This window comes from Pseudomonas chlororaphis subsp. aurantiaca, from assembly GCF_013466605.1.
Lineage (GTDB): Bacteria > Pseudomonadota > Gammaproteobacteria > Pseudomonadales > Pseudomonadaceae > Aquipseudomonas > Aquipseudomonas chlororaphis_I.
The window spans coordinates 5124661-5352212 of sequence record NZ_CP059162.1; the positions used below are offsets into that span (position 1 = coordinate 5124661).

Below are 227552 nucleotides of genomic sequence, written 5' to 3' on the forward strand. Positions count from 1 at the left end.
CCAGGCCATCATTGCTAGTGGTCGGGGTCTTCTTCGAGGAGTTCGCAAGGATCTCCTTGAGCGTCAGGCCACTGGTGCTATCGGAAACACTCATCTGAGTCGCCTCTTATCACTGACCGAGGGTCAGGACCTTCTGCATCATGGTTTTGGCGGTGTTCATCATTTCCGCGTTGGTCTGGAACGAGCGGCTGGCGGAAATCATGTCGGCCATTTCTTCCACCACGTTGACGTTGGGGTAGTAGACATACCCCTTGGCGTCGGCGGCCGGATGGTTAGGCTCGTAACGCGCCTCGAGGTTGCTCTGGTCCTCGACCACACCCAGCACCTGAACGCCCTGACCGGCCGCGTCCTGATTCTGGAACAGCGACTGGCTGCCGCCGCTTTGCGCGCCCTGGAACATGGTGGCGAACACCGGGTGGCGCGCACGGTAGGTCTGGTCGATGCTCGAGGAGACTGTCTCGGCGTTGGCGATGTTACTGGCGACGGTGTTCAAGCGAGTGGTCTGGGCACTCATGCCACTACCGGCAATATTGAAAACACTGGCGAGGGACATGGATTACTCTCCGCGCAGGGCTGACACCAGCCCTTTGAATTTGCTGTTGAGCAGCGTGAAGCTGGCCTGGAAGTTCACCGAGTTCTCGGCGTAGTTCGACTGTTCCAGTTGGGCATCCACGGTGTTCTGGTCGATCGATGGCTGCATCGGCGTGCGATACAGCAGCGATTCGTCGCCGCTGCTCAGGCCTTCAGCTTCGATGTGCCGGCTGTTGGTCATGTTCAGGGCAAAGGTGCCGCTCTTGGCTTTCTCGTTCTGCTCGGCGAGCACGGCGGAGAAGTCCAGATCCCGAGCCTTGTAGTTCGGGGTGTCGGCGTTGGCGATGTTGTTGGCCAGCACCTCGGCACGCTTGGCGCGAAAGCCAAGGGCTTGTTCATGAATGCCGAGCGCTTTATCGAAGCTGATGCTCATGTTGGGAAACCTTCGACCAGATTTTTCGTAAGCAGGACATAGCAAGCTGCGTGCCAAGTACCAAAACCCCATAAATCAAGGCTTTGCGGGCAGCGGCAAAGCGGCAATGCCAGAAAAGCGGCAAGGCATTTCCGCGAAACGTCAGCAAAGCGGCAATGCCGCTATTGCCGCCCTGCGCCGCAAAAGGAATCGCGGGCATAAAAAAGAGGCCCGAAGGCCTCTCTTTTCATCAGCGACAATCTTACTTCGCCTGGTAAATGATCCCAGGGCTGCACTGGACCATCTGATAGTGGTCGGGCAATCCATTGAGCGCTTCGGATGCCCCGAGAAACAGGTAACCACCCGGTTTCAGGGTGCTGTGAATGCGCATCAGGATGTCCTTCTTCACCTCGGCGGAGAAGTAGATCAGCACATTGCGGCAGAACACGACGTCGAATTTGCCCAGGCTGGCATAGCTGTCCAGCAGGTTGAACGAGCGGAACTCGACGCGGCTCTTGATCGGCGCCTTGACCACCCAGCGCCCCGGCCCCTTGGGATCGAAATAGCGCTGCAGGCGGTCGGCCGACAAACCGCGACCGATCGCCAGGCTGTCGTACTCGCCAGTCTTGCAGTTGTTCAACATGGTCCCGGACAGGTCGGTGGCAACGATCTGCACCCCCATCTTCAGTTGCCCCATGTTGGCCTTCTCGAACTCGTCGATCGACATGGACAACGAATAGGGCTCCTGGCCCGAGGAACAGGCTGCCGACCAGATGCGCAAGCGCTGGTTGGGACTGGCCTTGATCGCCTCCGGCAGGACCTTGTTCTTCAATACCTCGAATGGATAGGTATCGCGAAACCACAGGGTCTCGTTGGTGGTCATGGCGTCGACCACCATCTCTCGCAAACCGCTGCGCGGCTGGCTCTGGATGCGCTGAACCAGCTCCCCGAGGGATTTGATGCCTTGCTGTTCCATCAGTTTGTTGAGACGGCTCGACACCAGATATTGCTTGTTCTCGCCCAGCAAGATCCCACAGGCTTTTTCCAGGAACACCCGGAACTGTTCGAAATCCAAATTACCCGTAGACAATGATGCCGCCTCTTAAATCGTGTGACCGCCAGGGATGGATATCCCTAGCTGTTATCTGCTGCTTTGATCCGGTCGACAACCCGGGATGCCAGGTCATCAGGACGAAACTTGGCAAGGAAGTCATCGGCACCGACCTTCTTCACCATCGCCTGATTGAATACACCTGACAACGAAGTATGCAGGATGATGTGCAGCTTTTGCATGCGTGGATCGTTGCGTATTTCGGCCGTGAGGGTGTAGCCGTCCATCTCCGGCATCTCGATGTCGGAGATCATCATCAGAAACTCTTCTTCAGGTTTCTTGCCCTCGTCGACCAGCTTGCGCAGGTAATCCAGCGCCTGTCGACCGTCATTAAGGGCCACCACCTCGACCCCCACGGTCTGCAGGCAACGCGTGACCTGCTTGCGCGCCACCGACGAGTCATCGACCGTCAGCACCCGCAGCGAAACAGCCTTGTGCTGAGTCTCGACATCCACCACGCCCACCGAAATGGTCTCGGGTGTCGGCGCGACCTCGGCCAGCACCTTCTCGACGTCGATGATTTCCACCAACTGATTGTCGACCCGCGTCACCGCCGTCAGGTAATGATCGCGCCCCGTCCCCTTGGGTGGCGGATGGATCTCCTCCCAGTTCATGTTGACGATGCGCTCGACCGACCGCACCAGAAACCCCTGGGTCTTGGTGTTGTATTCAGTGATGATGACAAAGGGGTTGCTCAGATCCTGCAACCCGCCTGAACCGGTGGCCATCGCCAGGTCCAGGATCGGAATGGTCGCCCCTCGAATATTCGCGACACCGCACACCACAGGACTGGATTTGGGCATCAACGTCAGTTTGGGGCATTGCAGCACCTCCCGAACCTTGAACACGTTGATCCCATAGAGCTGCTGCCCATCGAGACGGAACAACAGCAGCTCAAGACGATTCTGCCCTACCAGTTGCGTGCGCTGGTTAACCGAATCCATTACACCAGCCATGCCCAGACTCCCCAAAGCTTAAGTTCCGACGCGCGCTCATCGCTAAACGGCACGGCGCTTGCTTTTTAACTGTTATGAACGCCAAAACGACATTTTCCCGACGCCGGACATCAAACTACCGCAGATTGCTGTGTGGGCTGTCGGCTTTGTTTTTTTTAAACCCTGGCCATCCTGCCGTTGCTGACTCGGTAACCCTGCCTGATCTACTTATCGGCGTCACTCAGGGGTTTCTTGAATTCACCGTAGAAGACTATTTAGCCACCAGTCAAACCCCGGGGCGCTACGAGATTCAGGTCAATCAGCTCGACCCGCGGCTGCGCATGCCGCACTGCGACAAGGAATTGACAGCGACCCTGGAAAGCCCGGCGCAACCGCTGGGACGCGTGACCGTTCGTGTCCGCTGCGACGGCGTCTCGCCCTGGACCGTGTTCGTGCCCGCCCAGGTCAAGCTGTTCCGCGAAGTGGTGACCACCACCCGGCCACTCAAGCGCGCCGGCATCATCAGCCCCGAAGACGTGATGCTGCGCGAGCGCGATATCGGCCAGATCAACCAGGGTTATCTGACCTCGGTGGACCAGGCCATCGGGCAGAAGCTTGTCCGCCCCATGGTCGCCGACCAGCTCGTCACCCTGGTTCACCTGGAACAGGCGGAAGTGGTGCGCAAGGGCGATCAGGTGGTGATCTCCGCCCGCAGTGGCACGCTGAACGTGAAAATGCCGGGTGAAGCCTTGTCCAATGGCGGCATGAGCGAGCAGATACGGGTCAAGAACCTCAATTCACAACGGGTCATCAAAGCGCGGATCACCGCGCCGGGACAGGTGGAAGTCGCCATGTAGACGACTGGCGCTGTGCACTGTTGCCCCCTAAACTGTGGCCCATGCAGGGCAATAGCGGCGCGTGCGGGCTTATCGATATTTGAGCCTAAAGTTTTCCGGGGTATTGCCGAAAACAAGTCAAGCGTCCAAATACCCAGAGGTTTTTTTACCATGGTCATCGATTTCAGCCGTTTAAACAGCTCTCCCTCACTCACCGGTAGCACGCGCACCAGCGCCAGCAAGGAAACCGGCGACGCCGACAAGTCCGCGCCGCTGAACGCTCCGGCCGAACAGGCCAGCACCAGCGGGGAGTCGGTACACCTCAGCAATGAGGCTCAACAGTTGCAGAAGATCACTGACAAGCTGCGCGACCAGCCTGCCGTCGACAACGCCCGCGTGGCCGAGTTGAAGCAAGCGATTGCCGATGGCAGCTATAAAGTCGACAGCAACCGTGTAGCCAGCAAACTGCTCAATTTCGAATCCCAGCGCTAGCCAATAAGGCCTGCGCCAGTTTTTTGGACGCTTAAAACCCAAGGCCATACATGCACGACACTAATTTGCTGCAACTGATCACTGACGACTTTGTTCCAGCTCAACAATTGCTGGAATTGCTGCGCACCGAATCCCTCGCCCTGCACGGTCGCGACATGCCGCTGCTGGAAGAGATTCTTGCGCAGAAGCAAGCCCTGATCATTTTGCTCGAGCAGCATGGCCGCAAACGCAGCGAAATCCTTGCCAGCCTGAATCTTCCCGCCAGTCGCGCCGGCCTGGAACAACTGGCCATCCATTCTTCGGTTGGCGAGCAATTGTTAACCCAAAGCGACGTGCTGACCCAGATGCTTGCCGATTGCCAGGCGGCGAACGAACTCAACGGTCGCTCGATCCAGGTTCAACAGGCCACCACCGCCAATCAGTTGAAAATCCTCACCGGTGGCGAGCCTCCAGCCCTCTATGATGCCCGTGGCTCAACCGCCAAGCTTGCCAAGCCTCGCCCGCTTAGCCAGGCTTGACCCCAGAGATGAGCGCGCCCTATCAAGTCGCGGAACATGCTGGCAAAATGCTGGCTCTTGCATGTAGTCGTATTTTGTCTGGAGATTGATGAACCGTGTTCAATGCCGTAAACGCAGAAGATGCGCCGCAGCCACCCAAGGTGCTCACCACCCCCTTGGAAATCAACTCCACGCTGCGCTTGCTGCAAGACAGCCATGACCCGCTGATCATCACTTTCCACGAACGCAGCCAGCGCTTTCAAAGCTATCTGGTCGAGATCGATCGCGACAGCAACATGATCGCCCTGGACGAAATGATCCCCCGCGATGGCGAACGCTTCATGCTCGCCGGCGAGCCGTTTCGCGTCGAAGGTTTTCACGAGGGCGTGCGCATTGCCTGGGAAAGCAACGGCATCCCAACCATCGACGAGTCCAATGGCGGACGCTGCTACCGCGGCACCCTGCCGGACGAAGTGGTCTATCACCAGCGCCGCAATGCCTTTCGCGCGGCCCTGAAGCTGGCGCAACTGGTCAACATCGAGCTGGGTGGCGAAAAACTCAAGGCGCCGATCGCCGGCAAGCTGCTGGATATCTCCGCCACCGGCTGCAAGCTGCGCTTCGACGGTGACATCTCCAGCCGCCTGCAACTAGGCCAGGTCTACGAGCGTTTTATCGCCGCCCTGCCCTTCGGCAGCATGACCGCGCCAGTGGAACTGCGTTATCTGCACTACGAAGAGAAGATCGACACAACTTTCGCCGGCGTGCGCTTCCACAACATGAGCGGCCTGGTTCAACGCCAGGTCGAGCGCTTTGTCTATCAGTTGCAACGCGAAGCCCGACGCTTCGACAAAGACGACCTCTGAGATTCGCAGGCCGATAAAAAACGGGCAGCCCCTTGTGGCAACTGCCCGTTTTTTTTGTTTCTAGGGCCTGGCCCCACTGAACTGGTCCGGCCCCGGCTCATCCGGCTTCACCACTGGATCCTCAACCTCATCCGCGGCTTCTTCGCTCGCGACCGGGGACTCGGCCTCCGGCGTGCTGGTCTGCTGCATCTGATCCTGCACCACCTGCTCGTCGACCCGCGGATCGAGCGCGGCCACCAATGGCGAACTGGACATGCTGTCCGGCATCGCCACGTGATGCAGCGGCGCATCATCGACCTGATGCAGGTTGGTCACGGCTTTCGGCCGAATGCGCCAGACCAGTACCAGGGCAAAAAAACTGAAGAACGCATAGAGCATCTGGCTGCCGAACAACTTCATCAGCACCCCCGCCACCAACGGCCCGATACTGGCCCCGACGCCATAGGTCACCAGCAGCATCGCGGTCAATGAGACCCGTCGATCGCCTTCGACATGGTCGTTGGAAAACGCCACCGCCAGCGGATACAGGCAGAACTGCACCAGCGAACAGAGGAACCCCAAGGCGAACAGCACCTCCAGCGGCACCTGGGGCAGGATCGCCAACGGCAAGGCGACGACCGCCAGGAAGCAGGCAAAGCAGCGAATCAGCAGGGCCCGGTCATAACGGTCGGACAGCCACCCCAGCGGCCACTGCACCACCAGCCCGGCAAAAATGCAGCTGCCCATGAACAGGCCGACCTGCTCGGTACTCAAGCCCTGCTGGGATGCATACAACGGCGCCAGACCATAGAACGAACCGACTATCAGTCCCGACCCGAGCACCGTGCTCAGCGACTGCGGAACGCGCTTGATAAAGAAGCGCGGTTCCATGGGCGCCGGATGCAAAGGCGCCGGGTGAATACGCCGGGTCATGGCCACCGGCACCAGGCACAGGGCAAAACACAGGGCCACCAGCATCAGCAACTCAGGTCCGAGGGCCGGATGCATCACCAGAATCAACTGCCCCAGGACCAACCCCAGATACGAGGCGATCATGTAGCCGCTGAACACCAGCCCGCGCTGCTTGGCGTCGGCCTGCTCGTTGAGCCAGCTCTCGATGACCATGTACTGGCACATCATGCCCAGGCCGACGATCATCCGCAGCACCAGCCAGGCCGGCAACCAGTCCACCAGGCCGTGCCCCAGCACCGCCGCGCCGACGATCCCGGCACAAGTGGCGTAGGCCCGGATATGGCCGACCCGGGCAATCAGGCGATGGCCGATTTTGCCGCCCAGCACCAGGCCGAAATAGTTGGCCGCCATCAAGGCACCCACCCATAGCCCGTCGACATGATCGGCAGCCAGGCGCAACGCCAGGTAGGTACTGAGTAGGCCCGAGCCGATCAACATCATCAGCGAGGCGAAATATAGCGCTCGAAAGGATTTCCAGATTTGGCGCATCGGCGTTCCGAGCGGCTCCTTGAATTGAGTGCCGGGCCATCCGAACGATGGCCCGACTGCGACGGTTCGGTTAAGCCTGGGCCGCCAAGACGCGCCGCTCCCAGGGAGTTATTTCATCAAAGAAACTGGTCAACTCCATGGTCTTCGAAGCGACATAACCTTCGACGAACTCATTGCCGAACAATTCCTTGGCCAACTGGCTACGTTTCAGACGCTCGAGAGCGGCATGCAAGGTACAAGGCAAAGATAAACTGTCCGGCACGGCAAACTCACCCTGAATCGCCGGCGTCGGTTCCAGCTCGTTTTCGATGCCGTGCAAACCGGCCGCCAGGCTCGCGGCGATCGCCAGATACGGGTTGGCATCGGCGCCCGGCAAACGGTTCTCGACCCGCCGCGCCACCGGCGAGCTGGCCGGAATACGCAGACCCGCTGCCCGATTGTCATGGGACCAGCAGGCATTGTTCGGCGAAGCGTAAGGATGACACAGGCGCTGGTAGGAGTTGACGTTCGGGGCGAACAGCGCAGTGAAATCGGCCATGCCCGCCTGCAGCCCGCCAATGAAGTGGCGGAACATCGCGGTCGGCTCTCCGGCCTCGTCGCTGAACACGTTACGCCCGCTGGCCGACTCGACCAGGCTCTGGTGAATATGCATCGAACTGCCCGGCGTGTGCGCCAGTGGCTTGGCCATGCACACCACGGTCAGGCCATGCCTGAGTGCCACTTCCTTGAGCAAGTGCTTGAACAGGAAGGTCTGGTCGGCCAGCAACAGCGGATCGCCATGCAGCAGATTGATCTCGAACTGGCTGACGCCCATTTCATGCATGAAGGTATCGCGCGGCAGGCCCAAGGCCGCCATGCAGGCGTAGACCTCACTGAAGAACGGCCGCAAGCCGTTGTTGGAACTGACACTGAACGCCGAATGCCCGTCTTCGCGACGACCGTCCAGGCCAAGGGGTGGCTGGAAAGGCTGGGTCGGATCGGTATTGGGAGCAAACACGAAGAATTCCAGCTCGGTCGCCACCACTGGCGCCAGGCCGCGAGCGGCGTACCGCGCGATGACCTCCTTGAGCTGGCCGCGGGTGGAAAGGCGCGAGCTTTCGCCACTCAGTTCATCCGCATCGCAAATCGCCAGCGCACGCGGCTGCGAGCTCCAGGGCAGGCGGTGAATCTGTTGCGGGTCGGCATTGAGCGCCAGGTCGCCGTCGTCACTGCCGTAGAAACGCGCGGGGGGATAGCCGCCCATGATGCATTGCAGCAGCACCCCGCGGGCCATCTGCAGACGCCGCCCTTCGAGGAACCCCTCGGCGGTCATCACCTTGCCCCGTGGCACGCCGTTCAGGTCCGGAGTGACACATTCAATCTCGTCAATGCCCGTCAATCGCTGCGCGAGTGAACTGCGGCCATCGGTTGTCATGACTCAATCCTTGTTGTTGTACGAGCCGAGAACGGCGACCCGTACAAAATAGGCTCCGGCTGTTCGGAATATCAAGCAGCCTCGAACAAAAAGCCTTCGGGATCGGACACACCGCCGAAATGCGGCGAAGCCCCTACAAACCTGGCAACCGCTTCAAGGCCGATCTCAAGGCAGATAGAGACTGAACACACCACCACCCAGAGGCCCGCCATTACGGATCTCGGTACGCCCGCAGACACCATTGCGCTGATGCAGCGCGGCAATGCGCCCGGCGAAGTACAATCCCAGGCCGGTGCTGCCGCTGCTGTGATTGATGCCTTGCACGTAGTCGGCCTGGTTATCGATCATCTGCTGCGGATAACCCTCGCCATCGTCATTGATGGTCAGCACCGTCTGCCCGCCTTCATCGTGCACGCTGACCAGCAGCGCATGGCGCGCATAACGAATGGCGTTGTTGATGCAGTTGGCCAGCACCGAGGCGATCAGTTCCCGATCGAAAAAACCCAGGGGGGTCAAAGGATCGACTTCATAGGTCGCGGCAATGCCACGACTGGCGAACACATCCTGATGGCTGACCAATTGCGCTTCGATGAAGTCATCCAGTTCGTGGTAGCCCGGCTGCACCGGCAACTGATTGACCCCCAGCTTGTAGAGCCCCAGCAGTTGCACCAGCATGCCGTTGAGATGGGCGAACTCGAACTCCATCACGCCCTGCTCCGGCGTGCCCTGCTGCGCCAGTGGCAATCTTGCCAGCCACTGGGCATGGGCTTGCATGAGCAGGGTCAGGGAATTCTTCATGTCATGCACGGTAGAGGCGATCACCGTGGAAAAGTCGAGAGCCTGTTCGTGGGTATTCATTCGCCAAACGCCTTGCTTCGCAGCTTCTGATAGCGCGGATAACGCGCGTCGGTATCGGGCATCAGGCCGACCATTTTCAGGCAGGTCCGGCACTCTTCCAGCAGCGCCGTATCCTGGGTGATGTCGGTGCCGTGCAATAACGACTGCGCCATGTTCAGGGCAATACTGATGTTCTTCGGTTGCATGGCCAGGGCCCGGCGGAACAGGTCCCGGGCCTCGCCCAGGGCGCCAGCCTTGTAACTGCGCACACCCTGGCGGTTCATGTCCGCCGCGGCGTTGGCGGAGTTGAGGATCGCCGGGTCATCGGTGAGCTTGGCGATGCCTTCCATCACCTTCGGGTCGTCGCCGTAGATTTCCGCACAGTTTTTCAGCATCGATGCGCCGGCATCGGCCTGTCCCAGCATCTGCAGTTGCTTGGCCACCAGCAACGCTGCTTCCGGGCTCATGAACTGTTCCATCCCGTCCAGGCGCAACATCGCCTGCTCAGTGAGCTTTTCCGCCGTTTCAGCATCGTTGAGCAACAGGCTGGTGGCCTTCATCAGGCGGGCGCGAATCTGCAACCCCGGATCGCTGGGGTTTTCCTTGGCCACCGCACTCAGGGTGCTGTTGATTTCCAGGCGCGTGCGGGTATCCAGGCCCCTTTCACTGCCCTTGCTGATCAGCGCATGCGCCAGGCCAAGGTTGCTTTCCGGGTCCTTGAAACGCGATTGCGCACCTTGCGATACCGCCTGGCGATAGGCCCTGGAGGCGGTCTCGAAGTCTTCGTTGGTCATCGCCAGCTTGCCCAGCAGCGCTTGCCGGCGCACGGCCAGCGGCGACAGGCGCACGGCCTCCTCCAGCACACTCTGGGCACGCTTGGAGTCTCCTTCGGCAAGCAGCACTTCGGCCATGCCATCGTAGAGCGCCGGCATCATCGGAAAGGCTTTCAAGGCCTTTTCGTAGATGGCCTTGGCCTGGGTCACCTGGCCACGCTTGAACAGCAGACGCCCCAGGCCGACATAGGCCCACGGCAACGGGCGATCCGCCAGAATGCTTTCGTACAGCCGCTCCAGTGCTTCGTTCTGGTTCATGTCACGCAGGGCATCGGCCCGGTAGCGCAGGCACAACGGCGAATAGCGCGGATCCTGCTTGCACAGGGCGATGCAGGCATTGAGCACTTCGAGCGGCTTGCCGCGATCGAGCGCCTGCAGGATCGGTTTGAGCAACGACTTGCGCTGCTGCAGCCGCTCCAGCCGCTGAGCCAGGCTGGAGCGGTTGAAAGGTTTGGTCAGATAGGCGTCCGGCTCGTGCTCGAGGGCGCTGAGCACCATCGATTGGCTGGTCTCGGCGGTGACCATGAGAAACACGCTTTCATGGCTGATCAGCTTGTCGGTCATCAGGTCTTCGAGCACCTGTTGCCCATTCTTCTTGCCGTCGCCCAGGTGGTAATCCTGCAGGATGAAGTCATAGCGCTTTTGCGCGCACATGCGCAGCGCCTGCTCGCCTGTATCGGCAGTGTCCACGTCCTTGACGCCCAGCTCACGCAGCATGGACCGGACAGAACTGCGAAAATCCGAGAAATCATCGACGATCAAAAAGCTTTTTTGGTGGTACGCCAGCATCGAAGATTCCAGACCCGTAAAAAAGATGAAGCCCGCGGCAACAGCAGGACACGCTCAAGGTCGTCACCCTTGTTGCACCCGGACAACGATAATGGCCACAGGCCACCAATGCATTCTACATCAACCCGCAAGAGCGCCCGTCCGTTCTCACCGGGCACTCGGTCCATGGCCCCGCCATTTGACCTGCAACAACATCCATGAGGTTATCGGCCGATTCTGGCGTTCCCTTATAGATAGTTGCCAAAAGCCTTCGATATCCTTGCTCGCGCCACGCACCAGCCCCGGTTGCGGCAAACTCCATCGGGAATATCAGCCGGGCGGCATCAACTTTGGGCCAGCCACGCCGATACCTTGCAGACAGACAGCAACAGTCAAAACGAGCGCAACATGCAAACCTGTATCCAAAACCTCATCGACCAGGGCGCCCACATCTTTGGCGAGATCCTGGACGCTGATCGCACGCAGGCGCTGTACCGCGAGATGGTCGCCGCACGGGCCTTCGGGGCCGGGCTGTTCATGGACGAGGCTGAATACCTGGCCCAGGAAAACCACCTCAACGCCAACCCGAACAAGACCTTCAACTTCCTCAATGCCTTCGAGCCGCAGTTGCAGTTCATCGAGCAGGATCCGCGCCTCACCGCGGTGCTCGATGAAGTGCTCGGCGCCGACTATGAAGTGGTGATCAAGAAAGCGGTATGCGGCGTACCGGATTCGTGGCTGCCGGACTGGGTGCGGGAAAAGATCCGCGATGTGAATGTGGCGAACCTGGGGCCGTACATCAAAAAGCCCTTTCGCGACATCACCTACTTCCGCGGGATCGACTTTCATCAGGACATCATCGACTGGCCCCAGGGCCGGGTGGAACTCGACCCTTCGACCTTCCTGACCCTCTATGTGTACCTGCACGAGGTCACCGAAAACGACTCACCCCTGCACTTGATGCCCGGCACTCACCGTTTTGGCGCCACGTTGTTCCCTCATCAGCTGGCGCATCAGGACCAAGACCAATGGACCTACGCCGACGATCATGGGCAGCAGATGGCCTGTCAGGATTACCGATTGACCGGTGGGCCAGGTTACGTTGGGCTCTGGCATAACTGCACCTTGCACGGTACAAGGCCGGTAGCCAACGAGTCGGAACAGTTCCGCCTGTCGCTGCGCTACCTGCTGGGCAAGTCCCGAAGCAACACCGACAAGACCGCGATCGATACCATCAATGCTGTTATCCAGGGCGAGCTGCAACCGGTAACGACCCGACGCGACCTGAATGCCAAGGGCATTGCCCAGATCAAAGGCAACATCATCAATAACAATGGCTAGCGTCACCGCCTTTACCGAGCGGGCGAACCGCTCGGGTGACGATCTAGCTCAGGCTGCACCAGCAAGACGAGGTCAATGTGTCGACAGGGTTTGAACAGAAAGCGCGGGTGCTGATATTCGGTACCGGCGCCGGTGGGGTCAACTTCTACAAGTACAACCGCCGCCGCTACCGGGTGATCGGCTTCGTCGATAACAACCAGCAGAAGCAGGGCCAGCGCCTGTTCGGCAAGTTGATCCACGCCCCTCAGCAACTGGGCGCGCTGGTTTTCGACAAGATCATCATCGCCAGCGATTACTACCGCGAGATCTACCCACAGCTCACCGACAAACTGGCGATCGACGAGCAACGGATCGAAGTCTTCCATGGCGCGCAGATCAATTCGCAACTCCCATGGTTCCAGCGTATAGGCAAACGCCTGGAACAACTGGGCTATGAATGCATGTGCAAGCAACCGGGCCTGATCAGCGACCTGCTGTACCGGCTGTTTTTTCGACGCCAGGATACCCGGCGCCTGGCCTTGCGCTGGCTGGATGAAAGCGACGAGCACAAGGTCCATGTATTTCGCCCAAGCCAACCGGGCACCAGCCAGCCGCCACGGTTCATCCATCAATCGACACCGGCGATCACCCTGGAATTACCCGAGATAGCTCTCTACCACTTCCGCCAGGGGCAAGTCTGTTCAGTGTCCCGTTCGGTGATGCTGCCGGACGGACAACTGGTGCTGGAGCGAGTGCCCACTGCGAAATCCCTGCAGGCCGACTATAGTGCTGCGCACCTGCTCTACCACGGGCAGCGCCTGGCCCTGGTCAGGAGCGGCAAGCCTGTGGAGCTGGAAAAAGGCCTGCTGATCAGCGGCTGCAACGAGCAGAACTATTACCACTGGACGGTAGAAGTGTTATCGCAACTGCAATTCGTGGCCGAACTGCCGCCGCAATATGCGGACTATCCACTGCTGATCTCCAAGAGCAGCCAGAACATTCCCTCGATCAAGGCCCTGATCGAGGCGATCGGCGTTGACCGCCCGCTGGTGCTCCTGGAAAACATCACCAGTTACCAGGTGGCGGACCTGCTGCTGATCAGTGCCCCGAACAATATGATCCCGAACTTCAAAGGCGCGGCACAGAACAGTGCCAGCAGCGGCTTCGTCCGCCCGGAGTCGATCCATTTCCTGCGGGAAAAGGCGCTGCATCTGGCCCATGACATTCCCATCAGCGAACTCCCCAAACGAGTATTCCTGGCCCGCAAAGGCTTTCTCCGGCACTACAACCAGGCCGAGATCCTCAAGCTGCTGGAACCCTATGGGTTTACCTGCGTGTACATGGAAGAACAGGACATCAACCATCAGGTGGCGATCATGGCCAATGCCGAAGTCATAGTTGGCCCCACGGGTGCAGCCTGGACCAATCTGATTTTCGCCTCGAAAAACGCGCGCGCACTGTGCTGGATGGCCGAGGAATACGGGGAGCTGTCGTGCTTTTCCAACCTGGCGGCGATTGTCGGCGTCGAAATGGACTACATCGCTTACCGGGTAGGCTCGACCGACTCCAGGGAACTGTATTACCGAAATTATCGGGTCGACGCCAAGAGCGTTGAAAACTGGCTGCAACAGCATTTGTCGAAACGGCTCGAAGGGGAGACGCGATGAAGATTCACATTCTGCCGCTGCAGACCCACGGCGATGACCGCGGCTCGCTGATCGCCCTGGAAGAGGGGAAAAACATCCCCTTCCCGGTCAAGCGGGTGTACTACATGTTCAATACCGGTGAAGGGGTTCGCCGCGGCTATCACGCCCATAAGACCCTCAAGCAGGTGGCCATCGCCGTACGTGGCTCATGCCGTTTTCTGCTGGACGACGGCCGGGAAAAGATCGACATCACCCTGGACAATCCTTGCCAGGGCCTGCTGATCGAATCCTTTATCTGGCGTGAGATGTATGACTTCTCTCCAGACTGTGTGCTGATGGTTCTGGCCGATCAACTCTACGAAGAAGGCGACTATGTCCGAGACTATGCCCAGTTCATGGACATGGTCGGACAATGACTCACATGATGAATATCCCGTTTCTGGATTTGCAAGGCATCAATCACGAATATGCCGATCAGCTCAAAGCCGCTTGCAGCCGCGTGATCGACTCCGGCTGGTACCTGATGGGGCGCGAGCTTGAGCAATTCGAGTCTGCCTTCGCCGAATACTGTGGCAGCCGCCATGCCATCGGCGTCGCCAATGGCCTGGATGCCCTGACCCTGATCCTGCGTGCCTGGAAAGAGCAAGGCAAGCTTCAGGCCGGCGATGAAGTGATAGTGCAGAGCAACACTTTTATCGCCACCATCTCGGCCATTCTGGCAAACGATCTGGCGCCGATCCTGGTAGATGTCGACCCTGCCACCCACAACCTGGAAATCGAGGCCGTCGAACGGGCCATCTCGGACAAAACCCGAGTGATACTGCCAGTGCATCTTTATGGGCGGCTGTCGCCGATGCCACAGATCATGGCGCTGGCCCACAAGCATGGCCTGCTGGTGCTTGAAGATGCCGCCCAGGCCCATGGCGCCGAACTGGCCGGGCGCAAGGCCGGCAACTGGGGCGATGCCGCGGCTTTCAGCTTCTACCCCGGGAAGAACCTAGGTGCCCTGGGCGACGGCGGAGCCATCACCACCAACGACGCCGAGCTGGCAGCCCTGGTCCGGGCGTTGGGCAACTACGGCTCACGCATCAAGTACCAACACGATTATCAAGGGGTGAACAGCCGCCTCGATGAAATCCAGGCCGCGATGCTGGGGGTGAAGCTGGCACACCTGGACAGTGATACTGCCCGTCGACGCAGCATCGCCCGTTACTACGGCGAACACATCCGGCACCCGGGCATCACCCTGCCTTCGGTCACGACAGCAAGCGCCCATGTCTGGCACTTGTATGTCATTACCTGCCCATGGCGCGATCAGTTGAAGGCGTATCTGGCCGAACATGGCATCCAATGCCTGGTTCACTACCCGCTGGCGATTACCGAGCAGCGGGCCTACCGCGATCTGGCCAGGACCTCCAAGGCATCCCGGACACCGCTGCATGACTCGATCCTGTCATTGCCGATCTACCCGACATTGAGCCAGGAACAACAGCAACACATTGTCACCGCCATCAACCAGTTCACAGCCCGCTGATGCGCCTGTTGTGGGGTGCCTAGAAAGCGCCTCGCAACTGAGCGAACTGCTCGCTCGTCACATAGTCGACGAGTGCCCGACCGGAATGATCGACAGCCTCCAGCCTAGCGCCCTTGCGCAACAACAACGGAAAGGTTCTACGACAACGCCCGGCCAGGTAGGCGTCCTTGGCATACATCAAGGGCGTCGTGCCTTTGTTGTTGGTCCGCTCCGGGTCGGCCCCTTGCTGCAACAGCCAGTCAACCACCTCATAGGCGCCCGCATAACTGGCGACGATCAACGGCGTCCAGCCTTGCGGGTTGGCATCGTTGTAACCGGCAATATTGGCCTGCAGCGCCATCACCGCCTCCAGATCGCCCAGCTCACAAGCCTTGAGCATCTCCGGCAACCGATCAAAATTCAGTCGGATGTCGTAATCGATGGTGCAGAGCTCGACATAATCCCCGGTTGCGTCGACCAGGGTCCCGGCCTTGAATTGCGAGCGCCCAGGCAGAATCGTCGCCGAGACCACCGGCTTTCCTTCCCAGCGCAAAAACTGATATTCGCGAAAGGCGAACGCCCTGATCTGGTTGCGTAGCGCCCAGGCCGTCGACAGCGGATCGATTTGCACCCCCCCATAATCGATGGCGTCCTTTGAAAAGTAGCTGGATCCCACCGCACTCTGTGGCTGCGCTCTGACGTCATCATCGGCCAACTTGGCAAACCACTGCTCCAGCAACTGGCCGGCATGCTGATTAAAGGCGAAATACAGATCGCGGCAGGTCCACCAGGACGGGATCGGGAATACCTGTTGCGCGACGATGTCCCCGGTGTCGATACCCCTGTCGATGAAATGCAGGGTCACACCCGCCTCGGCCCTGGACTCCAGCAACGGCCAGACCGAAGTAAACATGCCCTTGTATTCCGGCAGCTTCGAGAAATGAATGTTGAACACGCGGCTGATGGAGAAGCGCTCAGGCACGACGATCCGGTCGAACTCCAGGGAAATGAACGCTACGGACGCTACTTCGTAAGCCGTCTCCAGACTGATCTCACGTACGCCATATTTCAGCGCCGCCGCCCGCAACGAACGCTGCCAACCGTCGACACCCGTGTCGTTACGGTTGCAGACCACGGCAATTTCGTCGGGCGAAAATTGTTGCAGAGCCTGTTCCAGGCCAAATACCGAAATATTGTTTTTTCCAGCAATGACAATCATGGATGACTCCACAGCATTGAGAACTGTGTGCACAAACGTAGCCGCTGCTGCGAAATAAGGACGAGAACCACGTTTGGCCTGAAAGCCCGGAAGTAGATGGTGTCCCAGGGCAGGTTCGAACTGCCAACCTTCCCCTTAGGAGGGGGATGCTCTATCCAATTGAGCTACTGGGACAAATTGACCACCGCGGGTACTGCTGCGGCGCAAAGGACGGCGTGCATGTTAACGGCCAGCCCTGATTTTGTCATGTTGTGAGTAGGGCTTTTTAACCGGTGGCCATCTCTGGCCATCAGGCAAGTTGCCAGAGCTGCCGTGCAAATTGCATCACTGCAAAAAGCCATCATTGCAAAATGCAATCAACCACCTTCTAAAGACACTATTAAATCATTGTTTTTAAAGGATTTATTAGAGGTTAGACTCTTGGCATGAGCGCTGCTTCATCCCTATGAAAGAACAGTGGAGATCAAGCCAATGAACAGCGCCCTTCTTCTATCGAATGCCATTGCCATCGCCGTACTGGTGGTCTTCCACTTTCAGCCTGATGGCAGCGCTGATCAGAGTACCCAATACAGGGCCCACTACGTGCAACACCAAGCCCCGCAATGGGCTGTGATGAGCAGCGCATCGGAGAATCCTGGCATGGCGCAGGTCGCCGATACCCCAGAAGCCGTTGTTCTACCTGCCAGCCCAAGACCCGAAAGCTGGGTATTTTGAATATGACCCTATCAGGAGCCTGTTAATGTCCCGACTTGCCAAAGGCCTTCTCATCCTGGCAGTGCTCAGTGCCACACTGGATTGCTTCACCACTGAAAATACCCTGGGTGATGTGCCCTTGATTGCTTGTGGCGTTTTTTCCGGCTTGTTCCTGCTAGCGCTGGCATTGGGACGCAAAATCAAGTTCGACCCTGTACTGCGCTGATCCCCTGATCTCTCAATAGCTTCAGAAAACGCTCAAGCGTCACGGACAGCTCGCTCGAGTTGTCCAGAAAAAACACGGATTCTCCCAGCCCTGGTCCGTCGTCAGCGGAAAAAAGAGCACTCCTCTTGAGCCTCGCCTCGATCTGCTCCGCACTTTCGCGACCGCGACTCATCAGTCTTTGCCGTAGCACGTCGATATCCACCGTCAACAGAATCGCCAAAAGCTGCGGATAACGCTGGCGAGCCTGATCCAGATAGGCCCTGGAGCCATTGATCAGGACATGGCGCCCACTGGCCAGCCATTCGTCGATCTGCACGGGAATTCCGTACGCCAGACCATTGGCCCGCCAGCACAAGGCAAAGGCGCCCTGCCGCTCCAGGCGCTCGAACTCGTCAGCGCTTACCCCATGGGCTTCTTCCCCCACGGACTCCGCGGAACGGGTGATCACCCGCCGCACCACATCGCAGCCGAGCTGCGCCAGAGGCCGGCGCGCAACCTCGATCAGGCTGTCCTTGCCTGACCCGGAAGGCCCCATCAAATAAATCAGTCTGCCTGGCATTCAAAGACTCCATGGCACTCGCAGCCTAGTAAATCGGCAATTTGCCACTATCCTGTACAAGGTAGGAAACAACGATCGGATCCGCATGCAGGTCCATCTGGCGACGCTCAAGCATGCCGGCTATCGGACACCAGGACGCGGGCAGATAGGCGGACAGGCAATCTTTTCAAACCAGTCCGCATTTCTGATAATTGGTGCTGGCATAACGCCTTTATCCAGTTCAATATTTGTCACAGAATTGACGCCAAGGATCTGGCTATTTTGAGGCATGATGCGGGCCTCTTAACAATTCAGGTTGAACATTTGGCAGCAACGCTTGTCCTAACTGACATCCCGCGGCCAATTCCGAGAACCGCTCCCCTGAACTAACCGGTTAAATATATGCGCCCATTGAAACAGGCAATTTATTCCAGCCGTACGGCTGACAAGTTCGTCGTACGTCTACCCGACGGGATGCGTGAACGCATTGCCGAGGTGGCACGCAATCATCACCGCAGCATGAACTCCGAAATCATCGCGCGCCTGGAACAGAGTCTTATTCAGGAAGGCGCCCTGGGTGAAGAGTTGAGCATGCGCCTGGACAGCCCAGAGCTCTCCTTGCATGAACGCGAACTGCTGCAACGTTTCCGTCAACTTTCCCACCGCCAGCAGAACGCCCTCGTTTCGCTGATCGCCCATGACGCCGAAATGGCCGCAGACGCTTCCTGATTCGACCTCGAAAGCTAGAGCCAGCCTTGTGCTGGCTTTTTTTTACCCGAAATTTACCGCTGAGCGCTAGAAAACACTGAAGCCTGGATCGCAAGGGGATGGAGAAAACGATACAGCCCCATTAGAGGGGCTGTATGCAGGATCAAAGCAGGAAGATGGTGGCCAGCCCAAGGAAGATAAAGAAGCCGCCACTGTCGGTCATGGCCGTGATCATGACGCTGGCTCCCATTGCCGGGTCGCGCCCCAGACGCGCCAGCGTCATCGGAATCAGAACCCCCATCAGCGCCGCCAGCAACAGGTTGAGTGTCATGGCCGCCGTCATCACCACACCCAACGACCAGCTGCCATAGAGCAGATAGGCCACCACGCCGATCACTCCGCCCCAGACCAGGCCGTTGATCAAGGCCACCGCCAGCTCCTTGCGCATCAGTCGTGAGGTATTGCCGGTACTGACCTGGTCCAGCGCCATGGCGCGAACAATCATGGTGATGGTCTGGTTACCCGAGTTGCCACCAATACCCGCCACAATCGGCATCAGGGCCGCCAAGGCCACCAGCTTTTCGATGGAGCCTTCAAACAGGCCGATCACTCGCGAAGCGACGAATGCAGTGATCAGGTTGATTGCCAGCCAGGCCCAGCGGTTGCGCAGGGAACGCCAGACCGAGGCAAAAATATCTTCCTCTTCCCGCAGACCGGCCATGTTGAGAACTTCGGTCTCGCTCTCCTCACGAATCAGGTCGACCATTTCGTCGATGGTCAGACGGCCGATCAATTTGCCGTTCTTGTCGACCACCGGCGCCGAGATCAAGTCGTAACGCTCGAATGCTTGCGCAGCGTCGTAGGCATCTTCATCCGGATGGAAACTTACCGGGTCGCTGGCCATGACTTCCGAAACCTGTTTCTCCGGATCATTCACCAGCAACCGCTTGATGGGCAGCACGCCCTTGAGTACACCGTCATAGTCGACGACGAACAGCTTGTCGGTATGGCCTGGCAACTCTTTGAGGCGACGCAGATAACGCAGAACCACTTCAAGGCTGACATCCTCACGGATGGTCACCATCTCGAAGTCCATCAACGCACCGACCTGCTCCTCGTCATACGACAAGGCGGAGCGAACGCGCTCACGCTGCTGGCCGTCCAATGCCTCCATCAGCTCATGGACAACGTCTCGCGGCAGCTCAGGAGCCAGATCAGCAAGTTCGTCGGCGTCCATCTCCTTGGCAGCAGCCAGGAGCTCATGATCGTCCATATCGGCGATCAGGGTTTCACGTACGGAATCGGATACTTCGAGCAGAATGTCGCCGTCGCGCTCGGCCTTGACCAGCTGCCAGACAGTCAGACGCTCTTCGAGCGGCAAGGCTTCAAGGATGTAGGCAACGTCGGCAGAGTGCAGATCGTCGAGTTTGCGCTGCAGCTCGACGAGGTTTTGCCGGTGGACCAGGTTCTCGACCCGATCCTGATGATGGCCTTCCTGACGATGAGTCAGGTCTTCGACCACCCGCTGGCGATGCAGCAGCTCAACGACTTGAGCGAGGCGATCCTGCAGGCTGTCTTGTGTTTTCTTTACTTCTACTTCGGTCATAGGCGAACTCCACTCCCAGCAGAGGAGCACGCCGGAAGGATCAATCAGTCAATTCATGATTGTAAAAACGGGATACTGAGTAACTACTGGGTAAGTCCATGGAGGTATTCCACAAGCCCCGGCGGGGCTGACGGGCGCAATCATACACCGCTTGACGGCTTTAAACGTTAAAAAATCATGGCAAGAACAAGCGCTTGCGGCGTAAAGCTGAAGAAGCGCTGAATCTATAAAGCTGCGACGCACCATCCGAAAAAGAAAACACACCCCAGACGAAAAAACTGCGCCCGGAACTCGCCCCCGCTATCAACTCACAATTGCCGGGAGCCTTCGAAAGGCCACATCAAAAAGACAGGAACACGCTGAATACGACGCCAGAATGATCGCGACGTTCAAAGAGAGGAATCAATAAAGAAGGGAGAAAACCCAAATGACAGAAAGCAAAAAGCCCGCAATGAATGCGGGCTTCTTGGTATATGGTGCACTCGACAGGATTCGAACCTGTGACCGCTCGGTTCGTAGCCGAGTACTCTATCCAGCTGAGCTACGAGTGCATTTTGTGTTTTTAGACCAGATCACAACTGGTTGAAGCCAAGTTATTCACATTACTGAAAACAACTCTTAAATGGTGCACTCGACAGGATTCGAACCTGTGACCGCTCGGTTCGTAGCCGAGTACTCTATCCAGCTGAGCTACGAGTGCATTTGTTGCCGCGCATTATAGACCGTTAAATCTTTTTGTAAAGCACTTTTTCTAGTAATTTCAACAACTTACAGAAGAAGCCAGATTACAACGAACTAAGTGAATAATGGCGGAGAACGGGGGATTCGAACCCCCGACACCCTTGTGAGGTGTACTCCCTTAGCAGGGGAGCGCCTTCGGCCACTCGGCCAGCTCTCCGCAACACGGGGCGTATATTAACCAGCTTTCTCCCCGTTTGCAAACAAAAAAAACGATAAAAATTAATGGCTTGGTTCTTCGTCCTTCTCTTTCTTTATCCGCAGGTAAATTTCCTCACGATGCACCGCTACCTCTTTAGGGGCGTTGACACCGATACGCACTTGATTTCCTTTGACGCCAAGCACTGTCACGGTGATTTCGCCATCACCAATAATCAGGCTTTCTGCGCACCGACGAGTCAGAATCAGCATACCTTTCTCCTCACGCATTTCATTTCAGGGACAACAGTCTGCAAAAAAAAGGGTATCGACCTACAACCAGGACGGCCGTAGCCCTACACGCCTAAGTATTGACTAGCGCGAGCAAAAGAACAGTTTTCTGTCACGCCGATCAAAAAAACGAAGGGCGCGGTAAACCGCGCCCTTCGGGCAACGCATCACTCGCCCTGTCGGGCCGGAGCGTCCAGTTCGAAAGCCGTGTGCAGAGCGCGCACAGCCAGTTCCAGGTACTTCTCTTCGATCACCACGGAAACCTTGATTTCCGAGGTCGAGATCATCTGGATGTTGATGCTTTCCTTGGCCAGGGCTTCGAACATGCGGCTGGCAACGCCCGCGTGGGAGCGCATGCCGACGCCAACGATCGAGACCTTGGCGATCTTGGTGTCACCCACCACTTCCCGGGCACCGATCTCACGGGCAGTGTTTTCCAGTACTTGCTGGGCCGCCAGGTAATCGTTGCGGTGCACGGTGAAGGTGAAGTCGGTGGTGTTATCGTGCGAAACATTCTGCACGATCATGTCGACTTCAATGTTCGCGGCGCTGATCGGGCCGAGAATCTTGAAGGCCACGCCGGGAGTGTCTGGCACGCCACGGATGGTCAGCTTGGCTTCATCGCGGTTAAAAGCGATGCCGGAAATGATCGGCTGTTCCATGGATTCCTCTTCATCAATAGTAATGAGGGTACCCGGACCCTCCTTGAAGCTGTGCAGTACGCGCAGCGGAACGTTGTACTTGCCGGCGAACTCGACCGCGCGGATCTGCAGCACCTTGGAGCCCAGGCTGGCCATTTCCAGCATTTCTTCGAAGGTGATCTTGTCCAGGCGCTGGGCCACGGACACCACGCGCGGATCGGTGGTGTAGACGCCGTCGACATCGGTATAGATCTGGCATTCGTCAGCCTTCAGGGCTGCCGCCAGTGCCACGCCGGTAGTGTCGGAACCGCCACGACCAAGGGTCGTGATGTTGCCGTGCTCGTCGACGCCCTGGAAACCTGCGACCACAACCACGCGACCGGCCTTCAGATCCCCGCGAATTTTCTGATCGTCGATCTGCAATATGCGCGCTTTATTGTGCGCGCTATCGGTCAGAATCCGCACCTGGTTGCCGGTATACGACACTGCGGGCACGCCGCGCTTGATCAGCGCCATGGCCAGCAGTGCGATCGTCACCTGCTCACCGGTGGAAACGATCACGTCCAGCTCGCGAGGAACCGGCTGACCGTCGCCGCTGATTTGCTTGGCAAGGTCGATCAGACGGTTGGTTTCGCCGCTCATGGCCGACAGCACAACCACCAGGTCGTCACCGGCTTCGCGGAATTTTTTCACCTTGTCGGCGACCTGCTCGATTCTTTCGACGGAACCGACCGAGGTGCCTCCAAATTTCTGTACGATCAAAGCCATTTCTAAGCCGCCTCAGCCCGTAAAGGGGCGCCCATTAATCAATCAAACTGCGCAGCTCCAAAGCCCGCCACTAGACGACGGGCTCGGCTTGGAACCTTAAATCCCCTGCTCGACGAACGGAACGGTCAAGGCCAGCGCGGCATCCAGCGCAGCGGCATCGACGCCACCGCCCTGCGCCATGTCCGGACGACCACCGCCCTTCCCGCCCACTGCCGCAGCGGCTTGCTTCATCAAATCACCGGCTTTGAGTTGGCCAGTCAGGTCCTTGGTTACGCCCGCAACCAGTACGACCTTTTCCTCATGGACACTGCCGAGCAGGATCACTGCGCGACCGAGTTTGTTTTTCAACTGATCGACCAGCGCTAACAGCGCCTTGCCGTCCTGACCGTCCAGGCGCGCCGCCAGCACTTTCGCCCCTTTGACATCCAGCGCCTGGGCCGACAGGTCGTCGCCAGCAGCACTGGCCGCCTTGGCCTGCAGTTGCTCGAGTTGTTTCTCCAGCAGGCGATTGCGCTCCAGCACGGCCGACAGCTTGTCGATCAGGTTGTCACGACTGCCCTTGACCAGGGTCGCCGCTTCCTTGAGTTGCTCTTCCGCAGCGTTCAGGTACGCCAGTGCCGCGGCACCGGTGACTGCTTCGATACGACGTACGCCCGAGGCCACGCCGCCTTCGCTGATGATTTTCAGCAGGCCGATATCGCCGGTACGGTTGGCGTGGATACCGCCACACAGTTCGACGGAGAAGTCGCCGCCCATGCTCAGTACACGCACGCTGTCGCCGTACTTCTCGCCGAACAGCGCCATGGCGCCCTTCTGCTTGGCGGTGTCGATATCGGTTTCTTCGGTTTCCACCGCAGTGTTCTTGCGAATCTCGGCGTTGACGATGTCTTCCAGGGCCTTGATCTGCTCAGGTTTGATCGCTTCGAAGTGGCTGAAGTCGAAACGCAGGCGCTGACTGTCGACCAGCGAGCCCTTCTGCTGCACATGCTCGCCCAGCACCTGGCGCAAAGCGGCGTGCAGCAAGTGGGTGGCCGAGTGGTTCTGCGAGGTGGCGTGACGCACTTCGGCATCGACCTGGGTTTGCACCGGAGCGCCAACGGTCAGGCTGCCGCTGGCCAATACGCCGTGATGCAGGAAAGCACCGCCGGTCTTGGTGGTATCGCGCACGTCGAAACGCGCGCTGCCCGCTTGCAGGTAACCGCAGTCGCCGATCTGGCCGCCCGATTCGGCGTAGAAAGGCGTCTGGTCGAGAACAACGACACCCTCTTCACCTTCGCTCAGCACGTCGACCGATTGCCCTTCCTTATAAAGAGCCACCACCTTGGCCGCACCGCTGGTGGCGTGATAACCGGTGAATTCGGTAGCCACATCGACCTTGACCAGGCTGTTGTAATCCATGCCGAAGGAACTGGCGGAACGGGCACGCACGCGCTGGGCTTCCATCTCGCGCTCGAAACCTTCCTCGTCGAGGGTCAGGCTGCGCTCACGGGCGATGTCGCCGGTCAGGTCCATCGGGAAACCGTAGGTGTCGTACAGTTTGAACACCACGTCGCCCGGCACCACGGTGCCTTTGAGTTCGGCCAAGTCCTGCTCGAGGATCTTCAGGCCCTGCTCCAGGGTCTTGGCGAACTGCTCCTCTTCGGCTTTCAGCACGCGCTCGATGTGCGCCTGCTGGGATTTCAGTTCCGGGAAGGCGTCGCCCATTTCGGCGACCAGCGCGGCCACGATCTGATAGAAGAAGCTGCCCTTGGCGCCCAGCTTGTTGCCGTGACGGCAAGCACGGCGAATGATGCGACGCAGGACATAACCGCGGCCTTCGTTGGAAGGCAGCACGCCGTCGGCGATCAGGAAGCCGCAGGAACGGATGTGGTCGGCCACGACTTTCAAAGACGCCTGGGCGTCGTTGGTGCAACCGATGGCCTTGGCCGCCGCGTTCAGCAGGCTCTGGAACAGGTCGATTTCATAGTTCGAGTGAACGTGCTGCAGTACCGCACTGATCCGCTCCAGGCCCATGCCGGTGTCCACCGACGGCGCTGGCAACGGATGCAACACGCCATCGGCGGTGCGGTTGAACTGCATGAATACGTTGTTCCAGATCTCGATGTAACGGTCGCCGTCCTCTTCCGGCGAGCCCGGTGGGCCGCCCCAGATATCGGCGCCGTGATCGTAGAAAATCTCGGTGCAAGGACCGCACGGGCCGGTATCGCCCATGGTCCAGAAGTTGTCGGAAGCGTATGGTGCGCCCTTGTTGTCGCCGATACGGACCATGCGCTCGGCCGGAACCCCGACTTCCTTGGTCCAGATGTCATAGGCCTCGTCATCGGTGGCATAGACGGTGACCCAGAGTTTTTCTTTCGGCAGGTTCAACCACTTGTCGGACGTCAGGAACGTCCAGGCGAAGGTGATGGCGTCACGTTTGAAATAATCGCCGAAGCTGAAGTTGCCCAGCATTTCAAAGAAAGTGTGGTGGCGGGCGGTGTAACCGACGTTTTCCAGGTCGTTGTGCTTGCCGCCGGCGCGTACGCATTTCTGGCTGCTTACGGCGCGGGTATAGGCGCGCTTTTCCTGGCCCAGGAAGCAGTCCTTGAACTGGTTCATCCCCGCGTTGGTGAACAGCAGGGTTGGGTCGTTGCCCGGAATCAAAGAGCTGGAGGCTACACGGGTGTGGCCTTGCTCTTCGAAGAAGCGAAGGAAGGCTTCACGGATTTCTGCGCTTTTCATTAGGTTCTTCCACGGAGACTGCGGCCAAAGGCCTGTGCGAAACGTCATCAGACGAAACGACGGCAAAGGGCCGCATTATATCGGCCCTGAGCTTGGGGTACAGCGTGTTTATACGATAGAGACGGTCAATTGGACGGCTAACACTGTCAGTTGCGGGAAAAATCGATAAAAGTCCCAACGACTTGCTCGATTTGTGCACGACTGACGTCCATATGGGTGACCATCCGCAGCCGTGACGCGGCGCTCAGCCTGATCCCACGCTCGCCGGCAAAGGCCTTGAGGGCCTCTGCCCTGTCGCCCATCGCCACATAGACCATATTGGTCTGCACCGGCTCGACGTCATAGCCCGCCTCACGCAGCCCCTCGGCCAGCAACCGGGCATTGGCATGGTCATCGGCCAGGCGCGCTACATGCTGATCGAGCGCATACAGGCCCGCCGCGGCCAGGATCCCGGCCTGGCGCATGCCACCCCCGACCATCTTGCGCAGGCGTCGGGCCTTGCCGACCAGCTCCGCCGAACCGCACAGTACCGAGCCCACCGGCGCGCCCAGGCCCTTGGACAGGCACACCGAGACAGAGTCGAAGTGCTGGGTAATCTCCCGCGCATCGACGCCCAGCTTGACCGCCGCGTTGTACAACCGTGCGCCGTCCAGGTGCAGGGCCAGGCCATGCTCACGGGTGAAAGCCCGGGCCTGTGCCAGATAGCTCAACGGCAGCACCTTGCCCTGCATGGTGTTTTCCAGCGCCAGCAAGCGGGTACGGGCAAAGTGGAAATCGTCCGGCTTGATCGCCGCGGCCACCTGGGCCAGGTCCAGCGAGCCGTCGGCCTGGACTTCCAGCGGCTGGGGCTGGATCGAGCCCAGCACCGCTGCCCCGCCACCCTCGTACTTATAGGTATGCGCCTGCTGGCCGACGATGTATTCGTCGCCACGCCCACAATGGGCCATCAAGCCCAGCAGGTTGCTCATGGTGCCAGTCGGCACGAACAGCGCCTCGGCGAACCCCAGGCGCTGCGCCAACTCGGCTTCCAGGCGGTTGACCGTCGGATCTTCGCCGTAGACATCATCGCCCGTGGCCGCTGTGGCCATTGCCTCCAGCATGCCCGCCGTGGGTTGGGTAACGGTGTCACTACGAAGATCGATAACGCTCATGAATCAGGCCTCGGCAAGGGGACGCGGACGTCGCTGCGGATAAGGAAAATCTTTCGAACTGAATTACTACGGGCACAACCGCGATTTATCAAGGCCCGCCCAGGAAAAGCCCATCGATGGAGATGAAAAACCGATGTTTATCATCCAAAAGCCGCAATGCGCCGCCGAAAAATATGTGTTACAAACTCACCGCCGCCGCAAAGCACGGTGGCAACGTTCTCAGGGCGGGGTGTAATTCCCCACCGGCGGTAATTGCGCGCAATGCGCATAGCCCGCGAGCGCTTGACGACAGGCACCGCTTCGGCGGCGAATGACGGCAAGGTCAGCAGACCCGGTGTGATCCCGGGGCCGACGGTCATAGTCCGGATGAAGAGAGAACGGGATTGGCGCCAGAGGGCCGTCCACAGACCTGCGCGCGACTGCTTGTGCGCCTGGCCGGTACGTACCCTTAAATCCCTTTCGATTCATAACGCCCTGTTTTTCACACAAACAGGAGTCAGAACAGATGCAACCCACCGCAATCGATAGCAAAAGCAAACAGCATCACGGCGAACGCGTGGCGTTTATCCAGGCCTGCTGGCACAAGGAAATCGTCGACCAGAGCCGCAAAGGTTTCGTCAGCGAAATGCTTGCCCAGGGTTATCAGGAAAGCGATATCGACTTCTTCGAAGTCGGCGGCGCCTTTGAAATTCCACTGCACGCCAAGCTGCTGGCCAAGTCCGGTCGTTATGCCGGCATCGTGGCCGCGGGCCTGGTGGTGGACGGCGGTATCTACCGCCACGAGTTCGTCGCCCAGTCGGTGATCAGCGGCCTGATGCAGGTCCAGCTGGAAACCGAAGTGCCGGTGTTCTCGGTGGTCTTGACCCCGCACCACTTCCACGCCGGCGAAGAACATCAGAAGTTCTTCTTCGAGCATTTCGTGCACAAAGGCCAGGAAGCGGCGAAGACCTGCGCCGACACCCTGCACAAGACTCGCGCCCTGCGTCGTCCTGAGCAGCGGGTAGCGGTGTAAGCGTCAGACGCTGAAAGCAAAATCGCGAGCCAGCTCGTTCCTACAGGGATCGAGCTCGCTCGCGATGCTTTTGTAACCGCGGCCGCAGGCTGCGATAAGGCCCGCAAGGCCTTCTAATCAACCTCAAAAGCGGCGCCCGCTACGCGGTCGATCGCAGTCTTCGGCAGCGGCTACAGGTTGCCGTGTCAGGCCAGGCCGTCAGCCGTGGTCGGCACGATCAGGATTCCGGCACGCAGGCCGTTCTTCACCTTGGGGTTGGGGAAGATGATCCGTGCCCCCTCCTCCTCGACTATCCAGCGGGTCTGGGCGATGTCGTCGGCCAGCAGGTAACCCACTTCCAGTTCAGAGAAGTTCTCGATATCCGCCGGCAGATGCAGGTGGAAGGTATCGCTGTGCTTGATGATTTCCCGTGCAACGCTGAACAGCTGCAAGCCATCCAGCTTCTCCTCCGCCATGGGCGGTTCGCAGCCTTCGATGATCTGCTTCAGGCGGGTTTCCAGACGCTCGACATTCACCCCCTGGTTCTGCCCGAACGGCCGGGCCTTGCCCAGCTCCAGAGTGAAAGACTCGGCGTCCAGCTTGTCGTAGGTATAGGAGCTGAACACGATGGACGGCTTGTTCTGCAACAAGACCGCCTCCATGCCCGCGGCCCGCAGGCGCGCCAGTTCCCGGCGCGAGTGCTGGCGACCTTCCTTCCACGGGTACAGGGCGAACTGCTCGATCTTCGAACCGCGGATCGCCGTGTGCAGGTCGTAGTGCAGGCGAGTACGGTCCGCCAGGCTGAAGAAACTCGCCGCCAGGCGCTCCAGCTCACAGGCGCGTAAAGCCTCGCTGCCACTGCTTTGTTCGTGACGGCCATTGAACAGCCGGTTGATGTCCTGCTCGATGAAGCGTTCGCCGTGGCGCATGGCCTCGGGGTTGCCGAACAGGAACAGAATGCGTGCGCACGGCTTGAGGTCGCCGCGAGCGATGTCGTGCAACAGGCGGTCGAGCAACTCGATCGGTGCCGTCTCGTTGCCGTGGATGCCGGCCGACAGCAGCAGGTCCATGCCATTGTCCCGCGCCTGGGGTGGCCGGACTTCCAGCGCACCTTCGCTCAGCCAGCGCATCCGCACGCCGTCGACAGTCAGTTGAGTCTTCTCCGCCGGTTCACGACCGGCGAGGGTCAGTTCAAGCAGTTTGCCGAGGGCGAGCATAGAACGTTATTCCTTAATGGTCGTGCTGGCAGTCAGGGCCGTGCACGTGATCGTCGTCACCGGCGTCGGCCGGTTCCATTTCCAGTTGCAGACTTACCAGATTAGTCGCCAATGGACGCAGCAGCAGGTTGGCATACTCTTCGTCGCCTTCCTCGACGTCCACGCCGATCAGCAGCTGGCCGCGGCCGTCCTGCTGGATCCACAATTCCTTGCCTTGCCACATCACGGCAACGCGAGTGCAGGAAGTTTCCAGTTGAGTACCGTCGGTGTCTTCAAGGATCAGCTGCAGGGTATCGCTCATTTATTACGCTCTCATCTGGAGGTAAAGCGGCGCGCCTGGATCAGCGGACTCAGGCGCGGGCTTTCAATTGATCTGGAATGGATAAACCGCGCCCAGTTTAAGGATTTGCGTCAGTTCATCCAGTGCCGTCCGGCACTCAAGCAGCAATTGCGGGTCCGCCAGATCGTTTTCGCTCAGGCGGTCGCGGTAGTGCTTGTCGACCCATTGGGTCAGCGTGTCGTACAACGGCGCGGTCATGATAACCCCTGGGTTGACCGCCGCCAGTTCGGTTTGATTGAGCGCGACCCGTAGCCGCAGGCACGCCGGGCCACCGCCGTTCTGCATGCTCTGCTTGAGGTCGAAGACTTTCACTTCGCGGATCAGGCCGCCGGAGCTGGTCAAGCCTTGCAGGTACTGCCAGACCCGCTCGTTGCCGCGGCACTCTTCCGGCACGATCAGCAGCATCGAGCCATCGGCGCGGGATAGCAGCTGACTGTTGAACAGGTAGGAGCGCACTGCGTCTTCCACCGTGACCTGCGAGCGCGGCACACAGATCGACTGGAAATTGCCGCCACGCTTGCCCAGCTTGGCATCCAGCTCGGCGAGCATCTTGTCGGTCTCGAGGAACGCGTCCTCGTGATAGAACAGCACTTCGCCGTTACCCACCGCGATCACGTCGTTATGGAATACGCCCTGGTCGATCACCGACGGGTTCTGCTGGGCATACACCACACCGTCGTCGCTCAGGCCGTGCAGACGGGCGACGGCCTGCGAGGCTTCCAGGGTCTGGCGCGCCGGGTACTTCTGCGGTGCCGGGTAGCGGGTGTCGAAGGCGCTGCGCCCGAAGACGAAGAACTCGACGCCGGCCTGGCCATAGTCGCGGCAGAAACGGGTGTGGTTGGCCGCGCCTTCATCGCCGAACTGCGCCACCGCCGGCAACGCCGCGTGATGGGCGAAGTGCTGCTGGTCGGCGAACATCGCCCCCAGTACCCGACTGGTGGTCGGGTGTTCGATGCTGCGGTGATATTTGCAGTTCAGGTTGGCGGCGGTGAAATGCACGCGCCCATCGCGGGTGTCGGCACTCGGACTGACCGTGGCGGCGTTGGCCACCCACATGCTCGACGCCGAGCAACTGGCGACCAGCAGCGGCATCGCATCCTTGGCGGCGCGCTCGATGACCTGCGCATCGCTGCCGGAAAAACCCAGCCGACGCAGGGCGGCCACGTCCGGGCGTTCCTGTGGCGCCAGCACGCCTTGCTGGAAACCCATTTCCATCAGCGCTTTCATTTTCGCCAGGCCCTGCAGCGCGGCTTCCTTGGGGTTGGAAGACTGCTGGCTGTTGCTCTGGGACGCGACGTTGCCGTAGGACAGGCCGCCGTAGTTATGGGTAGGCCCCACTAGACCGTCGAAATTGACTTCATAGGATTTCATCAGCGAGGCTCCACGAGAATCTGTTGTTATAGGCATCGGTATCAGTACATGTCTTGAGGCCGTCGGCGCCCGCTTCGCGGGCGATCGCAGCCTGCGGCAGCGGCTACAGGGTTACCACAACCACCGACGCCCCGCCGCTCTCTGTAGCCGCTTTGCAGGCTGCGAAGGTCGCAGGACCTTCCAGCAATCTGCAGCGCAACCCATCACACCAGGCGTACACCCGGCGTCAGCGCGCTCGGCAAGGTCAGGCTCGCGGTTTCCAGCGACGCCACCGGATACGCGCAGTAATCCGCGGCGTAATAGGCACTGGCGCGATGGTTGCCGGAAGCCCCGACACCGCCGAACGGCGCGCTGCTCGCGGCACCGGTCAGCTGTTTGTTCCAATTGACGATACCGGCCCGGCTTTCCAGCCAGAACTGCTGGTAACGCGCCTCGGAATCCGACAGCAGGCCCGCCGCCAGACCGTACTGGGTGTCATTGGCCTCGGCGATCGCCGCTTCGAAATCGGCGTAGCGAATCACTTGCAGCAAGGGGCCGAACAGTTCTTCGTCCGGGCGCTCGGCCACGGCGGTCACGTCGAGAATGCCCGGGGTCAGCAGTGCGGCCTGATCCTGTGGCTGGGTCATTTCCAGCAACGCCACGGCGCCATTGGCCAACAGGTTTTCCTGGGCCTGCATCAGCGCGCGGGCAGCGCCAAGGGAAATCACCGAGCCCATGAACGGTGCCGGCTGCTGGTCGAACGCACCGACCTCGATGGTCGAGCTGACCGCCACCAGGCGCTCCAGCAACTGGTCGCCCCAGGCACCTTGCGGCACCAGCAGGCGGCGCGCGCAGGTGCAACGCTGGCCGGCGGAAATGAAGGCCGACTGGATGATGGTGTAGACCGCCGCGTCCAGGTCCGCGACCTGATCCACCACCAGCGGGTTGTTACCGCCCATCTCCAGCGCGAGGATCTTGTCCGGACGGCCGGCGAACTGCTGGTGCAGGTGATTGCCGGTGCGGCTGGAACCGGTGAAGAACAGACCGTCGATACCCGGGTTGGCAGCCAGGGCGATGCCGGTTTCCCGCGCGCCTTGCAGCAGGTTCAGCACGCCCGCCGGCAGGCCGGCTTCGATCCAGCATTTGACCGTCAGCTCAGCGACTTTCGGGGTCAGTTCGCTGGGCTTGAACAGCACGCTGTTACCCGCCAGCAGGGCAGGAACAATATGACCGTTAGGCAGATGGCCAGGGAAGTTGTAAGGGCCGAACACCGCCACCACGCCGTGGGGTTTGTGCCGCAGTACCGCGGTGGCGTCACCCAGCGGGCCACTCTTCTCGCCGGTACGTTCACGGTAGCTCTGCACCGAGATCGCGATCTTGTTGACCATGCTGGTCACTTCGGTGGCGGCTTCCCACAGTGGTTTGCCGGTTTCCTCACCGATGCAACGGGCCAGTTCGTCGGCATGGCTTTTCAGGCTGGCGGCAAAGGCTTCCAGCACGGCGATCCGCTCGTCCAGCGAACGCCTGGCCCAGGCCGGGAATGCCTGGCGCGCGGCCTGCACCGCACTTTCAACCTGGGCGACGGTGGCGCCGTTGCCCGACCACAGCACCTGCTGGGTCACCGGATTCAACGACTCAAAGGCTTCGCCCTGGCCTGGCAGCCACTGGCCTGCGATGTACAGCGTGTTCATTATTTCGACTCCCGGGAAGCAGACAGCGCAACGGCACGGACCTGATCGCCCGCATTGAGTTGCAGGCGTTTGGCGGTCAGCGCATCAACCACCAGGGTGCCCGACGCGAAGCGCGCGGGAGCAGCGGTGATCCGGCAGTCCTCGCGCTTGCGGTTGTGAATCAGGAAAGGCGTGGCGTCGTCGCCCGGCGTGCCGATGGCCAGCACCAGCGCCTGGCTGTCGCGCACCGCGCGGATCTTGGCGGTCTCGCACTCCACCGCCGGGCCGGCGTCGAAGATATCGACGTAACCCTGGTAGCTGAAACCCTCGCTCTTGAGCATGGCCAGCGCCGGCTCGGTATCGGTGTGCACCTTGCCGATCACGTTGCGCGCGCCCTCGGAGAGGAAGCAGGTGTACAGCGGGAACTTCGGCATCAGCTCGGCGATGAACGCCTTGTTGCCCACGCCGGTCAGGTAGTCGGCCTGGCTGAACTCCATCTTGAAGAAGTGCCGGCCCAGGCTTTCCCAGAATGGCGAGCGCCCGGCTTCATCGGACATGCCGCGCATCTCGGCGATGATCTTGTTGCCGAACAGCTGCGGGAACTCGGCGATGAACAGCATGCGGGCCTTGGCCAGCATGCGGCCGTTGAGGCCGGTGCGGTAATCGGCGTGCAGGAACAGCGAGCACAGCTCGGAATTGCCGGTCAGGTCGTTGGCCAGGAACAGCGTCGGAATCTCGCGGTAGATGTTCAGTTCCTGGGAGGCGCTGACAGTCAGGCCGACCCGGAAGTTGTACCAGGGCTCGCGCAGGCCGACCGCACCGGCAATCGCGGAAATCCCCACCACGCGACCGTTGTCGTCCTCGAGCACGAACAGGTAATCCGCGTCGCCGCGCTCGGCTTCGCCACGGAAGGTCTTTTCCGCCCAGCCCACGCGGTGCTTCAGGCGTTCTTCGTTGGCCGGCAAGGTGGTAAGGCCGGTGCCGGTACTGCGGGCCAGGTCGATCAGAGCGGGTAAGTCGCTGCTGCGTACGGGACGAACGATCATGCTATCTCCTCAGACGGGCGCCGCTGACGGCCCCCGCGAAACTCGCTTAAGGCGTTAAACCGCCACCAGGCGCACGCTGGCACCTTCGCCGACACCCAGGGCTTCGGCCGCCTGCAGATCCAGGGTCACCGGCTTGCCCGGCGCGTAATCCAGCTCCAGCATCACCGCGCGGTAATCCTGCAACTGCGCGTTGGCGACCAGGTACTGGCGTCCGCCGCCCTTGGCGACCTCACCGATCTTCACCGGCACCACGCGGCTCTGGGCGATCGAACGGATCCCCGAGACCCGCGCGTGCAGGGTCGGGCCACCGTCGAAGATGTCGATGTAATGATCGGTCTCGAAGCCTTCGCGCATCAGGATGTCGAAGGTGATCTGCGCCCGCGGGTGCACCTGGCCCATGGCTTCCTGCGCGGCATCCGGCAGCAGCGGCACATAGATCGGGTAATGCGGCATCAGCTCGGCGAGGAAGGTACGGCTTTTCAGCCCGCACAGACGCTCGGCGGCGGCGTAGTTGAGGTCGAAGAAGTTGCGACCGATGGCGTCCCAGAACGGCGAGTCGCCGTTCTCGTCGCTATAGCCGACGATCTCGGTCACCACCGAATCGGCGAAACGCTCCGGGTGGCTGGCGACGAACAGCAGGCGACCGCGGGAATTGAGTTCCGACCACGGCGACCCCACCAGTTCCGGGACCACATAGAAGCTGGTCAGCAGGCTGTTGCCGGTCAGGTCGTGGCACTGGGAAAGCACGTGGATCTTGTTGTGGATCTTCAGCTCGCGGGAGGCGTGCACGAAGGTCTCGTTACGGAAGCTGTAGAACGGCTCGGAGTAACCGGCCGAAGCAACGATGGCCGAGCAACCGACCAGCTTGCCGGTTTCGGTGTCCTCGAGGACGAAGAAGTAGCTCTCCTCGCCATTGAAACTCACCTCCGCGGCGAACGAAGCCTCGCTTGCCGCGATCTTGTCGCTCAGGCGTTCCACGTCATCCGGCAAGGAAGTGACACCAATCGGGCTGTCCGCAGCCAGACGCTGTACCTCGCCCAGATCAGCCATTTGCGCGGGGCGCATCACCAGCATGGTGTCACTCCTTATTCGAAACAGGCCGGCCAGGAGGCCGACTCAGGGAAAAAAATGCCGGGACAGCCCGGCACCGAAAATGGGGCTCGACGCTGGCCCTGAAGACAAGCGCCGAGGCGTACCGCGGCCCGAATCAGGCCTGGGTCAGCTTGGCTACTGCGCGCTCGAAGCGCTGCAGGCCCTCTTCGATGTCCGCTTCCTCGACCACCAGGCTCGGGGCGAAACGCACCACGTCCGGACCGGCCTGGAGGATCATCAGGTTTTCTTTTTCAGCGGCGTTGAACACGTCCTTGGCCTTGCCTTTCCAGGCATCGCTGAGCACGCAACCGAGCAGCAGGCCCAGGCCACGCACTTCGGTGAACAGGCCGTACTTCTCGCCGATCTGCTGCAGACGGGTCTTGAAGCGATCGTGCTTGGCCTTCACGCCGTTCAACACTTCGGGCGTGTTGATCACGTCGATCACCGCACCCGCCACCGCGCATGCCAGCGGGTTGCCGCCGTAGGTGGTGCCGTGGGTACCGACCACCAGGTGCTTGGCCAGCGCTTCGGTGGTCAGCATCGCGGCGATCGGGAAACCGCCGCCCAGGCTCTTGGCGCTGGTCAGGATGTCCGGGGTCACGCCGTAGTGCATATAGGCGAACAGCTCGCCGCTGCGGCCCATGCCGGTCTGCACTTCGTCGAACACCAGCAGCGCGTTGTGCGCGTCGCACAGCTCGCGGGCGCCTTGCAGGTAAGCCTTCTCGGCTGGCAACACACCGCCTTCGCCCTGGATCGGCTCCAGTACCACCGCGCAGGTCTTGTCCGAAATCGCCGCTTTCAATGCCGCCAGATCGTTGTAGGGAACGTGGATGATACCGGTGATTTTAGGACCGAAGCCGTCGGAGTACTTCGACTGGCCGCCCACGTTCACGGTGAACAGGGTGCGACCGTGGAAGCTGTTGAGGGCCGCGATGATTTCGTATTTTTCCGCGCCAAAACGGTCGAACGCGACACGACGGGCCAGCTTGAAGGCGGCCTCGTTGGCTTCGGCGCCGGAGTTGCAGAAGAACGCGCGCTCGGCAAAGGTGGCGTCGACCAGCTTGTGGGCCAGGCGCAGGGCCGGCTCGTTGGTGAAGACGTTGGATACATGCCACAACTTGTTGGCTTGCTCGGTCAGAGCAGCGACCAGCGCCGGATGGGCGTGGCCCAGTACGTTGACCGCGATCCCGCCGGCAAAGTCGATCAGCTCTCGGCCCGACTGATCCCAGACTCGGGAACCCGCGCCACGCACAGGAATGAAAGCCGCAGGTGCATAGTTGGGAACCATGACCTGATCGAAATCGGCGCGTTGCACCGGAGCTTGCTCAACGGACATCGGAGTCTCCTGAAGAGGAACGCCTGCCTGAAACTGGCGAGCGATGGGGGGATTGTAAGGACAGTTTTCTGCCCAGCCTTGTCGCCAAGCGACAACTTCTTATAGCGCCAACCCCGGTTTTACGCGGGTTTACGGCAATGCGACAAATAGCGTCGCAAAGGCGCAGTTTAAACTGCTGGAAGCTTTAGCGGCAGGATTGTCCAACGATTTGCGCCACACATTAAGGCGCCATCGCGAGCAAGCTCGCCCTGCAAGGAAATGCATTCTTGCGCAGGAGCGAAGCGTGCTCGCGATAGCAATTTGACAGGCAAACGAAAGAGGCGGATCAACCGCGCTCGGAAGGCACCGAAGACAGTTCGAACGGGCTGCTGCTGCGACGCTGGTTGCGGTCTTCCCGCGGCGTGGCGCCGAAGAAGTTGCGGTAGGCGCTGGAGAAATGCGGCCCCGAGGAGAAACCGCAGGACAGACCGATCTGGATGATCGACTTGCTGGTCTGCATCAGCATCTGCCGCGCCTTGTTCAGGCGCAGTTCCAGGTAATACTGGCTTGGCACGCGATTGAGGTATTGCTTGAAGATCCGCTCCAACTGCCGACGCGAGACGCACACATGCTGGGCGATCTCGTCGGTGGTCAGCGGCTCCTCGATATTGGCCTCCATCAGCAGCACCGCCTGGGTCAGCTTCGGGTGACTGGAACCCAGGCGATTCTGCAACGGAATGCGCTGGCGCTCGCCACCTTCGCGGATACGCTCGACCACCAGTTCTTCCGAGACCGCGCCGGCCAATTCCGCGCCGTGATCACGGGCCAGCACCGCCAGCAACAGATCCAGTACCGACATCCCGCCGCAGGCTGTCAGGCGATCACGATCCCAGTCGAACAAATGGCTGGTGGCGATCACCTTAGGGAAGCGCTCGGCGAAATCGTCCTGCCAGCGCCAGTGCACCGCGGCCCGATAACCGTCGAGCAAACCCAGCTGCGCCAAGGGATACACACCGGCGGACAAACCACCGATCACACAGCCGGCGCGCACCAGTTGCTTGAGCGCGCTGCTCAGGGCCGGCGCCAGGGTGGCAGGCGGCTCATCGGCCAGCAGGAACAGTTTCTGGCAGCCTTCGAGCTTGCCCGACCAAGGTTCGCCCGGCAGCTGCCAGGCGCCGTCGGCCGGAGCCTCGGCCTGCAGGAAGGCCAGTTCGTAGACCACTTCCGGATGCACCCGCTGAGCGACACGCAAGGCCTCCTCGGCCAGCGCCAGCGTCAAGGCTTTAGTGCTGGGCCAAATCAGGAAACCAATTCGATGGGCAGTCATGGCGGGCAATCCGAAACGAAAACAGTGTTAGAGGCCAAAGGCGGCTGCAACCAAATTAGACCATCTGGCGCGCGGTGCGCAGCATGACCTAATTTGGTGCGTTACGGGAGTGATTTACTTCAGGCTGCCCGAGAGGAATTGTTGCAAACGTTCCGATTGCGGATTGACCAGCACTTCGCGCGGGTTGCCGCTTTCTTCCACCAGGCCCTTGTGCAGGAATATCAGCTGGTTCGAGACTTCACGGGCAAAGCCCATTTCGTGGGTCACCACCACCATGGTCCGGCCTTCCTGAGCCAGGGCCTGCATCACTTTCAGCACGTCGCCCACCAGCTCGGGGTCGAGTGCCGAAGTCGGTTCGTCAAACAGCATGACCTCTGGCTCCATCGCCAGCGCACGGGCAATCGCCACGCGCTGCTGCTCGCCACCGGACATATGGCCCGGGTAGGCATCCTTGCGATGCGCCACGCCGACCTTGGCCAGGTAGTGCTCGGCCTTTGCACGGGCTTCGGCCTTGGGGACGCCGAGCACATGCACCGGCGCTTCCATGATGTTTTCGATGGCGGTCATGTGCGACCACAGGTTGAAGTGCTGGAACACCATCGACAGGCGCGAGCGCATGCGTTGCAGCTGCTTGGGGTCGGCCGCCTTCAGGGCGCCATCCTTGTTCGCCACCAGCTTCAACTCTTCGTTGTTCAGCAGGATCTTGCCGGCGTGCGGCTGCTCCAGCAGGTTGATGCAGCGCAGGAAGGTGGATTTGCCGGAGCCACTGGAGCCGATGATGCTGATCACATCGCCAGCCGCCGCTTTCAGGGACACGCCCTTGAGCACTTCGTGACTGCCATAGCGTTTATGCAGGTCTTGGACTTCAAGTTTGTACATGCTGTCGGTTCTCACAAAAGCAGTCAGTCGTTGAGCAAGCGCCCGTGCCGCAGCGCTTCGCGCCCCGCCACCTTGGCCAGCCAGAAACCGGGTTGGGCGTAACGCAGCCGCTCAACGGCGAACAACACGCCGCTGGTGCCAGCACACAAGGTGCTGACCCGATCGGATAAGGGATCAATCACTTCAAAAATCGGCTCGCCCTTCTCCACCCAGCTACCGGCCGGACGCAGAAAACTCACCACGCCGGGATGCGGCGCAAACAACAATTCGGTGCCTTCGAAAGGCATGGCCTCGCACGCTTCATGCTGCGGCGCCGGCCACTCACCCGCAATCAGTCCCTGCCCGGCGAGGAACGCCAGGATGCCTTCGGCGTACGCCTCGGCTTGCGGGCGACCAGTGTCGGCCTGGCCGCCCAGCTCGAGGGTGGTCGCCAGGCAGGCCAGCGGGATCTGCGCCTGCGGGAACTGGCGCGACAGGCGCAGCCAGGGCAGCGAACAGGCTTCGTCGAACGAACTGCCGCCGGAATCCTCCGCCAGCAGGCCGACCCGCACATTAAGATGAGCCGCCAGGGAACGCCATTGCGGCCAATGCTGCGGCAAGGCGTACATATGCAGCGCCGCTTCCGCATCGCAGTGCAGGTCCAGCACCACGTCCGCGGTGCAGGCGTGGCTCAGGAGGATGCGCTGCATGCCTTGCAGCTGGCTCGCTGGCGCTGGCAGTTCGGCCAGCACATCGCTCATGGCCTGGCGAATCATCTGGATATTGGCGTGCGGGTCATCCCCCAGGCACCCATCCAGACGGGCCGCGACCGGCGCGCTCAGTTCGACGAAATCGCGGTTGAAGTTCTTGCCACTGCCGGCCTCGAACCGCCCTTGGTGGTTGCCTTGCAACAGCTGCCCCAAGCCCATCGGGTTGGCCACCGGCACCAGCTCGATCACACCGTTCAATGCACCCTGGGCCTCCAGCTCGGCCAGGCGCTTTTTCAGTTCCCAGGCGGTGCGCATTCCAGGCAGTTCGTCCGCATGCAGGCTGGCCTGGATATAGGCCTTGCGCTCGCCGCGACCGAAACGGAACACCGAGATCTGCCGCTCGCTGCCCAGGTGGCTCCACGGCAATACGTGGTCAATGCGCTCCATATCAGTGCTTCCGCGGCGCCAGGTAGCGCAGCCAGCGGCCTTCGGCCAGCTTGAACAGGCGCACCAGGATAAAGGTCAGGCACAGGTAGAACACGCCGGCGGTGATGTAGGCCTCGAACGGCAGGTAGTACTGCGCGTTGACCGTACGGGCCGCACCGGTGATGTCGATCAGGGTCACGATGGAGGCCAGGCTGGTGGTCTGCAGCATCATGATCACTTCGTTGCTGTACTGCGGCAGCGCCCGGCGCAGGGCCGACGGCAGCAGGATGCGGGCATACATCTTGTAGCGCGACATGCCCATGGCCTTGGCCGCCTCGATCTCGCCGTTCGGCGTGGCCTTGAGGCTGCCAGCGATGATTTCCGCGGTGTAGGCGCTGGTGTTGATGGCAAACGCCAGGCACGCACAGAAGGTCGCGCTGGACAGCCACGGCCAGAGGAAGCTCTTGCGCACCACATCGAACTGCGCCAGTCCGTAGTAGATCAGGAACAACTGCACCAGCATCGGCGTGCCGCGGATCACGTAGGTGTAGAGCCAGGCGCTGAGGTTGACGATCGGCTGCTTGGACACCCGCATCAGCCCCAGAGGCAGCGCCACCAGCAGACCGAAGAACAGCGACAGGGCCAAGAGTTTCAGGGTGGTCAGCAAGCCGCTGAAATACAGCGGCAAGGCCTCATAGATGACGTTGTAGTCGAAGATCATAGATCAGCCGCCCTTACGCCTACCGAGTAGCGCTTCTCAAGGTGACGCAATGCCAGCAACGAGACACTGGTGATCACCAGGTACATCGCCGCCACCGCGAGGAAGAAGGTGAAAGGCTCGCGGGTGGCGTCAGCCGCCTGCTTGGCCTTGAACATCATGTCTTGCAGGCCCACCACCGAAATCAGCGCGGTGGCCTTGGTCAGTACCAGCCAGTTATTGGTGAAGCCCGGAATCGCCAGGCGGATCATCTGTGGCACCAGCACCCGGAAGAACACCTGGAAGCTGTTCATGCCGTAGGCCATGCCTGCTTCCGCCTGCCCCTTGGGGATCGCCATGAAGGCACCGCGGAAGGTTTCCGACAGGTAGGCACCGAAGATGAAGCCCAGGGTGCCGATACCGGCGGCCAGCGGGTTCAGGTCGATGTAGTCGTCGTAACCCAGCATGGGCGCGACACGGTTGAGCAGGTCCTGGCCGCCGTAGAAGATCAGCAGGATCAGCACCAGGTCGGGAATCCCGCGGATCACCGTGGAATACAGGTCGCCCAGCCACGCCAGCCAGCGCACCGGCGAGAGGCGCAGCGCGACCCCGATCAGACCCAGAACGATGGCCAGGGCCATGGACGACAAGGCAAGCTGAAGCGTCAGCCAAGCGCCATCGAGGATGACAGCCCCGTAGCCTTTCAACATGATTCAGGTCCTCGAAAATTGGGATGAAAAAATGGCGCAAACTTCAGAGATTCTGCTGCTTGCGCCATCTCGGACTTGCTGACTCGACGATTTACTGGCCGTAAATGTCGAAGTCGAAGTACTTGTCCTGGATTTGCTTGTACTTGCCATTCTCGCGAATGGCAGCGATCGCACCGGTGATTTTGTCTTTCAGCGCATCGCCCTTGCGTACGGCGATACCCACGCCGTCGCCGAAGTATTTGGTATCGGTGAACGCCGGGCCGACGAACGCGAAGCCTTTGCCTGCGTCGGTTTTCAGGAAGCCGTCATTCAACAGGGTAGCGTCCGCCACGGTGCCATCGAGGCGACCGGCCGCGACGTCCAGGTAGATCTCGTTCTGCGAGCCGTATGGCTTGATCTCGGCACCCAGCGGAGCCAGCACTTCACGGGCGAAACGCTCGTGGATCGAACCGCGCTGCACGCCAATGTTCTTGCCCTTGAGCTCGGCCAGGCCGTCGCTGACCTGGGTACCTGCCTTCATGACCAGGCGCGCAGGGGTGTTGTAGTACTTGCCGGTGAAGTCCACGGACTTCTTGCGGTCGTCGGTGATCGACATGGACGACAGGATCGCATCGATCTTGCGCACCTTGAGTGCAGGGATCAGGCCGTCGAACTCCTGCTCGACCCACACACACTTGACCTTCATTTCTTCGCACAGGGCGTTGCCGATGTCGTAGTCGAAACCGACGATGCTGCCATCCGGAGCCTTGGAGGCGAATGGAGGGTAAGCCGCTTCGATACCAATTTTCAGAGGCTTTTCATCGGCGAATGTCGGCAGGGAAAGTACGGAGGACAGTGCCAGGGCGCCAAGAAGCACGAGTTTCTTCATCTTAGGACTCCATCGGTAAAGGGCGAAAACGGCAGAGTGAGCGACAGCCCAATATGCGAATGGGTGGAACCTGATAGCGGTGCTGCGTCCTTGAGGACCTGGCCATGAACCCCATGCGGGCTTCCGGCAGGCTACGACGAGCGAGTGATCGGCATTCTAACGACAGGCCCGAAGCCGATATTTCCTCAATGCGACAACAAATTACAGAAGCACTGAGAAACCAGGCCAAGCACATTGACAGCTCTTCAAGTTTATGCAAGAGCAAAAGACGATAAACCAATCTACGTTGCAAATTGCGGGCCTATTATTCGCAAAGCCTTCTATTCCGGCAAGCGCAGCGTTATGACTTATTTTTTGCAGGCCTCAAAAAGGCCCTGAAACGGGGCCTGGCGTTTCTCATTGCCCCGAATCCGGGCAGCGGGTTACACATTCCCTGCTGCCGGTAACATTCAGATACGCCTGATGGACATACCGATATTTATTTGATCGAAAAATCGCTCCCGTAGCTGCTGCCGCAGACTGCGATAAGGCCCGAAGAGCCTTTCAGGACCTTCAAGAGCGCGTCTCCTGCGGAGCCGATCGCAGCCTGCGGCAGCGGCTACAGGAGGCGGCAGTAACACCCATAAAAAAGCCCCGCCCGGCACAAGGCCGGGCGGGGCTTTCACTGAGACCGATGCGTCTTAGGCGACGTTCATGGTCTTGTGGGTATCGACCAGATGCTGCACCACGCCCGGGTCAGCCAGGGTGGAGATATCCCCCAGGCTGTCGTATTCCGCCGTGGCGATCTTGCGCAGGATACGGCGCATGATCTTCCCGGAACGGGTCTTCGGCAGCCCCGGCGCCCACTGGATGACATCTGGCGAGGCGATCGGACCGATCTCCTTGCGCACCCAGTTCTTCAGCTCCAATCGCAGCGCTTCACTCGGCTCTTCGCCACCGTTGAGGGTGACGTAGACATAGATGCCCTGCCCCTTGATGTCATGGGGCACGCCGACCACCGCTGCTTCGGCGACTTTCGGGTGCGCGACCATGGCGCTTTCGATTTCGGCAGTCCCCATGCGGTGGCCGGAGACGTTGAGCACATCGTCCACCCGTCCGGTGATCCACCAGTAGCCGTCCTCATCGCGACGGGCACCGTCACCGGTGAAATACATGCCACGGAAGGTCTTGAAGTAGGTATCGACGAAACGATCGTGGTCGCCATACAGGGTGCGCGCCTGGCCTGGCCACGAATCGAGGATCACCAGGTTGCCTTCGGCGGCGCCCTCGATAATGTTGCCCAGGTTGTCCACCAGCGCCGGCACCACACCAAAGAACGGACGAGCCGCCGAACCCGGCTTGAGGGCATGGGCGCCCGGCAGCGGGCTCATCAGGGTCGCGCCGGTCTCGGTCTGCCACCAGGTATCGACGATCGGGCAACGGGATTGACCGACGTTCTTGTAGTACCAGTCCCAGGCTTCCGGGTTGATCGGTTCACCCACCGAACCCAGCAGACGCAGGCTGCTGCCATCGGCGCCTTCGCAGGCGGCGCTACCCGAGGCCATCATGGCGCGGATCGCGGTCGGCGCGGTGTAGAGGATATTGACCTTGTGCTTGTCGACGATCTTCGCCACGCGGGTCACGTCCGGGTAGTTCGGCACGCCCTCGAACAGCACGGTGGTCGCGCCATTGGCCAGCGGGCCATAGACGATATAGGTATGGCCGGTGACCCAGCCGACGTCGGCGGTGCACCAGTAGATTTCCCCCGGACGGTAATCGAACACGCGCTCGTGGGTCAGGGCCGCGTACAGCAGGTAGCCGCCAGTGGTGTGCTGCACGCCTTTGGGCTTACCGGTGGAGCCGGAGGTATAAAGGATGAACAGCGCTTCCTCGGCACCCATTTCTTTTGGTGCGCAGACGGTACCGGCCACCTTCATCAAGTCTTCGTACCAGATGTCGCGATGCTGGTTCCACTTGATCTGGCCATTGGTGCGCTTGCACACGATGACCTTCTGGATGCTGCTGGTTTCCGGATTGGTCAGCGCGTCGTCGACATTGGCCTTGAGCGGAATCCTCTTGCCCGCGCGGATGCCTTCGTCGGCGGTGATCACCACCTTGGACTTGCAGTCGATGATACGGCCGGCCAGCGCTTCCGGCGAGAAGCCGCCGAATACCACCGAGTGAATCGCACCGATCCGGGTACAGGCCAGCATGGCGACCACGGCTTCGGGGATCATCGGCATATAGATAGTCACCACGTCGCCGCGGTGCACGTCCTGGCCACGCAGGGCGTTGGCGAACTTGCAGACTTGCTCGTGCAGTTCGCGGTAGGTGATGTTGCGGCTTTCGGAAGGATCGTCGCCTTCCCAGATGATAGCGATCTGATCGCCGCGCTCGGCCAGGTGGCGATCCAGGCAGTTGTAGGAAACGTTGAGGGTGCCGTCGGCAAACCATTTGATATCGACATGGTGATCGTCGAAGGAGGTCTGCTTCACCGTGGTGAAAGGCTTGATCCAGTCGAGGCGCTTGGCTTGTTCGCGCCAGAAGCCGTCCGGGTTGACGACCGACTGCTGGTACATGGCCTTGTAGGTCGCCTCGTCAGTCAGCGTGTTGGCCGCAACCTCGGGACGAACGGGATACAGAGAAGCCGCACTCATCTTTCTTACCTCGGTGACATAGTTGTTGTATGACCCCGTTGTAGCCGGGGCGGGCCTATAGAACCATTCGACGATGGTAGTAACAACCCCCGGCCAATCTCCCTGAAAAGTGCCTTGGCCCTTCTATTACGGTACTTGCAGCAGCTTCTGCGGCAAGTAGCAGACCGCTGCCAGGCCACTGGGGGTCGCTTTTGCCGGGATTGTTACAAAAACCGTCAATAGTGTTTATCAAAAGCACGCCTGTATAGCGCCTACCCAGGCGCCTAAAATCAACCTCGCCAACAAGGCAATCTGATTAACCAAGTTACAGCCCCCACGAAGGCAGTTAATCCAGACTTTCACTCAAGTTCCACACGCAGCCCCATAAAGGCTGCGTGACCCTACACGACCTTAGAAAGGTGAAATCAAAATGAAAGCTTTATTAGTTCTGGCCCTCAGCAGTCTTTGCGCTACAGCAATGGCCGACGAGATCCCGACTGATGTCGCCAGCCAGCAACCGCCAGTAGAGGAATACTCTTATTCGTCCGACCTGGACATCGCCAAAGTTATATCCATGAGCGAAGTTCCAGATGTATGCGAAGTTGTACCAGCGCGTATGGAATATGAAGATTCGAAAGGCCTGCGGCATATCCTGCAATACCGCGTCATGGGTAACGGCTGCTCTAACGGCTGATATTCAAGTTGCTCTTCAAGTTCCAACAAGTGCCGGCCGCAAGAGACCTTTCTTGCGGCAAAGATGGCCAGATGCACAATTGAAACCAGACGTGTCGCAAGCCATCGCCCAACGCAGTGCGACCACGGCCTTCGCACTCCCTTTTCTCACCTGTCGAGCCAGCTTGCGGGGAGCGTTTTTGTATCGCTCCGAGGGGCTTGATGGAGGTCCGCAAATGCTTTCTCGAGCGTCAGAAGCGACCTCGGATGGCAAGCCAGGACAGTAGTGTTTCAAAGGTCAAAAATTGACCATCCAACACAAGATGTAGTGGCAAAAGAGTTTTTTGCTTATTTTTTGAGCAGAAAAACCATTCAACAATTTTCAGCAGAAATTGAACACAATTCTGTCTACCAAAGCCCCCACCTTTCCCTGCAAGCCGCGTCCTACGGGGCTTGCAGAGCATCGCGCAAAATCTTCAGCGCCTCCGATCAACTCGAAGCGGCAAAAACACGCCAAACGGGGTGAAAAAAAATCTTCGCCGTCCAAAGCCTTATAAACCCTCGCTCCGCCGCGATAACGCCCCTCGCCGGCCGAATCGTGAGCCACTTCGTCGCACCACAGCGCCAAAAAAGTCCCTATAATGCGGCCTTAAAACGGGCCTGCAATATTCCCTTACAGGGATAAACAGCCAATCCGAAGCCAGCACAGAAATCGACCCGGTCCTCTGTGCCCATAACCGCCTCGGAACTCCCGTACATATTTTTGTTTATTGCCTGCGTTAGCTGCTGCAACAAACGATTTCTTAAGATCCAACGCGGCCAGTTCGGCCGTGTGAAAAGCCAACCATCAGTTTTCACACGGGCATCTGGCCCTCACGCAGGAGACGACACGTCATGCTGAGCTGGGACGAATTCGACAAAGAAGAAGGCGAAGTCGCCGTTAAAGGCGCCAACGCCGGCCACGCTGCCGAAGCTGCCATGGACAAACTCGACAGCGCCGGTGGTGCCGCCGCTCTCGAAGCCCGCGCCGTAACCGCCAACGATTCTGCTGCCGTTGCCCGTGCCAAGGCATCTCTGGACCAGCTCGACATCGCCGAAGGTCTGGCCGAGCTGGAAGGTGCTTCCGCTCGTGTCGCCGTCGATGAAAAGCGCATGATCAACTGCCGCGCCGACCTCAACCAGCTCGTGCCATTCAAATATGACTGGGCCTGGCAGAAGTACCTGGACGGTTGCGCGAACCACTGGATGCCGCAAGAAGTCAACATGACCGCCGACATCGCCCTCTGGAAAAACCCGGAAGGCCTGACCGACGACGAGCGCCGCATCGTGATGCGCAACCTGGGCTTCTTCTCCACCGCCGACTCCCTGGTTGCCAACAACCTGGTGCTGGCCGTGTACCGCCTGATCACCAACCCGGAATGCCGCCAGTACATCCTGCGCCAGGCGTTCGAAGAGGCGATCCACACCCACGCCTACCAGTACTGCATCGAATCGCTGGCCATGGATGAAGGCGAGATCTTCAACATGTACCACGAGATTCCATCGGTCGCGAAAAAAGCGGCCTGGGGCCTGAAGTACACCCGTTCGATCTCCGATCCGAAGTTCGAAACCGGCACCGTCGACACCGACAAAGAGCTGCTGCGCAACCTGATCGCCTACTACTGCGTTCTGGAAGGCATCTTCTTCTACTGCGGCTTCACCCAGATCCTGTCCATGGGCCGCCGCAATAAAATGACCGGTGTCGCCGAGCAGTTCCAGTACATCCTGCGCGACGAATCCATGCACCTGAACTTCGGTATCGACGTGATCAACCAGATCAAGATCGAAAACCCGCACCTGTGGGATGCGGAGATGAAGGAAGAAGCCACCCAGATGATCCTCCAGGGCACCCAACTGGAAATCGAATACGCTCGCGACACCATGCCGCGCGGCGTACTGGGCATGAACGCGGCGATGATGGAGGACTACCTCAAGTTCATCGCCAACCGCCGCCTGTCGCAGATCGGCCTGAAAGAAGAGTACCCAGGCACCACCAACCCGTTCCCATGGATGAGCGAAATCATGGACTTGAAGAAAGAGAAGAACTTCTTCGAGACTCGGGTTATCGAGTACCAGACTGGCGGCGCGCTGAGCTGGGATTGATTCCGAGCTCCTGCCCTGTGCTGATCTCGATCCGAATCGGCACAACGAAAGATAAAAAAGCCCTGACTTGCTCAGGGCTTTTTTATTGAGGGTTCGATTCCCCCGCTTCCAGGCCAATCATCCGACCCGGGGCGATATCTGCTCAATCGGCGGAAGCCAGGACTCCACGAATCTCCTGTTTCACCGCCTCGAAATCCGCCGCCGCGCTGGGATCGTCCAGCAGCCGGGCCGCCAACACCGCGGCGCTTATCTTTCCGCCCTCCAGGTCGCTGGGGAAATGCACACCGGCAATGACCCGGCTGTCGGCATTGATCTGTGCGCGACTGAACAGCTCGCTGCGTTTCTCCGGCAACGCCATGCTCAACAAGGTGGCATTGAGATAACCATTCATCGAGTGACCGCTGGGGTAGGAATCGCCCTCGGGTGGCGGCAGTACCGGCTTCACCAGTGCCGAGGCTTCGTAAGGACGCGGCCGACCATAGCTGTGCTTGGCCGGCATCAGGAACTGCACCAGGTCTTCCTGGGCCCGCCGGAAGAAGGCACGGGTCAGGGGCAGGCGCTCGATGCTGAAACCGGCGCCGAGGGATTCCCTGGCGAAGTGGAACACGCTGTCCTCCCATTCATCATCCTGCTGGACCTGGCTCACCTGCGCCCTGCTGCGCGCCGCCTGGGCCGCCAACACCGCTTTCAAATCACTGTGCTGCAGCGACGAATCGACGGCAGGTGGCGGTGGCAGGTAGTCGACCAGCTGGAACTGATTCGCCGGCAGATAAGGCAAGGCCGCCTGCTCCGCCAGGACGATCCCCGCGCCGGACAGGGCCAGAAAAAACAGCAATGAACGCGTCAGAATAGGCATATCAAGGCCCTCGTTATTGTGAGGAGAAAAGCCGTTTGGCTTGTTCCCACCGGACCTTCACTCATGAGGCCGGCGCCTTCTTATCGGCCATTTCCCTGGGGCTTACTTGTCCCTCCTTGCCAAGGGTATGACAGTCGCTGCCAGGACCAGATCTGAAAGCTAAGCTTTTGTTTTTACAAGCTTTAGCGCGTAAGACTCATCTCTGGATGATGAGAGTTTTGTTAATTAAAACTGTAGGAAATTTCGTAGACCCGCCCCCGCCAAAAACAATGAAATGCTCCCGCGATGACACGGAAGATTCAGGGAGGCTGTCTGTTTGATTGGCTCTGACGCTGGATCTTTTCTCGAGCACGCTCGTCCCTGAAAAAGGAGCGGCTGGAACAGGATCATGGCTTGTTCTGCTCAAGCGGGCGCCAATCGAAATGCTGCCGTTCGCCGACGCCATTGAAGTCGACGCGATAGGTGTGTTGCTTACCGCCGATATCGCAGACGCCGATCAGGTCGTGGTTATGCTGCTCGCGAGGCGGTGGCATCTGGATACGCACGGTGCCGTGGCAGTTTTCGTAGTTGCAGGGCGCGGTATTGCGATACAGCAGGTAATCGCCACTTTCATCACGCTCGACCCAACGCCCATCGATGAACCGTGCCTGGTCGGGTGGAATGCTGGCGGTGGCCATCTTGCGTTTGCCGTTGCACAGCATCACCCCACCCATGGCGACGGCCATGATGAGGTAGGCCAGGATCCGCGACTCCACATTGAAGTAGGAAAGGATGCCCAACGCGTCGGCCAGGATCGACATGACCGAAAGCACCAGCGCCGGCAGCGATAGAAAAAATGCCACCGCGCCTTTGATGACGCTGCCCCGGCTCACCCGTTCGACGCTCCTGGGGTCGATGACGAACTGAATGCTGGTGCGCTCGGGCGCCTGATTCTGGGCAATGTTGATGTGGTTGGTATCACCAATGGAGCCGATATTGATGCGGTTACCGTCAGACATGAACCTGAGCCCTTTCCGGTTATGGGTGGGTCGCGCTACCTACAAGATTATGCCGAGATAGGCGCCCATGCTTGAAAAGATCAGTGCACTCCCCTTCACCACCCGCTATTAATAGCTTTCTTCACTCAAGGACCCGAGCCCCATGAAATTCGACACCGCCTACTGCATCAGCCTCGACGACAAGCTGTCGATCTATGACGTGCGCGATCTGAATTTCGACGAGACCATGGCCTTCGACTCGGCCAAGGAACAGTTCCAGTGCCCCAATGACGCCTGTCGCGCTACCTTTGCCGCGGACAACCAGTTGGGCACCTTCAATGCCAAGAACGTCAATTACATCCGCACCCCGCACTTCAAGAACCTGCCCGGCACCCGGCATATCGAGGGCTGCCCGTATGGCATCAGCAGAACCCTGGCAGCCGGCTTGGAAGACGCGCAAGACGCGGATGATCGGGAGGAACATTTCCCGTCGGAATTGCTCCTGACCCGCCGCGAATATGTGCGCAAGCCCGCCACCCCGTCAGCGGATGTCGACACGCCAAGCACTGCAGCGCCCGCCCCCTCCTCCAGCCCGCGCACGCCTCACCCGGCCCAGGCCAGCACACCGGACAAGACCAGCGTCTTTGCCCATCCGGTGGAGTGTTTTGTGTCGAATATCGACGACAAGGAGCTGCTCAAGCGCATGCCGTTGAAGATTGGCGAGCACACGGCGTCCTATGCCTCGTTTTTCAAGAAGATCGAATACCTGCTGGACAACAAGGGGTTGATCTACTGGGGCAAGATCAAGGAAATCAAGGACTATACCCAGAGCTTTCGCATCGACTTCGAACAGAAGATCTGGTTCAAGCAGGCGGACGAGGCGAAAAAGAAGCCCTACTCGGTCAACGTCTACCTGAGCAAAAAGCTGATCGAGAACTACCGCAAGCGCAAAGCCTTCCTCGAAGAGATCAAGCACGCCATCGACAGCGAACAAGAGCTGTATTGCTTCTTTTATGGCGTGACCCCGGAACTGAAACAGGTGCCGAGCAAGAAACACCCCGAACAGACGTTCGGAGTATTCAGCGCCAACATCGAGAACCTCGACCACTTCATCATTCGTGAAGCACCGGGGTTGGCGACGGGTTAGCCCTTAGCTGACCAGCATGCCGAGCATCACCAGCACCAGCAGGCCGATATACACCCACGCATGCAACCGATCGGGAATGCGCCCGATCCACGGCGAAGCCAGGCGAATGCCCAGCAATGAACCGAGGGTCAACACGGCAAAGGCCAGCAGGTCGACATAGCCGATAAACCAGGGGCCCAGATCGAAACGGCTGAAGCCGGCCAGAGCCATATAGGTCAAGGTCCCGGCCAGGGCCACCGGCACGCTCAGCGGGTTGGCCATGGACGTGGCCTGGGTCATGCTCAGGCCGCAACGGCGCAGCAGGGGCACGGTCATCACACTGCCGCCGACACCCAGGAAGGTAGCGATGGCCCCGATGCCCAGGCCGCCGGTGGTTTCCAGTCGCCCCAGGCGGCGCGGCGCACGGGTGTCGACCCGCTCAAGAAAGCCACGACGCAGCAGGCAATCGGCAATGGTCAGCGCCAGGTAGGCGATAAAGGCGTAACGCATCACCTCACCACTGACCGCCATCGCCAGGACCGCTCCCGCTATCGCGCCCAGCCCGATATAGCCACCCAGCGGCCACAGGTAATGCCGAATCAGATTGCCGGCGCGACGGTGTTTGCCGGTGGCCATCAACGCATTGACAATCATCACGCAGGTCGAGGTGGCGACCGCTATATGCATGGCCGACTGGGCAACGGCATCGTCAGCACCATGGCTGCCCAGCAGCAGGCGATACAGCAGTGGCACCACCACAAAACCGCCACCAAAACCGAACAACACCGCGCTGATCCCGGTCATGCAGCCGAACAGCCCCAGCCATAGATAAAACATCGAAGATCCTCCGTTGGCAGAAGACCTCGACGATAGAGCGCCAGGGCTTGGCCGACTTTAGCAAGTCAGCCAATATTGTTTGTATTTACGCCAACCCGCGGACGCCTGACGCCATGCGTAACACTTCGATCGACCTGCTGGATCACACTCCACGCGCCGTGGTGGCGATCGGCACCGATTACCCCCACGGCCACCTGTTGCCGAGCCATAGCCATCGTCGTGCGCAGCTGTTGTATGGCGCCACCGGAGTGATGCAGGTCAGCACCACGAATGGCCGCTGGGTGGTGCCGCCACAGCGCGCGGTATGGATTGCGCCCCGGGTCGACCATGAGGTGCTGATGCTCGGGGTCAGCACCCGCAGTCTTTACATCGAACCGGAGGAGATGCCGGCCTTGGGCGATGAGTGCCAGGTGATCAGCGTGTCACCACTGATGCGTCAGTTGCTGATGGAGGCGGTGGATCTGCCGCTGGTGTATGACGAGGATGGACGCGACGGTGTGCTGATCAGCCTGCTGCTGCATGAACTGAACCGCACCACCCGCCTGCCCCTGCACATTCCCCTGCCCGAAACGCCACGCCTGCTCACGCTGTGCCAGGCCTTCCTGCAACAACCCAATGCCCACCAGTCCCCCGAGCAATGGGCGCAGCAGCTGCATATCAGCCTGCGCACCTTCAACCGCCTGTTCCGCGAGCAGACCGGCATGAGTTTCGTCCAGTGGCGCCAGCGCGCCTGCGTGGTCAGGGCCTTGACCCGACTGGCCGCGGGCGAGGCGGTGACGCGAATCGCCCTCGATTTCGGCTATGACAGCCCCGCCGCCTTTTCCACCATGTTCCGCCGGGTAGCGGGGCAACCACCCAGCGCCTACCTGGAAACCGGGGCATAGCGCCAGGACAAGCCTTGTCACAAAGACGTTGGGGCGATCGGCAAAATGAGTTTGATCCGGGCGCAAAACAACTGTACAAATAAACAGTACTTTATCAACTCATCTTCACCCGCTTCCGGAGAAAACCCATGGCCTCACTCGCGATGAAAGTCACCCTGGAACGTATCGCCCTCTTCCAGTTCACCCCAGAACACTGCATTCAAGCCCGAGCCATGCTGGGTTGGAACCAGGAACATCTGTCACAAGAGTCCGGCGTCTCGGTAGCCGCCATTCGCCGCTTCGAGGCGGGCGGCGATTTGCTCGACGTGACCCGGCTGGCACTGGCCTTTCGCCTGGAAGCAGAAGGCCTGGTGTTCTTCCCCGGCTTCGCCCCGGGGCGTGGCATGAACATCAAGGGCGCCACACCCAACCCGATGGAACGGCCCGACTACGCCATGATCGAGTGATCCAGGGCGCTCAGTACCTCTTCCTGTAATGCCTGCACCGAGCGGTGAGTGGCATCGAGGCGGATTACCGGGCAGCTCAGCCCGGTGATCCAGCTCTCATGTCGGCGCAGGCTGCGCGTACCTTGGCCCCCCGTGTCGTAGCCGGCCGCCCAGGCAAGAAAGGTCTGAGTAGCGAGATGGCGTGCACCGCCCTCATGGATCTGCTTGCCATAACGCTGAAACTCGCGCACCTGCAAACGCTGCAGGCGAATCTCGGGGTCCAGGCGGAGGAAAATGGCATGGGTGAAGGTCGGAATCATCGGGTCACCCCAGCCGCACAAGGAGCCGGACAACACCCAGCCGTCCAACCCGGCCACCTGCTGCTGTAACAGCTGGATGCGCTCGTCCCGTGGACGGCGCAAGCTGAAAGGCTGTTCGCTGGGGCGCCAGAAGAAGTTATCGGAGTCGAAATGCGCGATCCCCAAGCGCTGGGCCAGCGCCTGACCCAAGGTCGTGGTACCGGAACCGGACGCGCCAAACAGATGAAGCCGATAAGCCATCACAAGGTCCGTCGGGGCATTGGGGGAGTTTTCTAGATACTCCCCAGGCCCGGACACGGCAACCTGGCGATGGCCGGGCTCAGGGAGTAGCCGATGAAGGGTCTACAGATCGCTTGCCGTTACCTGCTCGGCCATGGGGTCGACCTCTATCCACCAGGCGTGCCCCCGTTGCGGGTGCGCCAGGTTGAAGGCATCGCCCATCTGCGGCGTGGCAATGGCGATGCTGCGCTCCCAGGCCAGCGAGAGGATGCGGTCGAACGGTTCATACCAGGCATGCATCGACAGGTCGAACGTGCCGTTGTGGATAGGTAACAACCAGCGGCCCTTGAGGTCGATGTGCGCCTGCAAGGTCTGCTCCGGCTGCATGTGCACACCCGGCCACTCGACGTTGTAGGCGCCAGTTTCCATCAGGGTCAGGTCGAAAGGGCCGTAACGTTCGCCGATCCGCTTGAAGCCGTCGAAGTAACCGCTGTCACCGCTGAAAAAGATCCGGATGTCGCCATCGATCATCACCCAGGACGCCCACAGCGTGTTGTTGCCGTCGAACAGGCCACGGCCGGAGAAATGCTGCGAAGGCGTGGCGATAAAACGAATGCCATCGACTTCCGTGCCTTCCCACCAGTCCAGCTGGCGCACCTTGTCGGCCGGCAAGCCCCACTTCACCAGGGTATCGCCCACGCCCAGGGGCGTGAGGAAATAGCGGGTCTTGTCCGCCAGCTTGAGCACGGTCTGGTGGTCCAGGTGATCGTAGTGGTCATGGGACAGGATCACCGCTTCGATTGGCGGCAATTCGGCCAGGCTGATAGGCGGCTGGTGGAAACGCTTGGGACCAGCCCACTGCACCGGCGATGCGCGTTCGGCGAATACCGGATCGGTGATCCAGAACTTGTCGTGCAGCTTCAATAACACCGTCGAATGCCCCAGGCGATAGACACTCTGGTTCGGCGCCGCCAGCAGCTGTTCGTGGGTCAATGGCTGGACCGGAATAGCCCCGATCGGACGGGTATCACGCGGTTTGTGGAACAACATGCGCCAGAAAATACTCAGCGTCTTGCCCAGCCCGGCACGCCGGACCGGCGCATGATTACGGAACGCACCTTGTTCCTGCAGGGACGTTTCGGGGCGTGAGGTGCTGTCTGCACGGGAAGAGAGAGTGGCCATGAATCAGTGACTCCAAGGAACCCGACAAGGCTCCGGTGATTCTCTGCGGAACGAGAAAGGCCAATGCACGCAAGCGTCAGCCGACCATCATTTTTTCTGTCAAAAACTACACTGCACAGTATAGTTTTTCTAGATTGCAACAAACCCGGGACTAAGTAAACTGCCCCGGACAACTGCCAACGACCGCCATCGAACCCAACTTATGACAGCTCCGAAGCGCCTGACCGACCTCAAACGCGAAGCCATCATCCAGGCGGCGATTACCGAATTCCACGCCAGCGGGTTCGATATCACCAGCATGGACAAGATCGCGGCAACGGCCAGAGTGTCCAAGCGCACGGTGTACAACCACTTCCCCAGCAAGGAGGAGTTGTTCACCGAGATCATGCATAAGTTATGGGCGAGCATCAGGGCGCAAGCGGACATTCTTTACCACCCCGGATTAACCCTGCGTGAACAGTTGCGGGAATTGCTGATGGCCAAGCTGCAACTGCTGGCCGATGAAAACTTCCTCAACCTGGCGCGGATTGCGATTGCCGCTACCCTGCACTCCCCCGAACGCGCCCAGTACATGGTGGCGCGCATGGGCGAGCGTGAAGAAAGCCTGATGGTGTGGATTCGCTCGGCCCGGGCGGATGGCCGGCTCAAGCCCCTGGACCCGGACTTCGCCGCCCAGCAGCTCCACGGCATGCTCAAGGCGTTTGCCTTCTGGCCGCAGATCACCATGAACCAGCCGCCCCTCAAGGAAGACGAACAGCGGCGCGTCGTCGAGTCCACGCTGGACATGTTCCTGGCCTGCTATCAAGCCTGACGCCCTTCCCCCGGTTGCTCCAACCAGCGGATCTGCCGGCTGCCTCGACTTGCACCAAGCGCTCTGCAATGGGCGTTTGCGTACGTTCGTTCCACTAAATGGCTTGCAAGGACACTGATTATTCTTCTTGGAATAAATGACAATGTTCGCCGCCTTGCCCAATGAAGGGTGACGGCCAATAAAAACACCACAAAGTGTTTCAAATCCGGGCTGGCATGGAAATTTATGGATAACCAACAAGGCAAAGGGCTGTCATTTGCCAAGCGTATTTACCTGCCAAGGCTGGTCGGCCTGGGGATCGGCAGCCTCAGCGTATTCGCCGGCTTGTACCCGGTGCCGCAACCGACCTGGGTTTGGCTGTTCCTGCTGTTCAACGGCTTTATCTGGCCGCACCTGGCGTACCTGATCTCGACCCGCGCGGCCTTCCCCTACCAGGCCGAACGCCACAACCTGCTGTGCGACTCGCTCTTCGGTGGTTTCTGGGCGGCGGCGATACAGTTCAATCCGCTGCCCACGGTGACCATTCTGGCGATGATGGCGATGAATAACGTCGCAGCCGGTGGCCTGCGCCTGTTCATCCATGGCTCCGTGGCACAACTGAGCGGTGTCGTGCTTTCGTGGTTGTTGCTCGGTCCTGCCTTCACCGGGCATGCCACCCAGATGCAGATATACGCCTGCCTGCCGATGCTGACTCTCTATCCGATGGCAGTAGGCATGGTCTGCTACCGGCTGGCAATCAAACTCTCCGAGCACAAACGCACCCTCAGCGCGCTGAGCCGCACCGACAGCCTGACCGGCCTGCTCAACCACGGCGCCTGGAAAGACCTGCTGCACCTCAAGTTCACCAAGTGCCAGCAACAACGCTGCCACGGCACCATTGCCTTGATCGACATCGATCACTTCAAACACATCAATGACAGCTACGGCCATATCCTCGGCGACGCCGTGCTGCATCAGTTGAGCCGGGACCTCAAGCTCAACCTGCGCCAGGACGACCTGGCCGGGCGCTATGGCGGCGATGAGTTCTGCGTGATCCTGCCGGAGACCTCGATCCACCAGGCCCGCGAAGTGTTGGAGCGGCTGCGGGAAGTCTTCGGCAACTATCGCCATCCGGGCGTGCCACAACTCAGGGTCAGCCTGAGTATCGGCCTGGCCGCCTGGCACCCGGGGTTGCGCGATGCCGCAATGTGGCTCATGGAGGCCGACAAAGCCCTGTATGCCGCGAAAAACACCGGGCGCAACAAAGTCGCCGCCGCCAGTCCGGTAAACGACACCCTTCTTGCCGTGCCGACCGGCCCTTGAAAAGTTATACAAAAATGTAAAAAACCAACATCTTGTACAACTTCCACGAACACCACTCCGAGCCAAGCCGGCATAATGCCGCCATGCGGTTATCCCAAAAAAGCCGAGCCAGCCATTCTCGGCCGTGCAACATAACTTCCCTAAATTAACCCGCAGGCCCAGCGTCTCACCTCAGACGTTGAGCAAGGGTACGCTCCGGACAGGGTCGTGCCCTTCCAAGGTTATCTGCCAGTCATGGAATGCTGGCATTGAGCAGACAAGGCCGAGGCCCCGGGGCTTTCGGCATGCAGGCGCAGACAACAGAGACTGACTCCAGGTTTTTCCCACTGAGCTACCAGCCATCATGCTATTCAACCGCCACAACAAAACCATCGACGCCTTGCACCACACCATCGCCCAGCAAGCCAGCCTGCTCGAGGCCATCGACCGTTCGATGGCGGTGATCGAGTTCGACCTGGAAGGCACAGTCCTGAGGGCCAACGACAACTTCCTCAAGACCATGGGCTATCGCGCAGAACAGGTCATCGGCCACCCCCATCGCCAGTTCTGCACCGCCGAGCTTGCCCGCGGCAATCAATACCGCGAGCTCTGGACCCGCCTGAAAAACGGCCAGTTCGAGTCGGGGACCTTCGAGCGCGTCAATGCCAAAGGCCAGCCGGTCTGGCTGGAGGCCAGCTACAACCCGATCAGGGATACCGATGGCAAGGTCTTCAAGGTAGTCAAGTACGCCCTCGACGTCACCGAGAAAATCCAGCAGGAAAGCGAGTCCAGGGGCAAGCTGCATGCCATCGACCGCGCCATGGCGGTGATCGAGTTCAACCTCGACGGCAGCGTCATCACGGCCAACCAGAACTTCCTCGATCGCCTCGGCTACAGCCTCAGCGAAATCAAGGGCAAGCATCACCGGATCTTCTGTAAACCCGAGCTGGCCAACAGCAGCGACTACCAGGACTTCTGGCGGCGCCTCAACCAGGGCGAGTTCTTCAGCGGGCAGTTCGAGCGCGTCGACAAACGTGGGCAATCGGTATGGCTGGAGGCCAACTACAACCCGGTGTACGACGCCGCCGGGCGCCTGTGCAAGGTGGTGAAGTTCGCCTCCGACGTGACGGCGATGGTGGAGAAACACGCCCAGGACGCCCAGAGCGCGACCCAGGCCTACCACATCTCGGTGGAAACCCGGCAAGTCGCCGAACAGGGCACCGCGGTGATCCAGCAGGCGGCCAGCGAGATGCGTCAGATCGCCGCCAACATCGAAGACTCCTCGACCCAAATCGCCAAGCTCGGCGAGCGTTCCGAGCAGATCACCGCCATCGTCAACACCATCCGTGCGATCGCCGAGCAGACCAACCTGCTGGCGCTCAATGCCGCGATCGAAGCCGCGCGCGCCGGCGACCAGGGCCGCGGCTTTGCCGTGGTCGCCGACGAAGTCCGGCAACTGGCCGCCCGCACCAGCGGCTCGACCGCAGAAATCTCGGGGATGATCGACATGATCCAGCACGAAACCCAGCAAGCCATCAAAAGCATGGACGGCACCCGGGACCGGGCAGCCAAAGGCGTGGACCTTGCGGATCAGGCCGGCACGGTGATCCTGCAGATTCGTGACGGTGCCAGCGAGGCGGTGCAAGCCGTGAGCATGTTCGCCAACGAGCGCGCTACGCTCTGAACCGGGGTTTATCAATCAACGGTGTCGACGCCAGGGAAGGCGTCGGGCAACCGACTATAGTGACCGGCAGTCCCATCGCCCCGAGCCCGCCATGAACCCGACCCCATCCGAAACAGCCTCAGCCGCCCCTGTCGATCACCTGCGCTTTCACCGCCCCCATGCCCATCTGGCCCCGACCTTCGGCACCGACCGCTTTGCCCTGAAGGCCGAAGCCTTCGCCCGCTTTTTCGGCACCCCGACCTTCCTCGGCGCGCAAACCCTGATCGTGCTGGTCTGGATCGGACTCAACCTGAGCGGTGTGACGCACTTCGACATCTACCCCTTCATCCTCCTCAACCTGGCCTTCAGCCTGCAATCGGCCTATGCCGCGCCGCTGATCCTGCTGGCCCAGACCCGCCAGGCCGCGCGCGACAAAGCCCAGACCGAAGCCGATGCCCAGCACCGCGAAGCCATCGCTATCGCCAACAGCGAACGTCAGGCGCAAGCCGCGCAACACACCGCGCAACTGCTCGAACTGCTGGAGCAGAACACCCGCCTGACCGAGATGACCAAACAGCTGACCGAACGCATCGAAAGCCTGACCTCGGAAATGCACCAGCACGTCCTGCACAAGGCCCCGCCCCAGGCATGACTCACTGCGGCGCACGCAGGCGCTGGCTCAATTCGTCGAACAGCGTCACCACCGCGCGCAGCGCCCGGCAGTCGGCCCGGGTCAGCAGCCAGAGCGCAGTGTCGCAGCCCGGCAGCGGATCACTCAGGGGTTGCAGGGCGGAGGTGTCATCGAGCAGGAAATCCGGCAGCACCGCCACGCCCAGTCCGGCCTTCACCAGTTCACTGACCGCCAGCATGCTGTTGCAGCGATAGCCTGGCACCACGCCGGGCAACGCCTGTCGGCGCCAGGCCACCGTGGCGTGGTCCGGAAGGAAATCGTCCGGGGCGATCCAGGTCAGCCCGGCCAGATCCGTCGCCCCGACCGACTGCCGATAGCTCGGGCTGGCACAGACCCGGTAGGACACCGCACGCAGCTGCCGGCCTACCAAGTGCTCGGGCGGTGTGCGCGTCAGGCGCAGGGCCAGGTCGGCGTCGCGCCGGCTGAGGTTGGCGAAATCATTCGAGGTGCTGAGCTCCAGGGCCAATGCCGGGTAACGCGGCATGAATTGCGCCAGCGCCGGCAACAGCAGGCCCTGCAACACCGAGTCGGTACAGGTCAGGCGCACTGTGCCGCTGACCACCGCGCCGCCCTGCTCTACCCCGACCTGCGCCGCATCCAGTGCCTGTTCCGCGCGTTCGGCCTGTTCGGCCAGGGTGCGGGCCAGGCCGGTGGGCAGGTAGCCGGCGCGGCTCTTGTCGAACAGCTGCTGGCCCAGCGCGGCTTCGAGGCGACGCACCGCACGGAACACCGTGGACACATCGACCTTCAACAACGCCGCCGCGCGGGCCAGGGAGCCACCGCGCACCAGGGCGAGGATCAGCGACAGATCGGGGTAGTCGAGCCGATAGTGCGTGGCTGCATTGATCACTTGGATAAACGCCAATATTGAGTGCGTGAGCGCCAATCTATAGTGACGTCCAGCAATCGACAAGCGCTGGCCATATCGGGAGCAGTCCATGCCGCACCTCGCTCATCCGCCCACCCTGCACATCGCACTGGTGGGCGACTACGACCCTCAGGTCATCGCGCACCAGGCCATTCCCCGGACGCTGGAAATGGCCGCCGAAGAAACAGGCCTCAAGGTGCACTATCGCTGGATGGCCACCGACAGCCTGACCCGCGACGAGCCGTTGCAAGCGTTCGACGGCATCTGGTGTGTGCCTGGCAGCCCCTACCGTTCGATGGACGGCGCCTTGCGGGCGATCCGTTTTGCCCGCGAACAACACCGCCCCTTCCTCGGCACCTGCGGCGGTTTTCAGCATGCGCTGCTGGAGTACGCGCGCAATGTGCTGGGATGGGCCGATGCCGAACACGGCGAAACCCATCCCGAGGCCGAGCGCGCCGTGCTCACGCCATTGACCTGCGCCTTGGTGGAAGCCACCGACAGCATTCATCTGAGCGCAGGCAGCCGCATCGCCGAAGCCTATGGCGAGCGACAGATCAGCGAGGGTTATCGCTGTCGCTACGGGATCAATCCGCAGTTCGCCGCGCAATTGCTCAACCACAACCTGCGCCCCAGCGGCTACGACTCGGCCGGCGACCTGCGGGCGGTGGAACTGCGCGACCACCGGTTCTTTGTCGCCACCCTGTTCCAGCCAGAACGGGCAGCGCTCAAAGGCGTCGTGCCGCCCCTGGTCAGCGCGCTGCTCGCCGCTTGCCTGGAGCATCGCGCATGATCGCCCGTACACCCGAGGCGCCCTATTACGCGGTGATTTTCAGCGCCCAGCGCCGCGAACCGGACCCGGCCTACGAGCAGGCCGCCGAACGCATGGTCGAACTGGCGCAACAACAGCCGGGATTTCTCGGCATGGAGTTCGCACGTAACGAGGATGGCTCCGGCATCACAGTCTCCTATTGGCGGGACCAGGCTTCGATCCTTGCCTGGAAGCAGCACGCCGAACACCGCATCGCCCGTGAACGCGGGCGCAGCGACTGGTACGTGACCTGTCATACCCGGGTGTGCAAGGTCGAACGCGCCTATCTGTTCGAACGCTGAGACCTCGCCCCCGCCAAGCCCAACGCCTGGACTATTGCGCCGCCGACACCCGATTGCGCACCGCCGAAATCTCCGGCAGGTCGGTGCGACGCATGTACACCCGCAAGGGTTCGCTGATGTTGATGCGCTCGTCGATGTTCTGCTCCAGCAGCAACTGGATCAGCTCGCGCTTGAGCACCATGACCTGGCCCTCGGCGGTGGCCCAGACGAATTCGCTGGCGGGGGTGATGGCGTCGTCGGCGACGTCCATGCCAAAGGAGTCTTCGCTGAAGCGCACGATGTGCTGGCCGCTCTTGCGGTTGAAACCGACAAAACCCTTGAGCTGGTCGGCGGCCTGGCAGATGAGTTCGGATGTGATGCGCATGGTAAACCTCACTGAGTGTCTCGCAGGACAGGTGATCGATGGTTTACACGCAGGGCAAGAGTGGACTTGTTCCAGGGCTTCCCTCTGACGGGGAAACTTCAGGGCGCAAGCGTACTGCAAAGCACTACACAAAAGCGCCGGAAAATTTGCCGCACATGCAGATTTATGTCGGTTTCGCGATAGCACAACGGCCATTCAATTGTTAAAAGGTAGTCCTTTGAAAACCGCTCTCCACGAAAGGATCTCGACCATGCCTGCCACCTTCACCAAAAGCGCCCTGATGCTGAGCCTGATGCTTGGCCTGGGCCAGGCACAGGCCGCCAGCCCAAGCCCCACCGCACTGGCTGTCAGCCAAGGCATTCCACACCCGACAGTGATCGCTCACCGGGGCGCGTCCTTCGATGCACCGGAGTCCACCGCCGCCGCCTATAAGCTGGCCCGCGACCTGGGTGCCGACTACCTGGAAATGGACCTGCAACGCAGCAAGGACGGCGTGCTGTTCGCCCTGCATGACAACAACCTGCAACGCACCACCGACGTCGCCAGCAAGTTCCCCGAGCGCAAGGACAGCCCGGCCAATGCCTTCACCATGGCCGAACTGAAAACCCTCGACGCCGGCAGCTGGTTCAACCAGGCCTATCCCGACCGCGCCCGTGCGAGCTACGTCGGCCTGAAGATCCTGACCCTCGACGAAATCATCGACATCGCCCAAAGCAACCCGCATCACAAGCCCGGCCTGTACATCGAGACCAAGGAGCCCCAGCAGTTCCCCGGCATCGAGCACGACCTCAAGGAAAAACTCCAGGACCGCGGCTGGCTCAGCCCGGCCGGCTCCAAGCTGGCGAAAAGCGAACTGGCGGTAGGCCAGGGCAAAGGCAAGGTGGTGCTGCAGACCTTCGAGAAGAGCAGCCTGGAACTGCTGCAGAAAGAAATGCCCAAGGTGCCGAAGATCCTCCTGCTGTGGATCGGTGAAGGCGGCATGCGGCCCAAGTCCGACGTGACCTTCGCCAACAGCGGCGAGAAGGACAAGGCGGCCTACTACGCCAAGCAGGAACCCAAGGACAAGGCCGAGTTCGAGCAGTGGGTCAGCTACGCCAAGGCCCAGGGCGCCATCGGCACCGGCCCGTCGGCAGCACTCACCAACGGCGGCGACCAGAGCTACTTCGACCTGGTGCAACCCTGGATGAACCAGTTCACCCACGACCAGGGCCTGCTGGTGCACGTCTACACCATCGACGAGCCGGTGGACTTCAAGAAGGTCCTGGACTCCGGTGTCGACGGCATCTTCACCAACCGCGCCTCGGAGTTGCTCAAGTACGCCAAGCGTCCGGCCAGCGGCAGCGTGAGCCAGTTGCTCGAGGCCAACGGCTACTGAGCCAGTCGCCGTGCGCACGCCCGAGTGGACAGGCCAGCTGTGGCTCGGGCGTGACTACGGACTGATCCAGGGCGAGCTGGGGCGCACCGCGCCCCACGCCCACTACGCCCATCAACTGATCCTCGCCTCCGCTGCACCGGTCACCGTCAGCCTCGACGACCAGCCTTGCACCGCCCGATATGTGTTCATTCCGGCCATGCAACGGCATGCCATCCTCGACGCGCCCGGGACCCTTTTCACCCTCTACGCCGAACCGCTGACGATTGACGCCCAGGCCCTGCAACACAGCCTGCTGGGTGTCGAGCTGACGCTGCCGGCGCTGGCCGAGGCGCTGCAGCGTTGCCCGCGCCGGACCTTGGACCGGCGGATCGAAAAGGCCCTGGCCGCCCTCGACCGACAATTGACCGGCAAGGTCTCGGCCAGCACCCTGGCGGCCCATGCGCACCTGTCCCTGAGCCAGCTCGAACGGCTGTTCAGCGGCCAGCTCGGGTTGCCGGTGCGGCGCCTGGTGCTGTGGCGGCGACTACGCCTGGCGATGGGCCTGGTGCTGGCGGGCCAGGCCATCACCGATGCTGCTCATGGCGCCGGCTTTGCCGATTCCGCGCACTTCTCCCGCACCCTGAAAACCCTGTTCGGCGTCACTGCGCGCCAGGCCCTGCAACACATTGAGCTGCGCCTGCTGGACTGACTCAACGCCGCAGCGGCAAGGGTACCGGCGGTTCCTCATGGACGGCTTGCCTGCTGAAGGGGGCGAGCAATTGTCGCCAATACGCCTGCGGATAATCCGGCTGGCTGCCGATGCCCAAGTCGCCTTGGCGTATCGGATAGGCCGAGGAGTAAAACGCCGTGCCCAGCAGCCAGTCCCAGACATTCAAGAACAGGCCGAAATTCACATTGCCGGCGGTGCCGTACTTCATGTGGTGAAAGCGGTGCATCGGCGCCCAGGCGAACACCCAGCCCAGGGGACCGGGGCGCATGTCGACATTGGAGTGCTGCAACAGCAGCTGGATGGCGATGGCAAACGCCAGCAGTTGCGCCACCGGCAAGGGGACTCCCAAAAACAGCAGCGGCAACAGCCCGGCGCTGGCTTCCAGCAGTTGATGCAGCGGGTGTTTCATCAAGCCGTTGAAGCCATACAAGCGCTGCACGCTGTGATGCACCGCGTGCAGGCGCCACAGCCAGAGCAGCCGGTGGCTGAAGTAATGCGCCAGGGTCAGGCCGCAGTCGGCGACGACAATCGCCAGCGCCAACTGCGCCCACAGCGACCAGCCGCGCGGCCACAGGCCATCGAACGCCAGCAGGCTCACCAGCCCCGGCAACAGCAGCAACCCCAGGGCGTTCAGGCTTTCATTGACCAGCGCGTGCAACACGTCGCGCAAGCGATCCTGCTGCGGGCGGTTCCAGTCCACCTCATAGGGCAACCACCACTCCGCCAGGAAGGACACCCCGAGCGCCCCGGCGAACACCAGTAACAACCAGCCCGGGGCCAACCCCGGCGTGCCGATCACCCACACGCCAGCGCCGATGAAGCCGGCAAAGAACGCCGGACCGTACAAACCTTTGATCATGGATTTCATCACTGCCTCTCCTGTTCGAGAGCACAGCTTGAAATACCCGAGGGCTACTGGAATTGAACAAACGGCGCAAAGCTTGCGGCGAATTAAGGGTGAATTAAGTTGTGCCGGCTAATCTGAACCCACTCAAAACGAATCACCCCAAGGAAAGACACTATGAAAACGTTGACTGCCCTGTTCGCCGCGACCGCCCTGACCCTGACCGCTGGCCTGGCCCAGGCCGACGTGCGCCCGGACCTGATCCCGGGCCTGCTCAAGGCCGGCACCATCATGGACCTGGAAAAACTCAACCAGACGGCACTGGCCGAACACCCAGGCACCACCGCCGCCAGCATCACCGACACCGAACTGGAACAGACCTCGGCCGGTGCCTACGTCTACCAAGTGGAACTGCGTGACGCCAAGGGCGTCGAGTGGGACGTCGATCTGGATGCCAAGACCGGCAAGGTCCTGAGCAACAAGCAAGACAAGTAATTCTTCAGGACAAAAAAGCCACGTGCCCAAAAGGCACGCGGCTTTTTTTGTTCACTGGCGCATCAGGCACTCAAGCGTGCCGTCACCTCGTTCAACTGCCCCGACAGTTCGTGCAGGTTCTGGCTGGCGCGCTCGGTGCGCTGCACGTTATCCAGGTTGGTGCTGGCGATCGAGGTGATCTCGGTCAGGTTGCGCGAAATGTCCTCGGCCACCGAGGTCTGCTCTTCCGCCGCCGTGGCGATCTGCCGGTTCATGTCGCGGATCGCCTCGACCGCCTCGGTGATCCGCTCCAGCATGGCGCCGGCCTGGGTCACCTGCTCGACGCTGGCATCGCTGCGCGCCTGGCCACTCTCGATCGCATGGGCAGCGTCCAGGGCGCCGGTCTGCACGCTCTGGATGATCTGGTTGATCTCGATGATCGACGCCGCGGTGCGCTGCGCCAGGCTGCGTACCTCGTCGGCGACCACGGCGAAACCACGCCCGGCCTCGCCGGCCCGCGCCGCCTCGATGGCGGCGTTGAGCGCCAGCAGGTTGGTCTGTTCGGCGATGCCGCGGATCACTTCCAGGACCTTGCCGATGCGCTCGCTGTCGGCTTCCAGGCGGCGGATCACCTCGGCGGTGTTGGCGATTTCGCCACGCATCAGGGTGATGGTGTGGATGGTGCCCTGCATCACCTGCTCGCCCTGCTGGGCCGACTGGTCGGCGTCATCGGCGGCCCGCGCCGCATCCGCCGCATGGCGCGCCACTTCCTGGGCGGTGGCGGACATTTCGTTCATCGCCGTGGCGACCTGGTCGGTGCGGTTGAACTGGTCGTTGGTGCCCTGGGACATTAGGGTGGCAATGGCATTCAACTCGCCGCTGGCACTGTCCAGGTCGGACCCGCTGCGCTGCAGGCGGCTGAAGGTTTCGGCGAGGAAATCACGCAAGGTATTGGCGGCCACCGCCAGCTTGCCCAACTCGTCCTGGCGGCTGCTGGCAACACGCTCGGCAATCCGCCCACGGCTGAGTTGCGCCACGTAGTCGATCAACTGGCGGATCGGTTCCACCAGGCTGCGGTTGACCAGCCACAGGCTCAGCAGGCCGATCAGCAAACCCGAGGCCAGCATCACCAGCAGGCCGATCCAGACCGTGCGCTGGGCGGCAGCGCTGATGTCCCGCGACTGCTCGCTGCCCTGCTTGCGCAACTCGCTCACCAGTTCGCTCATCTGCTCACTGGCGGCGCGGTCCACGCCCTTGACCGCGGCATCGCCGGCGGCCGGATCGGCACCGGCGGCGACAAAGGCATCGCGGCCTTTCTGGTACGCCGTGCCCAGCACCCGGTGCTCTTCACGCAAGCGCTCGATCCGGCCCTTGAGCGCCGCGTCTATGCCCGGCCCGGCCGCCAACTGGCCAAGAATGCCCTGCACATCGCGCTGGCGATCCTCGAACTGCTGCCAGTACTTGTTCAGCTCGGCGCTCTGCTTGCCACGCAGCAATACGTTTTTCCATTCCTGCACCTGGACCTTGAATTGCAGGTTGGCTTCATCGATCAACTGCGAGGTGCGCAACGGCCCCTCGATCAGCTCGCGATAACCTTGCACGCCATTGGACAGGAAGTGAAAACACGTCAGCGCGATCAACAGCATCGCCAGCAGGCTGCCGCTCAACAAAGCCAGGACTTGCGCCCTCAGGGATTTTTGCAAGGACATCGAATGAGATCTCTCAACAGGGATAGAGCACGCCCGAGGCGGGCATGGGTAGCGTGCAAACATCCCTGTCAGGCGAACCGGGGCAAGCCGGTCGCGCAGTCGTCGTATGCGTGATCGGCCTGGAAGAGGCTTTCTTGAGGGCCTCCGACAGCCGGTTATACGTGCTGAATGCTGCACTTCAAACCGTCACAAAATGGTCACGGGGCCTTGCGATGATCGGGCTCAAGTGAACCTGTAAAACCGCAGGTGCCTTCCCTCCTGCGAGACTCCATGAACCACAGCATCGACCATGCCCATCGCGATTCGGATCTGTTCGGCCTGCTCTACGGCTTTGCGTTTCGTCCCGGCGAGCGGGGTCGCGAACTGGATTCGGCCAAGGCCCTGCAAGCCCTGCAACGGCCGGACGATGGCGATGAATTTCTCTGGCTGCACCTGAACCTGGCGCATGCCGCCTGCGAACGCTGGATGCAGACCCACCTGGCCCTGCCGGAAGAATTCTTCGAGGCCTTGCACGAAGGCTCGCGCTCGACCCGCATCGAGCATGTGGACTCGGCCCTGCTGGCGGTGGTCAACGACGTAGTGTTCAACTTCGGCAGCATGGTCTCCTCGGACATCTCCACCCTGTGGGTCTGCGTGCACAGCCGGCTGATCGTCAGCGCGCGCCTGCAACCCTTGCATTCGGTGGACAAGCTGCGCTCCTCGGTCAAGGCCGGCGAACGTTTCCGCTCGCCCCTGGAACTGCTGGTGCACCTGCTGCGCGACCAGGGCGAAGTGCTGACCCAGATCGTGCGCAAGACCAGCCTCAACGTCGACCAGATCGAAGACCAGTTGCTGGCCGCGCGGATCTCCACCAACCGCGCCGAACTGGGAGCCATGCGCCGGGTGCTGGTGCGCCTGCAACGCCTGCTGGCGCTGGAGCCCGGTTCGCTGCTGCGGCTGCTCAACCGGCCGCCGTCATGGCTGCAGAAGGAGGACGTCAAGGAGCTGCGCAAGTCCACCGAGGAGTTCGCCCTGATCATCAACGACCTCACCGCCCTCGGCGAGCGGATCAAGCTGTTGCAGGAAGAGATCGCCGCCAATATCAACGAACAGACCAACCGCACCCTGTTCACCCTGACCGTGGTCACGGTGCTGGCGCTGCCGATCAACATCATCGCCGGCTTCTTCGGCATGAACGTCGGCGGCATCCCCTTCTCCGAGGACCCGCAAGGTTTCTGGATCCTCGTCGCGCTGGTCGCCACCTTCACCGTCATCGCCGGCCGCTGGGCGTTTCGCAAGCGCCAGGATATGTAGGCCCTATTCCCTGTAGCCGCTGCCGCAGGCTGCCCAAGGTCCGCAGGACCTCCGGCAATTTCAAGGCCGCCACGGCCGTGTTCCGAATGCAACCCAGACCGATCGCAGCCTGAGGCAGCGGCTACAGACGCCATCGCGGGCAAGTCGGATCGCCGCCCGCTCGTTCCTACAGAAAAGGGCGCTGCTTCTTGACCAGTGGTTAAAGGATTCACCCAAACACTGACCTGAGGCAGTCTCTCTGTAATATTTGGCAACGATCATGGGCGACACTCCTCCCTGCCACAGGATTGTCCGGCAATGGCCACCCCTTCACTGACCGCCGCCTCCCCTTCCCCCTCCCTCGAAGCCAGACCGCAGCTGGATAAAAAAGCCAGCCCCTTCACCCTCGTGGTGTTCTTCGCGATCCTCGCCATGGGCCTGTTGTTCACCGCCTACAGCCTGATGCACGACATGCACGAGCTGGGCACCACGGTCACCACCTGGACCCCGTTCCTGCTGCTTGGCATGGCGCTGCTGATCGCCCTGGGCTTCGAATTCGTCAACGGTTTCCACGACACCGCCAACGCCGTGGCCACGGTGATCTACACCCACTCGCTGCCGCCACATTTCGCGGTGGTCTGGTCGGGTTTCTTCAACTTCCTCGGCGTGCTGCTGTCCAGCGGCGCGGTGGCCTTCGGCATCATCGCCCTGCTGCCGGTGGAACTGATCCTGCAGGTCGGCTCGTCGGCCGGCTTCGCGATGATCTTCGCCCTGCTGATCGCCGCCATCCTGTGGAACCTCGGCACCTGGTGGCTGGGCCTGCCGGCCTCGTCGTCCCATACCCTGATCGGCTCGATCATCGGCGTCGGCGTGGCCAACGCCCTGATGCACGGCCGCGACGGCACCAGCGGCGTGGACTGGAGCCAGGCCACCAAGGTCGGCTACGCCCTGCTGTTCTCGCCGCTGATCGGCTTCGCCTTCGCCGCCCTGCTGCTCCTGGCCCTGCGCCTGTTCGTGAAGAACCGCGCGCTGTACAAGGCGCCCAAGGGCAACACCCCGCCGCCCTGGTGGATTCGCGGCATGCTGATCGTCACCTGCACCGGCGTGTCCTTCGCCCACGGTTCCAACGACGGCCAGAAAGGCATGGGCCTGATCATGCTGATCCTGGTCGGCACCCTGCCCATGGCCTACGCGCTGAACCGCACCATGCCGGCCGACCAGGCCCTGCAATTCGCCGCGGTGGCAGAAGTCACCCAACAGGCCCTGGTGAAAAGCGCCCCGCAACCGGCCCCCGCCGACCCGCGCGCGGTGCTTTCCGACTATGTGCGCAGCAAGGAAGCCACGCCGCAGCTGGTCCCGGCCCTGGCCGCCCTGACCGGTCATATCGGTGACGAAGTGAAGGGCTACGGCTCGCTGGCCAAGGTGCCGGCCGAAGCCATGGGCAACGTGCGCAACGACATGTACCTGAGCAGTGAAACCATCCGCCTGATGGACAAGAACAAGGTCGGCGACTTCGACGCCGACACCCAGGGCAAGCTGCAACTGTTCAAGCAGCAGATCGACAACGCCACACGCTTCATTCCGCTGTGGGTGAAGATCGCCGTGGCCATCGCCCTCGGCCTGGGCACCATGGTCGGCTGGAAACGCATCGTGGTCACTGTCGGCGAGAAAATCGGCAAGACCCACCTGACTTACGCCCAGGGCGCTTCGGCGGAAACCGTGGCGATGCTGACCATCGGCGCCGCCGATATGTTCGGCCTGCCGGTGTCCACCACCCACGTGCTGTCTTCAGGGGTGGCCGGGACCATGGTCGCCAACGGCGGCGGCCTGCAGATGCAGACCATCCGCAACCTGCTGATGGCCTGGGTGCTGACCCTGCCCGCGGCGATCCTGCTGTCCGGCAGCCTGTACTGGCTGTTCACCCAATTGTTCTGAGCCCTGCATTGTTCTGAATCCTGCCACGTACTCATGTAGCCGCTGCCGCAGGCTGCGATCCAGCCCGCAGGGCTGGCCAACGGGACAACGTGCAATATCAGGAAGATCGCGGAGTCAGGTTTTGGGGCCGCTGCGCGGCCCATCGCAGCCTGCGGCAGCGGCTACATGGACTGTGGCTGTCTGGGGCGGTCCTGCCGGGCCAGGCGCTCAACCCTAAGCGTCTGAACGCCACGGCGCGCAGGGAGATTCAGGAACAGCGGGTGGCCGGGTTCTGCGCCCAGCGCTTGGCGGTGCCGACGATGCGCTTGGCCAGCTCGTCGATGGCCCGCTGATGGGCCTGGACCAGGCTCGACAGATCGACGCTGGCCGGCTGGCTGATGCGGCTGCTGCAGATCAGGCTGCGCCGCTCGACGCCGTCACCACGCAGGCGCAGGTTCCACACCACGTCGATCAGTGCATAACGCCCCGGCACCGATTCGAAGCGGCGCACATCGGTCTGCAACGACAGGATCGGCTGCCCCGCCGACTTGGGCAGGCCTTCCAGGTTACGCGTGCCCAGTTGCTGCTCCATCTGGCTGGCCAGGGCATCGTGGAACTCATCCACCAGCGGCGCGCTCCAGCGCGCGGTTTCCAGGATCGCCAGGGTGCCGCCGTCCTGGCGCACCACCAGCTGTGGCTGGTCGACCTGCATCGGGATGCGCACCCCGGCCATCTCGAATTGCAGGGCCGGCGCCGCGACGCCAGCAGGCGCCGGCTCGGGCGCCGGCGGCATCAGGGTGTAGTAATGGGTCGGCGCCGAGCTGCAGGCCGCCAGGCCCAGGGACGCGATCAGCAACGCTAGAGTTTTTTTCATGGCTGGACTTCCGATTCAGGCTCACGAGAAGACGAGGTCGAGGATTTGTAGGCGTCCGGCTGGTTGTCCTTGAGCCGCCCACGGATCAGTGCTTCGGGATGACGACTGAGGAAGTCGGTGAGCACCCGTACCGAACGGGCGGTGCGCTGCACTTCGTCCATCGCCTGGCCCAGTTGCAGGCGCTGCGGCGAGTCCTCGGCGAAGCTGTCGTTGGCCGAGGTCAGGGTTCTCTTGGTCTGCTCCAGGGTGTCGCGCATCTCTGGCAATACCTTGCCGTTGACGTTCGCCAAGGTCTTCTGCATCTCGGTCAGGCTGCCGTTGAGGTTGTTGGCGATGGCATCAATCGGCAATTTGCTGATCTTCTCCACCACTCGCTGCAACTGTTCCTGCAGCTTGTCGAGCCCGCCTGGCACGGTGGGGATTTCCAGCGGCCGCGCGGTCGCATCGAAGGGCACCGGCTTGGCGTTGGGGATGAAGTCCATGGAGATATACAGCTGGCCGGTCAGCAGGTTGCCGCTGCGCGCCTGGGCCCGCAGGCCATGCTGGACGAAGGTACTGATCAGGTAGCCGGCGCGACTTTCGTCGGCACCGCTGAGCTTCTCCAGTTGCTGATGGACCTTGCCCAGCCGCGCCGGGTAGATCACCACGCCGACCAGAGTCGAGAAACTCTTTTTCTGCTCGTCGTAATCCAGGTCCATCGACACCACCCGGCCGATGTTCACCCCAAGGAATTCCACCGGCGCATTGAGCGCCAGCCCGCGCAGGGTCTGGTCGAAACGCATGCGCATGTAATACGGGTCGCCGTCGGGCGGCGCCAGCGCGGTGTCCTGGTCGGCGAACAACTGGTAGCTGGCGTTTTCCTCGGCCGGCTTGGCGTTGGGGCTGTACTTGGGTTCGACGAAGGCGATGCCGCCGGCGAGGATCGACGACATGGACTCGGTGTTGACCTTCAGGCCGTTGGCGCCCAGGGTCACGTCCACGCCGCTGGCGTTCCAGAAGCGCGAGTCGGTGGTGACGAACTGGTCGTTGGGCGCGTTGACAAAGATCCGCACATCCACGCCCTTGCCGTTATCCGACAGTTTGTAGGAAATCACCTGTCCCACTTCGATGCGCCGGTAATAGACCGGCGAACCGACGTCCAGCGAGCCCAGGTCATCGGTGCGCAGGGTAAAGCGCTTGCCCTTTTGCCCGTAAGTCACCGGTGGTGGCGTCTCCAGGCCGACGAAGCTTTTCTTGCGTTTCTCTTCCTGGCCGGCGTCGGCGCCGATAAAGGCCCCCGACAGCAGAGTGTCGACCCCGGACACGCCGCCGGCGCCAATGCGCGGGCGCACCACCCAGAACATCGAGTCGGCGGCGGTGAAGGACTCCGCCGACTGGTCCAGCTCGACCTTGGCGATCACCTTGCTGCGGTTCTTGCTCAGGGCGATGGAGGTGACCTTGCCGATCACCACGTTCTTGTATTTGACCTGGGTCTTGTTGGCCTCCAGGCCCTCGGCGGTCTGGAAGCTGATGGAGATCTCGGGGCCGGCCGACAGCGACTTGTGCACCAGCATCGACAGGCCGACCAGGGCCGCGACTATGGGCACGATCCACACCAGCGAAATATTGAACCGGCGCGTCCTGACCGCGGGGGTACCCGGCCTCGCTGGCGCGCTTGAAGCGTTGGAACCTGGATGATCAGACATCTTCAACCTCTACATCCCAGATAAGCCGGGGATCGAAACTCATGGCCGCGAACATCGTCAGGACCACGACCAAACCAAAGAACAGGATGCCCATGCGCGGCTCGATCGAGCTCAGGGCGTGGAATTGCACCAGCGCCGCCACCAGGGCGACCACCAGCACGTCGAGCATCGACCAGTAGCCGATCACCTCGATGAAACGGTACAGCTTGGCCCGCTCGCGCATCGCCCAGTGGCTGCGGCGCTGGCAGGTGATCAGCAGCATCCCCAGGACGAAGAACTTGATGCACGGCACCACCACGCTGGCGATGAAGATCAGCAGGGCAATATCCCAGGAGCCGTGCTGCCAGAACTCCAGCACGCCACTGAGAATGGTGTTTTCGCTGCCGCTGCCGAAGATCTGGGTATACATCACCGGCAGCACATTGGCCGGGATGTAGAAAATCAGGCTGGCCACCAGGAAGGCCCAGGTGCGGCTCAGGCTGTTGGGTTTGCGCGCGTGCACCACGGCCTCGCAGCGCGGGCAATAGTGAACGTCCTGCGGGCAGGTCTGGCCGCAGGTGTGGCACAGCATCAGGCCCAGGTCGCGGGCATAGGGAGGCTGGCTCATCAGTAGCGGCCCTCCAGGTCGTTCCAGAGGCGGCGGATGCCCTTGCCGGAGATCAGGATGATCAGCACCGTCAGCATCGCCAGCGACCACAACCCCAGCCCCGGGTGCACGTCGAGCATGCCGGCCAGCTTGACGATGGCCACCAGGATGCCCAGCAGGCACACCTCCAGCATGCTCCACGGCCGCAGGTGCTCCAGGGCACGCATGCAGGCCTTGAAGCCCGGCGCCGCGCGCCCGATATTGGCGAACCCCAGCACCCAGCAGAGCAAGGCGATCTGCAGGCCGGGCGCAAGGATGATGGCCAGGCCGGTGACGGCGGCGATCAGGCTGATGCGGCCCTGGGCCAGGGCTTCGACCGACTGCCAGAGGGTGGCTTCGTTGCTCAGGCCTTCGAGGCTGATGCCGATCACCGGGAAGGCATTGGCGAACACGAACAGCAGCGCCGCCGTGATCGACAGCGCCAGCAGTTGCTGCACGTTCAGGTGTTGGGCGCGCTCCAGCACCGCCCCGCAGCGCGAGCACTGGGAAGTCTGGCCTTTTGCAAGCGGCACGGATTCGTACAGCGAATCGCAATGCTCGCAGATGATCCAGTTGGGAGAGAGTGTCATGGTCTTCGAGTCAGGTGGGACAGCGGAGGGCGCTGATCCATGGCGCGTATTCTCTGCAAAAGTAGAGGATGGTGTCTAGTTTTACCTGAGGACTGCAAACGTTCTGGTGCGCCATAATGTATGCTCCTTGCCGCCTCTCAGACCATGAACGATTCAAAAATGCTCCCGGCCAAAAACCCGCGCTCGCCGAAACAGACTCGTGGCCATGAACGGGTCACGGCGATTCTCGACGCCTGCGCCCACCTGCTGGTCAGCCAGGGAGTGGCCAGCCTGACCATGCATGGCATCGCGCGCGAAGCCGGCACCTCCATCGGTTCGCTGTACCACTTCTTCAGCGACAAGCAGAGCGTGCTCGACGCCCTGGGCCAGCGCCATATCGACGCCATCGACCAGATCACCGCCAACCTCCTGGCCATCGATCCGGCCACCTGGGTCGAGTCGAGCAGCCAGGAGGTGATCGACCGGATGATCATGCCGATCATGGAATACCTCGAGACCCACCCCGACCTGCTGCAGATGATCAGCCCCACTTTCGCTCCCGGCCAGCTCCAGGCCCCGGACGTCCATGCGCGGATCCAGGAAACCTACGACCGCATGCTCGCCCTGCGCCTGCCCACCGCCAGCGCCACGGAACGCGACGCCTACGTGACGGCCATGCGCGGATTGCCCATCGGCCTGTTCCAGGTTGCTCTGGAGAATAGCCAGCTCAAGAGCATTTTGCTGTTGCAGGAAGTCCCCAGGGCGCTGAAGGCCTACCTCGAGGCCATCGAGCGGCACCACGCCGCCCGCTGACCCCTGCTGTTTTCAACTGGCGCGATCGAGCGGGCGGCGCAGCATCAACCACTCCCGCACCAGGTCGTAACCCCAGTGATAGACATAGGTGTACGGCAGGAAGAACAGCAGCACGCCGAGGTCGAGAATCAACGCCTGCATACGGAAATCGCCCTGTTCGTGTCGCGCAATCACCCCGTGGCGGCACTGAAAAATATCGACCAGACGCAACTGCAAAAACACCGCGAACTGCGCCTGGCGACCATCGTCAATCCCTACGACAGCCGGGCCAAGGGCCGGGTATGGTCGGCGCCGAGCTACCTGATGCTGCTGGAAATGGCCCAGGGCGGTTTTGGCTGGGCGCCCCTGCCCCGCTAGCTGGTGGAGCGTTTCGGCGCCAACAGCCTGGTGGAACTCGATGCCCTGTGATCGCGCCTGCATCCGCCTGGCCGGCGGGCAGCTGGTTGCTGGGGCGGATGCTGGAATAGTCGCGACGATCGGCCGGAACGGCTGCGGCGTATTCAAAATCGCCTAAGGCCTTCGGCCTTATCGCAGCCTGTGGCAGCGGCGACAGGGTTCGCCAGGATTCGACTCAGAGGGTTTTCAGTGCTTCGAGCCTGTTCTCGATAAAGCGCCGTTCCGGTTCCTGGCGGGTCAGTTCCAGGGCGCGCAGATAGGCCTGCCGCGCCGACTCCGCCCGCCCCAGCTGCCGGCAGAACTCGGCCCGCGCCGAATGGGCCAGGTGGTAATCCTGCAATTCGCCCCGGGCCAGGATCGCCTCGACCCGCTCCAGGCCGGCCAGCGGTCCGTCCCGCTGGGCGATGGCAGCCGCGCGATTCAGTTCGATCACCGGAGAGGGCATGGCGCGCAACAGCACGTCATACAGGCCGATAATCTGCTGCCAGTCGGTTTCCCCGGCCGTCGCCGCCTCGGCATGCACCGCGGCGATCGCCGCCTGCAGGCAGTACGGGCCGAAACGCCGGGTGCCCAGGGCGTGCTCCACCAGGGCGCAGCCCTCGGCGATCAGTTCGCGGTCCCACAACGAGCGGTCCTGTTCGTCCAGCAGCACCAGTTCCCCGGTGGCCGAGGTTCGCGCCGGACGCCGCGACTCATGCAGCAGCATCAAGGCCAGCAAGCCCATCACTTCCGGTTCCGGCAGCAGTTCCAGCAACAAGCGCCCGAGACGGACCGCCTCATGAGTCAGATCATCGCGGGTCAGCTCGGCGCCCATCGACGCCGAATAGCCTTCGTTGAACACCAGGTAAATCACCCGCAGCACGCTGTCCAGGCGCTCGGGCAGCTCGCCCAGGGACGGCACCTGATAAGGGATTCGCGCATCGCGAATCTTGGCCTTGGCGCGCACGATGCGCTGGGCGATGGTGGCCGGCGTCGAGAGAAAGGCGCGGGCGATTTCCTCGGTGGTCAGGTCGCAGATTTCCCGCAACGTCAGCGGCACCTGGGCATCCGCCGCCAGCGCCGGGTGGCAGCAGGTGAAGATCAGGCGCAGGCGGTCGTCTTCCAGGTCCTCCTCGCTCCAGTCAGCCTGCTCCAGCTCTTCGAGCTGGCTGACCAGCGCCGCCTGGGACGCGGCGAAGCGCGCCCGCCGACGCAAACCGTCGATGGCCTTGAAACGCCCGGCCGACACCAGCCAGGCCCGCGGGTTGTCCGGTACGCCGTCGCGCTGCCAGCGCTCGACCGCGACGAAGAACGCCTCGTGCAAGGCTTCTTCGGCAAGGTCGAAATCCCCCAGCAGGCGAATCAGGGTCGCCAGGATCCGCCGCGACTCGTTGCGGTAGACCGTCTCCACCAGCGCCTTGACGCTGTCTTGCGCGGCCGTCGGCATCAATCCGGCATGCCTCGGGTCACCAGGCTTTCCAGGCGATCCAGGCTCTGCCCCCAGCCCTCATGAAAACCCATGGCTTCATGGGCCTGCCGGTCCTCTTCGCTCCAGTGCATGGCGCGGGCGGTGTAGAGGGTCTTGCCGTCCAGGTCGTCGAAGGTCACCTCGGCGCTCATGAAGGCCTTGGCCGAAGGAATCCAGCCCGGCAGGAAGGCGTCGGTGAACACCAGCCGCCGCGGCGCGACTATCTCCAGGAACACGCCCATGGTCGGGTATTCGTTGCCATCCGGGGCACGCATCAGGGTGCGAAACTGGCCGCCGACCCACAGGTCCATTTCACACTCGGGGGTGGTCATGCCGTGGGGCCCCCACCATTGCACCAGCAACTGCGGTTCGGTCCAGGCGCGGAACAGCTTGCCGGGCGGCGCATCGATCAGGCGACTGATGGACAACTCATATTGGGCGGGCGCAGGGCCCAGGCTGCGGTCGGTCATTGCGAAACTCCTGCTTATGATTGTTTTTCCAGAGCTCGTTTTTCCAAGGTGGCGATCAGGGATTCAACTCGCGCACCGGGCGCACCTCGACGCTGCCGACCCGGGCCGCCGGGATGTTGCCGGCGACCTGGATGGCTTCGTTGAGGTCCTTGGCATCGATCAGGTAGAACCCGGCCAACTGCTCCTTGGTTTCGGCGAACGGGCCGTCGGTGATCGACAGCCGGCCGCCGCGCATGCGCACCGTGGTCGCGCTCTGCACCGACTCCAGGGCCTCGGCGGCAAGCATCCGGCCGCTGCCCTGCACCGACTCGGCGTAAGCCATGCACTCGGCGTCCTTCGGGCTCTCCGGCAGGCTGTGCAACAGCTGTTCGTCGCTGTAGACCAGGCATAGGTATTTCATGGGGCTCTCCTCGATCGAGCTGATCAACTATGGCTGCTGTTTCAGGCTTTGGCGAAAAACCCGACGATCAGGGTTGCAGGTCGAACAATGCGGTACCGCTCTGCATGTCGAACGGCGCCGACCAGTGCTCGTGGACCACTTTCCACTGGCCGCCCAGGCGCTGGTAACCCGCGGTCACGCGCATCCAGCAGGCCTTGGTCTCGCCCTTGTCGTCGGTGCCGCCGCAGTGGGCGAGCCAGTGGGCGAAGGCGATGTCGCTGGCGCCGACTATGTGCAGCTGCTCGAAGTCGAAGATGCCAGGGCCGGGGCAGACTTCCATGCAGGCCTTCCAGTGCGCACGGTAGGCTTCCTTGCCCTGGAATTGCAACGCGGTCACGGCGTCGAACGAGGTGATGTCGTCGGCGTAGTAGCTGACGATCCGATCGATGTCCTTGGCTATCACGGCCTGGCGCCAGGCATCGATCAGGCTGCGGATTTCGCTTTCGGTGGTTTGGGCGTTCATGGCAGTTCTCCTTGCGATTGAGTGACACGGGCTCAGGGTGGCCGCCCGAGGCGACCGTTAAATCCTGAAGACCCCCTTAGTCGTCTGGCCGCCCGGCAAATCGACAAGGCCAGGAAAAAAAACCGGGCCCCCGGGCAAAATCGCTAGAATCGCCACTCCCACAGCCCACCCTCAGTGCCCGGATATGGATAGCCCAGTGACCACCCGACTCGTGCCCTACGAACAGCTCGACGCCACGCAATTGCAGCAGCTCGACGCGCTCGAAGTGCACCCGCAGCAGAAGAATTATTCCGGTGATATCTACACCGCGCTGCATACCCTGCTCAAGGCGCCGGAGCCCGGGATCAAGGGCTTCGCCCTGCTCGCCGACGAAGTCCCGGTGGCGTTCCTGCTGCTCAAGCGCCCGCCGTTCCTGCCCCACTGGGCCGACCCCGACACCGCCACCCTGCATGCCTTGCAGGTCGATCACCGGGTCCAGGGCCAGGGCTACGGCCGCGCCTGCCTGCAAGCCCTGCCCGCCGCCGCGCGCCAGGCGTGGCCGGAGATCAAGGGGTTGATGCTGTCGGTGGACGCGGACAACGCAGCGGCGTTCAACCTCTACCTGAAGCAAGGCTGGGTCGACAGCGGCGAGGCCTACCGGGGCCGCATCGGCTACGAACGCCGCCTGGCCCTGATTTTCTGACGTTACCCAGGAGAAGCATGATGCTGACCACCCTCGAGCAACTGGAAGCGATCTACGGCCACCCCCTCGAACGGGCCGTGCGCAAGGAAATCCCCTTCCTCAACCCGGACTACCAGGCCATGGTGCGCGCCTCGCCGCTGGTGATCCTGAGCACCGTCGGCCCCGACGGCATGGATGGCTCGCCCCGCGGCGATGTCCCGGGTTTCGTGCGGATCGTCGACGAGCGCACCCTGGCCCTGCCCGACCGCCCGGGCAACAACCGCATCGACAGCCTGCGCAATATCGTCAGCGACCCGCGGGTGGCCCTGCTGTTCATCATCCCGGGCATCGGCGAGACCCTGCGGGTCAACGGCCGGGCGCGGATCTCGGCCGAGCCGGCGCTGCTGGAGAGCTTCGCGGTGAAGGGCAAGCCGGCGCGCACGGTGATCCTGGTGGACATCGAGGCGGCCTACTTCCACTGCTCCAAGGCCATCGTGCGTTCCGACCTGTGGAACCCCGAGCGCTATCTGGAACGCTCGGCCCTGCCCTCGGCCGGCGCGATCCTCAAGCGCCTCTGCGACGGCCAGTTCGACGCCGACCGCTACGACCGGGAAATGCCGGAACGGGTGCGCAACAGCCTGTATTGAATGCTTCTGCTGGAGCGAAGCTTGCTCGCGATGAAGGCTAACGCGGTACATCAGCCAGACCGCAGCGTCCCTATCGCGGGCAAGCCTCGCTCCTGCGCCGCGGCATTACAAAATGACAGGCAAAAAAAAGGGCTGCCTCGCCGCAGCCCTTCGATCTCACAACTCCAGCACCATCTCATGCCAGGCCATGCCGCCATGGTCCGACGCCGAGGCCTTGAGGTAGACGAAACCAAAACGCTCGTACAGCGGCACATGCCGCTCCTTGCACATCAGGTTGATGCTGGCCTTGCCCAGGCCGCGCATGCGCTCGATAAAAGCCTCCAGCAAACGCCGGGAAACACCCTGGCCCTGATAGTCCGGATGCACCACCACCGACATGATCACCACGTGAGGGCCGGCGGGGTCGTGGCCGATCAGTTCCTTGAAGGCCTCGTCGGCCATCTCGACCTCGAAGGCCGCGCCGGAATTGATAAAGCCGGCCACCACGCCCTCCACCTCGGCGACGATGAAACCCTCGGGCCAGGTGGCGATGCGGGTGGCGATCTTCTCCCGGGTGGCGGCTTCGTCGCCTTCGTAGGCCAGGGTTTCGATGGCGAAGCAACGGTCCAGGTCAGCGGCGGCGACCTGACGGGTCAACAGACTGGATAAGGTCATGGGGAACAGATCGGCATGGGAAATGCCGCTGATCATACAGTAATAAGGCTTGCATATCGAACGGCGGCAAGCCCGTAAAACCTGCATATAGTCGCTGTCATCCGCGCGCCGACCGGGTTATTTATCAGGGCTCAATCAATCCCATCCTGGTCAAGTACGGAAGTCGCCATGAGCAATGTTCAGATCGGTTTGCTGGTGCTGTTCGGCATCAGTGCGTTCGGTTTTGTCACCCTGTCCATCGACCTGTGGCGCGCCCGCCGGCCGGGCAAGGGCAAATGACCGGGCCCGTCGCAGGCCCGGCCCGCGACTCACTGCTCCTTGAGCGGCAGCCAGACTTCCAGCACGCCCTGGCCGGTGTCGGGGTTGAAATCGGCGCTGTAGCGTTCGAATTCCGGCGCATCAGCGGCTTCACGCCCGGACTGCGGCAGCCAGGTTTTCCAGATGTACTGGAAGGTCTGCGGCAGGCTCGCCAGCGGCCCCTTGTGCTCGAACACCGCATAGTGTTGTGGCGGCACCTCGGCCCAGCGGTACAGCTCGGGCAGGTCGTCGAGCTTGCTGATCTCGACCCCGGCGATGTATTCGAAGCCGCCCTGGCCGTCGGGGTTGCAACAGAGGCCGTAGGTCACCTCCCCCACCTGGCCGGGGACCTTGCCAAGGTGCGGGATAAAGCGCTCCCAGAGTTCAGGAATGCGCTGCGTCGTCTCGGGAGTGAAACGCCCGCCAAGACCGGCGATCAGCAGAAAGCGCCCTTTCTCGAAACGCGGCACCGGCCCGCTGACCTGTTTTTGCTCATCCATGATGCAACTCCTGCCTGAAAAATGGGTTCGGCAGGGAGTATAGAGGCCAAAGCCGAATCGCTGGGTCAGAGCGCAGGAAGCTCCGCGACCGCCGCGCCGACGATGAATTCCTGGTAACCGGACAGGATCACGTAGACCGCGAAATAGCAGAAGATCGCCGCAGATGCCAGGTAGGAATAGCGCAACAACTTGTCGCCCAGCAGCTTGCCGCCCTGGGTCGCGGCAAAGCACAGGCCCACGACCCAGGCCAGCCCGGCGCAGAAGAAACCGCTGAGGAACAGCCCGGAGCTGAGCAGGTCGCCGCCACCGGAACGGGCAATCAGGGTCCCGCCCACCGCGGCGAACCAGAGGATCGCGCTGGGGGACGACATGGCCAGGAAGATGCCGCGGAAAAACTCCTTGCGCGGCGAACCGTTGTCCACCTCGCCGGCCTCGGCCAGCACCGCGCTGTGGTGGATCGCCGAATAGATCATCTTCGCCGCGAAGTACACCAGCAGCGCCGACCCGCCGATCCACAACACCCAGCGCACCGCCTCGTACTGCAGCAGCACGGTCATGCCGGCCAGCGCCAGCACGGCGTAGACCAGGTCACCGACACAGGTGCCCAGGCCCAGGCAGAAACCCTGGAAGTAGCCACGCTGCATGGCCAGGGTAATCATCGCGATATTGGCCACGCCTATGTCCAGGCACAGCGAAAGGCTCAGCAGAAAGCCGCTGGTAAACTCCATCATTCATCCTGTTCGATGCGGTTGTTCGAGTGGGGGGTATTTAACGCGGGCGGGCCCGGCAAACACAATGCGCAGGCTGCGAATCCCGCCACGACGATGCGAATCCCTGTCCAGGCAGCGCCGCTGCCGGCGAAAAAAATAGTTGCCGCCCCCCTCTGGACAGCCTGGCACCACTGCCCTTATCGTCTGCCCCCAGGCCACCGCAGTGGCCGACGTCGCTCGGACGGTTCCGGGCGCTCACGTACTCCGAGGCAACAATGGCCGAACAAGGTTCGCCGCGCCGCTTTGCGCGCATAGATCGACTCCCCCCCTACGTATTCAATATCACTGCCGAGCTGAAGATGGCTGCGCGTCGGCGCGGCGAAGACATCATCGACTTGAGCATGGGTAACCCCGACGGTGCGACTCCGCCGCACATCGTCGAGAAACTGGTCACCGTCGCCCAGCGCGAAGACACCCACGGCTACTCCACCTCCAAGGGTATTCCGCGTCTGCGCCGGGCCATTTCGCGCTGGTACAAGGATCGCTACGAGGTCGATATCGACCCGGAAAGCGAAGCCATCGTCACCATCGGTTCCAAGGAAGGCCTGGCGCACCTGATGCTCGCCACCCTGGACCAGGGCGACACCGTGCTGGTGCCCAACCCGAGCTACCCGATCCATATCTACGGCGCAGTGATCGCCGGCGCCCAGGTGCGTTCGGTGCCGCTGGTGCCGGGCGTGGACTTCTTCGACGAACTGGAACGGGCCATCCGCGGCTCGATCCCGAAACCGAAGATGATGATCCTCGGCTTCCCGTCCAACCCTACCGCGCAGTGCGTCGAGCTGGACTTCTTCGAGCGGGTGATCGCCCTGGCCAAGCAGTACGACGTGCTGGTGATCCATGACCTGGCCTACGCCGACATCGTCTACGACGGCTGGAAAGCCCCGTCGATCATGCAGGTGCCGGGCGCCAAGGACATCGCGGTGGAGTTCTTCACCCTGTCCAAGAGCTACAACATGGCCGGTTGGCGCATCGGCTTCATGGTCGGCAACCCGGAACTGGTCAGCGCCCTGGCGCGGATCAAGAGCTACCACGACTACGGCACCTTCACCCCGTTGCAGGTGGCGGCCATCGCCGCGCTGGAAGGCGACCAGCAGTGCGTGAAAGACATCGCCGAGCAGTACCGCCAGCGCCGCAATGTGCTGGTCAAGGGCCTGCACGAGCTGGGCTGGATGGTCGAGAACCCCAAGGCTTCGATGTACGTCTGGGCGAAGATTCCCGAGGCCTACGCCCACCTGGGCTCGCTGGAGTTCGCCAAGAAGCTGCTGGCCGAGGCCAAGGTCTGCGTCTCGCCAGGCGTCGGTTTCGGCGAGTACGGCGACGACCATGTGCGTTTCGCCCTGATCGAAAACCAGGACCGCATCCGCCAGGCCGTGCGCGGTATCCGCGGCATGTTCCGCGCCGATGGGCTGGTGCAGAAAGGCTGATCCGCGTCGCCCTATAAACAGGCACAAAAAAACCGCAGCGATGCGGTTTTTTTGTGCCTGTCTGCCAACCCTGTAGCCGCTGCCGCAGGCTGCGATCGGCCGGCACGGCCGGTAGCGATCTTGCAATCGCTGAAGGCTCTTGGAGCCTTATCGCAGCCTTCGGCAGCGGCTACAGGGCTCGGGTCAGACCACCAGCGACAGCAGCAGGATAAAGATCAGGCCGACCACTGAGAGGATGGTTTCCATCGCGGTCCAGGTCTTGAAGGTTTCCGCCACGGTCATGTTGAAGTACTGCTTCACCAGCCAGAAACCGGCGTCGTTGACGTGGGACAGGATCAGCGAACCGGCACCGGTGGCCAGCACCAGCAGCTCCCGGTTCACCCCAGGAATCATGCCGACCACTGGCACCACGATGCCCGCGCCAGTGATGGTCGCCACGGTCGCCGAACCGGTGGCGATGCGAATCACCGCCGCTACCAGCCACGCCAGGAGGATCGGCGAGATCTGCGCGTTGACCGCCATGTGGCCGATCACGTCACCCACGCCGCTGGTCACCAGCATCTGCTTGAAGCCACCGCCGGCACCGATGATCAGGATGATCGCCGCGGTCGGCGCCAGGCTGGCGTCGAGCAGCTTGAGGATCTGCCGGGAGCCGATGCCCTGGCGCGAACCGAAGGTGTAGAGCGACAGCAGCAAGGCCAGCAACAGCGCGCTGATCGGGTGACCGATCATGTCCATCCAGATGCGGAAGAAATGCCCGTCCGGGAAGGCTACGTCGGCGAAGGTCTTGAGCAGCATCAGGAACACCGGCAGCAGCACGGTGAGCAGGGTCACGCTGAAGCTCGGCAGGTTGGCCGAGGTGTTCTCGCGCGCCAGCTGATCGACCAGTTCCTGGGACGGATGACCCGGGATGTGCTTGGCGATGAAGGTGCCGTAGATCGGACCGGCGATGATCGCGGTCGGCAGGGCAACGATCAGGCCGTAAAGAATGGTCTTGCCGATGTCGGCGCCGAACACGCCGATGGCCAGCAGCGGGCCCGGATGCGGCGGCACCAGGCCGTGCACCGCGGACAGGCCGGCCAGCAGCGGGATGCCGATCTTGATGATCGACACGCCGGTGCGCCGGGCGACGATGAACACCAGCGGGATCAGCAGCACGAAGCCGATCTCGAAGAACAGCGGGATGCCCACCAGGAAGGCGGCGAACATCATCGCCCACTGCACCCGCTCCTTGCCGAACGAGCGGATCAGGGTCTGGGCGATCTGATCCGCACCGCCGGATTCGGCCATCATTTTGCCGAGCATGGTGCCCAGCGCGAGGATGATCCCGACGAAACCGAGTACACCGCCGAAGCCGTCCTGGAACGCCTTGATGATCTTGTCCACCGGCATGCCCGAAGTCAGGCCGAGGAAACCCGCGGCGATGGTCAGGGCAATGAAGGGATGCAGCTTGAATCGGGTGATCAGCACGATCAGCCCGATAATGGTGACCACTGCGTCTACCAGCAGATAGGTCTCTTGGGACATGCCAAACATGGGGTTGCCTCCGGTTTGTTGTTTTTATTCAAGCGTTAAAAACGTGAGCCGAGTGGGATAGCGCTATCTAGGTGAACCGAAGCTTATCGGGATGAGTCCAGCCCGTGCTCCAGCCACCAGCCATGGGCCTGTTCGGCCAGCCGGTCAACGCTGTGGATGGTGGCGTCCAATGCCAGGGTCAGGGGTTCGCCCACGGGAGATTCGAGGGTGGCGAACTGACTGTCGATCAGGGTCGAAGGCATGAAATGCCCCGGACGGTGGGCCACGCGATCGGCGGCCACCTGTGGTGTCAATTGCAGGAAAACGAAGCCCAGGCCGGGCGTGGCGCTGCGCAGGCGGTCGCGGTACTTGCGCTTGAGCGCCGAGCAGGTCAGCACCGGACGCTGTCCGGCGGCCAGGGCACGACGCAACTCGTCGCACAGGCTGTCGAGCCAGCCGGCACGGTCGTCGTCGTTCAGGGGAATACCGGCACTCATCTTGGCGATATTGGCGGCAGGGTGGAACGTATCGCCTTCAATGGCCGTGGCGCCGCTGCGCTGGCACAGCGCTTCACTGACGCTGGACTTGCCGCAGCCGGCAACGCCCATGATGACCAGGGCGGTGATGGGTTGACTCATGAAACACCTCAGCGCGCAGACAGCGCTACCTTCGCTCTTCGAAACTCTAGGGCAAAAATAGTTTCTGCCGACGCCTTCTTGTCATTTTTGTGGGTTGCCGCGTATATAGGCCGCGAAACCAAAGAGTGCGGGTCAGGCCGACCGCGCTCACGCATTGCAGCTGTTTCGAGACAGCGCTACCTTAGTGACTTGAATTTTGTTTGGCAAGCCGTCTGATGACCTCCTCCAAGAACGATAAAAATACCCGCACCACGGGGCGCCCTACCCTCAACGAAGTCGCGCGCCTGGCCGGCGTCAGCCCGATCACCGCCTCGCGAGCGCTACGCGGCATCGACACAGTGGCCACCGAACTGGTGGAAAAGGTGCGCAAGGCCGCCAGCGAACTCAACTACGTGGTCAACCCCGCCGCGCGCGCCCTGGCCTCGGCCCAGAGCCATTCGGTGGTGGTGCTGGTGCCGTCGCTGTCCAACCTGCTGTTCATCGACACCCTGGAAGCCATTCATCAGGTCCTGCGGCCCAAGGGCTTCGAAGTGCTGATCGGCAACTTCCACTATTCCCCCGACGAAGAAGAAAACCTGCTGCGCAACTACATGGCCTACCAGCCACGAGGTTTGTTGCTGACCGGCTTCGACCGGACCGAAAATGCCCGACGGATGGTCGAAGCCAGCAACGTCCCCTGCGTCTACATGATGGACCTCAACCCCGAGGCCGGCCTGAACTGCGTGGGCTTCTCCCAGCACAACGCCGGGGAAACCGCCGCCGAGCACCTGATCTCCCGCGGCCGCAAGCGCCTGGCCTACATCGGCGCCCAGCTCGACCAGCGCACCCTGATGCGCGGTGAGGGTTTCCGCCGCGGCCTGGAAAAAGCCGGCCTCTACGACCCGCAACTGGAAGTCCTCACCCCGCGCCCCTCGTCGGTGGGCCTGGGCGGTGAACTCTTCCTGCAACTGATGCACAGCCACCCGGACGTCGACGCAATCTTCTTCGGCAACGACGACCTGGCTCACGGCGCCCTGCTGGAAGCCATGCGCTGCGGCATCAGGATCCCCGAGCAAGTGGCGGTGATGGGCTTCAACGACCTGCCCGCCTCGGCGCACATGGTGCCGCGCCTGAGCAGCATCAGCACCCCGCGCGAAGCCATCGGCCGCCGCGCCGCGGAACAGCTGCTGACCCTGATGGCCGGCAACAGCGTGGCCAAGCCGGTAGTGGATATGGGCTTCGAATTGAAGGTGCGCGAGAGCACCTGAGCCGCACGCGAAGCCCGTCCGGCGTTGTAGTCAGGCGCGCTTACGGCTTCATCTCCGCATGAACCGGCGAAGCCAGCGCCGGGTCCTGCCCCCCGAGCAACCGCACGAACGCCTGGGCAGCCTTTTGCAGGGGCTGGTTCTTCAGCCAGACCGCGTGCACCGGCAGCAGCAGGCCGTTGTCGATGTTCTTGAAGGTCAGGCGCTTGAGCCTTCCGGCCTTGAGCAAGGGGGCGATCACCGACTGCGGGAAGTTGCCCCAGCCGATGCCGGACTCGACCATGTCCAGGGCCATGGCCAGGCTGTCGGTGCGCCAGTAGGACTCGGCGATCAGCGGCCGAGTGTCGCGGATCGGCAGGTCGCGGCTGGCGACCACCACCTGACGGACATTGACCAGCTCTTCCAGATAGAGGGTGGCGTCCGGCGCCTCGGGTAACGGATGGCGCGCGGAAATGCAGGCGATCATCCGCTCGCTGCCGACGTACTGGAAATACTCCAGCACATTCAGGCTGAGCCCGGCGAAAGCCACGCCGACCGCGATCCGGCCACTGTGCAGCAGCTGCAACACATCGTCCTGGGGCGCGCTCAGCACTTCGATGTCGAGCAACGGATGGCGCTCGGCGATCAGCTTGATCGCCGCCAGCACCCGGGACTTGTCGATGTCCTCGACCACGCCGATGGACAGCCGGCTTTCCAGGCCCAGGGACAACTCCACCGCATGCACCTGCAGGTGCTTGAGCTGCTCGGCGATCAGCCGCGCGTGGGGCGCCAGGGCATTGGCCATGGCAGTGGGCACCGGCTCGCGATGGCTGCGATCGAACAAGGGATAGCCCAGCTCCGCCTCGAGGTTGGCGATGCCCATGCTCACCGCCGACGGCACCTTGCCCAGGGCCCGCGCCGCCGCGGAAAACGAACCGCGCTCGAGCACGGCGAGAAACAACTGGATGCTGTCGCTGGAGAAATTCATGGGGACGCCTGCCTAGGATGTCGATCTATCAGAAAACCTGAAAGCTTCTAACTTTTTCTGTCAGGCATATTGAAGCTATCTTGCGCCGCATTCGCCAGCCATTCCTGCAAAAGGAGCGGCCCGGGCCAACGAACGCGGAGGAAAAAGCATGCAAGGCATCAAGCGCAAACTGGTTTACGTGTCACTGTTCGAGGTGTTCGGCATGACTTTCTCGGCCCTGGGCCTGGCCTTGCTGTCCGGCACCTCGCCGAGCAGCACCGGCCCGCTGGCGGTGGTGATCACCAGCATCGCGGTGACCTGGAACTTCATCTACACCAGCCTGTTCGAGCGCTGGGAAAGCCGCCAGGTCTCGCGGACCCGCACGGTCAAGCGGCGGATCGCCCACGCCGTGGGTTTCCAGCTGACGCTGATCCTGTTCCTGATTCCGTTGATCGCCTGGTGGATGCACATCAGCCTGGTACAGGCCTTCCTGCTGGACCTGGCGCTGATCCTGTTCATCCCCTGCTACACCTTCGTCTTCAACTGGCTGTTCGATCGGGTCTTCGGCCTGCCGGCGTCGGCGCTGCCGGACCCGGCCTGAGCATCCCGGCGCAAATCGGTATCGCCTAAGGCGGGGCACACTGTTAGATTTCCAGGGCCCTTCACCCGCCAAGGAAAGCTCCCATGGGAACCCTGAGAATTCTCGGTAAAGCCTCGTCGATCAACGTCAGAAAAGTGCTGTGGACCTGCGAGGAATTGGGTCTGTCCTACGAACGCGAGGATTGGGGCAGCGGCTTCCAGTCGACCCACACGCCGGAGTTTCTCAAGCTCAACCCCAACGCCCAGGTGCCGGTGCTGATCGATGACGCCGGCGCGCTCTGGGAATCCAACAGCATCTGCCGTTACCTGACCAGCAAGGTCGCCGGGCAACGGCTGCTGCCCGGCGAGCCTCGGGCCCGGGCGCTGGTGGAGCAATGGATGGACTGGCAGGCCACGGAACTCAATCCCGCGTGGAGCTACGCCTTCGTCGCCCTGGTCCGGCAGAACCCGGACTTTCAGGACCCGCAGCGGATCACAGCCGGCCTTCGCGGCTGGAACGCCAAGATGGCCCTGCTCGAACAGCAACTGGCGAGCACCGGGGCCTATGTGCTCGGCGAGCAGTTCAGCCTGGCCGATATCGTCCTGGGGCTGTCGGTGCATCGCTGGATGATGACGCCCATGGAGCGCCCCGACTTCCCCGCCATCGCCGCCTACTATCAACGCCTCAGCGAGCGTCCGGCTTTCCTGCTGCATGGACGCAATGGCATTCCCTGAATCGCCTCTCGCTCCTACAGACGCTGGATGTCGCTTGGGTTGTTGCTGCGGCACAAACCGCCAAGATGTAACGAAATACGACAATAAATCAGCGTGCAACCCACCTTCCGGGCCAGCATTCACAATCATTGATTTCCGTTAGCCAGCTAAGATTCCTCTTCACCGAAACCTGGAATCCCGCCCATGTCGTCCCTCGCCCCCACTGTCGCTACCGACGGCCTCGACCCGCTCCGCGCCGCCGATATCTCCGCCCGCATCGATCGCCTGCCCGCCGTCGCCACGGTCTGGCGCCTGGTGGCGCTGTTGTCCATTGGCGGTTTCTTCGAGCTGTATGACCTGTTCCAGACTGCCTATATCAGCCCCGGCCTGATCCGCGACGGGATCTTCGCCACTGGCAGCCAGGGCGTGTTCGGTTTCTCCGACCAGGCGGCCTTTGCCTCGGCGACCTTTCTCGGCCTGTTCCTCGGCGCCAGCCTGCTGAGCCCGATCGCCGACCGCTTCGGGCGCCGGGCGATCTTCACCTTCGCCCTGATCTGGTACACCGTGGCCACGGTGCTGATGGGCGTGCAGACCTCGGCCCTGGGGATCATCGGCATGCGCTTTCTGGTGGGCATCGGCCTGGGCATCGAGTTGGTGACCATCGACGCCTACCTCTGCGAACTGGTGCCCAAGCACATGCGCAGCTCTGCCTTCGCCTTTGCCTTTTTCGTGCAGTTTCTCTCGGTGCCGGCGGTGGCGCTGATGTCCTGGTGGCTGGTGCCGCAAGACCCGTTCGGCATCGCCGGTTGGCGCTGGGTGGTGCTGGCCAGCGCGGTGTTCGCGCTGTTTATCTGGTGGCTGCGCTCCCGCCTGCCGGAGTCGCCGCGCTGGCTGGCCCAGCATGGGCGCTTCGCCGAGGCCGAGCGGATCATGGATGGCATCGAGGCACGCTGCGCCAAGGACCGCGGCAAGCCGCTGGACACTCCGCAGTCCGAAGCCCTCGGCGTCCAGGGTTCGGGTCGCTTCGCCGATATCTGGCAACCGCCCTATCGGCGCCGGGCGCTGATGCTGATCGTGTTCCATGTGTTCCAGGCCATCGGTTTCTTCGGTTTCGGCAACTGGCTGCCGGCGCTGCTCTCGGGCCAGGGCGTGAGCGTCACCCACAGCCTGATGTACGCCTTCATCATCACCCTCGCCTATCCGCTGGGGCCGCTGCTGTTCGTCAAGTTCGCCAACCGCTTCGAGAACAAGTGGCAGATCGTCGGCTCGGCCCTCGGCGCCATGACCTTCGGCACCCTGTTCGCCTGGCAGAGCACGGCCCTGGGTCTGATCGTCTGCGGGGTGATGATCACCTTCTGCAACGCCTGGCTGAGCTTCAGTTACCACTCCTATCAGAGCGAGCTGTTCCCCACCAATATCCGCGCCCGGGCGGTGGGTTTCTGCTATTCGTTCAGCCGCCTGTCGACGGTGTTCAGCAGCCTGCTGATCGGCTTTTTCCTCGATCATTTCGGCACCCCCGGGGTCCTGGCGTTCATTGTCGGCAGCATGCTGATCGTGATGTTCACCATCGGCCGTTTCGGCCCGCGCACCCGCAACCTGGCCCTGGAGAACATCGCCCCCCCTTGACCGGTCGCCGCTGGCCGCAAGCGGCAAGGCTTGTCCGCCGCGTGCCGCCAGCCTTGCCGGACAACCGGCGCAGAGCCCCGATGAAGAGCCCCGTCCCGGGGCCCTGCAGAGCGCTCCAGCACGGCGGCATGCAAATTGCTGCGCAGCCTGCGATAGCCCTTACATACAGGTACCCAATCATGTTGGTCAGTGCCCAGAAAACCTCGGCGATCCAGCCCACCCAGCGGTCTGACATGGACCCGAGCACCGCGGCCGCCAGCGCGCTGTACAGCGGCTTGATGCAGAACGTGCAGAACGCGGCAAGCTTCCAGGTATCCCAGGCCGTGCAGCAGGCCAGCAACACGGTCAGCGACAATGTCGCGGCGGCCTTCGCCAAGACCCGCGTGCTGCTCCAGGCCACGCCGCCGACCGCCAGCACCGCGCAGGCCAACAGTGCGACCCAGAGCTCGGCCATGGACGAGTTCAAGGACTACATGAGCAAGTCCCCCGAGCAGCGCATGCGCGAGCGCATCCTCGAAGAGATGGGCATTACCGAGGAAGACCTGAAAAACATGCCACCGGAGAAACAGCAGGCGGTGGCTCAGGAAATTGCCCAGCGGGTCCAGGACAAGCTGAAGCTGGCGCAAGTCGAGAAGGACACCAGCGGCGTCGATAAGCAAGTCACCGACAAATTCCTCGCGGCGCTTTAAAAGCGGCCAGTCGAAACAGGGTTCCCCACGGGAACCCTTTTTTGAGGGTCGGCTTGAGCGGCTGCGCTCAGTCCTGGGCCAGCATGTCGAGCAAGGCCCGCAGCGCCGGCGACGGCTCGCTGCCCTCGGCCAGCACCAGGGCAAAGGTGCGCTGGATCGGCACGTCCAACGGCAGTACGCACAGCCCGTGGCGTTGCTCCGGCAAGGTCATCTGCGGCACCAGGGTCACCCCCACCTGCTCGCGAACCAGGGTAAAGGCGCTGCTCCACTCCCGCACCTCGACCCGCACATCCGCCAGCTCCAGGCCGGCATCCGCCGCCAGGCTGCGGGCATTCACCGAACAGCCGCCGGTGGCCAGCACGAAGGGCTGGCCCACCAGTTCCTGCAAGGTCACGCCCTGCTCCTGAGCGCGACGCGCCAGGGCATGCCCCACCGGCAGCACCGCCACCCAGGCATCGCGCCCCAGCAGGCCAACGCTGCGCTCAGGCGCAGGATTGAGCAGCACCCCGACATCGATCAATCGCGCTTCGAGCAAGGCCTCGACCTCGTCGTCGCTGACCTCCAGCGCCACCACCTGGATGCCCGGATACAACTGCTTGAAGCGCCGCAGCAGCGGCGGCAGGAAAGTCGCCAGCACCATGGGGAAACTCGCCAGGCGAATGGTGCCGCGCTGGATGTCCCGACAGGCATCCGCGGTATCGCGGATGTTCTGCAACGCCGCGAGCATCAGCCGCGCCTGTTCCACCACCTGTTCGCCGACGGCGGTGGGCAGGGTCTGGCGGTTCTCCCGGGTGAACAGCTGCACGCCCAGGTTGGCTTCGAGCAGCGCCAGGGCCTGGCTGGCGCCGGACTGGGTCATGCCGACCCGCTCGGCGGCGCGGGTGATGTTGCCGGTATCCGCCACGGCCACCAGCATGCGCCAGTGCATCAGGTTCATCATGGCAGTAGCTGTCCTTATGGGAGTTTTCTGAAAGATTAATTTTACTGAAAACAGTGCGGACTACGACACTGATCTCCCCCTTTCAGGAGAGCCCTCGATGAACCTGTATTTCTCGCCCAACGCCTGCTCGCTGGCCCCGCATATCGTGCTGCGCGAACTGGCCCTGCCGTTCAACCTGGTGCGGGTCGACAACCGCAACAAGACCACGGCCGACGGCGCCGACTTCCTGGCGATCAATCCCAAGGGGTATGTGGCGGCGCTGGAACGGGACGACGGCCAGGTGCTGACCGAAGGGCCGGCGATCCTGCAGTACCTGGCCGACCTCAAGCCGCAAGCGGGCCTGGCGCCGGCCCACGGCAGCTGGCAACGGGTACGGCTGCAGGAGATGCTCAACTTCGTCTCCAGCGAGATCCATGGCGGCCTCGGCTGGCTGTTCAACCCTGAGTTTCCCGAAGCGACCCAGGCGCTGATCCGGCAAAAACTGTTCAAGCGCCTGGCGCTGCTGGACCGCACGCTGCAGCAGAGCTACCTGCTGGGTGAATCCTTCGGCGTCGCCGACGCCTACCTGTTCACCGTGCTGCGCTGGACCGCCGGCTTTGCCATCGACCTGGAACAGTGGCCGGCGCTGGCACGCTTCCAGGCCCGCGTCGCCCAGCGCGAAGCGGTGCAAGCGGCGCTGGCGGCCGAAGCGGCGTAAGGATCGAAGCAGAGATGCCGTAGCAACTCTGCCTTATCCCGTTCGCAGCAATCCCGATAGGATCGACTCAGGACAGGGGCTGGCCGGGGAGCGAACCTTCGGCGTCTTGCTGCTCTGTGCAACGAGAAGGGGAAAACTTGCAGATCGATGAGTTATTTACTTAGAAGCAAAAACAAGGAAGCCCGCGGGGCGGGCTTCGCAGAGGATCAATGACCGAAAATATTGTGCTCGGTCTTCTTGGCTTTCTTGTCCGCACGCTTTTCATCGGCGGTCCGGCTGGGTTTTTTCTTCGCCGTCTTCTTGGCATTCATACCTTTGGACATGATGCACACTCCATTCGCAGGGGATCGTTCATCAGGTATACACCTATCCCGAGCGCTCCGTACTTTTATAATCCACCGCCCCGGCCCACCTGCGAAATCCCATGCCCGACACCGAATACCTGCTGCTTGCCGACACCCTGCGACCACTGCTGAACAAGTTCTATCGCGCCCACAATTCGCCGATGCGAGCCGCCAGCGAAGGGCAATCCTGGGTGGCGAAACGGGGAGCGATCATTGCCGGGCTGAGCCTTACGCCCATAACCCAGGGCCACTGGCTGACCGGGCTGTTCGTCGACCCGGCCCATCGCGGCCAGGGCATTGCCGCGACGCTGGTCGAACGGGCACGCGCGCAGTTGCCTGGGCCGCTGTGGCTGTTCTGTCATCCGGAGCTGCAAGCCCTGTACGAACGCATGGGCTTTGCCACGGCCCCCGCCCTGCCCCAGGCCCTGGCGGATCGCCTGGAGCGTTATCGCAGGAGCAAGAGCCTGATCGCCATGGGCATGGATCCCTGCGCGAAGGATGCCGCCCCTGGAAGGTATCAAGCACAGCCGCTACCTGAGCACCGCTGATGGGGTGAAGCTGGCGGCAGAAGTACCTGGCGATCGGTGAGTTGGAGTGGGTGATGCTGCGCTTCGTCAAGCCGGCGAAATAACCGCGCGGATCGCAGCCTGCGGGCAGGCTGCGATCCTCATCCTTCAATCGTCGGCGTGGGGATCGAGGTCGGGGAACATCACCTCGGTAAAACCGAACTTGCTGAAGTCGCTGATCCGCGACGGGTACAGGCGGCCGATCAGGTGGTCGCATTCGTGCTGCACCACCCGCGCATGGAAACCCGAGGCGATCCGCACGATCGGCTCGCCCTTGGGGTCGACGCCTTCGTAGCGAATGTGCTGATAGCGCTCGACCGCGCCACGCAACCCCGGCACCGACAGGCAGCCTTCCCAGCCCTCTTCCAGCACCGGGCTCAAGGGTGTGATCAGCGGGTTGATCAGGATGGTCTGCGGCACGGCCTCGGCTTGCGGGTAACGCTCGCTGTGCTCGAAACCGAAGATCACCAGTTGCAGGTCGACGCCGATCTGCGGCGCGGCCAGGCCGACCCCGCCGACGCTTTCCATGGTCTGGAACATGTCGTCGATCAGTTGCCACAGCTCGGGGCTGTCGAACATCTCGGGCGGCACCGGTGGCGCGATGCGCAGCAGGCGCTCGTCGCCCATTTTGAGGATTTCACGGATCATGATCAGACTTCGTCAGTGGTCGGCTTGAGCGAGTGGTCCCGGCCCAGTCCCGATACGTGTTGTTTGGGTTCGTCGTGCTCGCCGGGAACCCTTTCTCCAGGGTTCTTGCCGTCGGACGACATGTGCTCGATCGCCGCATTCATCTCGGCCCCCAGCAACAGCACCGCCGAAGAAATATAGAAGTACAGCAGCAGGACGATGATCGCCCCGATACTGCCATACATGGCGTTGTAGTTGGCAAAGGTCTTCACGTAGAACGCGAAGCCCAACGAGGCGATGATCCATACCACCACCGCCAGCACCGAGCCCGGGGTGATGAAGCGGAACTCCTGCTTCACGTCGGGCATCACGTAGTAGATCAGCGCCACGGCGACCATCATCAGGATCACGATCACCGGCCAGCGCAGGATGGTCCAGACGGTGACGATGAAGTCTTCCAGGCCGACCTGCGCGGCGATCCAGCCCATCACCTGCGGCCCCAGCACCATCAAGGCCGCGGCCACCAGGAGCATGCCGGCGATGCCGATGGTGTAGAAAATCGACAGCGGAAAACGTTTCCACAACGGGCGCTTCTCGACCACGTCATAAGCGGCGTTCATCGCGCTCATCATCAGCCGCACGCCGGCCGAGGCGGTATACAGGGCAATCACGATACCCACCGACAGCAGGCCGCCCTTGGACTGCTGCAACTGGTCGATCACCGGGTTGACCTGCTCCAGCGCCTGGGGTGGCAACACCAGTTCCGATTGCAGGCGCAACCAGGAGAAGAAGTCCGGCAAGTGCAGGAAACCGATCAAGGCGATCAGGAACAGAATGAAGGGGAATAACGAAAACAGCATCTGATAGGCCAGTGCCGAGGCGTAGGTCGACATTTCATCGTCGATGAACTCAGTGATCGTGCGCACCAGCACACGATGCAAGGGCAGGCCTTTCAAATTCGGCAAGAACATAGCGTCTCCTTTCGCCGCAAGCATTCAGGGTAGGTGGCGACTCAGGGGCCGTTTTGTACAACAAACTAGCCTAGTTTGGCGATTTTGAACCGTTTCGTCTCATTTTGGTGCCATGGCCGATGTAAAAACGGCCATCCGCGGATGGCCGTCGTGGTGCAGTGCGAGCCGGCGGATCAGGCCTTGTCGATGGTCTTTTTCACCGCATCCTTGGCCTTGCCGAGGGCTTGCTGCGCTTCACCTTTCTTTTCCTGAATCTTGCCTTCGGTTTCCAACCGATCGTTATCAGTCGCTTTGCCGACACCTTGCTTGATATTGCCAACGGCCTCGTTGGCCAGGCCTTTTGCCTTGTCCGCTGTGCTGCCCATGGTATTTCTCCGTAGAACAATCGAGGGTTTGGAGGTCTTGCCATGGGTTGACCCGAGGCCGTCGCGCGGAGTTTCAATTATTTTCAGCGGGGCATTTCATCGCCTTATTTGCCCGCCGCACGCAGGTTGCGCTTTATGTTTGGCGACCAACCCACGAGAATGCGCAACGTATTCAGACGCTGCGCTGAAGATCCAATCCCGTAGGAATGTTATGAAACTCGATAAAAAGCTGGCCATCGCCCGCCGGAACCAGGAACTGGGCGGTGCGGTGCTGGGCGTCAACAACTGCCACTTTGCGGAATTGAGCCGCAGCCGGAATATCTGGTGGTTCGATCTGCCGGTCAGCCGCCTGGCCATCGGGCAGTACGAATGGGTCCACCTGCTGCTGTACACCCCGAGCACCGACCAGTTGCTGCACCTGAAGGTGCCGACTGTGTTCCTGCGGGAAAAGCTCGAAGGCCTGGTGGTCCGCAACGCCGGCAAGCGCAAGGCGGCCCTGAGCCTGGAGCTGAGCGCCGACAAGGACTCCTTCCTCAAGGACGTACGCCCCGCCGGCACCGGCGTGAACTTCGCGCAGTTCCAGCAGTGATCCACCTGTAGCCGCCGCCGCAGGCTGCGCAAGGTCCGCAGGACCTCCTGCGCCGGCAAGTACAGCGCCCTCTGCGAGGTCGATCGCAGCCTTCGGCAGCGGCTACACAAACACCCAACAAAAAGCCCCGCGGATGCGGGGCTTTTTGTTTGCCTGGCGTTTTACTTCTTCACGCCCAGCTTCTTCAGCTCTTCGTCGCGCAGTTCGCGACGCAGGATCTTGCCGACGTTGGTGGTCGGCAGCGCATCACGGAACTCGACGGCCTTGGGCACCTTGTAGCCGGTGACGTTGGCGCGCATGTGCTCCATCACCTGCTCCTTGGTCAGGGTCACGCCCGGCTTGGCGACGATGAAGATCTTGATCGACTCGCCCGACTTCTCGTCCGGCACGCCGATCGCCGCGCACTGCAACACGCCCGGCAATGTCGCCAGCACGTCCTCCAGCTCGTTCGGATACACGTTGAAGCCGGAGACCAGGATCATGTCTTTCTTGCGATCGACAATGCGGATATAGCCATCCGGCTGGATCAGCGCGATATCGCCGGTCTTCAGCCAGCCGTCGCTCATCACTTCATCGGTGGCGTCCTGGCGCTGCCAGTAACCCTTCATCACCTGCGGGCCCTTGACGCACAGCTCGCCGATTTCGCCCAGCGGCAGTTCGACACCGGCATCATCGACGATCCGGCACAGGGTCGACGGCACCGGGATGCCGATGGTGCCCATCTGGATATTCTGGCCCGGGTTGACGGTGGCCACCGGGCTGGTCTCGGTCATGCCGTAACCTTCGCAGATCGGGCAGCCGGTCACGTCCTTCCACCGCTCGGCCGCCGCCAGTTGCAGCGCCATGCCGCCGGACAGGGTGACTTTCAGCGCCGAGAAATCCAGCTTGCGGAAAGCTTCGTTGTTGCACAGGGCGACGAACAGGGTGTTGAGGCCGACGAAGCCGCTGAACTTCCACTTCGACAGCTCCTTGACCATCGCCGGCAGGTCGCGCGGGTTGCTGATCAGGATGTTGTGGTTGCCGCTCAGCATCATCGCCATGCAATGAAAGGTGAAGGCATAGATGTGGTACAGCGGCAGCGGGGTGATCAGGATCTCGCAACCCTCATTGAGGTTGGAGGCCATCAGCGCCCGGCACTGCAACATGTTCGCCACCAGGTTGCGGTGGGTCAGCATCGCGCCCTTGGCCACGCCGGTGGTGCCGCCGGTGTATTGCAGCACGGCCACATCACTGCTGGCCGGGTTGGCGTCCTTGACCGGCTGGCCGTGGCCCTGGCTCAGCACGTCGTTGAACTTGACGGCCTTGGGCAGGTGATAGGCCGGCACCATCTTCTTCACGTACTTGATGACGCTGTTGATCAGCAGGCGCTTGAGCGGTGGCAGCAGGTCCGCCACTTCGGTGACGATCACATGCTTGACGCTGGTTTTAGGCACTACGGCTTCGGCCAGGTGCGCCATGTTGGCCAGGCACACCAGGGCCTTGGCGCCGGAGTCGTTGAACTGGTGTTCCATTTCCCGCGCGGTGTACAGCGGGTTGGTGTTGACCACGATCAGGCCGGCGCGGATGGCACCGAATACTGCGACCGGGTACTGCAGGACGTTGGGCAGTTGCACGGCGATTCGATCGCCGGGTTGCAAATCGGTATGCTGTTGCAGGTATGCGGCAAAAGCACCGGACAGTTCGTACAGCTCACCGTAGGTGAGTGTCTTGCCGAGGTTGCTAAAGGCCGGTTTGTTGGCAAAACGTTGGCAGGACTGCTTCAACACCGCCTGAATATTCGGATACTCGTCTGGATTGATATCGGCAGCAATCCCAGCTGGGTACTTATCCTTCCAAAAGTCTTCGATCATGGAAGCCCACTCCTCAGCAACGCGAATTCGTCAGCGCATTTGATGCGATTATTATTTGTGTGTGTTTTTTATTGATGTCTATTGTTGGTGAGTCTGGCTGTCTACATAGGCCGAGAAGTCACAAAGCGCGCCGAGAGTAGCAGCTTTGCCAAAGGCCGCCTAGAGCCAAAATCGGCCTAAACAGTCACTTCTGTGACTCAAGAACATTTAATGGTCATTTTTAGAGTAAAAATTCTACACACCCATGCAAGGCTCTGGAACGGGCTTTTGCGCCCTTCAAAAGCATCGCGAGCAAGCCTCGCTCCTACAGAAACCCTGGGTTCCGGTAAAAGCGAGGCTTGCTCGCGATAGTCGCGCCCTGGCGCGGGACAGTTACATCCGGTGAAACATCAGGCGATGTCGCGCAACTCCCGACGCAAGATCTTGCCTACTGGCGTCATCGGCAACGACTCACGCAACACGATGTGTTTCGGTACCTTGTAACCGGTGAAGTTTTCCTTGCAGTAAGCCTTCAGCTCTTCGAGGCTGACCCCCGACTCGCGGGCCACCACGAACAGCTTCACCGCCTCCCCCGAACGCTCGTCCGGCACGCCGATCACCGCGCAGTTGGCGACTTTCGGATGGGCCATCACCACGTCCTCGATTTCGTTGGGGTACACGTTGAAACCCGAGACGATGATCATGTCCTTCTTGCGATCGACGATGCGCACGAAGCCATCCGGATCGATCACCGCGATATCGCCGGACTTGAACCAGCCCTCGGCATCCAGCACCTCCTCGGTGGCCTCCGGCTTCTGCCAGTAGCCCTTCATGATCTGTGGTCCCTTGATGCACAGCTCGCCGCGCTCGCCCAGCGGCTGCTCGACGCCCTGGTCATCGATGACCTTGAGGGTCGTGCCCGGCACCGGCAGTCCCACCGTGCCCAGGCGCGACTGATCGCCGTAAGGGTTGGTGCAGGCCACGGGCGAGGTTTCGGTCAGGCCGTAGCCTTCGGTGATGCGGCAACCGGTCAACTGCGCCCAGCGCTCGGCGGTGGCCTTGACCAGCGCCGTGCCCCCGGAGTTGGTGAGCTTGAGATTGGAGAAGTCGAGGGTCTTGAACTCGGGATGATCCATCAGCGCCATGAACAGCGTGTTCAGCCCCAGCAGCGCCGAGAAGCGCCACTTCTTCAACTCCTTGATGAAACCGCCGATGTCCCGCGGGTTGGTGATCAGCACGTTGTGGTTGCCGGTGACCATCATGCACATGCAGTTCGCGGTGAAGGCATAGATGTGGTACAGCGGCAGCGGCGCGATCATCACCTCCTGGCCTTCGCGCAGCAGCGGATGACCGTCCGGCCCCAGTTGCCCGAGGCAGGCACGGGCCTGCTGCATGTTGGCCACCAGGTTGCCGTGGGTCAGCATCGCGCCCTTGGCCAGCCCCGTGGTGCCGCCGGTGTATTGCAGCACGGCGACGTCGTCCAGGCGCGCGTTCAAAGGCTTGATCGGCTGGCCACGGCCCAGGCGCAGCGCACTCTTGAAGGAAACGGCCTGGGGCAAGCGATAGGCCGGCACCATCTTCTTGACCTTGTCGACCAGGGTATTGACCAGCCAGCCCTTGGCGGACGGCATCAGGTCGCCCATCTTCGCCTCGATCAGGAACTGGATGTCGGTATCGGGCAGCACTTCCTCGACCTTCTGCCCGAACAGGTTCATGTACACCAGGGCCCGCGCCCCGGAATCCTTGAACTGGTGGCGCATTTCCCGGGTGGTGTACAGCGGGTTGGTGTTGACCACGATCAACCCGGCGCGCAAGGCGCCGAACACCGCGATCGGGTAATGCAGGACGTTGGGCATCTGCACCGCGATACGATCGCCCGGCACCAGGTCGGTGCTGCTCTGCAGATAACCGGCAAAGGCCGCGCTGTAGCGCTCCAGCTCGGCGTAGGTCAGGGTCACGCCCATGTTGCTGAAGGCCGGGCGGTCGGCGAATTTCTTGCAGGAACGCTCAAACACCTCGATCACCGACTTATAGGCACCCAGGTCGATATCGACGGGCACTCCGGCCGGGCGTTTGTCATTCCAGAAATCAGGCTGCATTGTTCTTGTCCTCTTTAACCTGAGCTGTCCGGGCCGCTTCTCTGACGCTACGAAAGGCGGGGCTCTGCGGACGTTAGCAGCTATGGCGAATAGGGCAAATACGGGCGACGGCGTCATTGACAACGTGAATCTTGCCGCCATGGCGCGAGCAGATCGGACGGGGCCGCGACGATGAGCTATACAATGCAACGACCCCGTGCAAAGGAATCGCCATGATCCACCACTCTTTCTGGCTGACCGCGAGCGACCACAGCCAGCTCTACGTCAACCAGTGGCTCCCGGCGGCCCCGCTCAAGGCCGTGATCCTGCTGGCCCACGGCATGGCCGAGCACAGCGGGCGCTATGCCAGGCTGGCAGAGGCGCTGTGCAATGAAGGCTACGGCGTCTATGCGCTGGACCTGCGCGGCCACGGCAAGACCGCCGAGCACGGGGTACTCGGGCACTTCGCCGACGACGACGGCTGGTGCAAGGTGGTCGGCGACCTGGCCAGCCTCAACCAGCACATCGGCCAGCAGCACCCGGGAACCCCGATCGTGCTGCTGGGCCACAGCATGGGTAGCTACATTGCCCAGGCCTACCTGCTGCACCACAGCGCCAGCCTGGACGGTGCGATCCTCAGCGGCTCGAACTTCCAGCCGGTGGCGCTGTACCGCGCCGCCCGCCAGATCGCCCGCTTCGAACGCTGGCGCCAGGGCGCCCTGGGCCGCAGCGCACTGATCGAATGGCTGTCCTTCGGCTCGTTCAACAAAGCCTTCAAGCCCAACCGCACGCCCTTCGACTGGCTCAGCCGCGACCCCGACGAAGTCGACAAATACGCCCAGGACCCGCTCTGCGGCTTTCGCTGCAGCAACCAACTGTGGATCGACCTGCTGGGCGGCCTGCAGCAAATCAGCAAGGCCTCCAACCTGGCCCAGATCGATCCGGGCCTGCCATTGCTGATACTGGGCGGAGAATGTGATCCGGTGAGCAATGGCATACGTCTGAAGGATCTGGCCGGTGCTCTGCGCGAGGCCGGCAGCCAGTGCCTGCAGCTCAATATCTACCCGCAGGCGCGGCACGAATTGTTCAATGAAAGCAACCGCGACGAAGTGACGGCCGATGTACTGGCCTGGCTCGACCAGGCCCTGCAACATCGCCGACCGCCGAAGACTGAATGACCCTGTTTCCAATCAATACGCCAATCAACGCTCAGCACAGGACTTGAGAGAGATGACCCAGGTTACCAACACCCCGTACGAAGCCCTCGAAGTCGGCCAGACCGCCAGCTACAGCAAGCACGTGGAAGAGCGTGACATCCAGCTGTTCGCCGCCATGTCCGGCGACCACAACCCGGTGCACCTGGACGCCGAATTCGCCGCCGCCAGCATGTTCAAGGAGCGTATCGCCCACGGCATGTTCAGCGGTGCGCTGATCAGCGCCGCGGTGGCCTGCGAGCTGCCTGGGCCGGGTACCATCTATATCGGCCAGAAGATGAGCTTCCAGAAGCCGGTGAAGATCGGCGACACCCTGACCGTGCGTCTGGAAATCCTCGAAAAACTGCCGAAGTTCCGCGTGCGTATCGCCACCCGCGTGTTCAACCAGCGCGATGAGCTGGTGGTGGACGGCGAAGCCGAAATCCTCGCCCCGCGCAAACAACAGACCGTCACCCTGCCGACCTTGCCGGCTATCAATATCGGCTAAGCCGCCCCCCTAACCTGTAGCCGCTGGCGTAGCCTGCGGATCGTTTGGGCGGTACTCCGACGCAGCGATCGTAAAATCAGCCAATGCGTTTACCCGGGCAGATCCGGGACTCGGGGCTAGCGGTTGCTGCGTCCGAGTGCCGCTCAACCGATCGCTGTCTCGCAGGCTCGGCAGCGGCTACAGGCGGGATTAGCGACTCCCCTCCTCCACCTGCACGCTCGCCGTCATCCCGGCGCTCAGGTTGACGCCTTCGGGCACCTTGTCGAGCCTGATGCGCACTGGAATCCGCTGCGCCAGGCGCACCCAGTTGAACGTCGGCTCCACCTCGGCCAGCAGTTGCCCGTCCGGCGTTGCGTTGCGGTCGGTGATGCCGCGGCTGATGCTTTCCACATGCCCCTGCAAGGCTTCCCCAGCGCTCATCAGCCACACCTTGACCGGGTCGCCGACCTTGATCCGCGGCAATTTGGTTTCCTCGAAATAGGCCTGCACGTAGAAGGTCGAATCGTCGATCAGCGCCATCACCGATTGCCCGGCATTCACATAGTTGCCTTCGGCCAGGCGCAGGTTGGTGATGTGCCCGCTACGCGGCGCGCGGACCTGGCTGCGCGCCAGGTTGAGTTCGGCGACCTTGGCGTCGGCCTGGGCCTGGCGCAGCTCGCCACGGGCCACACCGGCATTGATCTGCGCGTTCTCCCGCAGCTCGGCACTGATGGCCTGCGGGCCGAGGCTGGCTCGGCGGCTGGCTTCGCGCTCCTTCAGGTTGAGTTGCTGCTGGCGGGTCTGCACCACCGCCTGGGCCTTCTCCAGCGCCGCCTCGAAGCGATCGCGGTCGATACTCAGCAACAAGTCGCCGGCCTTCACCGCCTGGTTGTCATGGGCCTTGAGCTCACGCACCCAGCCCGAGACGTCGGGGGCGACTATCACCACGTCGGCGCGAATCCGCGCGTCCCGGGTCCAGGGCGTGAGCATGTAGTACTGCCACAGGTGAAAGCCAGCAAACAGCGCCGCCGCCACCAGGCACAGGGTAAAAGCGATACGTACGGAAGCACGCATGAACAACTCCTTATAAAGGTCCGAGTACGACAGTGACCAACGTCAGGACACAGACGTACAAGGCCACATCGAACAGTGCTTCGTGCCAGATCCAGCGTCCCAGCGGCGTTGCGCGCAACAGCATGCGCAACGCCCCGGTCAACACCAGTGCCAGCACCACATAAATCAGAAACGGGCTGAGCAATACTCCGCCCAGCGACCACTCACGCAGCCCCATGGTTTTCCTCCTGCTGCCGGCACCAGGTGCGCCAGCTCTTCTGCAATTGCACCACCGCGCCCTGGGCCAGCTTCAACGCATCGCTGGGCGGTTGGCTGCCCAGGGATTCGAGCATGGCGGTGCTGGCGTCGGCCAGCGCATCGCCGCGACCGGCCCCCGGCCCGCGCTCCAGTACCTGCTCCAGATACTCGAAATAGCGTCGCTGCGAGGCATCCGCGGGCACCTGGGCCACCGCCAGGCTCAACCGCAGGTGCATCAGTTCGTCGCCGATATCCAGGCCCAGCAGGCCATCGTCCCAGCGGCTGCGCGCCTGCTCCGGCAATTCCGGGTAATGCCGCGCCAGTTGCAGCAGGCGATCGGCCATGCGCCCGCCGAACCAGCTTTCCGCGCCGCGCAGGTTGCGCCGGGTCAAGCGCACCAGATCCTGCAGGGTCGCCGCCAGCAGGCGCCGCCCGTGCCAGGCCGGGTTGCGCAGGATCAGCAGGTGAAACGCCAGCACCGCGGCGCCTACGCCGAGCACCATCGCCTGGGCGCTGTTGAAGAAGTTCGCGACGTCGAACGTCATCTGATTCTGAGGCGAAATCAGCACCACGAAGTGCAGGCAGAACGAGGTGGCCGTGGCGCCGATCTGGGGTTTGGCCATGCCTAGCGCGCCGAAAAACAGCGGTACGCCCATGGCCATCGCCAGCAGGGCAAAACTACTCCACTGCGGCAGCAGGATCTGCCCGACCACGAAGGCCACCGGAATCGCCAGGAAGATGCCGCGCATGAAACTCATGCCGATCTGCGCACCGTTTTCCCGACTGGCGAACAGGCCGCACACCACGCAGGTCAGCAGCATCGCCCCCGAGGCCGCCGGCCAGGCGGTGGCCAGCCAGAAACAGGCCACGGTGAGAAAGGCCAGGGCACTGCGCGCGCCAAACAGCAACGCCAGCGACAGATCGCGATGGGGGCTCAGGGTCGCCGGCTGCTCGACCGACGCCTTGCCCTCCTCCACCGCCTGCAGCGCCGCGCCGGCGGCCAGGGCGGTATCCAGCAGCAGGGTGAAACGGGCCAGGCAATAGCTTTGCGCCGAACTGATGGCCGAGCCATGGGAAGCGTCCAGCAACTGCGGCCGCAACGCCTGCAAGGTCGGCTTGTCCATGGCCGCCAGGGCCTGCTGCACCTGGTCCATCCATGGTGCCAGTTGGTCCGCTTCGGCCTGGTCCAATTGTTTCCATTGCCGGCGCACCGAACGGGAAATCCGCAGCAACATCAGCAGCTTCTGGCTCAGGCCGCTGATCGCCCGTGCCCGCTGCCGACCCGACGGACCTTCGAACCAGGCATGTTCGCGCTGCGAGTCCACGGCGACGATGCGCCCGAGGATTTCCAGCAACCCCTTGCGCGCCAGGGCATCGCCGGCCAGGGTCGCCCGCGCCGCCTGCATGCCGCTTTGCCAGGCGCTACGCGCCTGGGCGGTCAACTGCCGCTCGACCCGCATCGGCCAGAGCAAGGCACTGCTGGCGGTGGCGCAGATAATGCCCAGGGAAATTTCCGTACAACGCGCCACGGCCTGATCGAATATCGACAACGGGTGAGAGATCGCCGGCAAGGCAATGATCGCCACGGTGTAGCCGGCCAGCACGAACGAATAGGACCAGGCGCTGCGCAGCAAGGTCGAACTGGCGGTGCACAGCCCCAGCCACAGCGCCAGGGCCAGCAGGAACAGCCAGGGCGTCTGGGCGAACAGCCCCATGAACAGCACCGACATGCAGGTGCCCACCAACGTCCCCACCAACCGTGCCATGCCTTTTTGCAGGACCATCCCGGACAGCGGCTGGGCGACGATGATCGCCGTCATCAGGGCCCAGGAAGGCTGCTGCAACCCCCAGCGCATGGCCAGCCACAACGCCAGGCCGGCGCCGAGCACGGTCTTGATCGCGAACTGCACGGCCGGGAGATTGGGGGCAAACAGCGCCTGCAAAGTGATACGCACGGAAAGAACCCTGGGAAGGACAAAACAACGATAGATGCACTGAAACGAGAAATGACGCTCGCAAATTATTAGCTAGCTAACTATCAGTCGTCCAGTATTAATTTTCAGGCACAAAAAAAACGCCAGACAGGCTGGCGTTTTTGACAGGTTTGACCCGTTATGAACGGGCGCGGGCCTGGTTGCGCAAGGCTTTGACCTGATCGTGGTTGCGCTGTACGCCATGGTACTGGCGCTCCACCAGGTCACGGATGCCGACCAGATTGTGTTTGCTGATTTTCTCCAGCGCGTTTTTGTAGGCTTTCAGCGCATGGTCTTCACCGCGCTCGGCCTCGTTGAGCACCGCTTCTTCATCCTTGCCGGTCAGCAGCGACTTGAGGTCGACCCAACGGCGGTGCAGGTCACCGCTGACGCTGGTGGAGGTTTCCGGATCGCCGCCCAACGAACGCACGCTGGCCTGCAATTCGGCCGCGGCGGTGGCGCAATCGGCGGAGCGCTTGACGAACAGCGCTTTCAGCTCAGGATGCTTGATGTCTTCTGCGCAGGTCTTGAACCCCTCCTGACCGTCCTTACTGGTTTCGATCAGGTCGTTGAGGATCGAAATCGCTTCTTTGTTGATGTCAGTCATTTTCTATTCCTTCCAGGTTGAGGGAGTTGTGATAGGTGTTGCACCCTGCGTGCCAGTCCTGGAATGAAAATTTTTCCATTATTTTCAAAAAGTTAACTTTTTTACCGCTTTCTGTATCCGCGTTATTTGCATGATCTGTCATTTGGCCTGCATGCAGAATGCCTGTATTTTCCAAGGTGTTCGTCACCTCAACAGACAACCGCCATGAATCCCGAAAAACTTGAACTTCTGGTCACCCGCGAAATGCCCTACGGCAAGTACAAGGGCCGCATCCTCGCCGACCTGCCCGGTCCCTACCTGAACTGGTTCGCCCGCGAAGGTTTCCCCCACGGCGAGCTGGGCGGCCTGTTGGCATTGATGCAGGAAATCGATCACAACGGCCTTTCCGATCTACTGGACCCACTGCGCGCCAAACACGGCAAACCCAAACCCCGTCATTAAGAAGCCCGCCATGCCAAGCAATGCCCAACTCGCCCGCGACGAAGACTATTGGCTGGCCATTGCCCAGCGCTATGACGTCGAACCCGGGCCGATCAACCTGGAAAACGGCTATTTCGGGCGCATGAGCCGCGCCGTGGTCGAGGAATACCAGCGCCAGATCGACTTCGTGAACCGCAGCAACTCGGTGCATGTGCGCCAGCATTTCGAACAGATCGGCAATCTGCAGATTCGACAGCAATTGGCCGAACTGCTCGGCGTCGACCGCCAGGCCATCGCCCTCACCCGCAGCGCTTCGGAGGCGCTGCAATCGCTGATCCGCAACTACAACCGCCTGCAGCCGGGCGACCAGGTGCTGTTCAGCGACCTGGAATACGACAGCGTCAAGGGCGCCATGCGCTGGCTGGCGCGTCATCGGGGGGTCGAGGTCATCGAGATCGAGCACGCCCACCCGGCGAGCTTCGACAGCCTGCTGGCCAGCTATCGCGAAGCCTTCGAGCGCTACCCACGGCTGAAGCTGATGGCCCTGACGCATGTCACGCATCGCAGCGGGCTGGTGCTGCCGGTCCAGGCCATTGCCCTGGATGCCCGCGAACGGGGAATCGACGTCATCCTCGACGGCGCCCACGCCCTGGCCCAGGTCGATTTCGAGCTCAGCGAACTCGACGTGGCGTTCGCCGGCTATAACCTGCAGAAATGGATGGGCGCGCCGCTGAGCCTGGGTTTTGTCTATATCGACCCGCAACGCCTGGCCGATATCGACCCGGACATGGGCGAGCAACGTTATGCCCTGGACGATATCCGCTCACGGGCGCCCTATGGCACGCCGAACATTCCGGCCTGGCTGACCTTGCCCCAGGTGTTCGAGGAGCACCGCAGCATGGGCGGTTCGGCCCTCAAGGGCGCGCGCCTGAATTACCTGCGCGACCTGTGGGTGAGCCAGGTGCGCGACCTGCCCGGCATTGAAGTCATGACCCCGGACGATCCACGGCTGTATTGCGGCATCACCTCGTTTCGCTTCACCCGCCAACCGGACCAGCAGGCGATGGCCGAACGGCTGCTCAAGGAATACAACCTGTTCACCGTGGCGCGCAGCGGTTCGCGTTGCGGGCCCTGTATCCGCGTGACTCCGGGCTTTACCACGCCAAGCGGGGATATCCAGTTGCTGGTCGAGGCATTGACTGAACTGGCGGCCCAGTAACCTGTAGCGGCCATTCAGATCGCGTTGCCCGCCCCGGCGTCATCGCGCGCAAGCTGCGCTCCTACAGAAGAGCGCGCGTCGCCAGGCAGCTTTTCTCCAGGCAAAAAAAAACGGTGCACCGACCAAGCGCACCGTAAAGCCGTAGAACACACCAACGAATCTTTGAAAAAAGCAGGAAACCTGTCAGTCCAGCAGCGCCAGGGCCTCGGCCGTGCACTCCTGGATCCGCGCCCAGTCGCCGTTCTTGATCCACTCGGGATCGAGCATCCAGCTACCGCCGACGCACATCACGTTCTTCAATGCCATGTAGCTCTTGATATTGGCCGGGCCGACACCGCCGGTCGGGCAGAATTTCACCTCGCCGAACGGGCCACCCAGGGCCTTGATCGCGGCCACGCCGCCACTGACTTCCGCCGGGAACAGCTTGAAGCGGCGATAGCCCAGGCTGTAACCCTCCATGATCCCGGAGGCATTGCTGATCCCCGGCAACAGCGGGATCGGGCTGGCGACGCTGGCTTCCAGCAGGTCGCGGGTAATGCCCGGGGTGACGATGAACTGCGAACCGGCGGCTTCGGCGGCGGCCAGCATCTGCCGATCGAGCACGGTACCGGCGCCGGTCACCAGCTCCGGACGCTGCTCGCGCAGGATCTGGATGGCCTTGAGGCCGAACTGCGAACGCAGGGTCACTTCCAGCGCGGTCAGGCCACCGGCGGCCAGGGCGTCGGCCAGCGGCAGCACGTCCTGTTCGCGGGCGATGGTGATCACCGGCAGAATCCGCGCCTTGGCGCAGAGGCTGTCGATCAGGGCAACTTTGTCCGCCATGGAAACGGTCGGTTGTGGGTTTGTCATAGCGGCTGATCCTTGGCTCATGGGCACCAGTAAATCTCTAACGGAGGTTGCAGGAAGGCACGAATCGGCATCGCGGCGACATCGTCACCGGCCAGTGCGGCACTCAGGGTGGTCAACTTGGATTGACCGGAAATCGACAACACGCTGTAGGTGGCCGAAGCCAGCAAGGCGCGGCTCATGCTCAGGCGCTGATGCGGCACGCTCGGCGCCAGCATCGGCCAGCAGCGCCGCTGACCGTCGGCCCGCAGGGCTTCGGTCAGGTTCGGGCTGTTAGGGAACAGCGAGGCGGTATGACCGTCGTCGCCCATGCCCAGGATCAGCACGTCGATGGCCGACAACTCGGCCAGCAGACGATCGGCCTGCACCGCGGCCTGTTCGAGGTTCGCCGCGGCGTTGTACAGGCTGAGGAACTTCGCCTTGGCCGCCGGCCCTTGCAGCAGATAGCGCTTGAGCAGGCCGGCGTTGCTGTCGGCATGCTCCACCGGTACCCAGCGCTCGTCCGCCAGGGTGATCAGGACCTTGGACCAGTCCAGGTGCTGCTTGGCCAGGTGCTGGAAAAACGCCACCGGGCTGCGCCCGCCGGACACCACCAGGGTGGCTTCGCCGCGAACCTGGATCGCCTGGCTCAGTTGCCCGGCCACCTTCAGCGCCAGGCCTTCGGCCAACAGCGCCGGGCTATGGAACTCGTGGGCGTGTACGCCCGCGGGCAGTTTCAATTTAGATATCGCCATACCATGACCTCCCGTCCCGCGTGATCAGTGCGATGGAGCTCATCGGCCCCCACGACCCGGCCGCATACGGCTTGGGCGCATCGCCGGATTTCTTCCACCCGGCGATCAGTTGGTCACACCACTTCCACGCGGCTTCGATTTCATCTTTGCGGACAAACAGGTTCTGATTGCCACGCATCACTTCCAGCAACAACCGCTCGTAGGCATCGGGGATCCGCGCGCTGCGATAGGTGTCGGAAAAATTCAACTGCAACGGGCCGCTGCGCAGTTGCATGCCCTTGTCCAGGCCTTGTTCCTTGGTCATCACCCGCAGGGAGATACCTTCGTCCGGCTGCAGGCGGATGATCAGCTTGTTGCTGATCTGCAGGCGTTGCTCGGGGGCGAAGATGTAGTGCGACGGCTCCTTGAAGTGGATGACGATCTGCGACAGCTTCTGCGGCATGCGCTTGCCGGTACGCAGGTAGAACGGCACCCCGGCCCAACGCCAGTTGCGGATGTCGGCCCGCAGGGCGACGAAGGTTTCGGTGTCGCTCTGGGTGTTGGAATTCTCTTCCTCCAGGTACCCCGGCACGGCCTTGCCTTCGCTGTGCCCGGCGATGTACTGGCCACGCACCACTTGGGTGGTCAGGCCTTCCGGGCTGATCGGCGCCAGGGCCTTGAGCACCTTGACCTTCTCGTCACGGATGCTGTCGGCCGAGAGGTCGGCGGGCGGGTCCATGGCAATCAGGCAGAGCAGTTGCAGCAGGTGGTTCTGGATCATGTCCCGCAGTTGGCCGGCCTTGTCGAAGTAACCCCAGCGGCCTTCGATACCGACCTTCTCGGCCACGGTGATTTCCACGTGGGAGATGTAGTTCTGGTTCCACTGGGTCTCGAACAGGCTGTTGGCGAAACGCAGGGCGATCAGGTTCTGCACCGTCTCCTTGCCCAGGTAGTGGTCGATGCGATAGATGCGGTTCTCCGGGAAGAACTGCGCCACTGCGTCGTTGACCTTGCGCGACGATTCCAGGTCCGAGCCGATGGGCTTTTCCAGCACCACGCGGGTGTTTTCGGCCAGGCCGGCCTTCGACAGGTTCTCGCAGATCGCCCCGTACACCGCCGCCGGCGTGGCGAAATAGGCGATCAGGCGTTGCTCGCGCCCGGCCAGTTCGGCCAGGGCCAGGTAATCCTCGGCCTTGAGGAAGTCCACGTGCAGGTAGGTCAGGCGCGCCAGGAAGCGCTCCAGCACTGCCGCATCGATCTCCTTGGCACCTACATACTTGCGCAATTGCGCTTCAATGAAAGACAGGTGCTGCTGGTCGCTGCCCGGCTCGCGGGCCAGGGCCAGAATGCGCGTGTCGTCATGCAGCAGGCCGGCGCCATCGAGCTGGTACAGGGCAGGAAACAATTTGCGAAGCGCCAGATCGCCCAGCGCGCCGAACAAGGCGAAGGTGCACGGTTCAACCGTTATCGAAGGCATGATGTTTGTTCTTTTATCAAGTTAAGCTACAAATACCTTTTTTCAAGGCATCACTCAAGGGAAAATGTAGTAATAACCACAACATTTTAGCAAAATACAGATTCGAAGTGGTGGTCCGTCGGAGCCATCAGTAGGATAGGCCACCGCCAAAGACCGGTTAAGACCGGCTTCCTTTGCATTGCCGAACCAGGAAAACCCTAATGGACCGCGTGCGAAATCTTCTGGAACAGATCCAGAATCGCCTTGAAGAATTGAACAAGGCGGAACGTAAAGTCGCCGAAGTCATCCTGCTCAACCCGCAGCAGGCGACCCGTTTCAGTATTGCCGCCCTCGCCCAGGCCGCTTCGGTCAGCGAGCCGACGGTCAACCGTTTCTGCCGCTCGTTCGGCGTCAGCGGCTACCCCGAACTCAAGCTGCAACTGGCCCAGAGCCTAGCCAGCGGCGCAGCCTACGTCAGCCGCGCGGTGGAAGCCGACGACAACCCCGAAGCCTACACCCAGAAAATCTTCGGCAGCGCCATCGCCTCCCTGGACAGCGCCTGCCAGGCCCTGGACCCGAACCTGATCAGTCGCGCCGTCGACCTGTTGATCCAGGCCCGGCAGATCCACTTCTTCGGCCTCGGCGCCTCGGCCCCGGTGGCCCTCGATGCCCAGCACAAGTTCTTCCGCTTCAACCTGGCGGTGACCGCCCACGCCGATGTGCTGATGCAGCGGATGATCGCCTCGGTGGCGCACACTGGCGAGCTGTTCGTGATCATCTCCTACACCGGGCGCACCCGCGAGCTGGTGGAAGTGGCGCGCATCGCCCGGGAAAACGGCGCCTCGGTACTCGGCCTGACCGCCGCCGGCTCGCCATTGGCCAAGGCCAGCACCCTGAGCCTGAACATCCCGCTGCCGGAAGACACCGACATCTACATGCCGATGACTTCGCGGATCATCCAGCTCACCGTGCTCGATGTCCTCGCCACCGGCATGACCCTGCGCCGCGGCGTGGACTTCCAGCCGCACCTGCGCAAGATCAAGGAAAGCCTCAACGCCAGCCGTTATCCGGTGGGCGACGAGTACAACTGAGTCTCGCCAGACCGCTCCTACAGGAACGCATTGGACTGTAGGAGCGAGGCTTGCCCGCGATGACGGCATCAGCCATACCGCCAATCCGCAACTAAGCCCCCGCCCGCGCCTGCAAACTCAGATGCGCCCGCTCCCCTGGCACAAGGCACAGGCTGTCGGTGCCCCCCGCCGCCGCCTCGACGCAGACGAACCCGGACACCTCGTTCCAGCTCACCCCCAGCAGCGGCCGGCTGCCCGGATGCCAGACCACGGTGTCGGCGCTGTCGCCGGTGTCGATGCGCAATTCGCGCTGCCAGGCGTGGTCCTTGAGCTGCAATTCGCCCTCGTGGTGGAACACCCGCTGGCAGCCGCCATCGACCCGCAGCTCGCCTGTTTGCCGGCACGCCTGGCGGCTCAACTGGTCGTAACCCTCGGCGCCGTCGAGCCCAGACAGCGCTACCTCACCGACATCGCCAATACGCCAGTAGGCGTGCAAAGCCTGGCTCAGCTGGCACGGCAGGCTGTCCTGGTGCTCGGTGCTCAGGCGCAGGTCCATGTTTTCGCCCAGGTGTGCGTGCAGGTCGACCTGCCAGTCGCACAGCTGCAACTGCCAGTGCAGGTATACGCCCTCGTCATCGCTGCGGCTGTCGAGCAGCTTCCAGTCGATCAGCCGGGCCCAGCCATGGGACGGCCAGGCGTTTTCGCTCGGGTGACGGCCATACCAGGGCCAGCACACCGGTACCCCGCCACGGATTGCCCCGACCTGCGGCCACTTCGCCGCGCACCACAGCCAGGGCTTCTGCCCGGTCGGCTGGAAATGCAGGAGCTGCGCACCCTGGCGACTGAACACCGCCTGGCACAGCGGATGGTCGATCACCAGCACGTCGCGCATCTGATAGCGCTCCCACGCGAAAGTCGGGCGCTCGCGCAAGGATTTGAAAAAGCGTTGTAGCGGATGCTCATGCATGGGCCACGGTCCTGAAGATCATTGCTGTACCGATATTCATCATTGATGCGCAAAGCCCTGTAGCCGCTGCCGCAGGGAGCGGGTTCGTCCCCAAAAAAAAGCGGATAGCCTGGGCCATCCGCAAAAATGCGCACATAGAGGAGGAGCTTATCGCAACAGCGTTAGAACACCGACTGAATTTTCAGGCCGGCCACCAGGGCGTTGTCGACTTCATCCACACCGCCTGGATGGGTGATGTACTGCAGGTTGGGACGCACGGTCAGCCAGTTGGTGACATGGAAGCCGTAGTTGATTTCGTAGTTGTACTCGGTCTCGCGGATCGGCGAGAACAGCGGATCGTCGTAGTTGCTGACGCCGTTGGTGTCATTGAGCAACTGGGCGTTTTTCTTCACGTCGTCGTTGACATGGATACGGGCGAAACCGATGCCGACGTCATCCTTGGGACGTGCGTCGAACGGGCCCTTGTACACGAACATCAGCGACTGGTAGTTGTCGATGAAGTTGGTGTCCTTGTCGTGGAACGTGGCGTTGGCCGCGATGTTCAGACCGCGGGTCGCATCGCCGTTGTGGGTGGTGAGTTGCTGCTGCCCGACGAACCAGTAGCCGTGCTTGCTGCTGTGCACGCGATAGCTGTCACCGGTGACCGCGGCGTCCTGGCCATTGACGTCCTCGCGCACATCGCTGGCATCGGCCGTGCTCTTGTAGTAACCGACGCGGTACTCGCCCGGCAGGTTGTTGACCTTCGGCGACCAGACCAGCTCGACCGGCAGCACGGTGCCCTTGGTACCGCTGCCGCTGAGCTTGAAGCCGTTGCCGTGTTCCAGTTGCGACGGGTTCTGGTTGTACGCGCCGATCTGCGCATACAGCTCAGGCGTGATGTGGTACTTCACCCGCAGTGCCGCCTGGCTGACCGGCCAGTTGTACCAGATGTTGGTCGCCCAGTTGCCCACCTGGGAGCCGCAGAACGCCAGGTTCTGGAAGTCGCAGGGGAAGGTGTTGAAGTCTTCGCCTTCGCCGAAGTAACCGGCCTTGACGTCGAGCTTGCCGTCGAGGAACTGGTGCTGGATCCACAATTGGGTCAGACGCACCATGTGGCCACGACCGTAGACTTCCTGAGAGGAGCTCAAGGTGCCGGCACGCGGGTCGCCGATCCGGTCGTTGGAGATGTTCTGGCCGTTACGGTTGGTCAGCTGGATCTTCGCCTGGGTGTTATCCCAGCCCCAGAGCTTTTCCAGGTCCAGCGCCACGCCCAGGCCGAACTGGTCGCTGTAGCGTCCGGTCTTGTCATCGTTGTAGCCGCCATGCAGGTTGGCGCCCATTTCGCCAACGTAATCAGCCTTGATGTCGATCCCTTTCTCGAGCAGCTTGGTCCGCTCGCCACCCCAGTCACCGGTCATCCATTTCGAATCGGCGCTGAACGCTTCGTCAGCGTGCGCACTACCGGCCAGGGTCATTGCCGCAATCGCTGACAACTGGCAGATCAAGCGTGCATTGGTGCTCTTCTTTTTCATCCCTACATCCTCGTCTTTATTGTTATTAACTGTTTTTCTCTAACGCGGTTTACACCTGATGCGACGGATGACAGGCCATCCGCCGCGCATTCGGTACGTCCTTGCTTCAATAACGCCGGCTTCAACGCCCCTTGAACTGCGCCACGTTGCTGGCATGGGCTTCGGTCTGCGCAGGGGCCGCAACACCCAGGCGCTCGCCACTCTTGGCATCGAACAACAGAACCTTGGCCGGATCGAATTGCAGGGTCAGGGTTTCGCCGACCTGCGGCGCCACATCCGGCGCCAGCCGGCAGCAGACCTTGGTGCCGTTGAGGTTGACGAACACCAGGGTGTCGGGCCCGGTCGGCTCGGTGACCTGGACCTCGGCGCGCAGGGTCGGCAGGCCGTTGCCCTCGCCGTTCGCCAGGCCGATCTGCTCCGGGCGGATGCCGAGGATCACTTCCCGGTCTTCCAGGCCGGCGTCCTGCATGCCCAGGGGCAGCTCGCAACGGGCCTGGCCGCTGTCCAGCAGGGCCAGCAGGCGGCCGTCCTTGCGTTGCAGTCGCAGGGGGATGAAGTTCATCGGCGGCGAGCCGATGAAGCTGGCCACGAACAGGTTGGCCGGGTCGTTGTAGATCTGTTTCGGGGTGCCGAACTGCTGGATGATGCCGTCCTTCATCACCGCCACCTTGTCGCCCAGGGTCATGGCTTCGATCTGGTCGTGGGTGACGTAGACCGTGGTGGTTTTCAGGCGCTGGTGCATCAGTTTCATTTCGGTGCGCATCTCGACCCGCAGTTTGGCGTCGAGGTTGGACAGCGGTTCGTCGAACAGGTAGATCTTCGGCCGCCGCGCCAGGGCCCGGCCCATGGCCACGCGCTGTTGCTGGCCGCCGGACAGCTGGCCGGGCTTGCGGCTGAGCAGGTGTTCGATCTGCAGCAGCTTGGCCACCCGCGCCACTTCTTCGTCGATCTCGGCGGCCGGCATCTTGCGGATCTTCAGACCGAAGGCGATGTTGTCGCGCACGCTCATGGTCGGGTACAGCGCGTAGGACTGGAACACCATGGCGATGTCACGGTCTTTCGGGCTCATGCCGCTGATGTCGGCGTCGTCCACCAGGATCGCCCCGCCGCTGATGTTTTCCAGGCCGGCGATGCAGTTCATCAGGGTGGATTTACCGCAGCCCGACGGCCCCACGAGAATCAGGAACTCACCGTCATCGATCTTCAGTTCGATGTTCTTCAGGGTGTCCGGCAGGCCAGTACCGTAGGTTTTGTTGACATTGCGTAATTCGAGAGTTGCCATCTTTTACCCCTTGACCGCGCCGGACGTCAGCCCACGCAGGAAATACTTGCCAGCGAATATGTAGACCAGCAGTGTCGGCAGCCCGGCGATCATCGCCGCCGCCATATCAACGTTGTATTCCTTGGTCCCGGTGCTGGTGTTGACCAGGTTGTTCAAGGCCACGGTGATCGGTTGCGCATCGCCGCTGGCGAACACCACGCCGAACAGGAAATCGTTCCAGATCTGGGTGAACTGCCAGATCAGGCAGACCATGATGATCGGCACCGACATCGGCAGCAGGATCTTGCCGAAGATGGTGAAGAAGCCCGCACCGTCCAGGCGCGCGGCCTTGACCAGGGCGTCCGGGATGCTCACGTAGTAGTTGCGAAAGAACAGCGTGGTGAACGCCAGCCCGTAGACCACATGCACCAGCACCAGGCCGCTGGTGGTGTTGGCCAGGCCGAACTTGCCGAGGGTGAAGGACGCCGGCAGCAGCACGGTCTGGAACGGCAGGAAGCAACCGAACAGCAGCAGGCCGAAGAACAGCTGAGAACCGCGGAAGCGCCACATCGACAGCACGTAGCCGTTCATGGCGCCGACGAAGGTCGAGATGATCACCGCCGGCACGGTGATCTTCACCGAGTTCCAGAAGTAGCCGCCCACGGTGTCCCAGGCCTTGATCCAGCCGATGCCGTCGATGACGGCCGGCCAGCTCAGCAGGTTGCCGGTGCGGATGTCTTCCGGGGTCTTGAAGCTGGTCAGCAGCATCACCACCAGCGGCACCAGGTACACCGCCGCTGCCAGCAGCAGGGTGGCGTAGATGGCGATGCGGCTGAAGTTCAGCGCAGGTTTTCCGAGCTGGTTAGTCATGGCGTTTGCCTCGCAGTTCGGAGTACAGGTACGGCACCAGGATGGTCAGCACGGCGCCCAGCATCAGCATGGCGCTGGCCGAACCTATGCCCATCTGGCCACGGCTGAAGGTGAAGGAATACATGAACATCGCCGGCAGGTCGGAGGAGTAGCCAGGACCACCGGCAGTCATCGCCGCCACCAGGTCGAAGCTCTTGATCGCGATGTGCGCGAGGATCATGAAGGCGCTGAAGAACACCGGGCGCAGGCTCGGCAGGACGATCTTCAGGTAGATGGTCGGCAGGCTCGCGCCATCGACCTGGGCGGCGCGGATGATCGACTGGTCGACGCCGCGCAAGCCGGCGAGGAACATCGCCATGACAAAGCCGGAGGCCTGCCACACGGCGGCAATCACCAGGCAGTACACCACGCGGTCCTGATCCACCAGCCAGTCCAGGCGGAAGCCTTCCCAGCCCCAGTCACGCAGCATCTTGTCCAGGCCCAGGCCAGGGTTGAGCAGCCATTTCCAGGCGGTGCCGGTGACGATCATCGACAGCGCCATCGGGTACAGGTAGACGGTGCGGATAAAGCCTTCCCTGCGGATGCGCTGGTCCAGCAGCACCGCCAGGAACACGCCCAGTACCAGGCTGATGCCGATGAACATGCCGCCGAACAGCGCCAGGTTTTTGCTCGCCACCCACCAGCGGTCGTTATCCATCAGGCGCATGTATTGCTGCAGGCCGACCCACTTGTAGCTCGGCATGAAGCTGGAATTGGTGAAGGACAGAATGAACGTCCAGATGATGTAACCGTAAAAACCGACCAGGACGATCAGCATGCTTGGCGCCAGGACCAACTTGGGGAGCCAGCGCTGCAGCGCGTCGAACGGTGAGGCTTTGCTGAAAACCGCCACAGAGCTCATCGGGATAATCCAGTTTGAAGGAGTGAGTATCGGTAGGAGCGAGGCTTGCCCGCGAATGCGGACTGACATTCAGAATCCATGTCGACGGATGCACCGCTTTCGCGGACAAGCCTCGTACCTACAGGGGAGAACGCTCTCGGGAACGACCGCAGGCAAGCCTGCGGCCTGGACCTTACTGGGCGGCCTTGACGGCCGATGCCAGCTGCGCACTGGCCTTGGCCGGGTCCGCGTCCTTGTCGTTCATGAAGTTGGTCACCACATCGAAGATCGCGCCCTGCACGGCCAGGGAAGTGGCCATGTTGTGCGCCATGCTCGGTTGCAGGCCGCCGGTCTTGTCGTCAGCCAGGAAGTCCTTGGCCGACGCCTGGGCGCAGGAGTCGAAGCCTTGCGCGGCCATGTCGTTGAGCATGTCGGTGCGCACCGGGATCGAACCCTTGTTGATGCTGAAGACCTTCTGGAAGTCCTTGCCCAGGGCGACCTTGGCCAGGTCCTGCTGCGCGGCGATATCGCCCTTGCGATCGGCCTTGAGCTTGAACACCGCCAGGGAGTCGATGTTGTAGGTGAAGGCCTTGTCGGTGCCCGGGAAGGCCACGCACTGGTAGTCCTTGCCGGCGACTTTCTTCGCCGCGGTCCACTCGCTCTTGGCCCAGTCGCCCATCATCTGCATGCCAGCCTTGCCGTTGATGACGTCGGCGGCGGCGATGTTCCAGTCACGCCCGGCGCGGTTCTGATCCATGTAGCTGGTGACTTTCTTCAGCTCGGTGAAGGCCTTGACCATCTCCGGGCCGGCGAGGGCCTTCTGGTCCAGGTCGACCAGGGCTTTCTTGTAGCCATCGGCGCCCATGACCGAGAGCACCACGTCTTCGAACACGGTGCTGTCCTGCCATGGCTGGCCGCCGTGGGCCAGGGCGATGAAGCCGGCGGCCTTGAGCTTGTCGCCGGCGGCATAGAATTCTTCGAGGGTGGTCGGGGCCTTGTCGATCCCGGCTTTCTTGAAGACTTCCGGGTTGATCCACAACCAGTTGACGCGGTGGATGTTCACCGGCACGGCGACATAGTCACCTTCGTACTTCACGGTGTCGGAGACTTTCTTGGAGAGCAGGCCATCCCAGTTTTCCGACTTGGCCACGTCTTTCAGGGCGTCGGTGCTGAGCAGGCCGGTGCTGCCCCACTCCTGGATGTCCGGGCCCTTGATCTGGGCAACGCCCGGCGGGTTGCCGGAAACGGCGCGGCTCTTCAGCACGGTCATGGCCGTGGCACCGCCACCGCCGGCGACTGCGCCGTCTTTCCAGGTGAAACCGTCTTTTTCGACCTGGGCCTTGAGCACATCGACCGCCGCCTTTTCACCGCCGGACGTCCACCAGTGGACGACTTCCACGGAACCTTTGGCGTCGGCGGCAACGGAAACGAGAGGGAATGCACTGAGGGGAAACAACGAGGCAACGGAAATGACAGCAGCTAGACGAGAAATCGCATTCATCTGAGGTGTACCTTTCTTGTTGTTATGCATGCAAGTCTGGTGCTTGCGCTGCATAGGATTCTAAACAGGGGGTTAGCCCGCGCAGGTAACGAAGGGATGCGCGAATGTCACCACATGGTTACACAACGCCTAGTCTAGACACTTCGGCCAGCGCCGATGCCATGCTCGGCGCCAGGGGCAGGCGCGGAATCAGCACCGCCTGCCAGGCGTGATACAGGTCCGGCTTACCGGCCCAGATCTCGGCGCTGGGCCTGTTGTTGCTGTCCAGTTCGTGGTGCCAGCTGCCGTGCAGCGGGTCGATGAAGTGCTCGGCAGTGAACTCCCAGAAGCGCCGATACCAGGTTTCGTACTGCGCCTCGCCGGTGCGTTGCAGCAAGGCACCGGCCGCCGCCGCGGCTTCGGCGTGGGTCCAGTGCAGGCGCTGGCGCACCACGGGGCGCTGGTGCCAGTCCAGGGTGTAGACGATGCCCAGTGCGCCATCGACGTCCCAGGCATCACGGCAGGCGTTTTCGAACAGCTTCTGGGCATCCAGCAGCAGCCAGCCGGGGCTGAGCATGCCGGCCTGGCAGCGCGCGGCTTCGAGGTGCAGCAGCAGACGGGCCCACTCGAAAGCATGCCCGGGGGTGGTGCCATAGGGGCGGAAACCGTCGGCCGGGTGTTCCTGGTTGTAATCCGGCAGCGGCTGCCAGTGGCGGTCGAAATGCTCGATGACCCGGTAATCGCCAGCGGCGGCATGCTGATGGATGACCCGCTCGACAATGTGCAGGGCGCGATTGAGCCAGCGCGGGTCCTGGGTGACATCGGCCAGGGCGAGGAACGCCTCGGTGGCGTGCATGTTGCTGTTGGCGCCGCGATAGGCCTCCTCGCGGCTCCAGTCGCGGTTGAAGGACTCGCGCATCGCGCCCTCCTCCTCGCTCCAGAAATGCGTTTCGATGACCCGGATCGCCTCTGCCAGCAAGGCCTCGGCGCCGGGGCGCGCGGCCACCACCGCGGAGCTCGCCGCCAGGGCGACGAAGGCATGCAGGTACGCGGCCTTGCCGCTGTTGCCGTCGCTATGTCCGGGAGCGGCGAACCAGCCGCCGTATTCGTCATCGCGCAACGCGCCGTTGAGCGCGGCAATGCCGTGGTCCACCAGCGCGGCGTAGCCGGGAATGCCCTGGATATGGGCCATGGCGAAACTGTGGGTCATGCGTGCGGTGTTCATGGTACCGGTCCGGGCGTCGCTCGGCAGGCGCCCGCGTTCGTCCAGGTCGCCGAAGCCGTCGGGCAGCTGTGCCGCGCGGGCGAACCCCAGCAGGCGCTGGCCTTCGGCGGCCAGCCATTGATGATGGGCAGGAGCGTTCAGCCAGCTGCTGAACGTCAGGGGGATACTGTTCATGGCGGACCTGTTGTTGTTTTTATCAGGGCCTTGAGTCTAAACAACGGGTTCGCGCGGGCAGGTAACGAAGGTCACAGGAAATGTCACCAAACAGTGACAAAACTCCCCGTAGCCGCTGCCGCAGGCTGCGCTCGAGACCGCAGGGCTCGCAAAACTGGCGCCTCGGTCATACAGCCAAGCGCGGCATGAAACTTTACGACCGCTACGCGGCCGATCGCAGGCTTCGCCAGCGGCTACAGGGGCATCAATCCATGGAACGCGGCAGGTACAGGGTCACGCGCAAACCGCCTTCGCGCAGGTTCTGCAGGCTCACCTCGCCGCCATGGCTGTGGGCGATGTTGCGCGCGATGCCCAGGCCCAGGCCGTAGCCCTGCTGCTGGCCGGACAGGCGGAAGTGCGGCTCGAACACCTGCTCCAGGCGCTGCTCCGGCACGCCCGGGCCTTCGTCGTCGACATGCAGGATGAACGCGTTGGCGTCGTCGTCGATGTGCAGATGGGCGTTCTGCCCGTACTTCAGCGCGTTGTCGATCAGGTTGCCCATGCAGCGCTTGAGCGCCAGGGGTTTGCCCGGATAAGGCGCCAGCGCCCGCCCCTGCTGGGTCACGCGGCCGTTGCCGTTGGGTGCCAGGTAAGGCTCCACCAGGCAGTCGAGCACCTGGTTGAGGTCCACCGGCTCGATGTTCTCGTGGATGTCGGTGTCCTTGACGCATTGCAGCGCGCCCTTGACCAGCAGCTCCAGCTCATCCAGGTCGCGGCCGAACTTGCTTTGCAGCTGCTCGTCCTCCAGCAGTTCGACCCGCAGCCGCAACCGGGTGATGGGCGTGCGCAGGTCGTGGGAAATCGCACTGAACAGCTGGCTGCGCTCGGTCAGGTAACGGCTGATGCGCTCGCGCATGGCATTGAAGGCCCGGCCGACCTCCACCACTTCGCTGCCGCCGCCCTCGGCCACCGGCTGCACATCGGCGCCCAGGGACATGTCCCGCGCGGCCCGCGCCAGGCGCTTGAGTGGCCGGCTCTGCCAATGCACCAGCAGGCCGATGAACAGCAACAGGAAACTGCTGGTGAGCACGATGAACCACACCTGCTGCGCCGGCAGCCCCTGTTCTTCGAGACTGGTGTAGGGCTCGGGCAACAACGAGGCGATGTACAGCCACTCGCCCGGCGCCATCTGGATCTGGGTGACCAGCACCGGCGGGTTCACCGGCTCCAGGGTCAGGGCGTAGTGGGCCCAGGAACGCGGCAATTCATCGAGTTTCAAGCCGCCGTTGAAAATCCGCAGGTCCTCGGGGCTGACGAAGGTCACCGAGATATAGGCGTCGTTGCCCAGGGACTGGCGCAGCACTTCGTCCACCGCCTTGAGCACCGCCTGCTTGCGTGGCGTGATGGGCAGCACTTCCATGCCCAGCGGCTTGTCGTTGAGGGTCACGACAAAACGGGTGCCGCCCATGCTGCGCAACTGGTCGAGCACCAGCGGCCGGTACGCCACCGGCAGCGAACGGAAGTAGCTGACGCTGGCGGTCATCGAATGGGCCAGGCTGCGGGCGCTGGTGACCAGGCCTTCGAGCTGGGTGGCGCGCAGCTGTGACACCCAGATCACGCTGGACAAGGTTTGCGCGAACAACACCGCCAGCAGTGTCAGCAGCAACATCCGGCCCAACAGCGAACGCGGCACCGGCACCCGCGCCAGCAGCTTGCGCGGCCACTCAGTGAGCATTGCCGGCAACCACATTGGCTGCCAATTGATAACCGCTGCCGCGCACGGTGCGGATCAGCCGCGGCGGCTTCTCGGTGTCGCGCAGGCGTTGGCGCAGGCGGCTGACCGCCATGTCGACGATACGATCCAGGGGCATCAGTTCGCGCCCGCGGGTGGCATTGCCGATGGTGTCGCGGTCGAGGATTTCCTGGGGGTGATCGAGGAACAGCTTGAGCAGGGCGAAGTCGGCGCCAGAGAGGATCACTTCCTCGCCGTCATTGTGGAACAGGCGGTGGCTGACCATGTCCAGGCGCCACTCGTCGAAGCACAGCACCTCGCCGCCGGCGCGTTCCTGGCCGAACTGCGCGCGGCGCAACAGGGCCTTGATCCGCGCCTGCAATTCGCGGGGGCTGAAGGGTTTGCCCAGGTAGTCGTCGGCACCGAGTTCCAGGCCGATGACCCGATCGGCTTCGTCGGAGCTGGCGGTAAGCATGATGATCGGCACCTGGCCGACCCGCGGGTGCTGGCGGATCCAACGGCACAGGCTGAAGCCGTCTTCGTCCGGCAGCATCACATCCAGAATCACCAGGTCGCTCGGCGCCTCGTTCAGCGCCTGGCGAAAACCGGCGCCGTTGGGCGTGCTGCGGACCTGGAAGCCGGCGCGACTGAGGTAGGTCTCCAGCAGCTCGCGGATTTCCTGATCGTCATCAACCAACAAGATCGACTTACTGACTGAACTCACGCGGGCCGTCCTTTGTTGTTATGAATGGGGCCGAATTATGCCTTACCGATCAACAAAACGTAGATACCAAGGCTCTGTAGCCACTGCCGAGCCCGCAAGGCCTTCAGCGATCGCTGATCCCCGCGCCCGCTTCGCGGTCGATCGCAGCCTCGCAGGCTCGGCAGCGGCTACAGAGGTAGAACTGGATCAGGCAAACGCCTGTTCCAGCGCCACCCCGGCGCCGGTCAGGCCCGAGTACGGCGCCGTCACCAGCCATACCGGAATGCCCTTGAAGTAATCGCTCATGCAGCCCTTGTCGGCAAAACAACGGGCGAAACCGCTTTCGACGAAAAAGTCGGCGAACCGCGGGATCACCCCGCCGACGATGTACACGCCACCGCGCGCACCGGTGGTCAGCACGTTGTTGCCCGCCACCCGGCCCAGCCAGCAGCAGAACTGCTCGAGCACTTCCAGGGCGATGGGGTCGCCGGCCAGGCCCGCCGCGGTGATGGCTTCCGGGGTGTCGAGCACCGGCTCATGCCCGTCCATCGCGCAGATCGCCCGATAGACCCGGGGCAAGCCGCCGCCGCTGAGCGCGGTCTCGGCGCTGACATGACCGATCTCACTGTAGAGGTGCTGCCACAACTGGGTTTCCCGCAGGCTGCTCAACGGCAGGTCGACATGCCCGCCCTCGCCCGGCAAGGCGGCCCAGCGGCCTTCGCCCAGGTCCAGCAGCGTGCCGACGCCCAGGCCGGTGCCCGGTCCGATCACCACCGCCGGGCGCAGCGGCTCGGCGGTGCCTTCGCAGACCACGCGGAACTCGCCCGGTTGCAGGCGGGTCATGCCCAGGGCCATGGCCGAGAAGTCATTGACCAGCAGCAGCTCATCGACCTGCAAGGTCTGGCAGAAAGCCTTGCGGCTCAGGCGCCAGTGGTTGTTGGTAAAACGAAATTCGTCGCCGCCGACCGGGCCGGCCACCGACAGGCACACCGCGCCGATCGAACCCGGCGCCAGGCCGAGGTCGCCCAGGTATACACCGATGGCTTCTTCCGGGCTGGCGTGGTCCGCCGTCGCCAGCACCTGGATCGACTCCAGGCGCTGGTCTTTCCACAACGCAAAACGCGCATTGGTTCCACCAATGTCACCGACCAGCGCTAGCTTCACTTAAGGTTCTCCAGGGCAGAGGTAAAGGCGCTGGCGCCCTGCTCCGCCGAGCTGAAGGCCATGCGCATGAAACCGAACAATTCGCGGCCGCTGCCGACGTTGTTACCCAGCAGGCCCTTGGCCGGCTCACGGGCGGCGAACTCGTCGGCGTCTACCTTAAGCTCCAGCGTGCCCTTTACGCCATCCACGCGAATGATGTCGCCGTCGCGCACCCGCGCCAGCGCACCGCCGACCTGGGCTTCCGGGCTGACGTGGATCGCCGCCGGGATCTTGCCCGAGGCCCCGGACATGCGCCCGTCGGTGACCAGCGCGACCTTGAAGCCACGGTCCTGCAACACGCCGAGGAACGGCGTCATCTTGTGCAGTTCCGGCATGCCGTTGGAGCGCGGGCCCTGGAAGCGCATCACCGCCACGAAGTCTTTTTCCAGCTCACCGGCCTTGAACGCATCGGCCAGGTCCTGCTGGTCCTGGAACACCACCGCCGGCGCTTCGACGATCTGGTGCTGCAGCGCCACGGCGGAGACTTTCATCACCCCGCGACCGAGGTTGCCTTCCATCACCCGCAAGCCGCCTTCCGGCGAGAACGCGCGGGCCACCGGGCGCAGGATGTTTTCGTCGAGGCTTTCGATCGGGCCGTCGCGCCATACCAGCTTGCCGTTGTCCAGGAACGGCTCCTGGGTGTAGCGGCTCAGGCCACGGCCGGCCACGGTGTTGACGTCTTCGTGGAGCAGGCCGGCCTCCAGCAGCTCGCGAATCAGGAACGCCATGCCGCCCGCCGCCTGGAAGTGGTTGATGTCGGCCTTGCCGTTCGGATAGACGTGGGACAGGGTCGGCACCACCTCGGACAGGTCGGCCATGTCCTGCCAGGTCAGCTGGATGCCCGCGGCCTGGGCAATCGCCGGCATGTGCAGGGTGTGGTTGGTCGAACCGCCGGTGGCGTGCAGGGCAACGATGGAGTTGACCAGCGAACGCTCGTCGACGATCTCGCCGATCGGCGTGAAGTTGCCGCTCTGCTTGGTCAAGCGGGTGACCTGCTGCGCCGCCTCATGGGTCAGGGCGTCGCGCAATGGCGTGTAGGGGTTGACGAAGGACGCGCCCGGCAAGTGCAGGCCCATGACTTCCATCAGCAACTGGTTGGTGTTGGCGGTGCCGTAGAAGGTGCAGGTACCAGGGCTGTGGTAGGACTTCATCTCCGATTCCAGCAACTCTTCGCGGGTCGCCTTGCCTTCGGCGTAACGCTGGCGCACGTCGGCCTTTTCCTTGTTGGAAATGCCCGACGGCATCGGCCCGCCCGGGACGAAGATGGTCGGCAGGTGGCCGAAGCGCAACGCGCCCATCATCAAGCCCGGGACGATCTTGTCGCAGATGCCGAGCATCAGCGCGGCGTCGAACATGTTGTGGGACAAGGCCACCGCGGTGGACAGCGCGATCACTTCGCGGCTCGGCAGGCTCAGCTCCATGCCGGCCTCGCCCTGGGTCACGCCATCGCACATGGCGGGGGTGCCGCCGGCGAACTGGCCGACCGAGCCCATCTCGCGCAGGGCCTTCTTGATCTGTTCGGGAAAGTGCTCGTACGGCTGGTGCGCCGAGAGCATGTCGTTATATGACGAAACAATCGCCACGTTGGCGGCATTCATCATGCGCAGGCTGTGCTTGTCTTCCGAGCCGCAGCCGGCAACGCCGTGGGCGAAGTTCGCACACTGCAGCTTGCCCCGTTGCGGGCCATCGCTGGCGGCGCCGCGGATCAGGGCGAGGTAAGCCTCGCGAGTGGCGCGACTGCGGGCGACAAGCCGTTCGGTGACCTCAAGAACGCGGGGATGCATGTGTAGAACTCCAGGCTAACGGATGTGGCGACCTGTTTGTCTATGCTGGTCAAAACGCCCGCGGCAAAGGGGATGGCAGAGGGTTTCTTGACCATTTGGACCAGTTGATTCAGGTCACTCGTTGTAGATAAAACAAAATATTGCCACCAAAAAGGCTTGTTTTCTATTTTTTTGCGAATAATCTTGTAATTCCAACAACAAAACTACGGCAGGCGCTTTTCTAATGACTCTACGAATCGCAATCAATGGTTTTGGCCGCATCGGCCGCAACGTCCTGCGCGCACTTTATACCCAAGGCTATCGCCAGGATCTGCAGATCGTCGCCATCAACGATCTGGGTGATAGTTCGATCAATGCCCACCTGCTCAAATACGATACCGTCCACGGCACCTTCGATGCCGACGTGCAGCACGATCAGGAAAGCCTGACCGTCAACGGCGACCGGATCGCCGTCAGCGCCATCCGCAATCCGGCCGAACTGCCCTGGGCCGCCGAGAAGATCGACGTGGTATTCGAATGCACCGGTCTGTTCACCGACCGTGCCAAGGCCGCCGCCCATATCAGCGCCGGCGCCCGCAAAGTGATCATTTCCGCCCCGGCCAAAGGCGCCGACGCCACCGTGGTGTATGGCGTGAACCACGACATTCTGCGCCAGTCGCACCAGATCATTTCCAACGCTTCGTGCACCACCAACTGCCTGGCGCCGGTGGCCCAGGTGCTGAACCGCGAGCTGGGCATCGAAAGCGGGCTGATGACCACCATCCACGCCTACACCAACGACCAGAACCTGACCGACGTCTACCACAGCGATCCGTACCGCGCCCGTTCGGCCACCCAGAACATGATCCCGAGCAAGACCGGCGCGGCCGAAGCCGTGGGCCTGGTGCTGCCGGAACTGGCGGGCAAGCTGACCGGCATGGCGGTGCGGGTGCCGGTGATCAACGTATCGCTGGTTGACCTGACCGTGCAGCTCAAGCGCAACACCACCGCCGAGGAGGTCAACGCCCTGCTCAAGAGCGCCAGCCAGCACTCGAAGATCCTGGGCTACAACAGCCTGCCGTTGGTCTCCAGCGACTTCAACCACAACCCGCTGTCGTCGATCTTCGACGCCAATCACACCAAGGTCAGCGGCGGCAAGCTGCTCAAGGTACTGGCCTGGTACGACAACGAGTGGGGCTTCTCCAACCGCATGCTGGATAACTGCCTGGCCCTGTGCAGCGCCGAGTAAGCCCACGGCCTGCGACGCGGGAGCTGCCGCAGGCTGCGATCTTTTGATCTTCACATTCGAGGTTCAAGCGCGCAAAGATCGCAGCCTCGGCAGCTCCTGCAGATTTCCTCCCTCCAGGAGCCGCCACCGATGATCGGTATCAGCTTCACCCAGGCCAGCATGGCGGCGCGCAAGCGCATCGCCCTGGTGGCCCACGACCATTGCAAGAGTTTCCTCCTGGACTGGGCCGAGCGGCAGAAAGACAAGCTCGCCGAGCATGATCTGCTGGCCACCGGCACCACCGGCCAGTTGCTGCACCAGCGCCTGGGCCTGCCGGTGGAAAGCATGATCAGCGGCCCCCTGGGCGGCGACCAGCAGCTCGGCGCGCGAATCGCCGAGCAGCGGGTGGACATGCTGGTGTTCTTCTGGGACCCCTTCGAACCTCAGCCCCACGATCCGGACATCAAGGCCCTGCTACGGGTCGCGGCGGTCTGGAACATTCCCGTGGCCTGCAACGAATGCAGCGCCGACTACCTGCTCAGCAGCCCGCTGATGGAGCAGGCGCACCGCTACCGGATTCCGGACTACCCGGCGTACCTCTCAGGGCGTCGATGATTCACTCAGGACTTGACCGTCGACGCAGATGATAAGCATTATCATCTGCTGAAAAATCAGCCAGGTCCTGTTGTGAGCCAATCCCGCTTCAATCACGTCTTTCTCACCCAGCGCGTTTCGCTGCTGCGCACGCTGGATCGGATGGTCAACAACCCCAGCACCGCCGAGGACCTGTTGCAGGAAACCTACCTGCGCGTGACCCGGGCCCTGAGTGAACGGGCCATCGACCACCTCGAACCCTTCGTCTTCCAGACCGCCCGCAACCTGGCGCTCGACCACCTGCGCGCGCGCCGCATCCAGGCCCGTACCCTGCTCGAAGACGTGCCGCTGGACGTGGTCGAAAGCGTGGCCGCGCCCCTGAGCAGCGCCGAGGATGCCGCCCATGCCGAACAATTGCTGGAACGCCTGAACATGAGCCTTGCCCAACTCAGCCGGCGCCAACAGCAGATCTTCATCCTCAGCCGCCTGCACGGCCACAGCTACCTGGAGATCGCCCAGAAGCTCGAGGTCTCCCAGAGCACCGTGCAAAAGGAACTGAAGCTGATCATGGCCATCTGCATCGGCGTCGCCGAGCGCTTGAACGGTCATTGAGGCCCAGCCGGACGGGCGCCAGCCGCAGCCCTTTGCTACCCTTGACCGCCCTGCGCTCTCCATCTAAAAAACAGCCGTGCACAGACACAGCCGAGGAACACCCGTGACGGACATCCACCGCACCCAGCCAACCGCCCAGGACGAGGAAACATCCACCCCCTGCGCCGCGGATCAGGCCATGGACCAGGCCCTGGACTGGCTGATCCTGCTGGAGAACCCGAGCCCTGAGCAGACCCGGCAATTCCACCACTGGCTGAACGCCTCGCCCCTGCACAGCGCAGCCTTCGACAAGGCCCAGGCGATCTGGAACGGTCCGCAAGTGGTGCGCTGCGCGCAAAACCTGGACAGGCAAAAACCCAAGGTCAGCACGCTGTCGCGCTTGCGTCCGCACTGGCGGCCCTTGGCGGTCGCGGCGGTGCTGATCCTCGGCCTGTTCAGCTTCAGCAACCTGCCACTGCGGCTGCAGGCCGACCACCTGACCGTGGTCGGCGAGCGCCAGCGCCTGCAACTGGAGGACGGCTCGAAAGTCCTGCTCAACACCAATTCGGCCTTCTCCAGCACCATCGACGAGCGCCAGCGCGTGGCTCGCCTGTACCAGGGCGAAGCCTTCTTCGAGATCCCCGCCAGCCGCGGCCAGCCGCTGGAACTCGACGCCGGCCCGGTACGCGCCAGCGTGCGCGACACCGCCTTCGCCGTGCGTTACCTGGACGGCGTGGCCCAGGTGCGGGTACAGCGTGGCGATGTCGACCTGCGCGCTACCCACGACGATGCCCGGGTGCGCCTGTCGGCCGGCGAAAGCATCCGCATCGGCCCCAACGGTTTCGACCGCCCGGCCAAGCTCGACCTCGACAAGGACCTGGCCTGGGTCCAGGGCCGGCTGGTGTTCGAGAACTGCCCGCTGAACCAGGTGCTGGCCGAGTTGCGCCGGTATTACCCGGGCTGGATCGTCAACAACAACGAGCGCCTGGCCGATGTCGCGGTCACCGGTAACTACCGCCTCGACCAGCCGCTGGACGTGGTGCGCTCCCTGGCTCACATCACCTCGGCGCGCCTGCAGGAGTTTCCTGCGCTAGTAATTCTCAACTAGAACGCATTTATTTTTACGCGATCGCTGTCGGTCGTTCGTCTCGTTATAGCCAATGCAATTGATTCGCATTAAATATGCCGAATCAGCACCTATAAAGATTCGTGCGACACGGAGCGCTATCGATGTCCTCTCGCCTCAACAGCCGGTCCTCTTCATCTTCCCGCCAGGCCCGCCTGCAGAACTGCACGCTGTCCCTGCTGACCGCCGCCATCCTGCTGGCCGGGGCCACGCCGGTCATGGCCGCCACTGCCACCCAGCCGACACGCAACATGGGCGACTACAGCTTCGCCATCGACCAGCAGCCGCTGGTGTCGGCGCTGAACGCCTTTAGCGCCGTCACCGGCTGGCAGGTCGGCCTGCCGGCGGAACTGGGCGAAGGCATCGCTTCCCCGGGCGTACGCGGCTCGCTGCCGCCGGAAAAAGCCCTGGACCGCCTGCTGATGGGCACCAACCTGAGCTACCGCAAGCTGGGCGCCAACAACATCGTCCTGGAGAAGCGCGCCAGCGGCGGCGCCCTGAACCTGCAACAGGTGACCATCAGCGCCACGCGCCAGGAGCAGGACGTCAACAGCGTGCCCAGCACCGTGACCGTGCATGACCGCCAGGACCTGGACCGCAACAACGTCAACACCATCAAGCAACTGGTGCGCTACGAGCCGGGCGTTTCGGTCGGCGGTGCCGGCCAGCGTGGTGGCATCAGCGGCTACAACATCCGCGGCATCGACGGCGACCGCATCCTGACCCAGGTCGACGGTGTGGAGATTCCCAACGGTTTCTTCAACGGCCCCTATGCCAAGACCCAGCGCAACTACGTCGATCCGGAGATCGTCAAGCGCGTGGAGATCCTCCGCGGCCCGGCCTCGGTGTTGTACGGCAGCAACGCCATCGGCGGCGCGGTCAGCTACTTCACCCTCGACCCGGACGACATCATCAGGCCAGGCAAAGACGTCGGCGCCCGCCTGAAGACCGGCTACAGCTCGGCCGACGACAGCTGGCTGAAGTCCGCCACGATGGCCGGGCGCAGCGGTCAGTTCGACGGCCTGCTGCACTTCAGCCAGCGCGACGGCCACGAAACCGACTCCTATGGCAGCAACAACGGCACCGGCCTGGCGCGTACCGCCGCCAACCCGGAAGACGTGCGCACCACCAACGTGCTGGCCAAGGCCGGCTGGAACTATGCCGACGACGCACGCCTGGGCCTGACCTACGAGAAGTACAAGGACGACCGCGACACCAACCAGAAAAGCGCCGTGGGCGGCCCGTTCAACGCCGGCCAGCCGCTGGGCATGTACCGCTCGCGCACCGGTAACGACACCATCACCCGCGAACGCTTCGGCCTGGACAACCGCTTCGCCCTCGATAGCCTGCTGGCCGACCACGTGAAGTGGAACCTGAACTACCAGATCGCCAAGACCGACCAGAGCACCCTGGAAAACTACTTCCCATTCACCCGCAACGTCATGCGCAGCCGTGAAACCCTCTATGAAGAGAAGCAGTGGGTCTTCGACGCCCAGGCCGACAAGGCCTTCGCCATCGGCGAAACCGAGCACCTGCTGACCTACGGCACCACCCTCAAGCAGGAGAAGGTCACCGGCTCGCGCAGCGGCAGCGGTACCTGCCTGGCGGTCGGTCGTGGTTGCACGGCGGTCGGCGCCATCAGCCCATCCGACGTGCTGAAGAAGTCCAGCGACTTCCCGGACCCGACCATCAACACCTACAGCCTGTTCGCCCAGGACCAGATCAGCTGGAACAAATGGACCTTCCTGCCGGGCCTGCGCTACGACTACACCCAGCTCAAGCCGCACATCACCCAGGAGTTCCTCAACACCGTGGCCGCCGATGGCCAGGGTGAAGTGAGCGACCAGAACAAGACCTGGCACCGGGTATCGCCCAAGTTCGGCCTGACCTACGCCCTGACCGACCAGTACACCTGGTACGGCCAGTACGCCGAGGGTTTCCGCACCCCGACCGCCAAGGCGCTGTATGGCCGCTTCGAAAACACCACCACGGGCTACCGCGTGGCGCCGAACTCGAACCTCAAGCCGGAGAAAAGCCAGAGCTATGAAACCGGCCTGCGCGGCAACTTCGAGTCCGGCAACTTCGACGTGGCGGTGTTCTATAACAAATACCGCGACTTCATCAACGAAGACGCCGTAACCCCGGGCTACGACGAGTTGACGTTCCAGAGCAACAACATCAAGCACGCCACCATCAAGGGCGTGGAAGTCAAAGGCCGGCTCAACCTCGACGCCCTGGGCGCGCCGCAGGGCCTGTACACCCAGGGTTCGGTGGCCTACGCCTACGGTCGCAACAATGACACCGGCGAACCCTTGAACGCGATCAACCCGTTGACCGGCGTGTTCGGCCTGGGCTACGACCAGGACCACTACGGCGCCCTGCTCAGCTGGACCCTGGTCAAGAAGAAAGACCGCGTCGACAGCAGCAGCTTCAAGACCCCGGATGGCACCAGCAGCCAGTTCAAGACCCCGGGCTACGGCGTGCTCGACCTGACCGGCTTCTACAAGGTCAGCGACGACGTCACCGTCAGCGCCGGCATCTACAACCTGGCCGACAAGAAGTACTGGCTGTGGGACGACGTGCGCGGCTACGACAGCGTCGGCGAAGCCGCAGTGCTGAGCCCGGCCAACCTCGACCGCCTGACCCAGCCGGGTCGTAACTTCGCGGTCAACCTGATCTGGGACATCTGATCCGGTCTACCTCACTGGGCTTTTCGATGGGGCGCAGTGAGGATTTTTTACTGTGCCGCGTCTTCTTGTTCGTCTAGTTAGCAAGTGCTTCTCATTTCAAGCAGCTCTCGTTTTCAGTAGTTCATTTACCAAGGACATTGTCATGACCACCCAGGATTCCCCACAGCGCCCGAGCCTGCGCTCCCAGCGCCTGAACCAGATCACCCACGAACCCCATGCCAGGCTCGACGCCCTGGTCAAGGCCCACGCGCCGTTCGAAAGCGCCAGCAGCTTTGCCCGCTTCGTCGTCGCCCAGTACCTGTTCCAGTCCGAACTGGTCGCCCTCTACAACGACCCGGCGCTGATCGCCATCGTCCCGGACCTGGCGGAGCGTTGCCGCGCCGAAGCGGCCAAGGCCGACCTGGCGGACCTGGAGACCGAAGTCCCGGCCCCGGTGGCGGGCGCGGTGCAGAACCCGAGCAAAGCCGAAGCCCTGGGCTGGCTGTTCGTCTCCGAAGGCTCCAAGCTGGGCGCGGCATTCCTGATCAAGCGCGCGGTGGGCCTGGGCCTCGGCGAAACCTTCGGCGCCCGGCACTTGGGCGAGCCGGCCGGCGGTCGCGCCGAAGGCTGGAAATCCTTCACCCGCACCCTCGACGGCCTGGCATTCAGCGCCGAAGAAGAAGCCGCGGCGGAAAAAGGCGCGCTGGATGCCTTCAATCGCTTTACCGTGCTGCTGGAAAAGGCCTACGACACGGCGCCTGAACTGGCCTGATTTTTTCGCCGGCGCGCTCGTTCCTGCATTGAAGGCGTAGACTCACGCCCGCTACAGGAACGCACGTGCTGGCGCCAGCCGTTTTTCCCACCCTTTGTGGATTGAGCCCCATGCTCGTCACCTCATCATCGAACCCATGACCGGCCCAACCCGATCCCCGTCCAAGGCCTCCCGCCTGTTCTTCGGTTGCCTGGCTTACGTCAGCCTGGCCATCGGCCTGATCGCCATCGTCGTCCCCGGCCTGCCGACCACCGAGTTCGTGCTCCTCGCCGCCTGGGCCGCGACCAAAAGCTCGCCACGCCTGAGCGCCTGGATGGAAAACCACCGACTGTTCGGCCCCATCCTGAGCAACTGGCGCAACGGCCGGATCGTCAGCCGCCGGGCCAAGATCAGCGCCACCGTCAGCATGTTGCTGTGCGCCGGCCTGATGCTGAGCCTGCTCACTCATCACTGGACTATGTACCTGGCGCTGGCCGGCATGGGCCTGGGCAACCTGTGGATCTGGTCGCGCCCGGAGGCTCTGGCCCAGGTCTCCTGATTCCTCGGCAAGAGCAGCCGGTCGACGCTCGGTTGCTCGCGACATGCCCTCCGGCGAAACCTCCCCCCTCCCTGTTTATGTCAAACACATGACCGCTCGTCGGTTTTTTCTCAGGCAAATGCCGCCCAAGCCGATGTTCCGGGCATGGCGCTGAATGGACTTGGCGACCGGAGTCATCCGACTCACCGCTCACCACCCGTCCATTCGCGAGATCGCCCCATGTTCGACTCTCTGTCCATTCGCCTGAAAATCGTGCTGTTGTCCGGACTCTGCCTGCTCGGCGTGGTGGGCCTGATCGTCGGGATGAACATCTACCAGACCAACCAGAACGATCAGTTGGTCAGCAGTTCCAGTTCGCGAATGCTTACCGACAGCGTGCAGAACCTGCTGCAGGCCCGGGCCGCCGAGCAGGCGGTGCGGGTGCAGAAAACCTTTGGCGAGAGCCTGCTGGTGATCACCGCCCTGGCCGACCAGATCAACGACCTGCGGACCATGGCCGGCAAGCGTTCACTGGACGCCGCGACGTTGCGCGAAGAACTCAACCGCAGCCTGAAAACCGCCTTCGAACGCAACACCAAGGTGCTGGGCATCTGGCTCGCCTACGAGCCCAACGCCCTCGACGGCAAGGACAGCGAGTTCGCCAACGACGCCGGCCATGCCTCCAACGAAGCCGGGCGCTTCGCCAGCTACTGGAGCCGTGCCGCCGGCACCGGGCTGAACACGGTGATGGTCGAAGAGGACATGAACAAGACCACCCTGAGCGTCAGCGGCACCCCCTACAACAGCTGGTACACCTGCCCGCGCGACAGCAAGCGCACCTGCCTGCTCGACCCGTACGCCGACACCGTGGGCGGCAAGCTGATGCTGATGACCACCATTTCCCTGCCGCTGATCGTCGACGGCAAAGTCATAGGCGTGGTCGGCGTGGACATCGCCCTGGATGCCCTGCAGGCCGCGGCCGCCGAGTCCCAGCGCGGACTGTTCGACGGTGCCGGGCACATGCTGATCGTCGCCGGCAGCGGCATCCTCGCCGCCTACAGCAACGATGCGGCCAAGGTCGGCAAAGGCATCGCCGACACCCTCGGCGCCGAAGGCAAGGATGTGCTGCAACTGCTGACCGGCAATACCCCGAAAATCCTCAAGCAGGGCGACCTGATCCGCGCCGTGTATCCGGTCAGCCCGATCGCCGACGCCCGTCCCTGGGGCGTGGTGATCGATCTGCCGGAGCAGGTGCTGCTGGCCGACACTGTGAAACTCCAGAGCGTGCTCGACGACGCCCAGGCCCAGGGCACCCTGGTATCCCTGCTGGTGGCGGCGGTCGCCGGCGTGATCGGTCTGCTGCTGATCTGGCTGACCGCCTCCGGCGTGACCCGGCCGATCAACAGCGTCGCGCAGATGCTCAAGGAAATCGCCAGTGGCGACGGCGACCTGACCCAACGCCTGAAGTACAGCAAGCAAGACGAACTGGGCGAGCTGGTCGGCTGGTTCAACCGCTTCCTCGACAAGCTGCAACCGACCATCGCGCAGATCAAGCAGAGCATCACCGACGCCCGCGGCACCGCCGACCAATCCTCGGAGATCGCCCGCCAGACCAGCGAAGGCATGCAGGTGCAGTTCCGCGAAATCGACCAGGTGGCCACCGCTTCCAACGAAATGAGCGCCACCGCCCACGACGTCGCCAACAGTGCCTCGAACGCCGCCAATGCCGCCCGTGGCGCCGACCAGTCGGCCAAGGACGGCATGACCATCATCGAACGCAGCACCCGCGACATCAGTACCCTGGCCGAGGAAGTCAGCAAGGCGGTGGCCGAGGTCGAGGCCCTGGCGGTCAACAGCGAACAGATCGGCTCGGTGCTGGAAGTGATCCGCAGCATTGCCGAACAGACCAACCTGCTGGCCCTCAACGCCGCCATCGAGGCAGCGCGCGCCGGGGAAAGCGGCCGCGGCTTCGCGGTGGTCGCCGACGAGGTGCGCAACCTGGCCAAGCGCACCCAGGATTCGGTGGAAGAGATCCGCGTGGTGATCGAGCGCATCCAGAGCGGCACCCGGGGCGTGGTGGCGACCATGCATTCGAGCCAGGCCCAGGCCCAGAGCAACGCCGGGCAGATCCAGCAAGCGGTGCAGGCCCTGGGCAAGATCAGCGACGCGGTCACGGTGATCAGTGACATGAACCTGCAGATCGCCAGCGCCGCCGAACAGCAGAGCGCGGTGGCCGAAGAGGTCAACCGCAACGTCTCGGCGATCCGCAGCGTGACCGAATCCCTCACCGAGCAGGCCACCGAATCGGCCCAGGTCAGCAGCCAGCTCAACGCCCTGACCACCCAGCAGATGAAGCTGATGGACCAGTTCCGCGTTTGAGCCCATGCCTCTGCAGGAGCGAAGCTTGCCCGCGACGGTCGTCAAGGATGACGCGCACTCACTGGCTGAATGCGGCGCTCTGCGCTTGATCGCGAGCAAGCTTCGCTTCTACAGGTAGTCAGGGCTGCGGCACTTCACTTTTTTGATTTATGCTGCCCCCTCTCTTGCGGAGGGCCTGCAATGACCGATGTGCTGTCGTCTGTTCAAGCCGCGCTTGGCTTGCCTCTTACCCCGATTGCCTTGACCTCGAGCGGCGCCCTGCCCTCGGCCTTCGCCGTGACCGAACTGGCCAGCGCCAGCATCGCCGCGGCCGGGCAGGCTGTGGCCGGGCTGCTGTTCAGCCAGACCGGGCGCATGCCCGCCCTGAGCGTCGACCGACGCCTGGCCTCCTTCTGGTTCGCCACCTCCCTGCGGCCGCTCGGCTGGAGCGTGCCGCCACTGTGGGACCCGGTCGCCGGCGACTACGCCACCCAGGACGGCTGGATTCGCCTGCACACCAACGCGCCCCATCATCGCCAGGCGGCCGAACAGGTGCTCGGCCGGGTCGCGGACCGTCCGGCCATGGCCGCCAAGGTTGCGCAGTGGAACAAGAGCGACCTGGAGCAGGCGGTGGTCGAGGCAGGCGGCTGCGCCGCCGAAATGCGCAGCTGGGCCGAGTGGCAAGCCCATCCCCAGGGGCAGGCCGTGAATGCCGAGCCCCTGGTGCATTACTTGAAGCAAGGTGCAGACGCCGTGCAGCCCTGGCGCGGATCGCTGTCACGCCCCCTGGCCGGAATCAAGGTGCTGGACCTGACCCGGGTGCTGGCCGGCCCCATCGCCAGCCGCTTTCTGGCCGGGCTGGGCGCCGACGTGCTGCGCATCGACCCGCCGGAGTGGAACGAGCCCGGCGTGGTCCCGGAAGTCACCCTGGGCAAACGCTGCGCCCGCCTGAACCTGCACGATGCCGCCGATCGCCAGGTCTTCGAAGGCCTGCTGGGGGAAGCCGACCTGCTGCTGCACGGCTACCGCGCCGATGCCCTGGAACGCCTCGGCTACGGTGCGGCCGAGCGCCAGCGCCTCGCCCCGGGGCTGATCGACGTGTGCCTGAACGCCTATGGCTGGAGCGGCCCCTGGCAGAACCGTCGCGGCTTCGACAGCCTGGTGCAGATGAGCAGCGGCATTGCCGAGGCCGGCCAGCGCTGGCAGCAGGCCGATAAACCGGTACCGCTGCCGGTGCAGGCCCTGGACCACGCCACCGGCTACCTGATGGCCGCCGCCGCGATTCGCACCCTGAACGAACGACTGAAAACCGGGGCCGTCGGCAGCGCACGGCTGTCGCTGGCGCGGACCGCCAAGCTGTTGATCGAGCACGCCCATGGCAACGCCGAGCCCGCCTTGCGCGCCGAAGACCAGGACGATCAGGGATTGCTGGTGGAGCAGACCTCCTGGGGCCCGGCCCATCGCCTGCAAGTACCCTTGCAGATCAGCGGCACGCCCCTGCAATGGGCCTACCCCGCCAGCGACCTGGGCGCCCATCGCCCGAAATGGTAATGCTCGTAGCCCTGTAGCCGCTGCCGAGCCTGCGAGGCTGCGATCGAGGTGGGCGGCATTCCGACGCAGTCCTCGCCAACCCTGCGCACGCGGTATGAATGACGTAACGCGCGGCCTGATTTACGGCCGCTTCGCGGCCGATCGCAGCCTCGCAGGCTCGGCAGCGGCTACAGGTGCGGGGGGATTACAAAGCAGTCCACAAATGCTGCGCCGCGTAACCGCGCCATGGCCGCCAGGCCTCGGCGCGGGCCAGCAACTGGCTGGCGCTGACCGGTCCGCCTTCGAGCGCCGCCAGGGCATTGAGCAGGCCCACGTCGGCCGCGGGGAAGGCATCCGCCTCGCGGAACTGGCGCAGGGCCACGTAATGCGCGGTCCAGTCGCCAACGCCCCATAGCGCCCGCAAAGCGGACAGGCTCTGTTCGAGGCTGGCCTTGGGGGCAAACAGCTGCGGATCGTCGAGCAGCGCCTGAGCCACGCCGGACAGGGTTCGCCCCCGGCTGCGCGGCATGCCCAGGCTTGCCAGGTCGGCGCCCGCCATTCGCCCCGGCTCGGGAAACACATGGCTCAACCCCGCTGGCGCGCCCAGGCAGCTCAATGGCTGGCCATATTGCGCCACCAGCTTGCCCGCCAGGCGGATAGCCGCCACCACCGTGATCTGCTGCCCCAGCACCGCACGCACCGCCAGCTCGAAACCGTCCCAGGCGCCGGGCACGCGCAGCCCCGGTCGCAAGGCGCTCAAACGGGCCATCAGCGGGTCGACGGACAGTTGCCGGTGAATCGGCGCCAGGTCGGTGTCCAGGTCCAGCAGCCGGCGGATGCGCGCAACGATCCGCGCGTGGGCTTGCGGGTCGGGAAAGTCCAGGGTCAGGGCCAGCGCATCGCTGTCGCCCGGGCCCACGCTGAACCAGCCGTGCACGCCATCGAGGCTGATGCTGCGCGAATAGCGGTCACCGCTGACGGTTTCCAGCCCGACGATGGCCCGCGCCCGGAGAAACCCCAGCATCGCCGGCCAGTCATAGGGCGGCTGGTAAGCGAGCCTCACAGTGACAGCACACCGCTGTACAGGCCATAGGCGGCCAGGCCGGCACCCGCGACCACACAGGCGAAAATGCCCTTCTCGATGCTGGTGAACAACGGCTCGCCCTGCTCGTGCTTGGCCTTGGCGAACAGGATCACCCCGGGGGCATACAGCAGGGCCGACAACAGCAGGTATTTGACCCCGCCGGCGTACAACAGCCACACCGCATAACACAGGGCCACGCCACCGATGCACAGGTCTTTCATGCGCTCGGCCGAGGCATGTTCGTAGGTTTCGCCACGGCCACTGAGCAGCACCGCGTAGGCCGCCGACCACAGGTAAGGCACCAGGATCATCGACGACGCGAGGTAGATCAGGCTGGTGTAGGTCCCGGCGGAGAACAGGGTGATCAGCAGGAACACCTGGATCATGCTGTTGGTCAGCCACAGGGCATTGACCGGCACATGGTTGGCGTTTTCCTTCTTCAGGAAGGCCGGCATGGTCCGGTCGCGGGCGGTGGCGAACAGGATTTCGGCACACAGCAGCGCCCACGACAGCAAGGCACCGAGCAGGGAAACCGCCAGGCCGATGCTGATCAGCAACGCGCCCCAGGAACCGACGATGTGCTCCAGCACCGCTGCCAGCGACGGGTTCTGCAAGGTCGCCAGCTCCGGCTGGCTCATGATGCCCAGGGACAGCACGTTGACCAGCACCAGCAGGGCCAGCACCCCGATAAAACCGATCACCGTGGCCCGGCCGACGTCCGCGCGCTTCTCGGCCCGGGCCGAATAGACGCTGGCGCCTTCGATGCCGATGAACACGAAGACCGTGACCAGCATCATGTTGCGCACTTGGTCCATCACCCCGCCGAAGTTCGGGTTGCCGCGGCCCCAGATGTCGCGGGTGAAAATGTCCGCCTTGAACGCCACCGCGGCAATCACGATGAACATCACCAGCGGCACGATCTTGGCCACGGTGGTCAGCTGGTTGATGAAGGCCGCTTCCTTGATCCCGCGCAGCACCAGGAAATGCACGGCCCACAGCAACAGCGAGGCACAGGCGATGGCCACCGGGGTGTTGCCCTGGCCAAACACCGGAAAGAAATAACCCAGGGTGCTGAACAGCAGCACGAAGTAGCCGACGTTGCCCAGCCAAGCGCTGATCCAGTAGCCCCAGGCCGAAGAAAAGCCCATGTAGTCGCCGAAGCCGGCCTTGGCGTAGGCATACACCCCGGAGTCGAGTTCGGGCTTGCGGTTGGCCAGGGTCTGGAAGACGAAGGCCAGGGTCAGCATGCCCACGGCGGTGATCGCCCAACCGATGAGGATCGCCCCGGCGTCGGCCCGGGCCGCCATGTTCTGCGGCAAGGAAAAGATCCCGCCGCCAATCATCGAACCCACCACCAGGGCGATCAGGGCGCCGAGCCGCAGTTTTTGCGTGGTTTGTGGCATGCCTACCTCTGCATCCAGTCCAATTGTCCGACAACAAACTATATGAAATTAAATAACTTCCACAGACTGGCAACGGACTAAAAGAGTCAATTATTAATCTTTTGTGGTGCAGTCGACATGACGAGGATCAGAACATATTGAATACCTGCGGTTTTTATTATGCATAGCGCCTAAACGCCATCAACGCGCCGGGCAGCCTTATAACTTTCTAACTAGTTGCGCATTCTGGAAAGCGGACTAGCTTCAATCTGGCGCCAATGAGAAGAGCTTTCATCAAGTGCCCGCAGGCCTTATGGAATGGTGCTTCCAGGCTTCCCACCGGTTTCCGCAAAGACAGCTTAAGTCATTCATTCACAATGGAATGTAGCGATGACCTGATCTAAATCAGCTGTTCGGATTGCTCGCAGATTTACTCTGACGTCTCTCTTCTCCTGCAACGGAGTCACGCAATGTCTGACACTCCCGGAAAACTACGACTTGGTGCGTTAGTCGCCTTGGTAGTCGGCTCGATGATTGGCGGCGGGATCTTTTCCTTGCCACAAAACATGGCGGCAAGTGCCGATGTAGGTGCTGTTCTTATTGGCTGGGCTATTACCGCTGTCGGTATGTTGACGTTGGCTTTCGTGTTTCAAACCCTGGCCAATCGCAAGCCTGATCTGGACGGCGGTGTCTACGCCTATGCCAAGGCCGGCTTCGGCGACTACATGGGCTTTTCTTCGGCCTGGGGCTACTGGATCAGCGCCTGGTTGGGCAACGTCGGCTACTTCGTGCTGCTGTTCAGCACCCTGGGCTACTTCTTCCCGATCTTCGGCGAGGGCAACACACCGGCCGCGGTAATCGGCGCCTCGGTCTTGCTGTGGGCCGTGCACTTTCTGGTGCTGCGCGGGATCAAGGAGGCGGCCTTCATCAACCTGGTGACCACGGTCGCCAAGGTGGTGCCGCTGCTGCTGTTCGTGCTGATCGCCCTGTTCGCCTTCAAGCTGGACATCTTCACCGCGGACATCTGGGGCATGAAGAACCCCGACCTGGGCAGCGTGATGAACCAGGTGCGCAACATGATGCTGGTCACCGTCTGGGTGTTCATCGGTATCGAAGGCGCGAGCATCTTCTCCTCCCGCGCGGAAAAACGCTCGGATGTGGGCAAGGCCACCGTGATCGGCTTCATCACCGTGCTGCTGTTCCTGGTGCTGGTGAACGTGCTGTCGCTGGGCATCATGACCCAGCCGGAACTGGCGAAGCTGCAGAATCCGTCGATGGCGGCGGTGCTGGAGCATGTGGTCGGCCACTGGGGCGCGGTGCTGATCAGCGTCGGCCTGATCATCTCGCTGCTGGGGGCGCTGCTGTCGTGGGTGCTGCTGTGCGCGGAGATCATGTTCGCCGCGGCCAAGGACCACACCATGCCGGAGTTCCTGCGCAAGGAGAACGCCAACCATGTGCCGGTCAACGCCCTGTGGCTGACCAACGCCATGGTCCAGATCTTCCTGGTCATCACCCTGTTCTCGGCCAGCACCTACCTGTCGCTGATCTACCTCGCCACCTCGATGATCCTGGTGCCCTACCTGTGGTCGGCGGCCTACGCCGTGCTGCTGGCGGTGCGCAGCGAAACCTACGAAGCGGCCCTGGCCGAGCGCAAGAAAGACCTGTTGATCGGGGGCATCGCCCTGCTCTACGCGATCTGGCTGCTGTACGCCGGCGGGGTCAAGTACCTGCTGCTCTCCGCCCTGCTCTACGCCCCCGGCGCGATCCTGTTCGCCAAGGCCAAGCTGGAGCTGGGCAAACCGATTTTCACCAACGTCGAGAAGCTGATTTTCGCCGCAGTGGTCATAGGCGCCCTGGTAGCCGCCTACGGGCTCTACGACGGCTTCCTGACCCTGTAACCGCACGATTGTTTCTACCTCTGGAGGATCACTGTAATGACCACGGAAAAAGTTAAGTACGGCGTCCATTCCGAAGCCGGCAAACTGCGCAAAGTCATGGTTTGCTCCCCAGGCCTGGCCCATCAGCGGCTGACCCCGAACAACTGCGATGAACTGCTGTTCGATGATGTGATCTGGGTCAACCAGGCCAAGCGCGACCATTTCGACTTCGTCACCAAAATGCGCGAGCGTGGGATCGAGGTCCTGGAAATGCACAACCTGCTGACCGATACGGTGCAGAACCCCGAAGCCCTGAAATGGATTCTGGATCGCAAGATCACCCCCGACACCGTCGGCGTCGGCCTGACCAACGAAGTGCGCAGCTGGCTCGAAAGCCTGGAGCCGCGCAAGCTGGCCGAGTTCCTGATCGGCGGCGTGGCCGGCGAGGACCTGCCGGAAAGCGAAGGCGCCAGCGTGATCAAGATGTACCGCGACTACCTGGGCCACTCCAGCTTCCTGCTGCCGCCGCTGCCCAACACCCAGTTCACCCGCGACACCACCTGCTGGATCTACGGCGGCGTGACGCTCAACCCGATGTACTGGCCGGCCCGGCGCCAGGAAACCCTGCTGGCCAGCGCCATCTATAAATTCCACCCCGAGTTCACCCACGCCGACTTCGAGATCTGGTACGGCGACCCGGACAAGGATCACGGCCAGGCCACCCTCGAGGGCGGTGACGTCATGCCGATCGGCAATGGCGTGGTGTTGATCGGCATGGGCGAGCGGACCTCGCGCCAGGCCATCGGCCAGCTTGCGCAATCCCTGTTCGCCAAGGGCGCGGTAGAAAAAGTCGTGGTCGCCGGTCTGCCGAAATCCCGCGCGGCGATGCACCTGGACACTGTGTTCAGCTTTTGCGACCGCGACCTGGTCACGGTCTTCCCGGAAGTGGTCAAGGAAATCGTGCCGTTCGTCATCCGTCCCGACGCCAGCAAGCCCTATGGCATGGACGTGCGACGGGAGAACAAATCGTTCATCGAAGTGGTAGCCGAATCCCTCAATCTCAAGCAACTGCGCGTGGTGGAGACCGGCGGCAACAGCTTCGCCGCAGAACGCGAGCAGTGGGACGACGGCAACAACGTGGTGGCCCTGGAACCGGGCGTGGTCATCGGCTATGACCGCAACACCTACACCAACACCCTGCTGCGCAAGGCCGGCGTGGAAGTGATCACCATCAGCGCCAGTGAACTCGGTCGCGGCCGTGGCGGCGGCCACTGCATGACCTGCCCGATCATCCGCGACCCGATCGATTACTAAGCGCCTCTTATTCCGACATAGCAGCTTGCCGTTGCCCCCACGAAGGGCCTCGGCAAGTGGACGACCGAAATCAAAGGAGATCCATCATGGCTTTCAATATCCACAACCGTAATCTGCTGAGCCTCGAGCACCACACCGCACGTGAGCTGCGCTACCTGCTCGACCTGTCCCGCGACCTCAAGCGCGCCAAGTACACCGGCACCGAGCAGCAGCACCTCAAGGGCAACAACATCGCCCTGATCTTCGAGAAAACCTCGACCCGTACCCGCTGCGCCTTCGAGGTAGCCGCCTATGACCAGGGCGCCAACGTCACCTACATCGACCCGAACTCGTCGCAGATCGGCCACAAGGAAAGCATGAAGGACACCGCCCGCGTGCTCGGGCGCATGTACGACGCCATCGAGTACCGCGGCTTCAAGCAGGAAATCGTCGAAGAACTGGCAAAATTCGCCGGGGTGCCGGTGTTCAACGGCCTGACCGACGAATACCACCCGACCCAGATGATCGCCGACGTGCTGACCATGCGTGAGCACGCCGACAAGCCGATCCACGACATCAGCTACGCCTACCTGGGCGACGCCCGCAACAACATGGGCAACTCGCTGCTGCTGGTGGGCGCCAAGCTCGGCATGGACGTGCGCATCTGCGCGCCAAAGGCCCTGTGGCCCCATGACGACCTGGTCAGCCGCTGCAAGAAGTACGCGGAAGAAAGCGGCGCCCGCATCACCCTGACCGAAGACCCGAAAGCCGCGGTCAAGGGCGTCGACTTCATCCACACCGACGTCTGGGTATCGATGGGCGAGCCGGTGGAAGCCTGGGCCGAACGCATCCAGCAACTGCTGCCGTACCAGGTCAACGCCGAGCTGATGAAGGCCACCGGCAACCCACGGACCAAGTTCATGCACTGCCTGCCGGCGTTCCACAACAGCGATACCAAGGTCGGCAAGCAGATCGCCGAGCAGTATCCGCACCTGGCCAACGGCATCGAAGTGACCGACGACGTGTTCGAGTCGCCGGCCTGCATCGCCTTCGAGCAAGCGGAAAACCGCATGCACACCATCAAGGCGATCCTGGTCTCGACCCTGGCCGACCTGTAACCACGATGACCGGGCCGATCGCCTGGCGGCCGGCCCCTCGACCTGTAGGCGCGAGCTTGCCCGCGATGGCGTCGAACCTGACACCGCACCATCGCAAGCAAGCCACGCGCCCACGGGATCACCGAATTCTGGAAGGAATGCATTATGCGTATCGTCGTCGCATTGGGCGGCAACGCCCTGCTCCGCCGTGGTGAACCCATGACCGCGGACAATCAACGCGCCAATATCCGGATCGCCACCGAACAGATCGCCAAGATCCATCCCGGCAACCAGCTGGTGATCGCCCACGGCAACGGTCCGCAGGTCGGCCTGCTGTCGCTGCAGGCGGCGGCCTACACCTCGGTGTCGCCTTACCCGCTGGACGTGCTCGGCGCCGAAACCGAAGGCATGATCGGCTACATCATCGAACAGGAACTGGGCAACCTGCTGGACTTCGAAGTGCCCTTCGCCACCCTGCTGACCCAGGTCGAGGTCGACGCCAAGGACCCGGCGTTCCAGAACCCGAGCAAGCCCATCGGTCCGGTCTACAGCAAGGAAGAGGCGGAAAAACTGGCCAAGGAAAAAGGCTGGGCCATCGCCCCCGATGGCGACAAGTACCGCCGCGTGGTGGCCAGCCCGAAACCCAAGCGCATCTTTGAAATCCGCCCGATCAAATGGCTGCTGGAAAAGAGCAGTATCGTGATCTGCGCCGGCGGTGGCGGCATCCCGACCATGTACGGTGAGGACGGCAAGCTCAAGGGCATCGAGGCGGTGATCGACAAGGACCTGTGCTCGGCGCTGCTGGCCGAACAGTTGGAGGCCGATCTGCTGGTGATCGCCACCGACGTCAACGCGGCCTTTATCGACTGGGGCAAGCCGTCGCAGAAAGCCATTGCCCAGGCGCACCCGGACGAAATGGAAAAGCTCGGCTTCGCCGCCGGCTCCATGGGACCGAAGGTCCAGGCAGCCTGCGAGTTCGCCCGCCATACTGGAAAAGTCGCGGTGATCGGTTCACTCTCGGACATCGAAGCGATCGTCCAGGGCAAGGCCGGTACGCGCATCAGCACCGCCCAGCCAGGCATCACCTACCGATAAGAGAAATTCAGGGTGCAGGCTCCCGGCCTGCACCTCTCCCATGTCTTGAAAGGAGAGAACCATGGCCCAGTTCGAACCCGGTCATTTGCACATCGAACGACACGCTCTGAACAAGGACGATGTCAGCTACAACATCTGTATCGACTACGAGGTCGCGCAGGATCCCAAGGAAGGCAAGGGGATGCAGTTCAAGATGCACGGAACGATTGAGGGCAAGGCGGTCGACGAACCGTTCTTCCTGCCCAAGGACCAGGCATACAACTTCGCCAGCAACGTGACGAAAATCGCCGAGAAATACGGGATTCCCAAGGCGCTGAGCAGCATCGGTTCGCTGCACAAATACTACGACGCGATGTTCGAGGACGTGCGGGTGCAGTTGAACGTGAAATCCGGGGATCCTATCAAACCCGAACACCTCGAATAACCTCCCGGGCATCATCTGCCCCGCTTGCTTGCAGGAGCGAGGCTTGCCCGCGGTGGTCGTCAAGGATGACGCGGGAAGCCTGACATGCCGCGTCGTCCTTGAGTTCATCGCGAGCAAGCTTCGCGCCTTCAGAAGCCTGTGGCCACGGCGAATTTCACCAAACAGCGTCCGCCAAGGCATACTTGCCACCCTCCGTTTTCCAGAACCCTTGTCCGCCCCATGCGCATCCACGTCAGCTTTATCGACCGCGTCGGTATCACCCAGGAAGTCCTGGCCCTGCTCGGTGGGCGCAACCTCAACCTGGATGCGGTGGAGATGGTGCCGCCCAACGTCTACATCGACGCCCCGACTCTCAGCCCACAAGTGCTGGAAGAGCTGCGCGACGCGCTGTTCAGCGTGCGCGGCGTGCAGGCGGTGACGGTGGTCGACATCCTGCCCGGCCAGCGCCGCCACTTGCAGCTCGATGCCCTGCTGGCGGCGATGACCGACCCGGTGCTGGCCCTGGACAGCGCCGGCAAGGTGCTGCTGGCCAACCCGGCGCTGATCGCCCTGTATGGCCGCGAACCGGCCGGGGAAAGCGTGGCCGAACTGTTCGACGACCCGGCGCTGCTGGAAACCCTGCTGGAACAGGGCTTTCGCCTGCCCCTGCGGGAAATCACCCTCAACGGCCAGACCCTGCTGCTGGACGCCACGCCGATCACCGATGCCGGTGCGCTGCTGACCCTGTATCAGCCCAATCGCATCGGCGAGCGCCTGTCGGCCCTGCACCACGACCATGCCGAAGGCTTCGATGCCCTGCTCGGCGATTCCCCGGCCATCCGCACCCTCAAGGCCCGCGCCCAGCGCGTCGCCGCGCTGGATGCGCCGCTGCTGATCCAGGGCGAAACCGGGACCGGCAAGGAGCTGGTGGCGCGAGCCTGCCACGCCATCAGTGCGCGGCACGGCGCGCCTTTTCTCGCGCTGAACTGCGCCGCCTTGCCGGAGAACCTCGCCGAAAGCGAGCTGTTCGGCTATGCGCCCGGCGCCTTCACCGGCGCCCAGCGCGGCGGCAAGCCGGGGCTGATGGAACTGGCCAACCAGGGCACGGTGTTTCTCGACGAGATCGGCGAAATGTCGCCCTATTTACAGGCCAAGCTGCTGCGTTTTCTCAACGACGGCAGCTTTCGCCGGGTCGGCGGCGACCGTGAGGTCAAGGTCAATGTGCGGATCCTCAGCGCCACCCACCGCGATCTGGAAAAGATGGTCACCGAAGGCAGCTTTCGCGAAGACCTGTTCTATCGCCTCAACGTGCTGAATGTGGAAGTGCCGCCCCTGCGCGAGCGCGGCCAGGACATCCTGCTGCTGGCGCGCTATTTCATGCAGCAGGCCTGCGCGCAGATCCAGCGCCCGGTCTGCCGCCTGGCGCCCGGCACCTATCCGGCGCTGCTGGGCAACCGCTGGCCCGGCAACGTGCGCCAGTTGCAGAACGTGATCTTCCGCGCGGCGGCGATCTGCGAAAGCAGCCTGGTGGACATCGGCGACCTGGATATCGCCGGCACCTCGGTGGCGCGCCAGAACGACACCGAAGTCGAGAGCCTGGAACAGGCCGTCGAAGAGTTCGAGAAGGCGCTGCTGGAAAGCCTGTACGTCAACTACCCCTCGACCCGCCAGCTGGCCAGCCGCCTGCAGACCTCCCACACCGCCATCGCCCATCGCCTGCGCAAGTACGGCATCCCCAACAAGCCCTGAGCCACCGCGGCTTTTGATGTTGTAGCCGCATCTGAAAGCGACCTCCACCTGTACTGAAAGCGCTACAGTGGAACGATATCGCTACAGACGATTGTAATCGGCGCTACGCAAGGCTTTGATCCCCATAGGCTTTTCCCTACCCCTCCAACTGTAGCGATTTCGCTACAGCCGTCAGCTTTCGCCTAACATCGAAAACACATAACTCATTGATTAATAACAACTAAAAAACATTGGCCGCATTTTTGCTAAGGACTTGTCCATCCAGCTCGGCCCTGCACGAGCATTCAATCGCGTCCACCAGACGAATCTGGCCCCTTGAGGAGTTTCCATGAGCGAGTTGCGTTTTACTGAAGATCACGAATGGCTGCGTACCGAAGCCGATGGCAGCGTTACCGTCGGCATCACGGCTTTCGCGCAAAACGCCCTGGGCGATGTGGTGTTCGTGCAATTGCCGGAACTGCAGGCCTACGACAAGGGCGCTGAAGCCGCCACCGTGGAATCGGTAAAAGCCGCCAGCGGCGTGTACATGCCCCTGGACGGGGAAGTGGTGGAAACCAACCCGGCCCTGGACACCAGCCCGGAGCTGGTCAACGAAGACCCGCTGGGCGACGGCTGGTTCTTCCGCTTCATTCCCGCGGATGCCGCCGCTATCGGCCAACTGCTGGATCAGGACGCCTACGACCGCCTGATCAAAGCCAACGCCGAAGCCTGAGGAGCCGCCATGACTCAAGTCAACCTGAGCACCGCCAACGAATTCATCGCGCGCCACATCGGCCCGCGCCAGGACGACGAGCAAGCCATGCTCAACAGCCTGGGCTTCGACTCCCTGGAAGCCTTGAGCGCCAGCGTGATCCCCGACAGCATCAAGGGCACCAGCGTCCTCGACCTGCCCGCCGGGCAGAGCGAAGCCGACGCACTGGCCTCGATCAAGGCCATCGCCGCCAAGAACCAGCTGTTCAAGACCTACATCGGCCAGGGCTACTACAACTGCCATACGCCGTCGCCGATCCTGCGCAACCTCCTGGAAAACCCGGCCTGGTACACCGCCTACACCCCGTACCAGCCAGAAATCTCCCAGGGCCGCCTGGAAGCGCTGCTGAACTTCCAGACCCTGATCAGCGACCTCACCGGCCTGCCGATCGCCAACGCCTCCCTGCTCGACGAAGCCACCGCCGCCGCCGAAGCCATGACCTTCTGCAAACGCCTGAGCAAGAACAAGGGCAGCCACGCCTTCTTCGCCTCCAGCCATTGCCACCCGCAGACCCTCGACGTGCTGCGCACCCGTGCCGAGCCGCTGGGCATCGACGTGGTGGTCGGCGACGAGCGCAAACTGACCGACGTCAGCCCGTTCTTCGGCGCCCTGCTGCAATACCCGGCGAGCAACGGTGACCTGTTCGACTACCGCGAGCTGACCGAGCGCTTCCACGCCGCCAACGCCCTGGTGGCGGTCGCCGCCGACCTGCTGGCATTGACCGTGCTGACCCCGCCGGGTGAATTCGGCGCCGACGTGGCCATCGGCAGTGCCCAGCGCTTCGGCGTGCCGCTGGGCTTCGGTGGCCCGCATGCGGCCTACTTCTCCACCAAGGACGCGTTCAAGCGCGATATGCCGGGCCGCCTGGTCGGGGTGTCCGTGGACCGCTTCGGCAAGCCGGCGCTGCGCCTGGCCATGCAGACCCGCGAGCAACATATCCGTCGCGAGAAAGCTACCAGCAACATCTGCACCGCCCAGGTGCTGCTGGCCAACATCGCCAGCATGTACGCCGTGTACCACGGCCCCAAAGGCCTGACCCGGATTGCCCGACGCATCCACCAGTTGACCGCGATCCTGGCCCAGGGCCTGAGCAAGCTGGGGATCAAGGTCGAGCAGGAAAGCTTCTTCGACACCCTGACCCTGCACACCGGCGCGCGCACCTCGGCGCTGCACGACAAGGCCCGCGCCCAGCGCATCAACCTGCGGGTGATAGACACCGAGCGCCTGGGTCTGTCCCTCGACGAAACCACCGGCCAAGCCGATGTAGAGGCCCTGTGGAGCCTGCTGGCCGACGGTCAGGCGCTGCCGGACTTCGCCGCGCTGGCCAGCACGGTACAGAGCCATATCCCGGCGCCGCTGGTGCGCCAGTCGGCGATCCTCAGCCACCCGGTGTTCAACCGCTATCACTCGGAAACCGAGCTGATGCGCTACCTGCGCAAACTGGCGGACAAGGACCTGGCCCTGGACCGCACCATGATCCCGCTGGGCTCGTGCACCATGAAGCTCAACGCCGCCAGCGAAATGATCCCGATCACCTGGGCCGAGTTCGGTGCCCTGCACCCGTTCGCCCCGGCCGAGCAAAGCGCCGGCTACCAGCAGCTGACGTCCGAACTGGAAGCCATGCTCTGCGCCGCCACCGGCTACGACGCGGTGTCCCTGCAACCGAACGCCGGCTCCCAGGGCGAATACGCCGGCCTGCTGGCCATTCGTGCCTATCACCAGAGCCGTGGCGACGACCGTCGCGACATCTGCCTGATCCCTTCGTCCGCCCACGGCACCAACCCGGCCACCGCCAACATGGCCGGCATGCGCGTGGTGGTCACCGCCTGCGACGCCCGTGGCAACGTCGATATCGAAGACCTGCGGGCCAAGGCCATCGAGCACCGCGAGCACCTCGCCGCGCTGATGATCACCTACCCGTCGACCCACGGCGTGTTCGAGGAAGGCATCCGCGAGATCTGCGGCATCATTCACGACAACGGCGGCCAGGTGTACATCGACGGCGCCAACATGAACGCCATGGTCGGCCTCTGCGCCCCGGGCAAGTTCGGTGGCGACGTGTCGCACCTGAACCTGCACAAGACCTTCTGCATTCCCCACGGCGGTGGCGGCCCGGGCGTCGGCCCGATCGGCGTCAAGTCGCACCTGGCGCCGTTCCTGCCGGGCCACGCGGCCATGGAGCGCAAGGAAGGCGCGGTCTGCGCCGCGCCGTTCGGCAGCGCGAGCATCCTGCCGATCACCTGGATGTATATCCGCATGATGGGCGGCGAAGGCCTCAAGCGTGCCTCGCAGCTGGCAATCCTCAACGCCAACTACATCTCCCGTCGCCTGGAAGAGCACTATCCGGTGCTCTATACCGGCAGCAACGGCCTGGTGGCCCACGAGTGCATCCTCGACCTGCGCCCGCTCAAGGACAGCAGCGGCATCAGCGTCGACGACGTCGCCAAGCGCCTGATCGACTTCGGCTTCCACGCCCCGACCATGTCGTTCCCGGTGGCCGGCACCCTGATGATCGAGCCGACCGAAAGCGAATCCAGGGAAGAGCTGGACCGCTTCTGCGACGCCATGATCCGCATCCGCGAAGAAATCCGTGCGGTGGAAAACGGCAGCCTGGACAAGGACGACAACCCGCTGAAAAACGCCCCGCACACAGCAAAGGAAATCGTTGGCGAGTGGTCGCACCCCTACAGCCGTGAACAGGCGGTGTACCCGGTCGCCTCGCTGATCGAAGGCAAGTACTGGCCTCCGGTCGGCCGCGTCGACAACGTGTTCGGCGACCGCAACCTTGTGTGCGCCTGCCCGTCGATCGAAAGCTATCAGGACGCCTAAGACGGCATCGCCGTCCATCGCGGGCAAGCCTCGCTCCTACGGTTTCTGCGTATACCTGTAGGGGCGAGGCGGCTGGCGACGAATACCGGCTAGAGCGAACCGCAACACCCGCTTCCCCCCGTGCGTGCCGATCAACACAATAAGAAACCGGAGAACCAACATGTCCTTGAGCGTGTTCGACCTGTTCAAGATTGGCATCGGCCCCTCCAGCTCCCACACCGTTGGCCCGATGCGCGCGGCCGCGCGCTTCGTCGAAGGCCTGCGGCGTGACGGACTGCTGGGCGCCACCACCTGCGTCAAGGTCGAGCTGTACGGCTCGCTCGGCGCCACCGGCAAGGGCCACGGCAGCGACAAGGCCGTGCTCCTGGGCCTGGAAGGTGAACACCCGGATAGCGTGAATACCGAAAACATCGCCGCGCGCCTGCAGGAAATACGCAGCAGCGGACGCTTGACCCTGCTCGGCGAACACGTCATCGCGTTCAACGAGAAAGAACACCTGGCCATGATCCGCAAACCCCTGGCCTACCACCCCAACGGCATGATCTTCCGTGCCTTCGATGCCGCCGGGTTGCAGATCCGCAGCCGCGAGTACTACTCGGTGGGCGGCGGCTTCGTGGTCGACGAGGACGCCGCGGGGGCCGACCGTATCGTCGAAGACACCACCAAGCTGACCTTCCCCTTCAAGAGCGCCAAGGACTTGCTCGGCCATTGCACCACCTATGGCTTGTCCATCAGCCAGGTGATGCTGACCAACGAAAGTGCCTGGCGACCGGAAGCGGAAACCCGCGCCGGCCTGCTGAAGATCTGGCAAGTGATGCAGGACTGCGTGGATGCCGGCTGCCGCAACGAAGGGATCCTGCCGGGAGGCCTGAAGGTCAGACGCCGTGCGGCCGCCCTTCACCGCCAGCTGTGCAAGCACCCCGAGGCGGCCTTGCGCGATTCCTTGTCGGTGCTGGACTGGGTCAACTTGTATGCCCTGGCGGTCAACGAAGAAAACGCCAACGGCGGGCGCGTCGTCACCGCGCCCACCAATGGCGCCGCCGGCATCATCCCGGCGGTGCTGCACTACTACATGCGCTTCATCCCCGGCGCCAACGAAGACGGGGTCGTGCGTTTCCTGCTGACCGCCGCCGCCATCGGCATTCTCTACAAGGAAAACGCCTCCATCTCCGGCGCCGAAGTCGGCTGCCAGGGCGAGGTCGGCGTGGCCTGCTCGATGGCGGCCGGCGCCCTGTGCGAAGTGCTCGGCGGCACGGTGCAACAAGTGGAAAACGCCGCCGAGATCGGCATGGAACACAACCTCGGCCTGACCTGCGACCCGATCGGCGGCCTGGTGCAGGTGCCCTGCATCGAGCGCAACGCCATGGGTTCGGTCAAGGCGATCAACGCCGTGCGCATGGCCCTGCGGGGCGACGGGCAACATTTCGTCTCGCTCGACAAGGTGATCCGCACCATGCGCCAGACCGGCGCCGATATGAAAAGCAAATACAAGGAAACCGCCCGCGGCGGTTTGGCAGTCAACATCATCGAGTGCTGATGCAGGCACACACGCATCTCACGTTTACCCAGGAGCTGAACATGTCCACCGAAACACTGTTGAAGACCCCGCTGCATTCGCTGCACCTCGAACTCGGCGCGCGGATGGTGCCATTCGCCGGTTACGACATGCCTGTGCAATACCCGCTGGGCGTGATGAAAGAACACCAGCACACCCGCGAGCAGGCCGGCCTGTTCGACGTCTCGCACATGGGCCAGATCCGCCTGAGCGGCGCCAATGCCGCCCAGGCCCTGGAAACCCTGGTGCCGGTGGACATCATCGACCTGCCCGTGGGCATGCAGCGCTATGCCATGTTCACCAATGAAAACGGCGGCATCCTCGACGACCTGATGGTCGCCAACCTGGGCAACGACGAACTGTTCCTGGTGGTCAACGCCGCCTGCAAGGAGCAGGACCTGGCCCATCTGCGCCAGCACATTGGCCAGGCGTGCAGTATCGAGCCGCTGTTCGAGGAGCGCGCCCTGCTCGCCCTGCAAGGCCCGGCGGCCGTCACCGTGCTGGCGCGCCTGGCGCCGGAAGTGGCGAAGATGACGTTCATGCAATTCACCCGCGTGAAGCTGCTGGGCGTGGACTGTTTTGTCAGCCGTTCGGGCTACACCGGCGAAGACGGTTTCGAAATCTCGGTGCCGGCGGCCAACGCCGAAACCCTGGCCCGCGCCCTGCTGGCCGAATCGGAAGTGGCGGCGATCGGCCTCGGCGCCCGTGACTCGCTGCGCCTGGAAGCCGGCCTGTGCCTGTATGGCCATGACATGAATAGCCAGACCACCCCGATCGAGGCCAGCCTGCTGTGGGCCATCTCCAAGCCGCGTCGTGCCGATGGCGCGCGGGCCGGCGGTTTCCCGGGCGCGGAGCAGGTGTTCGCCCAACAACTCAATGGCGTGCAATGCAAACGAGTGGGCCTGCTGCCCCAGGAACGCACACCCGTGCGCGAAGGCGCGGAAATCGTCAACGAAGCGGGCGAGGTAATCGGTAGTGTTTGCAGCGGCGGTTTTGGTCCGACCCTGGGCGGTCCGTTGGCCATGGGTTACATCGATAGCGCTTATGTCGCACTCGATACGCCAGTTTGGGCAATTGTTCGTGGGAAAAAGGTGCCAATGCTTGTAAGCAAAATGCCATTCGTTGCACAACGCTACTATCGCGGTTGATCAACTGTTTCTATAAGTAACGCGGTTGCGTTAAAAGTGCACTAATCTGTAACGCAACCGCCATAAAATAGTGCATATTTTCGATATTGAACTTGCCTTATAACAGTTGAAAACAATTGAACAACTCTATCGAATAAGCCCAGACGCCTAGTTCCGGCAAACAGCCGCAAGCTGAGGAAAACCGGGGTTTCGCAGGGCTTGTTTTTTCTCCCATAGTTGGCGTAGAGTTTCCCCACTGTGTTTGCATGGGTCGCTTGGAATCGTGACCTGGGCAGTAGCCAACAAGTTTGCTACACCCGTTCGACGTCTCTTACTTTCCTGCAACCCAGCCCAGTACTCCTTCATGAGAAAGAGACTGTCATTAATTTTTTAGCGTCAAAGGAAATAAGAAATGTCCCAACGTCAGAGCGGTACCGTCAAGTGGTTTAACGACGAGAAAGGTTTTGGTTTTATCACTCCAGAAAGCGGTCCGGATCTGTTCGTGCATTTCCGCGCTATTCAGGGCAACGGCTTCAAGAGCCTGAAAGAAGGCCAGAAAGTGACCTTCATCGCTGTGCAGGGCCAAAAAGGCATGCAGGCTGACGAAGTTCAAGCCGAAGGCTGATCGTCTGTAACGAAAAAGCCCCTGATGCTGACATCAGGGGCTTTTTTGTGCGCGCAATTCCGTAAAATGGCTTCTTTTTTCGATCGAGAGGCCTGTGATGCCAAAGCACCTGCTAACCCCCCAGGGCGATTTTCCCGCCGCTGGCCTGGGCCGTCGTCTGGCAGCGATGTTCTATGATTTCCTGCTGTGCACCGCACTGCTGATCGTCACGGGCGGCATCTACAAGTTCATCCAGTTGCAGATCCTCGGTGAAACCCGGATGCGCACCCTGACCGAGTCCGGCGCCCTGGACGGCGACCCCCTCTACTCGACCGTCCTGCTGTTCGTGCTGTTCGCTTTCTTCGCCAAGTTCTGGACCCACTCCGGCCAGACTCTGGGCATGCAGGTCTGGGGCATTCGCGTGCAGAACGCCGACGGCAGCAGCATCAGCCTGTGGCAGGCCCTCCTGCGCTTCATGGTCTCGATCGCGTCCTGGCTATGCGCCGGGCTGGGTTTCATCTGGGTCCTGGTGGACAAGCAGAAACGCAGCTGGCACGACATCTACTCGTCCAGCCAGATCGTGCGCATTCCCAAACAGAAAAAATAATTCGCCGCAGACAAAAACGCCCCGACATTCGGGGCGTTTTTCTGTGCGCTTGTAGAAGGCGATCAGGCATTGCCCGCCAGCTTCATCCGCGCGGCCTGGGTGAAATCGAGCATGCGCTTGAGCGGGCGAATGGCCTGGGGAATCAGCGCCGGGTCGACGAATATCTCGTTGCTACCCTCACGCAGGCATTGCAAGGTGCGCTCCAGGGTGTTCATGGCCATCCACGGGCAATGGGCGCAGCTGCGGCAAGCCGCGCCGTTACCGGCCGTAGGCGCCTCGATAAACACCTTGTCAGGGCACAGCTGCTGCATCTTGTAGAAGATGCCGCGGTCGGTCGCCACGATCAGCGTCTTGTTCGGCAAACGTTGCGCGGCGGCAATCAGCTGGCTGGTGGAACCCACCGCGTCGGCCAGTTCGATCACCGAGGTCGGCGATTCCGGGTGGACCAGAATGGCCGCATCGGGATAGAGCGCCTTCATGTCCTCCAGTTGCTTGGACTTGAACTCTTCATGGACGATGCAGGCACCGTCCCACAGCAGCATATCGGCACCGGTCTGGCGCTGGATGTAGGTGCCCAGATGCTTATCCGGCCCCCAGATGATGGTTTCGCCGTTATCCATCAGGCTTTCGACGATTTCCAGGGCGCAGCTGGAGGTCACCACCCAGTCGGCACGGGCTTTGACCGCTGCCGAAGTGTTGGCATAGACCACCACGGTGCGCTCCGGATGCTGGTCGCAGAACGCCGAGAACTCTTCCACCGGGCACCCCAGGTCGAGGGAACAGGTGGCCTCCAGGGTGGGCATCAGCACGCGTTTCTCGGGGTTGAGGATCTTCGCCGTCTCGCCCATGAACCTGACACCGGCGACCACCACGGTCTTGGCCGGGTGAGCGTTGCCGAAACGGGCCATTTCCAGGGAATCGGACACGCAGCCGCCAGTCTCTTCGGCCAGGGCCTGAATCACCGGGTCACAGTAGAAGTGAGCCACCAGCACGGCGTCCTGAGCCTTGAGCTCGGCAGCAATCGCGGCACGGTAATGGGCTTCCTCTGCGGCCGTCAGCGGCTTGGGCTGTTTGGCGTCAAGGTGGGCCTGAACCAGAAGGCGTTCGGAAATGTGCGTCATGATCGCAAGACCTGCGGGCGCTTATGCGCGAAAGTCGAGTATACACCCGGCTCCGGACCCGTTGAGGGTACCGCCGGGAGAGTGAGTATTCATCAGGTAGGTGCAGCGTTGAAACTGCGCAAGGCTACAGAATATCCCCTTGATATAAAAGATGATTCTGACCTGTGTCACGCCAGTGTCACGCGGCTCGCCCCGGCATGGAGCAGGCACCGGCCAAGGGGCACGAAAACCTGAGAATTACAGCCTCGGCAAGAGCGCCACGGCGCAAACGGTTCAGTGACGCGCAATGCGCACTTGCACCATTTATGAGCATTACACGCGGGCGAGTCCCGGCCCGGCGCTGAATCCCCTCTATCGACCGGACGTTTTTTTACACTTCATAGCAATTTTATCTTTCTGCGCTAACGTCAGTTACAGAAACAGCTAACTGCTGGTTGGTTGCAGCAACACTTGGCGGGCTCTGGTTCAGATGACGGAGAAATGATCCCTGCTGACCGGCCCTTGCGGTTTTCCCAGCCCAAACAAGGAAGCAGTGCATGAACAGTGATTATGTACAGGTGCTCAGGAGAGTGGCGTGGACATTGATTGTCGCTGGCCTCCCCACCGGGATGGCCATGGCGGCATCAAATAACTGCGCTGGATTGCAGCCACTGCCGTCGACGGTGGAAGTGGGAGAGGGTCAGCAGACGATAATGCACTCCCCCGTTGCCATTACCCGACTGGCCGTCGGCGACCCGAAAATTGCCGATGTGTACCTCAATGGGCGAGATTCATACCTGCTGACCGGCATTGCACCCGGCGCCACCAGCCTGATGGTCTGGACGGCATGCGACAAGGAACCCCGCCAGAGCATGGTGTTCGTTCAGGGCAAAGGCCCTCATTCGATGGTGAGTTCGCTATTGCCCCCCTCCGAAGATCCGGCTCTGGCCAGCCAGGTGCAGACCGATATCCGTTTTGTCGAAGTCAGCCGCACCAAGCTGAAAGAGGCCGGCACCTCGATCTTCGGCAAGAGCGGCAACTTCCTGTTCAGCTCCCCGGGCACCGTCCCGTTGGTGACGGTGACACCCGGCAATATCGGTGGCGTCAGGCCGAACATACCGCTCAACAACGGCCAGTTCAATATCGGCTTTGGCGGCGGTAACGTCCTGGGGCTGATCAACGCCCTGGAAGGCAGTGGTTTTGCCTATACCCTCGCGCGTCCGAGCCTGGTGGCGCTGAGCGGACAGAGCGCAAGCTTCCTGGCCGGTGGTGAAGTGCCGATCCCGGTCCCCAGCAGCGGCAGCGACAGTATTACCATCCAGTACAAGGAATTCGGTATTCGCCTGACCCTGACCCCCACGATAGTCGGAAATGACCGCATCGCCTTGAAGGTCGCCCCGGAAGTCAGCGAACTGGACTTCAACAATGGGATTACCGTCAACGGCATCTCGGTGCCAGCCCTGGTTGTGCGTCGCACCGACACCAGCATCTCCCTGGCCGACGGTGAGAGTTTCGTGATCAGCGGCCTGATCAGCACCACCAATACCACGGCCGTGAGCAAGTTCCCCGGCCTGGGAGAGATTCCGATCCTGGGTGCATTCTTCCGTGATTCTTCGATCAGGCGCGAAGAGAAGGAACTGCTGATGATCGTCACCCCGCATCTGGTGCAACCGCTGGCGGTCAACGCCAAGTTGCCGGTACTGCCTGGCGAGCCACTGCGCAACTACGACCCGAACTGGTTCCGTCTGTACTTCCTGGAAAACGGCAATTATGACCAGGCCGCCAGCGGGCTTTCGCAATGAACCAGGGTTCTGGCTCATTGCTGGCCACGCTCAGGCTCGATGACACCGGACTCGGCAAGTCCGGTGTTGGCCATTCCTCGACAAACGGATTGTTCCAGGAGCGAAAAATGAAAGTAGTCATTGCTGCGTTGGGGCTGCTCATGCTCAGCGGCTGCGCCACGAACGGCGGCAGTGCCTGGTCGAAGCAGGCATGCAGCAAACTGGATTCGGATCAGGAACTGTCGCTGAGCCTGGCCGACGACATGATCGGCGAAGGCAAGCTGCACGCCGGCCTGGCCAATCTGCAACGCCTGCCCGAAGACCTGCCGCAGGTCCGCATGCGCAAGGCCAAGATCTATCGCCAGCTCGGCCAAAGCGAGGCCGAACCGCTGTACCGCAGCCTGCTCAGCACCTGCCTGGCCGCCGAAGGCGAGCATGGCCTGGGTCAACTGGCAGCGTCACGCAACGATAACGCTCTGGCCCTGGAACATCTGAAACGCGCAGCGCGCCTGTCCCCCACCGACGAGAAAATCCGCAACGATCTGGGGGTGGTCTACCTCAACCAGGGGGATACCAGGCAAGCCCGCTTCGAGTTCCTCACGGCCATGGAGCTGAAACAGGACGATCAGCTGGCAACCCTCAACCTGGTGACCCTGCTGATTTATCAAGGTAACTGGAAACAGGCCTCGGACCTGGTCAATCGTGCCGGCCTGAAGCCCGAACAAGTCACCAACGCCAAGGAGCGGGCCGAAAAACTCAGGAACGCGACGAAGAAGGCAGCTAACAGTCAGGCAGTCACTGCCACGGAATCGTCGCCATCAAGTGTCAATCAACCAATAACGCAGAGGTAGTGATGAAATACCAAACGCTTAGCTGCCTGGGGCTCCTGCTTCTTCCGCTGGTGACCCAGGCCATCGAACCCGGCCCGGCATCCCTGTCACAACAGTCGACCGAAACCTGGCTGCTGCTGCAGAGTCGTAACCAGGTCAAGTCGCCCATCCCGCAGAACGCCTCGCCCAGCGAACGGGAACTGACCCTGCAACGCTGGCTGGACAACTACAAACACCCGATCCCCGAGTACTACAAGGAGTACACAGGCTCGGGTGGTTCAGGTGGTTCGAAGTGACAACAGGTCCCGATGGCGTTCAGTTCAGAGGGGGCAATGCCATCCATGCCGATGGCCCTTGCCCCTCCCCTCTTTCATAACTTCCCGAATACTTTGAAGACGCCGATGATCGCCGGTCCTATGGCTACCAGAAAGAAGCTTGGCCACAGGCAGAAGATCAGTGGAAACACCAGTTTGGTGCCGATTTTCGCGGCTTTCTCTTCAGCCTGCTGAGTACGCCGGTCACGAAACTCCTCGGCATAGATACGCAGGGTCGTCCCCACGCTGGTCCCGAAGCGAATACTCTGCGCCAACAGGCTCACCAACCCGCGAATGTCCTCCAGCCCGGTACGCTCGGCCAGATGCTTGAGCGCTTCGGTACTGGGAATCCCGGCCCGGATCTCGGAGTTGACCAGTGCCAGCTCCATGGCCAGGTCGGGCTGGCTGACCGCTATCTCTTCCGACACCCGCTCGATCGCCTGGGGCAAGGCAAGGCCTGATTCCACGCAGACCACCATCAAGTCCAGCGCATCCGGAAAGGCGACGAGCAAACGGGTCATCCGCGCGTTCCTGCGGCTGTCGACATAGATGGCCGGTACCAGCCAGCCTACCCCCAGCGCCAGGATCACCAGCCCCATCCCCAGAAGCAGCGATACCTTCGGTATCAGCGGCAGCGCCATGACCGCCAGCGCCACCAATGCCAACGGCGTCAGCAGGCGCACCGCCCAGTACATCTGGACAGCGGCCGGGGAGCGAAAGCCCGCATGGGTCAGCAAGGTCCGGGTCGCCGAGGCTTGCTCCTGCTCACCGGAGACAAAACGCTGGCCAACCTGCTCCAGCATCAATTGCAGGTTGCTCGGCGCGCCCTGCTGCCGGTGACCGTCGCCATGGCCGCGCTTGATCAGCAGAAGACGGCGATGCACGGGGTCCTGCAGGCCCTGCACCAGCAACACCAGGGTCGCCACGGCCAGCACCACGCTCAGGCCTATGGCCCCGGCGAAGACCATGCGCGCCAGTTGTTCGTTACCGACCAGACGATTGATCAGGCTCAGTAGATACTCCATGACCTCACCCCCTACGAGTGATTGTGTTCACACCTGAATCCGGATGATCTTGCGTATCCAGAAGATTCCCAGCAGCATCGCCACAAACGCGCCAAGCACCATCTTCTGTCCCAGCGGCTCATTGATGAGCAGAGGCAGATAGGTCGGGCTCGAAATCACAATCCCCGCCGCCAGTACAAAAGGCATCGCCACCAGGATCCAGCCCGACATGCGCCCTTCGGCCGAGAGCGTCTTGACCTTGCGCTGAAAGCGGAAGCGCCCGCGAATCAAGCTGCTCAAACGATCCAGCACCTCCGTCAGGTTGCCACCCGTCTCGCGATGGATCAGCACAGTGGTCACCAGCATCATCACCGTCATGCTCGGCATGCGCTCCAACAGGCCAAGCATGGCCCGACGCACATCGTTACCGTAGTTGATGTCGGAAAAGGTCAGGCCGAACTCGTGGGCAACCGGCCCCTTGTGCTCGTCGGCCACCAATTGCAGGGTTTCGTTGAACGGATGCCCGGCACGCAGCGCCCGGCACATGGCGTCCAGTGCATCCGGCAACTGCTCCTCGAACAGGGCAAAGCGTTTGTTGCGGTCCCGGGAGATCTTCAGCACCGGCAGCCAGAAGGCCACAGCCGCCGCCGGGAGCGCCACCCACCACAGTTGCGTGAACAGCCACAGCAGCATACCCGCCGCCAGCATCAGGACCAGGCTGAGCATCAGCACCCGATAGGCGCGGTATTCGTGTCCGGCCTGCTCGATCATCTGCGCCAGGGCCTCCATCGCCGGCAACTGCTCCAGGCGCGCCTCCAGTGGGGACAGGCGACGCAGGTATTTCTGGCGCAGTACCGACTGCATGTTCTCCAGGTTACTGGCCCGCTCCAGCAGGTCGAGGCGGCTGCGAATACGCTTGCGCACCTTGCCGGCCTCGCCGAACACCGGCACCGCCACGCTCTGGCTGAGCAGGAATATGGCGGTGAACACCATGCCGAGAAACGCCAGGATAAATTCACTGGGGACTTGATTCATGACTAGCCCTCCATCCAGTCTGGCCGGAACAGGCTGAGCGGCAGCTCGATGCCTCGTTTAGCCAGTACATCGCGAAACGCCGGAACCATGCCGGTGGGGCGGAATTCGCCCAGTACCTCGCCTTTCTCGCCCAGGCCATTGCGCACGAAAGCGAAGATCTCGGTCATGGTGATGATTTCCCCTTCCATGCCGTTGATTTCCTGCACGCTGACCAGCCGCCGCGTACCGTCTTCCTGCCGCTCCAGCTGGATGACCACACCGATGGCCGAAGCGATCTGCTGACGCAAGGCCTTGATCGGAAAGGTCGCCCCCGTCATCGACACCATGTTCTCGATCCGTCCCAGGGCATCGCGGGCGGTGTTGGCGTGGATGGTGGTCAGCGAGCCGTCGTGGCCGGTATTCATCGCCGTCAACATGTCCAGCGCCTCGGCGCCACGCACCTCACCGATCACGATGCGGTCCGGCCGCATACGCAGGCTGTTGCGCACCAGTTCCCGCTGGCCCACCTCGCCACGGCCCTCGATGTTCGACGGCCGGGTTTCCAGGCGCACCACATGGGGTTGCTGCAGTTGCAGCTCGGCCGAGTCCTCGATGGTCACGATCCGCTCGTTGTGCGGAATGAAACTGGACAACACGTTGAGCATGGTGGTCTTGCCACTGCCGGTCCCTCCGGAGATCAGGACATTCAGCCGGCCGCGGACGATGGCCTTGAGCATCAGGGCGATGCCCGGGGTCAGGGTGCCCATCTGCACCAGGCTCTCGGTGTTGAGCAAATCCACGGCGAAGCGGCGGATCGACATGCTCGGTCCGTCGATGGCCAGCGGTGGAATGATGGCGTTGACCCGCGAGCCGTCCTTCAGGCGAGCGTCCACCAGCGGCGAGGACTCATCGATGCGCCGCCCCAGGCTGGAAACGATGCGATCAATGATATTCAGCAGGTGCTGGTCGTCGCGAAAACGCACATCCGTTCGTTGCAGCTTGCCGAAGCGCTCGACGTACACCGAGGCATGACCGTTGACCAGGATGTCGGACACACTGGCGTCATTCAGCAGCGGTTCCAGAGGCCCGAGGCCGAGCACTTCGTCGGCGATCTGCTTGAGGATCAACTGGCGGCTGCTGGCATTGACCGGCGCCGAATGCTCATCGAGCAGGCGCTGGCAGATGTCGCGGATCTGCCGCCCGGCCTCGGCCGGCTCCAGGGAATCGAGGAGCGACAGGTCCATGACCTTGAGCAACTGCTGGTAGATCTTTTCCCGCCACTCGGCCTCCATCGAGCCGAGCTTGGTCCTGGTTTCATAGAGCAGGTCCGGCACACTGGCCTCCCAGGCCATGAGCACGCTGGCGCACTCTTTACTGTCGAGGGACGCATCCTGCGCCTCTGCCGGTGCCTGTTTGCCGGGTTGCTGACGCAGGCGATTACGAAAGTCGCTGAGCATGGCCTAGCCTCCGAACAGACGATTGAAGGTACGTTTGAACAAACTCTTCTCGGCGACCTCGATTCCGATCAGGTTCTGGGTCAGCTCGCGCAGCGCCAGGGTCACAACCGAACGTGGAGCATGCAGTTCAAGCGGCACACCGGTGTTCTGACTCTCGCTGACCACCGCATAGTCATTGGGCAGGGTTTGCGGGTTCGGGCAGCGCAGGGCATCGGTAACATCCTTGAGGCTCACCGGCGAGGTCTTGTTGTAGCGGTTGACCACCACCTGTATCCGGTTGCTTTGCACATTCAGGTCGTCGCGCAGGATGCGAGTCAGGCGGGTGCCGTCCTTCAGGTGGCTCAGGCTCTGCTGCAACACGACGTAGATGCGATCGGCCTGTTCGAGCGTGACGCCGGTGAGGTGATCGATCTGCCGCGGCAGATCCACCACCACCCAGTCGTAGGTCCCACGGGCCAGGCGCAACAGTTTTTCCAGCTGGTCCAGGTGCACATCCTGCGTCAGGCACAGCTCCCCGGTACGCCCGCCCAGTACATGCAGGGTCGGGCTGAAGTGGTTGCAATAGCCACGCAAGGCGATGCTGTCCAGGGACTCCACCTGCTTCAGCACATCCACATGGCTGTGGGCAGGCACCACATCCAGGCAATGCGCCACGCTGCCGAACTGCAGGTCCAGGTCCAGCAGCAGGGTCCTGCCACCGCGGGTGGCGAGCTGATGCGCCAGGTTGCAAGCCAGCATCGAGGCTCCCGAACCGCCCTTGGCATTCATCACCGCAATCACCTTGCCACCGATTCCCAGCTCCGCATTGGCCTCCATGAGCATACGGCCGATGGCCGCCTGCAACTCTTCGGCCGCTACCGGCTCGGGGAGAAAGTCCCGGGCGCCGGCCTGCATTGCCAGGCGCATGCCCTCGCGCTCATCCAGCGGGCCGCAGACCAATAGCGGTGGGCGCTCCTTGAGCGGATGCTGCAACAAGGCCGCCAGCTCTTCACGCCACAGATGGCTGACGCGCAACAGCAGGAAGTCGGGCATCTGCTCCAGCCCATACAGCGGATCGGTATGCCCGTTGCTCACCAGGCGAGTGCTGACCTGCAGATTCGGCAGACCCTGGCTCAACGCTTTCAGATGATTCAAGGTAGTCGCGTCGCGCCCACTGATCAGCAGGCGTTTGCCTTGCTTTTCAGTAGCAGCAGCGACGACTGGCGCTTCTCGGGTACTCAACATGGTGTGATCTCCGGTGTGACTGCTGCCTGGGGCTGCCGACCGAGGCTTTCACGTGGCACGGTCGACCTGAATACCGGTAGAACAAACACCCCGTTGAACCCAGGAATCAGCAGATTGAAACTGAAATTGGATACCTGTAGCTGGACATACCGAATGGCGACGAAGCCGTTGCTGCCGCTCAGATCGTTGGGGCTGGTAACTTCCGCGCCGTTGGCGTCCAGATAAACCAGGTCCAGGTTGGCGGACGTCAGGTTATTGAGCAGGCTGCTCGGACCGCTGTCGGTAGAAGCGTTGAACATCGCCCGACGCAGAATCACTGGATCGTCGATATCGCACACCGCCGCCAGGCGGGCGCCGCGGCGCACGGTTTCATTCAGGGCATTGACCGTGAAGTACAGCCGGCCCATTTCCAGCACACCGAACAGCACGGTGAACAGCACCAGGCTGGTGATCGCGAACTCGACGGTGTACAGCCCACGCATGCCTTTGGCGTTCATCACAAGGCCCTCATGACGACAGTGGAAGTCAAGGCCAGGCCCAGCGGCACGTTGCTGCCATACAAGGCGGGCAAGGCACTGCCGATCACCGGCACATAGGTGTAGGTAATGCTGACCTGGACATGCTCGGCCCCCACCGCGGTGACCGCGACATTCGCCGGCGTCAGCCCCGTCACCACCGCCGGGTAGCCGTTGGGGTTGGCGGGCACGCCATAGACGGCGACGTTCTTGGCCTGGGTCTGCAGCGTGCCGCTCAGGTCGAGCTTGCCGAGGGTGGAGTTCCACGCCTTGTCAGCGACATAACGCCCGGCGTCGCGACTGGCCTGCATCAGGCTGTTGTACTGGAACAACATGCGGCCGAACTCGGCGAAGGTCAGCATCAGCAACAGCAGCAGCGGCAGCGTCAACACCAGCTCCACCATCGCCAACCCGCCCTGGTTGCGCGGCGATCTGAATCCTGTGCGTCCCATAAAGCCTCCTAAGAGTCGGTACTTGGCGTCTGGCTGTTGTCGATATAGGTCTTGTACAGCTGGATGATCTGCGGCCCGGTGGTATTGGCCGGGTTGGGGCCTGGCACGTTGTCGCCTTCGCACACACTCTGGAACTGACCGAATATCTGCGACTCATTGCCCTTTTGCGAAGCGGGCTGCAGGACGAAGTAGCAGCCGAACCCCAGCACCGGTATCGACGACGCCCCGTCGTTCTTGCCCGTGCAGTCACCGATCACGATCTTGATGATCCGCCGTTCGAACGCCCCGCCGTTCTGGCAGCCTCCACCGCTACCGGTAACGCAGCTGGCGGAGTCCTGTACCCAGTCGTGGTAGTCGTACAAGGCGCTGCCGCCCGCGGACAGATTGCCGTTGCTCGAGGTAACCGCCTGATTGTTGTACTGAATCTGCGCGAGCGCATCGTCGTAAGTGAACGACTTTTGGTTGACCGTGATCACCAGGTCCGGTGGGTAGTCCGCCGCCTTGAGGCCGCCGGAATACTCGTTGAAACGCGTATTGAGGCCCTGCGAGGCAGGCCCGACGGTGTTCCCCGGCTTGGTCTGGACATTCGAACCGACGCTGTTGCACTGGTTGATGCCGCCTGCCAGCCCCTGCCTGACCGTGCTGCCGCCCGAGCCGAAATCGAGCAGCTGGAAGTTGCCGGGGCCAATCGGCGAGCTGTTGCCTGCGGCGGTTTTCAACACCTGCGGATCGCCGAACTGGAACCCCCAGAACATCCCGGTGGACGGGTTGTTTTTCGTTGGATCGCCGCACACCATCAGTGGCGTGAGGTCGCAAGGGCTGGCGGGGCTTGGCCCGGCGGTAGCGACCGCGCTCACAAACTTGTTACCGACGCCATTGCCCAAGGTCTGAAAGACGCCCCAGAAGAATCCGGCCAGGGAATAGTTGGTGACCGTCACCCGCACATAGCTCGCATTGGCCGGCCCCGGGAAAGAGAAAGGCCCATAGACAGTGGATGCCAGCTCTACCGTGGCAAAACCGCCGACATTGTTGCCGATGGCGGCGGCCAGTTCCTGATTGCCGCTGGCATTGGCATTCAGGGTCAGGGTATTGAGCGCAGCGGTCTGCGTCAGGCTCGCGGCCCCTGTCGTGCCCATGACTGTGCTGAGCGTCTTGGCACCGCTCAGCGCCGCCGCATCCACCGCATTTTGCAGGCGGGACTTGTTCACCAGCATATGACCGCCATCCAGCGCCAGGGCCCCCATTAGCAGCATCGCGGCCAGGGCAATCACTACCAGTACAAGCATTGCGCCGCGCTGCTGCCGTGGAAATGCACTCAGTGGCTGTTGGATATGCGCACTCATCATCAAGCCCTCATTGTTCGTCTATGTCGTACCCGATCATTTACAGCTGGGACTTCACAACGTTGACCTCGATCCCACGGATCACCGTGATCCCGCTATCGCCGCTGGCGCGACGACGGACAATCGGCCGCACCACGGGAGGGGCAGGCACTTCCTGGATCATCGCGACCGGCTCGACCATCGCCGGTTGCTTCTGGTTGTCCAGCGGGTTGCGCAGGGCCAGTTGCAGCTTGCCGGCCGCCATCCCCTTGACCAATTCCTCGGCCTGCAGGGGGGTCATTTCCAGGGTCACGGCGCGCACGACCACCGGTTGGGTCTTGTCGGTACTGGCCGTCTGGTCCACCGCCAGCACCCGCAGGTCTTCCAGGATGGTCTTGGATTCGGCGTCGCCGGTATTGCCGGTCTGCCGGGTAGCCAGCACATCGACCCGGTTACCCGGCAACAGGAACCCACCCACGCCGACCACGTCGTCCACCCTGACCGAGATCGCACGCTTGGTGGGCTCGATCAGCGACGCCAGGGTGCTGCCGCCCAGGTGTTCGGCCAGGCGCGCACCGCGCAGGATGTCGCCGCGCAGCATGGAGAAGGTGGCGATCTTGCCCACGACCTTATCGGTCGCGTCGAAAGCATCCTCGGGCACCGTCTCCTTGGGCATGCGGACCAGCGCGACCTGCTGTGGCTCGACCATTTGCCCGAAAGCGATTTCCACGGTCGCCACCACCACGTTCTGCTGGTTATCGTCGGGGGTGGCATTGAGCCTTGCATTGAGCCAGGTGTTGGCCATCCATGCCGCGCCCAGGCCCAGAACCACGGACAAGGCCACCAGAGTGAAAGTACGAGAACTCATGTCGAAATCTCCTTACTCAAAGAAAATCGAGCTGGACGAAGTAGCTGTGCCAGGCCCACTCCAGTTCCAGGGTTGACAGCGGTCCGCTGGCGCCCACATAACGCTGGCGATCGAGCGCCATGCTCAAGAGATCCCGCGGGTGGCAAGGCACCAGCGGCATGTTTTCAGCGCCATAGAGTTCATCCAGGACGTAGCGCAACAGCAGCGGGTCGTATTGGATGTTCAGGCGCTCCGTCTCTTGAATCCAGATACGTTCGTACTCCTCGGGCTTGAGGTAGCCGAACTGCAGCTTGTAGCCAATCCGCCGCAGGAACGCCTCGTCGGCCAGTTCCAACGGGTTCAGGTTGGTGGAAAACACCAGGATCAGGTCGAACGGCAACTCGCAGTGCCGACCGCCGCCGAGGTTGAGGAAGTCGCGTTTCTCCTCCATCGGCACGATCCAGCGATTGAGCAACTCCGCGGGGGCCATGCGCTGGCGCCCCATGTCGTCGATGACGAACAGGCCATTGCTGGCCTTGAGCTGCAACGGCGCCTGGTACTGGCGAGTGAAGGGGTCGTAGCGGATATCCAGCTGTTCCATGGTCAGCTCGCCGCCGGTGATGACGATCGGCCGTTCACAGCACAGGAGCCGGCGGTCGATCCCCTCATTGAGCATCAGGCTGTTCTGCGGATCGCCGACATCCAGACGCCGGTGTACCTGAGGGTCGTAGATCTCGATCACCGCATCGTTGATCGCAATGGCATGGGGCACCCAGATGGACTCGGAAAACAGCCGGATCAACCGGCTGCTGACATAGGTCTTGCCCGTCCCCGCCGGCCCGTAAATCATGATGGCGCGCCCGGAGTTCAGGGCTACGCCCAGCTGATCGAGCATGTTCTGCGCCAGCACCATGGAGCCGAAGGACGCCTGCATGTCTCGGGCGCTGATACGGCCATGGTGAATGGTCTGTACCTTGAGCAGCGAGCGGTAGGCGCTCACCGGAAAGGGCGCCGCGCCGATATAGCCACTGCGCGACAAGGCATCGCGGGCAGCATTGCGGCCGCGCTCGGTCAGCCCGTAGCGCAAGCCCTGGCCACCGGCCTGGCCAAGGATCTCGACCCGATGATCCTGACGCAGGAAGGTCAGGACTTCTTCAACCACCGCCCCCGTCAGCGCCAGGCGCTCTACCAGTCGGGGCATGTCCAGTACGCCCGCATCGTGCAGATGCTTGCAGACCAGGTCTCCGAGGAAATTGTCCGCCAGCCCGGTCTCGAGGATCGTGCGTGGCTGTGGAGCCAGTCGCTGCACTGCTTCCCGGTCATTGCCGGTCGGACGGCTGTTACTGATGGCGTACATAATGTTCTCCTGAGCTACTGGCCAAGGGGCAACCAGTAAAAGCTGGCCAATGTGCCGAGCAGGATCGCAACCGAATAGGGAAAGGGTTTGCCGGCCACTTCATCATCCGCCGGCGGGAAATAGGCCCTGGCTCTCACCATCTGCCAGTAGCGCCCCATGGTCCGTTGAACTTGACCACGTACCAACACGATCAGTACCCCGCACGCGCCACCGACGATCAGGCTGAAAAACGCAGCCCAGAGGGCGTGCTGCGGAGTGAGAAAAGTGCCAACCATGGCCATGAGCTTGACGTCGCCGGCTGCCATCCCGCCAAAGGCGTACAGGGGAAGAAAAACGGCAAAACCGATCGACATGCCCAGCAGTCCATAACCAAACCCGATGACGCCTGAGGAATAGACCTGGCCGGCAATCCCCAGTCCCAGCCCCAACAGCACCAAGAGGTTGGGAATACGGTGGCGGCGAAGATCGCTCACCACCGCAATCCCCAGCAGTCCCAGCATCAATGCAACAACGAATAATTGCTCTTTGCCCATGACTGCAGCCCTCGGTGGAAGTTGGTGTTAGCAGACTTGACCCTGGACGGCGCATCCCAGGCTGGTGATGGCAGTGGCCACGTTGCCGCCCAGAGTCACAAACGCAGCAACAGCGCCCAAAGTGATCAGGCCACCGGCCACTGCATATTCCACAATGGTCAGGCCGTCTTCGTCTTTGGCGAACTTGATGACCGAAGTCTTGATCGATTGCAGATTCATTTTTCCACCTCACTCAAGTGTTTTTATGTAAGAGCAGCACTTGCGTACTGCCTGGTTGAACATTAGTCAGGGGAGCATTGGGAGGGTTAGGAGTTTTTTGCTGATCGTTAGGACTTTATTGCTGTTGTTGAAAGATGCAAAAAAGCACCAGGAACAACATCCCCCAAGGAACAGATGGCTTATCTAAGGAAGGAATAATTGAAGAGCCACCTTGAAACAGACTTGCCCTCGATGCGAGACCGGCCTGAGCCACTAGCCGACAAAGACAAAAGCCCCGGCCATGTTCGCTGCCCCCAAACCATAGTGCGAAACGAAGTAAACCGAGGCTTCCATATCAGGATTTGATCTTCACGCAAGCGATACAGCGACGATACTCCAGAAGCTGCAAAGAGAATTTGCAGGCCGCTGCAGAGCGATGGGAGCCGTGCTCGGCCCAAGGTCATTTGACGATTTGTCTCGTTCGAGACCAAGACTGGAGCCATCTGTCATGTACTGTGCGCTGACTGCACATACCGATTGAGAAGGCTCCATCTGTCCAGGCGAGAGTAGACAGAAAAAGGTGGAAAACACACATGGACCACAGGTACGGCCTCAGCCCGAGGGAAACCGCTCATCGCAGCCAGACCCGAGAAGTCTGGCTGCGTACGAGCGACAAGCAGCTCCAGCCCAGGACCGAGGATTCGGCACAACGGCTGTCGTTAGCACACCTGGCCCTGAACAGCACAACCCAGGCTGGTGATGGCAGTGGCCACGTTGCCGCCCAGGGTCACGAACGCGGCAACGGCGCCCAGCGTAATCAGACCACCGGCCACGGCATATTCCACGATGGTCAAACCATCTTCATCCTTGATGAAGGCCAGCACCGAAGTTTTGATTGTTTGCAGTTTCATCTTGTTCACCTCTTATAAGAAAGTTGCTTTAAGGCGATCAGTATTTGTGCCGCCTGACTGAATCCTAGTCAGGGGCTAACACAAAGAGTTAGGAGTTTATTGCCGGTTTCTAGGACTTTTTTGCGCTGCCTGGCAAGACAGCAAAGAAACTCCAATGAAACTAAACCTGGCAGATGGATTTTTTCAGAAAAGGAACTGTTCTCATATAATACTAAATTGATTCAGCCGTGGCCGGTGGTGCAAGAAAAGGCGATCGCAACAGCAAGGAGCTGCCTGTGACTCTTATCTCGCTGTCAGACATAGAAGGTAATCAAGAAAATTTATGAAGCGCTATCAGAACTTGATCCTTTGCCCGCAAAGCACAATGGCGATACTGACAGCCCAGGAAGTGACAGTGAGACACCAGGAAGGAATAAGGAAATGAAACCTGAGTCGGTCCAAAAACCCTCTCTGTTATGGTTCGACCTCACGCGCGAGCGGTCCTCTGAAGAACTGATCGCGCTGTTTCGCCCAGCCTGCGATTGCCGGGTGTCGAAAGACGCGTCTCTGCCCGAAAAGGACACTCATCCCCTGCCGGACATGATCTGCATGCACTATGACCGCCCGGACATGCCGGGGCTCAATCTGTTGCTGGAGATCAAACACAAGATTCCCTCCATTCCCATCGCCATGTTCACGGTGCAGCACTCCGAAGAACTTGCGGTCTGGGCCATGCGTTCGCGCGTCTGGGAATACATGGTGCTCCCGCTCTCGAGTGCCGAGATCCGGCGCTTCCTGCATGCGCTGAAGCAGCTCTACGAACTGCGCCACAGCAGCGGCCCCCGCAACAAGACGCTGCAGATCGAACACGGCCCGTCCCTGCCGGACAGCATCCGACTGACCGTAGAGCACCAGAAACATCAGGCACTCAGCGATGTGCTGCTGTACATCGAGCAGAATTTTCGTGAAAGCATCGACCAGAAGGAGCTGGCCAAACGTTGTGGCATGACCACGTTTCGCTTCAGCCGGCTGTTCAAGGAGGTCCATGGCCTGGGGTTCATGGACTACATCCTGAGCAAGCGCATGGATTGCGCCAAGAATCTGCTCGACAACAGCCAGATGCCCATTACCAGCATCGGCTATGAGGTCGGCTTCAAGGACCCGTCCTACTTTGCCCGCGCCTTCAAGCAGTTCGCGGGCGCCAGCCCCAGCGAATACCGACAACGCCGAAGAAGCCCGGAACTGGTAAAGAAAGAAGAGGCGGAACTGGAGCAAACGCTGTCTCAGGTGATCGACAGCCTGCCGCTGCGTATCGAAGGCCGATGAACTTGAGCACCCACTCGCCGACGCCGCGCCGCCATTCTGGCGGGGTCACGGCGTCGTTCGCCGGGTGCTATACCCAGCCGCCATCGACGATGAAGTTTTGCGCCGAGCACATGGCGGACGCATCGGACGCCAGAAACAGCGCCATCTGCGCGATATGCCCGGGCTCCACGCTGCCCGGCAGGCATTGGCTGCGGCTGATCAGCTCGCGGGCGGCATCGTCCACCCACAACGCCAGCTGTTTTTCGGTCATCACCCAGCCGGGCACCAGGGTGTTGACCCGGATCCGCCAGGGCCCCAATTCCCGCGCCAGGGCCCGGGTCATGCCGTGGGTGGCCGCCTTGCTGGCCGCATAGACCGGATACCCGCTGGAGGCCATCATCCAGCCGATGGAACCCAGGTTGATCACGCTGCCGGCACCGGCGGCCTTCATCATCGGCACCACCGCCTGGCTGGCGAAAAAGGCGTGCTTGAGATTGACCGAAATGAGCTTGTCGAATTTCGCAGAGTCGACTTCCTCCAGGCTGTGCCGCACGTCATTGGCGGCATTGTTCACCAGCACCGTGACAGGCCCCAGTGTTTGCGCAAAACGCTCGATCGCGGCCTGGTAAGCAGCCTCGTCGGTGACGTCGCAGGGCGCGAACGCCACGCAATGGCCCTGCGCCGATAACCGGGCCGCCAACTCCTCGCCCTGGCTTTGCGCCATGTCCACGAACGCGACCTTGGCGCCTTGCTGGGCAAAGGCGCAAACCAGGGCTTCGCCAATTCCCGAGGCACCACCGGAAATCAATACGGTCTTGCCGTTGAGATCCGCGTACACGGCCTGCATGCCAGCCCCTTTCTCATTGTTCATATGACGGTTCCTGCGCAGTGATCATTTCGGTTCGGGCCAGCGGAGCATTTCGGTATCCATGCGACCGCCGACCTAATTAGTCTTATTTTATATTGTAAACAAGCCATTAAAGGCGATAGATTTATCGATGAAACCAGTAAAAAATGCAAATTAGTAGAACTATTACATTCAGAACAACAAAAGGAAGTTCAACCATGCCGCACTTCCCCTACCGGCTTTCCGGCCTCGGCCTGTCGCTGCTGCTTGCCAGCCTCGGCGCCCAGGCCGCGGGCCTGTCCAGCGAACACAAGGCCTTTGGCACGACCCTCGACGGTACCGCTGTCGAGCAATATGTGTTGCGTAACAGCCATGGCCTGCAAGCCACGGTCATCACCTACGGCGCTGCCCTGCAATCGTTGAAGGTGCCGGATAAGAACGGCACCTTCGACGACGTGGTCCTGGGCTTCGACGACGTCCAGGGCTATCAGCGCGGCACCGCGTTCTTCGGCGCCACCATCGGCCGCTACGGCAATCGCCTGGCCGGCGGAGCGTTCGAGCTGGACGGCCAGCGTTACCAGGTGCCCCTCAACGACGGCCCGAACTCGCTGCATGGCGGCGCCCAGGGCTTCGACAAGCGCGTCTGGAAGGCCCGACCGATCAAGCGCAAGGACGCTGTCGGGGTGACCTTGAGCTACCTGTCCAAAGACGGCGAAATGGGCTTTCCCGGCAACCTGCAGGTCGAGGTCACCTACAGCCTCAACGACAACAACGAGCTGCGCATCGAGTACAGCGCCTCCACCGACAAACCCACGGTGCTGAACCTCACCAACCACAGTTACTTCAACCTCGCCGGCGCCGGTAACGGCGATGTGCTCGCCCAGCTCGCCACCTTGCACGCCAGCCACTACACGCCGGTCAACGCCAAGCTGATTCCGACCGGCGAACTGGCCCCGGTCGCCGGCACGCCGATGGACTTCCGGCAACCGACCGCCATCGGCCAGCACATCAAGGACGACCATCCGCAGCTCAAGTTCGCCGAGCCGAAGCAGGGCGGCTTCGACTTCAACTGGGTGCTCGATGCCAAGGGCGACGTCGGCCAGCTCGCCGCCGAGGTGCGCGACCCTCGATCCGGTCGTCGCTTGCGGCTCTACACCAGCGAACCCGGAGTACAGTTCTATACCAGCAACTTCCTCGACGGCACGCTCAAGGGCAAGGCGGGCAAGACCTACAGTCACTGGGGCGCGTTCACCCTGGAAACCCAGCACTTCCCCGACTCGCCCAACCAGCCGGACTTCCCCAGCACCCGGCTGAACCCCGGCCAGGTCTACAGCCAGGACACCGTCCTGAAGTTCTCCGCCGACTGAAGCGCGGTAGCCACCACTGCCCTGCCGCCCCGGCAAGGCAGTGGCCGGCGACGCCGGCATGCCCCTGATAAAGCCCCCCTGGATCAGCGTTGTTTCATACGGTCGATGACCACCGCCAACAGCAGGATCGAACCGCGGATCACGTACTGGTAGAAGGTGTCGATGTTTTTCAGGTTCATCGCGTTTTCGATGATCGCCAGAATCAACACCCCGGCGATCACATGGCGGATCATGCCGATCCCGCCACTCAACGACACCCCGCCCAGCACACAGGCGGAAATCACCGTCAGCTCGAAACCCTGGCCGATCATCGGCTGGCCGGAGGTCATGCGCGATGCCAGGATCACCCCGGCCAGCGCGCCGATCACCCCGTGCACGGCAAAGATGACGATCTTGGTCCGGTCGACGTTGACCCCGGCCAGCAGCGCCGCTTCCTGGTTGCCGCCGATGGCCATGGTGTTGCGCCCGTAGGTGGTGTAGTTGAGCAGCCAACCGAAAAACAGGAAGCAGCCGATGGTGATCAGGATCGGCACCGGCACACCGAACAACTGGCCATTGCCGAAGACGAAGAACGACTCCTGGGATACGCCGACCGCCTTGCCGTTGGCGAAGATATAGGCCAGGCCACGGACGATCTGCATGGTCGCCAGGGTGGTGATCAGCGCATTGACCCGCAGCTTGGCAATCACGATGCCGTTGATCAGCCCGACCAGCAGCCCCATCAGCAGAGCGGCGCCCACCCCGAGCAACACGCTGTCGGTGTCGCGCATCACCACGGCCGCGACGACTCCGGCACAGGCGATCACCGAACCGACCGACAGGTCGAAATGCCCGGACGCCAGGCAATAGAGCATGGTGCAGGCGGCGATGCCGGTGGTGGAAATGGCCAGGCCCAGGCCGCGCATGTTCAGCGGCGAGAGGAAGTTGTCGATGAGCAGGGTGCAGAGCACGAAGATCCCCACCGCCGCCAACAGCATCGCCCAGTTATCGAGCAGGCCACGCAGGTCCAGGGGTTTGCGCGCCGTCGGCAACGCGTTGTCTTGAATTGTCATGTTCACCTCTTCAGTTCTCCAGGCCGTCGGCGCGTTGGCGCGGCAAAGCCAGTTGCAGCAGGTTGGATTCATTGGCCTGTTCGCGGCTCTTTTCGCCGCGCAGCGCGCCTTCGCACAGCACCAGGATGCGGTCGGAGATGCCCATCACTTCCATCAGGTCGCTGGACACCACGATCACCGCGATGCCGCTGGCCGCCAGGTCATGGATGATCTGGTAGATCTCGGCCTTGGCGCCGATATCGATGCCGCGCGTGGGTTCGTCGAGCAGCAGGACTTTCATCGGCATCGACAGCCAGCGGCCGAGGATGGCCTTCTGCTGATTGCCGCCGGACAGGTAGACGATTTTCTGCGCCGCGTTGGGCGTCTTTACCTTCAACGCCTTGATCTGCTTGTCGGCGTTGCCCTTCTCCCAGCCGCCGCGCAACAGCCAGCCAAAGCTCGAATGGGCGCCGCGCGCGCTGATGTTGATGTTCTCGGCGACGCTGGAAAGCGGAATGATGCCCTCCTTCTTGCGGTCCTCGGGACACAGCAGCACCCCGGCGGCGATGGCATCGCGCGGCGAACGCAGGTGCAGCGCCTCGCCACACAGCGCCAGGCTTCCGGCGCTTGCCCGCTCGAGGCCGCCGAGCAGGCGCAGCAGTTCGGTACGCCCCGCTCCGACCAGGCCGAACAGGCCGAGCACCTCGCCCTGGTGCACCTGGAAACTCAGCGGAACACGCAGGCCCGGCCCCAGCAGGCCATCGACCTTGAGCGCCGCCGCGCCGCGGGGCCGGGGGCGGTAATCGTAGATGTCCTGGATATCGCGACCGACCATGCAGGTGACCAACTGGTCGTGGGTCAGTGCGCTCATGTCCTCGAAGGTACGCACGTAGCGACCGTCCTTGAACACCGTCACCGCATCGCAGATACGGAACACCTCCTCCATGCGATGGGACACGTACAGCACCACTTTGCCCTCATCCCGCAGGCGCCCGATGATCGCCATCAAGCGCTCGATTTCCCGGGCCGAGAGGCTGCTGGTGGGTTCGTCGAAGGCAATCACATGGGCGCCACGGGACAACGCCTTGGCGATTTCCACCAGCTGGCGCTGGCCCAGGGACAGGCGGCCGAGCTTCTCGTCGGGATCGATTTCGTCGGCCAGCCCCTTGAGGCATTCCAATGCCTGCTGGCGCAGCGCACGGCGGTCGATCACCCCGAAACGGGCCGGCAGATGGCCGAGGAACAGGTTCTCGGCCACGCTCATGCCAGGCACCAGGTGCAACTCCTGGTGGATCACCGCTACCCCGCAGGCAATGCTGTCGGCCGCGCACTTGAACGCCATGCTCTGCTCGCCGATCTGCACGCTGCCACTACTGGGCGTGTAGGCGCCGCCGAGAATCTTCAGCAAGGTCGACTTGCCTGCGCCGTTCTCGCCCATCAAGGCGTGCACCTGCCCCGGGTGGGCGGTGAAGCTGATGCCGTCCAGCGCCTTGACCCCGGGGAAGGTCTTGCCGATGCCGTTGAAACACAAACTGGCGCCGGCGCTGTGTTGTCGTTTATTCAGTTGCGCGTGCATAACCACCTCATCAGGTCAGACGGCCCGGTCGAAAGGGCCGCCGGGGAAAACCACCGGCCTCAGTTCCACAGGCCGATCTTTTCCAGTTCTTGCTTGAAGTTGTCCCGGGTGATCAGCGTCACGTCGTCCATCGCCGTGTACTTGGGCGGCTCCTTGCCGGTGGTGACCCACTCGAACATCATGCTCGCGGTGTTGTAGCCCTCCATGTGCGGGCTGGGCAGCATCGAGCCGAAGAAGCCGCTGTCGGGTTTCTTCAGTTCGCCGATGGCGTCCGTGCCATTGATGCCGATGCCGATCACATTGGCCGCGGCGAACCCGGCGCTTTCGGTGGCGCGCACGCCGCCCAGCACGCTGTTGTCGTTCATCCCGCCGATGATCAGGTTCTTCGCCCCGCTGGGCAGCTTGACCAGCGCCGAGTTGGTGGCGTCCATGCTGCCCGGCACGTCGAGGGTCTTGAGCGGCGCGAAGAGGATGTGGTCTTTGGGCAGGCCGGCCTCCTCAAGGGACTTGACCGAGCCGTCGGTGCGTTTTTTACCGGTGTCGAGTTCGTTGTAGGTGGTGATCACCGCATAGGTGTCCTTCCAGTCCCAGCCGCGCTTCTTCGCTTCGCCGGCCATGGCGGCGCCCTGCTTCTGCCCCACCTCGAACGCGGCCATGCCCAGGTAGGGCACGTCTTCCATGAACTGGCCCTTGGCATCGACAAAACGGTCGTCGACGGCAATCACTTTCAAGTCGTTGAGCTTGGCCTTGGCCATGATCGCCGGGCCCAGGGACACGTCCGGCGGGCAGATCACGAAGCCCTTGGCGCCGTTGGCGGCGAGGCTGTCGATCGCCGACAGGGTTTTCTCGCCGTCCGGCACGGCGATCTTGATCACGGTGAAGCCCTTGTCCTTGCCGGCCTTTTCGGCAAAGGCCCATTCGGTCTGGAACCAGGGTTCCTCCGCCTGCTTGACCAGGAAACCGATCTTCACCGGCTCGGCGGCGAGCAACAGGCAGCTCAGGCTGGCGGCCGACATGGCCAGGGCGGCACAACACAGGTAACGGATCCCACGACGACGATTCATAAGGTGACTCCTTGTTGTTGTTTTCAGAGTTCGTTGCACACAGCTTCGTTACACATCGCTTCGTTGCACACAGGTTCGGCCTGAAACCTCAACCGGCAAATCGATGACAGAGCTTCCCTGGGGTATCGACCCGGACAGCCAGCACCGCACCATCCAGAGGATGATCGAGCGGGCTGGCCGCGCTGGTGATGTACAGGGTCTTGAGGTCCGCGCCACCGAACACGCAACTGGTGGGGCGGCTGACCGGCAGTTCGAGCACCCGGTCGACCTCGCCGTCGGGCGCCAGCCTGAGCAGGCAGCCGCCGTCCCAACGGGCATTCCAGATATAGCCCTGGGCATCCATCGCCGAACCGTCCGGGACGCCGCGCGGATGTGGCCCGAACCAGCTGCGCGCGGGTTCGAGCCGGCCATCGTTGGCGATCGGGTACTGGTACAGCGTGCCGTCCAGGCTGTCGGCAAAATACAGGCGGCTGGCGTCCTCGCTCCACAGCAAGGTATTGGGAATCCCCAGGCCCTGGAGCAGCGCCGTGACACGCGCCTGGGCATCGATGCGGAACAGGCCACCGGAGCGCCGCCGCACCGGAAGGTCTTCGCCCTGCTCGCCGATGTTGTTCTGCATGGTGCCCAGCCAGAGCCGGCCCTGGGCGTCGCAACGGGTCTCGTTGGCCCGGTTGCCCGGTTGCGGATCGGCCACGCACAGCAGGCTCAGGCGCGGCGCCGCGGACGCGGAGCCCAGGTCGAGGCGGTACACGCCACTGCTCAAGGTCACCAGCGCATCGCCGCGCTCACAGGGAATGAAGGCCGACACCGGTTCCGGCAATTGCCAGGCCTGCAGCCGTTCGCCACACAAGCGCAATGCCTGCCGGCCGGCGATGTCGACCCAATACAGGGCCTGGCCCGGTGCATCCCAGAACGGGCCTTCGCCAAGCTGCGCACGGTGTGCGGTCAGCGCGGTCCACGACATGAAACCTCCTGCATTGTTGTTGTTTTCAGGCAGACATTGGTCGAGGCGCGTTACAGCCCATCGCGCGATGGCCGTCCATCCACCAGGCGCTGGATACGCAGGGGGTTGGCGTTCTTCAAGGCGTCCGGCAGCAGGTTGTCGGGGTAGTTCTGGAAGCACACCGGGCGCAGGAAACGCTCGATGGCCAGGGTCCCCACCGACGTGCCACGGGCATCGGAGGTAGCCGGGAAAGGCCCGCCGTGCACCATCGCGTCACAGACCTCGACACCGGTCGGGTAACCGTTGATCAGGATGCGGCCGACCTTCTGCTCCAGCAACCCGGTCAACTCGCCGAACTGCGCGAAGTCCGCAGGCTCGCCAATAAGGGTCGCCGTCAGTTGCCCGCGCAGGCCGTTCAAGGCGTCGGCGAGCTGCGCCTGGTCGGCCACTTCGACGAACACGGTGGTCGGGCCGAACACTTCTTCCTGCAACACTTCATCGCCATCGACCAGCAGGCTGGCCTGCGCCTTGAACAGCTGTGGCTGCGCCTGGTTGCCGGCTTGCGGATCGCCGGCCAGGTGCTCGATGCCCGGATGCGCCAGGAGTTTTTGCAGCCCCTTGCCGTAGCTGCTCAAGGTGCCGGCGTTGAGCATGGTCTGCGCCGGTTGATCGCCGATCAGCCGGGCAACCTGCTCGGTAAAGGCCGCGAACTGCGGAGAGCGAATGCCGATCACCAGGCCCGGGTTGGTACAGAACTGGCCGCAGCCCTGCACCACCGAGGCGGTCAGGTCGCGGGCGACCGTTTCCGCCCGCGCTTGCAGCGCCTGGGGTAACACGATCACCGGGTTGATGCTCGACATCTCGGCAAACACCGGGATCGGTTGCGGGCGCGCCGCCGCCATGTCGCACAGCGCTCGCCCGCCCTTGAGCGAGCCGGTGAAACCGACCGCCTGGACCGCCGGATGCTTGACCAGCGCTTCGCCGACGCCGGCGCCAAAGATCATGTTGAACACGCCGGCGGGCATCCCGCAGGCCTGGGCCGCCCGGATGATCGCATCGGCGACTCGCTCGGCGGTCGCCATGTGCCCGCTGTGGGCCTTGAACACTACGGGGCAACCGGCTGCCAGCGCCGCCGCGGTGTCGCCGCCGGCCGTGGAAAACGCCAGGGGAAAGTTGCTCGCGCCAAACACCGCCACCGGCCCCAGGCCAATGCGGTACTGGCGCAGGTCCGGACGCGGCAGCGGCTGGCGATCGGGCTGCGCCCGATCGATACGCGCGCCGTAGAAATCGCCGCGCCGCAGCACCTCGGCGAACAGCCGCATCTGGCCACTGGTGCGCTTGCGCTCGCCCTGGATCCGCGCGGTAGGCAACGCGGTTTCCCGGCAGACCAGGGTGATGAACTCATCGTCCAGCGCGTCCAGTTCGTCCGCCACCGCCTCCAGGAATTGCGCGCGCCGCTGCGCACTCAGGGCACGGTAGGCCGGGTAGGCCGCCGCCGCAGCCTTGGCGGCGGCCTCGACTTCCTGCGCCGTGGCCTGGTAGAACGCCTGGGGCAAGGCTTCGCCGGTGCTGGCATCGATGCTGTGAAGAATGACGGTGCCGGCGGCGCTGCGCTGGCCGCCGATGTAGTTGTGGCCAAAAACCTGGGTCATGCCTGTCTCCTCGAACCTGCTTGTCTTCTGGAAGAGCGCCTGCTTAAAGGGCACCTACGCAACCGGACGCCAGCACCGCGTCGGCGCCGGCAATACCGTTGATCAATGGCGCGCCGAACGCCGCCTGGCTGATTTCGAATACGTCCCCCGGCTGCGTGCGGATGCCGTCCGCGAACGACAGGGTCGCGGTGCCGAAGAAGTGGATGTGCACATCCCCCGGCCGCAGGAACTGGCGGTATTTGAAATGGTGGTACTCGAGGTTCTCCAGGCTGTGGCACATATTGGCCTCGCCACTGAGGAACTCGTTCTGCCACAGCACCTGGCCATTGCGCAGAATGCGGCTGGTGCCCGCCAGGTGCCGGGGCAGCTCGCCGACCCTGAGTTCAGGACCATAGCTGCAACTGCGCAATTTGGAATGGGCCAGGTAGAGATAGTTCTTACGCTCCATCACGTGATCGGAGAACTCGTTGCCCACCGCAAACCCCAGGCGATAAGGCTTGCCGTCATGGCCGATGACATACAGGCCACCGATTTCCGGCTCTTCGCCGGCGTCTTCGGCAAAGGCCGGCAGGCTGAAGGCCTGGCCCGGGCGCACGACGATGCTGCCGTCGCCCTTGTAGAACCATTCCGGTTGCACGCCAGCCTGACCGGCAGCGGGCTTACCGCCCTCCACGCCCCACTTGAAGATACGCATGGTGTCGGTCAGCGCCGTGTCGTCAGCGCCCTGCTGGTGCATCTTGTCCCGCGCCGCGGCACTGCCCAGGTGGGTCAGCCCGGTGCCGCTGACCAGCATGTGCGCCGGGTCCGGGTGATCCAGCGGCGGCAGGACCCTCAGGCTCGCCAGTAGCTCGGCGTAGTCGTGGCTGATGCCCAGGCCGAGGCTTTGCACCTGCTGGCGCAGGCCGACACCCGCCTCGATGGCCGCCAGCGCCAGCTCGCGCACCGTGCCCACCGACTGCACTTCACGGACCAGGGCGTCCTCGACCACACCGACCCGACGTTCGCCGTTATTCAATTCGAACTGCACTAAACGCATGAACTTTCTCCTCTAGGCCATTAAGTACGCGTGGCGCCGCGGGCACTGGCGGCGAACTGCTCGACCGGCAGCACGTGCCTGCGCTCGAGCAACCGATAGACCACACCCGTCAGCAGCAAGCCAAACAGCATCACGCAGGACAGGAAGTACAGCCCCGACGCCAGGCTGCCGGTGTACTGCTTGAGCGCACCGATCACGAACGGACCGATGTAGCCGCCCAGGTTGCCCACCGAGTTGATCAGGGCGATCCCCGCCGCCGCGCTGGCGCCGGCAAAAAAACGCCCGGGCAAGGTCCAGAACACCGCGGTGCAGGAAAACAGCGCGAAGGCCACCAGGCACAGAGCCGCCAGTTGCAGCAGCGGCGCCGACAGCCAGGCGCTGAGGAACAGGCCGATGGCTCCCAGCACATAGAGCACCGCCAGGTGGCCGTAGCGATCATTCAGGCGGTCGGAACTGCGCGGCACCACCAGCAAGCCGACGATCCCGAAGAAGTACGGCACCGACGACACGAAGCCGGTGGCCAGGTCGCTGCCGCCGAACTGCTTGATCAGGGTCGGCAGCCACAGGCCCAGGCCATAAATGCTCAAGGTCACCGGCAGATAGAACAGCGCCAGCAGCAACACCCGCTTGTCCCTGAGGGCATGCAGCGGATTGCCGTGGCGGGTCTGGCCGTACGCCTGCAGGTCCTTGTTCAGCTCGCCGGCGAGCCAGGCCTTCTCGGCCGGGTCCATCCAGGTGACCTGCTGCGGACCATCGGGCAGGTAACGCAGCACCGGCCAGGTCAGCAGGATCGCCGGTGTGCCGATGACGATGAACAGCCACTGCCAGCCGTGCAGGCCAAGGATGCCGTCCATGCCCAGCAGGCCGCCGGACACCGGGCCGGTGATCATCATCGCGATGGGTTGGGACAGGATGAACAGCCCGAGGATCTTGCCGCGATGGCGCACCGGGAACCATTGGGTGATGTAGTAGAGAACGCCGGGGAAGAACCCGGCTTCCGCCGCGCCAAGCAGAAAGCGCATCAGATAGAAGCTGTAGGGGCCCTGGACAAACGCCATGCCGATGGTGATGGCGCCCCAGGTGATCATGATCCGCGCGAACCAGCGCCGGGCGCCGAAGCAGTCGAGCATCAGGTTGCTGGGGATTTCCAGGAGGAAGTAGCCGATGAAGAACAGGCCGGCGCCCAACCCATAGGCCGCATCGCCGATGCCGATATCGGCGCCCATGTGCAACTTGGCGAAGCCGACGGCGGAACGATCCACGTAGGCGATCAGGTACAGCAGGATCAGGAAGGGAATCAGTTTCAGCGTGATGCGCCGGACAAGCCGCAGCTCCTGGCTCATGAGATCGGTCTCCGATTGTTGTTTTTATAGAAGCTCGGGGGACGCCTCTCGCGGAAAACCGCCAGGGCCATACCTCAGTTGAAAACGACTATATAGTATTACTATTTAACCAACAATACTTCCAAACCCAAGATTTTGCGCTTATGTTATGACCAGACCAGAACCATATAGTCTTACAATAAGAGAGCTGACCATGTCTGATAAGAAACCCAACCTGCGCTCCGCCCACTGGTTCGGCACCGCCGACAAGAACGGCTTCATGTACCGCAGCTGGATGAAGAATCAGGGCATCGCCGACCACCAGTTCCATGGCAAGCCCATCATCGGGATCTGCAATACCTGGTCGGAGCTGACCCCGTGCAATGCGCACTTCCGCCAGATTGCCGAGCATGTCAAACGCGGGGTGATCGAGGCCGGCGGCTTTCCCGTGGAGTTCCCGGTGTTCTCCAACGGCGAGTCGAACCTGCGCCCGACCGCCATGCTCACCCGCAACCTGGCCAGCATGGATGTCGAGGAAGCCATCCGCGGCAACCCGATCGATGGCGTGGTACTGCTGACCGGCTGCGACAAGACCACCCCGGCACTGCTGATGGGCGCGGCCAGTTGCGACGTGCCGGCCATCGTCGTCACCGGCGGGCCGATGCTCAATGGCAAGCACAAGGGCCAGGACATAGGTTCAGGCACCGTGGTGTGGCAGCTCAGCGAACAGGTCAAGGCCGGCACCATCACCCTCGATGACTTCCTTGCGGCCGAAGGCGGCATGTCGCGCTCGGCAGGCACCTGCAACACCATGGGCACCGCCTCGACCATGGCCTGCATGGCCGAGGCCCTGGGCACTTCCCTGCCCCACAATGCAGCGATCCCGGCGGTCGATGCCCGCCGCTATGTGCTGGCGCACATGTCTGGCATGCGCGCGGTGGAGATGGTTCGCGAAGACTTGAGGTTGTCGAAGATCCTCACCAAAGAGGCGTTCGAAAATGCCATCCGCGTCAACGCCGCCATCGGCGGCTCGACCAACGCGGTGATTCACTTGAAAGCCATCGCCGGGCGCATCGGCGTCGAACTCGATCTGGACGACTGGACCCGCATCGGTCGCGGCATGCCGACCATCGTCGACCTGCAACCGTCCGGGCGCTTCTTGATGGAAGAGTTCTACTATGCCGGCGGCCTGCCAGCGGTGTTGCGCCGCCTCGGCGAAGCCAAGCTGATTCCCCATCCGGATGCGCTGACGGTCAACGGCAGATCCATCGGCGAAAACACCCGGGAGGCACCGATCTACGGCCAGGACGAAGTGATCCGCACCCTGGACAATCCGATCCGCGCGGACGGCGGCATCTGTGTGCTGCGCGGTAACCTGGCGCCCCTCGGCGCCGTGCTCAAGCCTTCCGCCGCCAGCGCCGAACTGATGCAGCATCGCGGCCGCGCGGTGGTGTTCGAGAACTTCGACATGTACAAGGCACGGATCAACGACCCGGAACTGGAGGTCGACGCCGACTCGATCCTGGTGATGAAGAACTGCGGCCCCAAGGGTTACCCCGGCATGGCGGAGGTCGGCAACATGGGCTTGCCGGCCAAGTTGCTGGCCCAGGGCGTGACCGACATGGTGCGGATTTCCGACGCGCGCATGAGCGGCACCGCGTATGGCACCGTGGTCCTGCACGTGGCACCGGAAGCGGCGGCCGGCGGCCCGTTGGCGGCGGTGAAGGAAGGTGACTGGATCGAACTGGACTGTGCCAGCGGGCGCCTGCACCTGGATATCCCCGAGGACGAACTGGCGGCGCGCATGGCCGACCTGCAGGCACCGCAGTCGCTGATCGTCGGCGGCTATCGCCAGCTGTACATCGACCACGTACTGCAGGCGGACCAGGGCTGCGACTTCGATTTCCTGGTGGGTTGCCGGGGCGCCGAGGTCCCGCGGCATTCCCACTGAGGGGGCTGATGCGGGCCTGTCGCCCACCGGCTCAGGCATGCAGGAGCGCCTGATAGATACGGGAGCGATGTTATGATGCAGCCAATTTCTTCAGAGCAGCCTCCCTGTTATGGATCACCAGCCTTCCAAACCCCGTAAGAGCATGCATGCCCGGATCGTTCAGGATCTGGGCATGCACATCGTCTCCGGACGCTTCAAGCCGGAAGATAGATTGCCCTTGGAGGCAACGCTGTGTGAGGAATATCAGGTCAGCCGCTCGGTGCTGCGCGAAGCCACCCGGGTGCTCAGCGCCAAGGGGCTGGTGTACTCCAAGCCACGGGTCGGCGCGGTGGTGCGGCCACGGGCGAAATGGCACTTGCTGGACCCGGACGTGCTGTCCTGGCTGATGCAGTCGACGCCTCACAGCGAGTTCTTCAACACCCTGGCCGGCGTGCGCCGCATCCTCGAGCCGGAAATCGCCGCCATGGCCGCCACCACCGCGACCGACCCGGACATCGCGGTGATCGAGAAAGCCTACCAGTCCATGGAGACAGCCAAGACCCACGAGGAGCTCTTGCAGGCCGACCTGGATTTTCACCGGGCGATCGCCGACGCCACCCGCAACGACTTGCTCGCCTACATGTGCAACATGCTGTCGCTGCCGCTGCGCGAATCCATCAGCATCACCAACCGCCGCCCCGACATCCAGCGCCTCAGCCTGCCCCGGCACAAGGCGATCCTGACCGCCATCAAGAATCGCGACGCCCTCGGCGCCCGGCATGCCTCGCTGGTACAACTGGACGACACCCGCGTGGCCCTGGACACCGTGATGAATGTCCTGACTCCGCTGTAAGGCACACCGACCAGCCGATGGATGGTCTTTACGGACGAGATTCAGGATTTGCTCCAGCACAGCATCGATTCGAGCTGGCTCGAACCCAGGACTCGCCCCAGACAGCTGCAGGCTGGTAATGGCTCTGCACACTCCCCAGACCCGATCCGGACTTTTCTGCAGGCAAAAAAAAACCCGAAAATCCTCACTTTCGTGGGCCTTTCGGATTTTAAATACTGCTAGAAAATGGTGGGTCGTGTGGGATTCGAACCTACGACCAATTGGTTAAAAGCCAACTGCTCTACCAACTGAGCTAACGACCCGCTGTGTGGTGGCGCGTATAATACTGATTTATAAAAAGAATTCAACACCCAATATGAAAAAAATCAAAAATAAGGTGTTGGGTCGCTGACACCGGCCGCGGCAAAACCTTCTGCACGCAGACGGCAGCTGTCGCACTTGCCGCAGGCACGCCCTTGATCATCGGCCTGGTAGCAGGACACGGTCAGGCCGTAATCAACCCCGAGCTTGACGCCTGCCTTGACAATATCGGCCTTGCTCAGGTTCTGCAGCGGCGCCTGGATACGGAATCCCTGCCCCTCTACCCCGGCCTTGGTCGCCAGGTTGGCCATGCGCTCGAAGGCTTCGACGAACTCCGGACGGCAATCCGGATAGCCCGAATAGTCCACGGCGTTGACGCCAATGAAGATGTCCCGCGCGCCCAGCACTTCCGCCCAGCCCAGTGCCAGGGACAGGAACACAGTGTTACGTGCCGGCACGTAGGTGATGGGGATCCCTTCGCTCGGAGCCTCGGGCACATCAATGGAGCTGTCGGTCAGCGCGGAGCCGCCGATACCATTGAGGTTGAGACCGATCACCTTGTGCTCGACCACGCCCAGGTCGCGAGCGACCCGCTCGGCCGCCTGCAACTCGGCGCGATGACGCTGGCCGTAATCGAAGCTCATGGTGTAGCAGCGGTAACCTTCGGCGCGGGCCATGGCCACTACGGTGGCCGAATCCAGACCGCCGGACAGCAGGATTACCGCACGTTTTTCAGTGGCCACTTGGTCCTGTGCTTGATCAGTCATATCAGCGCCCCGGCTCGTCATTCCAAAGATATTTATGCAGCTGCAATTGCAGGCGCACCGGCAGGTTGTCCGCGACGATCCAGTCGGCCAGATCGCGCGCATTCAGGTCGTGATGGCTCGGCGAGAACAGCACCTCGCCCGCCCGCCGCTCCAGACCATACTGGATCAGCTTGGAAACCGCCCAGTCGTAGTCCTCACGGGAACAGATGACAAACTTGACCTGGTCGTTCGGCGTCAGCAGCTCGATGTTTTCATAACGATTGCGCTGGACCTCGTCCGATCCCGGCGTCTTCAGGTCGAGCACTCGACTGACCCGCGGGTCGACCGCGGAAATATCCAGGGCTCCGCTGGTTTCCAGCGAGACTTCGTAACCGGCATCACACAGCTGCTTGAGCAGGGGAATGGCGTTAGGTTGCGCCAGAGGTTCGCCCCCGGTCACACAGACGTAACGCGGGCGGAAACCGGCGACCTGCTCGAGAATGCTCTCGAGGGTGCGGATGGTGCCGCCGCTGAAGGCATAGGCACTGTCGCAGTACTGGCAACGCAGCGGACAACCGGTCAGGCGCACAAATACCGTGGGCAGGCCGGCAGTCCGAGTTTCACCCTGCAACGAGTAGAAAACTTCGGTAATTCTCAATGTGTCTTGCATAGTCGCCACGGGCGTAACAGCTAAACAGGCTGTCCGCCTCCGTCAGGCACCTCGAGGAATCCCGCAAACACGGTAATCCCAGGAAGCGTGTTTCATAAAAAGGGCATGGATTCTAACGAAAAAACCCGCGGCAAGCGCGGGTTTCTTCCAAACAGCTCAAACTCGATTACATGCGTTGCAGATCGCGCTGAGCCAGCTGGGCGGCGGAAGTACCCGGATATTGGGCCACTACCTGCTGCAGAATGCCCTTGACCTTGTCAGTGTGACCCAGGCGGCGCTCTACGTCAGCCAGCTTGTACAGCGAGTCCGGCACCTTGGCATGCTTCGGATACAGCTGGGATACCTTGGCGAATGCCTGGCCGGCCCCTTGCAGGTCGCCTTTGGCCAGGTTCACTTCGCCCAACCAGTACTGGGCATTACCCGCGTACTGGCTGTTCGGGTATTTACGCAGGAACGCGGCGAAAGCCTGGCTGGCCTTGTCGAAGTCCTTGGCCTTGATCAGGTCGAAGGCAGCCTCGTAATACAGCTTTTCCTTCGCCGGATCGCCCGGTTCACTGCTCGCCGCAGGAGCTTGCGAGGCAGCCCCGGCAGCGGCACCGGCGGCACTTGCATCACCACCGGCAGAAGAATTATCAGGAGTCGCGGCAGGTGCACCGCCCGCTCCAATGCGCCGATCAAGATCCTGGTAACGCTCCAGGCTTTCCTGCTTCATGCGCGCAATATCGTTTTGCAGTACTTCAATCACACCTTGTTGCCGTGCGATTTGATCCTGCATTTGCTGCAGTTGCTGGAACAGCTCGCCCTGTGCCGAGACAGGGGTCGAAACCCCTCCCCCGGCATAGGCGCCGTTCGTGCCATAACCCGCTGGCGGATAACTGCCTCCGCTATTGTTATAGCCCGAGTTGTTATCGACCACAGGAACCGCAGCCCACACCGAAAGCGGCGCGAGGCTGAGAGCCAAGACAGTTAGAGCACGACGGCACGTTCGCATGGCGAATTACTTACGCAGTTCGACGCGACGGTTTTGAGCCCAGGACTGCTCGTCGTTGCCGGTAGCAACTGGACGCTCTTCGCCGTAGGAAACCAGTTCCAGCTGAGCTGGGGAAACGCCTTGCAGCACCAGGTAGCGCTGAACGGCTTTCGCACGACGCTCGCCCAGAGCCATGTTGTACTCACGAGTACCACGTTCGTCGGTGTTGCCTTCCAGAACAACGCGAGCGCCGTTTGCTTTCAGGTCCTTGGCGTGAACGTCCAGAGCGCGCATGGCTTCTGGTTTCAGGTCCGAGCTGTCGTATTCGAAGTAGAAGGTGGTGATTGCGCGCAGAGCAGCTTCTTCGCTCAGGGAGCCGTCAACTGCACCGGTGTTAGCGCCGTAACCAGCGTTTGGATCAACAGCGCCTTCACCAGCGTTGTCGCCGCCTTTGGAGGAGCAACCTACAGCTACAGCCATGGCCAGAGCCAGCGCAGCAAACTTACCAAACTTCAGCATTTCCATCGTGAAACTCCTAATGAACCCCAGTGTGTTAAGTAAAACGTAAAGCGCCGCGTCAGTTCAGGTAAGGGGACCAGGACGGTTCTCTGACTTCGCCTTGAGCGGTAGGAAGCGGGAGCCTCACGCGTCCATTAATGGACACGAGCATCAAGACTCCCCGGCCCTGCTGGCGGGTGGCGTAGATTACCATGGTGCCGTTGGGCGCAACAGTAGGCGACTCATCAAGTGTGCTGTCGGTAAGGATTTTTACGTTGCCACGCTGCAAATCCTGGGCAGCTACCTTGAAGTTTGTGAAGCCGTCCTGCCGGTGAATCATGACCAGCGTTTTTTCATCCGCGGACAGTTTCGGGTTGGCGTTGTAGTTGCCCACGAAAGTCACCCGTTCCGCACCGCCACCACCGGCACTGGTCTTGTAGATCTGTGGTTTGCCGCCACGGTCCGAGGTGAAGTAGATGGTCGAGCCATCTTTACCCCAAAACGGTTCGGTGTTGATGCCAGGACCTGCGGTCACGCGCGAGATCTGACGCGAACCCAGGTTCATCACATAGATGTCCGGGTTGCCGTCCTTGGACAGTACGAACGCCAGGCGCTGGCCGTCCGGCGACCAGGCAGGCGCGCCGTTCAGGCCTTCGAAGTTGGTGATCTGCTCGCGACGGCCAGTGTCGATGTGCTGAACGAAGATGCGCGGACGCTTCTGTTCGAACGACACATAGGCAATGCGCTTGCCGTCCGGCGCGAAGCGCGGCGACAGGATCGGCTCACGGGATTGCAGCAGGGTCACCGCACGCGCGCCGTCGTAGTCGGAACGTTGCAGGGTGTAGCGCGTGTTCTTCTCGGAGAAACGCTCTGCCGTGACATACAGCATGCGAGTCGAGAAGGCGCCCTTGATACCGGTGAGTTTCTCGAACGACTGGTCGGAGATGTAGTGAGCCATGTCGCGCAACTGGTCGACGCTGCCCGAGACGCTGCCGGTCAGCACTTGCTGTTCGGTAGCGACGTTGAACAGGGCGTATTGCACCTGCAGGCGACCGCCCGCCGGGACAATGCTGCCGACCATGATGTACTGGGCGCCCAGGGCCTTCCAGTCACGGTAGATGACTTCGCTGGCCTGGGTCGGCAGGCTGATCATGTTCTGCTTTGGAATCGGCGAGTAGTAACCCGAGTTGCGCAGGTCGTTGCCGATGATTTCCGCCATGTCGTCGGGCAGCACGCTGCCCCCTTGCCAACCGAACGGCACTACGGCGATGGGCGTGGCCCGGTCGCTGCCACTGGTGACCAGAATGTTCTTTTCATCCGCTGTCGCTATCCCTGCCATACAGCAAATAACGACAAGCAATCCTCGAAGAAGGTTTCTCACAAGGCTAGATCCTCAGGTGTGAATGTCATCTTGAATGAACGATACGGAGCGAAATCGCTCGGCTTCATTCCCTGCATTTCTGTCAAACGTCCAATGTTCTTGACCGCAGCTACCGCCGAGGCATCGAACGGACCATCGCCGCTGGACTTGGCCACCGACACGGAAGTCACCGTACCATCCGGCAACATGCCGATTTGCAGCACGACAGTCATGTTGTTGCGCGCCGAAGGAGGACGAGCCCAGCCTTCCGCCGCACGAGCACGAATCAGATCGTCGAAACTGCCCGCGACTTCGTCGCCCTGCTCGTCCGCCAAGGCCTGCTGACGCTGCGGCGTGTCGGAAAGCAAATCAGCCAGGGCCTGGGCCTTTTTATCTTCGGCGGATTTACGCGCTGCTTCCTGAGCCTTTTTCTTGGCTGCGTCGGCGGCGGCTTTCTTCTTCGCGTCCTCGGCGACCTTCTTCTTCGCCTCGTCTGCTTCAGCTTTCTTCTTGGCGTCTTCCGCGGCTTTCTTCTTCGCGTCTTCGACTATCTTTTTCTTCGCCTCTTCAGCGGCCTTTTTCTTGGCCTCTTCTTCGGCGGCTTTCTTGGCTTCTTCTTCGGCTTTCTTTTTGGCTATATCAGCCAATTGTTTCTCTTCGGCCTTTTTCGCTTCCGCAGCTTTCTTCGCGTCGTCGGCTTTCTTGGCTTCATCAGCCTTCTTCGCCTCATCCGCTTTCTTGGCTTCGTCGGCCTTTTTCGCTTCCTCGGCTTTTTGAGCAGCCTCTTCTTTCTTTTGTTCCGCAGCCTTCACCGCTTCCTGCTCGACCTTTTTCTGCTCCATCTGTTCGACTTCGGTCTGGCGCGCGGCGGATTTCTTCGCCTCACCCGCAATCTTCTGATTGGTCTGGGTGGTCGCCTGACTTTTCGATTTCAACTGATACAGGGTCGCCTGGACGATCGGCTTGGACGGCGGCAATTCCGGCGTCATGGCAAAACTGACGAACAGCATGCCGAACACCAGAACGTGCAGGGCAATTGCCCACACGCTAGGCCAGAAGTAGCTTTCCGAGGCGGACGGCTCTCGCTGTTGCTGCATCAGGGCGCCTCGGTAATCAGGCCAACGTTACCGACGCCGGCCTTCTGCAGCCCGCCCATGGCGCCCATGACGGCACCATAGTCAACGGACTTGTCGCCGCGAATGAACACCTGGGTATGCTTGCCGCCTTCATTGCCGGCGCGAATGATCTTGGTCACGGCGTCGGTCATCTGCGGCAAGGTCATGGCCTTGTCCATCTGCTTGTCGGTGTCGACTTCACTGCCAAGGTTCCAGTAGTAGGTCTTGTCAGCCTTGATCGAAATGGTCAGGACCTGGGTGTTGTTGTCCTGCGGCAAGGCTTCGCTGGAAACCTTGGGCAGATCGACTTTCACGCCCTGATTGAGCATCGGCGCGGTCACCATGAAGATAACCAGCAGTACCAACATCACGTCGATGTAGGGCACCACGTTCATCTCGGCAACCGGCTTGCGTTTGTGGCGAACTCGGGCCATGGGGATTTACCTGCTCACTCTTCGCTGGTGTGCACTTTACGGTGCAGGATCGCCTGGAACTCGTCGGCGAAGGTGTAGTAACGGCTGATCAGGGTCTCGCCACGGGCCGCAAAGCGGTTGTAGGCGATAACGGCCGGGATCGCGGCAAACAGGCCGATCGCGGTGGCGATCAGGGCTTCGGCGATACCCGGTGCCACGGTCGCCAGGGTCGCCTGCTGGGCGCTGGCCAGGCCGCGGAAGGAGTTCATGATCCCCCAGACGGTGCCGAACAGACCGATGTACGGACTGACCGAGCCGACAGTGGCGAGGAACGGCAGGCTCTGCTCGAGCTTCTCTTCTTCGCGGGAGATGGCGACACGCATGGCACGCGCGACACCTTCCATGACCGCCTCGGGATCAACGCCCGATTGCTGGCGCAGGCGCGAGAACTCTTTGAAACCGGCACGGAAGATCTGCTCCACGCCGGAATCAGGGTCCGGGTTGCTGCCCGCCTGACGGTACAGTTTGGACAGATCGATACCCGACCAGAAGCGCTCTTCGAAGCTCTCCAGGGCGCGTCGACCGGCGCGCAGCAGGTTGCTGCGCTGAAAGATCATGATCCATGAGGTCACCGATGCGGCTACCAGGGTCAGCATTACCAACTGCACAACGATGCTGGCATTGCTGACCAAGCTCCACATGGAGGAATGGTCGACGACGTTAGCTTCCACGCTTTATCTCCTGCTCTGAGTGTGTACCCGCGCCGCTCACGTCGGCAAAGGCCGCACGTAGAGCTTCGGGAATGGCCCGGGGTTTCAAATTGTCGGTGCGCACACAGGCCACCAGAAACTGCCCTTCGCAGAGCAGTGCATTATCCGTGGCTCGCCTGACCTGCTGTTTGAAGCGCAGGCTGGCCCGGTTCAATTCGATGACTTCTGCACTTACCAGAAGCTCGTCGTCCAGTCGCGCCGGCGCGTGGTAGCGCGCTTCGCTGGAATGCACGACGAACAACAGGTTCTCCCCTGCCAGCTGCGATTGAGCAAAGCCCAGATCTCGTAGCCGCTCGGTTCGAGCCCGTTCCATAAACTTAAGGTAGTTAACGTAATACACGATGCCGCCGGCATCGGTGTCTTCGTAATAAACGCGACAACGATGTGCGAACGACCCAAGCCCGTTTTGCGCGCGCATACTCTAGTGCTTACTCCTCAGGTTGCCAATCCGGCCAGGCAACTGTTTTTCATTCTCGAACGCCTTTCTGGCGAAATAACGACAATGCCAGCCCCCTAGGACCACACACGCTGCGAATAAATCGCTGCCCAAGCGGTTATTAATCGTCCACGGCATCGAGGAATTCGTCTACCACAGGCATCTCGCCCAATCGTGACGGGATGTTAAGACCGAAATGCAGATAGGCATGCCGGGTCACCACACGGCCCCGCGGCGTACGCATGATATAGCCTTGCTGGATCAGATAGGGCTCGAGTACGTCCTCGATGGTGTGCCGCTCTTCGCTGATCGCGGCCGCCAGGCTGTCGACCCCCACCGGCCCGCCGTCGAACTTCTCGATCATGGTCAACAACAGGCGCCGGTCCTGGTGGTCGAAGCCACGCTCGTCGACATCCAGCAGGTTCAGCGCCAGGTCGGCGATGGGCTTGGTGATATGGCCCTTGGCGCGAACCTCGGCAAAATCCCGCACCCGACGCAATAAACGGTTGGCGATACGCGGCGTGCCGCGGGCGCGCCGGGCAATTTCGAAGGCGCCGTCCGGGTCCAGCGGCAAGCCGAGAATGCCGGCGGAGCGCCCGACAATGGTCGCCAGGTCCGCCGTGCTGTAGAACTCCAGGCGCTGGACGATGCCGAAGCGATCGCGCAGCGGGTTGGTCAGCATGCCCGCGCGAGTCGTCGCCCCCACCAGGGTGAACGGCGGCAGGTCGAGCTTGATCGAACGCGCCGCCGGCCCTTCGCCGATCATGATGTCCAGCTGGAAATCTTCCATGGCCGGGTACAGCACTTCCTCGACGATCGGCGACAGGCGATGGATCTCATCGATAAACAGTACGTCGTTCGGTTCGAGATTGGTCAGCAGCGCCGCCAGGTCCCCTGGGCGCTCCAGCACCGGGCCCGAGGTGCTCTTGATCGACACCCCCATCTCCTGGGCGATGATGTTGGCCAGCGTGGTCTTGCCCAGGCCTGGCGGGCCGAAGATCAGGGTGTGGTCCAGCGACTCGTTGCGTCCGCGGGCAGCCTGGATGAACAGCTCCATTTGCTCGCGCACCGTCGGCTGGCCGATGTATTCGGCCAGGCTGACGGGGCGAATCGCACGGTCCTGGACTTCCTCGCGCTCACGGGGGCCCGTGGCGGCGATCAGACGATCTGCTTCTATCACTTAAATCATTCCCTTAAGGGCGCGGCGAATCATGTCTTCACTGCTCAGGCCTTTTTCCTTGATCGCGGAAACCGCCTTGCTGGCCTCCTGCGGCTTGTAGCCCAGGGAGATCAGGGCACTGACCGCGTCGGTCTCGGCACTGGCCACCGGCATCGGCGCGTCCGGCTGGTTCGGCACCAGGGCAAACATGCTCGGCACGGTCTCCCAGGCCTTGAAGCGGTCCTTGAGCTCGACCAGCAGACGCTCCGCGGTCTTTTTACCGACCCCCGGCACCTTGGTCAGCGCCGAGGTGTCCTGCGCCTGCACGCAACGCACCAGTTCGTCGACCTCCAGGCTGGACATCAGCGCCAACGCCAGTTTCGGCCCCACGCCATTGAGGCGAATCAGTTCGCGAAAGAAGTCCCGCTCGCGCTTGCTGGCAAAGCCATAGAGTAACTGGGCATCTTCACGCACGACCAAATGGGTGTGCAGGGTGATCGGTTCGCCGACCGACGGCAGGCGATACAAGGTGGTCATGGGGACTTCCACCTCGTAACCCAGACCGTTTACATCGAGAATCAGGTGCGGCGGCTGTTTTTCAGCCAAGGTGCCGCGCAAGCGTCCAATCACGTTTCAGATCCTTAGCTCAGGCCAGAACAGGGGCCGGCGGGTCACAGAGCGAAGATCCGGGCCGGGCAGACAGGCGCGGGATGCTCCACTCATCAAATGTTTGCGCAGATGCTATCAGAGACGCAGGCGGCCGCCACGACTGCGTGCGGTACCCAGGCCGTGGGGCAGCAGGCTGGAACGGGTATGGGCATGACAGATGGCAATCGCCAGGGCGTCCGAGGCGTCGATCTGCGGCTTGCTGGTCAATTTGAGCAAGTGCATGACCATCATCTGCACCTGTTCCTTGTTGGCCCCGCCGGTGCCTGCCACGGCCTGCTTGACTTGAGTGGCGGTGTATTCGGCGATTTCCAGGCTTTCCTCGGCCCCCGCCACGATCGCCGCACCACGCGCCTGGCCCAGTTTCAGGGCCGAGTCGGCGTTACGCGCCATGAACACCTTTTCAATGCCCATGGTCACCGGACCGTAGGTCTGAATGACCTCACGAACTCCGCGATAGACGATTTGCAGCCGCTCATGCAGCTCGCCGGCGCCCGTGCGAATACAGCCCGAAGCCACGTACACGCAGCCACGCCCGGTATCACGTACCACGCCGTAACCGGTGATACGCGAACCCGGGTCGATACCAAGAATAAGAGTCATAACGCCTGCAAAGAGAAAATTCGGTTGCCTAAGGTAACGCCGGAAGAAGCCGGAAAAACAAAAAATCGCAGCCTTCGACAGCTCCCCTACAGGTACAGCGTAACCCTGTGTGTAAAGGGGGGGAAACCGCCGAAGGCTGCGATCCTTTATCGCGCTATCCGCATCAGCCGAGTTGCTCGGCCACCGACTGGGGAATATCCGCGTTGGAGTAGACGTTCTGCACATCGTCCAGGTCTTCGAGCATGTCGATCAGCTTGAGGACCTTCTCGGCGCCTTCCAGATCCAGCTCGGCGCTGGTGGTCGGCTGCATGACGATCTCCGCATCGTCGCCCTTGAAACCGGCCTCTTCGAGTGCGTTACGTACCGCATAGAAGCCAGTGAACGAGGTAAACACATCGATCGAGCCGTCTTCGTGAACAACCACGTCATCGGCGTCGGCTTCCAACGCCGCATCGGTCAGTGCATCCTCATCGACGCCCGGTGCAAAGCTGATCTGCCCCTTGCGTTCGAACAGATACGCTACCGAACCGTCGGTGCCAAGGTTGCCGCCACATTTGCTGAACGCATGGCGCACGGCAGCCGCGGTACGGTTGCGGTTGTCGGTCATGCACTCGACCATCACCGCGACGCCGCCCGGGCCATAACCCTCATAGGTCAGCTCTTCGACGTTGTCGGCCTCGGTCGCACCAGCGCCACGGGCGATGGCGCGATCGATGATGTCGCGGCTCATGTTCGCGCCCAGGGCCTTGTCCAGGGCCAGACGCAGACGCGGGTTGGAACCCGGATCGCCACCGCCCTGACGAGCGGCGACCGTCAGCTCACGGATCCACTTGGTGAAAATCTTGCCTCTCTTGGCATCCTGACGCTCTTTGCGGTGCTTGATGTTCGCCCACTTGGAATGACCTGCCATAACGCGCTCCAAATTCTCTTTGAAACATTGCCCGCAACGCCTGTAACGGCGGGCGGGCAACAAATATCTCGACCCAATAGAAAAAGGCGCATCCGCAGATGCGCCTTCAGGTCGGCCTTACTCAGCCTTTGGCTGTTCGCGCAGGCGGATGTGCAGCTCGCGCAGCGCCTTGGCGTCGACCAGGCCAGGAGCCTGGGTCATCACGCAAGCGGCGCTCTGGGTTTTCGGGAAAGCAATCACTTCACGAATCGACTGAGCGCCGGTCATCAGCATCACCAGACGGTCCAGACCGAACGCCAGGCCGCCGTGCGGCGGTGCACCGTACTTCAGGGCATCGAGCAGGAAGCCGAACTTCTCTTCCTGCTCCGCTTCATCAATGCCCAGCAGACGGAATACCGCCTGTTGCATTTCCTTGCGATGGATACGGATCGAACCGCCACCCAGCTCGGTACCGTTGAGCACCATGTCGTAGGCACGGGACAGCGCGGTCGCCGGGTTGGCTTCCAGCTCCTGTGGCGAGCACTTCGGCGCGGTGAACGGGTGGTGCAAGGCGGTGAAACTGCCGTCGTCGTTTTCTTCGAACATCGGGAAATCGACAACCCACAGCGGCGCCCATTCGCAGGTCAGCAGGTTCAGGTCGTGACCGAGCTTGATCCGCAGCGCGCCCAGGGCCTCGCTGACGATCTTGGCCTTGTCGGCGCCGAAGAACACGATGTCGCCGTCGACCGCACCCACGCGATCGAGGATCACGTTCAGGTTGGCTTCCGGGATGTTCTTGACGATTGGCGACTGCAGGCCTTCAACGCCCTTGGCGCGCTCGTTGACCTTGATGTAGGCCAGGCCCTTGGCACCGTAGATGCCGACGAACTTGGTGTAGTCGTCGATCTTGCTGCGCGGCATGCTCGCCCCGCCTGGAACGCGCAAGGCGGCCACACGGCTTTTCGGGTCGTTGGCCGGGCCGCTGAACACCTTGAATTCGACTTCCTTGAGCTGGTCGGCAACGTCCACCAGTTCCAGCGGGATGCGCAGGTCCGGCTTGTCGGAACCGTAGCGACGCATGGCCTCTTCAAAGGTCATGTGCGGGAACTCACCGAACTCCAGATCCAGCACTTCCTTGAACAGGTTGCGGATCATGCCTTCGGTCAGGCCCATGATGTCTTTTTCATCGAGGAAGCTGGTTTCGATGTCGATCTGAGTGAACTCGGGCTGACGGTCGGCACGCAGGTCTTCGTCGCGGAAGCATTTGGCGATCTGGTAGTAGCGGTCGAAGCCGGCGACCATCAGCAGTTGCTTGAACAGCTGTGGCGACTGCGGCAGAGCGAAGAAGCTGCCCGCGTGGGTACGGCTCGGCACCAGATAGTCACGTGCGCCTTCAGGGGTGGCACGGGTCAGGATCGGGGTTTCGACATCGAGGAAACCGTTCTCGTCCAGGTAGCGACGGATGCTGGTGGTCATGCGCGAACGCAGGCGCAGCTTCTCGGCCATTTCCGGACGGCGCAGGTCGATGAAGCGATAGCGCAGGCGGGTTTCTTCGCCCACGTCGGAGTATTCGTTGAGCGGGAACGGCGGGGTTTCCGCTTCGTTCAGCACTTCCAGCTGGTAGCCCAGGACTTCGATCATGCCCGAAGCCATGTTGGCGTTGCCGGCACCGGCCGGACGCAGGCGCACCTTGCCGGTGATCTTGACCACGTATTCGCTGCGCACACGGTCGGCGGCGGCGAAGGTTTCAGCGCGGTCCGGGTCGAACACCACCTGGGCCAGGCCTTCACGATCACGGATATCGAGGAAGATCACTCCGCCATGGTCGCGACGACGGTGGACCCATCCGCAAAGGGTAACTTCCTGACCTTCCAGGCTTTCGTTCAGTTGGCCGCAATAATGGCTGCGCATCATGGTAGTGGTTTCACTTCTCGTAATTCGAAATTCGATGGGAGGCCTTGCGCACCTCGGGGTACCGGATAATGCAAGAGCTCGCGCGTGTCGTTCAACTTAATCAGCTTTGTCGCCACCGGCCAGGTTCTTCTTGGCGCCGGTCTTGAAGTCGGTCTCATACCAGCCCGAACCGCTGAGGCGGAAACCTGGCATGGACAGCATTTTTTTCAGCTCGGGCGCCTGGCAGGCAGGGCAATCGACCAACGCAGGTGCGCTGATCTTTTGAATGGCTTCCAGCTGATGACCACAGGAAGCACATTGGTAGTCGTACATGGGCATGAGAGCGTCTCGGCGTACTTAACGTCTGGCTTAACCCGTGCCGAGGCCCGGGTTATATAGCAAAGGGCGGGATTATATCCATTAAATCGGCCCTGTGCAGCCGTATGACGGCACCGATAGACCACCACCCGCCGAAACAAAGCCAGCGCCCGACCGCCATGCCCCAGCCATCGGCCTGAGGACGAACCGCCATGATCGGGCGACAAATCATGCCCCATAAAGGCAAATGGCGCCGATAACGGCGCCATTCGGTCTGCGGGATTATTGCTCGCTCAACAGCGAGCGCAGCATCCACGCGGTTTTCTCATGCACCTGCATCCGCTGGGTCAGCAGGTCCGCGGTGGGTTCGTCGCTGACCTTGTCGATGATCGGGAAAATGCCACGGGCAGTGCGGGTCACCGCTTCCTGTCCCGCCACCAGTTGCTTGATCATCTCATCGGCGCTTGGCACGCCCTCTTCTTCCTTGATCGAAGAAAGACGCGCGTAGATGGAATAGGCACCTGGCGCCGGGAACCCCAGGGCGCGGATACGCTCGGCGATCAGGTCCACCGCCAGCGCCAGTTCGTTGTATTGCTCCTCGAACATCAGGTGCAGCGTACGGAACTGCGGCCCCGTGACGTTCCAGTGGAAATTATGGGTCTTCAGATACAGCACATAAGTATCTGAAAGCAGGCGAGAGAGCCCCTCCACGATGGATTTGCGGTCTTCTGCGCTGATACCGATATCGATTGCCATGTCTATCTCCGTTAGCACATTGAATTCAACAGGTCAGGTACCGGACCACTCTAGCAAGACTGCCCTGCACCCGCAGCCCGGGATTGTCCGAGACCGTGCGACAGATTGCCCCCCCGAGCGGGCGACCAGTACCTGCAAGAAAGCCCACGCCGGTTGTGACTCGCCTGAGAAGCCACCGTTCCCCATTTTTTAGGTGCTAGCTCTCTAGAACAATGCTTTGCCCGATAGTCCGGTATTCCCTCAGGACAATCCGGACTTTCTCCCTTCACCCAGCCACAGCACCTGATTTGAGAAGGCCTGGGCTTTGCTGTTAAATAGAGGACGTGTCGCTGTTGCCTATTTCTCGGCCTCAGCGCATAGGCTGATCCCGCGCACGTGCTCACCGCCTCCCATTGTTCAGAAGCGAACCGTGCACGCTCAGCTCTTCCTTGTGATCCGTCTTAACGTGAGTTCATTAAAATGTTGAAAATCGTCCACCTGCTAACGGGCGCAGCAGCCTTGCTGCTGTCCTTTATCCCTAGCCTGCGATCCGAAGCCGTTCCCTTCCTGCAACAACCCGATGCTCTTTACCTGGCCTTTTTCGGCCTGCTCAACCTGACACTGGCTCCGGTTATCCCCTACTGGAACAAAGGCCCGCGTCACCAACTGCAAAACCTGGTCAGCGCGCTTCTGGTGCTGGCGGTGGTCTTGCAGACCTTGACCCTGCTGGCACCGATGCCGGTTATCGCAGGTCAACCGGCTGTGCTGTTCAGCCTGCTGACCGCAGCGATTGCCGTTCTTCTGCACCTGGCCGTCAGCTTCTACAAATCGTCTCCTTCGGCTAGCACTTCGCAAACCTACGACATGAGCAATCGCGATACCGGCACCGTCAAGTGGTTCAACACTTCGAAGGGTTTCGGCTTCATCTCTCGCGACTCCGGCGATGATATCTTCGTGCATTTCCGCGCCATCCGTGGCGAAGGTCACCGCGTCCTGGTGGAAGGCCAGCGCGTGGAGTTCTCTGTCATGAATCGCGACAAGGGCCTGCAAGCCGAAGACGTGATTGCGGCACTGCCACGCCGCTGATTCACGCCCATGAAAAAACCGCGACGCAGCCATGCTGCTCGCGGTTTTTTATTGCCTGAACGGCAGACCGTCCGCGCTCAGTAATGTGGCGGCGGAGCCTCTTCTTCGAATGACTCGAACTGCCCCACCATTTCCTCCTGACGCTTGAGCAAGGCGGCCATCTGCAACTGCAGGCGCTCGACCACCCGCTGCTGCTCGACCAGTACGTCGTTCAGGGCTTGAATGGTGTCATCCTGAAAAGCCAATCGGCTTTCCAGATCGGTTACCCGTTCTTCCAGGCTCATGATTCAGCCCTCCAGAAACTTGAAATCATCGGTCAGGACCAGTCGTAACCGCTCACGAATCGCGGCCACCTGTTCGGCGTCGTAGGGCTTGGCAGGCAGCTTGCCCCATACCGGAGCAGGCCAGGCCGCGTCGTCGCGCTTGCGAACGATAACGTGCATGTGCAACTGGCTGACGACATTACCCAGAGTCGCCACATTCAACTTGTCCGCATCGAACGAGTCTTTAAGCAGCTCCGCCAGGGCCGTGGTTTCTCGCCATAGTTGCTGCTGGTCGGCGTCATCCAGTTGAAACAACTCGCTGATATCTTCCCGGCGCGGTACCAGGATGAACCACGGGTAATTGGAATCGTTGGACAACAGCAGCCGGCAAAGGGGGAAGTCCCCAATGGGCAATGTGTCTTGTTGAAGTCGTGGATCTAAAGCGAACACCGCGCGCACTCCCGCTCAGCTCATCAAGTTTCAGCTTAGCGAACGCCATGACTGGCTGCCCGCCAAGCGACAGAACGGCAGCATACCTGCGAAAGCTCTTGTGTTCATCGCTCTGCTGCGCAGATCCCGCCTCAACATTCATCCCCGATGCCACGCGTCAGAGCGCCCCGGCCTGGAACATTTTCCAGCGGGCCGCACCATGAGAGAACAAAGCTCATAAAAAACAAGGAGAAAACCGCGAAAGAGCCCCTTCCCTGCGCATTCTTCCAGTGCCCGACGCCACATGATGACTGAGCTGCATCAAGAAACTTTTGCACCAAAATCTCACAGTGCGTCTACGCTCAGTGCGTTGACCATCCGCCATCTACTCACTCACCAGGGTGAACCGGTAACGTTTTGGAATGTCATGCGTTTTTTTCAGGGAGCAACACCAGGAGGACAGGGAACGTCAAGCCCAAACAAAACGACCTTAAAACCACTGTTTTATGCGGTTTTTACAGCCTGAAGGGCTATCGCCGAAAAAAAATCGGTGTCTTCGCGTTTTGTGCACGCTTGTTGCATTCACACCCATATTGTCCCAGGGAGAAGCCATCGGAAAACGGCCTTTCCTGAGACTAATAACAATAGTGGCAAGGCTGCCCCATGGAGATTTGACTGCTTGACCAAAGTTCTTTTTGTTCCAGGTTCAAGCCTTCGAAAACAGCGCTGAAGTTGTCAGTCCGGATACATGCGGACTGCGGATTTGCGACATTGATCGAGCATTTTGCGACAGGGTCGTAAAGAAGCTGAAAGGACTGATACGTAAGTATCGCCAACATTGTCGGCGTGATATAAGTTTGCGCCGACACAAAAAGAAAGAGCCGCCCAGATAATAAAACAGGTGGGACGGCAGTACTCTTCTAAAAACCAAAGGAGCAAATCACGATGCGCGTGATGAAGTGGAGCATGATCGCACTGGCAGTTGCAGCAGCAGCCAGTACTCAAGTGGCTACGGCCGCACCTTTCGTAAGTGACCAGTCTGAAGCCAAGGGCTTTGTTGAAGACGCCAAGTTCGACGTACTGCTGCGTAACTATTACTTCAACCGTGATAACAAAAACGGCGGCAACGATCAGAAAGACTGGACCCAGGGTATCTGGGGTAACTTCAGCTCCGGTTACACCCAGGGTACCGTAGGCGTCGGCGTCGATGCGTTCGGTTATCTGGCGATCAAACTGGACGGCGGCGACGGCACTGGCGGCACCGGCAACATGAGCCGCGACTCCGACGGCGACGTCAACAAGAGCCAGGGCAAAGCCGGCGCGGCCGTCAAATTCCGCGTCTCCAAAACCGAGCTGAAAGCCGGCGACATGCAGCCAAGTACCTCACCGGTGTTCGCGGTTGGCGGGTCCCGTATCCTTCCGCAAACTGCCAGCGGTTTCCAACTGCAGAGCAGCGAGATCAAAAATCTTGATCTGGAAGGCGGCCACTTCTATTCGGGTACCAGTCAGGACTCCAACGCTCGTAATGGCAACCTGTACGCAAACTACGCCAGTGTGGCATCCAACAGCATCGACTACTTCGGTGGCAAGTACGGCATCACCGACAACCTGAGTGCATCGCTCTACGGCGCCAAGCTGGAAGACATCTGGAACCAGTACTACGCCAACCTGAACTACACCATCCCGATGGGTGGCGATCAGTCGCTGAACCTGGACGGTAACATCTACCGTACCACCGATACTGGTAGCGCCAAGGCTGGTGACATCAGCAATACCACGTTCTCCCTGGCAGCAGCCTTCTCGTTCCTGAAAGCGCATACCCTTACCGTTGGGTTCCAGAAGGTCAATGGTGACACGCCATTCGACTACATCGGTATCGGTGGCCACGACACCACCAAGCGCGGCTCCAACCGCGGCGGCGACTCGATCTTCCTCGCCAACTCCATCCAGTACTCTGACTTCAACGGCCCGAACGAGAAGTCCGCACAGATCCGTTACGACCTGAAAATGGCCGAGTACGGCGTTCCTGGCCTGAGTTTCATGACCCGCTACGTGAAAGGTTGGGACATCGACGGCACCAAGATGGACGCCGACAGCCCATACCGTCTTTACGGTTATGGCGCAGATGGCAAACACCACGAAACCAACTTCGAAGCCAAGTACGTTGTTCAAACCGGCCCAGCTAAAGACTTGTCGTTCCGCGTTCGTCAAGCCTGGCACACTGCCAACGCTGACCAAGCCGAAGGCGACATCAAAGAGTTCCGCCTGATCGTCGACTACCCACTGTCGATCTTGTAATAGCGGTTACTTAGCAAGTAATAAAAAAAGGCCCATCATTCGATGGGCCTTTTTATTGGGGCTGGCAACTCGCTGAAGCTCCGGTTATCGACTGTTCATTGTTACAACCAGGTTTCAAACATTCTCCAGCGAGTACCGCGTTAAAAGCCTGACCACTCGATCAGACTTTTAACCCACATCCCCGCTACTGACTCAAACAGCCGCTTCCTGAACCACGCGAATCACTCGCTGCGGAAACGGAATATCGATACCCGCGTCCTTCAAGCGATCACGGGACAACTCGTTGAAGCGGAACATCACGTCCCAGTAGTCAGCAGTCTTCACCCAGACACGCAGCGAAAGGGTGATGGCGCTGTCACCCAGCATGGAAACCACCGCCACTGGCTCCGGATCGGTCAGCACGCGTTCGTCCTTGGCCAGGTCCAGCAGGACCTCACGGGCCTTTTGCAGGTCAGCCTCGTAGTTCACGCCGACATCGAAGATCACTTTACGGGTCAGCTGGCGGTTGTGGTTGGTGATGATGCCATTGGACAGGTTGCCGTTAGGCACGATGACAGTCTTGTTGTCGCCGGTACGCAGCACCGTGTGGAAGATCTGGATGCTGTCGACCGTACCGCTGATGCCCTGGGCTTCGATCACGTCACCGATGCGGAAAGGGCGGAACAGCAGGATCAGCACGCCACCGGCGAAGTTGGCCAGGCTGCCTTGCAAGGCCAGGCCGATGGCCAGGCCCGCCGCACCGATCGCGGCAACGAACGACGTGGTTTCGACACCGATCATCGAGGCCACGCTGACAACCAGCAGCACCTTGAGAATGACGTTCGCCAGGCTGCTGATAAAACCCTGCAGGGCCTGGTCGGCATTACGCAGCGCCAGCAGCTTGCCGACTTTTTGCGTCAGACTGTTGATCAGCCACCAGCCGATGGCCAGGGTGATTACAGCCAGCAGTACCCGACTGCCGTATTCCATGATCATCGGAATCCAGGCTTGGGAAGCCTTGACCAGGTTGTCCACTTCAGCATTCAAATCCATCTATCTCTCCTGATTCCCGGCGGTCGGGCATACAAAAAACAAGGGTGAAACGAGTGGTTCCATGGAGGCTCAATCGTTTCCGCCCATTACTCGGGCCTCGGACGCCAATAAGCTCGCGAGGTTCCCGAAAACCCGATCAGTCGCGGAAGTTGTTGAACTGCAGCGGCATGCCGAACTCTTTCGCCCGCAGGGCCGCGATGGCCTCCTGCAGATCGTCGCGCTTCTTGCCGGTCACCCGTACCTGCTCACCCTGGATCGCAGCCTGGACCTTCAGCTTGGCGTCCTTGATGTGGGCAACGATCTTTTTCGCCAGCTCTTTGTCGATACCTTCCTTGAGCACCGCTTCCTGCTTCATCACCTTGCCCGAAGCGTACGCGTCCTTGACCTCAAGGCACTGCACATCGATCTTGCGCTTGACCAGGGCCAGCTTGAGGATCTCGATCATCGCTTCCAGCTGGAATTCGGCTTCAGCGGTGAGGTTGACGGTGAGTTCCTTTTCCTTGAACTCGAAGCTGCCCTTGCCCTTCAAGTCATAGCGACGGTCCAGCTCCTTGACGGCGTTTTCCACGGCGTTGGTGACTTCGTGTTTGTCCAGTTCGGATACCACGTCGAACGACGGCATGTAATTTCTCCAATAAAAAAAGGGGCGCAGCTCGATAAAGATGGAGCACGCCCGGTTTGCGGTTAAAATCCGGGCTCATTATAACGGGTCTTTCCCCTCCTTCACTGCGAGCCTCGCATGCGCCTGCCAAACCGAGCACCACGCTGATGTCGACTACCTGGCACATTCTGGGCGCGGGCAGCCTCGGCACCCTGTGGGCGACGCGCCTGGCCCGTGCCGGCTTGCCGGTACGCCTGATCCTGCGCGACCAGGCTCGCCTGCAGGCCTACCAGGCCGTGGGCGGCCTGACGCTGGTGGAACAAGGGCAGGCCAGCTTCCATGCCATTCCCGGCGAAACCGTCGACAGCCCGGAACCCATTACCCGCCTGCTGGTGGCCTGCAAGGCCTATGACGCGCAACAGGCCGTCAGCCAGCTGGCCGCACGCCTGACGCCCGACGCCGAACTGATCCTGCTGCAGAACGGCCTGGGCAGCCAGGACGCCGTGGCCGCCCAGGTGCCGCAGGCCCGCTGCATTTATGCCTCGAGCACCGAAGGCGCCTTTCGCGATGGCGACTGGCGCGTGGTATTCGCCGGTCATGGCTACACCTGGCTGGGGGACGCCAGCCACCCCACCGCCCCCTTCTGGCTCGACGACCTGAGCGCCAGCGGCATCCCTCATGAATGGAGCACGGACATCCTGACCCGCCTCTGGCGCAAGCTGGCGCTCAACTGCGCGATCAATCCCCTGACGGTCCTGCATGACTGCCGCAACGGCGGCCTGCTGCAGCATCATTGCGAAGTGGCGATGCTGTGCGTCGAGTTGAGCGAACTGCTGGAACGCTGCGGCCAGCCCGCCGCGGCCGAGAACCTGCAGCAGGAGGTGGAACGGGTGATCCAGGCGACCGCCGCCAACTACTCCTCCATGTACCAGGACGTCGCCAGCCGGCGCAGGACCGAGATCAGCTACTTATTGGGGCATGCCTGCGACGTTGCCGCCAGGCACCAATTGCACCTGCCCAACCTCAGCCGCCTGCGCCGGCTATTGGTGGAACACCTGCAACAGCGCGGATTGCCCAGCGACTGAGCAGCGGCTACGCTGCCCACGTGTTCCTCTCTAGCGACGTCCCCGATGCCATTGCGCCAGCGCCTTGAAAACCTGCCGGTCGGCCAAAAACTGCTGGCCGCCTTGCTCGTCCTGCTGATTACCGTACTGCTGGTCGCCAACCTGACCTTTATCAGCGCCGCCTACTGGATCTCTCAGGAAAGCATGGCGCCGCAAGCCTTGCAGACCATCGGAAGGCTGGTATCCAACCCGACCCTGGCCGCGCAGGCGCTGGACTCGCCACAAAACGCCGAGAAGCTGCTCAACGAACTCAACAGCTACTCTCCCCTGCGCGCCGCAGCGATCTATGACGGCAAGGGCACGCGACTGGCCCAGTTGCAACATGGCGAACGCCTGAGCCTGCCGGAGCGCTATCGGCATATCGAAGCCTGGCAACTGACCGAATTTCGCAGCAACCAGATCATCGCCCTGCCCCGCGCCGGCCAGCCCCCCGGCCATCTGTTACTGGTGGCCAGCAGTGAACTGCCGATGGCTTTCTACACCGGCACCCTGACCGCGAGCCTGGGCATCCTGATCTTCAGTGTGCTGCTGTGGTTGATCATTGCCCGGCAGATCAAACGGCTGATCACCCAACCCATCCACCAGCTGGAAGAATTGTCCCGGCAAGTGACCCGCGAAGAGAACTATTCCCTGCGCGCCGCCCGCGGCAACCGCGATGAGATCGGCAGCCTGGCCGAGGCCTTCAACACCATGCTGTCGCGCATCGAGGCACGAGAGCAGCAACTCAAGCGCGCCCGCGACGACTCCCAGGCGGCCTATGACCAGGCCCAGGGCCTGGCCGAAGAAACCCGCCACACCAACCGCAAGCTGGAACTGGAAGTCCAGGTGCGCAGCAAGATCGAAAAGAAACTCACCGGCTTTCAGAACTACCTCAACAGCATCATCGACTCAATGCCCTCGGCCCTGATCGCCCTGGACGAGCAGCTCTATGTCACCCAATGGAACCAGGAGGCCAGCGCCCTCTCCGGCACGCGCCTGGACGAAGCGCTGAATCAGCCGATCTTCCTCGCCTTCGAGCCGCTCAAGCCGTTCCTGCCGCAACTCAAGGAAACCGTGGAGCAGCATACGGTCACCAAGGTCGAGCGGGTCACCTGGGTCAAGGACGACGAGGCCCGGCATTACGCCCTTACCTTCTACCCGCTGATGGGCGGTGCCGGGCGCGGCGTGGTGATCCGGATCGACGACATCACCCAGCGCCTGTCCCTGGAAGAAATGATGGTGCAGTCGGAAAAAATGCTCTCCGTCGGTGGCCTGGCCGCCGGCATGGCCCACGAAATCAACAACCCGCTGGGGGCCATCCTGCACAACGTGCAGAACATTCGCCGACGCCTGTCACCCGATCTGCCGAAGAACCTGGAACATGCCGAGCAGTTGGGCATCGAACTGGAAACCGTCAACCATTACCTGCAGAGCCGCGAAGTGCCGCAACTGCTCGACGGCATCCAGCAGGCCGGCGCCCGGGCGGCGAAGATCGTGACCCACATGCTCAGTTTCAGCCGGCGCAGCAACCGGCAGATGGCGCCTTGCGACCTGCCGGCGTTGATCGACCAGGCCGTGGAGATTGCCGGCAACGACTTCGACCTGGCCATAGGCTTCGACTTCAAGGGCCAGGCCATCATCCGCCAGTTCGATCCGCAACTGGGCCCGGTGCCCGGTACCGCCAACGAACTGGAACAGGTCCTGCTCAATCTGCTGAAAAACGCCGCCCAGGCCATTCACCAGCGGGTAGACGACAGCGAACCGGGGCGCATTATCCTGCGCACCCGGCTGAACCCGCCCTGGGCGGAAATCCAGGTCGAGGACAACGGCATCGGCATGAGCGAAAACGTGCGCAAACGGACCTTCGAGCCGTTCTTCACCACCAAGGAAATCGGCCAGGGCACCGGCCTTGGGCTGTCGGTTTCGTACTTCATCATCACCAACAATCACAAAGGCCAGATGGAAGTGCAGTCGACGCAGGGCCAGGGCACATGCTTCACCTTGCGTTTGCCACTGGCGGGCAGTCAGCCACCACCACTGGAACACCCCCCACTGGAGAGGTAAGCATGGGCTTTCGCTTGTCGAAGATTTACACCCGCACCGGCGACAAAGGCGAAACCGGGCTGGGTGACGGACGCCGGGTTCCCAAGGACCATCCGCGAGTCGAGGCCATCGGCGAAGTCGATACGCTGAACAGCCAGCTGGGGCTGCTCCTGGCCGGGCTGATTGAACAGCGCACCGAGCATCCGGGCTTGCAGGAATTGATCGATGTCCTGGCGCCTTGCCAGCACCGCCTCTTCGACCTCGGTGGCGAGTTGGCCATGCCGGTGTATCAGGCACTGAATGCCACGGAAGTCGAACGCCTGGAAGCAGCTATCGATATCTGGAACGAAGAGCTGGGGCCACTGGAGAATTTCATTTTGCCGGGCGGTTCGGCCTTGATCGCCCAGGCCCATGTCTGTCGCAGCCTGGCGCGCAGTGCCGAGCGACGCTGCCAGCACCTGAATGCCGTGGAACCGCTGGAGGGGGTCGGCCTGGCCTACATCAATCGCCTGTCCGACTTGCTGTTCGTGGCGGCGCGCCTGATTGCCAAGCGCCAGGGGATTGCCGAGATTCTCTGGCAGGCGGCGGCGAAACCCGAATAGCGGGCGCCTTTACCCTCTCTGATTGCCAGCAAGCCCGCTCCTGCAGCTTATGCAGGAGCGAACTGGCCAGCGACGGACCTCAGGGCCAGAACGCGCGAATCCCCGCCACCCCTTGCGCCCCGGCCTGCCAGGCCTGCTCGCGCTGGTCCGGACCGACGCCGCCCAGCAGGTACACCGGCTTGTTGAAACCACTGATCAATCGAGCGGCCTGCTCCCAGCCCAGAGGCTGCGCGTCAGGGTGGGTCTGGGTCGGCTGGACCGGCGACAGCGTCACGAAGTCCACATCCATCTGCTGCGCCAAGGACAGCTCTTCAGCGTCATGGCAGGACGCCGCCAGCCAGCGCTCCTTGCCAAAGGGACGCCCGACGCTGGCGTATTTGCGCAGCTGCGCCGAGGTGATGTGCCAGCCCGCCGAGGGGAAATCCCCCAACCATTCGAACGGCCCCTTGAGCATCAATTGCGCCTTGCCCGCGCACAGGCCGACCGCATCCACCGCCAGGTCGCGGTATTGCGGGTCGTAGCCATTGGGCGCACGTAGCTGGATCAACCTGCTGCCACCGGCAATGGCCTTCTGCATGCCCCGCAACAGCGCTGGTGTTTCCAACCCTTCCGGGGTGATCAGATATTCGCTCGGCAAACGCGCTGCCGCCACGATCGGCTGGTTGGCCGCCGGGAACTCGTAGTTCTCCAGCTCGCGGGCCGTGACCCAGGCCAAAGGCTGCCCCTCGGCACCATGGGGCTCGCCGGTAAAGGCGGAAACTTCCCAGACATCCAGCAACACCTGCTTGTCCGGGTAGTCATGCTGCACCTTGATCAACGGCCGCGCCCGGGACACCAGAATGCCCAGCTCCTCCTGCAGCTCACGGGTCAGCGCCGCCTCCACTGCCTCGTCCGCTTCGACCTTGCCACCGGGAAACTCCCAGAGGCCGCCCTGATGCTGGGTATCGGCACGCCGGGCAATCAGGATCCTGCCGTCGGCATCACGGATAACGGCCGCCGCCACATGTACTCGTTTCACCGCACTGCTTCCTCTAAACCGGCTTTCTGCCAGGCCTTGAAGGCTGGCCATTGATAGATCGTTTCAACATAGGCTGCATCGACAGCCGGCAGCGCCACCCGATAGGTGCGCAGGCGCACGGCGATCGGCGCAAAAAAGGCGTCCGCCAGGCTGACCCGGCCAAACAGGAAAGGCCCTGGCTCGGTCGCGGCCGCGCGACACTCGGCCCACAAGGCCAGCATCCGCTCGATATCGGCCTGTGCCTCGGGTGGCATGGGCGACAGCGCGGCGTCGCGGCTCAGGTCGAACGGCAGGTTGCCGCGCAGGCTGAAGAAACCGCTGTGCATCTGCGCGCAGGCGGAGCGGGCCTGGGCACGGGCGGCCACATCGCGTGGCCAGAGCTCGGCCTCGGGGAAACGCTCGACCAGGTATTCGGCGATCGCCAGGGAGTCGGCGATGGTGCCGTGTTCGGTCTTCAGCAACGGGACTTTGCCGGTCGGCGAATGCTTGAGAATCAGCTCGCGGGTATCGGGCTGGTTCAGCTTGATCAGTTCTTCGGTGTAAGTTGCGCCGGCCAGCTCAAGCGCCAGGGCGGCGCGCAGCGACCAGGAGGAATAGAGTTTGTCGCCGATGATCAGGTGAAGATTCATGTCGGGCACCTTTCAGAGGAGATGGAGGCCCGAGGCCTCCATCGCGAGCAGGCTCGCTCCTACACGTGATGCGTCGCGTCCATGTAGAAGCGAGTAGCGGTGTATCAGGTACGGTATTCCGCGTTGATTTTCACGTACTCGTGGGACAGGTCGGTGGTCCAGATGGTTTCGCTGCAATCACCGCGTCCCAGCTCGATGCGGATGGTGATTTCTTCCTGCTGCATCACCGCCGCGCCCTGGGCTTCGGTGTAGCTGGCGGCACGCGCGCCACGGCTGGCGATACAGACTTCGCCGAGGAAAACGTCGATCTTGCTCACATCCAGGTCCGGCACGCCGGCACGACCGACAGCGGCCAGGATACGCCCCCAGTTCGGGTCGGACGCAAACAGCGCGGTCTTGATCAGTGGCGAATGGGCCACGGTATAGCCGACATCCAGGCACTCCTGGTGATTGCCGCCACCGTTGACTTCGACCGTGACGAACTTGGTCGCGCCTTCGCCGTCACGCACGATGGCCTGGGCCACTTCCATGCAGACCTCGAATACCGCCTGCTTCAGCGCGGCGAACAACGGGCCGCTGGCTTCGGTGATTTCCGGCAGGGCTGTCTGGCCGGTGGCGATCAGCATGCAGCAGTCGTTGGTGGAAGTATCGCCGTCGATGGTGATGCGGTTGAACGACTTGTTGGCGCCATCCAGCAGCAGGTTCTGCAGCACTTCACGGGACACTTTGGCGTCGGTGGCGATGTAACCGAGCATGGTCGCCATGTTCGGACGAATCATGCCCGCGCCCTTGCTGATACCAGTGACGGTGATGGTCACGCCGTCGTGCTGGAACTGGCGGCTGGCCCCCTTGGGCAGGGTGTCGGTGGTCATGATGCCGGTCGCGGCGGCAGCCCAGTTGTCCACGGACAGATCGTCCAGTGCGGCCTGCAATGCGCCTTCGATCTTCTCGACCGGCAGCGGCTCGCCGATGACCCCGGTGGAATACGGCAGTACGGCGCTGGCATCGACGCCCGCCAGCTCGGCCAGCTTGGCGCAGGTGCGGGTCGCGGCGGCCAGGCCTGGCTCACCGGTACCGGCGTTGGCATTGCCGGTGTTGGTCAGCAGGTAGCGCACAGGGCCTTGCACACGTTGCTTGGCCAGGATCACCGGAGCGGCGCAGAACGCGTTCAAGGTGAACACGCCAGCCACCGTGGAACCTTCGGCACAGCGCATGACCACAACATCCTTGCGCCCCGGGCGCTTGATGCCCGCCGAAGCGATACCGAGTTCAAAACCGGCAACCGGGTGCAACGTTGGCAAAGGACCAAGACCAACAGCCATGAATGCGCTCCTCTTTAACCTGATGTGTGCACTGCCATCACAAAAGGCAGTGCGGCGAATGGAAAAACGCCGCGACGGCTGATGCCGGTCGCGGCGCGGGTATTTCAGTGTCTGGCGGAAATCTTAGTTGATCTGGCCGTGACAGTGTTTGTACTTCTTGCCCGAACCGCAGTAGCACAGTTCGTTGCGGCCCAGTTTCTGCTCGTTGCGTACCGGAGCGGAGGCCAGGGCCACGTCGACATCGACGCCCTCTTCCAGCGCTTCCGGCTGCTCCAGGCCCGGGGCTTGGGCGTGCTCGAACTGCATGCGCTGAGCCAGTGCCTCGGCTTCCTGGCGCAGGCGCGCCTCTTCCTCGATCGGATCCTCGCGACGAACCTGAACGTGCGACAGCACACGGATCGAGTCGCGCTTGATGGAATCCAGCAGCTCGGAGAACAGGGTGAAGGACTCGCGCTTGTATTCCTGTTTCGGGTTCTTCTGCGCATAACCACGCAGGTGAATACCGTGACGCAGGTGATCCATGGTCGACAGGTGATCTTTCCACAGGTCGTCCAGGACGCGCAGGACGATTTGCTTCTCGAAGGTGCGCAGTGCTTCGGCACCGGCCTGGTCTTCTTTCTCGTTGTACGCCGCCACCAGTTCGTTCAGCAGCTTCTCGCGCAGGGTTTCTTCGTACAGGTGATCGTCTTCGTCGAGCCATTGCTGGATCGGCAGGGTCACACCGAAGTCGCTCTGCAACGCAGCTTCCAGACCGGCCACGTCCCACTGTTCAGGCAGCGATTGTGGAGGGATGTGCGCGCTGACGGTGGCGTTGAGCACGTCCTGGCGGAAGTCGGAGATGGTCTCGCCGATGTTGTCCGCGGCCAGCAACGTGTTACGCATGTGATAGATCACTTTACGCTGTTCGTTGTTGACGTCGTCGAACTCGAGCAGTTGCTTGCGGATGTCGAAGTTGCGGCCTTCTACCTTGCGCTGGGCCTTTTCGATCGCGTTGGTCACCATGCGGTGCTCGATCGCTTCGCCGGACTGCATCCCCAGGGCCTTCATGAAGTTCTTCACCCGGTCGGAGGCGAAGATGCGCATCAGGCTGTCTTCCAGGGACAGGTAGAAACGGCTGGAACCGGCGTCGCCCTGACGACCGGCACGACCACGCAGCTGGTTGTCGATACGGCGCGATTCGTGACGCTCGGACGCGATCACCTGCAGGCCACCGGACTCCAGCACCTGCTGGTGACGCTTCTGCCAGTCGGCCTTGATCTGGGCAATCTGCTCAGGGGTCGGGTTTTCCAGGGAGGCGACTTCGACTTCCCAGTTACCGCCCAACAGGATGTCGGTACCGCGACCGGCCATGTTGGTGGCGATGGTCAGGGCGCCCGGACGGCCGGCCTGGGCAATGATTTCCGCTTCTTTTTCGTGGAACTTGGCGTTCAGGACCTTGTGCTCGATGCCTTCCTTCTGGAGCAGGTTGGACATGTGCTCGGAAGTTTCGATGGTCGCGGTGCCCACCAGAACCGGACGGCCCTGGGTCATGCATTCCTTGATGTCGTTGATGATCGCGGCGTATTTCTCGTCCGCGGTCAGGAACACCAGGTCGTTGTAGTCTTTACGAGCCAGCGGCTTGTTCGGCGGAATGACCATCACCTGCAGACCGTAGATCTGATGGAACTCGAAGGCTTCGGTGTCCGCAGTACCGGTCATGCCGGACAGCTTGGTGTACAGACGGAAGTAGTTCTGGAAGGTGGTCGACGCCAGGGTCTGGCTCTCGGCCTGGATATTCAGGTTTTCCTTGGCTTCGATGGCCTGGTGCAGGCCTTCGGACAGACGGCGGCCCGGCATGGTACGACCGGTGTGCTCGTCCACCAGGACTACCTGGCCATCCTGGACGATGTACTCGACGTTGCGGTTGAACAGCTTGTGTGCGCGCAGACCGGCATACACGTGGGTCAGCAAGCCCAGGTTGTGCGCCGAGTACAAGCTCTCGCCCTCCGCCAGCAGGCCGGCCTGGGTCAGCATCTCTTCGATGAACTGGTGACCGGCTTCGTTGAGCTCGACCTGGCGGGTCTTCTCATCGACGGTGAAGTGACCGGCCTTGGTGACCTCGCCTTCCACTTCTTCGATGTGCTGCTCAAGGCGCGGGATCAGCTTGTTGATCTCGGTATAGAGCTTGGAGCTGTCTTCGGCCTGGCCGGAGATGATCAGCGGGGTACGGGCCTCGTCGATCAGGATCGAGTCGACTTCGTCGATCACGGCAAAATTGAGCTCGCGCTGGAACTTGTCTTCCATGCTGAAAGCCATGTTGTCGCGCAGGTAGTCGAAACCGAATTCGTTGTTGGTGCCGTAGGTGATGTCGGCGGCGTAGGCAGCACGCTTCTCTTCCGGCGGCTGGAACGGCGTGACCACGCCGACCGTCAGGCCGAGGAATTCATAGAGCGGGCGCATCCAGTTGGCGTCGCGGCGGGCCAGATAGTCGTTCACCGTGACCACGTGCACGCCCTTGCCGGACAGCGCGTTGAGGTAAACGCCCAGTGTTGCCACCAGGGTCTTGCCTTCACCGGTACGCATTTCGGCGATCTTGCCCTCATGCAAGGTCATGCCGCCGATCAACTGTACGTCGAAGTGGCGCATACCCATGACCCGCTTGCCGGCTTCGCGGGCGACCGCAAAGGCTTCGGGAAGCAGCTTGTCGAGGGATTCACCTTTGGCTATGCGGGCCTTGAACTCTGCAGTCTTGGCGCGCAACTGATCGTCCGAAAGGGCCACCATTTGCTCTTCGAAGGCATTGACGATCTGTACCGTCTTGAGCATGCGTTTGACTTCACGCTCGTTCTTGCTTCCAAAAAGTTTCTTTAACAAAGGCGCAAACATATCGGCAGGATCTTCCACACATAGGGATGGAGGGCGGCCCCGTGAGTCGCCCGTGCAGCCCTCATGGCCGCATGCGAACGAGTATTCTACCCGGAAACGATGGTGAGGAAAGTGGCGTTATTCCACGATGCTGGTACAGCGCTGTGACGGGGCCCACTTACAATAAGGCCTTTTGCGTCAGTTTCAACCCGGACAAGTACGAAGTTAACCATTGATTTAATGGATAAAGCCTCGTCGCAGCGATGAGCGAGGCCAGGCCGGCGCTTTCTGCTACCATGGCGGCTCTGTAACTTCAGGTGTCTGATCATGGCATTTCGCCCTCTTACGGCCAGAGCACCCGCCGTACTCCTTCGCGAAGCCAAGCCTCTCAAAGCCATACTCGGCCACGCCCAGCGCCTGGCGCACTTGCAGCGCCTGCTGGAAAGCCAGCTGCAACCGGCCGCGCGCGAGCACTGCCACGTTGCCTCCTGGCGCGAAGGCAGCCTGCTGCTGATCGTCACCGACGGCCATTGGGCAACGCGCCTGCGTTATCAGCAAAAACGCCTGCAACGTCAGCTTTTGGAATTCAATGAGTTCAACAATCTGACGCGGATTCTGTTCAAAGTGCAGCCTCCCACCGTGCAACGCGGTGCGACCGGACACACCATGGATCTGTCGAGCAACGCCGCCGAGACCATTCAGGCCACTGCCGACGGCATCACCGATCCCAACCTGCGCGCCGCCCTGGAGCGCCTGGCCAGCCACGCCAAACCACGGACGTAACTGGCCAGTCGCCGATCAGCGGCGCTTGCTGCCACCCAGCAGAGACCCCATCAGCCCACGCACCAGCTGCCGCCCCAACTGATTGGCGGCCTGGCGCATGGCGGACTTCAGGGCCTGACCGGCGGCGGTACCGAGGAACTCGCCGGCCCGATCGGTAAAGCTCGGCTCCTCGGCGGCCGGTTTGCCCGGCGCAGCCTCGGCCTCCGGTGCCAGCCCCTTGCGGCCCATCAGCACTTCATAGGCCGACTCGCGGTCGATCGGCTTGTCATAACGACCGACCAATGGCGAACTGTTGATCAGCGCCACTCGCTCGGCCTCGGTCAACGGCCCGATGCGCGACTGCGGCGGTGCCACCAGCACTCGCTGGACCATCTCCGGCGTACCTTTTTCCTGCAGGGTACCGACCAGCGCCTCGCCAATCCCCAGTTCGGTGAGCACCGACAGGGCATCGAACGCCGGGTTCGGCCGGAAGCCGTCCGCCACGGCGCGCAAGGATTTCTGTTCCTTGGCGGTGAATGCCCGCAAGCCGTGCTGGACGCGCAGCCCCAGTTGCGCCAGCACGTCGTCCGGCAAGTCGCCTGGCGACTGGGTGACGAAGTACACGCCCACGCCTTTGGAGCGAATCAGCCGCACCACCTGCTCCAGCCGCTCCTGCAACGCCTTGGGCGTGCCGGCGAACAACAGGTGGGCCTCGTCGAAAAACAGCGCCAGCAGCGGCTTTTCCGCATCGCCGCGCTCCGGCAACTGCTCGAACAGCTCGGCCAGCAGCCACAACAGGAAGGTCGCATAGACCTTGGGCGCCTCATGCACCAGGCGGCTGGCGTCGAGCAGGTGAATCCGCCCGCGCCCGTCACTGGCCGGCTGCAGAATGTCTTCCAGTTGCAGGGCCGGTTCGCCGAACAGGGCTTCGGCGCCCTGCTGTTCCAGGATGGCCAGGCGCCGCAACAAGGCCTGGCTGGAGCCGGTGGTCATCAGCGCCGCGTCATCCCCCAGCAGCTGCGGGTTGTCCTTGAGGTGGTTGAGCAACGCCTTGAGGTCTTTCAGGTCGAGCAGCAACAGGCCTTCGCGGTCAGCCACCTTGAATGCCGCATACAACGCCGATTGCTGGCTGTCGGTCAGCTCCAGCAGGCTGCCCAGCAGCAGCGGGCCCATTTCACTCAGGGTGGTCCGCAGCGGGTGGCCGGACTGCCCGTGAATGTCCCACAACGTGACCGGATAAGCCTGGGGCTTGTGGTCCAGCCACGGCATCCCGGCAATACGTTCGGCAACCTTGCCCTGGGGATTGCCCGCGGCACCCAGGCCACACAGGTCACCCTTGATGTCCGCGGCGAACACCGCGACACCGGCATCGCTGAAGGTTTCTGCCAGCCGTTGCAAGGTGACGGTTTTCCCTGTCCCGGTAGCGCCTGCCACCAGCCCGTGACGATTTGCCAGGCGCATGGCCTGGGCAATCGGTTGCCCCGCGAGATCGGCACCGATAACGAGTTGCGATGAATCCGGCATTTTGTCACCCATGGTTAATCTTTAGCCTTGACCGGCCGATAGATCAGAAAAGACTGAAAAATAGGCCAGATAATTCCCCAAGGAGAGGTGGAAATATCAACTTACTTTCAACCCCGCCCATTTTGCGCGCTTTTATAAGAGCACGCTCGTGACATTAAGACCTAGCGGACACCACAAGCCATGAACAAAAACCTGCGCTTCAGCCATAAAATCCTGCTTGCCGCCGCCCTCATCGTTATTACTGCCTTCGCCTCCTTCACGCTGTACAACGACTATTTACAGCGCAACGCGATCCGCGAAGACCTGGACAATTACCTGCATGAAATGGGCGATGTGACCGCGAGCAACATCCAGACCTGGCTCACCGGGCGCATCCTGCTGATCGAAAACCTGGCACAGAACCTGGCGATCGACCCGCAATCGACCAAGGTCGCCAGCCTGCTCGAACAGAAGGCCCTGACCTCGACCTTCATGGCCTCCTACCTGGGCGATGCCAGCGGCAGCTTCACCATCCGCCCGGATGCGAAGATGCCCGACGGTTTCGATCCCCGCGTTCGCCCCTGGTACAAGGGCGCCGAAAGCAGCAGCGGCTCGACCCTCACCGAACCCTATATAGATGCAGCCACCGGCCAGTTGATCATTTCCGTCGCCACCGCCTCGCGTCATGCCGGGCAGAGCATCGGCGTGGTGGGTGGCGACCTGAGCCTGCAGACTCTGGTCGAAACCCTCAATGCCCTGGATTTCGACGGCATGGGCTATGCCTTCCTGGTCAGCGCCGACGGCAAGATCCTGGTGCACCCGGACAAGGCGCTGGTGATGAAGAGCCTGAGCGAGGCCTATCCGCAGAACACACCACGCATCAGTGGCGACTTCAGCGAAATCGAAGTCGAGGGCAAGACCCGCATCGTCACCTTCACCCCGATCAAGGGCCTGCCGTCGGTGAACTGGTACATCGGCCTGTCCGTGGACAAGGACAAGGCGTTCTCGATGCTCAGCGAGTTCCGCGCCTCCGCCATCATTGCCACTATCATCGCCGTGGCCATCATCATCGCCCTGCTGGGCATGCTGATCCGGGTGCTGATGCAGCCCCTGCACGTCATGACCCGCGCCATGCAGGACATCGCCGACGGCGAAGGCGACCTGACCCGTCGCCTGACCATCCAGAACCAGGATGAATTCGGCATCCTCGGCACCGCGTTCAACCGCTTCGTGGAGCGCATCCACGGTTCGATCCGCGAAGTGTCGTCGGCCACCGAGCACGTCAACGAAGTCGCCCTGCGGGTGGTCAGCGCCTCCAATTCGTCGATGCTCAACTCCGACGAGCAGGCCAGCCGCACCAACAGCGTGGCCGCGGCGATCAATCAGCTCGGCGCCGCCGCCCAGGAAATCGCCCGCAACGCCGCCCAGGCCTCGCAACAGGCCAGCGACGCGCGCAGCCTGGCCGAGGACGGCCAGCAGGTGGTGGACCGCAGCATCCTGGCGATGAACCAGCTGTCGGACATGATCAGCGCCTCCAGCAGCAACATCGAAACCCTCAATAGCAAGACCGTGAACATCGGGCAGATCCTCGAAGTCATCACCAGCATCTCCCAGCAGACCAACCTGCTGGCCCTCAACGCCGCCATCGAAGCGGCGCGGGCGGGCGAGGCCGGGCGCGGTTTTGCCGTGGTGGCCGATGAAGTGCGCAACCTGGCCCATCGCACCCAGGAATCGGCGCAACAGGTGCAGACCATGATCGAGGAGCTGCAAGTCGGGGCCCGCGAGTCGGTCAGCACCATGGGCAACAGCCAGCGCCACAGCCAGGACAGCGTGGAGATCGCCAACCAGGCCGGCGAACGCCTGAACAGCGTGACCCAGCGCATCGGCGAGATCGACGGCATGAACCAGTCGGTCGCCACCGCGACCGAGGAACAGACCTCGGTGGTGGAGTCGATCAACATGGACATCACCGAGATCAACACCCTGAATCAGGAAGGGGTGGAAAACCTGCAATCGACCCTGCGCGCCTGTTCCGACCTGGAGCAGCAAGCCGCCCGCCTGAAACAACTGGTCGGCAGCTTCCGTATCTGACCCTTCCGCCAGCCGGTACCTGGCCAAACCAGGCACCGGCGGGCAACAATCGCCCCTGTATCCGCAGCAAACCGTTCATCCAGACGCGTCGCCAAGCGCCACGGCATCCCGACCGAACATCTATCCTTGATAAGGGTCAACCCTAGGGAGAACAACGGATCGGAGGGATGATCATCGTGCATATCGCTGACATAACCATGTTCTACGCCCCTGCCAGCGGTGGCGTGCGCACTTATCTGGACGCCAAGCATCGTCGCCTGGGACGCCAACCAGGAATCCGCCACAGTTTGCTGATCCCCGGGGCTCACTTCAGCGAACGCGACGGCATCTATAAAGTCCCCGCTCCCGCCCTGCCCTTTGGCAAGGGCTACCGTTTTCCCCTGCGCCTGGGGCCCTGGCGCAATGTGCTCCATGACCTGCAACCGGACCTGATCGAAGTCGGCGACCCCTACCTCACCGCCTGGGCGGCCCTGGATGCCCGCCGCCAGCTGGATGTACCTGTGATCGGCTTTTATCACTCGGACCTGCCGCTGCTGGTCAGCAACCGCATGGGCCCCTGGTTCACCCCGAATGTCGAGGCCTACGTGCGCAAGCTGTACGGCAATTTCGACCGGGTCCTGGCCCCCAGCCAGGTCATGGCCGACAAACTGATCGGCCTCGGCGTGCGCAACGTCTATGTGCAACCGCTGGGCGTGGACCTGCAGACCTTCCTCCCGAGTCACCGCGACCCTGGCCTGCGCGCCGAACTGGGGATTGCCGAAGACAGCCGCCTGCTGATCTTTGCCGGTCGCGGCTCCAAGGAAAAGAACCTGCCGGTGCTGCTCAACTGCATGCAGCGCCTGGGCAAGCGCTACCACCTGTTGCTGGTGGGCTCGGCCATGCCGACCGCGGTGCCGGAGAATGTCACCGTGATCGACGAGTTCTGCCCGGCCCCTCAGGTCGCCCGCCTGATGGCCAGCGCCGACGCCCTGATCCATGCCGGGGACCAGGAAACCTTTGGCCTGGTGATCCTGGAAGCCATGGCCAGCGGCATTCCCGTGGTGGCGGTGGCCGCCGGGGCCTTCCAGGAAATCGTCACCGCGGAAGGTGGCCTGCTGTGCGCGCCAAACAATCCGCTGGCGATGGCCCAGGCCGTGCAGGAGTTGTTCGCCCAAGGCTGCGCCGAGCGGGGCCAACGGGCGCGCCGCCATGTCGAACGCTACTACGCCTGGGATACGGTGGTCGCCAGCCTGCTGGAACACTACCGCGCCGTGCTCGGCATTCAACAGCCGATGCGAGCCCATGGTTGAGTCCGCCGGCGTGCCCAGCGTGCTGCTGGTATTGCACGATGTCGCGCCACAGACCTGGATCGACTACCAAGCCTTCGTCGAAGCCGTCGATGCCATGGGCAACGTACCGATGACCTGGCTGGTGGTACCGGATTTTCACCGGCACAACCCGCTCGACGCTCACCCTGGTTTTCGCCGGCTGCTCAGCGCGCGCCTGGAACGGGGCGACGAACTGGTGCTGCACGGTTACTTCCATTGCGACGAGTGTCCGCCACCGCGCACCCCGTATGACTGGTTCATGCGCCGCGTGTACACCCATGAGGGCGAGTTCTACAGCCTCTCGGAAAACGCCGCCCTGGCACGCCTGCATGCCGGCCTGGAACTGTTCCAGCGCTATAACTGGCCCCTGCAGGGGTTCGTCGCCCCCGCCTGGCTGATGAGCCCGGGCACACGCCAGGCCCTGCGCCAGCTGCCCCTGCGCTACACCAGCGGCCCGCAGCAGCTGTACCGGCTGCCGGACTTCTCGCCGGTCGCCGCCCCCGGCCTGGTGTGGAGTGCCCGCAGCGCCTGGCGCCGGAAAGCCTCCCGGCTCGTCAGCCTGCAACGTGAACGACGCTGGCAACAGGCACCAGTGATTCGCCTCGGCCTGCACCCGGTGGACATGCGTTACCCCGACTCGCGCCAGTACTGGCTGGACACCCTCGAGCGCCTGCTGGAACAAGGACGAAAGCCGCTGACCAAGGCCGACTGGCTCGACACCCAGCCGCCAAGGGCGCGCGGTACCCCATGAGCCGGGCGATCTGGCTGGCCATGGCCTTGCTGGCGGCGATCCTGGTGCCGCTGTTGCTGGGCGGCGGCGAACTGTGGGGGCGGGTCCAGCGTTTTTCCCTGCCGTTGCTGCTGGGCATGCTGAGCATGATCCTGCTGTGCTGGGTCATCAATTCGTTGCGCCTGAGCCTGTTGCTGGGCCGACATCGCGGCCAGCTGGGACGCTGGAAGAGCCTCGCGGTGGTGATGTCCACCGAGTTCGCCATGTGCGCCACGCCTGGCGGCAGTGGTGGCCCCCTGACCTTGATGGCCCTGCTGGCGCGCAATGGCGTGCGCCCGGCGCGCGGCAGCGCGGTGTTTGCCATGGATCAGCTGAGCGACCTGCTGTTTTTCCTCTGCGCGCTGCTCGGGATCCTGTTCTACGCGCTGTTCCAGAACCTCAGCCAGCGCATGGAATGGCTACTGGTCCTCAGCAGCCTTTCGCTGTTCGGCGGGTTATGCATCTGCCTGGCGATAGCCCGCTACCACCGTCGCCTGATCCTGCTCAGCGGCCATCTGCTTGCGCCCTTCAAGGTTCGCCCCGCTACCCGTCGACGCCTGGCGCGCAAGTGGTTGCACTTCCTCAAGGCCTTCGGCGATAGCCTGAAACTGCCCTGGCAAACCCTGACGGGGGTCTTTGCCCTGACCTGCATGCATTGGGCGCTGCGCTACAGCGTGCTGTACCTGGCGTTGCGCGGATTGGGGGTGGACCTGCAATGGGCCTGGACCTTCCTGATCCAGATGCTCGCCCTGAGCGCAGGGCAATTCAGCCTGCTGCCCGGCGGCGCGGGAGCGGCGGAACTGACATCGGCGGCGCTGCTGGCGCCCATGGTGGGGAAATCGACGGCGGCCGCGGCCATCCTGATCTGGCGGGCCGTTACCTACTATTTCTATCTGCTGGCCGGCGGGCCGGTATTCCTGCTGATGGTCGGGCGCCCCTTGCTGCGCACCCTGATGAAGCTCAAGCAGGCTTAGGCGGCTCTGTATCCGGGCCATCCTGCTGCAACTGCTGCCACAACTCGGCGGCGCCGGGAAACTCGGTACCGTCCTCGGCACTCATGTCGTCCGGGTCGTAGCGGCTCAGGCAGCCCTCCCCCAGGGTGGCGGGTGCCTTGGATGTGGCTTTATCCAGTGGATCACTCATCGGCCGATCCTCATGAAAAATCGCCGGGCCTGGAGCTTGGATGCCCGGGCCCGGCGAATTCGATCAGAACACTTTTGACCAGAGCACTCTCGATCAGAACACTACAGTCTTGTTACCGTGCACCAGCACGCGGTCTTCCAGGTGGTAGCGCAGGCCACGGGCCAGGACCATCTTCTCGACGTCACGGCCGAAACGCACCATGTCTTCGATGCTGTCGCTGTGGCTGACACGGACCACGTCCTGCTCGATGATCGGACCGGCGTCCAGCTCTTCGGTCACGTAGTGGCAGGTCGCGCCGATCAGCTTCACACCGCGCAGGGAGGCCTGGTGGTAAGGCTTGGCGCCGACGAACGACGGCAGGAAGCTGTGGTGGATGTTGATCACCTTGTGCGCGTATTCGCTGCACAGTTCCGGCGGCAGGATTTGCATGTAGCGCGCCAGTACCACCACTTCGGCGTCGTGCTGCTTGACCAGGCGCGAGACCTCGGCGAACGCCGGCTCCTTGTCCTGTGGGTTGACCGGTACGTGGTAATAAGGAATGCCATGCCACTCGACCATGCTGCGCAAATCGTCGTGGTTGGAAATCACACAGGAGATTTCGCAGTCGAGTTCGTCGCTGTGCCAGCGATGCAACAGGTCAGCCAGGCAATGGGACTCGCGGCTGGCCATCAACACCACGCGCTTCTTCTGCGCGGTATCGGTGATGCGCCAGTCCATCGAGAATTCTTCGGCAATCGGTGCGAAGGCTTCACGGAAGGCTTCAAGACCGAACGGCAAAGAGTCGGCACGTATTTCGTGACGCATGAAGAACCAGCCGCTCAGGTCATCCGAGTGGTGACTGGCTTCAGTGATCCAGCCGTTGTGGGACGCCAGAAAGTTACTGACTTTGGCAACGATGCCAACGCGGTCCGGGCAAGAAATCACCAACCGAAAAGTGCGCATGAGGGGGAAACTCCAGAACTTCGCAAAGGCCGCCATTCTAGCGATTGCGCGACAAAACTGCAGTATTCGTGATGTCGGAATCCGATTCCTCTGAGCCGCCTGTAGGGCTCATGCCCGATGCGAGCGGGAAATCAGTCACACTTGGAAATAGTCCTATAACTCTTTGGGAAATATTCCTGCGGACTCGCTCACAACATTTAACTCATCACTCAGCTTCTTTGCTAAACACTCTAATCAAATTAAATAAAAGCTGGCTTTATTGTTTACTTGAGCAAACTGCCTGACTATTATTACGCCACTGTCACCTGCCACTCAGCACTCAACATAAGGCAATTCTCATGTCCCTGATCAACGAATACCGCGCCACAGAAGAAGCTATCAAAGAGCTGCAAGCCCGTTTGAAGAACCTGTCGCAAGACGACAAACTGCAAGCCGAGCTGGAATTCGAAGGCAAACTGCGCGCCCTGATGGGTGAATACTCCAAGTCCCTGCGCGACATCATTGCGCTGCTGGATCCGGACTCGAAAGTTAAGGCGCCACGTGTTGCCGCCAAAACTACCGGCACCAAGCGCGCGCGCAAGGTCAAACAATACAAGAACCCGCACAACGGCGAAGTCATCGAAACCAAGGGTGGCAACCACAAAACCCTGAAAGAGTGGAAAGCCAAGTGGGGCGGCGACGTGGTCGAAGGCTGGGCAACCCTGCTGGGTTAAGCCGTAGGCCCGTCACAGAGGGATTTGCGACCTTATGAAAAAACGCCAGCTTGCTGGCGTTTTTTTATTTTCGGCAAATACCCGAAATGTTCTAAGCCGAACAATCAAAGGCCGAAGCGCAGGGCCAGCGACCGGCTGTAATCCTGCCATTCATCCAGCACCTGACGCTGAATCGATGTAGCACTCGCCAGTAGTTCTGCAGCCGCCTGATTGAAACTTTCCAGGGTATTGGGCGCTCCCCACTGCGGGTCGCACAGGCGCTGCTGGCAGAATGTTTTCCAGCGCTCTTGCTCCTCCCCATTCAAGGTTTCAGGAAAGTTACGGGCGCGATAACGAAATAATAATTCCGGCAAACGTTCATCATCGAACGGCCATTGCTCTTGCCCTAAATGAAGCGGCTCGGCATTGCGCACTTGTTCGCATAAGCGTCGGTCGCGATCGCCGATAAAACCGTCGTACAACTGTTGCTCGGGATCGAGGCTGGGGGCAAAATCCTCGCTGCCATAAATAGCCGCAAGTTTATCCCGCCAAACTTCTTGTGCGTCACTTAGCCGCAGTGCCCGGGCCTTATATTCCGCCATGTCCAGTTGCAAACGTTGCTGGTCTTCGCCACGCAATACATTCAGCGGCGCGACGACCGGACAGCGGTTGATATGGATCAGCTTCAACGGCACCGGCAACTCACCTTCGGCCAGGTCTTCGCGGCGGGTATACAGGCGCTGGCGCAGCGTCTCGGCGTCCAGGTCGAGCAATCCCTGCGGGTCCAGGTGCAGGTCGCAGACAATCAGGGCGTTGCGATTGCGCGGGTGCCAGGCCAGCGGCAGGACCACGCCGACATAACTGCGCGCCGCGGAAAAGCGCCCGGAGATATGCACCAGCGGTTGCAGTAGGCGGATCTGGTCCATGACCTTCTGTTTGCTGCGCAACTGGAACAGCCATTCATACAACTTCGGCTGCTTGTCGCGAATCAACTTGGCCAAGGCAATGGTGGCGCGCACATCGGACAGCGCTTCATGGGCATGCCCGTGATCGATGCCATTGGCGGCGGTCAGGCGCTCCAGCTTCAGGGTCACCCGCCCTTCCTCGTCCCGCGGCCAGACGATCCCTTCCGGGCGCAAGGCATAGGCGGTACGCACCACATCGATCAAGTCCCAGCGACTGTTGCCGCCTTGCCACTCGCGGGCGTAAGGGTCGAAGAAATTCCGGTACAGGCTGTAGCGGGTCATCTCGTCGTCGAAGCGCAGGGTGTTATAGCCGGCGCCACAGGTGCCCGGCGCCGCCAGCTGGGCGTGCACCCGGGTCATGAAATCGGCTTCGCTCAACCCCTGCTCGGCCAGCCGGCCCGGGGTAATACCGGTGATCATGCAGGCCGCCGGATGGGGCAGGATGTCGTCGCTGGGCTGACAATAGAGATTGACCGGCTCGCCGATCTCGTTGAGTTCGAAGTCGGTGCGAATCCCTGCCACCTGCAACGGCCGATCGCAGCGCGGGTTGATGCCGGTGGTTTCGTAGTCGTACCAGAAGATGGAAGTCACGGGCTGTTCCTGAGCAAAAGACCGGCAAAGTCTAGGCGCTTGGCACCGGCCGCGGCCAGCCTTCTTGCGATTCAAGGGTAACGGCGCACGTCACGCGGACAGTTAATGATGTCGTTCGCCCCTCCGACACTGCTAGCATCAGGCGGTCATCCATCGCCACCAGGCCAGCCTCAAGTTGCCTATGCTCGAGACGACAGCACTGCCAGGGAAAGCATTGCCCCCGCCACTGGACACCCGCTACCAGGTCGAAACGCCAGAAGGCATCGACCTGCCGCTGCGACCGGCGGGGCTGATGTCGCGCGCCCTGGCCTTTACCATCGACCTGGGCTTTCGCGGCCTGATCCTCGGCCTGCTGTTTATTGTCCTGGGGTTTCTCGGACAGCTCGGCATGGGGCTGGGCTCGATCCTGCTGTTTCTGGTCAGTTGGTGGTACATGGTGCTGTTCGAGGTATTGAACCAGGGCTGCTCGCCCGGCAAGCAACTGATGGGCTTGCGGGTCGTGCAGGACGATGGCACGCCGATCGGCTGGGGCCCTTCCCTGACCCGCAACCTGCTGCGTTTTGTCGACATGCTGCCGTTCGGTTATTTTCTCGGCGCCATCAGTTGCCTGCAGCACCCGACCTTCAAGCGCCTCGGTGACCTGGCCGCCGGCACGCTGGTGGTCTACCGCGAGCAGCCGGTGGTCCGCCCGACCCTGCCGGCAGTGGCCGCCAAAACCGCCGCCTTCGCCCTGAGCCTGGCCGAACAGCGGGCCATCCTCAGCTTCGCCGAACGCCAGGAGCAACTGTCCGCGCAACGGGTCCAGGAACTGGCCGCCCTGCTCGCCGAGCCCCTGCATGTAACGCCCGCGCAGGCCAGCGCCGAACTCAACGGTATCGCCCGCGGGCTGCTGGGGCCGACATGAAACAGAGCCTGTTCGAAAGCCGTCATCAAGCCTTGTGGCAGCGCCTGCGCGAACAGCTCGAGCAACTGGAACGCGGCCAGGCGACGCCCGAGACCTGCGCCCGCTTCCCTGAGGATTACCGCCGTTTGTGCCAACACCTGGCCCTGGCCCAGGAGCGCGGCTACAGCAGTTTCCTGGTCGACCCGCTGCAGCAACTGGCGCTACGTGGCCATCAGCAACTCTATCGCCAACGCAGCCCGTTGGGCGCCCGGGTCCTGGGCTTCATCCTGGCCGGCTTCCCGCAGCTGGTGCGCGAACAGTGGCGCTTCGTCCTGGCCGCCAGCCTGGTGTTCTTTGGCAGCCTGCTGGGTATCGGCCTGCTGGTGTACCTGGTGCCCGAACTGATCTACAGCGTGGTCAGCCCGCAACAGGTGGCCGAAATGCAACGCCTCTACGATCCGGACGCCAGTCGCCTGGGCCGCCTCGCCAACCGGGCCGCCGGCGAAGACTGGATGATGTTCGGCTACTACATCATGAACAACATCGGCATCGCCTTTCAGACCTTTGCCAGCGGCCTGCTGTTCGGCCTGGGGAGCCTGTTCTTCCTGTTCTTCAACGGCCTGACCATCGGCGCGGTGGCCGGCCACCTGACCCAGATCGGCTATGGCGCCACCTTCTGGTCGTTTGTCGTCGGCCACAGCGCCTTCGAGCTCAGCGCCATCACCCTGGCTGGCGCGGCGGGGCTGAAAATGGGCTGGGCGCTGATCGCCCCCGGGCGCCTGCCCCGCGGCGAAGCCTTGCTGCTGGCTGCGCGCACCAGCGTGCGGTTGATCTGCGGGGTCATCCTGTTCCTGCTGATCGCCGCGTTCATCGAAGCCTATTGGTCCTCCCTGACCTGGCCCGCGGCCTGGATCAAATACCTGGTCGGCGGCACCTGCTGGCTGCTGGTCCTGGCCTACCTGATATTCGCTGGACGCCGTCATGCGCCTGAGTGAAGCCAGCGTGGTGATTCGCCCGCGCACCACCTGGGAAGCCATGGACCTGGGCGTATTGCTGAGCCAGCGTCACCGGCGCCTGCTGATGACCAGTTGGGCGCTGATCACCCTGCCGGTGTTCGCCCTGCTCAGCCTGCTGCTCTGGGACTCGCCCACCCTTGCCCTGCTGCTGTTCTGGTGGCTCAAGCCGGCCTTCGAACGGCTGCCGCTGTACATCCTCGCCAAGGCCCTGTTCGGCGAAACCCCGACCTTGCGCCAAGCCCTGCGCCAATGGCCCAGGCTGCTCAAGCCGCAACTGCTGGCCAGCCTGACCTGGCGGCGCCTGAGCCTGAGCCGCAGCTTCATCATGCCCGTGGTGCAACTCGAGGGCCTGAGCGGCGAGGCGCGCCAGCAACGGGTGCGGGTGCTGCAACAGCGTTATGCCGGGGCCGCGCACTGGCTGACCCTGATCGGCGTGCACCTGGAAGGCGTTTTGTGGATCGGCCTGCTGGCGCTGTTCTATCTACTGCTGCCACAACAGATCGAGCTGGACTGGGACTGGCAGACGTTGATCGCCGCCGCCGAGCAGGACTGGCTCTGGCTCGAACACCTGACCAACGCCTTTTATGCGCTGATCCTGATTGTCTGGGAGCCGGTGTACGTCGCCTGCGGCTTCAGCCTCTACCTCAATCGCCGCACGCTGCTGGAAGCCTGGGACATCGAGTTGGTGCTGCGCCGCCTGCGCCAACGCTTGAGCGGCGTCGCCGTGCTGCTGGTTCTGGGCAGCCTGAGCCTGCTGCCCCTGGCGCCCGAGGCCTGGGCCGCCGAGCCGCTCGCCGCTCCCGACAGCCCGCGCCTGCTGGAACAACCGCTGACCAGCCAGGCCGCGAAAGACAGCATCCACCAGATCCTCGACCAACCGCCCTTCAAGAACCCGCAGACCGTGACCCGTTACCGGTTCGCCGAAGACAGCCCGAAAAGCGCTGAACACTCTGAGCTGCCGGGCTGGCTCAAGGCCCTGACCGATCGGCTCGACAGCAGCGTCTTCGGCGCCGCGGCCAAGGCCCTGGAGATCCTGCTCTGGGCCCTGCTGCTGGGAGCGCTGGCCTTGCTGGTGTGGCGTCATCGTGAATGGCTGCGGGCTTTTGTCGGCCGTCGAGCGCTGCCGGGCAAGATTCCCGCGCGAGCCGCCCCGCAACAGTTGTTCGGCCTGGACCTCAACCCCGACGCCTTGCCCGAGGATGTCGCCAGCGCGGCCGAAGCACTCTGGCCACAGCAGCCACGCGAAGCCCTCGGGCTGTTGTACCGAGCGCTGCTGAGCCGGCTGCTGCATGACTTTCGCCTGCCGCTGAAACCGGCGGACACCGAGGGCCAGGTCCTCGAACAGGTCAAGGCCTTGCAGTTGCCCCTGCTCCAGGCGTTCAGCAGCAGCCTGACCCTGCACTGGCAGAACCTGGCCTACGGTCATCGCCTGCCTCCCGCGCAGTTGAAGCAGGAACTGTGCGATGGCTGGCGGACCCTGTTCGGCCCGAGAACCCCACGATGAACCGGCGCCTGCTGCCGCTGCTCGCGCTGCTGGTCGCCGGCCTGCTCGGCGGCTTGCTGCTGTACCTCTACCTCAACGCCCGGCCCTATCAGGAAACCATCGATCACGGCCCCTCCCCGCAAGCCCGCGCCAACCCTTACCTGGCGGCGGAAATGTTCCTGCGCCAGCGCGGCTTGCAGGTCCATCACGCCAACGGCCTGGAGGTGCTGCCGACCCTCAAGCCGGAACAGCACAGCCTGTTGCTGCTGGGCGAGCGCTCGAACATGACGCCGCAACAGGTCGAGCACCTGCTGGACTGGGCCCGGGCCGGCGGGCGCCTGCTGTTCGTCGCCGAAGCGCTGTGGAACAAAGAGGCCGGACGCAGTGGCGACCTGCTGCTCGATCGCCTGCACCTGCGCCAGTTTCTCAGCAAGGACCTCAAAGCCCCGCCGCCCGGCGCCGGCACAGAGCCCTACCCGAAACTGACCAAGCTCTACCTGGAAGACGAAGACGCGCCGGCCTATATCGGTTTCGATACCGACTTCCACCTGGAAGACCCGGACAACCTCGCCCAGTCCTGGGCCAACAGCGCCCGGGCGACCCACATGATGCAACTGAGCTACGGCAAGGGTTCGGTTACCGTGCTCACCGATGCCGAGATCTGGAAGACCCCACTCATCGCCAAATACGACAACGCCTGGCTGCTCTGGTACCTGAGCGCCGACAGCGACGTCACCCTGCTGTTCGACACCGATCACGACAGCCTCTGGAGCCTGCTGCTGAAGTATTTCCCCCAGGCGTTGGTCGCCCTCGCCGCGCTGCTCGGCCTGTGGCTGTGGCATGTCGGGGTTCGTCACGGGCCGATGCAGGCCCCGACGCCCCGGGCCCGGCGCCAGTTGCGCGAGCACCTGCAAGCCAGCGCCCGTTTCCTGTTGCGCCATACCGGCCAGCAAGGGCTGCTGCACGCCCTGCGCCAGGACATCCTGCGCCGCGCCCAACATCGACATCCCGGTTTCGAACGACTCACTGCCGCCGAACAAGGGCAGGTACTGGCCCACCTCACCCGGCAACCGGACAGCGTCATCAGCCAGGCCCTGGCTCCCCAGTCGGTACAACGCCTTTCCAGCGCCGACTTCAGCCGCCTGGTCACCCACCTGCAAACTCTCAGGAATGCCCTATGAGCGACCTCCCCGCCGAACCGCTTCCCGCCACCGAGCCCGGTCATGCGCAAGCGCATGCCGCCCAGCAACGCCAGCGCGCCAGCCAGTTGGCCCAGGCCCTGCGCCACGAGCTGCAAAAGGTCGTGATCGGCCAGGACGCGGTGATCGACGACGTGCTCACCGCCCTGATCGCCGGCGGCCACGTGCTGCTCGAAGGCGTGCCGGGGCTGGGCAAGACCTTGCTGGTGCGCGCCCTGGCCCGTTGCTTTGGCGGCGAGTTCGCGCGCATCCAGTTCACCCCGGACCTGATGCCCAGCGATGTCACCGGCCATGCGGTCTACGACCTGCAGACCGAGCAGTTCAAGCTGCGCAAGGGTCCCTTGTTCACCAACCTGCTGCTGGCCGACGAGATCAACCGCGCGCCGGCCAAGACCCAGGCCGCCCTGCTCGAAGCCATGCAGGAACGCCAGGTCACCCTCGAGGGCCGGGCACTGCCCATCGCCCAGCCCTTCATGGTCCTGGCCACGCAGAACCCGATCGAACAGGAAGGCACCTACCCGCTGCCGGAATCCGAACTCGACCGCTTCATGCTCAAGCTGCGCATGGATTACCCGGACAGCGACCAGGAATTGAACATGGTCCGCCAGGTCACCCGCTCGCCCCGGGCCGACATGCTCGACGTGCAGCCGCTGCGTACCCTGCTGCAGGCCAAGGACGTGCTGGCCCTGCAGCGGATCGCCAGCGACCTGCCGCTGGACGAGCAGGTCCTCGACTATGCCGTGCGGCTGGCCCGGGCCACCCGCAGTTGGCCGGGGCTGACCCTCGGCGCCGGGCCGCGGGCGTCGATCGCCCTGGTCCGCGGGGCGCGGGCCAGGGCCTTGCTGCGCGGCGGCGAGTTCGTCATTCCAGACGACATCAAGGGCTGCGCCCTGGCGGTGCTGCGCCATCGCGTGCGGATCGCCCCGGAGCTGGATATCGAAGGCCTGTCGGTGGAGCAGGTGCTCAAGCAACTGCTCGATCAAGTGCCGGCGCCGCGACTGTGAGCTTCATGACTATGAGCCCGCCGAAGCGATGAAACCCACACGCCTGTTTCTGACCTGGCTTGGCGTCCTGCTGGCGCTGGACGTGCTGCTCGGCGCCGCGCGCGCCTACGGCCTGGCGGTCGCGGCCAACCTGCAAGCGATTGCCTGGGGCCTGCTCCTGGCCCTGTTGCTGCTGGCCATGTTGGACGCCTTCCGGCTCAGGCGCCTGC

The 227552-nt window shown here is 62.2% G+C and carries 219 protein-coding genes, 5 tRNA genes, 5 pseudogenes and 1 riboswitch (2 of these 230 only partly in view); of the genes and pseudogenes, 92 read left to right on the forward strand and 137 right to left on the reverse strand.

The genetic code is table 11. The features are described from left to right. The 6 genes in view from flgD to H0I86_RS23255 are tightly spaced (at most 44 nt apart) and all read right to left on the reverse strand, a layout consistent with a single transcriptional unit that may run on beyond the window. A protein-coding gene (flgD, locus tag H0I86_RS23230) for a flagellar hook assembly protein FlgD (RefSeq protein WP_180922340.1) crosses the window boundary here: on the reverse strand, positions 1-94 show its 5' end (the start). Its footprint begins 635 nt before the window's first position; 94 of the gene's 729 nt are visible here — the first part of the coding sequence; the start codon lies at positions 92-94; the stop codon falls past the left edge of the window. A gap of 15 nt (positions 95-109) precedes the next feature. Next, positions 110-553: a flagellar basal body rod protein FlgC gene (flgC, locus tag H0I86_RS23235; RefSeq protein ID WP_009050301.1), complete on the reverse strand. Its 444-nt coding sequence runs from the start codon at positions 551-553 to the stop codon at positions 110-112. Positions 554-556: 3 nt separating this feature from the next. Beyond that, positions 557-964 carry a flagellar basal body rod protein FlgB gene (flgB, locus tag H0I86_RS23240; protein ID WP_009050302.1) on the reverse strand — a complete coding sequence of 136 codons (408 nt, stop codon included), beginning with the start codon at positions 962-964 and terminating at the stop codon, positions 557-559. Further along, positions 945-1163 carry a hypothetical protein gene (locus tag H0I86_RS23245; RefSeq protein WP_180922341.1) on the reverse strand — a complete coding sequence of 73 codons (219 nt, stop codon included), beginning with the start codon at positions 1161-1163 and terminating at the stop codon, positions 945-947. The genes flgB and H0I86_RS23245 overlap by 20 nt, the downstream gene beginning before the upstream one ends. A 42-nt stretch (positions 1164-1205) precedes the next feature. Then, on the reverse strand, positions 1206-2033 hold the full coding sequence (gene cheR / locus H0I86_RS23250; RefSeq protein WP_009050303.1) for a protein-glutamate O-methyltransferase CheR: 828 nt from the start codon (positions 2031-2033) through the stop codon (positions 1206-1208). Between the two features lie 44 nt (positions 2034-2077). Then, complete coding sequence (locus H0I86_RS23255) at positions 2078-3010, reverse strand: chemotaxis protein CheV (RefSeq protein WP_007921626.1); 933 nt, start codon at positions 3008-3010, stop codon at positions 2078-2080. A 74-nt stretch (positions 3011-3084) separates the two neighbouring features. Between H0I86_RS23255 and flgA the strand changes: the two genes are divergently transcribed. From flgA to H0I86_RS23275, 4 genes are all read left to right on the forward strand, one after another. Beyond that, complete coding sequence (gene flgA / locus H0I86_RS23260) at positions 3085-3846, forward strand: flagellar basal body P-ring formation chaperone FlgA (RefSeq protein WP_180922342.1); 762 nt, start codon at positions 3085-3087, stop codon at positions 3844-3846. Between the two features lie 150 nt (positions 3847-3996). Continuing rightward, positions 3997-4317 (forward strand): flagellar biosynthesis anti-sigma factor FlgM, encoded by a 321-nt coding sequence (gene flgM / locus H0I86_RS23265; RefSeq protein WP_180922343.1) that lies wholly within the window; start codon positions 3997-3999, stop codon positions 4315-4317. Between the two features lie 50 nt (positions 4318-4367). Beyond that, positions 4368-4835, forward strand: coding sequence for a flagella synthesis protein FlgN (locus H0I86_RS23270; protein ID WP_180922344.1), 468 nt, complete (start codon positions 4368-4370; stop codon positions 4833-4835). A gap of 95 nt (positions 4836-4930) precedes the next feature. Next, positions 4931-5677 (forward strand): flagellar brake protein, encoded by a 747-nt coding sequence (locus tag H0I86_RS23275; protein ID WP_038576761.1) that lies wholly within the window; start codon positions 4931-4933, stop codon positions 5675-5677. Positions 5678-5737: 60 nt separating this feature from the next. Here H0I86_RS23275 and H0I86_RS23280 read toward each other — a convergent pair whose 3' ends face one another. From H0I86_RS23280 to H0I86_RS23295, 4 genes are all read right to left on the reverse strand, one after another. Then, positions 5738-7117 carry an MFS transporter gene (locus tag H0I86_RS23280; RefSeq protein ID WP_180922345.1) on the reverse strand — a complete coding sequence of 460 codons (1380 nt, stop codon included), beginning with the start codon at positions 7115-7117 and terminating at the stop codon, positions 5738-5740. Between the two features lie 70 nt (positions 7118-7187). Next, positions 7188-8429: a glutamine synthetase family protein gene (locus H0I86_RS23285; RefSeq protein WP_180925899.1), complete on the reverse strand. Its 1242-nt coding sequence runs from the start codon at positions 8427-8429 to the stop codon at positions 7188-7190. Positions 8430-8696: 267 nt separating this feature from the next. After that, positions 8697-9389 carry a sensor histidine kinase gene (locus tag H0I86_RS23290; protein ID WP_180922346.1) on the reverse strand — a complete coding sequence of 231 codons (693 nt, stop codon included), beginning with the start codon at positions 9387-9389 and terminating at the stop codon, positions 8697-8699. Further along, positions 9386-10990 carry a tetratricopeptide repeat-containing response regulator gene (locus tag H0I86_RS23295; RefSeq protein ID WP_009050310.1) on the reverse strand — a complete coding sequence of 535 codons (1605 nt, stop codon included), beginning with the start codon at positions 10988-10990 and terminating at the stop codon, positions 9386-9388. The genes H0I86_RS23290 and H0I86_RS23295 overlap by 4 nt, the downstream gene beginning before the upstream one ends. Positions 10991-11377: 387 nt before the next feature. Here H0I86_RS23295 and H0I86_RS23300 point away from each other — a divergent pair, with 387 nt between their 5' ends. The 4 genes from H0I86_RS23300 to H0I86_RS23315 all read left to right on the forward strand — a co-directional run bounded on the left by H0I86_RS23300 (position 11378) and on the right by H0I86_RS23315 (position 15469). After that, the gene (locus H0I86_RS23300; protein WP_180922347.1) at positions 11378-12310 is read left to right on the forward strand and encodes a phytanoyl-CoA dioxygenase family protein; all 933 of its coding nucleotides are present in this window, start codon (positions 11378-11380) and stop codon (positions 12308-12310) included. 77 nt (positions 12311-12387) lie between these two features. Next, entirely contained in the window at positions 12388-13956 is a 1569-nt protein-coding gene (locus tag H0I86_RS23305) for a glycosyltransferase family 61 protein (RefSeq protein WP_180922348.1), read from the forward strand. Beyond that, a complete protein-coding gene (locus H0I86_RS23310) occupies positions 13953-14351 on the forward strand; it encodes a sugar 3,4-ketoisomerase (RefSeq protein ID WP_009045148.1) in 399 nt (132 codons plus the stop codon). The genes H0I86_RS23305 and H0I86_RS23310 overlap by 4 nt, the downstream gene beginning before the upstream one ends. Continuing rightward, positions 14348-15469 carry a DegT/DnrJ/EryC1/StrS family aminotransferase gene (locus H0I86_RS23315; RefSeq protein WP_180922349.1) on the forward strand — a complete coding sequence of 374 codons (1122 nt, stop codon included), beginning with the start codon at positions 14348-14350 and terminating at the stop codon, positions 15467-15469. Before H0I86_RS23310 ends, H0I86_RS23315 begins: the two co-directional genes overlap by 4 nt. 19 nt (positions 15470-15488) lie before the next feature. On the opposite strand, the gene H0I86_RS23320 is transcribed toward H0I86_RS23315, so the two are convergent. Continuing rightward, entirely contained in the window at positions 15489-16667 is a 1179-nt protein-coding gene (locus H0I86_RS23320; protein WP_180922350.1) for an ankyrin repeat domain-containing protein, read from the reverse strand. A gap of 97 nt (positions 16668-16764) precedes the next feature. Continuing rightward, a tRNA-Arg gene (locus H0I86_RS23325) sits at positions 16765-16841 on the reverse strand. A 297-nt stretch (positions 16842-17138) separates the two neighbouring features. Between H0I86_RS23325 and H0I86_RS23330 the strand changes: the two genes are divergently transcribed. Continuing rightward, positions 17139-17381, forward strand: a complete 243-nt coding sequence (locus tag H0I86_RS23330; RefSeq protein WP_180922351.1) for a hypothetical protein — start codon at positions 17139-17141, stop codon at positions 17379-17381. A gap of 25 nt (positions 17382-17406) precedes the next feature. Beyond that, entirely contained in the window at positions 17407-17586 is a 180-nt protein-coding gene (locus H0I86_RS23335; protein ID WP_180922352.1) for a PA3371 family protein, read from the forward strand. On the opposite strand, the gene phnN is transcribed toward H0I86_RS23335, so the two are convergent. Then, positions 17561-18145: a phosphonate metabolism protein/1,5-bisphosphokinase (PRPP-forming) PhnN gene (gene phnN / locus H0I86_RS23340; RefSeq protein WP_180922353.1), complete on the reverse strand. Its 585-nt coding sequence runs from the start codon at positions 18143-18145 to the stop codon at positions 17561-17563. The genes H0I86_RS23335 and phnN overlap by 26 nt on opposite strands. Positions 18146-18526: 381 nt before the next feature. Between phnN and H0I86_RS23345 the strand changes: the two genes are divergently transcribed. Beyond that, positions 18527-18853 carry an Arc family DNA-binding protein gene (locus H0I86_RS23345; RefSeq protein ID WP_003178899.1) on the forward strand — a complete coding sequence of 109 codons (327 nt, stop codon included), beginning with the start codon at positions 18527-18529 and terminating at the stop codon, positions 18851-18853. Between the two features lie 142 nt (positions 18854-18995). On the opposite strand, the gene mgtE is transcribed toward H0I86_RS23345, so the two are convergent. From mgtE to ltaE, 8 genes are all read right to left on the reverse strand, one after another. Next, the gene (gene mgtE / locus H0I86_RS23350) at positions 18996-20438 is read right to left on the reverse strand and encodes a magnesium transporter (RefSeq protein WP_180922354.1); all 1443 of its coding nucleotides are present in this window, start codon (positions 20436-20438) and stop codon (positions 18996-18998) included. Between the two features lie 474 nt (positions 20439-20912). After that, positions 20913-20989, reverse strand: a tRNA-Arg gene (locus H0I86_RS23355). Between the two features lie 72 nt (positions 20990-21061). Continuing rightward, positions 21062-21138: transfer RNA gene (locus H0I86_RS23360), tRNA-Arg, on the reverse strand. A gap of 107 nt (positions 21139-21245) precedes the next feature. Then, positions 21246-21336, reverse strand: a tRNA-Ser gene (locus H0I86_RS23365). Between the two features lie 62 nt (positions 21337-21398). Further along, a complete protein-coding gene (gene csrA, locus H0I86_RS23370) occupies positions 21399-21587 on the reverse strand; it encodes a carbon storage regulator CsrA (protein ID WP_002554426.1) in 189 nt (62 codons plus the stop codon). A 185-nt stretch (positions 21588-21772) separates the two neighbouring features. Further along, a complete protein-coding gene (locus H0I86_RS23375; protein WP_007921569.1) occupies positions 21773-23014 on the reverse strand; it encodes an aspartate kinase in 1242 nt (413 codons plus the stop codon). Positions 23015-23110: 96 nt separating this feature from the next. Then, a complete protein-coding gene (alaS, locus tag H0I86_RS23380; protein WP_180922355.1) occupies positions 23111-25735 on the reverse strand; it encodes an alanine--tRNA ligase in 2625 nt (874 codons plus the stop codon). 146 nt (positions 25736-25881) lie between these two features. Then, positions 25882-26886 (reverse strand): low-specificity L-threonine aldolase, encoded by a 1005-nt coding sequence (gene ltaE / locus H0I86_RS23385; RefSeq protein ID WP_180922356.1) that lies wholly within the window; start codon positions 26884-26886, stop codon positions 25882-25884. A 211-nt stretch (positions 26887-27097) separates the two neighbouring features. Beyond that, a riboswitch (FMN riboswitch) is annotated at positions 27098-27269 on the forward strand. Between the two features lie 122 nt (positions 27270-27391). On the opposite strand from ltaE, the gene H0I86_RS23390 reads away from it, so the two are divergent. After that, a complete protein-coding gene (locus H0I86_RS23390) occupies positions 27392-27898 on the forward strand; it encodes a 6,7-dimethyl-8-ribityllumazine synthase (RefSeq protein WP_007921563.1) in 507 nt (168 codons plus the stop codon). A 185-nt stretch (positions 27899-28083) separates the two neighbouring features. On the opposite strand, the gene astE is transcribed toward H0I86_RS23390, so the two are convergent. The 14 genes from astE to acs form a co-directional block, all read right to left on the reverse strand. Further along, complete coding sequence (gene astE / locus H0I86_RS23395; protein WP_180922357.1) at positions 28084-29094, reverse strand: succinylglutamate desuccinylase; 1011 nt, start codon at positions 29092-29094, stop codon at positions 28084-28086. Positions 29095-29107: 13 nt separating this feature from the next. Beyond that, on the reverse strand, positions 29108-29395 hold the full coding sequence (locus H0I86_RS23400; RefSeq protein WP_007921560.1) for a hypothetical protein: 288 nt from the start codon (positions 29393-29395) through the stop codon (positions 29108-29110). Between the two features lie 63 nt (positions 29396-29458). Beyond that, positions 29459-30805: an N-succinylarginine dihydrolase gene (gene astB / locus H0I86_RS23405; protein WP_180922358.1), complete on the reverse strand. Its 1347-nt coding sequence runs from the start codon at positions 30803-30805 to the stop codon at positions 29459-29461. 203 nt (positions 30806-31008) lie between these two features. Then, a complete protein-coding gene (gene astD, locus H0I86_RS23410; RefSeq protein WP_164485535.1) occupies positions 31009-32478 on the reverse strand; it encodes a succinylglutamate-semialdehyde dehydrogenase in 1470 nt (489 codons plus the stop codon). Next, the gene (aruG, locus tag H0I86_RS23415; RefSeq protein WP_007921553.1) at positions 32475-33500 is read right to left on the reverse strand and encodes an arginine N-succinyltransferase; all 1026 of its coding nucleotides are present in this window, start codon (positions 33498-33500) and stop codon (positions 32475-32477) included. Before aruG ends, astD begins: the two co-directional genes overlap by 4 nt. A 54-nt stretch (positions 33501-33554) precedes the next feature. Next, positions 33555-34574 carry an arginine/ornithine succinyltransferase subunit alpha gene (gene aruF / locus H0I86_RS23420; RefSeq protein ID WP_007921551.1) on the reverse strand — a complete coding sequence of 340 codons (1020 nt, stop codon included), beginning with the start codon at positions 34572-34574 and terminating at the stop codon, positions 33555-33557. A gap of 133 nt (positions 34575-34707) precedes the next feature. Then, entirely contained in the window at positions 34708-35928 is a 1221-nt protein-coding gene (locus H0I86_RS23425; RefSeq protein ID WP_180922359.1) for an aspartate aminotransferase family protein, read from the reverse strand. 325 nt (positions 35929-36253) lie between these two features. Next, positions 36254-37234 carry a transcriptional regulator ArgR gene (gene argR / locus H0I86_RS23430; protein WP_009045160.1) on the reverse strand — a complete coding sequence of 327 codons (981 nt, stop codon included), beginning with the start codon at positions 37232-37234 and terminating at the stop codon, positions 36254-36256. Between the two features lie 114 nt (positions 37235-37348). Further along, on the reverse strand, positions 37349-38113 hold the full coding sequence (locus H0I86_RS23435; RefSeq protein WP_009045161.1) for an ABC transporter ATP-binding protein: 765 nt from the start codon (positions 38111-38113) through the stop codon (positions 37349-37351). A gap of 23 nt (positions 38114-38136) precedes the next feature. Then, a complete protein-coding gene (locus tag H0I86_RS23440; protein ID WP_180922360.1) occupies positions 38137-39249 on the reverse strand; it encodes a succinylglutamate desuccinylase/aspartoacylase family protein in 1113 nt (370 codons plus the stop codon). Position 39250: 1 nt separating this feature from the next. Continuing rightward, entirely contained in the window at positions 39251-39949 is a 699-nt protein-coding gene (locus H0I86_RS23445; RefSeq protein ID WP_009050328.1) for an ABC transporter permease, read from the reverse strand. Further along, a complete protein-coding gene (locus tag H0I86_RS23450; protein WP_007921541.1) occupies positions 39946-40635 on the reverse strand; it encodes an ABC transporter permease in 690 nt (229 codons plus the stop codon). The genes H0I86_RS23445 and H0I86_RS23450 overlap by 4 nt, the downstream gene beginning before the upstream one ends. Positions 40636-40726: 91 nt before the next feature. Then, complete coding sequence (aotJ, locus tag H0I86_RS23455) at positions 40727-41503, reverse strand: L-arginine-binding protein AotJ (protein WP_009050329.1); 777 nt, start codon at positions 41501-41503, stop codon at positions 40727-40729. A 680-nt stretch (positions 41504-42183) separates the two neighbouring features. Continuing rightward, complete coding sequence (acs, locus tag H0I86_RS23460) at positions 42184-44139, reverse strand: acetate--CoA ligase (RefSeq protein WP_180922361.1); 1956 nt, start codon at positions 44137-44139, stop codon at positions 42184-42186. A 409-nt stretch (positions 44140-44548) separates the two neighbouring features. Between acs and H0I86_RS23465 the strand changes: the two genes are divergently transcribed. After that, positions 44549-44812, forward strand: coding sequence for a DUF2790 domain-containing protein (locus tag H0I86_RS23465; protein WP_038634332.1), 264 nt, complete (start codon positions 44549-44551; stop codon positions 44810-44812). An 872-nt stretch (positions 44813-45684) separates the two neighbouring features. Continuing rightward, positions 45685-46932, forward strand: a complete 1248-nt coding sequence (locus H0I86_RS23470) for a ribonucleotide-diphosphate reductase subunit beta (RefSeq protein WP_009050332.1) — start codon at positions 45685-45687, stop codon at positions 46930-46932. A gap of 142 nt (positions 46933-47074) precedes the next feature. On the opposite strand, the gene H0I86_RS23475 is transcribed toward H0I86_RS23470, so the two are convergent. Further along, positions 47075-47788 carry an acid phosphatase gene (locus H0I86_RS23475; protein ID WP_180922362.1) on the reverse strand — a complete coding sequence of 238 codons (714 nt, stop codon included), beginning with the start codon at positions 47786-47788 and terminating at the stop codon, positions 47075-47077. Between the two features lie 386 nt (positions 47789-48174). Continuing rightward, complete coding sequence (locus H0I86_RS23480; RefSeq protein WP_180922363.1) at positions 48175-48786, reverse strand: phage holin family protein; 612 nt, start codon at positions 48784-48786, stop codon at positions 48175-48177. A 142-nt stretch (positions 48787-48928) separates the two neighbouring features. Here H0I86_RS23480 and H0I86_RS23485 point away from each other — a divergent pair, with 142 nt between their 5' ends. Then, positions 48929-49912, forward strand: a complete 984-nt coding sequence (locus H0I86_RS23485) for a hypothetical protein (protein WP_180922364.1) — start codon at positions 48929-48931, stop codon at positions 49910-49912. A gap of 3 nt (positions 49913-49915) precedes the next feature. On the opposite strand, the gene H0I86_RS23490 is transcribed toward H0I86_RS23485, so the two are convergent. Then, a complete protein-coding gene (locus H0I86_RS23490; protein ID WP_180922365.1) occupies positions 49916-50728 on the reverse strand; it encodes a sulfite exporter TauE/SafE family protein in 813 nt (270 codons plus the stop codon). A gap of 113 nt (positions 50729-50841) precedes the next feature. On the opposite strand from H0I86_RS23490, the gene H0I86_RS23495 reads away from it, so the two are divergent. Then, the gene (locus H0I86_RS23495; RefSeq protein WP_180922366.1) at positions 50842-51612 is read left to right on the forward strand and encodes an AraC family transcriptional regulator; all 771 of its coding nucleotides are present in this window, start codon (positions 50842-50844) and stop codon (positions 51610-51612) included. Positions 51613-51740: 128 nt separating this feature from the next. After that, the gene (locus tag H0I86_RS23500) at positions 51741-52058 is read left to right on the forward strand and encodes a helix-turn-helix domain-containing protein (RefSeq protein WP_124321910.1); all 318 of its coding nucleotides are present in this window, start codon (positions 51741-51743) and stop codon (positions 52056-52058) included. On the opposite strand, the gene H0I86_RS23505 is transcribed toward H0I86_RS23500, so the two are convergent. Further along, positions 52040-52597, reverse strand: coding sequence for an AAA family ATPase (locus tag H0I86_RS23505; protein WP_180922367.1), 558 nt, complete (start codon positions 52595-52597; stop codon positions 52040-52042). The two genes, H0I86_RS23500 and H0I86_RS23505, sit on opposite strands and share 19 nt — an antisense overlap. 102 nt (positions 52598-52699) lie before the next feature. Beyond that, on the reverse strand, positions 52700-53758 hold the full coding sequence (locus H0I86_RS23510) for an MBL fold metallo-hydrolase (protein ID WP_180922368.1): 1059 nt from the start codon (positions 53756-53758) through the stop codon (positions 52700-52702). Between the two features lie 202 nt (positions 53759-53960). Here H0I86_RS23510 and H0I86_RS23515 point away from each other — a divergent pair, with 202 nt between their 5' ends. From H0I86_RS23515 to H0I86_RS23530, 5 genes and pseudogenes are all read left to right on the forward strand, one after another. Next, positions 53961-54569 carry a TetR/AcrR family transcriptional regulator gene (locus H0I86_RS23515; protein ID WP_180922369.1) on the forward strand — a complete coding sequence of 203 codons (609 nt, stop codon included), beginning with the start codon at positions 53961-53963 and terminating at the stop codon, positions 54567-54569. 225 nt (positions 54570-54794) lie between these two features. Beyond that, a complete protein-coding gene (locus H0I86_RS23520; RefSeq protein WP_180922370.1) occupies positions 54795-55871 on the forward strand; it encodes a diguanylate cyclase in 1077 nt (358 codons plus the stop codon). 433 nt (positions 55872-56304) lie between these two features. Further along, a pseudogene (locus H0I86_RS32570) lies at positions 56305-56931 on the forward strand (PAS domain-containing protein); the annotation flags it as partial. Between the two features lie 165 nt (positions 56932-57096). Further along, positions 57097-57534, forward strand: a pseudogene (locus H0I86_RS32575) (methyl-accepting chemotaxis protein); the annotation flags it as partial. Between the two features lie 91 nt (positions 57535-57625). Next, the gene (locus H0I86_RS23530; RefSeq protein ID WP_180922372.1) at positions 57626-58165 is read left to right on the forward strand and encodes a DUF1003 domain-containing protein; all 540 of its coding nucleotides are present in this window, start codon (positions 57626-57628) and stop codon (positions 58163-58165) included. A 1-nt stretch (position 58166) separates the two neighbouring features. Here the strand turns inward: H0I86_RS23530 and H0I86_RS23535 are convergent, their stop codons facing one another. Then, positions 58167-59117, reverse strand: coding sequence for a LysR family transcriptional regulator (locus tag H0I86_RS23535; RefSeq protein ID WP_180925900.1), 951 nt, complete (start codon positions 59115-59117; stop codon positions 58167-58169). A gap of 25 nt (positions 59118-59142) precedes the next feature. On the opposite strand from H0I86_RS23535, the gene H0I86_RS23540 reads away from it, so the two are divergent. Together H0I86_RS23540 and H0I86_RS23545 are read left to right on the forward strand one after the other, a co-directional pair. Beyond that, on the forward strand, positions 59143-59862 hold the full coding sequence (locus H0I86_RS23540; protein ID WP_180922373.1) for a CTP synthase C-terminal region-related (seleno)protein: 720 nt from the start codon (positions 59143-59145) through the stop codon (positions 59860-59862). Further along, positions 59859-60182 (forward strand): antibiotic biosynthesis monooxygenase family protein, encoded by a 324-nt coding sequence (locus H0I86_RS23545; protein ID WP_180922374.1) that lies wholly within the window; start codon positions 59859-59861, stop codon positions 60180-60182. The genes H0I86_RS23540 and H0I86_RS23545 overlap by 4 nt, the downstream gene beginning before the upstream one ends. Positions 60183-60213: 31 nt before the next feature. Here the strand turns inward: H0I86_RS23545 and H0I86_RS23550 are convergent, their stop codons facing one another. Continuing rightward, positions 60214-60546, reverse strand: coding sequence for a DUF2025 family protein (locus tag H0I86_RS23550; protein ID WP_180922375.1), 333 nt, complete (start codon positions 60544-60546; stop codon positions 60214-60216). A 250-nt stretch (positions 60547-60796) separates the two neighbouring features. Here H0I86_RS23550 and H0I86_RS23555 point away from each other — a divergent pair, with 250 nt between their 5' ends. Further along, entirely contained in the window at positions 60797-61921 is a 1125-nt protein-coding gene (locus tag H0I86_RS23555) for a glycerophosphodiester phosphodiesterase (protein ID WP_180922376.1), read from the forward strand. Positions 61922-61931: 10 nt separating this feature from the next. Next, a complete protein-coding gene (locus tag H0I86_RS23560; RefSeq protein ID WP_180922377.1) occupies positions 61932-62609 on the forward strand; it encodes a helix-turn-helix domain-containing protein in 678 nt (225 codons plus the stop codon). Position 62610: 1 nt separating this feature from the next. Here the strand turns inward: H0I86_RS23560 and H0I86_RS23565 are convergent, their stop codons facing one another. Next, the gene (locus H0I86_RS23565; RefSeq protein WP_180922378.1) at positions 62611-63498 is read right to left on the reverse strand and encodes a sterol desaturase family protein; all 888 of its coding nucleotides are present in this window, start codon (positions 63496-63498) and stop codon (positions 62611-62613) included. Positions 63499-63651: 153 nt separating this feature from the next. Here H0I86_RS23565 and H0I86_RS23570 point away from each other — a divergent pair, with 153 nt between their 5' ends. Then, positions 63652-63969, forward strand: coding sequence for a PepSY domain-containing protein (locus tag H0I86_RS23570; RefSeq protein ID WP_180922379.1), 318 nt, complete (start codon positions 63652-63654; stop codon positions 63967-63969). A gap of 62 nt (positions 63970-64031) precedes the next feature. Here H0I86_RS23570 and H0I86_RS32580 read toward each other — a convergent pair whose 3' ends face one another. Both H0I86_RS32580 and H0I86_RS32585 read right to left on the reverse strand, forming a co-directional pair. Beyond that, positions 64032-64799: a methyl-accepting chemotaxis protein gene (locus tag H0I86_RS32580; protein ID WP_373351071.1), complete on the reverse strand. Its 768-nt coding sequence runs from the start codon at positions 64797-64799 to the stop codon at positions 64032-64034. A gap of 165 nt (positions 64800-64964) precedes the next feature. Further along, positions 64965-65720 (reverse strand): annotated as a pseudogene (locus H0I86_RS32585) (methyl-accepting chemotaxis protein); the annotation flags it as partial. A gap of 207 nt (positions 65721-65927) precedes the next feature. On the opposite strand from H0I86_RS32585, the gene H0I86_RS23580 reads away from it, so the two are divergent. After that, positions 65928-66950 carry a transporter gene (locus H0I86_RS23580; RefSeq protein ID WP_180922381.1) on the forward strand — a complete coding sequence of 341 codons (1023 nt, stop codon included), beginning with the start codon at positions 65928-65930 and terminating at the stop codon, positions 66948-66950. Between the two features lie 297 nt (positions 66951-67247). After that, positions 67248-68864 (forward strand): inorganic phosphate transporter, encoded by a 1617-nt coding sequence (locus H0I86_RS23585; RefSeq protein WP_180922382.1) that lies wholly within the window; start codon positions 67248-67250, stop codon positions 68862-68864. 247 nt (positions 68865-69111) lie between these two features. On the opposite strand, the gene H0I86_RS23590 is transcribed toward H0I86_RS23585, so the two are convergent. The 4 genes from H0I86_RS23590 to H0I86_RS23605 are packed head-to-tail and all read right to left on the reverse strand — an operon-like array spanning position 69112 to position 72617. Then, a complete protein-coding gene (locus H0I86_RS23590; protein WP_180922383.1) occupies positions 69112-69717 on the reverse strand; it encodes a PqiC family protein in 606 nt (201 codons plus the stop codon). Continuing rightward, positions 69714-71402: a PqiB family protein gene (locus H0I86_RS23595; RefSeq protein WP_180922384.1), complete on the reverse strand. Its 1689-nt coding sequence runs from the start codon at positions 71400-71402 to the stop codon at positions 69714-69716. The genes H0I86_RS23590 and H0I86_RS23595 overlap by 4 nt, the downstream gene beginning before the upstream one ends. Further along, a complete protein-coding gene (locus tag H0I86_RS23600) occupies positions 71395-72009 on the reverse strand; it encodes a paraquat-inducible protein A (protein ID WP_009050358.1) in 615 nt (204 codons plus the stop codon). The genes H0I86_RS23595 and H0I86_RS23600 overlap by 8 nt, the downstream gene beginning before the upstream one ends. Next, a complete protein-coding gene (locus H0I86_RS23605; protein ID WP_023966714.1) occupies positions 72009-72617 on the reverse strand; it encodes a paraquat-inducible protein A in 609 nt (202 codons plus the stop codon). The genes H0I86_RS23600 and H0I86_RS23605 overlap by 1 nt, the downstream gene beginning before the upstream one ends. A gap of 144 nt (positions 72618-72761) precedes the next feature. On the opposite strand from H0I86_RS23605, the gene H0I86_RS23610 reads away from it, so the two are divergent. Beyond that, positions 72762-73409: a TetR/AcrR family transcriptional regulator gene (locus H0I86_RS23610; protein WP_180922385.1), complete on the forward strand. Its 648-nt coding sequence runs from the start codon at positions 72762-72764 to the stop codon at positions 73407-73409. Between the two features lie 12 nt (positions 73410-73421). On the opposite strand, the pseudogene H0I86_RS23615 reads toward H0I86_RS23610, so the two are convergent. Continuing rightward, positions 73422-73547 (reverse strand): annotated as a pseudogene (locus tag H0I86_RS23615) (chlorhexidine efflux transporter); the annotation flags it as partial. Between the two features lie 3 nt (positions 73548-73550). On the opposite strand from H0I86_RS23615, the pseudogene H0I86_RS23620 reads away from it, so the two are divergent. Then, positions 73551-73817: pseudogene (locus H0I86_RS23620) on the forward strand (LysR family transcriptional regulator); the annotation flags it as partial. A 163-nt stretch (positions 73818-73980) separates the two neighbouring features. On the opposite strand, the gene H0I86_RS23625 reads toward H0I86_RS23620, so the two are convergent. The 4 genes from H0I86_RS23625 to H0I86_RS23640 all read right to left on the reverse strand — a co-directional run bounded on the left by H0I86_RS23625 (position 73981) and on the right by H0I86_RS23640 (position 76624). After that, on the reverse strand, positions 73981-75231 hold the full coding sequence (locus tag H0I86_RS23625) for an RNA polymerase sigma factor (protein ID WP_180925901.1): 1251 nt from the start codon (positions 75229-75231) through the stop codon (positions 73981-73983). After that, complete coding sequence (locus tag H0I86_RS23630; protein ID WP_180922386.1) at positions 75231-75722, reverse strand: SRPBCC family protein; 492 nt, start codon at positions 75720-75722, stop codon at positions 75231-75233. Before H0I86_RS23630 ends, H0I86_RS23625 begins: the two co-directional genes overlap by 1 nt. A gap of 55 nt (positions 75723-75777) precedes the next feature. Further along, on the reverse strand, positions 75778-76122 hold the full coding sequence (locus H0I86_RS23635; RefSeq protein ID WP_180922387.1) for a YciI family protein: 345 nt from the start codon (positions 76120-76122) through the stop codon (positions 75778-75780). Positions 76123-76189: 67 nt separating this feature from the next. Beyond that, positions 76190-76624 (reverse strand): YybH family protein, encoded by a 435-nt coding sequence (locus H0I86_RS23640; protein WP_180922388.1) that lies wholly within the window; start codon positions 76622-76624, stop codon positions 76190-76192. Between the two features lie 196 nt (positions 76625-76820). On the opposite strand from H0I86_RS23640, the gene H0I86_RS23645 reads away from it, so the two are divergent. After that, positions 76821-77306, forward strand: a complete 486-nt coding sequence (locus H0I86_RS23645) for a GNAT family N-acetyltransferase (RefSeq protein WP_023966728.1) — start codon at positions 76821-76823, stop codon at positions 77304-77306. 20 nt (positions 77307-77326) lie between these two features. After that, positions 77327-77932 (forward strand): pyridoxamine 5'-phosphate oxidase family protein, encoded by a 606-nt coding sequence (locus H0I86_RS23650; RefSeq protein WP_180922389.1) that lies wholly within the window; start codon positions 77327-77329, stop codon positions 77930-77932. A gap of 156 nt (positions 77933-78088) precedes the next feature. Here H0I86_RS23650 and H0I86_RS23655 read toward each other — a convergent pair whose 3' ends face one another. From H0I86_RS23655 to H0I86_RS23665, 3 genes are all read right to left on the reverse strand, one after another. After that, entirely contained in the window at positions 78089-78586 is a 498-nt protein-coding gene (locus tag H0I86_RS23655) for a GNAT family N-acetyltransferase (RefSeq protein WP_180922390.1), read from the reverse strand. Positions 78587-78894: 308 nt separating this feature from the next. Next, complete coding sequence (locus H0I86_RS23660) at positions 78895-79383, reverse strand: GyrI-like domain-containing protein (RefSeq protein WP_180922391.1); 489 nt, start codon at positions 79381-79383, stop codon at positions 78895-78897. 65 nt (positions 79384-79448) lie between these two features. Next, entirely contained in the window at positions 79449-80111 is a 663-nt protein-coding gene (locus tag H0I86_RS23665) for a LysE family translocator (protein ID WP_007925134.1), read from the reverse strand. 257 nt (positions 80112-80368) lie between these two features. Between H0I86_RS23665 and alaC the strand changes: the two genes are divergently transcribed. Next, entirely contained in the window at positions 80369-81580 is a 1212-nt protein-coding gene (alaC, locus tag H0I86_RS23670) for an alanine transaminase (protein ID WP_007925133.1), read from the forward strand. A gap of 183 nt (positions 81581-81763) precedes the next feature. Here alaC and H0I86_RS23675 read toward each other — a convergent pair whose 3' ends face one another. After that, complete coding sequence (locus tag H0I86_RS23675) at positions 81764-83116, reverse strand: GntP family permease (protein ID WP_023966738.1); 1353 nt, start codon at positions 83114-83116, stop codon at positions 81764-81766. An 83-nt stretch (positions 83117-83199) separates the two neighbouring features. Beyond that, complete coding sequence (locus H0I86_RS23680; RefSeq protein ID WP_007925131.1) at positions 83200-83733, reverse strand: gluconokinase; 534 nt, start codon at positions 83731-83733, stop codon at positions 83200-83202. A 215-nt stretch (positions 83734-83948) separates the two neighbouring features. Between H0I86_RS23680 and gntR the strand changes: the two genes are divergently transcribed. Next, the gene (gene gntR / locus H0I86_RS23685) at positions 83949-84980 is read left to right on the forward strand and encodes an HTH-type transcriptional regulator GntR (RefSeq protein WP_180925902.1); all 1032 of its coding nucleotides are present in this window, start codon (positions 83949-83951) and stop codon (positions 84978-84980) included. Positions 84981-85020: 40 nt separating this feature from the next. Here gntR and H0I86_RS23690 read toward each other — a convergent pair whose 3' ends face one another. Beyond that, positions 85021-85944 (reverse strand): LysR family transcriptional regulator, encoded by a 924-nt coding sequence (locus H0I86_RS23690; protein WP_124309344.1) that lies wholly within the window; start codon positions 85942-85944, stop codon positions 85021-85023. A 148-nt stretch (positions 85945-86092) separates the two neighbouring features. Between H0I86_RS23690 and H0I86_RS23695 the strand changes: the two genes are divergently transcribed. The 4 genes from H0I86_RS23695 (at position 86093) to H0I86_RS23710 (ending at position 89531) form a co-directional block, all read left to right on the forward strand. Beyond that, positions 86093-86524: a PACE efflux transporter gene (locus H0I86_RS23695; RefSeq protein ID WP_009050378.1), complete on the forward strand. Its 432-nt coding sequence runs from the start codon at positions 86093-86095 to the stop codon at positions 86522-86524. 83 nt (positions 86525-86607) lie between these two features. Next, positions 86608-87237 (forward strand): glutathione S-transferase family protein, encoded by a 630-nt coding sequence (locus H0I86_RS23700; protein ID WP_180922392.1) that lies wholly within the window; start codon positions 86608-86610, stop codon positions 87235-87237. A gap of 183 nt (positions 87238-87420) precedes the next feature. After that, complete coding sequence (locus tag H0I86_RS23705; RefSeq protein ID WP_180922393.1) at positions 87421-88842, forward strand: MFS transporter; 1422 nt, start codon at positions 87421-87423, stop codon at positions 88840-88842. A gap of 179 nt (positions 88843-89021) precedes the next feature. Next, positions 89022-89531: a hypothetical protein gene (locus tag H0I86_RS23710; RefSeq protein ID WP_180922394.1), complete on the forward strand. Its 510-nt coding sequence runs from the start codon at positions 89022-89024 to the stop codon at positions 89529-89531. 67 nt (positions 89532-89598) lie between these two features. Here H0I86_RS23710 and H0I86_RS23715 read toward each other — a convergent pair whose 3' ends face one another. Continuing rightward, positions 89599-90471 carry a LysR family transcriptional regulator gene (locus H0I86_RS23715; RefSeq protein WP_180922395.1) on the reverse strand — a complete coding sequence of 291 codons (873 nt, stop codon included), beginning with the start codon at positions 90469-90471 and terminating at the stop codon, positions 89599-89601. Between the two features lie 97 nt (positions 90472-90568). Between H0I86_RS23715 and gstA the strand changes: the two genes are divergently transcribed. Together gstA and H0I86_RS23725 are read left to right on the forward strand one after the other, a co-directional pair. Further along, positions 90569-91168, forward strand: coding sequence for a glutathione transferase GstA (gene gstA, locus H0I86_RS23720; protein WP_180922396.1), 600 nt, complete (start codon positions 90569-90571; stop codon positions 91166-91168). Between the two features lie 424 nt (positions 91169-91592). Then, complete coding sequence (locus H0I86_RS23725; protein ID WP_180922397.1) at positions 91593-92060, forward strand: GNAT family N-acetyltransferase; 468 nt, start codon at positions 91593-91595, stop codon at positions 92058-92060. Between the two features lie 126 nt (positions 92061-92186). On the opposite strand, the gene def is transcribed toward H0I86_RS23725, so the two are convergent. The 3 genes from def to H0I86_RS23740 all read right to left on the reverse strand — a co-directional run bounded on the left by def (position 92187) and on the right by H0I86_RS23740 (position 94041). Then, complete coding sequence (gene def, locus H0I86_RS23730) at positions 92187-92726, reverse strand: peptide deformylase (RefSeq protein WP_009050388.1); 540 nt, start codon at positions 92724-92726, stop codon at positions 92187-92189. 2 nt (positions 92727-92728) lie between these two features. Next, on the reverse strand, positions 92729-93676 hold the full coding sequence (locus tag H0I86_RS23735) for a YihY/virulence factor BrkB family protein (protein ID WP_180922398.1): 948 nt from the start codon (positions 93674-93676) through the stop codon (positions 92729-92731). 173 nt (positions 93677-93849) lie between these two features. Then, entirely contained in the window at positions 93850-94041 is a 192-nt protein-coding gene (locus H0I86_RS23740; protein ID WP_124321947.1) for a CsbD family protein, read from the reverse strand. Between the two features lie 211 nt (positions 94042-94252). Here H0I86_RS23740 and H0I86_RS23745 point away from each other — a divergent pair, with 211 nt between their 5' ends. Continuing rightward, positions 94253-94630, forward strand: coding sequence for a hypothetical protein (locus tag H0I86_RS23745; RefSeq protein ID WP_023966765.1), 378 nt, complete (start codon positions 94253-94255; stop codon positions 94628-94630). A gap of 161 nt (positions 94631-94791) precedes the next feature. On the opposite strand, the gene fadD1 is transcribed toward H0I86_RS23745, so the two are convergent. Together fadD1 and fadD2 are read right to left on the reverse strand one after the other, a co-directional pair. Next, positions 94792-96480, reverse strand: coding sequence for a long-chain-fatty-acid--CoA ligase FadD1 (fadD1, locus tag H0I86_RS23750; RefSeq protein WP_180922399.1), 1689 nt, complete (start codon positions 96478-96480; stop codon positions 94792-94794). Between the two features lie 389 nt (positions 96481-96869). Then, positions 96870-98558 carry a long-chain-fatty-acid--CoA ligase FadD2 gene (gene fadD2, locus H0I86_RS23755; protein ID WP_180922400.1) on the reverse strand — a complete coding sequence of 563 codons (1689 nt, stop codon included), beginning with the start codon at positions 98556-98558 and terminating at the stop codon, positions 96870-96872. A gap of 212 nt (positions 98559-98770) precedes the next feature. Between fadD2 and H0I86_RS23760 the strand changes: the two genes are divergently transcribed. Then, entirely contained in the window at positions 98771-99715 is a 945-nt protein-coding gene (locus H0I86_RS23760) for an alpha/beta hydrolase (protein ID WP_180922401.1), read from the forward strand. A 52-nt stretch (positions 99716-99767) separates the two neighbouring features. After that, on the forward strand, positions 99768-100238 hold the full coding sequence (locus tag H0I86_RS23765; protein WP_009050394.1) for a MaoC family dehydratase: 471 nt from the start codon (positions 99768-99770) through the stop codon (positions 100236-100238). A gap of 189 nt (positions 100239-100427) precedes the next feature. On the opposite strand, the gene H0I86_RS23770 is transcribed toward H0I86_RS23765, so the two are convergent. The 5 genes from H0I86_RS23770 to H0I86_RS23790 all read right to left on the reverse strand — a co-directional run bounded on the left by H0I86_RS23770 (position 100428) and on the right by H0I86_RS23790 (position 104307). After that, positions 100428-101291, reverse strand: a complete 864-nt coding sequence (locus tag H0I86_RS23770) for an efflux RND transporter periplasmic adaptor subunit (RefSeq protein WP_016703861.1) — start codon at positions 101289-101291, stop codon at positions 100428-100430. Positions 101292-101301: 10 nt separating this feature from the next. After that, entirely contained in the window at positions 101302-101508 is a 207-nt protein-coding gene (locus H0I86_RS23775; protein WP_023966774.1) for a DUF1656 domain-containing protein, read from the reverse strand. Then, positions 101495-103483, reverse strand: coding sequence for an FUSC family protein (locus tag H0I86_RS23780; RefSeq protein WP_180922402.1), 1989 nt, complete (start codon positions 103481-103483; stop codon positions 101495-101497). The genes H0I86_RS23775 and H0I86_RS23780 overlap by 14 nt, the downstream gene beginning before the upstream one ends. A 157-nt stretch (positions 103484-103640) precedes the next feature. Next, complete coding sequence (locus H0I86_RS23785; protein ID WP_180922403.1) at positions 103641-104108, reverse strand: PA2169 family four-helix-bundle protein; 468 nt, start codon at positions 104106-104108, stop codon at positions 103641-103643. After that, positions 104101-104307 (reverse strand): hypothetical protein, encoded by a 207-nt coding sequence (locus tag H0I86_RS23790; RefSeq protein WP_180922404.1) that lies wholly within the window; start codon positions 104305-104307, stop codon positions 104101-104103. Before H0I86_RS23790 ends, H0I86_RS23785 begins: the two co-directional genes overlap by 8 nt. A 5-nt stretch (positions 104308-104312) precedes the next feature. Here H0I86_RS23790 and H0I86_RS23795 point away from each other — a divergent pair, with 5 nt between their 5' ends. Together H0I86_RS23795 and H0I86_RS23800 are read left to right on the forward strand one after the other, a co-directional pair. Next, positions 104313-104549 (forward strand): DUF3820 family protein, encoded by a 237-nt coding sequence (locus H0I86_RS23795; RefSeq protein WP_007925076.1) that lies wholly within the window; start codon positions 104313-104315, stop codon positions 104547-104549. A gap of 10 nt (positions 104550-104559) precedes the next feature. Next, positions 104560-105747, forward strand: coding sequence for an aminotransferase class V-fold PLP-dependent enzyme (locus H0I86_RS23800; RefSeq protein WP_180922405.1), 1188 nt, complete (start codon positions 104560-104562; stop codon positions 105745-105747). Between the two features lie 183 nt (positions 105748-105930). Here the strand turns inward: H0I86_RS23800 and H0I86_RS23805 are convergent, their stop codons facing one another. Genes H0I86_RS23805 through zwf form a run of 3 tightly spaced genes read right to left on the reverse strand, consistent with a single transcriptional unit; the run spans position 105931 to position 108783 of the window. After that, positions 105931-106596 (reverse strand): bifunctional 4-hydroxy-2-oxoglutarate aldolase/2-dehydro-3-deoxy-phosphogluconate aldolase, encoded by a 666-nt coding sequence (locus tag H0I86_RS23805; RefSeq protein ID WP_023966782.1) that lies wholly within the window; start codon positions 106594-106596, stop codon positions 105931-105933. Positions 106597-106613: 17 nt separating this feature from the next. Next, complete coding sequence (gene pgl / locus H0I86_RS23810) at positions 106614-107327, reverse strand: 6-phosphogluconolactonase (RefSeq protein ID WP_007921957.1); 714 nt, start codon at positions 107325-107327, stop codon at positions 106614-106616. Then, on the reverse strand, positions 107314-108783 hold the full coding sequence (zwf, locus tag H0I86_RS23815; RefSeq protein ID WP_009050401.1) for a glucose-6-phosphate dehydrogenase: 1470 nt from the start codon (positions 108781-108783) through the stop codon (positions 107314-107316). Before zwf ends, pgl begins: the two co-directional genes overlap by 14 nt. 209 nt (positions 108784-108992) lie before the next feature. Here zwf and H0I86_RS23820 point away from each other — a divergent pair, with 209 nt between their 5' ends. Continuing rightward, positions 108993-109853 (forward strand): MurR/RpiR family transcriptional regulator, encoded by an 861-nt coding sequence (locus H0I86_RS23820; RefSeq protein WP_169914959.1) that lies wholly within the window; start codon positions 108993-108995, stop codon positions 109851-109853. Positions 109854-109944: 91 nt separating this feature from the next. Here H0I86_RS23820 and H0I86_RS23825 read toward each other — a convergent pair whose 3' ends face one another. From H0I86_RS23825 to edd, 11 genes are all read right to left on the reverse strand, one after another. Beyond that, complete coding sequence (locus H0I86_RS23825) at positions 109945-110799, reverse strand: D-hexose-6-phosphate mutarotase (RefSeq protein ID WP_180922406.1); 855 nt, start codon at positions 110797-110799, stop codon at positions 109945-109947. Between the two features lie 161 nt (positions 110800-110960). After that, entirely contained in the window at positions 110961-112310 is a 1350-nt protein-coding gene (locus tag H0I86_RS23830; RefSeq protein ID WP_180922407.1) for a carbohydrate porin, read from the reverse strand. A gap of 121 nt (positions 112311-112431) precedes the next feature. Further along, a complete protein-coding gene (locus H0I86_RS23835; RefSeq protein WP_009050404.1) occupies positions 112432-113592 on the reverse strand; it encodes an ABC transporter ATP-binding protein in 1161 nt (386 codons plus the stop codon). Between the two features lie 3 nt (positions 113593-113595). Beyond that, positions 113596-114441 (reverse strand): carbohydrate ABC transporter permease, encoded by an 846-nt coding sequence (locus H0I86_RS23840; protein WP_009045231.1) that lies wholly within the window; start codon positions 114439-114441, stop codon positions 113596-113598. Continuing rightward, complete coding sequence (locus tag H0I86_RS23845) at positions 114434-115342, reverse strand: carbohydrate ABC transporter permease (protein ID WP_007926330.1); 909 nt, start codon at positions 115340-115342, stop codon at positions 114434-114436. The genes H0I86_RS23840 and H0I86_RS23845 overlap by 8 nt, the downstream gene beginning before the upstream one ends. 172 nt (positions 115343-115514) lie before the next feature. Continuing rightward, positions 115515-116822 carry an ABC transporter substrate-binding protein gene (locus tag H0I86_RS23850; protein WP_180922408.1) on the reverse strand — a complete coding sequence of 436 codons (1308 nt, stop codon included), beginning with the start codon at positions 116820-116822 and terminating at the stop codon, positions 115515-115517. 118 nt (positions 116823-116940) lie between these two features. Then, positions 116941-118200: a D-mannose isomerase gene (locus tag H0I86_RS23855; protein WP_180922409.1), complete on the reverse strand. Its 1260-nt coding sequence runs from the start codon at positions 118198-118200 to the stop codon at positions 116941-116943. A gap of 244 nt (positions 118201-118444) precedes the next feature. Next, complete coding sequence (locus tag H0I86_RS23860; RefSeq protein WP_219637338.1) at positions 118445-119872, reverse strand: ATP-binding protein; 1428 nt, start codon at positions 119870-119872, stop codon at positions 118445-118447. Between the two features lie 31 nt (positions 119873-119903). Continuing rightward, entirely contained in the window at positions 119904-120635 is a 732-nt protein-coding gene (locus tag H0I86_RS23865; RefSeq protein WP_007926317.1) for a response regulator, read from the reverse strand. 186 nt (positions 120636-120821) lie between these two features. Continuing rightward, on the reverse strand, positions 120822-121778 hold the full coding sequence (locus tag H0I86_RS23870) for a glucokinase (RefSeq protein ID WP_180922411.1): 957 nt from the start codon (positions 121776-121778) through the stop codon (positions 120822-120824). Next, positions 121775-123601 carry a phosphogluconate dehydratase gene (gene edd, locus H0I86_RS23875; RefSeq protein WP_009045235.1) on the reverse strand — a complete coding sequence of 609 codons (1827 nt, stop codon included), beginning with the start codon at positions 123599-123601 and terminating at the stop codon, positions 121775-121777. The genes H0I86_RS23870 and edd overlap by 4 nt, the downstream gene beginning before the upstream one ends. A 223-nt stretch (positions 123602-123824) precedes the next feature. Here edd and gap point away from each other — a divergent pair, with 223 nt between their 5' ends. The 9 genes from gap to H0I86_RS23920 all read left to right on the forward strand — a co-directional run bounded on the left by gap (position 123825) and on the right by H0I86_RS23920 (position 134986). Next, positions 123825-124829 carry a type I glyceraldehyde-3-phosphate dehydrogenase gene (gene gap / locus H0I86_RS23880; protein WP_180922412.1) on the forward strand — a complete coding sequence of 335 codons (1005 nt, stop codon included), beginning with the start codon at positions 123825-123827 and terminating at the stop codon, positions 124827-124829. A 129-nt stretch (positions 124830-124958) separates the two neighbouring features. Further along, on the forward strand, positions 124959-125423 hold the full coding sequence (locus H0I86_RS23885; protein WP_180922413.1) for a methylglyoxal synthase: 465 nt from the start codon (positions 124959-124961) through the stop codon (positions 125421-125423). Between the two features lie 72 nt (positions 125424-125495). Next, positions 125496-126014 (forward strand): RNA polymerase sigma factor, encoded by a 519-nt coding sequence (locus H0I86_RS23890; RefSeq protein ID WP_180922414.1) that lies wholly within the window; start codon positions 125496-125498, stop codon positions 126012-126014. A 103-nt stretch (positions 126015-126117) separates the two neighbouring features. After that, entirely contained in the window at positions 126118-127101 is a 984-nt protein-coding gene (locus H0I86_RS23895; RefSeq protein WP_180922415.1) for a FecR family protein, read from the forward strand. A 122-nt stretch (positions 127102-127223) separates the two neighbouring features. Next, on the forward strand, positions 127224-129809 hold the full coding sequence (locus H0I86_RS23900; RefSeq protein ID WP_180922416.1) for a TonB-dependent receptor: 2586 nt from the start codon (positions 127224-127226) through the stop codon (positions 129807-129809). A 142-nt stretch (positions 129810-129951) separates the two neighbouring features. After that, positions 129952-130560 carry a biliverdin-producing heme oxygenase gene (locus tag H0I86_RS23905; protein ID WP_028683216.1) on the forward strand — a complete coding sequence of 203 codons (609 nt, stop codon included), beginning with the start codon at positions 129952-129954 and terminating at the stop codon, positions 130558-130560. A 136-nt stretch (positions 130561-130696) separates the two neighbouring features. Further along, positions 130697-131098 (forward strand): YbaN family protein, encoded by a 402-nt coding sequence (locus tag H0I86_RS23910; protein WP_180922417.1) that lies wholly within the window; start codon positions 130697-130699, stop codon positions 131096-131098. Between the two features lie 219 nt (positions 131099-131317). After that, positions 131318-133456 (forward strand): methyl-accepting chemotaxis protein, encoded by a 2139-nt coding sequence (locus H0I86_RS23915; RefSeq protein WP_180922418.1) that lies wholly within the window; start codon positions 131318-131320, stop codon positions 133454-133456. A 180-nt stretch (positions 133457-133636) separates the two neighbouring features. After that, positions 133637-134986: a CoA transferase gene (locus H0I86_RS23920; protein ID WP_180922419.1), complete on the forward strand. Its 1350-nt coding sequence runs from the start codon at positions 133637-133639 to the stop codon at positions 134984-134986. Between the two features lie 184 nt (positions 134987-135170). On the opposite strand, the gene H0I86_RS23925 is transcribed toward H0I86_RS23920, so the two are convergent. After that, positions 135171-136028, reverse strand: coding sequence for a DNA-3-methyladenine glycosylase family protein (locus tag H0I86_RS23925; RefSeq protein WP_180922420.1), 858 nt, complete (start codon positions 136026-136028; stop codon positions 135171-135173). Beyond that, positions 136025-137452 (reverse strand): arginine-ornithine antiporter, encoded by a 1428-nt coding sequence (arcD, locus tag H0I86_RS23930; protein ID WP_180922421.1) that lies wholly within the window; start codon positions 137450-137452, stop codon positions 136025-136027. Before arcD (H0I86_RS23930) ends, H0I86_RS23925 begins: the two co-directional genes overlap by 4 nt. Before the next feature lie 449 nt (positions 137453-137901). On the opposite strand from arcD (H0I86_RS23930), the gene arcD (H0I86_RS23935) reads away from it, so the two are divergent. The 12 genes from arcD (H0I86_RS23935) (at position 137902) to H0I86_RS23990 (ending at position 152418) form a co-directional block, all read left to right on the forward strand. Next, the gene (gene arcD / locus H0I86_RS23935; RefSeq protein WP_096375236.1) at positions 137902-139329 is read left to right on the forward strand and encodes an arginine-ornithine antiporter; all 1428 of its coding nucleotides are present in this window, start codon (positions 137902-137904) and stop codon (positions 139327-139329) included. 36 nt (positions 139330-139365) lie between these two features. Beyond that, positions 139366-140622: an arginine deiminase gene (arcA, locus tag H0I86_RS23940; protein WP_180922422.1), complete on the forward strand. Its 1257-nt coding sequence runs from the start codon at positions 139366-139368 to the stop codon at positions 140620-140622. 86 nt (positions 140623-140708) lie between these two features. Further along, positions 140709-141719, forward strand: coding sequence for an ornithine carbamoyltransferase (locus tag H0I86_RS23945; RefSeq protein ID WP_009050422.1), 1011 nt, complete (start codon positions 140709-140711; stop codon positions 141717-141719). 144 nt (positions 141720-141863) lie between these two features. Next, the gene (gene arcC, locus H0I86_RS23950; RefSeq protein WP_180922423.1) at positions 141864-142793 is read left to right on the forward strand and encodes a carbamate kinase; all 930 of its coding nucleotides are present in this window, start codon (positions 141864-141866) and stop codon (positions 142791-142793) included. A 61-nt stretch (positions 142794-142854) separates the two neighbouring features. Further along, positions 142855-143217 (forward strand): DUF5064 family protein, encoded by a 363-nt coding sequence (locus H0I86_RS23955; protein WP_038576484.1) that lies wholly within the window; start codon positions 142855-142857, stop codon positions 143215-143217. Positions 143218-143436: 219 nt separating this feature from the next. Beyond that, positions 143437-144945, forward strand: coding sequence for a transcriptional regulator GcsR (gene gcsR / locus H0I86_RS23960; protein ID WP_180922424.1), 1509 nt, complete (start codon positions 143437-143439; stop codon positions 144943-144945). Positions 144946-145273: 328 nt separating this feature from the next. Further along, on the forward strand, positions 145274-145657 hold the full coding sequence (gene gcvH / locus H0I86_RS23965; RefSeq protein WP_180922425.1) for a glycine cleavage system protein GcvH: 384 nt from the start codon (positions 145274-145276) through the stop codon (positions 145655-145657). A 9-nt stretch (positions 145658-145666) separates the two neighbouring features. Then, complete coding sequence (gcvP, locus tag H0I86_RS23970) at positions 145667-148525, forward strand: aminomethyl-transferring glycine dehydrogenase (RefSeq protein WP_180922426.1); 2859 nt, start codon at positions 145667-145669, stop codon at positions 148523-148525. A 160-nt stretch (positions 148526-148685) separates the two neighbouring features. Further along, a complete protein-coding gene (locus H0I86_RS23975) occupies positions 148686-150062 on the forward strand; it encodes an L-serine ammonia-lyase (RefSeq protein ID WP_180922427.1) in 1377 nt (458 codons plus the stop codon). Between the two features lie 41 nt (positions 150063-150103). Next, on the forward strand, positions 150104-151228 hold the full coding sequence (gene gcvT / locus H0I86_RS23980; protein ID WP_180922428.1) for a glycine cleavage system aminomethyltransferase GcvT: 1125 nt from the start codon (positions 150104-150106) through the stop codon (positions 151226-151228). A gap of 391 nt (positions 151229-151619) precedes the next feature. Next, positions 151620-151832: a cold-shock protein gene (locus tag H0I86_RS23985; protein WP_007931076.1), complete on the forward strand. Its 213-nt coding sequence runs from the start codon at positions 151620-151622 to the stop codon at positions 151830-151832. 97 nt (positions 151833-151929) lie between these two features. Beyond that, entirely contained in the window at positions 151930-152418 is a 489-nt protein-coding gene (locus tag H0I86_RS23990) for an RDD family protein (protein ID WP_009050430.1), read from the forward strand. Positions 152419-152480: 62 nt separating this feature from the next. Here the strand turns inward: H0I86_RS23990 and nadA are convergent, their stop codons facing one another. Continuing rightward, a complete protein-coding gene (nadA, locus tag H0I86_RS23995; protein ID WP_009050431.1) occupies positions 152481-153539 on the reverse strand; it encodes a quinolinate synthase NadA in 1059 nt (352 codons plus the stop codon). A gap of 536 nt (positions 153540-154075) precedes the next feature. Between nadA and H0I86_RS24000 the strand changes: the two genes are divergently transcribed. The 3 genes from H0I86_RS24000 to H0I86_RS24010 all read left to right on the forward strand — a co-directional run bounded on the left by H0I86_RS24000 (position 154076) and on the right by H0I86_RS24010 (position 156425). Then, positions 154076-155320, forward strand: coding sequence for a type II and III secretion system protein family protein (locus H0I86_RS24000; RefSeq protein ID WP_180922429.1), 1245 nt, complete (start codon positions 154076-154078; stop codon positions 155318-155320). 107 nt (positions 155321-155427) lie between these two features. Further along, positions 155428-156150 (forward strand): tetratricopeptide repeat protein, encoded by a 723-nt coding sequence (locus H0I86_RS24005; protein WP_180922430.1) that lies wholly within the window; start codon positions 155428-155430, stop codon positions 156148-156150. Positions 156151-156152: 2 nt separating this feature from the next. After that, positions 156153-156425 (forward strand): DUF3613 domain-containing protein, encoded by a 273-nt coding sequence (locus tag H0I86_RS24010; protein WP_180922431.1) that lies wholly within the window; start codon positions 156153-156155, stop codon positions 156423-156425. A gap of 74 nt (positions 156426-156499) precedes the next feature. Here H0I86_RS24010 and H0I86_RS24015 read toward each other — a convergent pair whose 3' ends face one another. From H0I86_RS24015 to H0I86_RS24070, 12 genes are all read right to left on the reverse strand, one after another. After that, entirely contained in the window at positions 156500-157468 is a 969-nt protein-coding gene (locus H0I86_RS24015; protein WP_180922432.1) for a type II secretion system F family protein, read from the reverse strand. 27 nt (positions 157469-157495) lie between these two features. Continuing rightward, positions 157496-158482, reverse strand: coding sequence for a type II secretion system F family protein (locus H0I86_RS24020; RefSeq protein WP_180922433.1), 987 nt, complete (start codon positions 158480-158482; stop codon positions 157496-157498). 2 nt (positions 158483-158484) lie between these two features. Further along, on the reverse strand, positions 158485-159918 hold the full coding sequence (locus tag H0I86_RS24025; protein ID WP_180922434.1) for a TadA family conjugal transfer-associated ATPase: 1434 nt from the start codon (positions 159916-159918) through the stop codon (positions 158485-158487). 3 nt (positions 159919-159921) lie between these two features. Beyond that, entirely contained in the window at positions 159922-161142 is a 1221-nt protein-coding gene (locus H0I86_RS24030; RefSeq protein ID WP_180922435.1) for an AAA family ATPase, read from the reverse strand. Next, the gene (locus tag H0I86_RS24035; protein WP_180925903.1) at positions 161136-161639 is read right to left on the reverse strand and encodes a TadE/TadG family type IV pilus assembly protein; all 504 of its coding nucleotides are present in this window, start codon (positions 161637-161639) and stop codon (positions 161136-161138) included. Before H0I86_RS24035 ends, H0I86_RS24030 begins: the two co-directional genes overlap by 7 nt. Further along, positions 161639-162109, reverse strand: a complete 471-nt coding sequence (locus H0I86_RS24040; protein ID WP_180922436.1) for a TadE/TadG family type IV pilus assembly protein — start codon at positions 162107-162109, stop codon at positions 161639-161641. Before H0I86_RS24040 ends, H0I86_RS24035 begins: the two co-directional genes overlap by 1 nt. 8 nt (positions 162110-162117) lie before the next feature. Then, positions 162118-163455, reverse strand: coding sequence for a TadE/TadG family type IV pilus assembly protein (locus H0I86_RS24045; RefSeq protein WP_180922437.1), 1338 nt, complete (start codon positions 163453-163455; stop codon positions 162118-162120). A 37-nt stretch (positions 163456-163492) separates the two neighbouring features. Beyond that, positions 163493-164299, reverse strand: a complete 807-nt coding sequence (gene cpaB, locus H0I86_RS24050) for a Flp pilus assembly protein CpaB (RefSeq protein ID WP_180922438.1) — start codon at positions 164297-164299, stop codon at positions 163493-163495. A 16-nt stretch (positions 164300-164315) separates the two neighbouring features. Continuing rightward, the gene (locus H0I86_RS24055) at positions 164316-165635 is read right to left on the reverse strand and encodes a DUF8689 domain-containing protein (RefSeq protein ID WP_180922439.1); all 1320 of its coding nucleotides are present in this window, start codon (positions 165633-165635) and stop codon (positions 164316-164318) included. 14 nt (positions 165636-165649) lie between these two features. After that, positions 165650-166168: an A24 family peptidase gene (locus tag H0I86_RS24060; RefSeq protein WP_180922440.1), complete on the reverse strand. Its 519-nt coding sequence runs from the start codon at positions 166166-166168 to the stop codon at positions 165650-165652. Between the two features lie 27 nt (positions 166169-166195). After that, entirely contained in the window at positions 166196-166387 is a 192-nt protein-coding gene (locus H0I86_RS24065) for a Flp family type IVb pilin (protein WP_180922441.1), read from the reverse strand. Positions 166388-167085: 698 nt separating this feature from the next. Beyond that, positions 167086-167277, reverse strand: a complete 192-nt coding sequence (locus H0I86_RS24070) for a Flp family type IVb pilin (protein ID WP_009050447.1) — start codon at positions 167275-167277, stop codon at positions 167086-167088. 420 nt (positions 167278-167697) lie between these two features. Between H0I86_RS24070 and H0I86_RS24075 the strand changes: the two genes are divergently transcribed. Then, on the forward strand, positions 167698-168582 hold the full coding sequence (locus H0I86_RS24075; RefSeq protein ID WP_180922442.1) for a helix-turn-helix domain-containing protein: 885 nt from the start codon (positions 167698-167700) through the stop codon (positions 168580-168582). A gap of 67 nt (positions 168583-168649) precedes the next feature. On the opposite strand, the gene H0I86_RS24080 is transcribed toward H0I86_RS24075, so the two are convergent. Next, positions 168650-169432 (reverse strand): SDR family NAD(P)-dependent oxidoreductase, encoded by a 783-nt coding sequence (locus H0I86_RS24080; protein WP_180922443.1) that lies wholly within the window; start codon positions 169430-169432, stop codon positions 168650-168652. Positions 169433-169626: 194 nt separating this feature from the next. Between H0I86_RS24080 and H0I86_RS24085 the strand changes: the two genes are divergently transcribed. Continuing rightward, the gene (locus tag H0I86_RS24085) at positions 169627-170775 is read left to right on the forward strand and encodes an aldose epimerase family protein (protein ID WP_180922444.1); all 1149 of its coding nucleotides are present in this window, start codon (positions 169627-169629) and stop codon (positions 170773-170775) included. An 83-nt stretch (positions 170776-170858) separates the two neighbouring features. Here the strand turns inward: H0I86_RS24085 and araH are convergent, their stop codons facing one another. From araH to H0I86_RS24120, 7 genes are all read right to left on the reverse strand, one after another. Beyond that, on the reverse strand, positions 170859-171827 hold the full coding sequence (gene araH / locus H0I86_RS24090; RefSeq protein ID WP_009050451.1) for an L-arabinose ABC transporter permease AraH: 969 nt from the start codon (positions 171825-171827) through the stop codon (positions 170859-170861). Positions 171828-171837: 10 nt separating this feature from the next. Further along, positions 171838-173382, reverse strand: a complete 1545-nt coding sequence (araG, locus tag H0I86_RS24095) for an L-arabinose ABC transporter ATP-binding protein AraG (protein ID WP_180922445.1) — start codon at positions 173380-173382, stop codon at positions 171838-171840. 59 nt (positions 173383-173441) lie between these two features. Next, on the reverse strand, positions 173442-174446 hold the full coding sequence (locus tag H0I86_RS24100) for a substrate-binding domain-containing protein (RefSeq protein ID WP_009050453.1): 1005 nt from the start codon (positions 174444-174446) through the stop codon (positions 173442-173444). Between the two features lie 88 nt (positions 174447-174534). Then, the gene (locus H0I86_RS24105) at positions 174535-175410 is read right to left on the reverse strand and encodes an SMP-30/gluconolactonase/LRE family protein (protein WP_180922446.1); all 876 of its coding nucleotides are present in this window, start codon (positions 175408-175410) and stop codon (positions 174535-174537) included. A gap of 50 nt (positions 175411-175460) precedes the next feature. Beyond that, complete coding sequence (locus H0I86_RS24110) at positions 175461-177041, reverse strand: aldehyde dehydrogenase (NADP(+)) (RefSeq protein ID WP_180922447.1); 1581 nt, start codon at positions 177039-177041, stop codon at positions 175461-175463. Between the two features lie 43 nt (positions 177042-177084). Continuing rightward, positions 177085-178077, reverse strand: coding sequence for an AraD1 family protein (araD1, locus tag H0I86_RS24115; protein WP_180922448.1), 993 nt, complete (start codon positions 178075-178077; stop codon positions 177085-177087). 20 nt (positions 178078-178097) lie between these two features. Then, positions 178098-179420 (reverse strand): MFS transporter, encoded by a 1323-nt coding sequence (locus H0I86_RS24120; protein ID WP_180922449.1) that lies wholly within the window; start codon positions 179418-179420, stop codon positions 178098-178100. 193 nt (positions 179421-179613) lie between these two features. Here H0I86_RS24120 and H0I86_RS24125 point away from each other — a divergent pair, with 193 nt between their 5' ends. Then, a complete protein-coding gene (locus H0I86_RS24125; protein WP_016703395.1) occupies positions 179614-181350 on the forward strand; it encodes an IlvD/Edd family dehydratase in 1737 nt (578 codons plus the stop codon). A gap of 109 nt (positions 181351-181459) precedes the next feature. Beyond that, a complete protein-coding gene (locus H0I86_RS24130; RefSeq protein WP_009050459.1) occupies positions 181460-182182 on the forward strand; it encodes a FadR/GntR family transcriptional regulator in 723 nt (240 codons plus the stop codon). A 226-nt stretch (positions 182183-182408) separates the two neighbouring features. Here the strand turns inward: H0I86_RS24130 and H0I86_RS24135 are convergent. From H0I86_RS24135 to H0I86_RS24215, 17 genes are all read right to left on the reverse strand, one after another. Continuing rightward, positions 182409-182484 (reverse strand) — tRNA-Lys (locus H0I86_RS24135). Positions 182485-182547: 63 nt separating this feature from the next. Next, the gene (gene queC, locus H0I86_RS24140; RefSeq protein ID WP_180922450.1) at positions 182548-183249 is read right to left on the reverse strand and encodes a 7-cyano-7-deazaguanine synthase QueC; all 702 of its coding nucleotides are present in this window, start codon (positions 183247-183249) and stop codon (positions 182548-182550) included. Between the two features lies 1 nt (position 183250). Further along, positions 183251-183898 carry a 7-carboxy-7-deazaguanine synthase QueE gene (gene queE / locus H0I86_RS24145; RefSeq protein WP_180922451.1) on the reverse strand — a complete coding sequence of 216 codons (648 nt, stop codon included), beginning with the start codon at positions 183896-183898 and terminating at the stop codon, positions 183251-183253. A gap of 166 nt (positions 183899-184064) precedes the next feature. After that, positions 184065-184889 carry a tol-pal system protein YbgF gene (gene ybgF, locus H0I86_RS24150; RefSeq protein ID WP_007931106.1) on the reverse strand — a complete coding sequence of 275 codons (825 nt, stop codon included), beginning with the start codon at positions 184887-184889 and terminating at the stop codon, positions 184065-184067. A 6-nt stretch (positions 184890-184895) separates the two neighbouring features. Beyond that, positions 184896-185393 (reverse strand): peptidoglycan-associated lipoprotein Pal, encoded by a 498-nt coding sequence (gene pal, locus H0I86_RS24155; RefSeq protein WP_003178634.1) that lies wholly within the window; start codon positions 185391-185393, stop codon positions 184896-184898. 52 nt (positions 185394-185445) lie between these two features. Continuing rightward, entirely contained in the window at positions 185446-186705 is a 1260-nt protein-coding gene (gene tolB, locus H0I86_RS24160) for a Tol-Pal system beta propeller repeat protein TolB (protein ID WP_007931107.1), read from the reverse strand. Positions 186706-186743: 38 nt separating this feature from the next. Continuing rightward, the gene (gene tolA / locus H0I86_RS24165) at positions 186744-187823 is read right to left on the reverse strand and encodes a cell envelope integrity protein TolA (RefSeq protein ID WP_007931108.1); all 1080 of its coding nucleotides are present in this window, start codon (positions 187821-187823) and stop codon (positions 186744-186746) included. After that, positions 187823-188275: a protein TolR gene (tolR, locus tag H0I86_RS24170; RefSeq protein ID WP_007931110.1), complete on the reverse strand. Its 453-nt coding sequence runs from the start codon at positions 188273-188275 to the stop codon at positions 187823-187825. The genes tolA and tolR overlap by 1 nt, the downstream gene beginning before the upstream one ends. Positions 188276-188289: 14 nt before the next feature. Then, positions 188290-188985 carry a protein TolQ gene (gene tolQ / locus H0I86_RS24175; protein WP_007931111.1) on the reverse strand — a complete coding sequence of 232 codons (696 nt, stop codon included), beginning with the start codon at positions 188983-188985 and terminating at the stop codon, positions 188290-188292. After that, positions 188975-189442: a tol-pal system-associated acyl-CoA thioesterase gene (ybgC, locus tag H0I86_RS24180; protein WP_009050467.1), complete on the reverse strand. Its 468-nt coding sequence runs from the start codon at positions 189440-189442 to the stop codon at positions 188975-188977. Before ybgC ends, tolQ begins: the two co-directional genes overlap by 11 nt. 139 nt (positions 189443-189581) lie before the next feature. Then, on the reverse strand, positions 189582-190640 hold the full coding sequence (gene ruvB / locus H0I86_RS24185) for a Holliday junction branch migration DNA helicase RuvB (protein ID WP_009050468.1): 1059 nt from the start codon (positions 190638-190640) through the stop codon (positions 189582-189584). Further along, complete coding sequence (ruvA, locus tag H0I86_RS24190) at positions 190641-191249, reverse strand: Holliday junction branch migration protein RuvA (protein WP_124314272.1); 609 nt, start codon at positions 191247-191249, stop codon at positions 190641-190643. A gap of 114 nt (positions 191250-191363) precedes the next feature. Continuing rightward, positions 191364-191888: a crossover junction endodeoxyribonuclease RuvC gene (ruvC, locus tag H0I86_RS24195; RefSeq protein ID WP_007931118.1), complete on the reverse strand. Its 525-nt coding sequence runs from the start codon at positions 191886-191888 to the stop codon at positions 191364-191366. A gap of 163 nt (positions 191889-192051) precedes the next feature. Then, on the reverse strand, positions 192052-192798 hold the full coding sequence (locus H0I86_RS24200; RefSeq protein ID WP_023966906.1) for a YebC/PmpR family DNA-binding transcriptional regulator: 747 nt from the start codon (positions 192796-192798) through the stop codon (positions 192052-192054). A gap of 117 nt (positions 192799-192915) precedes the next feature. After that, entirely contained in the window at positions 192916-194691 is a 1776-nt protein-coding gene (gene aspS / locus H0I86_RS24205; RefSeq protein WP_180922452.1) for an aspartate--tRNA ligase, read from the reverse strand. 96 nt (positions 194692-194787) lie between these two features. Next, complete coding sequence (locus tag H0I86_RS24210; RefSeq protein WP_007931131.1) at positions 194788-195009, reverse strand: FmdB family zinc ribbon protein; 222 nt, start codon at positions 195007-195009, stop codon at positions 194788-194790. Between the two features lie 261 nt (positions 195010-195270). Next, a complete protein-coding gene (locus H0I86_RS24215) occupies positions 195271-195744 on the reverse strand; it encodes a Dps family protein (protein WP_009045289.1) in 474 nt (157 codons plus the stop codon). Positions 195745-196203: 459 nt separating this feature from the next. Between H0I86_RS24215 and H0I86_RS32375 the strand changes: the two genes are divergently transcribed. Continuing rightward, positions 196204-196809, forward strand: a complete 606-nt coding sequence (locus H0I86_RS32375) for a cold-shock protein (protein ID WP_180922453.1) — start codon at positions 196204-196206, stop codon at positions 196807-196809. Positions 196810-196886: 77 nt separating this feature from the next. On the opposite strand, the gene H0I86_RS24225 is transcribed toward H0I86_RS32375, so the two are convergent. Further along, positions 196887-197093 (reverse strand): SlyX family protein, encoded by a 207-nt coding sequence (locus H0I86_RS24225; protein WP_023966910.1) that lies wholly within the window; start codon positions 197091-197093, stop codon positions 196887-196889. Positions 197094-197096: 3 nt separating this feature from the next. Next, complete coding sequence (locus H0I86_RS24230; protein WP_007931138.1) at positions 197097-197522, reverse strand: HIT family protein; 426 nt, start codon at positions 197520-197522, stop codon at positions 197097-197099. 924 nt (positions 197523-198446) lie between these two features. Between H0I86_RS24230 and H0I86_RS24235 the strand changes: the two genes are divergently transcribed. After that, positions 198447-199799 carry an OprD family porin gene (locus H0I86_RS24235; RefSeq protein WP_180922454.1) on the forward strand — a complete coding sequence of 451 codons (1353 nt, stop codon included), beginning with the start codon at positions 198447-198449 and terminating at the stop codon, positions 199797-199799. A gap of 192 nt (positions 199800-199991) precedes the next feature. On the opposite strand, the gene H0I86_RS24240 is transcribed toward H0I86_RS24235, so the two are convergent. Beyond that, complete coding sequence (locus tag H0I86_RS24240; protein ID WP_180922455.1) at positions 199992-200831, reverse strand: mechanosensitive ion channel family protein; 840 nt, start codon at positions 200829-200831, stop codon at positions 199992-199994. 136 nt (positions 200832-200967) lie between these two features. Continuing rightward, positions 200968-201453 carry a YajQ family cyclic di-GMP-binding protein gene (locus H0I86_RS24245; RefSeq protein ID WP_023966912.1) on the reverse strand — a complete coding sequence of 162 codons (486 nt, stop codon included), beginning with the start codon at positions 201451-201453 and terminating at the stop codon, positions 200968-200970. Between the two features lie 146 nt (positions 201454-201599). On the opposite strand from H0I86_RS24245, the gene H0I86_RS24250 reads away from it, so the two are divergent. From H0I86_RS24250 to H0I86_RS24260, 3 genes are read left to right on the forward strand one after another with little or no spacing between them, the layout of a single operon-like run. Continuing rightward, positions 201600-202517 carry a putative 2-dehydropantoate 2-reductase gene (locus H0I86_RS24250; protein ID WP_180922456.1) on the forward strand — a complete coding sequence of 306 codons (918 nt, stop codon included), beginning with the start codon at positions 201600-201602 and terminating at the stop codon, positions 202515-202517. Between the two features lie 45 nt (positions 202518-202562). Beyond that, on the forward strand, positions 202563-204599 hold the full coding sequence (locus tag H0I86_RS24255) for a sensor histidine kinase (RefSeq protein ID WP_180922457.1): 2037 nt from the start codon (positions 202563-202565) through the stop codon (positions 204597-204599). A gap of 2 nt (positions 204600-204601) precedes the next feature. Continuing rightward, on the forward strand, positions 204602-205180 hold the full coding sequence (locus H0I86_RS24260) for a cob(I)yrinic acid a,c-diamide adenosyltransferase (RefSeq protein ID WP_180922458.1): 579 nt from the start codon (positions 204602-204604) through the stop codon (positions 205178-205180). A 79-nt stretch (positions 205181-205259) separates the two neighbouring features. Here the strand turns inward: H0I86_RS24260 and H0I86_RS24265 are convergent, their stop codons facing one another. The 4 genes from H0I86_RS24265 to secA all read right to left on the reverse strand — a co-directional run bounded on the left by H0I86_RS24265 (position 205260) and on the right by secA (position 211014). After that, positions 205260-206198, reverse strand: coding sequence for a Nudix family hydrolase (locus H0I86_RS24265; protein WP_180922459.1), 939 nt, complete (start codon positions 206196-206198; stop codon positions 205260-205262). Continuing rightward, the gene (locus tag H0I86_RS24270; protein ID WP_180922460.1) at positions 206195-206827 is read right to left on the reverse strand and encodes a glutathione S-transferase; all 633 of its coding nucleotides are present in this window, start codon (positions 206825-206827) and stop codon (positions 206195-206197) included. Before H0I86_RS24270 ends, H0I86_RS24265 begins: the two co-directional genes overlap by 4 nt. Positions 206828-206931: 104 nt before the next feature. Next, a complete protein-coding gene (gene argJ, locus H0I86_RS24275) occupies positions 206932-208149 on the reverse strand; it encodes a bifunctional glutamate N-acetyltransferase/amino-acid acetyltransferase ArgJ (RefSeq protein WP_180922461.1) in 1218 nt (405 codons plus the stop codon). 123 nt (positions 208150-208272) lie between these two features. Further along, entirely contained in the window at positions 208273-211014 is a 2742-nt protein-coding gene (gene secA / locus H0I86_RS24280; protein WP_180922462.1) for a preprotein translocase subunit SecA, read from the reverse strand. Positions 211015-211320: 306 nt separating this feature from the next. On the opposite strand from secA, the gene H0I86_RS24285 reads away from it, so the two are divergent. Continuing rightward, positions 211321-211776: a DUF721 domain-containing protein gene (locus H0I86_RS24285; RefSeq protein ID WP_180922463.1), complete on the forward strand. Its 456-nt coding sequence runs from the start codon at positions 211321-211323 to the stop codon at positions 211774-211776. Between the two features lie 15 nt (positions 211777-211791). Here the strand turns inward: H0I86_RS24285 and H0I86_RS24290 are convergent, their stop codons facing one another. Continuing rightward, positions 211792-213279 (reverse strand): helicase HerA-like domain-containing protein, encoded by a 1488-nt coding sequence (locus H0I86_RS24290; protein WP_180925904.1) that lies wholly within the window; start codon positions 213277-213279, stop codon positions 211792-211794. A gap of 180 nt (positions 213280-213459) precedes the next feature. Between H0I86_RS24290 and H0I86_RS24295 the strand changes: the two genes are divergently transcribed. The 4 genes from H0I86_RS24295 to gpgF all read left to right on the forward strand — a co-directional run bounded on the left by H0I86_RS24295 (position 213460) and on the right by gpgF (position 218399). Then, positions 213460-215349: a methyl-accepting chemotaxis protein gene (locus H0I86_RS24295; RefSeq protein WP_180922464.1), complete on the forward strand. Its 1890-nt coding sequence runs from the start codon at positions 213460-213462 to the stop codon at positions 215347-215349. 167 nt (positions 215350-215516) lie between these two features. Continuing rightward, on the forward strand, positions 215517-216638 hold the full coding sequence (gene gpgS, locus H0I86_RS24300; protein WP_180922465.1) for an N-acetylglucosaminyl phosphatidylglycerol synthase: 1122 nt from the start codon (positions 215517-215519) through the stop codon (positions 216636-216638). Next, positions 216631-217407 (forward strand): N-acetylglucosaminyl phosphatidylglycerol deacetylase, encoded by a 777-nt coding sequence (gene gpgD / locus H0I86_RS24305; protein ID WP_180922466.1) that lies wholly within the window; start codon positions 216631-216633, stop codon positions 217405-217407. Before gpgS ends, gpgD begins: the two co-directional genes overlap by 8 nt. Beyond that, positions 217404-218399 carry a glucosaminyl phosphatidylglycerol flippase gene (gene gpgF / locus H0I86_RS24310; RefSeq protein ID WP_180922467.1) on the forward strand — a complete coding sequence of 332 codons (996 nt, stop codon included), beginning with the start codon at positions 217404-217406 and terminating at the stop codon, positions 218397-218399. The genes gpgD and gpgF overlap by 4 nt, the downstream gene beginning before the upstream one ends. On the opposite strand, the gene H0I86_RS24315 is transcribed toward gpgF, so the two are convergent. Together H0I86_RS24315 and purU are read right to left on the reverse strand one after the other, a co-directional pair. Then, entirely contained in the window at positions 218386-218568 is a 183-nt protein-coding gene (locus H0I86_RS24315; protein WP_180922468.1) for a hypothetical protein, read from the reverse strand. The two genes, gpgF and H0I86_RS24315, sit on opposite strands and share 14 nt — an antisense overlap. Before the next feature lie 93 nt (positions 218569-218661). After that, positions 218662-219510, reverse strand: a complete 849-nt coding sequence (gene purU, locus H0I86_RS24320) for a formyltetrahydrofolate deformylase (RefSeq protein WP_007931173.1) — start codon at positions 219508-219510, stop codon at positions 218662-218664. 338 nt (positions 219511-219848) lie between these two features. On the opposite strand from purU, the gene mvaT reads away from it, so the two are divergent. Beyond that, complete coding sequence (gene mvaT, locus H0I86_RS24325) at positions 219849-220223, forward strand: histone-like nucleoid-structuring protein MvaT (RefSeq protein ID WP_007931174.1); 375 nt, start codon at positions 219849-219851, stop codon at positions 220221-220223. A 104-nt stretch (positions 220224-220327) separates the two neighbouring features. Here the strand turns inward: mvaT and sbcB are convergent, their stop codons facing one another. After that, positions 220328-221758, reverse strand: a complete 1431-nt coding sequence (gene sbcB, locus H0I86_RS24330) for an exodeoxyribonuclease I (protein ID WP_180922469.1) — start codon at positions 221756-221758, stop codon at positions 220328-220330. Positions 221759-221939: 181 nt separating this feature from the next. On the opposite strand from sbcB, the gene H0I86_RS24335 reads away from it, so the two are divergent. The 6 genes in view from H0I86_RS24335 to H0I86_RS24360 are tightly spaced (at most 28 nt apart) and all read left to right on the forward strand, a layout consistent with a single transcriptional unit that may run on beyond the window. Continuing rightward, complete coding sequence (locus H0I86_RS24335; protein WP_180922470.1) at positions 221940-222662, forward strand: RDD family protein; 723 nt, start codon at positions 221940-221942, stop codon at positions 222660-222662. Next, positions 222659-223636, forward strand: a complete 978-nt coding sequence (locus tag H0I86_RS24340) for a stage II sporulation protein M (protein ID WP_180922471.1) — start codon at positions 222659-222661, stop codon at positions 223634-223636. The genes H0I86_RS24335 and H0I86_RS24340 overlap by 4 nt, the downstream gene beginning before the upstream one ends. Beyond that, the gene (locus H0I86_RS24345; protein ID WP_180922472.1) at positions 223623-225161 is read left to right on the forward strand and encodes a DUF4129 domain-containing protein; all 1539 of its coding nucleotides are present in this window, start codon (positions 223623-223625) and stop codon (positions 225159-225161) included. Before H0I86_RS24340 ends, H0I86_RS24345 begins: the two co-directional genes overlap by 14 nt. Continuing rightward, the gene (locus tag H0I86_RS24350; protein WP_180922473.1) at positions 225158-226321 is read left to right on the forward strand and encodes a DUF4350 domain-containing protein; all 1164 of its coding nucleotides are present in this window, start codon (positions 225158-225160) and stop codon (positions 226319-226321) included. The genes H0I86_RS24345 and H0I86_RS24350 overlap by 4 nt, the downstream gene beginning before the upstream one ends. Further along, complete coding sequence (locus H0I86_RS24355; protein ID WP_124340670.1) at positions 226318-227343, forward strand: AAA family ATPase; 1026 nt, start codon at positions 226318-226320, stop codon at positions 227341-227343. Before H0I86_RS24350 ends, H0I86_RS24355 begins: the two co-directional genes overlap by 4 nt. A 28-nt stretch (positions 227344-227371) precedes the next feature. After that, positions 227372-227552: the beginning of a DUF58 domain-containing protein gene (locus tag H0I86_RS24360; protein ID WP_180922474.1), read on the forward strand. The gene runs 1151 nt beyond the window's last position; the window shows 181 of its 1332 coding nt (coding positions 1-181); it begins with the start codon at positions 227372-227374; its stop codon lies beyond the right edge, outside the window.

Coding starts and splice junctions, on each gene's coding strand:
- H0I86_RS24130 (WP_009050459.1), top strand. CDS start 181,460: ATGGATCACCAGCCTTCCAAACCCCGTAAGAGCATGCATGCCCGGATC.
- H0I86_RS32580 (WP_373351071.1), bottom strand. CDS start 64,799: ATGTCCCAGGGCACCAACGACCAGTTCAACCGCACCGACCAGGTCGCC.
- H0I86_RS23440 (WP_180922360.1), bottom strand. CDS start 39,249: ATGGAGCGCATTGACCACGTATTGCCGTGGAGCCACCTGGGCAGCGAG.
- H0I86_RS24085 (WP_180922444.1), top strand. CDS start 169,627: ATGCCGCACTTCCCCTACCGGCTTTCCGGCCTCGGCCTGTCGCTGCTG.
- H0I86_RS23975 (WP_180922427.1), top strand. CDS start 148,686: ATGTCCTTGAGCGTGTTCGACCTGTTCAAGATTGGCATCGGCCCCTCC.
- H0I86_RS23610 (WP_180922385.1), top strand. CDS start 72,762: ATGAACGATTCAAAAATGCTCCCGGCCAAAAACCCGCGCTCGCCGAAA.
- H0I86_RS23425 (WP_180922359.1), bottom strand. CDS start 35,928: ATGTCCGTTGAGCAAGCTCCGGTGCAACGCGCCGATTTCGATCAGGTC.
- flgC (WP_009050301.1), bottom strand. CDS start 553: ATGTCCCTCGCCAGTGTTTTCAATATTGCCGGTAGTGGCATGAGTGCC.
- secA (WP_180922462.1), bottom strand. CDS start 211,014: ATGTTTGCGCCTTTGTTAAAGAAACTTTTTGGAAGCAAGAACGAGCGT.
- H0I86_RS23400 (WP_007921560.1), bottom strand. CDS start 29,395: ATGAGCGATACCCTGCAGCTGATCCTTGAAGACACCGACGGTACTCAA.
- H0I86_RS23770 (WP_016703861.1), bottom strand. CDS start 101,291: ATGCGTGCTTCCGTACGTATCGCTTTTACCCTGTGCCTGGTGGCGGCG.
- H0I86_RS23800 (WP_180922405.1), top strand. CDS start 104,560: ATGCCAAGCAATGCCCAACTCGCCCGCGACGAAGACTATTGGCTGGCC.
- H0I86_RS23725 (WP_180922397.1), top strand. CDS start 91,593: ATGCCCGACACCGAATACCTGCTGCTTGCCGACACCCTGCGACCACTG.
- H0I86_RS23990 (WP_009050430.1), top strand. CDS start 151,930: ATGCCAAAGCACCTGCTAACCCCCCAGGGCGATTTTCCCGCCGCTGGC.
- H0I86_RS23510 (WP_180922368.1), bottom strand. CDS start 53,758: ATGGCCACTCTCTCTTCCCGTGCAGACAGCACCTCACGCCCCGAAACG.
- H0I86_RS23830 (WP_180922407.1), bottom strand. CDS start 112,310: ATGAAAAAGAAGAGCACCAATGCACGCTTGATCTGCCAGTTGTCAGCG.
- H0I86_RS23915 (WP_180922418.1), top strand. CDS start 131,318: ATGTTCGACTCTCTGTCCATTCGCCTGAAAATCGTGCTGTTGTCCGGA.
- aspS (WP_180922452.1), bottom strand. CDS start 194,691: ATGATGCGCAGCCATTATTGCGGCCAACTGAACGAAAGCCTGGAAGGT.
- H0I86_RS24035 (WP_180925903.1), bottom strand. CDS start 161,639: ATGAACGCCAAAGGCATGCGTGGGCTGTACACCGTCGAGTTCGCGATC.
- H0I86_RS23495 (WP_180922366.1), top strand. CDS start 50,842: ATGCGTAACACTTCGATCGACCTGCTGGATCACACTCCACGCGCCGTG.
- edd (WP_009045235.1), bottom strand. CDS start 123,601: ATGCATCCCCGCGTTCTTGAGGTCACCGAACGGCTTGTCGCCCGCAGT.
- mgtE (WP_180922354.1), bottom strand. CDS start 20,438: ATGACCGAAGTAGAAGTAAAGAAAACACAAGACAGCCTGCAGGATCGC.
- H0I86_RS23700 (WP_180922392.1), top strand. CDS start 86,608: ATGGGAACCCTGAGAATTCTCGGTAAAGCCTCGTCGATCAACGTCAGA.
- H0I86_RS23905 (WP_028683216.1), top strand. CDS start 129,952: ATGACCACCCAGGATTCCCCACAGCGCCCGAGCCTGCGCTCCCAGCGC.
- H0I86_RS23300 (WP_180922347.1), top strand. CDS start 11,378: ATGCAAACCTGTATCCAAAACCTCATCGACCAGGGCGCCCACATCTTT.
- H0I86_RS23520 (WP_180922370.1), top strand. CDS start 54,795: ATGGATAACCAACAAGGCAAAGGGCTGTCATTTGCCAAGCGTATTTAC.
- H0I86_RS24200 (WP_023966906.1), bottom strand. CDS start 192,798: ATGGCAGGTCATTCCAAGTGGGCGAACATCAAGCACCGCAAAGAGCGT.
- H0I86_RS23550 (WP_180922375.1), bottom strand. CDS start 60,546: ATGCGCATCACATCCGAACTCATCTGCCAGGCCGCCGACCAGCTCAAG.
- H0I86_RS23625 (WP_180925901.1), bottom strand. CDS start 75,231: ATGCCGACGGCCGCGCAAGACAGCGTCAAGGCGCTGGTGGAGACGGTC.
- gstA (WP_180922396.1), top strand. CDS start 90,569: ATGAACCTGTATTTCTCGCCCAACGCCTGCTCGCTGGCCCCGCATATC.
- H0I86_RS24100 (WP_009050453.1), bottom strand. CDS start 174,446: ATGAATCGTCGTCGTGGGATCCGTTACCTGTGTTGTGCCGCCCTGGCC.
- H0I86_RS24045 (WP_180922437.1), bottom strand. CDS start 163,455: ATGATGAGTGCGCATATCCAACAGCCACTGAGTGCATTTCCACGGCAG.
- H0I86_RS24105 (WP_180922446.1), bottom strand. CDS start 175,410: ATGTCGTGGACCGCGCTGACCGCACACCGTGCGCAGCTTGGCGAAGGC.
- araH (WP_009050451.1), bottom strand. CDS start 171,827: ATGACAATTCAAGACAACGCGTTGCCGACGGCGCGCAAACCCCTGGAC.
- gcvP (WP_180922426.1), top strand. CDS start 145,667: ATGACTCAAGTCAACCTGAGCACCGCCAACGAATTCATCGCGCGCCAC.
- H0I86_RS23485 (WP_180922364.1), top strand. CDS start 48,929: ATGAAATTCGACACCGCCTACTGCATCAGCCTCGACGACAAGCTGTCG.
- H0I86_RS23760 (WP_180922401.1), top strand. CDS start 98,771: ATGATCCACCACTCTTTCTGGCTGACCGCGAGCGACCACAGCCAGCTC.
- H0I86_RS23955 (WP_038576484.1), top strand. CDS start 142,855: ATGGCCCAGTTCGAACCCGGTCATTTGCACATCGAACGACACGCTCTG.
- H0I86_RS23715 (WP_180922395.1), bottom strand. CDS start 90,471: ATGATGAACCTGATGCACTGGCGCATGCTGGTGGCCGTGGCGGATACC.
- def (WP_009050388.1), bottom strand. CDS start 92,726: ATGATCCGTGAAATCCTCAAAATGGGCGACGAGCGCCTGCTGCGCATC.
- H0I86_RS23285 (WP_180925899.1), bottom strand. CDS start 8,429: ATGACCGCCGAGGGGTTCCTCGAAGGGCGGCGTCTGCAGATGGCCCGC.
- ruvC (WP_007931118.1), bottom strand. CDS start 191,888: ATGACTCTTATTCTTGGTATCGACCCGGGTTCGCGTATCACCGGTTAC.
- queC (WP_180922450.1), bottom strand. CDS start 183,249: ATGACTGATCAAGCACAGGACCAAGTGGCCACTGAAAAACGTGCGGTA.
- H0I86_RS24345 (WP_180922472.1), top strand. CDS start 223,623: ATGCGCCTGAGTGAAGCCAGCGTGGTGATTCGCCCGCGCACCACCTGG.
- H0I86_RS23710 (WP_180922394.1), top strand. CDS start 89,022: ATGTTGGTCAGTGCCCAGAAAACCTCGGCGATCCAGCCCACCCAGCGG.
- H0I86_RS23515 (WP_180922369.1), top strand. CDS start 53,961: ATGACAGCTCCGAAGCGCCTGACCGACCTCAAACGCGAAGCCATCATC.
- H0I86_RS23320 (WP_180922350.1), bottom strand. CDS start 16,667: ATGATTGTCATTGCTGGAAAAAACAATATTTCGGTATTTGGCCTGGAA.
- H0I86_RS23735 (WP_180922398.1), bottom strand. CDS start 93,676: ATGTTCTTGCCGAATTTGAAAGGCCTGCCCTTGCATCGTGTGCTGGTG.
- H0I86_RS24245 (WP_023966912.1), bottom strand. CDS start 201,453: ATGCCGTCGTTCGACGTGGTATCCGAACTGGACAAACACGAAGTCACC.
- H0I86_RS23675 (WP_023966738.1), bottom strand. CDS start 83,116: ATGTTTGGCATGTCCCAAGAGACCTATCTGCTGGTAGACGCAGTGGTC.
- H0I86_RS23855 (WP_180922409.1), bottom strand. CDS start 118,200: ATGAACAGTATCCCCCTGACGTTCAGCAGCTGGCTGAACGCTCCTGCC.
- H0I86_RS23435 (WP_009045161.1), bottom strand. CDS start 38,113: ATGTACAAACTTGAAGTCCAAGACCTGCATAAACGCTATGGCAGTCAC.
- purU (WP_007931173.1), bottom strand. CDS start 219,510: ATGCGCACTTTTCGGTTGGTGATTTCTTGCCCGGACCGCGTTGGCATC.
- H0I86_RS24010 (WP_180922431.1), top strand. CDS start 156,153: ATGAAATACCAAACGCTTAGCTGCCTGGGGCTCCTGCTTCTTCCGCTG.
- H0I86_RS24285 (WP_180922463.1), top strand. CDS start 211,321: ATGGCATTTCGCCCTCTTACGGCCAGAGCACCCGCCGTACTCCTTCGC.
- H0I86_RS23595 (WP_180922384.1), bottom strand. CDS start 71,402: ATGTCTGATCATCCAGGTTCCAACGCTTCAAGCGCGCCAGCGAGGCCG.
- H0I86_RS23690 (WP_124309344.1), bottom strand. CDS start 85,944: ATGAATTTCTCCAGCGACAGCATCCAGTTGTTTCTCGCCGTGCTCGAG.
- flgM (WP_180922343.1), top strand. CDS start 3,997: ATGGTCATCGATTTCAGCCGTTTAAACAGCTCTCCCTCACTCACCGGT.
- nadA (WP_009050431.1), bottom strand. CDS start 153,539: ATGACGCACATTTCCGAACGCCTTCTGGTTCAGGCCCACCTTGACGCC.
- tolR (WP_007931110.1), bottom strand. CDS start 188,275: ATGGCCCGAGTTCGCCACAAACGCAAGCCGGTTGCCGAGATGAACGTG.
- H0I86_RS23345 (WP_003178899.1), top strand. CDS start 18,527: ATGCGCCCATTGAAACAGGCAATTTATTCCAGCCGTACGGCTGACAAG.
- H0I86_RS23490 (WP_180922365.1), bottom strand. CDS start 50,728: ATGTTTTATCTATGGCTGGGGCTGTTCGGCTGCATGACCGGGATCAGC.
- H0I86_RS23885 (WP_180922413.1), top strand. CDS start 124,959: ATGATCGGTATCAGCTTCACCCAGGCCAGCATGGCGGCGCGCAAGCGC.
- H0I86_RS24080 (WP_180922443.1), bottom strand. CDS start 169,432: ATGAACAATGAGAAAGGGGCTGGCATGCAGGCCGTGTACGCGGATCTC.
- H0I86_RS23475 (WP_180922362.1), bottom strand. CDS start 47,788: ATGCCTATTCTGACGCGTTCATTGCTGTTTTTTCTGGCCCTGTCCGGC.
- arcA (WP_180922422.1), top strand. CDS start 139,366: ATGACCACGGAAAAAGTTAAGTACGGCGTCCATTCCGAAGCCGGCAAA.
- H0I86_RS24025 (WP_180922434.1), bottom strand. CDS start 159,918: ATGCTCAGCGACTTTCGTAATCGCCTGCGTCAGCAACCCGGCAAACAG.
- H0I86_RS23290 (WP_180922346.1), bottom strand. CDS start 9,389: ATGAATACCCACGAACAGGCTCTCGACTTTTCCACGGTGATCGCCTCT.
- H0I86_RS23330 (WP_180922351.1), top strand. CDS start 17,139: ATGAACAGCGCCCTTCTTCTATCGAATGCCATTGCCATCGCCGTACTG.
- H0I86_RS23805 (WP_023966782.1), bottom strand. CDS start 106,596: ATGACAAACCCACAACCGACCGTTTCCATGGCGGACAAAGTTGCCCTG.
- H0I86_RS24110 (WP_180922447.1), bottom strand. CDS start 177,041: ATGACCCAGGTTTTTGGCCACAACTACATCGGCGGCCAGCGCAGCGCC.
- H0I86_RS23695 (WP_009050378.1), top strand. CDS start 86,093: ATGCAAGGCATCAAGCGCAAACTGGTTTACGTGTCACTGTTCGAGGTG.
- H0I86_RS23480 (WP_180922363.1), bottom strand. CDS start 48,786: ATGTCTGACGGTAACCGCATCAATATCGGCTCCATTGGTGATACCAAC.
- H0I86_RS24225 (WP_023966910.1), bottom strand. CDS start 197,093: ATGAGCCTGGAAGAACGGGTAACCGATCTGGAAAGCCGATTGGCTTTT.
- mvaT (WP_007931174.1), top strand. CDS start 219,849: ATGTCCCTGATCAACGAATACCGCGCCACAGAAGAAGCTATCAAAGAG.
- H0I86_RS23555 (WP_180922376.1), top strand. CDS start 60,797: ATGCCTGCCACCTTCACCAAAAGCGCCCTGATGCTGAGCCTGATGCTT.
- H0I86_RS23530 (WP_180922372.1), top strand. CDS start 57,626: ATGAACCCGACCCCATCCGAAACAGCCTCAGCCGCCCCTGTCGATCAC.
- H0I86_RS24020 (WP_180922433.1), bottom strand. CDS start 158,482: ATGAATCAAGTCCCCAGTGAATTTATCCTGGCGTTTCTCGGCATGGTG.
- H0I86_RS24350 (WP_180922473.1), top strand. CDS start 225,158: ATGAACCGGCGCCTGCTGCCGCTGCTCGCGCTGCTGGTCGCCGGCCTG.
- H0I86_RS23390 (WP_007921563.1), top strand. CDS start 27,392: ATGCAACCCACCGCAATCGATAGCAAAAGCAAACAGCATCACGGCGAA.
- H0I86_RS23985 (WP_007931076.1), top strand. CDS start 151,620: ATGTCCCAACGTCAGAGCGGTACCGTCAAGTGGTTTAACGACGAGAAA.
- flgA (WP_180922342.1), top strand. CDS start 3,085: ATGAACGCCAAAACGACATTTTCCCGACGCCGGACATCAAACTACCGC.
- tolB (WP_007931107.1), bottom strand. CDS start 186,705: ATGGCAGGGATAGCGACAGCGGATGAAAAGAACATTCTGGTCACCAGT.
- H0I86_RS23470 (WP_009050332.1), top strand. CDS start 45,685: ATGCTGAGCTGGGACGAATTCGACAAAGAAGAAGGCGAAGTCGCCGTT.
- H0I86_RS23255 (WP_007921626.1), bottom strand. CDS start 3,010: ATGGCTGGTGTAATGGATTCGGTTAACCAGCGCACGCAACTGGTAGGG.
- astE (WP_180922357.1), bottom strand. CDS start 29,094: ATGCTCGCCCTCGGCAAACTGCTTGAACTGACCCTCGCCGGTCGTGAA.
- H0I86_RS23270 (WP_180922344.1), top strand. CDS start 4,368: ATGCACGACACTAATTTGCTGCAACTGATCACTGACGACTTTGTTCCA.
- pgl (WP_007921957.1), bottom strand. CDS start 107,327: ATGGCGATATCTAAATTGAAACTGCCCGCGGGCGTACACGCCCACGAG.
- H0I86_RS23450 (WP_007921541.1), bottom strand. CDS start 40,635: ATGTTGAAAGGCTACGGGGCTGTCATCCTCGATGGCGCTTGGCTGACG.
- araD1 (WP_180922448.1), bottom strand. CDS start 178,077: ATGCGTTTAGTGCAGTTCGAATTGAATAACGGCGAACGTCGGGTCGGT.
- H0I86_RS23605 (WP_023966714.1), bottom strand. CDS start 72,617: ATGACACTCTCTCCCAACTGGATCATCTGCGAGCATTGCGATTCGCTG.
- H0I86_RS23775 (WP_023966774.1), bottom strand. CDS start 101,508: ATGGGGCTGCGTGAGTGGTCGCTGGGCGGAGTATTGCTCAGCCCGTTT.
- aotJ (WP_009050329.1), bottom strand. CDS start 41,503: ATGAAGAAACTCGTGCTTCTTGGCGCCCTGGCACTGTCCTCCGTACTT.
- pal (WP_003178634.1), bottom strand. CDS start 185,393: ATGGAAATGCTGAAGTTTGGTAAGTTTGCTGCGCTGGCTCTGGCCATG.
- phnN (WP_180922353.1), bottom strand. CDS start 18,145: ATGCCAGGCAGACTGATTTATTTGATGGGGCCTTCCGGGTCAGGCAAG.
- H0I86_RS24340 (WP_180922471.1), top strand. CDS start 222,659: ATGAAACAGAGCCTGTTCGAAAGCCGTCATCAAGCCTTGTGGCAGCGC.
- gpgD (WP_180922466.1), top strand. CDS start 216,631: ATGGTTGAGTCCGCCGGCGTGCCCAGCGTGCTGCTGGTATTGCACGAT.
- H0I86_RS24210 (WP_007931131.1), bottom strand. CDS start 195,009: ATGCCCATGTACGACTACCAATGTGCTTCCTGTGGTCATCAGCTGGAA.
- H0I86_RS23640 (WP_180922388.1), bottom strand. CDS start 76,624: ATGAACGCCCAAACCACCGAAAGCGAAATCCGCAGCCTGATCGATGCC.
- H0I86_RS24335 (WP_180922470.1), top strand. CDS start 221,940: ATGCTCGAGACGACAGCACTGCCAGGGAAAGCATTGCCCCCGCCACTG.
- H0I86_RS24040 (WP_180922436.1), bottom strand. CDS start 162,109: ATGGGACGCACAGGATTCAGATCGCCGCGCAACCAGGGCGGGTTGGCG.
- queE (WP_180922451.1), bottom strand. CDS start 183,898: ATGCAAGACACATTGAGAATTACCGAAGTTTTCTACTCGTTGCAGGGT.
- aruG (WP_007921553.1), bottom strand. CDS start 33,500: ATGATCGTTCGTCCCGTACGCAGCAGCGACTTACCCGCTCTGATCGAC.
- H0I86_RS24030 (WP_180922435.1), bottom strand. CDS start 161,142: ATGTTGAGTACCCGAGAAGCGCCAGTCGTCGCTGCTGCTACTGAAAAG.
- H0I86_RS23635 (WP_180922387.1), bottom strand. CDS start 76,122: ATGAAATACCTATGCCTGGTCTACAGCGACGAACAGCTGTTGCACAGC.
- H0I86_RS23795 (WP_007925076.1), top strand. CDS start 104,313: ATGAATCCCGAAAAACTTGAACTTCTGGTCACCCGCGAAATGCCCTAC.
- H0I86_RS23650 (WP_180922389.1), top strand. CDS start 77,327: ATGCTGACCACCCTCGAGCAACTGGAAGCGATCTACGGCCACCCCCTC.
- H0I86_RS24060 (WP_180922440.1), bottom strand. CDS start 166,168: ATGGGCAAAGAGCAATTATTCGTTGTTGCATTGATGCTGGGACTGCTG.
- H0I86_RS24295 (WP_180922464.1), top strand. CDS start 213,460: ATGAACAAAAACCTGCGCTTCAGCCATAAAATCCTGCTTGCCGCCGCC.
- H0I86_RS23705 (WP_180922393.1), top strand. CDS start 87,421: ATGTCGTCCCTCGCCCCCACTGTCGCTACCGACGGCCTCGACCCGCTC.
- H0I86_RS23335 (WP_180922352.1), top strand. CDS start 17,407: ATGTCCCGACTTGCCAAAGGCCTTCTCATCCTGGCAGTGCTCAGTGCC.
- gpgF (WP_180922467.1), top strand. CDS start 217,404: ATGAGCCGGGCGATCTGGCTGGCCATGGCCTTGCTGGCGGCGATCCTG.
- H0I86_RS23445 (WP_009050328.1), bottom strand. CDS start 39,949: ATGATCTTCGACTACAACGTCATCTATGAGGCCTTGCCGCTGTATTTC.
- H0I86_RS23660 (WP_180922391.1), bottom strand. CDS start 79,383: ATGGATGAGCAAAAACAGGTCAGCGGGCCGGTGCCGCGTTTCGAGAAA.
- H0I86_RS23740 (WP_124321947.1), bottom strand. CDS start 94,041: ATGGGCAGCACAGCGGACAAGGCAAAAGGCCTGGCCAACGAGGCCGTT.
- alaC (WP_007925133.1), top strand. CDS start 80,369: ATGGCCGAACAAGGTTCGCCGCGCCGCTTTGCGCGCATAGATCGACTC.
- H0I86_RS23545 (WP_180922374.1), top strand. CDS start 59,859: ATGATCGCCCGTACACCCGAGGCGCCCTATTACGCGGTGATTTTCAGC.
- argR (WP_009045160.1), bottom strand. CDS start 37,234: ATGACTGCCCATCGAATTGGTTTCCTGATTTGGCCCAGCACTAAAGCC.
- H0I86_RS23785 (WP_180922403.1), bottom strand. CDS start 104,108: ATGACTGACATCAACAAAGAAGCGATTTCGATCCTCAACGACCTGATC.
- H0I86_RS23500 (WP_124321910.1), top strand. CDS start 51,741: ATGGCCTCACTCGCGATGAAAGTCACCCTGGAACGTATCGCCCTCTTC.
- H0I86_RS23590 (WP_180922383.1), bottom strand. CDS start 69,717: ATGAAAAAAACTCTAGCGTTGCTGATCGCGTCCCTGGGCCTGGCGGCC.
- H0I86_RS24250 (WP_180922456.1), top strand. CDS start 201,600: ATGTCGACTACCTGGCACATTCTGGGCGCGGGCAGCCTCGGCACCCTG.
- H0I86_RS23245 (WP_180922341.1), bottom strand. CDS start 1,163: ATGCCCGCGATTCCTTTTGCGGCGCAGGGCGGCAATAGCGGCATTGCC.
- H0I86_RS23600 (WP_009050358.1), bottom strand. CDS start 72,009: ATGAGCCAGCCTCCCTATGCCCGCGACCTGGGCCTGATGCTGTGCCAC.
- acs (WP_180922361.1), bottom strand. CDS start 44,139: ATGAGTGCGGCTTCTCTGTATCCCGTTCGTCCCGAGGTTGCGGCCAAC.
- H0I86_RS23295 (WP_009050310.1), bottom strand. CDS start 10,990: ATGCTGGCGTACCACCAAAAAAGCTTTTTGATCGTCGATGATTTCTCG.
- gap (WP_180922412.1), top strand. CDS start 123,825: ATGACTCTACGAATCGCAATCAATGGTTTTGGCCGCATCGGCCGCAAC.
- gpgS (WP_180922465.1), top strand. CDS start 215,517: ATGATCATCGTGCATATCGCTGACATAACCATGTTCTACGCCCCTGCC.
- flgB (WP_009050302.1), bottom strand. CDS start 964: ATGAGCATCAGCTTCGATAAAGCGCTCGGCATTCATGAACAAGCCCTT.
- aruF (WP_007921551.1), bottom strand. CDS start 34,574: ATGCTGGTGATGCGCCCCGCGCAAATGGCTGATCTGGGCGAGGTACAG.
- H0I86_RS23920 (WP_180922419.1), top strand. CDS start 133,637: ATGACCGATGTGCTGTCGTCTGTTCAAGCCGCGCTTGGCTTGCCTCTT.
- H0I86_RS24260 (WP_180922458.1), top strand. CDS start 204,602: ATGGGCTTTCGCTTGTCGAAGATTTACACCCGCACCGGCGACAAAGGC.
- H0I86_RS24070 (WP_009050447.1), bottom strand. CDS start 167,277: ATGAAACTGCAAACAATCAAAACTTCGGTGCTGGCCTTCATCAAGGAT.
- ltaE (WP_180922356.1), bottom strand. CDS start 26,886: ATGAGCGTTATCGATCTTCGTAGTGACACCGTTACCCAACCCACGGCG.
- astB (WP_180922358.1), bottom strand. CDS start 30,805: ATGAAATCCTATGAAGTCAATTTCGACGGTCTAGTGGGGCCTACCCAT.
- H0I86_RS23840 (WP_009045231.1), bottom strand. CDS start 114,441: ATGACTAACCAGCTCGGAAAACCTGCGCTGAACTTCAGCCGCATCGCC.
- H0I86_RS24270 (WP_180922460.1), bottom strand. CDS start 206,827: ATGAATCTTCACCTGATCATCGGCGACAAACTCTATTCCTCCTGGTCG.
- gntR (WP_180925902.1), top strand. CDS start 83,949: ATGACCTCCTCCAAGAACGATAAAAATACCCGCACCACGGGGCGCCCT.
- H0I86_RS24125 (WP_016703395.1), top strand. CDS start 179,614: ATGTCTGATAAGAAACCCAACCTGCGCTCCGCCCACTGGTTCGGCACC.
- cpaB (WP_180922438.1), bottom strand. CDS start 164,299: ATGAGTTCTCGTACTTTCACTCTGGTGGCCTTGTCCGTGGTTCTGGGC.
- H0I86_RS23845 (WP_007926330.1), bottom strand. CDS start 115,342: ATGAGCTCTGTGGCGGTTTTCAGCAAAGCCTCACCGTTCGACGCGCTG.
- alaS (WP_180922355.1), bottom strand. CDS start 25,735: ATGAAAAGCGCAGAAATCCGTGAAGCCTTCCTTCGCTTCTTCGAAGAG.
- H0I86_RS24315 (WP_180922468.1), bottom strand. CDS start 218,568: ATGAGTGATCCACTGGATAAAGCCACATCCAAGGCACCCGCCACCCTG.
- H0I86_RS23825 (WP_180922406.1), bottom strand. CDS start 110,799: ATGCATGAGCATCCGCTACAACGCTTTTTCAAATCCTTGCGCGAGCGC.
- H0I86_RS24120 (WP_180922449.1), bottom strand. CDS start 179,420: ATGAGCCAGGAGCTGCGGCTTGTCCGGCGCATCACGCTGAAACTGATT.
- H0I86_RS23630 (WP_180922386.1), bottom strand. CDS start 75,722: ATGACCGACCGCAGCCTGGGCCCTGCGCCCGCCCAATATGAGTTGTCC.
- H0I86_RS24290 (WP_180925904.1), bottom strand. CDS start 213,279: ATGCCGGATTCATCGCAACTCGTTATCGGTGCCGATCTCGCGGGGCAA.
- tolA (WP_007931108.1), bottom strand. CDS start 187,823: ATGCAGCAACAGCGAGAGCCGTCCGCCTCGGAAAGCTACTTCTGGCCT.
- H0I86_RS24255 (WP_180922457.1), top strand. CDS start 202,563: ATGCCATTGCGCCAGCGCCTTGAAAACCTGCCGGTCGGCCAAAAACTG.
- H0I86_RS23745 (WP_023966765.1), top strand. CDS start 94,253: ATGAAACTCGATAAAAAGCTGGCCATCGCCCGCCGGAACCAGGAACTG.
- H0I86_RS32375 (WP_180922453.1), top strand. CDS start 196,204: ATGTTGAAAATCGTCCACCTGCTAACGGGCGCAGCAGCCTTGCTGCTG.
- H0I86_RS23680 (WP_007925131.1), bottom strand. CDS start 83,733: ATGAGTCAACCCATCACCGCCCTGGTCATCATGGGCGTTGCCGGCTGC.
- H0I86_RS24000 (WP_180922429.1), top strand. CDS start 154,076: ATGAACAGTGATTATGTACAGGTGCTCAGGAGAGTGGCGTGGACATTG.
- gcsR (WP_180922424.1), top strand. CDS start 143,437: ATGCGCATCCACGTCAGCTTTATCGACCGCGTCGGTATCACCCAGGAA.
- arcD (WP_180922421.1), bottom strand. CDS start 137,452: ATGCCACAAACCACGCAAAAACTGCGGCTCGGCGCCCTGATCGCCCTG.
- H0I86_RS23565 (WP_180922378.1), bottom strand. CDS start 63,498: ATGAAATCCATGATCAAAGGTTTGTACGGTCCGGCGTTCTTTGCCGGC.
- H0I86_RS23315 (WP_180922349.1), top strand. CDS start 14,348: ATGACTCACATGATGAATATCCCGTTTCTGGATTTGCAAGGCATCAAT.
- H0I86_RS23665 (WP_007925134.1), bottom strand. CDS start 80,111: ATGGAGTTTACCAGCGGCTTTCTGCTGAGCCTTTCGCTGTGCCTGGAC.
- arcC (WP_180922423.1), top strand. CDS start 141,864: ATGCGTATCGTCGTCGCATTGGGCGGCAACGCCCTGCTCCGCCGTGGT.
- H0I86_RS23375 (WP_007921569.1), bottom strand. CDS start 23,014: ATGGCTTTGATCGTACAGAAATTTGGAGGCACCTCGGTCGGTTCCGTC.
- H0I86_RS24240 (WP_180922455.1), bottom strand. CDS start 200,831: ATGGATTTGAATGCTGAAGTGGACAACCTGGTCAAGGCTTCCCAAGCC.
- H0I86_RS24055 (WP_180922439.1), bottom strand. CDS start 165,635: ATGTACGCCATCAGTAACAGCCGTCCGACCGGCAATGACCGGGAAGCA.
- H0I86_RS23835 (WP_009050404.1), bottom strand. CDS start 113,592: ATGGCAACTCTCGAATTACGCAATGTCAACAAAACCTACGGTACTGGC.
- H0I86_RS24005 (WP_180922430.1), top strand. CDS start 155,428: ATGAAAGTAGTCATTGCTGCGTTGGGGCTGCTCATGCTCAGCGGCTGC.
- H0I86_RS23505 (WP_180922367.1), bottom strand. CDS start 52,597: ATGGCTTATCGGCTTCATCTGTTTGGCGCGTCCGGTTCCGGTACCACG.
- H0I86_RS23945 (WP_009050422.1), top strand. CDS start 140,709: ATGGCTTTCAATATCCACAACCGTAATCTGCTGAGCCTCGAGCACCAC.
- H0I86_RS24065 (WP_180922441.1), bottom strand. CDS start 166,387: ATGAATCTGCAATCGATCAAGACTTCGGTCATCAAGTTCGCCAAAGAC.
- gcvH (WP_180922425.1), top strand. CDS start 145,274: ATGAGCGAGTTGCGTTTTACTGAAGATCACGAATGGCTGCGTACCGAA.
- H0I86_RS24235 (WP_180922454.1), top strand. CDS start 198,447: ATGCGCGTGATGAAGTGGAGCATGATCGCACTGGCAGTTGCAGCAGCA.
- H0I86_RS23585 (WP_180922382.1), top strand. CDS start 67,248: ATGGCCACCCCTTCACTGACCGCCGCCTCCCCTTCCCCCTCCCTCGAA.
- H0I86_RS23850 (WP_180922408.1), bottom strand. CDS start 116,822: ATGAATGCGATTTCTCGTCTAGCTGCTGTCATTTCCGTTGCCTCGTTG.
- H0I86_RS23280 (WP_180922345.1), bottom strand. CDS start 7,117: ATGCGCCAAATCTGGAAATCCTTTCGAGCGCTATATTTCGCCTCGCTG.
- H0I86_RS23900 (WP_180922416.1), top strand. CDS start 127,224: ATGTCCTCTCGCCTCAACAGCCGGTCCTCTTCATCTTCCCGCCAGGCC.
- csrA (WP_002554426.1), bottom strand. CDS start 21,587: ATGCTGATTCTGACTCGTCGGTGCGCAGAAAGCCTGATTATTGGTGAT.
- H0I86_RS23465 (WP_038634332.1), top strand. CDS start 44,549: ATGAAAGCTTTATTAGTTCTGGCCCTCAGCAGTCTTTGCGCTACAGCA.
- H0I86_RS24215 (WP_009045289.1), bottom strand. CDS start 195,744: ATGGCAATCGATATCGGTATCAGCGCAGAAGACCGCAAATCCATCGTG.
- H0I86_RS24015 (WP_180922432.1), bottom strand. CDS start 157,468: ATGGAGTATCTACTGAGCCTGATCAATCGTCTGGTCGGTAACGAACAA.
- H0I86_RS23540 (WP_180922373.1), top strand. CDS start 59,143: ATGCCGCACCTCGCTCATCCGCCCACCCTGCACATCGCACTGGTGGGC.
- fadD2 (WP_180922400.1), bottom strand. CDS start 98,558: ATGCAGCCTGATTTCTGGAATGACAAACGCCCGGCCGGAGTGCCCGTC.
- H0I86_RS23910 (WP_180922417.1), top strand. CDS start 130,697: ATGACCGGCCCAACCCGATCCCCGTCCAAGGCCTCCCGCCTGTTCTTC.
- H0I86_RS23580 (WP_180922381.1), top strand. CDS start 65,928: ATGAACCACAGCATCGACCATGCCCATCGCGATTCGGATCTGTTCGGC.
- H0I86_RS23765 (WP_009050394.1), top strand. CDS start 99,768: ATGACCCAGGTTACCAACACCCCGTACGAAGCCCTCGAAGTCGGCCAG.
- gcvT (WP_180922428.1), top strand. CDS start 150,104: ATGTCCACCGAAACACTGTTGAAGACCCCGCTGCATTCGCTGCACCTC.
- H0I86_RS23655 (WP_180922390.1), bottom strand. CDS start 78,586: ATGACCTTATCCAGTCTGTTGACCCGTCAGGTCGCCGCCGCTGACCTG.
- argJ (WP_180922461.1), bottom strand. CDS start 208,149: ATGGCTGTTGGTCTTGGTCCTTTGCCAACGTTGCACCCGGTTGCCGGT.
- H0I86_RS23310 (WP_009045148.1), top strand. CDS start 13,953: ATGAAGATTCACATTCTGCCGCTGCAGACCCACGGCGATGACCGCGGC.
- ybgF (WP_007931106.1), bottom strand. CDS start 184,889: ATGCGAACGTGCCGTCGTGCTCTAACTGTCTTGGCTCTCAGCCTCGCG.
- fadD1 (WP_180922399.1), bottom strand. CDS start 96,480: ATGATCGAAGACTTTTGGAAGGATAAGTACCCAGCTGGGATTGCTGCC.
- araG (WP_180922445.1), bottom strand. CDS start 173,382: ATGCACGCGCAACTGAATAAACGACAACACAGCGCCGGCGCCAGTTTG.
- zwf (WP_009050401.1), bottom strand. CDS start 108,783: ATGCCTTCGATAACGGTTGAACCGTGCACCTTCGCCTTGTTCGGCGCG.
- ybgC (WP_009050467.1), bottom strand. CDS start 189,442: ATGCGCGCGCAAAACGGGCTTGGGTCGTTCGCACATCGTTGTCGCGTT.
- H0I86_RS23570 (WP_180922379.1), top strand. CDS start 63,652: ATGAAAACGTTGACTGCCCTGTTCGCCGCGACCGCCCTGACCCTGACC.
- H0I86_RS24075 (WP_180922442.1), top strand. CDS start 167,698: ATGAAACCTGAGTCGGTCCAAAAACCCTCTCTGTTATGGTTCGACCTC.
- arcD (WP_096375236.1), top strand. CDS start 137,902: ATGTCTGACACTCCCGGAAAACTACGACTTGGTGCGTTAGTCGCCTTG.
- H0I86_RS24355 (WP_124340670.1), top strand. CDS start 226,318: ATGAGCGACCTCCCCGCCGAACCGCTTCCCGCCACCGAGCCCGGTCAT.